This window comes from Uliginosibacterium sangjuense (assembly GCF_059132465.1).
In genome coordinates this window covers 3,115,918-3,346,603 of the sequence record NZ_CP101132.1, presented here as the reverse complement: position 1 = coordinate 3,346,603, position 230,686 = coordinate 3,115,918, and the positions used below count along the sequence as shown (strand labels likewise).

Below are 230,686 nucleotides of genomic sequence, written 5' to 3'. Positions count from 1 at the left end.
TGCAGAAGCAGGTGCGCGTCTGAGCCGCTCACCGGAGCGCAAGTAGAAACGGCCCCACAGGGGCCGTTTTCTTTTGGCGGGTTCTGGGGCGGATCAGTCGGTGCGGAAGCGGCTCAACGCGTCGCGCAGGTCGCCCGCCAGGGTGGCCATGCGTTGCGAGGACTGACGGGCCTCGTCGGCGGCGCGGCTGGTCTCTTCCGACAGTACGCTGACCTTCTCGACCTCCTGGCCGATGTTGTTGGCAGCGGAGGATTGCTCGCGCAGCGCGTGGGCGATCTCGGTCGCGATGTCGGCCGCTTCGTGCGTGCCGGCACTGATCTGCCGCACGGTGTCACCGACCGAGCGGAACTGGCGCGTGCCCTGGCCGACCATGTCGCCGGCTCGGCGCATGCTGTCGATGGCCGAATCGGTGCCGCCACGGATCGCGTTGATGATGGTCTCGATCTCCACCGTCGACAGCGCGGTGCGTTCGGCCAGCTTGCGTACCTCGTCGGCCACGACGGCAAAGCCGCGCCCCTGCTCGCCGGCGCGTGCGGCCTCGATGGCGGCGTTGAGGGCCAGCAGATTGGTCTGGTCGGCCACATCCTTGATCAGGGCGACGACCTGCGCAATGCGCTGAGAATCGGTGCCCAGGCGGTCGATCAGCGCGGCAGCCTCGGCCACCGCGGTCTCGATCTGCTGCATCGCCTCGGTGGCTTCCTGCACCGTGCCTTCGCTCTCGCCGCACAGGCGTTGCGCGGTGCGCGTGATCTCGTTGGATTTGCCGGCGTTGTCATTGACCATGCTGACGCTGACCGCCATCTGCTCCACGCTGGCGGCGATCGCACTGGCGGCGCTGGCCTGCACGTCGGCTGCCTTGGCCAGTTCGCTGGCTGTGCTATGCAGGTCGTGGGCGGTGTCGGAGACTGAGCCGGCCTCGCGCCGGATGTGTGCCATCAGCTCGCGGAAGCGGGCCAGCATCTGTGACACCTGGCGACGCATCTGGTGCAACTCGTTGCGCGAATCCGCCGCTGCCGGCGGCAGGCCGCGGTCGGCCATGAGATCGCCTTCGCCGGCTTGCGCCAGCACCTTGGCCAGGGTGGCCACGGGCTTGAGTTCACGGCTCAGCAGGAAGGACATCAGGGCCGCCAGGCCTAGCGCGCCCACCGCGCCGAGGCCGAGGATCAACAGGCGCAGACGGTCGGCGCCACGCGTGAGCTCGTCGTCGTAGGTGCCGCCCGCCACGGTGATACCACCCCAGGCGGGCGAGGGATGGTAGAGCAGGGTCTTGTCCCGCGTGCGTCCTTCCTGATCCTTCCACGGGTAGTGCAGGCGGCCGGTCTGGCCGTCCAGGAGGGGGGCGAAGGGTTTGGCACCGGTCGCGTCTTCCGTGTCCAGGATGCTCTGGCCGACCCGTTCCGGGTGGACCAGGAACTGGCCGCGCTTCGGGCCCTGGGCTTGCACCGCGAACAGATAGCCGCTGTCGCCGATGCGCAGTTTGCCGATGTCCTTGCCGATCTGTTCGAACCAGCGCGTGGCTTCGACGCCGACGTAGAGCGCGCCGAGGTTCTGCCCGTTCTCGTCGATGATGGGCTGATAGCGCGCGACGTATTGCTTGCCGAACAGGATGGCCGGGCCGGAATAGGCGCGTTTGGCCTGCAGGGCGGCATAAGCGGGGTGGGTACGGTCCAGCACGGAGCCCACGGCGCGCTCGCCGGCTTCGTTCTTCACATTGGTGCTGATGCGGATGTAGTCCTCGCCCTTGAGCACGAAGATGGTGGCCAGCGAGCCAGTGTCGCGGGCGAAACCGTCGACCTCCGTGGTGTCCAGGTTCAGCAGCTTGCCGGCGTGCAGGAGGGCGGGCGTGTCTTGGCCGCCAACGTTCACGCTGCGTCCGGTATCCAGTTCCAGCGGGTAGGGAAAGCGGATCGCAAAGGCGGTGGACAGGCGTTCGGTCTGAGAGACGGCGACGTCGTAGCCGAGTTCGAACAAGGTGCTGGCGACCTGGAGTTGGGCGGCCAGGCTGTCGTGCTGGTTGCGCAGCATTTCGCGTCCGGCCAGGCTGGCGATGAGCCAGGCCAGCGAGCCGATCACGCAAAGGCTCACGACGGCGACCACGCTGGCCACCTGGTGGCTCAGTGAGAGCTTGTTGAATTGCATGGAGGAGAGCCCCGGGAAGTACGTTGTTGTTGGAGGCCGTGCGTGGACGGCAACAACGCATATCGGATGAGGGCGATCCGCCTTAAGCTGGGTTGGTGGGGTGTTTGACGGGGGTCAATTGGCTGCAGCGCAGTCAGGAATGCTGGGCCAGCGCCTGGTCGATCCGGTCCAGGGCCTGTTCCAGCAGGGCACGGCTGCAGCCGAAGTTCAAGCGTACGAAGCCGGGCATGCCGAAGTCTGCACCGTTGGACAGCCCCACGCCATGCTGCTCGAAGAAGGCGGCCGGGTTGTCGAGGCGCAGCGCGCGGCAGTCGATCCAGGCGAGGTAGGTGGCCTCGACCGGCGTGGTGCGCAGGATGCCCGTGGCATTGATGCGGGCGAGCAGCAACCGGGCGTTGGCGTGCAGATAGCCCAGCAGGGCCTGGCGCCAGGCATCGCCATGGCGGTAGGCGGCCTCGGTGGCGACCAGGCCCAGCACGTTGGTTTCGGCCACGAAGCCCCGCATGGCCTGGCGGAAGCGCCGCCGCAGCAGGGGATCGGAGATCACGGCGAAGGCGCTGGAGAGCCCCGGGATGTTCCAGGTCTTGCTGGGCGCCATGAGGGTGATGGTGCGGCGCGCCACCTCGGGCGACAGCGCGGCCAGTGGCAGGTGGCGGTGCGCCGGGTCGATGACCAGGCCGCCGTGGATCTCGTCCGAGCACAGCAGCAAGCCGTGTTGCTCGGCCAGGGCGGCGAAGCGCTCCAGCTCTTCGCGGCCATAGACCCGGCCTACCGGATTGTGCGGATGGCATAGCAGGAGCATGCGGCTGCGTGGCGTGATGCGGGCGCTGAGATCGTCCCAGTCGCATTCCCAACGTTCGCCGCGCAGGACGAGGTCGCTGCGGACGAGCTGGCGGCCGGCATGGGCCGGCGCGCTGAGGAAGGGCGGGTAGACCGGGGTCAGCGTGAGGACTTCGTCGCCCGGCTCACCAGCCAGGCTGCAGGCCACGTTGAAGCCGCCCACCACACCTGGCAGCCAGACGATCCAGTCCGCCTCGATGTGCCAGTCGTGGTCACGCGCGAGCCCGTCGATCACGGCTGCGGGCAGCGAATGCATGGGCATGCTGTAGCCGAACACGCCATGCTCGATGCGCGTCCGCAGGGCTTCCATGACGGCCTCCGGCGCGGCGAAATCCATGTCCGCCACCCACATCGGCAAGACGTCGCGGCCGGCGTAGCGCCCCCACTTGACGCTGTCGGACTGGCTGCGGTCGGGCGGGGTGTCAAACAGGGCGGTGTAATCCATGACAGGGGGCACGAGGCGGGATGAGAGCCCCGACCATAGCGCCGCCTCGTGCGGGCGACAAGCCGTCGGCGCAAACGGATTGCGTTCCGTGGTTTAGCGGCCGATGGGCAGAACCGGGATCACCGCGTGCCGGCGCGCGCGGCGCGGCGGGGTGTGCTCCAGCACACGGGCGCGCAACTGGCCGCAGCCGCCGTCCACGTCCTGGCCGGCGGAGTCGCGCAGCTTGGTCAGCACGCCGTGCTCATGCAGCCAGCGCGCGATGGCACGCGCCTTGTCCCAGTCCGGGCGGCGGTAGGGCAGGCCTTCGTTGGTGTTGTAGGGGATCATGTTCATGATCGCGTACTTGCCCTTGAGCAGACGGACGATGCCCTCCAGCTCGGCCGTGCTGTCGTTGATGCCGTCGAGCAGCGTCCATTGATACTGGATCGGGTAGCCGGTGCTGCGCGCGTAGTGCTCGCCACGTTCCACCAGTTCCTCGGGGGCCATGCGCGGCGCGCGCGGTAGCAGGCGCGCGCGCAGCTCGGCGTCGGTGGTGTGCAGCGACAAGGCCAGGGCCGGCTTGACGCGGCCTTGCGGCAGGCGCTCGAACACGCGTGGGTCGCCCACGGTGGAGAACACCAGGTTCTTATGCCCGATATTGCCGTGGCTGCCGAGCAGGTCGATGGTGTCCAGCACCTGTTCCAGGTTGTGGGCTGGTTCGCCCATGCCCATGAAGACGACCTTTTTCACGGCGCGCTTGCTGCGCGCCAGCGCCACCTGGGCCAGCATCTCGCTGCTGTCGAGCTGGCGGATCAGCCCGTCCTGGCCGGTCATGCAGAACACGCAGCCCACCGCGCAGCCGACCTGGGTGGAGATGCACAGGCCGTCGCGCGGCAGCAGCACGCTTTCCACCGTCTGCCCATCGTGCAGTTCGACCAGCAGGCGCGCCGAGCCATCTTCGCCAGGGTGCTCGGCACGCAGGCGGGCCAGCCCAGCCAGGTCGGCCTGCAGCGCCGGCAGGGCCTGGCGCAGCGCGAGCGGCAGGAAGTCCTCGGCGCGCGAGCGGGCGCGATCCAGCGAGCGGCATTGCAGCCAGCCCTGGAGCATGCGCGCCTCGTGCGTGGGTTTGGCACCCAGTTCGGCGAGGCGCTGGCGGAGCGAGGAGAGGGTCAGGTGTGACATGGGCGGCCGATGCTAGCCCTTTCGCCGCCCGAGGTCGAGCCAGGACTGGGGACTAATCGGTGCCTAATGCGGCGCGTAGGCCTCAAGCGCCTGACCCAGGCGTTCGGCGAACAGCGCCGGCTGACCGTAGGCGCTGGCGTGGTCGAGGCGCACGCGGCGGTTGCCCACTTCCAGCACGAAGGTCGGAAAGCCCTGGCCACCGGCCGCCTGCATGATGGCGCGGGCGCGTGTCGTGCGATGCGACAGGGTCGGCTGGGCCGCACGGCGGGCGGCGGCGAAGTCCTCGGGCGTGATGTCCAGGCGCAGTGCCAATTCGCTCAGAACTTGCTCGTCGCTGAGGTCGCGCCCGTCCACGAAATGGGCATGTTGCAGGCTTTCCAGCATGTCCAGGGTGCGTGCCGGCGCCAGCTCGCTCACCGCCAGCAAAGCCAGGGTGGGCGGCACGGAGTCGAAGCTCAGGTCCGGCGCTTCGTGCAGGCGGTGCAGGTAGGCGTCGCCGAAGGGCACGCCGGTCAGGCTGGCGATGCGTTGGTCCGAACTGGCGATGTGGCTGCGCAAGGGGCCGTCGATCAGGTGGCCGGGCGAGAACAGCAGGCCGGGGTGGAACTCGATCGACATTTGCTGGGCGAAGCGTTCATGGGCCTCCCTGAGCAGTGGGCCGGCGGCATAACACCAGCCACAGAGGGGGTCGAGAACGTACAGCAGACGGGAGCTCATGACGACGGAATGGTTCGCCGTGAAAGTGGCGAATTCGCAAAATATGACAACATTGTTGCAGGATTCGACTCCGCCCGGCGTGCCGTGTTCCACATCGGAATGTGGCGAAATGTAAAAAGGGCGCCCTGGGGCGCCCTTTCTTCCGGCTTGTTGGTCTACGACTTCACACCGCCAGGTGCTCGAACAAGGCGGTGGAGAGGTAGCGTTCGCCGAAGCTGGGGATCACCACCACGGTGGTCTTGCCGGCGTTTTCGGGGCGGCTCGCCACCTGCAGCGCGGACCACACCGCCGCGCCGGAGGAGATGCCCACCAGCAGCCCTTCTTCGGTGGCCATGCGACGCGCGATGTCGAAGGCGTCGGCGTTCTTCACGCGCACGATCTCGTCATAGATGGTGGTGTTCAGGATGCTCGGCACGAAGCCGGCGCCGATGCCCTGGATCGGGTGCGGGCCACGCGCGCCGCCGGACAGCACCGGGCTGGCGTCGGGCTCGACCGCGACGATCTGCACGCCTGGTTTGCGCGCCTTGAGCACTTCGCCGACGCCGGTGATGGTGCCGCCGGTGCCGATGCCGGACACGAAGATGTCGACCTGGCCCTCGGTGTCGTGCCAGATCTCCTCTGCCGTGGTGTTGCGGTGGATCTGCGGGTTGGCCGGGTTGTCGAATTGTTGCGGGATGAAGTAGCGCGTATCGGACTCAGCCAGCTCCTGCGCCTTCTTGATCGCGCCGGGCATGCCCTCGGGGCCCGGCGTGAGGATCAACTCGGCGCCGTAGGCCTTGAGCAGCAGGCGGCGCTCGCGGCTCATCGTCTCCGGCATCACGAAGGCGCACTTGTAGCCCTTGGCCGCACAGACCATGGCCAGGCCGATGCCGGTGTTGCCCGAGGTGGGCTCCAGCACGATGGTGTCGGGCTTGATCTTGCCGGCCGCCTCGGCCGCCTCGATCATCGCAATGGCGATGCGATCCTTGACACTGTGCGCCGGGTTGAAGAACTCCAGCTTGGCCAGCACCGTGCCCTGGATGCCGGCGGTGAGGCGGTTGAGTTTGACCAGCGGGGTGTTGCCGATCAGTTGGGTGACGTCGTCAGCGATGCGCATCGTGCTCTCCTTGAAGATGTGAACTCGGCAGGATGCAGCGGATTGTAGGTGCGTCGCGCGGCATAAGGAACGAAGCAAGTCTTCTTTGGCCGGTCGAAGCCCTGCTACAGATCGTCGAACAACACCTCGCCGTTGGGGCCCCAATTGACGCGCAGCAGGCCGGGCTCCTCCTCTTCGAGGCGGGCGATCTCCTGCGCGCGGGCATCGAGCGTGCCCAGCTCGGCCTTGCGCTGGGTGGCCAGCATGGCCTGCTCGCGCGCCGTACAGTGGGCCGCCACGGCGGCGCGCAGGGCGTCGACGACTTCGAGGTCGTCCCAGGGTTTGGTGATGAAGCGGAAGATCGCCGCCTCATTGACGGCCAGCATCAGCACGTCGAAGTCGTCGATGCCGGAGAGCACCATGCGCGTGGCCAGCGGCTGCAGGTTGCGCGCCTGGGCCAGCAGTTCCACGCCGTTGAGCAAGGGCATGCGGTAGTCCGTCATGATGACGGAGCAAGGGGCCTCGGCGAGACGGGCGAGGGCGGCGCGCGGTTTGTCGAAGGCCTCGACGGGCGGGGCGTCCGTCCATTCGCGGCGGATCAGGCGTATCAGGGCGTGCAGCACGGCCGGTTCGTCGTCGATCAGCAGGATGCGGTCCATGGCTTCTCCTCGTGTCACTCGCTGCGAATGCAGATCACCAGCGGTTTGCCCAGGCTGCGCTCGTACTCGCGGATCTGCTTGACCAGCAGCTCGTCGAGCACGTAGTCGGTGGCCAGCAGCAGGATGCCGTCCGGGCCGTGCAGGTCGCGGCTCAGCACCATGCCCACCTCGGCCTGGGCGCCGGAGACGCGGCGTTCGCCCGCCGCCTTGCGTGGCGGGGCCAGGCCGACCCGGCGCGCGAAGGCGTCCACCACCGCCGGGTCGTAGCGGAAGCGGCTGCCCTCGATCACGTACTGGCGGGCCTCGTCGACGGTCATCGGCTTTTGCGTCAGCAAGCCGAGCTGGGCGGCGTCGTAGTCGTTGGCCAGGGCCAGCACGCGCGCGCCGAGCGGGATGGCGTCGCCGCTCAGTGCGTCGGGGAAGCCCTTGCCATCCCAGCGTTCGTGGTGGTGGCGGATGATGCGCGCGACCTCGCGCAGGTCGGGCATCGACATCAGCGCGGCCTCACCGGCGAGCGGGTGCTTGCGCATGGTCCCCAGTTCGTCCGCTGTCATGCGGCCGACTGGTTTGAGCATCAGTTCGTCGGAGTAGCCGATCTTGCCGATGTCATGGAGCAGGCCGGCCAGCAGGATGTCGCGCGCTTCGGCCTTGGGCAGGTCCATGTTCTCGGCGATCTTGCGCGCCACGTCGGCGACGCGACGGCCATGGCCGGCCAGCTTGGGGGCGCGCAGCTCGATCAGTTGCGACAGCATCTGCACGCTGGCGAAGTAGTTCTTGTCGAGCTTCTCCAGCGCCAGGGTCAGTTCCTGGTGCGCGGTCTGGAGGGCGGCGGTGCGTTCCAGTACCCGCTGCTCCAGCGTCGCGTTGAGTTCTTTGAGCTGGTTGTTCTGTTGCTCGGTCAGGGCTTGCAGACGCTGCCGCTCGCGTGCCAGGCCGCGGACTTCGAGGGCCTGTTGCAGGGTGCCGATGAGCAGGCCGTCTTCCCAGGGTTTGGAGATGTAGCGATAGACGCCGCCTTCGTTGATCGCGGCGACCGCCGAGGCGACCTCGGCGTAGCCGGTCAGCAGGATGCGCATGATGGAGGGGTCGCGTTCGCGCACCGCGGCAAGCAGTTGCGCGCCTTGCATGCCCGGCATGCGCATGTCGGAGACGATGAGGTCCGGGCGTGCTTCGTCGAGCAGGGCCAGCGCTTCCTCGCCGCTGGTGGCGACGGTGATGTCGTAGCCCAGCGGGCGCAGCAGGCGGCGCAGGGCATTGAGGATGTTGGCTTCGTCGTCGACCAGCAGCAGGCGCGGGGCTTCGCTGAAGCCGGCGGGCCAGGAGGGCGGCGTGGGCGCGAGGGAGGGCGCGGCCTGGCCGGCCTGTGCGGTCTGCTCGGCGAAGAGTCCTCCGGGGTGGCTCATGCAGCCTCCTGTGCCTTGTCATCCGGCTGGCTGATCGGCAGCCAGACGCGGAAAGTCGTGCCCTGGCCCGGCTGGGAGTCGACCTCGATGCGGCCATGGTGCTTCTGCACGATGCCGTAGGAGAGCGACAGCCCCAGCCCGGTGCCCTTGCCGACCGCCTTGGTGGTGAAGAAGGGGTCGAAGATACGGCTCATGACCTCCGGCGGCATGCCACAGCCGGTGTCGGCGATCTCGATCCACACGCTGTCCTGGTCGCTGCCGGTGCGCACGGTGATCGTGCCACGCGTGCGTTCCTCCATGGCATGTGCGGCATTGACCAGGATGTTCATGAAGACCTGGTTCAACTGCGAGGGCAGGCACTGGATCTGCGGCAACTGGCCGAATTCGCGCACTACGTCGGCGCGGTACTTGATCTCGTTGTGGGCGATGTTGAGGGTGGATTCCAGGCCGCGATGCAGGTCGACCCATTGCCAGTCGGGCGAGGCGTCGACGTGCGAGAACTCCTTGAGGTCCAGCACGATCTTGCGCACCCGTTCGATGCCCTCGCGCGACTCACCCATCAAGGCCACGATGTCTTCGCGCAGGAAGTCGAGGTCGATCGTCTTGCGCAAATCGCGCAGGGCTTGCTGCAGGGCCGGGTCGTCGAGGCGGGCCTCGGCCTCGATGTAGCGCTGCAGCAGGTTGAGGATGTCGGCGAGGTAGGTCTGCAAGGAACCGAAGTTGGAGAACACGTAGCCGATGGGGTTGTTGATCTCGTGCGCGACGCCGGCCGCGAGCTGGCCGATGGAGGCCATCTTCTCGCTCTGCACCAGTTGCTGCTGGCTCTGCATGAGCTTTTCCTGGGTGTCGTGCAACTGCATGTTGAGATGGGTCAGCTCGGTCAGGTGGCGCAGCAGCTCCGCCTCGACCTCCTTGCGCCGGGCGACGTCGATCTCCAGCGCGTTCTTGGCGTTCTCCAGTTGCAGGGTGCGCTCGGTCACCCGTTGCTCGGCCGACTGGCGGGCGAGTTCTAGCAGGCGCTCGTTCTCCTTCTGCTCGCTGATGTCCTGCACGGTCTCCACCACGGCGATGATGCGGCCGCTGTCATCGCGCACCGGGGCGGCGGTGAGGGTGAGCCAGGCGCCGCTCCGACCCATGGCGGGGAAGAAGCTCTCGACCTGCCAGGCGCCTTCGAGGTCGCCCAGACGCTGCAGCTTGCAGTCCGGGTAGCTGGCTGCGAAGACGCTGCTGTCGGCCCGGTCCAGCACAAGGTCGGCCAGGGTCGGGCGCGGCTGATCGTGGGCGATGCGCCAGGCTTCGGTACTCCCCAGCACCTGCTGCGCGTTGACGCCGGAGAGGTTCTCGCAGGCGCGGTTCCAGTAGCGCACGCGATGCTCCATGTCGAGCACGAACATGCCGATCGGCACGCCGGCGATGGTCTGCGCCAGTACCTGCTCGATCTGCACGCGTTGCGTGACGTCGATGAGGGTTTCGATGGCGCCGATGGTGTTGCCATTGGCATCGCGCAGCGGCGTGGCGGCAAAGTGCAGCCAGCGACCGTTGTCGCCCAGGCGGGGGAAGAACAGCTCGGCCTCGTAGGTGTTGTCGCCAGTCTGGGACTTCCACATGCCAGTCGGGTAGCGCTGCCGCAGGTCCGTCTCGTCGACCGGCGTCATCACCAGGTCGGCCAGCATGGGGCGCGCCTCGTCGAGACGGAAGGCGCGCCAGATCTCGTCGCTGCCGACGATCTCGGCGGCCGGCATGCCGGTGATCGCTTCGCAGGCGCGATTCCATTGGGTGACCGTGTGGTGCTCGTCGATCACGAAAGTACCGACCGGGCTGCCTTCGATAATCTCGGAGATCATCTGCAGCATCGAGGCCTCGGCTCCCTCGGCGCGCATGCGGGCGGTGACGTTGGTACAGGTCATGACCACCACCTCGCGCCCATCGAGCGAGGTCGAGGTGGGCGTGACCTCGAACCACAGCGTGCCGCCGCTACGGGTCGGCCAGGGCAGGGCGTCGACCCAGTTCTGGCCGAGAGAGAGATCCTGCCAGGCAGTGTCGGTCACCGCGCCGAGCTGCTGCCCCACCAGGTCTTCGCGCTGGCTGCCGGTCTGGTGGATGAAGGTGCGGTTGGCGAACAGGATGGTCTGTGCCTCGACCACCAGCACGCCGGTGTCGACCAGGTCGAACAGGTCGAAGTTATCGGTGCGCAGCGCAATCGGCGGGGTCATGTCGGGGGCTCCTGGCCGGCGACGAGGGTGATGACTTCGCCGCGGGCGGCCCCGGGCAGGCGGGTGCGATGCAGGCACCAGTCACGCCCCAGGAACTTGAGCGGCTGCAGTCCGTGCGCGTGGTCGTCGTGCAGCGCGGCGGCCAGTTCCGGGGGGAGCGCCAGGGCGATCGGGTGACCGATGCGTGGACGCCCGCGCATGCCCAGCAGGTCCAGTGCGGCCTCGTTGGCCAGCATCAGGATGCCGTCATGGTTCACCCCAAGCACCGGGATCGGCAGGAAGTGCAGCATGTCCTGGGTGATGTGCAGGGCGTCGGTGACCAGGCTCGTCTGCTCGGACAGGCGGCGATTGGCCTCGGACAGCTCGGTGTTGATCTCCACCAGCATCTTGTGGAGCATGCGGTTCTCGTCCTGCATCCACTTATAGGCGAAGGCTTCGCGGATCGCCAGGCGGAGGATCTCGTCGTCCCAGGGCTTGGTCAGGAACTTGTAGGCGGCGCCGTCGTTGATCGCCTCGGTCACGCTGCCCAGGTCGGTGTAGCCCGACAGCACGATGCGCACGGTATGCGGCCAGCCCTCCTTGGCCTGTTTGAGGAAGTCGGTGCCGTTCATGCCGGGCATGCGCTGGTCGCTGACGATCACGTCCACCGCCTCGCGCGCCAGCAGCTCCAGCCCCTCGGCCCCGCCACCGGCGGTGAGGATGCGATAGCCATCCCGCCGCAACAGGCGGCGCAGGGACGACAGGATGTTCTCTTCATCGTCGACGAGCAGGATGGTGCGCTCGGTCGTTTCGACGTCGAATCCTGGCGTGGGGGTGGGTCCGTCGCTGCTCATGTCGCACTCCACGGTTGGGGGGAGGGCGGGGGAAGCCTTTCTTCCCCTCCAGATTGCATTTACGGCAAAAGCACTGTTTGTTGTAGCGGATGGAGCGTGGCTACAACAACAAGAAACAAATCAGCACCACATTGGCCAGCAGCGACAGCGCGCACACCAGCTTCAGCACGAACTGTGGATCGCGCTGCAGCAGGGGGCGCTGACGCGGCACGCGCAGCGGGCGGTGGGCACCGCGCTCCAGGGCGAGCAGGAATTCGTCGGCGGTTTCAAAGCGCTCCGTGGCTTCGCGGGCGACCGCCTTGAGCAGCACCGATTCCAGCCATTCCGGCAGGTCCGGGCGGTAGCGCGTGGGCGGCACCGGGTCGCCGAAGCGCGGCTTCTGGAAGGGCTCGATCTCGCCGTAGGGGTAGCGCCGGGTGAGCAGTTCGTACAGCGTGACCCCGATGGCATAGAGGTCGCTGGCCTCGGTGCACTTGTCGCCGGCGAACAGCTCGGGCGCCATGTAGCTGGGGGTGCCGGGGTTGTTGATCTCGTTGAACTGTTCGTCGGCACCGGAGTCGCTGGCGGCCACGCCGAGGTCGAGGATGCGCAGGCGGCCGTCCGCGCCCAGGTGCAGGTTGTCTGGCTTGATGTCGCGGTGGACGATGGCCAGGCGGTGCAGGGCGGCCACGCCCTTCAGCACGCGCTGGCCGATGTCGGCGATCTCCGGTGGGGTGAAGCGATGGCCGCGCGCCAGGCGCTGCTTGAGGCTCTCGCCCTCGTGCCAGCTCATCAGGTAGTAGAGGTGGGCGCGCTGCGGCCACGGAATGACCTGGGGGAAGGCGGCGTCGACGACGCGCCGTGCCAGCCATTCCTCGTGCGCGAGCGCCGCCGTGTCCTGCGCGTCGGCCTCCGGCTGCAGGGTCTTGAGCACCAGCAGGCGGCCATCCGGTGCCTTGACGCGGTACAGCAGGGTCACCCGTGACACGTGCAGACCGTCGATGACTTCCAGCCCGTCGAGCACCTGGCCCGGTTTCAGGTGTGGCGGCAGGGGCAGCTCGCGCACCCGCGCCAATGCATCGCGCAGGCTGTCGCGTGGCAGTGTGCCGACCTGCAGCACGAGCGCGCTGCAATTGTCCTGGGCGCCATTGTCGACCGCCGTATCAGCCAGCGCAAAGGCGGCCTCCTGCGCATCGGCATGGCGATCGCATATCTGCTGGATGCGCGCCTCGCGCAGGGTGCCCCATACGCCGTCGGTGAGCAGAATGAAGCGGTCGCCCGCCTGCAGCTCGCCTTCGAGAAAGTCGATGTTGAGATGGCGGTCCAGGCCGACGGCGCGCGACAGCACGGTGGTGAGTTCGGGGTGTTCCCACACATGGTCCTGGGTGAGGCAGCGCAGCGCGCCCTCGCGCAGCAGGTACAGGCGCGAGTCGCCGACGTGCGCGGCGTGCCAGCGGCGGCCGCGCAGTACCAGCGCGGTGAGGGTGGTGGCCATGCCCGCGGCATGACCCTGCTTGGCCGACTGCGACACCAGCCAGCGGTTGGCGGCGCCGATCACCTTGTCCAGCGCCTGCGGCACGGCCCAGGTGTCGGGCGTGGCGTAGTAGTCGCACAGCAGGCTGCGCACGGTGAACTCGGCGGCCTCGCGGCCATTGGCATGGCCCCCCACGCCGTCGGCGATGACCGCCAGCAGGCCCTTGTTCTCCAGTTCGGGGCCTTCCGGCGTGACCGCGCCGACAAAGTCTTCGTTGCGTGGGCGCGGGCCGGTCAGCGAGGCGTGGCCGAGGGTGGCGTAGTCCATGGGCGGGATGATAGCGGGCGCGGGGCGGTAGGGCGGGAGGGCACATATGCCCTCAGGCAGGACCACGGCGGCACGGGGCCGGCTCTCTGGGGGACTGCCGGCGGCGGCATGCGCTCCGCCGCCGGCAGCTTGGGGCTTGTGTGGCCCCGTGCGCAGTGGTCCGGAGGTTCAGATCTTGGCGGTGGTCAGGTGCGCCGCGCCCCAGGTGGTGCGCCAGCGGGTCTTCACGCCGGTAAGGCCGACCAGGGCCAGCACCGCCAGCCCGGCGAAGATCAGCAGGCCGGACTGGTAGCTGCCGGTGAGCTGCTTGGAGTAGCCCAGGCTGGAGGCGAGGTAGAAGCCGCCGATGCCGCCGGCCATGCCGACCAGGCCGGTCATGACGCCGATCTCCTTGCGGAAGCGCTGCGGCACCAACTGGAACACCGCGCCATTGCCCATGCCCAGGGCCAGCATGGCGACCGTCAGCACGCCGGCCGACAGCCATACCGTGGGCATGCCGAAGCTGACGATGGCGAGGAAGATCGCGGCGACGATGTACACGCCGGTCAGCATCTTGATGCCGCCGATGCGGTCGGCGAAGTTGCCGCCCAGCGCGCGCGACACGCTGCCAGCGAACACGCAACCGGCGGCGAAGAAACCGGCGGTCTTCGGGTCCAGGCCGTACTCGCCGTTGAAGTAGATGACCAGCGAGCTGGCCAGGCCCGAGAAGCCACCGAAGGTGACCGAGTAGAAGAACATGAACCACCAGGCGTCGCGATCGGCCAGCACCTTCACGTAGTCGGAGAACTGCTTGGGCGGCGGGCAGTTGGGCGCGTCCTTGGCGACGATCAGGTAGAACACGAACACGATGGCGAGCGGAATCAGGGCGAGGCCGAACACGTTGTTCCAGCCGAAGGCCATGGCCAGGCCGGGGGCGAACAGCGCGGCCAGCACCGTGCCGGAGTTGCCGGCGCCGGCGATGCCCATGGCGGTGCCCTGGTGTTCCGGCGGGTACCAGCGCGAGGCCAGCGGCAGGGCGACGGCGAAGGATGCGCCGGCGACGCCCAGGAAGCCGGCCAGCACCAGCACCTGCGCGTAGCTGTGGATGCCGAAGTGCCAGGCGACGAACAGGGCCACGATCACGATGACCTGCGCGATGCTGCCGGCCAACTTGGGCTTGAGCTGGTCGACCAGCACCCCCATCACGATGCGCAGCAGGGCGCCGGTGAGCAGCGGGGTGGCCACCATCAGGCCCTTCTGGGAGGCGGTGAGGCCCAGGTCGCGGGCGATCTGCACGCCCAGCGGACCCAGCAGCACCCACACCATGAAGGCGAGGTCGAAATAGAGGAAGGCGGCCAGCAGCGTGGGGGTGTGACCGGCTTGCAGGAAGGACTTCTTGTCCATGAAGGAATCTCCGTTGAAATGGGCAGGCAGTGAACCGACGCCGTTGCCGGGTTTCTGCGGAGGTTTCTGGGCGCGGCGGCCGACGCCGTTGCCGGCGCCGCGCGAAGGGCGGGGTCAGTTGAGGGCGGTGTACAGCCCGGTGACCTTGTCCATGACCTGGAGGAGGTTCTCCGAAGTCACGGCCACGTTGTTGTCGTGATACAGCTTGTCGCCGGGGCGTTGCGACTCGGCGCGTACCGCATCGTCGAAGAACATCCACTGTGTCTCGCCGAGGGCGATCCAGGAGTTGATGTCGTTGGTATTTTCCGGCGCGCTCTTGAGCGTGCGCATGCCGGCGAGGAACTCGCTGCGCGCCCCCTCCAGCCCTTTCATGATCTCGGGCGAGGTGATGCCGCAGGCGCGGAAGAAGTAGAACTTGGACATGCGCTGAGACAGCATGCGCTGGCGACCCGCGAGGTTGACCAGTTTGCCGAAGCTGCCGCCGTGCAGGTTCTCCAGTTGCACCGTGCCTTCGTGCGCGGTGGTCAGCACGCGTTCGTTGATCTGTGCCACCTGCTGCAGCCCGGCCGCCGACACCGGGCCGCCGACCACGCTCTTGTAGTCCAGCCACTGCGTGCGCAGGCTGTCGTAGGTGCGCAGCACATTGGCCGCGCCGCTGGCGCTGGCGAACTGGTGCAGGTTGCCCAACTGCTTCTCGAACAAGGCCATCGAATCGGCCAGCAGGCGGCGCGCATCGGTTTCGCGCACTTGGCGGATCTGCTGCGCATAGAGCTTGGCCATGCGCTGCGACAGCATGCGCTGACGGCCGGCCTGGTTGATCGCTTCGAGGATGTCGATGCCGCCGGCAGGCTTGGCCGGCGCGGCGGCTGCGCTCAGCGCCGAGGCGCAGGGCGCTGCTGCCAGGGCCTGCAGCAGGCGACGACGGGTGAGGCAAGGGGTGCGGTGAGGCATGGTTCTCTCTGTTGTGGGCGGGGGCGGCGTTGTTCTTGTCCGGTCGCTCAGTCGAGGGCGAGGACGACCATGCCGTCCTGCACGCTGGCCGAGAAGGAGCGGCTGCAGCCGACGTCGGGGGCGATCGCATTGCCGCTGTCCAGCTCGATCTTCCAGCTGTGCAGCGGGCAGGTGACCTGCTTGCCATGCACGATGCCTTGCGACAGCGGGCCGCCCTTGTGCGGGCACTTGTCATGCAGGGCGAAGACTTCGTCGTCCGAGGTGCGGAAGATGGCGATGTCGCCGTGCTTGGCGCTCTTCACGACGCGCGAGCCCAGCACGGGGATGTCGGTCAGGGCGCAGATGGTTTTCAGTTCGCTCATGATAGGTCGATGCAAAGGGTCAATGAGGTTCAGGAGGGACGGCAGCCGGGCTGCCGTACCGCCTCAGGCGTGCGTGTCTTCGTCGTCGAAACCGAAGTGGTCTTCCCAGTCGTTCATGTTCGGCCTCACACGGTGATGTCTTCGAAGGCGCGCTTGAGCGCGGGCTCGCCGGCGTGCTCGCTGCGTTCGAACCACGGGTCCTTATAGCCCTGCAGCGAGAACAGCAGGCGCTCGGCCAGGGCCTTGCGGTTCTCCGCGTCCTCGACCACCTTGCTCTTCACGTATTCCAGGCCCACACGCTGCACGTAGTGCACCGTGCGCTCCAGGTAGTAGCCCTCTTCGCGGTAGAGCTGCAGGAAGGCGGCGGAGTACTCCATGACCTCCTCGTCCGACTTCACCTTGCAGAAGAATTCCGCCACTTCGGTCTTGATGCCGCCATTGCCGGCCACGTAGAGCTCGTAGCCGGAATCGACGCCAATGACACCGACATCCTTGATCCCTGCCTCGGCACAGTTTCGCGGGCAACCCGAGACGGCCAGCTTCACCTTGTGCGGCGACCACATGCCGAACAGCATCTTCTCCAGCTTGACGCCCATGTCCATCGAACGCTGCGTGCCGAAGCGGCAGTGCTCGGCGCCGACGCAGGTCTTCACCGTGCGGATGCTCTTGCCATAGGCGTGGCCCGACACCATGCCGGCCTTGTTGAGGTCGGCCCACATCTTGGGCAGGTCTTCCTTCTTCACCCCCAGCAGGTCGATGCGCTGACCGCCGGTGACCTTCACGGTCGGCACCTTGTACTTGTCGGCCACGTCGGCGATGGCGCGCAGTTCGTCCGGCGTGGTGATGCCGCCCAGCATGCGCGGTACCACCGAGTAGGTGCCGTCCTTCTGGATGTTGGCGTGCGAGCGTTCGTTGATGAAGCGCGACTGCGGATCGTCCTGCGCCTCGTGCGGCCAGGTCGAGATCAGGTAGTAGTTCAGCGCCGGGCGGCAGCTTGCGCAGCCGTTGGGCGTCTTCCAGGCCAGTGCGTGCATGACTGCCGGGATGCTGGTCAGGTGCTGTTCGCGGATCGCCTTGCGCACCTCGCCATGCGAGTGGTCGGTACAGCCGCACACCGCCTTGCTGTTGGTGTCGGCCGGCGTGTAGGCGCCACCGATGGTGGAGGCGAGGATCTGCTCGACCAGGCCGGTGCAGGAGCCGCAGGAGCTGGAGGCCTTGGTGTGCTTGCGCACCTCGTCCAGCGTGAAGAGGCCGTTCTCCTTGATGCTCTTGACGATGGTGCCCTTGCACACGCCGTTGCAGCCGCACACCTCGGCGGTGTCGGGCAGGCTCGCGGCCTGGCTCTGGCCCTTGTGGCCGACGTCGCCCAGGTGGCTCTTGCCGAACAGCAGGTGGTCGCGGATGTCGGCGATGTTCTGGCCGTCCTTGAGCATCTGGAAGTACCAGGAACCATCGGCCGTGTCGCCGTAGGCCACTGCGCCGACGATCTTGTCTTCCTTGATCACCACGCGCTTGTACACGCCCAGGCCGGGGTCGGAGAACACGATGTCCTCGGTGCCCTCGCCACCCATGAAGTCACCGGCCGAGAACACGTCGATGCCGGTCACCTTCAGCTTGGTGCTGGTCACCGAGCCCTGGTAGCGGCCGATGCCGTACATGGCGAGGTGGTTGGCGCACACCTTGGCCTGCTCGAACAGCGGGGCCACCAGGCCGTAGGCGATGCCACGGTGGTTGGCGCACTCGCCGACAGCGTAGATGCGCGGGTCGTAGGTCTGCAGGGTGTCGTTGACCACGATGCCGCGATTGCAGTGCAGGCCAGCCTTCTCGGCCAGCTCGGTGTTGGGGCGGATGCCAGCGGCCATGACCACCAGGTCGGCGGGAATGTGCTCGCCATCCTTGAACTTGATCGCCGCCACGCGGCCGGATTCGCCCGCGACGAGCTCGGCGGTGTGCTTGGGCAACAGGAACTTCATGCCCTTGGCTTCGAGCGCCTTCTGCAGCATCACGCCGGCGGTCTTGTCGAGCTGGCGCTCCATGATCCACTCGCCGATGTGCACCACGGTCACGTCCATGCCGCGGATCGCCAGGCCGTTGGCGGCTTCCAGCCCCAGCAGACCGGCGCCGATGACGACGGCATGCTTGTGCTGGGCCGCTGCATCGATCATCGCGTCGGTGTCGGCGATGTCGCGGTAGGAGATCACGCCCGGCAGGTCCTTGCCCGGCACCGGCAGGATGAAGGGGTTGGAGCCGGTGGCCAGCAGCAGGCGGTCGTAGCTTGCCTCGGTGCCATCGTCGGCGATCACCTTGCGGGCCTTGCGGTCGATGGTGACGACCTTCTTGCCGGTGTGCAGGGTGATGTTGTTGTCCTTGTACCAGTCCCAGTCGTTGAGGATGATGTCCTGGATGGTCATCTCCCCGGCCAGCACGGGCGACAGCAGGATGCGGTTGTAGTTCGGGTGCGGTTCGGCACCGAACACGGTGATGTCGTACATGTCCGGCGCGATCTTGATGAGTTCTTCAAGAGTGCGAACGCCGGCCATGCCATTGCCGACCATGACGAGCTTGAGCTTGTGCATGAGAATCCTCTGTTGAAAGCCGGGGGGTGAGCCCCTGTTGAAACGAATTTCAGCTCCGACAGAGATCGCCTTTGATCCGTCGGCTCACGCGCCTTTGCGTGGGCCGTACGTGCCCACAGAGGGGCAAGGTGTCGCGATATTTCGAGGAGAAAAGCAAGTGCTATGCCATTGCTGGACGAACGAATGCAAGCCATTGATGCAGCGCAATTTGAAGGCTAGGGCGCGGGGCGCCTGAGGGGGCTGTGCCGAAGTGCAGGCACCGCCGCAGTGCGCCGCGGCACCAGCCTGGGGAGGATCGCCCCCGCAACCCGAGTGGAGCGGGAAAGGGGGCGGATCGAGCGGGGACGAGGGGGTACGGGCAGCGCGTCTTGGACGCGCCCCTATAATCGCGATCACTTCGTCATATGCACCTTGACCTCGCCGTGAGCCATCCTGCTGAAGTCGCCGATTCCGTTGAACGCTTCATCGCCCGCTGGTCTTCTGCCGGCGGCTCAGAGCGCGCCAACTACCAACTGTTCCTGACCGAGCTGACCGAGTTATTGAGCTTGCCCCGGCCAGATCCCGCGGGCGACGACACGGCCGAGAACGCCTACGTCTTCGAGCGTCGCGTCACTTTTGCGCATGGCGATGGCAGTTCCTCCCATGGCTTCATTGATCTCTACCGGCGTGGCGCTTTTGTCTGTGAGGCCAAGCAGACCGGGGAGAGGCTGGACTCAGGGCGTTGGGACAACTCCATGCTGCGCGCGCGCGGCCAAGCCGAAGGCTATGCCCGCGCATTGCCCGCCAGCGAAGGCCGCCCGCCCTTCCTGATCGTGACTGACGTGGGGCGTAGCATCGAGCTCTACGCCGAGTTCTCGCGCAGTGGCGCCACCTACGTTCCCTTCCCCGATGCGCGCAGCCACCGTATCAAGCTGGACGACCTGCGCCGCGAAGAAATCCGCGACCGCCTCGCCAAGGTCTGGCTCGACCCGCTGGCGCTCGACCCTACCCGCCAGAGCGCCCGCGTCACACGTGAGATCGCCGCCCAGCTTGCGGTGCTCGCCAAGAGCCTGGAAGCGGCTCATCACCGTAGCGGAGCCGTCGCCAGTTTTCTGATGCGCGCGCTTTTCACCATGTTTGCTGAAGACGTTGGCCTGCTCCCTGCAGACAGCTTCAAGACCTTGCTTGTCGAGTGCGAGGCCAACCCCGCCGCCTTCGTGCCGCTGGTGGGCGGTCTGTGGCAAGACATGAATATCGGCAACGCCTTCTCGGCCACCATCCGCGCCCGCGTGCTGCGCTTCAATGGCGGTCTTTTTGCCCATGCCGAGGTGCTGCCACTCGACAAAGCTCAGATCAAACTGCTGCGCGAAGCCGCCCGCGCCGACTGGCGCCACGTCGAACCCGCCATCTTCGGCACCCTGCTCGAACGTGCGCTGGACCCCGCCGAACGCCACTCGCTGGGCGCCCACTACACCCCGCGTGCCTACGTCGAACGCCTCGTCCTGCCCACCGTCATCGAACCTTTGCGCTCCGACTGGAAGAACGCCCAGACCGCCGCTGCCCTGCTCGATTCGCAAGGCAAGCACGACGAAGCGGTAAAAACCCTGCGCGAATACCACCGCCAGCTCTGTAGCGTGCGCGTACTCGACCCCGCCTGCGGCAGCGGCAACTTCCTGTATGTCACGCTGGAGCACATGAAGCGCCTCGAAGGTGAAGTGCTCGCCACGCTCGAAGAGTTCGGCGAGACCCAGAGCCTGCTGCAGATGGAAGGCATCTCGGTCGACCCCCACCAGTTCCTCGGCCTCGAACTTAACCCGCGCGCCGCGCGCATCGCCGAAGCCGTGCTGTGGATCGGCTACCTGCAATGGCACTACCGCACCTACGGCAACGTCAGCCCGCCCGAGCCCGTGCTGCGCGACTTCCACAACATCGAAAACCGCGACGCCGTGCTGGCCTTCGACCGCATCGACTACGTGCTCGGCGACGACGGCAAGCCCGTCACGCGCTGGGACGGCCGTACGCTCAAGACACATCCGGTCACTGGCGAACAGGTCCCCGACGACAGCGCCCGCGTGCCGCTGGAGCGCTACAAGAATCCACGTCGTGCGGAATGGCCACAGGCGGATTTTGTGGTGGGGAATCCGCCTTTTATTGGCAAACCCAAGATGCGCGAAGCATTGGGTGACGGTTATGTCGAAACCCTTCGCGAGGTATGGAGCGATGTTCCTGATTCCGCCGATTTCGTTATGTATTGGTGGCACAAGGCCGCGTTGCTCACGCTCTCCGGGCAAACCCGCCGGTTCGGTTTTATTACCACCAACAGCCTGACCCAGACTTTCAACCGCCGCGTTGTCAGCGCCCAACTCGATGCCGGCCTCGCACTTGTTTTTGCTATCCCAAACCATCCTTGGGTGGAGGCGAGTGAGGGGGCAGCGGTGCGCATCGCCATGACCGTCGGCGCACCTGCCAACGGCGAAGGGCTGCTGCTTACCAGCTCCGCCGAAACCGACGAAGGCGGCGAAGGTCTTGCTGTCAGCTTTACCGAGCAACGCGGGCTGATTCATGGGGATTTACGTGTGGGCGCCAACGTCGCCGGCGCTGGTCCATTGCTGGCAAATTCGCGACTCACCAGCAACGGCGTGATGTTGGCGGGAGCAGGCTTCATCGTCTCGCCCGAAGAGGCCGCCGCTCTCGGGCTAGGCCGCATTCCCGGCCTCGAACAGCACATCCGTCCCTATTGCAACGGTAAGGATTTACTTCAGGCTCCACGAGGAGCCTGTGTTATCGACTTATTCGGCCTGCAGCCCGACGAAATCCGCGCCCGCTATCCGGAAATCTACCAAAGAATTGTCGAGCGCGTGAAAGTCGAAAGGGATCACAACAACCGACCCAAACTCCGCGAAAAATGGTGGGAGTTTGGTGAGCCGCGCAAGCTTATGCGGGCATTTCTGAACGGGCTGGATCGATATGTAGCAACTGTAGAGACCTGCAAACATCGATTGTTCGTGCTGCTTGATGGCTGCATTCTGCCGGATCACATGTTGATCCCGTGTGGCTTCGCTGATGGCGCATTGCATGGCGTCTTGTCGAGTCGTGTGCATGTGCTGTGGGCTTTGGCTGCTGGCGGACGCTTGGGTATTGGCAACGATCCTCGTTACAACAAGACGCGCTGTTTCGACACCTTCCCCTTCCCCGGCCTGCGTAGCCCGGATGAAGGCGCAAGCCGGAATCCGGGATCGGTCTCCCGCTCACCCACTACGGCCCCGGATTCCGCTGACGCTGCATCCGGGCTACGTGAGCGCATCGGCCAACTCGCCGAACAGATCGACGCCCACCGCAAACGCCAGCAGGCTGCGCATCCCGGCCTCACGCTGACCGGCATGTACAACGTGCTGGAACGCCTGCGCCAGCTCGATGCGGGCCTCGACAGCACGCCGCTCAGCGCGAAAGAAAAAACCATCCACGAGCAAGGCCTGGTCTCCATCCTGCGCGAGCTGCACGACGCGCTGGATGCCGCTGTGCTGGAGGCCTACGGCTGGAGCGACCTGGCCCCGGCGCTGGTCGGCACCCCCGGCGGCACCACGCCCCTGCCCGACAAGCCCGCCGCGCAAGCGGCTGCCGAAGAGGAACTGCTGACGCGCCTCGTCGCGCTCAACGCCGAGCGCGCCCGCGAAGAGGCGAACGGCCATATCCGCTGGCTGCGCCCCGAGTTCCAGGCGCCGCAGGCGGGCAGCACGCCGATCGGGCAGGGCGAGCTGGACGGTACGCAAGAACAGGAGGTCGTGCCTGCGCTTACCAAGGGCAGTGCCAAACTGGCTTGGCCCAAGGGTTTGCCGGAGCAGGTGCAGGCCTTGCGTGGCGTACTGTCCGTGGCCACTGAACCACAGTCTGTGGAGCAGCTCGCGGCGCGTTTCAAGTCCGCGCCGCGCGCCCGTGTGGCCGAGTTGCTGACCACCCTGGAGGCATTGGGACAGGTGCGCAGTGGCCCATCTGGGTTCGTTGCAGGGGCCTAGTCGTCCTGGAGAGCGGCGGATTCGTGCTGGATTGACCCGTGGCTGACTAGGGCACGCTCGGCGTGAGCGGCGCATCCGGTGCCTGGGAGACGGGGCCGTTGCCCAGGTGCTGCAGGATGAAGGCCTGGCAGGCGGCCGGCGGCAGCGGAGGGCTGAACAGGTAACCCTGGAACTCGTGGCAGCCGAGCTCATGCAGGATCTTCAACTGGGCCGGTCGCTCGACGTACTCGGCCACCAACTGCATGTCGCGGCTGCGGCACAGCAGGGCGACGTAGGCGACGATGTCCTGGCATACCGGGTTGTGGTCGGCCTCGCGCGTGAGGGAGCCGTCAAGCTTGATGGTGTCGATGCGGAAGCGGCGCATGTAGAGCAGCGAGCTGTAGCCCATGCCGAAGTCGTCCATGGCGAGGCGCACGCCCAACTCGTTGAGGGCGTGCATGCTGGCCTCGGATTGCGGGTCGTTGCCTACGTGGCGCGTCTCGGTTATCTCCAGCTCAACGGAGGTGGCGGCCAACTGATGGCGCCGCAATACCTCGCGTACGTGGGGCAACAGGCGCGGGTCGGCCAGTTGCAGTGGCGACAGGTTGATCGACAGGCCCAGGTGGTGCAAGCCGGCGGCGTGCCATTCGGCGAGCTGGCGGCAGGCCTGCTCGATGACCCAGTTGCCTAGCTCGCCGATGCGTCCCGCGTCTTCCGCCAGGCCGATGGTGGCGGTGGGTGGAATGTCGCCATAGACCGGGTGGTGCCAGCGCAACAGGGCTTCCACGCTGCGTACCGTGCCGCGCGCATCGACGCGTGGCTGATAGACCAGATGGATTGCACCGCTGGCGAGATCGCGCGAGAGGTCGCCCAGGATGTTGCGGGCCAGCCGGCCGATGTTGTCCTGGCGCGGGGTGATCGGCTGTGGCGCGTGGCGCAGCAGGTCCTGCAGTTCGCCCAGGCTTCTTTGCGTCGCGGCCTGGTTGGCGGCTTGGCGGCGCTGCTCCGCGAGCCGCAGGAAAGGCAGGTAGACCACGATGGCGAAGCCGAGGTTGGTGACTTGCAGCAGCACGCCACGCCAGGAGTTGGTGGCCAGCCAGGCGTTGATCAGCATGGGCGTGGTCCAGTCAACCGGCTGGCTGGTCGGCGGGACCAGGCCCGTGTGGATGGCGAACCAGGCGTTGAACGTGAGCAGCAGGGGCAGACCCACGAAGGGCACCAGGAACAGCGGGTTGAGCACGAGGGGCAGGCCGAAGACCAGTGGCTCGTTGATGTTGAGCAGGCTGGCCGGAGCCGACAGCCAGCCGACCTTGCGCATGTTGTGGTGACGTCCATGCACCAGCAGGGCGATCAAGAGGCCGGCGGTCGCGCCGCTGCCGCCCAGGAAGACATAGGTGTCGAAGAAGGTCTTGGTGATGATGTGCTGCGGCGTGTCGCCGAAGCTGGCTGCCAGTGCGTTGTCGGCGGCGGCCGGGACGAAGAGCTGGGTGTTGACCGCCTCCAGGATGTTGTTGCCGTGGGCGCCGACGAACCACAGGATCTGCGAGATCAGGTCGAACAGCAGCGCGCGCCCCAGTTCGCTGTCGACGCTATGGAACAGGCCGACCAGCAGTTCGCTGGTCCAGTCGCGCGGCAGGCTGCGGTTCAGCAGCGTGCCCAGCAGGCCGAAGCAGGCGACCGTGAGCAGCGCCGGCAGTACGCTGCCCAGCATGCCTGGCAGCAGCGGGTCGGCTTCGCCGTCCAGGCGGACGTGCAGGCGTTCGATGCGGCACAGGCGCAGGAACATCTCGGCCGCGACCAGACTGCACAGCGCGGCCGACAAGACGCTCTGCGCGCCGAGCGAGGCTTCGTTCAGGCCCGCACCAGGCTTGAAGTTCACGAGCAGGTAGCACACCAGCGCGACACCGGCCGTGGCCAGCGTGGGAGCGGCATGGGGGCGGCGGGCATCGAGTGCGGCCAGGCTGTAGCTGGTGGTCAGTACGAGGAAGAAACTGAGCATGCCCAGGCTGGCGGCGAGCACGGCGTTGAGCAGGACGAGCCAGGTGCCGTCCGATGCCGTTTGCATGCCTGCCTGGAAGGCCGGGATGGGCAGATGGCGCAGGAACAGCGTGACGCCGCCCACCAGCGTGAGCGGCAGCAACAACAGGAATCCTCGCCGCAGGGCAGTGAGCCAGCGGAATTCGCCGAGCAGGGTCATGACGATCAGTCAGGCGCGCAATCTGTCGGCATCCTACATGCTGTTTTCATGTCGCCGGAAATGCGGCCGCCGGATGGTAGGGCGACTGCGGGGGATGCGCGGTCGCCGGCCTAGGCGCGTGGACCGAACACCACCTGCCACAGCGCGTTCACTGCGTCGCGCTGGGCTTGCAGGCCTGCGTCGTCGACCCGGCTCTTGTGCTGGTTCAGGCGCAGCGCGTGCTGGGCGCGGCGCAACTCGCGGTAGGCGTCGGCCGCCGCGTGGGCGAGATCGGCCGGGATCAGGCCGACATTGGCGGCCAGCTTGAGCAGCGCGATGTTGCCGATGTTGCCGCACAGCTCCGGCCACTGGTGGGCGTGCGCCAGCACCAGGTACTGCACGATGAACTCGACGTCGATGAGGCCGCCGGTATCGTGCTTGAGCTCGAAGCCGGCGCCCTTGTTGGCGAAGGAGTCGGCCATCTTGCGCCGCATCGCCAGCACCTCGTCGTGCAGCTTGGGGACGTCGCGCGGTTCGCTGAGCAGCTCGTGGCGCAGGCGCTCGAACTTCCGGCCCACCTCCGGGTTGCCGGCGCAGAAGCGGGCCCGCGTCAGGGCCTGGTGCTCCCACACCCAGGCGCTCTCGCGCTGGTATTTCTCGAAGGCTTCCAGCGAGATCACGATCAGTCCCGAGTCGCCGTTGGGGCGCAGGCGCATGTCGGTCTCGAACAGGTGGCCGGCCGGGGTGTGGCTGTCCAGCCAGGTGCTGATGCGCTGACCCAGGCGGGCGTAGATCGGCTGGCAGTCGGGGTCGGGGTCGTCGTGCACGAACACCAGGTCGAGGTCCGAGGCATAGCCCAGCTCCTTGCCGCCCAGCTTGCCGTAGCCGAGGATGGCGAAGCGGTGCTGCTCGGCGTGGCGCTTGCCGAGCTTCTGCCAGCACTGGCGCAGGGTTTCTTCCAGCACGATGTCGGCCAGGGCGGAGAGGCAGTCCGACAAGGTCTCCACGCTCAGCAGGCCGGCCAGGTCGCGGGTCAGCAGGCGGAACACGCGGGTGTGGTGGAACTCGCGCATCACGTCCATCTGGCGCTCGGTGTCCTCGCCCAGCGCGTCCATCTGGGCGCGCAGCTCGCCCGCCGCCTGCGCGGCCAGTTCGGCCAGCACCAGGCTGTCCGGCTTGCTGCGGCTGTCGAGCAGTTCATCCAGCAGCAGCGGGTGGCGCGTGAGGTAGGCGGCGGCCCAGCTCGACGCCGAGATCAGCTCCACCACGCGCGCCAGGGCCTGCGGGTATTGCTGCAGCAGGGCGAGGTAGGCGGCGCGGCGACAGATCGCCTCCAGCAGGTCGATGCTGCGCGTGAGCGTCTCGTCCGGATTCGGGCGGGCGGCGGCCAGTTCCAGCACGCGCGGCATGAGGGCGTCGAGGCGCGCGCGCGACTCCTCGCCCAGGCTGCGCAAGCGCGCGCCGCTGCGGAAGGCCTGGAGGCGCTGACTGCTGGCCTCGGCCTCCCGGAAGCCGAGTTGGGCGAGGCATTGGTGGGCGCTCTCGATCTCGCCGGCGCTGTTCCACATCGGGGTGAGCTTGTGCTGCTCGGCGGCCGGGTCGGAGAAGACCTCGTCGAAGTGGCGGCTGACCACGCGGCGGTGTGCCTCCAGCGCGGCCTGGAGCGCCTCGAAATGGGTGCAGCCCATGGCCTGGGCGAGCTTGGCGCGCTCCGTTTCGCTGGCCGGGATCATGTGCGTCTGCGCGTCTTCCAGGTACTGGATGCGGTGCTCCAGGCGGCGCAGGAAGTCATAGGCCGCGCCCAGCTCGGCCACCGTGTCGTCGGGCAGGATGCCGGACTGGGACAGCTTGTCGAGCACGCGCAGGGTGGGGCGGATCTGCAGGCTGGCGTCGCGCCCGCCGCGGATGAGCTGGAATACCTGGGCGATGAACTCGATCTCGCGGATACCGCCGGGGCCCAGCTTGATGTTGTCGGCGCGGTCGTGGCGCGCCACTTCCTGGCGGATCTGCGCATGCAGGCCGCGCATCGCGTTGATGGCGCCGAAGTCCAGGTATTTGCGGAAGATGAAGGGGCGCGCGATGTTCTTCAGCTCGGCATGCTGGCTGCCCGTCAGCGGGCGTGCCTTGATCCAGGCGTAGCGCTCCCATTCGCGCCCCTGGCTGATGAAGTAGTTTTCCAGCATCTCGAAATTGGCCACCAGCGGGCCGGAGTCGCCATTGGGGCGCAGCCGCATGTCGACGCGGAACACGAAGCCCTCGGCGGTCTGTTCGGCGAGCAGGCCGATCAACTGGCGGCCCAGGCGGGTGTGGAAGTCGAAGTTGCTGAGCGGGCGCGCGCCGTCGGTCTCCCCGTCCTCCGGGTAGGCGTAGATGAGGTCGATGTCGGACGAGACGTTCAGCTCGCCGCCGCCCAGCTTGCCCATGCCGATCACGATCAGCGGCTGCACCTCGCCCGCCGCGTTGCGCGGCAGGCCGTGGCGCTCGGCCAACTGGGCGGTGAGCGCGTCGACGCCGGTCTCGATGGCCACCTCGGCCAGCACGGTCATCGCGCTCATCACCTCGTGCAAGGGCGCCAGGCCGGCCAGGTCGCGCACCATTGCGTGGGCGTACACATAGGCCCGCAACTGGCGCAGGCGCGCGCCCAGGGTGTCGGCGGTGAGCGGCGTCTCGGCCAGGAAGGCCAGCATGTCCTCGCGCGTGAGCGGCCGTTCGAGCACCTCGCCCAGGCGCGGTGCCAGCCAGGCGCGCGCGGTGAGCTGACGCGTCAGGTAGTGGCTGTGGGTGGCGGCAGCGGCGATCAGCGCGTCATGCGATTTCATGGCGGGGGCGGGGCGGTTGCAGATGCTTGCATTTTGCCGTTGAACGGGCGCCGGCGGCGCATGTCCATCGGGTAAAATCCGCCCCAACTTTTCGCCGCACCCCGCGGCCCGCCGATGTCCAACCCCCTTCCCCCGTCCGCCAAGCCCAAGCATGCCGCCGCCCACGCGCACTGGCCGTGGTGGCGTCGCATGCTCGCGCTTGTCGCATTCGCGCTGTTCGCGGTGCCGCAGGCGGTGTGGCGCGGGCTGATCGTCGCCTATTTCGTGCTGGCCACGGTGTTCCTGCTGCTGGCCAACGTGGTGGCGCCGCGGGTCTCGGCCTACAAGGATGACATCGCGGCCGCGCTGGGCCAGCGCCTCGGCCAGCAGGTCCAGATCGCCAGCCTGGAGGCGGAATGGCGCGGTCTGCGCCCACGCCTGCACATGCAGGGTTTCCGGGTCGTCGATGCGGACGGGCGCCTGGTGCTGGAACTCCCCGAGGTGCATGCCGCCATCGCCTGGTCTTCCCTGCTGCGGGGCGAGGCGCACCTTTACCGTGTCGAGTTGATCCGTCCCGATCTGGCCCTGCGGCGTGACCGCGAGGGGCGTCTGTTCGTGGCCGGTCTGGAGATCAAGAGGGGCGATGGGGGCCCCGGTCCAGCCGACCTGCTGTTGGCACAGCGCGAGATCGTGATCGAGGACGCCCGCCTGAGCTGGCTCGATGAGCAGCGCGGCGCACCCCGCCTGAGCCTGGACCAGCTCTCGCTGCGCCTGCTCAACCGTGGCGAGCGCCACAGCTTCGCCCTGCTGGCGAGCCCGCCGCCGGACATGGCTGACCGCCTGGACCTGCGCGGCGACCTACGCGGCGACAGCCTGGCGAAGCTGGCCGAATGGCGCGGCAGCCTGTTCCTGAACGCCGAACGCTTCGACCTGGCGGCCTGGCAGCAATGGGTGGACTACCCGGTGGACCTGCCCGGTGGGCGCGGCGGGCTGACCGCCTGGCTCAACTTTGAAGGTCCGCGGGTGGCCAGCCTGACCGCTGATTTTGCGCTGCGCGAGCTGCATCTGCGCCTGGGTCAGGATTTGCCGGTGCTGGACATGGCCGAGGCCAGCGGCCGCCTGCGTTTTGCGGCGCGCGAGGGCGAGCTGTCAGTGGCGGCCGAACGCCTGCGCCTGCGCACCGCCGAGGGGCTCAACGTGGCACCCGGCAACTTCAGCCTGCGCCACGTCGCGGCGCGTGAGGGCAAGGAGGCCCGCGGGGAGCTGCAGGCCGAGCGCATCGAACTGGCGCCGCTGGCCCAGCTTGCCGCCGGCCTGCCCCTGCCCGATGCGCTGCGAAACGAGCTGGCCCTGCGCGCACCGCAGGGGCGGATCAGCCTGCTCAAGGCCAAGTGGGAGGGCGAGGTGGGCGCCCCTCAGCGCTACAGCTTCGACTCCGCGTTCGAGCACCTGGGCCTGCATCCGGTCGGTTCGGCCCCTGGTTTCCACGGCCTGTCCGGCACCGCCAGCGGGGATGAGCGCGCGGGGCGCTTCCGTCTCGGCGTGAGCAAGGGGGGCCTGCTGCTGCCCACGATCATGCCGGTGCCCGAGCTGCACCTGGACGAGGCCCGGGTGGAGGGCAACTGGACGCGCGTGGCCGCAACGGGTGACGCGCCGGCGCCGCTGGAGGTCCGGCTGAGCCGTGCCAGCGCGCGCAATGCCGACGTGACGGTGGAAGGCAGTGGTCTGTGGCGCGGTCGGCCGGGCGAGGCCGGCTACCTGGAGGTGGAGGCGCGCGCGCACTCTGGCGTGGGGCGCGAGGCCTGGAAGTACGTTCCGAATCATGTCGTCGGTTTGTCGCCCTGGCTGCGCCAGCACTTGCTCGACGGCGTGGGCGAGCGCGCCACCGTGCGCCTGGCCGGCGACCTGCACAAGTTTCCTTTCATTGAGCCGGGCAGCGGCGAGTTCCGTGTCGATGTCGAGGTGCGCGATGCGCGGCTGGACTTCGCCCAGGGCTGGCCCGGCTTCGCCGGCGTGCGTGCCCACCTGCTGTTCGAGCGTGAGCTGATGCGCATCACCGCGCGCGAGGGACGCTACGGCGCGGTGCGCCTGCGTGGCGCCACGGTCGAGATTCCCAATCTGATGGAGGCCGGCAAGCAGGTCATGACGGTCAAGGGGCAGGCCGCCGGCCCGCTGCCGGATTTCCAGAACTACGTGCAGGCCAGCGAGCTGCGCAGCAGCATCGGCCCCTTCATCCGCCGTCTCGATGCGCAGGGTGCGGGCGAACTGGACCTGCGCCTGGACCTGCCGCTGCACGACATCCACCACAGCAAGGTCAAGGGCAGCTTCCGCTTCGAGCAGGCCCGCCTGCGCCTGGTGCCGGGCCTGCCGTGGATGAACGAGGCGGCGGCCACGGTCGGCTTTACCGAGCGCGATTTCAGCCTCGGCGAGGCCAGCGCGCTGTTCCTGGGCGCCCGTGTGCGGGCCACGGGCAGCACGGAAGCCGACGGCAGCCAGCGTTTCGTCGCCGAGGGGGTGCTGCCGGTGCGCGGCCTCAACGAGCTGGTGGCCAGCCCGGCCTGGCAGGCGCTGGAGGGCAGCGCGCCAGTGCGTGCGACCATCCGCGTGTTGCCGAACGGGGTGGATGTGGCGGTGGACAGCAGTCTGCAGGGCGTGCGTTCGACCCTGCCCGTACCCTTGGCCAAGCCGGCCGCGGGCAGCAACCGGGCGCTCAGTTTCCAGTGGCAGTCGCGCTTTCCCCTGGTCGATAGTGCAGACAGTCTGCAGGACTGGCGGGTGCGCCTGGACGGCGGCCTCGAAGCGCACTGGCAGGAACAGTGCAGTGGCGAGCGCTGCGGCTTCGTGCGCGGGGCGCTGGGGGTGGGTGAGGCGGCCTCTTTGCCGGCACGCGGCTGGCGCTTTGGCGGCCGCTTCGCCCAGCTCGATCTGGATGCCTGGATCGCCGCCTTGCATGACGCGGTGCCGGCCGCCAGTGGTGGCGAGTCCGTGGTGATGGAGCTGGCACTGCAGGCGGACGAGGTGCTGGGCCTGGGCTACCGCTTCCGCCAGGTCGGCTTGCGCGGCACGGGGCAGGCTGCAGGCTGGACCTTGCACCTGGACGGGCCCGACATCGCGGGCGAGCTGCGCTACGCCGGCGCGGGCAAGGGGCAGGTATTCGCCCGCCTGGCGCGCCTGACGCTGAGCAGTGCGCATCCCGAAGAGGCCGCGCCGGCCCAGTCCGAGCCGTCCGCCACTCCGCCCGAGGAGCCGGCCGAGCTGCCTGCGCTGGACGTGATGGCCGAGGACTTCCGCCCGCAGGGGCTCACCATGGGCAAGCTGGAGCTGCAAGCCGTCAACAACGGGCGCGACTGGCTGCTCACCCGCATCGACATCGCCAATCCCGACTTCCATATCGAGGGCAGCGGCGAATGGTTGCGTCCGGCCGGGCGACGCTCGGCGACGCGCTTCAAGCTGGCCCTCGCCGCCACCCATGCCGGCGCCACCCTGGGCCGACTGGGGCACCCGAATGCCTTGCTCAATGGCAGTGGCTCGCTCAAGGGCGAGATCGGCTGGAACGGCTCGCCGACCAGCCTCGACTACCCCAGCCTGGGCGGGCGCCTGCGCCTGGAAGTGGATGCTGCCCAGTTCGCCAAGATCGAGACCGGGCTCGGCCGCCTGCTCGGCGTGCTCAGCCTGCAGGCCCTGCCGCGCCGCCTGACCCTGGACTTCCGCGACATCTTCAGCGAGGGCTTCGCCTTCGACTCCCTGCGCGCCGACCTCGACCTCTCGCAAGGCGTCATGAGCACGCAGAACCTCGAAATCCGCGGCCCGGCGGCCAAGGTGTACATGCGTGGCAGCACCGACGTGGCGCGCGAGACGCACCGCCTCAACATCGCCGTGCAGCCCTCGCTGTCCGAGGCCATCGCGGTCGGTACTGCAGTCACCGTGATCAACCCGATCGCCGGCGTGGCGACCTATCTGGCGCAGAAGGTGTTGCGCGACCCGGTCGAGAAACTGTTCAGCTTCGAGTACAGCGTCACCGGCCCCTGGGCCGACCCGCGCATCGAGAAGCTGGCCAACCCCTTGCTGCCCAGCCCACCCATCGGAGGCAAGAAATGAGTCCTGACACCCCGAAGGTCCGCGTCGCTGCCCTGCAGATGATCAGCGGCCCCGACGTGGCCGCCAACCTGCGCGAAGCCGACGCGCTGCTCGCCGAGGCGGCCGCGCGCGGCGCCCAACTGGCCGTACTGCCCGAGTACTTCTGCCTCATCGCGCCCGATGAGACGGCCAAGGTGCGCCTGCGCGAGCGGGAGGGCGAGGGGCCCTTGCAGGACTTCCTGGCCGACGCGGCGCGGCGCCATGGCCTGTGGCTGGCCGGCGGCACCGTGCCCCTGCTGGCGCAGGACGACGGCAAGGTCCGCAACACGACCTTGCTCTATCGCCCGGATGGCAGCCGTGCGGCGCGCTACGACAAGATTCACCTGTTCGGCTTCCAGACCGAGCGCGAGTCCTACAACGAGGGGCGCACCATCGAGGCCGGGAGCGAGGTCGTCGTGGTCGACACGCCGGCCGGGCGCACCGGTCTCGCGGTGTGCTACGACCTGCGCTTCCCGGAGCTGTTCCGGCGCATGGGCGAGATCGACCTGCTGCTGCTGCCGGCTGCCTTCACCGCCACCACCGGCGCGGCGCACTGGGAGGTGCTGCTGCGCGCGCGCGCCATCGAGAACCAGTGCTATGTGCTGGCCAGCGCACAGGGCGGCACCCACCCGCACGGTCGCCAGACCTTCGGCCACAGCATGCTGATCGACCCCTGGGGCACGGTGCTGGACAGCCTCCCGCTGGGACCCGGCGTGGTGGTGGGCGAGATCGACCCGGCGCGCATCGCGGCGGTCCGTGCTAGCCTGCCAGCTCTCGCCCACCGTCGTTTCACCTGAGGCCCCGAGAACATGGTCCAGGCCCTTGGCCAGGACCGCTTCGCTTCATTTTTCAGGGCCGCTGAGCCTTGTCAGAGTGGGGCGAAATCATTGAAGAGAACACCATGAATGCACCCCTGAGCCCCGCCCAAGCTGCTTTCCACACCGCCAGCGACACCCTGCTGACGCCCTACGACCTGAGCCCCGCCAAGCTGTCGAAAGTGCTGGGCGAGATCATGTCGCACCAGGTCGACTATGCCGACCTCTACTTCCAGTACCAGCGCGCCGAGGGTTGGAGCCTGGAGGAGGGCATCGTCAAGTCCGGCAGCTTCAACATCGAGCAAGGCGTGGGCGTGCGTGCAGTGGCGGGTGAGAAGACCGCTTTCGCCTACTCCGACGACATCAGTCTGGCCGCACTGACGCAGACGGCGCGCGCCACGCGTGCCATCGCCTCCGCTGGCGAGACGCGTCGCGTGAAGGTCGGTGCGCCGACGCATGCCGCGCCGCTGTACGCCGGGCTGGACCCGATCGGCTCGCTGCCCGACACTGAGAAAGTGCGCCTGCTGGAGCGCCTGGAGGCGCATGCGCGGGCGCTGGACCCGCGCATCGTGCAGGTCATGGCCTACCTCGCGGCCACTTGGGAGGTGGTGATGGTGGCGCGCTCCGATGGGCACATGGCCGCCGACGTGCGCCCGCTGGTGCGCCTGTCGATCAGCGTGGTGATGGAAGACAAGGGCCGCCGCGAGCAGGGTTCGGCTGGCGGCGGTGGCCGCACCGGCTACGCCTACTTCAGCGACGAATTGCTCAAGGAGTACGCTCGCCGCGCGGTGCATCAGGCGACCGTGAACCTGCAGGCGCGCCCGGCGCCGGCCGGCAGCATGACGGTGGTATTGGGCAGCGGCTGGCCCGGCATCCTGCTGCACGAAGCAATCGGCCACGGACTGGAGGGCGACTTCAACCGCAAGGGCAGCTCGGCCTTCGCCGGCCTGATCGGCAAGCGTGTAGCCGCGCCCGGCGTGACTGTGGTGGATGACGGCACCCTGCCGGATCGTCGCGGCTCCTTGACGGTGGATGACGAAGGCAACCCGACCCAGCGCACCACGCTGATCGAGGACGGCATTCTGGTCGGCTACATGCAGGACATGACCAACGCCCGCCTCATGGGCGTGGCCCCGACCGGCAACGGCCGGCGCGAATCCTTCGCCCACCTGCCGCTGCCGCGCATGACCAACACCATCATGCTGGGCGGCGACAAGACGCACGAGGAGATCATCGCCTCGGTGAAGAAGGGTATCTACGCCGCCAACTTCGGCGGCGGCCAGGTCGACATCACCAGCGGCAAGTTCGTGTTCTCGGCCGCCGAGGCCTACGTGATCGAGAACGGCAAGCTGGGCCATCCGGTCAAGGGCGCCACCATCATCGGCAACGGCCCGGACGCGCTGACCCGCGTGGCGATGATCGGCAACAACATGGAGCTGGACTCCGGCGTCGGCACCTGCGGCAAGGAAGGCCAGAGCGTGCCGGTGGGCGTCGGCCAGCCGACCCTGCGCATCGACGGCCTGACGGTGGGCGGTACCGGCGGCTGAAGCCGTGCCCCCGCGGGCAGCGAACCATGAAAAAGGGCGCCCACGGGCGCCCTTTTTTCTGTAGGCCTCTGCGAGCCTCAGTTGGTGCTGGATTTCTTCGGCGCGATCTCGCGGATGATCCGCCAGTCCTTGCCTTCGCGCTTGAGCACCAGCTTCTTGGCCACGTCATCGGCATAGTCGCTGGAGCGGTACTGTTGCTCGAACATCACTTCGCAACTATCGGGCGAGAGCTGGCGCACCTGCAGGCGGTCCAGGGTGACGCTGATCTGTGGTTTGTTGAGGCGTTCGGCGCGGAAGCGCTTCCAGTCTTCCTTGTCGGCGCGGGTGATCGGCTCGAAATCGGCCGAGTAGTAGCCCAGGTACTTGCCGAGGTCGCGTGCAGACCAGGCGGCTGCCCAGTCGTGGGCCGCGAACTCGCATTGCGCGGGGACCGTGGCGGGCGCGGCCGGCGGTGTCGGCGCGGGCAGCGGCAGCGGGCGCGGCGGCCGGCTGGCCATGGCGCCGGCAAGGTCCAGGGGCTCGGCCGTGGCCATGGTGGTGTTGCAGCTTGCCGCGTTGTCGTTCTCTTCGCGGCCACCGGCGGGCTCGTCGATGCTCTCGCCGCGATTGGGGGCCAGGCCCAGCGCGGAGAGCAGGCGGTGCGTCGCGGCCAGCACGCGGAACTCGGCGAGGCGCAGGTCGAACTCGGCGCGGACCAGCGAGGAGCGCGCGTCGAACAGCTCGTTCTCGGTATCCAGCACGTCCAGCAGCGAGCGCTGGCCGATGTCGAACTGCTGGCGGTAGGCGTCGCGCGCCTTCTCGGTCGACAGCGCGTGCTGTTCCAGGTGCTCCAGTTGGGCGCGCAGCTTGCGCACGTCGTTCCAGGCGATGGCCGTGGTCTGGCGGATGTCGCGGCAGGTTTTGTCGCGCGTCTCCACCGCCGCATCATACTGCGCCAGGGCCGAACGGATGCGCGCCTGGTCGCTGCCGCCGCGGAACAGGTTGTAGTTCAGCACCAGTTGCGCGGCGGAGTCGGAGTACTGGCCGGGCAGACCGCTGCGGCGCTGCTCCACGTCCTTGTAGGCGCGGAACTCCACGGTCGGGTAGTTGGCCGCGCGACGCACGTCAGTCTGCGCGCGGGCCGAGCGCAGGTTGGCCACGGCGGCCTGGAATTGCGGGTTGGCCTGGATCGCGGCGAGCACCACGTCGCGCTCGACCGGCAGCTTGCTCGACAGGTTGGGCGTCTCCACCACCGCCGGCGGTGCCTCGCCGACCACGCGCTCGTAGCGGGCGCTGACGTCGTACTGGTTGCTGGTCGAGGTGAGCCAGTTGGTCTGGGCCAGGGCGAGACGGCCGGCTGCCTGCTCCAGGTCGACGCGACGGCCGACACCGGCCTTCACGCGCTGCTCGATCTGGTCGTAAATTTCCTTGTGCACCGCCCAATTGTCTTGAGCCAGGGCGGTGAGCTGCCGATAACGCTGTACATCGACGTAGGCGCGCGCGGTTTCCAGCGCGATGTCGTCGGTGCCGGCCAGCAACTCGTAGTAGCGCATGGTCTTGGCGTAGCCCAGGCGACGGATCTCGCTGGTGCTGCCGAAACCGTCGAACAGCAACTGGCGCAGTTGCAGGCTGACGGCGGAGTGATTGAAGTAGAGGGCCTGGGCCGGTTCCTGGCGCAGGCGTTCGCGGCCATAAGAGGCTTCGAGGTCGACGCGCGGCAGCAGGGCGCCCCGCGCGGCGTCCTCGTCGAAGCCCGAGGAAAGGAAGGTATGAAGTCGAGCACGTACGTCGGGGCTGCGCGCCAGCGCGCGTTCCGTCACCTCGCCCAGGCTTGCCCCCTGCACGGTGAACGGCAGCATGGCGAGCATGACCGCGACATGAATGGACTTCAGCATTTAGAGTGGCTCCCTTGCCGCGACCGATCCGTCCGTGTGCTTCGGTGGAACAGGCGGCACATGAGGAATGTGCTTGAAATTGCCGCGGATTGTAGCCGTCACATGAACGCAATGTCCCGCAAGGGTGCTTCATTTTGTGTCCGCACCATGCTGATTGCGACAAACATCACACTGAACCCGCTTCCTGCATGCAGCGCGTGAGCGCGGTCATCCCTTCGCATCTGGTGCGCCACTTCGGGCTGCGGCTGGCCGGCCTGTTGCTGCTCGTGTGCAGCCTGCTGGCCACGGCGCATGACGTGGAACGCCTGACGCGCAGCATCACCCAGCGCTTCGGCCCGGAGGGCGCGCGCAGCCTGCAGGATTGGCGCAGCACCCTGGGAGAGGCGGCGAAGCTGCCGGAGACCGAGCGCCTTCGGCGGGTCAATGATTTCTTTAACCGGCGCATCCGCTTCGGCGAGGACCCGGACATCTGGCAGGCCACCGACTACTGGGCCACGCCGCTGGAGACCCTGGGGCGCGCCGCGGGCGACTGCGAGGATTTCGCGCTCGCCAAGTACTTCAGCCTGGTCGAGATCGGCGTGCCGGCCGAGCGCCTGCGGCTCATCTACGTGCGGGCGCGCATCGGTGGGCCCAGCAGCAGCATCACGCAGGCGCACATGGTGCTGGGCTGGTACGCCAGCCCCGATGCGGAACCGCTGGTGCTGGACAACCTGCTGGGCGAGATCCGCCCGGCCTCGCGGCGGCCGGACCTGGCGCCGGTGTTCAGCTTCAACAGCCAGGGGGTGTGGATGGCCGGGGCGGATCGTCCGGCCTCGCCGGTGGATCGCCTGTCGCGCTGGAACGAGCTGATCTTGCGCATGCGTGCGGAGGGCTTCACACCATGACCATTTGCGGGCGGGAGGGCTTGTGATGCAATGTCAGGCGTGGGGGAGACAGGCTGCGGGGCAGGCCGGATGCCGCGTCAGTGGCCGTGAAAAGAGAAGAGGGAGGCGCACATGTCGCTGATGAGAAGATTGTGGCTGAGCGTGCTGCTCGCCATGCTGGTCGGGCTGTTGGGCTGCTTTGTGGTCAGCATGCTGACCGCCAAGAACTACCTGGAACAGCAACTCTATGTGCAGGCCAGTGACAGCGCGGCCTCGTTGGCACTGTCGATGTCGCAGCAGAGCAAGGACGCGGCGATGAGCGAGCTGCTGATCAGCGCGCTCTTCGATTCCGGTCACTTCGAGTCGATCAGCTATCGCGACGTGGCGGGCAAGGTGGTGGTCGAGCGCGTGACCGCCGCGCCGGCACCGCAGGCGCCGCGCTGGTTCGTCGCCCTGGTGCCGCTGCAGGCGCGTGCCGGCGAGGCCTTGGTGTCGGATGGCTGGCGCCAGGCCGGCAGCCTGCGGATCGTGGCCAGCACGCGCTATGCCTATGCTTCGTTGTGGCGGGGCAGCCTGGTGCTGGCGGGTCTGTTCCTGCTGGTGGGCCTGCTGCTGGCGGCCTTGCTCGGCTGGCTGATCCGCTGGGCCGGGCGCCCCCTCAAGTCGATGGTGCAGCAGGCCGAGGCGATCGGCGAGCGCCATTTCGTGACCGTGCCCGAGCCCGAGGTGCTGGAATTGCGCGTGGTGTCGCGCGCCATGAATGCGATGGTGCAGCGCCTGCAGGCCATGTTCGCCGAGCAGGCGGCGCGCATCGAGAGCTTGCGCGACGAGGCGAACCGCGATGCGCTGAGCGGGCTGGCCACGCGCAGCGTGTTCATGGGCGAGCTGCGTAGCGCGCTGAGCGACGAGCGCGCCGCGCCGGCCGGAGCCGTGATGGTGCTGCGGGTGAGCGACCTGGCCGGCGTCAACAAGCGCCTGGGACGCGATCGCGCCGACGGCATGATCGTCGCCCTCGGCGAAGCCTTGCGTGAGCTGATGCAGGATTCGGCCGAAGCAGCGGCCGGGCGGCTCAATGGTGCCGAGATGGGCCTGCTGCTGCCGGCCGCCGACGCGGGCGCCGCACAGGAGGCGGCGAGCCGGCTGGCGGCGCAGTTCAACCGCTTCTATCGCCAGGAAATGACCGATTGCATGCCGGGCGGCCTGGTCGGCTGGACCTGCTATCAGCACGGCGAGTCGGTACGCGAGGTGATGCTGCGCGTCGATGCCGCCATCATGCAGGCGGAGAATGCCGGCACGCCGGTCGCGGGCGGCGTGGTGCCGGGGGAGGGGGCGCAGCCGGCCACCGGCGAGCACTGGCGCGAACAGATCGGCGAAGCCATCGCGGAGCGGCGCTTCGAGCTGGCCAGCTTCCCCGTGGCCGGGCCCGACGGGCGGGTGCTGCATCACGAGGCGGTGCTGCGCCTGGCCACGCCGGAGGGGCTGGTCAGTGCCGGTCAGTTCATGCCGGCTGCCGCGCGCCTGGGCCTGACCGATCGCCTGGACCTGATCGCGCTGGAACTGGCGCTGGCGCGCCTCGATTCGCAGCGCGAGGACATTGCGGTGAACCTCTCTCCGCTGTCGCTGGAGGCACCGGGCTTCCTCGACGCGCTGGCCGGGATGCTGGGGGCATTCCCGGCCAAGGCATCACGCCTGTGGGTGGAGTTGTCCGAACGCGGCCTGTCGGCCGAGGAAGGCTATGGACGCGTGGCGCGCCTGTCGGAGCTGCTGGGCCGCTTCGGCTGCCGCCTGGGCATCGAGCACTTCGGCAAGCATTTCGCGGCGATTCCGCGCCTGCATGCGCTGCATGTCGATTACCTCAAGATCGACGGCTCCTTCGTGGCCGAGATCGACCTCAGCGATGGCAACCGGCGTTTCGTGCAAGCGGTGGTGGAGGTCGCCACCAGCCTGGATATCCGGGTGATTGCCGAGAAGGTGGAGACCCAGGCCGAGTGGGACACCTTGTCGGCCCTGGGGGTCAGCGCGGCGACCGGCCCGGCCGTGACCCGCAAGCTGGCGCGCTGAGCGGGAGGATTCGCCGGCAACAGAAAGGGCGGCCCGCGGGCCGCCCTTTCTGTTGCGGGTATTGCCTGAAACTCAATCCACGATCAGGCGATTGTTCTTCAGCATGTCCTGGATCACCGCGTTGTCGTTGAGCAGGGTGGCCGAGCCGTCGTGCAGCAGATTCACGTTCTGCAGCACGATGGTCTGGTCTTCCTTGCTCGCGTCGTAGTTGCCACCGGCGAAACCGCCGGTGGTGCTGACATGCACGACGGTGTTGCCGTTCGACAGCTCGAAGTGCAGGTAGTTGCTGAGGTTGCCGGTGTCCAGGCCGAGGTGGCTCTCGCCCGCCAGCAGGTCGCGCAGGTCGAGCACGTCGCCTTCCGCCTTGCTGAAGTCGCTCACCAGGTCGGTGGTTGCGGCCAGTTGCACCCCGGCGGCCACGCCGTAGATGTTGCCGGCCGCAGCGGCGGTCGCACCCTGGCTGGCCGCCTGGTCGCCGAGGGACCACGCGAACACGTCGGGACCGAAGTCGCCGCGCATCACGTCAGACCCGGCGCCGCCCTCGAGACGATCAGCGCCGGCGCCACCGCGCAGGGCGTCGCTGTGGGCGCCACCGAGCAGGTAGTCATCTCCTGCACCACCGTACAGCAGGTGGCTGCCGGTGCCGCTGCCGATCAGCGCGTCGTTGCCGTCGCCGCCGTTGGCCAGGTCGCCGTAGCCCCGGTGCGTGGCGTCGTTGGTGGTGAGCACGCCGCTGCCATCGGTCATGCTGGCCTCGGACTGCGTCATGAAGCCGGACGCAGCCAGTACGTCCTGGCCCGTGCTGGTGGCAGCGTCGCCGGTGCGCAGCACGTCGTGACCGGCGCCGGCCTCGATGTAGTCGTTGCCGGCCAGGGCGCTGATGATGTCGGCCGAGGCGGTGCCGGCCAGCACGTCCGCGCCGGCGGTGCCGGTGATCGTGCTGCTGGCGCTGTAGCCGTCGGTGCTGCCGTTGATGGTGATGCTCAGCGTCGCGGTGCTGCTCATGCCGGTGGCATCGGTCACCGTGTAGCTCACGCGGTCGGTCACGCTTTGCCCGTTGTTCAGGGCGTTGATGCGCGCGTTGTCGTTGAGCAGCGAGTAGGTGTAGCTGCCGTTCGCGTTGATCTGGAAGTAGCCGTAGGCGCCAGCGACGGCGACGCCCAGCAGGCCGGTCTGGTTGTTGACTGCGGAGACGCTGATCGCGTCGCCGTCCGGGTCGCTGTCATTGGCCAGCACGTTGCCGCTGGCGAGGTAGCTGCCCGAGTCCTCCGTCAGGCTGGCCGCGTCGGCGACGGCGGTCGGCACGTCGGCGACTGCGGCGACCGGAATGGTCAGTGTGGTCGTGTTGGTGGCGAGCTGATTGGTCGCGGTCTCACGGGTGGTGGCGGTCAGGTCGAGCGCGTAGTTGCCGAAGAAGTTCTGCGGCGGGCGCAGGGTCAGCGAGCTGAGCGTCCAGCCGGTGATGTCCACCGAGGTGTTGCCGGCCGTCGCGGTGAAGCTGCGCGTGCCATCGGACAGCACGGTGCCGACCAGCAGGTCGGTGGCCACCAGGCTCACCAGGGCTTCCGAGCCGTCGGTGTCCGACAGGCCGACGGTGACCGGCGACAGCTTGATGCTGGTGTCTTCCACGCCGCTGTTGCTGACCGGGTAATAGCCGCCCGAAGTGCTGACCGCGTTGTAGGCGTCATGCACGCCGCCCAGGGACTCGAGGGCGTCGACCGAGCTGTAGAGCTTGAAGTTGCCGGTGGTCAGCTCTTGTGCGGTGCCGCCATCGACGCTCAGGTAGGGCTTCAAGGCACCGACGCTGTCACCGTTGTAAACCGCCCAGTCCAGCGTGTAGTAGCCGCTGGTGGTCGGCGTGTAGGTCGAGGCGGTGATGTTGCCCCAGCTATTGAAGTTTTTGGCCAGTACCACGGTGCCGCCGATGGACAGCAGGGCGGTGTCGTCCATGTAGGAGCTGAAGGTATAGGTGTGGCCGGCTTCCATGTAGATCAGGCCGGTGATGCGGTAGGCCCCGTCGGTTGAAATGCCGGAAGGCGATCCGCTGCCAGTGACGTAGTTCTGCGGCGAGGTGGAGATGCTGGTGGAGCTGGCCGTGTTGGCATCCAGCAGCGTCAGCAGCGACAGCACCTCGCTCGCGGTGTCCACCGTGGTGGTGGAGATGTTCGACACGGCGGTGTATTGCCGCACGGTGAGGCCTTCGCTGGCCGGCGGAGTGACGACCAGGACCGAGCCGTCGATGATAGACACGCCGCCCACGGTGAGATCGGCGTCGTCGGCGACCGGGGTGATGTCCACCGTCATCGTCACGTTGCTGCTGTTGGCCGCACCGTCGGTTGCGCGATAGGTGAAGCTCGCGTAGTCGTTGCGCATGTTGCCGGTGCCACTGGTCGAGTAGGCGTCGCTGCCCGACTCGTTGGCATCCGGCACGAAGCGGAACAGGCCGGCGTCGATGCTGCTCTTGAGGATCGTCGTGTTGGTGGAGGTGACGTTGGTCCAGGTCACGCCGTCGGTGGAGGTCTGCAGCACACCGTCGGTGGGCAGGGAGCGGATGTTGATGCCCAGCGTGGCGCTCACGCCGTCCAGGTCGTTGACGTTGAAGTCGGCCCAGGTGAAGACCAAGGGCGTGTCCTCGGTGCCGGTCACACTGCCGTTGGCGGCCGTGGGGGTGGCGTTGGCACGGTCCACATGGATCGTCAGGGTGGCTTGCGAGGTCAGCCCGGCCGTATCCCGCATGGTGTAGGTGAACACGTCCTGCACGTCGGCGTTGGGGCGCGAGCCGGTGGTCGTATAGGTGTAGTGACCGTCGGAGTAGATTGTCAGGTTGCCGTAGGCGCCGGCGATCGTCGTGGAGCCACCGGACGAGATGGTCTGCGTGGTGGTGCCATTGTTGATTGCCGAGACGCGCTCGGTGTCGCCGCTGTCCACATCCGCGTCGTTGGCCAGCACACCGGTGGCAACCGTGGTGCTGATGCTGACATTAGTGTTGCTGGTCCGTGTGACGACGTTGGTGTCCGCCACCGCGACCGGGGCGTCGTTGGCACCCTGGATGGTGACGGTCAGCGTGGTACTGGACGAACCCGTTCCCGTGCCATCGGTGGTGGTGTAGGTGAAGGTCTCGGTCAGCGTGTTGCTGCTGGTGCGCAGTGCTTGCACCGCGCTGTTGCTGTTGTCGACGACATAGCTGTAGCTGCCGTTCGCGTTGAGGGTCAGCGTGCCGTAGGCGCCGGCCAGCGCGCTGCCGACCGTGCCTGCCGTGCCACCGAAGCTGACCGCCGAGACCAGCTTGCTGTCGCCGCTGTCGATGATCAGGTCGTTGGTGAGTACGTTGCCCGTCGGATTGGTTCCCGCCGTGGCATTGCCCGTGCCGCCGGCTTCGACTGCGGTCGCGGTATCCGCGACGCCGATCGTGCCGTGGTTGGTGCTGACCGCCACGCTGGCGCTGCCGGTCGCCTGGTCGTTGTTGCCGGCCTCCGTGCTGGTGGCGCTGGCCGTCAGGTTGAAGCTGGCGCTGCCGGTCGGCACGCGCAGGGTGAGCCCGGCGAGCTGGGCCTGGGTCACCACCCAGGAGCCGTCCGCCTGCTGGGTGCCGGCACTGAGCGTGGCGCCCGAGGGCAAGCCGGTGACGCGAATGCTGGATAGGGTCTCGCTGCCGTCGGTGTCGGTCAGGGCGGCAGCCAGGCTCACCGAGTAGGTGTCGTAACCGGTTGCACGGCCAGAGACGGTGCCGGTTTGCGTGAAGCTGGGCGCGCCCAGTTGCAGGCTGACGGCAGGGGCGTCGGCGTCCGGTGCGATGTCGATGACCAGGCCGCCGCTGTTGCCGCTGCCATTCGTGGCGGAGCCATCGACCACCTGGTAGCCCAGGTTGGCGTAGCTGGCCTGGCGGTTGCCGGTGCCACTGCCACCCAGGGCGTCGATGCCGGACTCGTTGCTGGCCGGCAGGAAGCGCAGGTAACCCAGGTCGATGTACGACTTGAGCACGGTCTGGCCGGTGCTCACACTGGTCCAGGTCACGCCGTTGGTCGAGTACTGCAAGGTGCCGCTGGCGGGCAGGCTTGTGATGACAATGGCTTGCGCGGGGCCACCGTCTACGTCGCTGACGTTGAACTGCGACCAGTTGAGGACCAAGGGCTGATCCTCTGTACCGGTCACGCTGCCGCCGGTGGTGCTGGGGGCATCGTTCACCGGCGTGACGTTCAGGCTGAGCGTGCTGGTCGCGGTGGTCGTGCCATCAGAGACGGTGTAGGTCGCCACCGGTACCGCACCGTTGTAGTTGGCGACGGGGGTGAAGGTGTAAGAACCGTTGGTGTTGATCGTCAGCGCCCCCACGCCTGCGATGGTGGCGGTGCTGCCGGCCGCGAAGGTCCCCGTAACGCCCGCGACGCTGAACTGGGTGACCGTCAGCGTGTTGCCATCGACATCCGTGTCGTTGGCCAGCAGGCCATTGACTGCCGCGACGGACAGCGGGGTGTCCTCGGCCGTGGTGTTGCTGTCAGCCGTGGCGACCGGTGCGTCATTCACTGGCGTGACCGTAATGCTCAGCATGCTGTTGGCGGAGCTGCTGCCATCGGTGGCGGTGTAGGTCACGGTCGGCACCGCACCGTTGTAGTTGGCGGCCGGGGTGAAGCTGTAGCTGCCATTGCTGTTCATGACCAGGGTGCCGACACCCGCCAGGGTGGCGGTGTTGCTGCCGCCAGCGGGCACCGTATAGGTCGTGCCCGAGACCACGAATTGCGAGACGCGCAGCGCGCCGTCGGCGTCCGAGTCGTTGCTGAGCACGTTGCCGCTGGTGCTGCCCGAGTCCTCGGCCACCGTCAGCGTGTCCGCTGCGGTCACCGTGGGGTCGGCGACCGGGGTGACCGTGATGCTCAGCGTGCTGTTGGCGGAACTGCTGCCATCGGTGGCGGTGTAGGTGATGCCCGGCACGTTGCCGTGGTAGTTGGCGGCCGGGGTGAAGCTGTAGCTGCCATTGCTGTTCATGACTAGGGTGCCGACACCGGCCAAGGTGGCGGTGTTGCTGCCGCCAGCGGGCACCGTATAGGTCGTGCCCGAGACCACGAATTGCGAGACGCGCAGCGCGCCGTCGGCGTCCGAGTCGTTACTGAGCACGTTGCCGCTGGTGCTGCCCGAGTCTTCGGCCACCGTCAGCGCGTCCGCTGCGGTCATCGTGGGGTCGGCGACGGGCGTCACGTTCAGACTGAGCGTGCTGGTCGCGGTGGTCGTGCCATCGGAGATGGTGTAGGTCGCGACTGGCACCGCACCGTTGTAGTTGGCGGCTGGGGTGAAGGTGTAGGCGCCGTTGGCATTGATCGTCAGCGAACCTACGCCAGCAATCGCGGCGGTGGTGCCTGCGGCGAACGTACCTGTGACTCCCGCCACGGTGAATTGCGTGACGGTCAGCGGGTTGCCATCGACATCCGTGTCGTTGGCCAGCACGCCGGTCAACGCGGTAGTGGTGATCGTGGTGTCTTCTGCCGTGGTGTTGGTATCGGCAGCAGCGATGGGGGCGTCATTGACCGGCGTGACATGCACATAGGTCGTCGCGGTATTGCTGGTGCTGCTGCCGTCGCTGACGGTGACGGTGATGATGCGGTCGGACGAACTCGGATTCTCGTTGGTGCTGGCATAGGTCACCGCGCGGATGGCCGTCTGGTAGCTGGCGAGCGAGGCGTTGCCGGACAGCGTGACCACGTTGCCCGCGATGCTGGCTGTGATGCCGGCGGGCAGGCTGCCCACCGCCAGGACGTCACCGGCCTGAGCATTGGTCAGGGTGATGGTCGCGCTCTGGATGTTGCTGCTGTCGACGTCGGCAACGCTGATGTCACTGTCGGCAATCGACACCGGTGCGGCGTTCTCGACGTAGGTAGTCGTGTAGTCGGCGTTGCCGGCGGTCGAGTTGTTGGCGTCCAGGTCCAGTACCGGGGCGTCATTGGCCGGCGTCACGCTCAGGCTGAGCGTGCTGGTCGCGGTGGTCGTGCCATCGGAGACGGTGTAGCTCACCAAGGGCGCCGCGCCGTTGTAGTTGGCGGCTGGGGTGAAGGTGTAGGAGCCGTTGGCATTGATCGTCAGCGAGCCCACGCCAGCAATCGCAGCAGTGCTGCCAGCCACGAAGGTCCCCGTGACGCCCGCGACGCTGAACTGGGTGACGGTCAGCGGGTTGCCATCGATATCCGTGTCGTTGGCCAACACCCCCGTCAGCGCACTGGTGGTCAGCGGCGTGTCTTCGGCCGTGGTATTGCTGTCGATCGCGGCGACGGGTGCGTCGTTGACCGCTGCCACGCTGATCGTCAGCGTGGAACTGTCAGTCGAAGCCCCATCGCTGGTGGTGTAGTTCACCAACGGCACCGGACCGTTGTAGTTGGCCGCCGGCGTGAAGGTATAGGCACCGTTGGCATTGATGACCAGGGTCCCCACGCCCGTGATGTTGGCCGTCTGGCCAGCGTTGAAGCTGCCGGCAATACCAGCAACCGTGAAGCCGGTGACCGTGACCGGGCCATCGACGCTGCTGGTGCCGCTCAGCACCGAGCCGGTGAGGGCCGTGTCTTCATTGGTGCTGACGGTTTCGTTGGCATCCGAGAAGCCATCGACCATTGGGGTCACATTGATTGTCAGCGTGGAACTGTCAGTCGAAGACCCATCGCTGGTGGTGTAGTTCACGACGGGCACCGGACCGTTGTAGTTGGTGGCCGGGGTGAAGGTATAGGAACCGTTGGCATTGATGACCAGGGTCCCCACGCCCGTGATGTTGGCCGTCTGGCCAGCGTTGAAGCTGCCGGCAATACCAGCAACCGTGAAGCCGGTGACCGTGACCGGGCCATCGACGCTGCTGGTGCCGCTCAGCACCGAGCCGGTGAGAGCCGTGTCTTCATTGGTGCTGACGGTTTCGTCGGCATCGATGAAAGCGTCGTCGACCGGCGTGACGTTGATAGTCAGCGTGGATGTATCCGTGCTGGAGCCATCACTGGTGGTGTAGTTCACCAACGGCACCGGACCGTTGTAGTTGGTGGCCGGGGTGAAGGTGTAGGCACCGTTGGCATTGATGACCAGGGTGCCCACGCCCGTGATGTTGGCCGTCTGGCCAGCGTTGAAGCTGCCGGCAGTACCAGCAACCGTGAAGCCGGTGACCGTGACCGGGCCATCGACGCTGCTGGTGCCGCTCAGCACCGAGCCGGTGAGGGCCGTGTCTTCATTGGTGCTGACGGTTTCGTTGGCATCCGAGAAGCCGTCGACCATTGGAGTCACATTGATCGTCAGCGTGGAAGTGTCGGTGCTGGACCCATCGCTGGTCGTGTATTGCACGACAGGTACCGGACCGTTGTAGTTGGCGGCCGGCGTGAAGGTGTAGGCACCGTTGGCATTGATGACCAGGGTGCCCACGCCCGTGATCGTCGCCGTGCTGCCGGCGGAGTAACTCGTGGCATCGCCTGCGATGCTGAAGTTCGTGACCGTGACCGCGCCATCAACACTGCTGGTGCCAGTCAGCACGGAGCCGGTGAGTGCGGTGTCTTCGTTGGTGCTGACCACTTCATTCGCGTCACTGAACGCATCGTCGACCGGCGTGACGCTGATGCTCAGCGTGGACGTATCCGTGCTGGAGCCATCGCTGGTGGTGTAGTTCACCAGCGGTACCGGGCCGTTGTAGTTGGCGGCCGGCGTGAAGGTATAGGCACCGTTGGCGTTGATGACCAGGGTCCCCACGCCCGTGATCGTCGCCGTGCTACCGGCGGAGTAACTCGTGGCATCGCCTGCGATGCTGAAGCCGGTGACCGTGACCGGGCCATCGACGCTGCTGGTGCCGCTCAGCACCGAGCCGGTGAGGGCCGTGTCTTCATTGGTGCTGACGGTTTCGTCGGCATCGATGAAAGCGTCGTCGACCGGCGTGACGTTGATGCTCAGCGTGGACGTATCCGTGCTGGAGCCATCACTGGTGGTGTAGTTCACCAGCGGCACCGGACCGTTGTAGTTGGCGGCCGGCGTGAAGGTATAGGCACCGTTGGCGTTGATGACCAGGGTGCCCACGCCCGCGATCGTCGCCGTGCTACCGGCGGCGTAGTTCGTGGCATCGCCTGCGATGCTGAAGTTCGTGACCGTAACTGTGCCATCGACGCTGCTGGTGCCAGTCAGCACCGAGCCTGTGAGAGTGCTGTCTTCGTTGGTGCTGACGGTTTCGTCGGCATCGATGAAGGCGTCGTCGACCGGCGTGACCGGGCCCAGGCTAAGGGTGGCGCTGTCGGTACCGCCCAAGCCGTCGCTGATGGTGTAGGTGACGACAGGCACTGCGCCGTTATAGTCGGCTGCCGGGGTGAAGGTGTAGCTGCCGTTGGTGTTGATCACCAGTGAGCCGATGCCGGTGATGCTGGCCGTCTGGCCGGCAATGAACGCACCGGCGACGCCGGCGACCGAGAATTGAGTGACGGTCAGCGGGTTGCCGTTCGGGTCGCTGTCGTTGGCTAGCACGTTGCCGGTGGCGGGGGTGTCCTCGATGACGGTGTTGCTGTCATTGTCTGCAACTGGCGGTGTATTGGCCCCCATGGTGAGGGTCAGGGTGGCACTGGCGGACCCACCCTGGCCGTCGCTGATCGAGTAGGTGGCGACAGGCACGACACCGGCGTAGTTGGCCGCCGGGGTGAAGCTGTATGCGCCGTTGGCGTTGATCGTGAGGTCGCCGACGCCAGCGATGCTGGCGGTCTGGCCCGCCGTGAAGCTGCCTGCGACACCGGCCACGGTGAAACCCGTTACCGTCAGCGCGTTGCCATCGATGTCGCCGTCATTGCTCAGGACGTTGCCACTGACGCTGCTATTGATCGGGACCGAGTTGGCATCGTTGACGGCGCTGGGCAAGTCGTTGACCGGCGTGACCATGATGTTCAGCGAGTTGCTGTCGCTGCTGGTCCCATCGGTGGCGGTGTAGGTGATGCTCGGCAGGTTGCCGTTGTAGTTGGCCGCCGGGGTGAAGCTGTAGGCCCCGTTGCTGGCCATGACCAAGGTGCCGATGCCAGCCAGGCTGGCGGTCGCCGAGCCGCCTGCCGGCACGGTGTAGGTCGTGCCCGAGAGGACGAACTGCGAGACCGAGAGCGATCCATCGACATCGCTGTCATTGCTCAGCACATTGCCGCTGGTCGTGCCCGAGTCTTCGGCCACCGTCAGTGCATCCGGCGCAGTGAGCGTGGCATCGTCGACCGGCGTCACGCTGATGCTCAGCGTGGAGTTGTCCGTCGAAGACCCATCGCTGGTGGTGTAGTTCACCAGCGGTACCGGGCCGTTGTAGTTGGCGGCCGGCGTGAAGGTATAGGCACCGTTGGCGTTGATGACCAGGGTGCCCACGCCCGTGATCGTCGCCGTGCTACCGGCGGAGTAACTCGTGGCATCGCCTGCGATGCTGAAGTTCGTGACCGTGATCGGACCATCGACACTGCTGGTGCCGCTCAGCACGGAACCGGTGAGCGCAGTGTCTTCGTTGGTGCTGACGGTTTCGTTGGCGTCGCTGAAGGCGTCGTCCACCGGGTCAACCGTGATGCGTAGCGTGGAGGTGTCGATCGACGAACCGTCGCTCATCAGGTAAGACACTTGCGGCACGCTGCCGTTGTAGTTGGCGACTGGGGTGAAGGTGTAAGCACCGTTGGCATTGATGACGAGCGTGCCGACCCCAGGAATCGTGGCGGTCTGACCTGCGGAGAAGGCTCCGCTGATGCCTGCGACACTGAAGCTGAGGACGCTGACAGGTCCGTCGACACTGACCGTACCTGCCAGGACGGAACCCGTCAGCACGGTGTCTTCGTTGACGCGCACCACTTCGCTGCTGTCCGTGAACTCGTCATCCACGGGCGTGACCGAGATGCTCAATGTGGAGTTGTCGGTACTGGAGCCATCGCTGGTGGTGTAGTTCACCAGCGGTACCGGGCCGTTGTAGTTGGCGGCCGGCGTGAAGGTATAGGCACCGTTGGCGTTGATGACCAGGGTGCCCACGCCCGTGATCGTCGCCGTGCTACCGGCGGAGTAACTCGTGGCATCGCCTGCGATGCTGAAGCCGGTGACCGTGACAGCGCCATCGACGCTGCTGGTGCCGCTCAGCACCGAGCCGGTGAGGGCCGTGTCTTCATTGGTGCTGATGGTTTCGTCGGCATCGATGAACGCGTCGTCGACCGGCGTGACGTTGATAGTCAGCGTGGACGTATCCGTGCTGGAGCCATCACTGGTGGTGTAGTTCACCAACGGCACCGGACCGTTGTAGTTGGCGGCCGGGGTGAAGGTATAGGCACCGTTGGCGTTGATGACCAGGGTCCCCACGCCCGCGATCGTCGCCGTGCTACCCGCCGTGTAGATCGTGGCATCGCCTGCGATGCTGAAGTTCGTGACCGTGACCGGACCATCGACACTGCTGGTGCCGCTCAATACGGAACCGGTGAGCGCAGTGTCTTCGTTGGTGCTGACCACTTCATTCGCGTCACTGAACGCATCGTCGACCGGCGTGACGTTGATAGTCAGCGTGGACGTATCCGTGCTGGAGCCATCGCTGGTGGTGTAGTTCACCAACGGCACCGGACCGTTGTAGTTGGCGGCCGGGGTGAAGGTATAGGCACCGTTGGCATTGATGACCAGGGTGCCCACGCCCGTGATGTTGGCCGTCTGGCCAGCGTTGAAGCTGCTGGCAATACCAGCAACCGTGAAGCCGGTGACCGTGACCGGGCCATCGACGCTGCTGGTGCCGCTCAGCACCGAGCCGGTGAGGGCGGCGTCTTCATTGGTGCTGATGGTTTCGTCGGCATCGATGAAGCTGTCATCGACTGAATCGACCGTGATGCTCAGGGTAGAGGAGTCGGTGCTGGAGCCATCGCTGGTGGTGTAGTTCACCAGCGGCACCGGACCGTTGTAGTTGGCGGCCGGCGTGAAGGTGTAGGCACCGTTGGCATTGATGACCAGGGTGCCCACGCCCGTGATGTTGGCCGTCTGGCCAGCGTTGAAGCTGCCGGCAATACCAGCAACCGTGAAGCCGGTGACCGTGACCGGGCCATCGACGCTGCTGGTGCCGCTCAGCACCGAGCCGGTGAGGGCCGTGTCTTCATTGGTGCTGACGGTTTCGTCGGCATCGATGAAAGCGTCGTCGGCCGGCGTGACGTTGATGCTCAGCGTGGACGTATCCGTGCTGGAGCCATCACTGGTGGTGTAGTTCACCAGCGGTACCGGGCCGTTGTAGTTGGCGGCCGGCGTGAAGGTGTAGGCACCGTTGGCATTGATGACCAGGGTGCCCACGCCTGTGATGTTGGCCGTCTGGCCAGCGTTGAAGCTGCCGGCAATACCAGCAACCGTGAAGCCGGTGACCGTGACCGGGCCATCGACGCTGCTGGTGCCGCTCAGCACCGAGCCGGTGAGGGCCGTGTCTTCATTGGTGCTGACGGTTTCGTTGGCATCCGAGAAGCCGTCGACCATTGGAGTCACATTGATCGTCAGCGTGGAAGTGTCGGTGCTGGACCCATCGCTGGTCGTGTATTGCACGACAGGTACCGGACCGTTGTAGTTGGCGGCCGGCGTGAAGGTATAGGCACCGTTGGCGTTGATGACCAGGGTCCCCACGCCCGCGATCGTCGCCGTGCTGCCCGCCGTGTAGGTCGTCGCATCGCCTGCGATGCTGAAGTTCGTGACCGTGACTGCGCCATCGACACTGCTGGTGCCAGTCAGCACGGAGCCGGTGAGCGCGGTGTCTTCGTTGGTGCTGACGGTTTCGTTGGCATCGATGAAGGCGTCGTCGACCGGCGTGACGGTGATGTTCAGCGTATCGATGGCGGCGCTGCTGCCATCGGTGGCGGTGTAGGTCACCGTCGGCACCGTGCCGTTGTAATTGGCCGCCGGGGTGAAGCTGTAGGCCCCGTTGCTGGCCATGATCAGGGTGCCGATGCCGGCCAGGCTGGCGGTCGCCGAGCCGCCTGCGGGCACGGTGTAGGTGGTGCCCGAGACCACGAATTGCGAGACCGACAGCGGGCCATCGGCGTCGCTGTCATTGCTCAGCACATTGCCGCTGGTCGTGCCCGAGTCTTCGGCCACCGTCAGCGTGTCGGTGTTCGTCAGGGTTGGGTCGGCGGCCGGCGTGACGGTGATGCTGACTGTTGCCAGAGTCGGGTCGACGCCGCCCTCATTGTCTTGCGCCGCGTATTGGAAGCTGGTGTTGCCGTTCCAGTTGGCGTTCGGTACGAAGTAAACCGGGCTGGCGACCACGTCGCCGATGGCGACGGCTTGCGAGCCGGCTGCGTCGCGGTACAGGCTGCCGTTGGCGGGCAGGCTGCCGATCACGTAACCGGACACCGTGCCATCACTGTCGCTGCCTGCCAGGGCCAGCACAAGGGTCGAGTCTTCGGCTCCCGAGACGTTCAGATCATTGCTCTCGGGCAGGTCGTTTACCGGCGTGACATTGATATTGACCGTGGCGGAATCCACGCCGCCATTGCCATCGTGGATCGAGTAAGTGAAGGACGCGGGACCGTTGTAGTTGGCATCCGGCGTGAACACCAGGTTGCCCCCCACAAACGACAGCGTGCCGTGCGTGGTGCTGCCTGCGGCGAAGGCGACGATCGTGTCTCCATCGACGTCGTAGTCGTTGGCGATCAGGCTGGGCAGGCTGATCGTGAGCGGGGTGTCCTCCGCAGTCACCAGGTTGTCGTCGACGGCCACCGGGGCATCATTGACCGGCGTGACCGTGATGCTGACGGTGGCCGGCGTGCTGTCGGTCACCCCTTCGTCATTGAGCGTGGCGTACTGGAAGTCCGTTGCGCCGTTCCAGTTGGCATTGGGTTGGAAGTAGACCGTGCTGCCGGTGACGGTGTCGCCCGCCGCGATCAACTGGGTCATCGCGGCATCGCGGTACAAGGTGCCGTTGCTGGGCAGATTGCCGATCACATAGCCGCTCACCGTGTTGTCTTCGTCGCTGCCGGACAGGGTGATGCTCAGCACCGAATCCTCGGCGCCGGTGACTGAGACATCGGCGGTTTCGGGTGCGTCGTTGACGGGCGTGACCGTGATGTAAACGGTGGCCGTGTCGACGGCGCCATTTCCGTCGTGAATCGAGTAGGTGAAGGAGGCCGGGCCGCTGTAACCCGCATTCGGCGTGAACACGAGGTTGCCGTTCACCAGGGACAGGCTGCCATGGGTGGCGGCGCCAGCCGAGAATGCCACCACGGTGTCGCCGTCCGGGTCCGAGTCGTTGGCAAGCAGGCTGGGCAGAGTGATCGTGACGGGGGTGTCTTCCGCCGTGGTGAAGTTGTCGTCCGCAGCCACGGGCGCGTCATTGACCGGCGTGACATCAAAGCTCAGCGTGTTCGGTGTGAGGTCGAACGCGCCGCCGTTGTCCTGCACGCTGAAGCTGAAGCTCGCGTAGGCATTGCCATTGGCATTGGCCGCCGGTGTGAAGACGAGCAGACCGGCATTGATTTCGGCCAGTGACACCACGGTACCCGCGACGACCGGGTTGCCATTGAGCGTCAATGTGCCAGCACCAGGCAGACTGTCGATGCGCACGGCGGCAAGGCTCTGGCCGACGTCGCTGTCGGTGAAGGCAAAGTCTGCGCTGCCGAGGGTGTGGGCACTGTCTTCCGCGATGGTCAGCGTGGCGTTGGCCGAGTCGGGCGGGGTGTTGTTGCCGACGGTGACTGTGACGCTGCCCGTGCTGGACAGGCCGTCCGGGTCGGTCACGGTGTACGTGATCGTGGCCGTGCCGCTGTAGTTCGTGGCCGGGGTGAACACGACACGACCCTGGGCGTCGAGCGACACGCTGCCTTGCGCGGCATTGACCAGCGGATTGCTGATCGTCAGCGTGTTGGTGGCGTTGTCCACGTCCGTGTCATTCGCGCGCACGTCGATGGTGACCGGCTGGTTGATCGGCGTCGCCACCAGGTCCGTGTTGGCGATCGGTGCATCGTTTACCGGCGTGACACTGAGCGCCAGCGTGCTGGTCGTGGTGGTCGTGCCATCGGAGACGGTGTAGGTCGCAACCGGTACCGCACCGTAGTAGTTGGGGGCCGGGGTGAAGGTATAGGAACCGTTGGCATTGATCGTCAGCGAACCCACGCCTGCGATGCTGGCGGTGCTGCCGGCGGCGAAGGTCCCCGTGATGCCCGCGACGCTGAACTGGGTAACCGTCAGCGTGTCGCCATCGATATCCGTATCGTTGGCCAACACCCCCGTCAGTGCGCTGGTGCTCAGCGTCGCGTCTTCTGCCGTCGTGTTGGTATCGCTCACGGCATCTGGTGCGTCATTGACCGGCGTGACCATGATGTTCAGCGAGTTGCTGTCGCTGCTGGTCCCATCGGTGGCGGTGTAGGTGATGCTCGGCAGGTTGCCGTTGTAGTTGGCCGCCGGGGTGAAGCTGTAGGCCCCGTTGCTGGCCATGACCAAGGTGCCGATGCCAGCCAGGCTGGCGGTCGCCGAGCCGCCTGCCGGCACGGTGTAGGTCGTGCCCGAGAGGACGAACTGCGAGACCGAGAGCGATCCATCGACATCGCTGTCATTGCTCAGCACATTGCCGCTGGTCGTGCCCGAGTCTTCGGCCACCGTCAGTGCATCCGGCGCAGTGAGCGTGGCATCGTCGACAGGCGTCACGCTGATGCTCAGCGTGGAGTTGTCCGTCGAAGACCCATCGCTGGTGGTGTAGTTCACCAGCGGTACCGGGCCGTTGTAGTTGGCGGCCGGCGTGAAGGTATAGGCACCGTTGGCGTTGATGACCAGGGTGCCCACGCCCGTGATCGTCGCCGTGCTACCGGCGGAGTAACTCGTGGCATCGCCTGCGATGCTGAAGCCGGTGACCGTGACAGCGCCATCGACGCTGCTGGTGCCGCTCAGCACCGAGCCGGTGAGTGCGGTGTCTTCGTTGGTGCTGACGGTTTCGTCGGCATCGATGAAAGCGTCGTCGACCGGCGTGACGTTGATAGTCAGCGTGGACGTATCCGTGCTGGAGCCATCACTGGTGGTGTAGTTCACCAACGGCACCGGACCGTTGTAGTTGGCGGCCGGCGTGAAGGTATAGGCACCGTTGGCGTTGATGACCAGGGTCCCCACGCCCGCGATCGTCGCCGTGCTGCCCGCCGTGTAGGTCGTCGCATCGCCTGCGATGCTGAAGTTCGTGACCGTGACCGGGCCATCGACGCTGCTGGTGCCGCTCAATACGGAACCGGTGAGCGCGGTGTCTTCGTTGGTGCTGACGGTTTCGTTGGCATCGATGAAGGCGTCGTCGACCGGCGTGACGGTGATGTTCAGCGTATCGATGGCGGCGCTGCTGCCATCGGTGGCGGTGTAGGTCACCGTCGGCACCGTGCCGTTGTAATTGGCCGCCGGGGTGAAGCTGTAGGCCCCGTTGCTGGCCATGATCAGGGTGCCGATGCCGGCCAGGCTGGCGGTCGCCGAGCCGCCTGCGGGCACGGTGTAGGTGGTGCCCGAGACCACGAATTGCGAGACCGACAGCGGGCCATCGGCGTCGCTGTCATTGCTCAGCACATTGCCGCTGGTCGTGCCCGAGTCTTCGGCCACCGTCAGCGCGTCGGGTGTTGTCACCGTGGAATCAGCCACCGGCGTGACACTGAGCGCCAGCGTGCTGCTTGTGGTGGTCGTGCCATCGGAGACGGTGTAGCTCACCAGCGGCACCGCACCGTTGTAGTTGGCGGCGGGGGTGAAGGTGTAAGAACCGTTGGGGTTGATCGTCAGCGCCCCCACGCCTGCGATGGTGGCGGTACTGCCGGCGGCGAAGGTCCCCGTGACGCCCGCGACGCTGAACTGGGTGACCGTCAGCGCGTCGCCATCGACATCTGAATCGTTGGCCAACACGCCCGTCAGCGCGCTGGTGGTCAGCGGTGTGTCTTCGGCCGTCGTGTTGGTGTCGGCCGTGGCGAGCGGCGCGTCGTTCACAGGCGTGACGCCCAGCGTGAGCGTGCTGGTCGTGGTGGTCGTGCCATCGGAGACGGTATAGGTCACCACCGGCACCGCACCATTGAAATTGGCCACCGGTACAAAACCGTAGGCGCCATCGGCATTGATCGTCAGGGTGCCCACGCCCGCGATGCTGGCCGTGCTGCCCGCCGTGAAGCTGCCGCCGAGGCCGGCGATGCTGAATTGTGTGACCGAGAGCGTGTCGCCATCCAGGTCGCTGTCGTTGGCGAGGAGACCGCTCGCAGCGGGGACGATGAGGCTGCTGTCCTCGGCCAGCGTGTTGCTGTCGGCGACGGCGGTGGGCGCGTCGTTGGCCGGCTGCACGCCGATCGTGACGGTGCTGGTCGTGGTGCCACCCTGGCCGTCGGAAATCAGGACGCTGAAGCTGTCGGGGCCGTTGTAGTTGGCGGCAGGGTTATAGGTCCAACTGCCATCCGCGTTGACGACCACCGTGCCGTGAGCCGGGTCGCTTGCTTTGCTGAAGCTGAGGGTGTCGCCATCGATATCGCTGGCGCTGACCTGGCCCGATACCGGCTGGTCTTCCTGCGTGATGACGGATGAATTGCTGCTCGTCGGGGCGTCGTTCACCGGCGTCACCAGCAGCGACACGGTGGCAGAGCTGCTGCTCTCGCCGTTGCTGGTGGTGTAGGTGAAGCTGACGTTGCCGTTGAAGTTGGTGGTGGGTACGAAACCGAGCGTGCCGTCGGCGTTGAGCGTGATCGTGCCTTGCGGCAGCGCGATGCTGTTGCCGACCGAAATGGCCGAGCCGTTGATCGCAGTGATCGACAGGCCGTTGCCGCTGTCATTGCCCAGCACGTCGAGCACGATGCCGTTGTCTTCGGCGCCACTGGCGCTGTCGTTTACCGCTAGGGCATCCTGCGGGTCCTCGATGCTGGCGTCCGGGGTGTCGATATCCGTCGGCGCGGCGGCGGCATCGGCCGCTGCGACACTGAAGCTGGCGGCTTCAATGTCTTCGGCGATGCGCAGCACCCGCACGAAGGAGTGGCCGCTATTGGCGCCACCGCCGGCCAGGCCTGCCGCGGTCGGGTCCAGGGCATCGAAGGGGTCGGCGCCACTGGCCAGTGCGGCGATCACCCGCATCGCGTCGGCGTCGGGCGGCAGCAGGGCTGCCTCGGCCTTGTCCACCGTGGCCTGGGCCAGCATGTCCTGGTCCGCCAGCACGCTGCGGTCGGCGCCGATCTCCAGCGCGTTGCCGTTGGCCAGGGCCAGATGCAGCCGACCGTCCGGACCGGTCACCAGGGTCTGCCCTTCCTCCACGCGGTCGCCCGGGCGCAGTTGCACGATCTTGCCGTCCGGCTGCTTGAGCCAGGCGTTGCCTTCGATGCGCACGATGCTGCCTTGGAGCTTGGGAGTGTTCTGTTCGGCCATGATTGCGGTGTCCTTGCTGCGGAATACGGGTGACTACGTGCGAATCTACGGCCTGCAGGGCAGGCGGCGCATCGTACGCGGGTACAGTAAGAGGGATTCCTACACGGCAAAGCGGCAAACTTGTGTGTCGGCGCGGCGTGCTGCCTTGCAGGGAAGAACGGGCCGCAGCGGGGCGGACGGCTGGCGCCGTCGCAGGCTCAGGCCTTGATGCCATGCACCCGCAGGGCGAGCTGCAGGCGGTCGGTGACGTTGAGCTTTTCGAAGATGGCGCTGAGGTGGGCCTTGACGGTGCGCTCGGTGATGCCCAGCGCATCGGCGATGGCGAGGTTGCTGTCGCCCTGCGCGGCGCGGCGCGCGACTTCGCGCTCGCGCTCGGTGAGGTTGTGGCTCCAGGCGTCCGGTGCGGGGCGGCTGGTGCGGCCCACGCTGCGCAGAAGGCGGGTCATCAAGGCGCGGCCGACCCACAGCTCGCCGCTGGCCACCACGTCCAGCGCATTACGCAGCGTCAGCGGCGAGGCATAGAGGTGGCAGTAGCCCGAGGCCCCGGCGTCCAGCGCGGCCAGGCCCTCGTCGTCGGTGGGTTCGCTGCTGAGTACCAGCAGGCGCAGGCGGTGGCTCCATTCCTGCCACACTGCGGCGGAGAAGTCCGGTGCTTCGGGGTGGCCGGCGTCGATCAGCACCAGTTCGCCGGCGGGCAGGCTCTGCAGGTCGCTGAAGCGTGCCAGGCGCAGCACGGCCCATTGTTCGCCCAGTTCGCGGCAATGCGCGAACACGCTTTCATCGGCGGTCAGCAGCGAACAGGTGCGACGGTTCATGCGCTCAACGCTCCGTCATCGCCTGCGCGTGCGCACGCAGCACGGGCTTCATGATGTAGCTGAGGATGGACTTCTTGCCGGTCAGGATGTCGACCTCCGCCACCATGCCGGGAATGATGGGCAGCTTGGCGTCCTCACCCAGGCCGCTGCGCGTGGTACGCACCCGCACGATGTAGAAGGCGTTGCCCTTGTCGTCGGTGATGGTGTCGGCGCCGATGTGTTCCAGCGTGGCCTCCAGCCCGCCATAGACCGAGAAGTCGTAGGCGGTGAACTTGACCAAGGCCTTCTGGCCGGGGCGCAGGAAGGCGATGTCGCGCGGCAGGATGCGGGCTTCCAGCAGCAGGGCGTCGTCGCTCGGTACGATTTCCACGATGTCCTTGGCTGGCTGAACCACACCACCCACGGTGTTGACGAGCAACTGCTTGATGGTGCCCTTGACCGGCGAGCGGATGTCCGACTGTTTCACCCGGTCGGCCAGCGCGACGCTGCCCTCGGACAGCTTGGAGAGCTTGGCGTTGGTCTCGGAGAGTTCGGAGCGCGCGAGGTTGCGGAAGTTGAGTTCCACCTCCTGGATCTTGCGCTGCGCCTCATTGATCGAGGCCTCGATGCGGGGGATCTGCGCCGCCGCCTGGTCGCGGTCGCCGCGGAAGCGGGCGATGTCGCGTTCCAGGCGCAGCAGCTCGACCTCGGAGACGGCGCCGGTGCGCATCAGGGGGCGTGTCTTGTCCAGCTCGGTCTGGGTCAGGTCCAGGCTCTGCGAGGCCTGCAGGCGGCGCGCGCGCACTTCGTTGAGTTCCTGCTGGCGTTGCGATAGCTGCTGGCGCGCGCCGCCCACCACCGCGTCCAGTTCGGCGCGCTTGGACTCGTACAGCGCGCGTTCCTCCTGCACCAGCTCGGGTTCCTCGGTGACTACCTCGGCTGGCGGTTCGAAGGGCTTGCCTTCGGCGATGGCGCGCAGACGCGCAGCCTTGGCCAGCAGGGACAGGTACTCCGCGCGGTTTTCCTTCAACGAACTCTGGAAGCGAGTCGGGTCGATGCGCAGCAGCAGGTCGCCGGCGTTCACCTGCTGACCTTCGCGCACCAGGATCTCCTGCACGATGCCGCCATCCAGGCTCTGGATCACCTGCAACTGGCGCGAGGGGATCACCTTGCCTTCGCCGCGTGCCACTTCATCGAGTTGCGCCAGCGCAGCCCATACGATCAGGACCAGCAAGGTGAGGCCGGAGATCCACACGATCAGGCGGGCGCCGCGCGGCGTCTGTTCATCGATGGCCCAGTCCGCGTCGGCCGCGAAGTCGGCGTCGTCGGCGGGGTTGGGGCGATCAATCTGGCGGCGCAGCATGCGCAGCAGTTCGGAGAGGCGTTTGCCGGTTGCCATCGCTGCCTCCTCAGTTGGCGCGGCCGATGCGGCCGTGCTGCAAGGCTTCGACCACCTGCGCCTTGGGGCCGTCGGCGACGATGCTGCCGTTGTCGATCACGATCAGGCGGTCCACCAGGTCGAGCAGCGAGGTGCGGTGGGTTACCAGCAACACGGTCTTGCCCGCGGCATACGTGCGCAGCCGTTGCTTGAATTGCTCCTCGCTCTGGTGGTCCATGCTGGAACTCGGTTCGTCCAGCAGCAGGATGGGGGGATCGCCGATCAGCGCACGGGCGATGCCCACCGCCTGGCGTTGGCCGCCGGAGAGCGACTCGCCGCGCTCGCCGATGGCCATGTCGAAGCCCTGCGGATGCGTGTTGGCGAAGTCGCTGACGCCGGCCACTTCGGCTGCGTTCAGGATGGCGTTGTCATCGGCGAAGGGGGCGCCGAGGGTGAGGTTCTGCTTGAGGCTGCCGTAGAACAGACTCACGTCCTGTGGCACGAAACCGATCGCGCGGCGCAGTTCGGCCGGGTCGATCTGGCGCGCGTCCACGCTGTCGACCAGCACGGCGCCTTCGTCTGGCGTGTATAAGCCGAGGATCAGCTTTTCCAGCGTGCTCTTGCCGGAGCCGATGCGGCCGATCACGCCCACCTTCTCGCCCGCCTTGACACGGAAAGAGACGTGGCGCAGCGCTTTCTGGTCGCGCCCCGGGTAGGCGAAGCTGACGTCCTTGAACTCGATCTCGCCGCGGATGTGCGGGCGGTGTACGAAGGGCGCGTCGTCCGGGCGCTCCACCGGCAGCTTCATCTGGTTGTCGACCGCGTCCAGTCCGGTGCGTGCATTGTGGAACTGCATCATCAGACCGGCCACCTGGCCCAGTGGCGCCAGTGCGCGGCCCGACAGCATGCTGGCCGCGATGATGCCGCCCATGGTGATGCCGCCTTCGCCCAGGAGGTAGACACCGACCATGATGGTCACGATGTTGACGCCCTGCTGCACGCTCTGGGCGAAATTGACGGTGGAGGCGGACAGCAGGCGCGTCTCGGCGCCAACCTGGGCGATGAAGCGGGTGGCCTGTTCCCAGCGACGCTGGAAGTTGCCCTCGGCGGATAGTGTCTTGATCGTCTCCAGCCCCACCATGCTCTCGATCAGCACCGCGTTGCGCTGCGCTGAGGCGCGGTAGGTGGTTTCGGTCAGCGCGTGCATGCGCGCTTGGGTGAAGTAGGCGGCGGTGACGACCAGGATCATGCCGATCACCGCTGGCACGATCATCCAGGGGGAGATCCACAGCATCACCAGCAGGAAGATCAGCACGAAGGGCAGGTCGATCAAGGTGGTGACGGTGGCCGAGGCGATGAAGTCCCGTACCCCCTCGAAGGCGCGCAGGTTGGCGGCGAAGGAGCCGACCGAGGCGGGGCGCGCGGCCATCTGCACGCCCAGTACGCGCTCCATGATGCGCGAGGAAAGCTGGACGTCGACGCGCTTGCTGGCGGCATCAATGATCAGCGCGCGCACCGTGCGCAGCACAAAATCGAAGACGAGCATCAGCAGCGCGCCGATCGACAGCACCCACAGCGTCTCCAGCGCGCGATTGGGCACCACCCGGTCGTACACATTCATCGAATACATCGGGATGGCGAGCGAGATGATGTTGATCAGCAACGCGCCCAGCAGGGTGTCGCGGTATAGCCGCCAGTTGGCGAAGATGGCGCTCCAGAACCAGTGCTCGCTACGGATGCGGCCGGTGCCGGGCGCGCGCGCCTCGAAGCGGAAGCGCGGCCGCACGGTGGCGAGCGTGCCGGTGTATTCGGCCGCCAGCTCTTCGATGCCGATCTCGTGCGCGGCCTCGGGTGATTCCGGGTCCTGGATGCGGACCCGGCCGTCGTCGAGCTTCTCGACCAGCACGCAGGCGCGCTGGTCCTGCAGCAACAGGATCACCGGGAGCTGGCGCGGCGCGATCTGCGTCAGCGCGCGCCGCGCGAGGCGCAGCGACAGGCCGGCGCGGCCCGCCGCACGCGCGAGCTGGGAGGGCGGCAGGTGGTTGTCGACCTTGGGCAGGCCGGCGCCCAGCGCCTCGGCCGTGGTCGGGTTGCCGTGATGCTTACTGACCAGCACCAGGCATTCGAGCAAGGGGTCGATGTGGGCGGCATGCGGGTTGATGCGCCAGTTGCCGGTGGCCGGGCGGGGAGGGGCTGCCGTGTGGAGGGCTTCGCTCATGGTGCGCAGGTCGTCAGATCACGTCACGGTCGCCCAGCAGGTCGAGCGCCCCCTTGAGGCGGCGCCGCAAATCCTTGCGTGCGAGCAGCTTCTTCTGCGCCTCGGGCGGCAGGTCGGTCAGGCGCAAGACGCCTTTCTCGATCAGCACGTCGATCAAGTCTTCCATCACACGGATGAAGGACGAGTCCAGACCGTTGAACCCACTGGACAGGTCGGCGCCCACGAAGGTCGATACCTCGGGGTGCGCGCCGGGCAGGAACTCCTGCGCATCGGCAGTCGGCTCGTTCAGCAGGGCGACGATAAGGCCTTCGGCAGATCGGCGGACGTAGGGCATGGCGGCTCGCTTGGCACGGTTGGCAATGTACCCGGGACGCAGGCAGCCCGCGTCAGGGTGGCATCAACAAGTGTTAAAAGCGGCGCCAGACGCGGACTTTTGTCACGATCGACGGCCTGCGGCCAGGCGCCGTCTACATTTACGGCAGGCCCGGAGCGGGCTTGAATGGCGAGCCGCGCCAGCCTCCGCAAGGGGAGCCGGCGCGCAGGATGGCCTCAGATCAGGCCCGGAATGAAGCGGTGCTTCACGCGAGCCTTGTATTCCTGGTAGCCGTTGTTGGCGCGCATCAGGTGCTGCTCTTCAGTCAGCGCGCGCATGTAGTAGATGAATGACCAGGCCGAGGTGGCCGCCAGGGCATAGAGGCCGCCCTTGAGACCGCCGCCGAAGGCCATGTAGAAGGTCGGCAGGGCGCCGATCCACCAGGCGAGGTTCTTGGCCGCGTAGGCAGGGTGGCGGACGAAGCGGTACGGGCCGTGGGCCACGATGCCGCGATTGGTGAGGTTGCTGGCCTTGAAGCCAAGGGCGACCGAAGCCCACGAGTAGACGCCCATCAATGCCAGGATGCAGACATTGAAGAACAGGTGCACGTTGTCGTTCTGGAAGTGCGGGAAGTCGTTGCTCTGCCACTCGAAGAAACGCCCGGTGCAGTCGTTGAACGGGGGGTAGCAGGCCAGGCACACGAACCAGCCGATGAAGGTGGGCTCGACCGACACGATGCGATTCTTCAGGGCCGGTGTCTCGATGATGTAGCCCAGGGTGAACAGCAGGGTGTCGATGAACAGGATCAACTGGAAGCAGGCCCAGAACAGGCCGTTGTCGAACAGCACGCGGCCCACCATGCCGTCGCGGAAATTGTTCCAGGTCAGTTCGACGTTCTGCCCCATGTCGATCACATGACCCAGGCACCAGTTGATCATCAGTGGAGCGAAGAAGAACTTCAGCAGCATGGCCAGTCCGGCCTGACGCGTCTTGGGTGACAGCTTCTTCTTGACGATGTGACGCAGGCGCGCGGGGCGTGGCTTGCCGCCCTTGCGGCGTTGCTTCTCCGGATCGGCCGGGCGGGCCAGGCCCAGCCACACGCCACGCAGGAACACGTAGGCCTTGGCATGCAGCCACGGGTAGCGGCGGTAGAAGGGGATCAGCGCAAGGCCGTAGATGACGATCAGCAGGAGGAACAGACGCTGCGCGGTCAGCATGAAGCCCTCGTACGCCCACAACACCGGCTGATCCGAGAAGAGGTCGTGCAGCCAACTGGCCGTGCGCACCGGGATGCCGTCGGGGGGGAAGAACAGATGGGCGCCCAGCATGCCCTTGTGGAAGTTGCTCAGTTCGAAGCACACCCAGTAGGCGGCGATCGCGAACAGCATGGTGCTCAGGTAGTTGCTGGCGAAGCGCCAGCTCAACAGCGACTTCATGAAGAATGGCTCCGGATAGGACGCGGCGTGGAGAATGGGCGCGCCGGATGGTAGCAGGGCACCCGCGCGAATTCATTCTTGCGCCACAGCAATTCCGATCAACGTGGGCGAACGGGCGCCAGCGTAAAATGTCCTTCCCCGATGGGGCGGTCCGCAGCCATGGCCACCCACTCGTTTGGTGCTGTCATCCTGCAAGGCCGTGACCGGAGCGAAAGCCCATGAACCAGTCCCGTGACGGGGAGCGCTTTTCCTTTCTCGATGTGCCGCGTGCGATCTGGTTCTTCCTCGACCATGAACGCTGGCGCTACCTCTGTTTCACCGGGGTGCTGGTGGTCGCGCTGTCCTATGTGATGGTGCCACCCTACCTGATCGGCCGCGCCGCCAACTTCCTGATCGACTACACGCAGGCCACGGTCAAACCCTCGGCCATGCCGCTGGTATGGCTGGTGCTGATCCTGGCGGCCAGTCATGCGCTGGTGTCGCTGGTGCGCCTGTCGAGCAAGCGCATCCTGGGGCGGATCAGCCTCAACGCGCGCTACCGCGCCAAGGTGTGGGGCTTCGAGCGCCTGCTCGACTTCTCGCTTGCCTGGCACCAGCAGGAGAGCACCGGCAACAAGGCGCAGCGCATCCTGACCGGCGCCGAGGCAGTGCGCGAATGGAGCGGCGACATCGTCAACAACCTGTTCCCCGCCGCGGTGGCCTTCGTCGGTTCGCTGACAGCCTGCCTGCTGCTGCACCCCGCCTTCGCCCTGTTCTTCGTGTATTACCTTGGCGTGTTGCTGGGCACCGAGTTCTTCTTCGACTACCGCATCTCGAAGCTGTCGGACCGCATCAACAAATCGCTGGAGAACGCCAGCGGGACCTTCGTCGAGAGCGCTTCCAACATCCTCGCCGTGAAGGCCATGGGCGCGGCCGGCGGCATGACCAGCAACATCGAGCAGCGCGAGGCCCTGGCGCGCGAACTGGCCTACCAGCGCCTGCGCCTGTCGAACACCAAGTGGATGTGCTTCCAGTTCCACAACGCCCTGTCCTGGGGCTTCTACGTGTTCGTGATCGGCTACATGGTCATGCAGGGCGAGTTGGCGGCCGGCTTCTTCCTGACCTATGCGGTCTACTTCGACAAGCTGCGCGATGCCTCGGTGGAGTTCACCGATCGCATCCAGCTCATGATCGAGCGCAAGTCCAACCTGGGGCGGATGATGCCGCTGTTCTGGAGCGACAACAGCCTGTCCAAGGGGGAGCGCCCTTTCCCCGCCGACTGGCAGACGCTGGATATCCAGGATGCGGTGTTCCGCTACGGCGACAAGCCGGCCGTGGGTCCGCTGAACCTGAGCGTGTCGCGCGGGCAGATCATCGGCATCGCCGGTCCCTCGGGCTCGGGCAAGTCCACGTTGATCAAGCTGCTGCTGGGGCTCTATCACCTGGAGCGCGGCAGCCTGGCCATCGGCGGCACACCGGTGGCGGAAATCCGCCACGAGGCGCTGACCGCCAACGTGGCCGTGGTGTTGCAGGAGACCGAGCTGTTCAACTTCTCGCTGAAGGAGAACATCACGATGATGCGCGAGGTCGAGCCCGCCCTGCTGGCCCAGGCCTGCGAGATCGCCTGCCTCCAGGACCTCATTGCGCGTCTGCCGGAAGGCTTGGAGACCTCGGTGGGTGAGCGCGGCTATGCCTTGTCGGGTGGCGAGCGCCAGCGTGTGGGCATTGCGCGCGCGATCTGCCGCAATGCGCCCATCCTGCTGCTCGACGAGGCCACCTCGGCGCTCGACTCGGCCACCGAGCATGCGGTGATGACGGGGCTGATGGGCGCGTTCGCGGAGGGGCGCACGATGATCATCGTGGCTCACCGCATCAGCACCCTGAAGGAGGCGGATCGGGTATTGGTCTTTGAACGCGGACAATTGGTGGAGGAGGGCGACTTCCACGCCCTGAGCCGCGACCCCCTGTCCCGTTTCGGGGCGATGTACGCGCTGCAGTCGGCTTGATGGGCTAAACCGCCCGGCGGATGGGCCGCTTTCGGGTGGTCTGGTGGTTTCCCAAGCAAGCCCTTGTTTTGATAGGCACAGAGAAAACTGTGCAGTAATAGCGCACAGTCCGTGCGCTCAATGACACATTGTCTCCCGTCACACGCCACCTAGACTGCAGTCGCCGGCCATAGCCGCCGGCGCTGCGGGGAGGCAGGGCACGGCATCACGTAGCCCGACATGATCGGCAACAAGCCGGCACTTCCTCGACAGACCAGATCATTCGAGGAGACATCGTCCATGCGTTACACCCAGATCGCCGCCCTGGCTGCGCTCGCCCTTGCGGGCAGCGCCCAGGCGGCCACCGACTATCCGTCCGGCTACACGAAGTGCGCCCAGAACACTGGCGCGACCTGCTCAATGTCAGGCACGCACACCGTTGCCCTGGGCAAATCGGGTTCCTTCGTTTATGCCACCAAGACGGGCAATTTCGCCTGTATCGGTTCGGCCTTCCCGAGCAACAGCTACACGACATCGGCCTGGTGCTCGGTCGGCCCGACCGTCAGCTCGTCGTCGAGCAGCTCGTCTTCTTCCTCATCCAGCTCCAGCAGTTCGAGCAGTTCCTCTTCCAGCTCGTCGTCCAGCAGCAGTTCGTCTTCCAGCAGCTCCAGTTCTTCGTCGAGCAGTTCGTCCAGCAGCAGCTCATCGAGCAGCGGTGGCGCCACTTCCACGGCCACCCGCCCGCAGCTTTCCGACGCCGTCGCGGCCAAGCACACGATTGCGAACTACCTGGGTTCCTGGGCGCCGCAGAACAGCAGCATCACTTTGCCGGGAACGCCGGACTATGTGGTCAGCAGTAGCGGGACCTACAAGACCGTGCAGTCCGCCGTGAATGCGGCGATCAAGGCAGGCGGTTCGACGCGCCGCTACATCCAGGTTGCAGCGGGCACCTACACCGGGCTGGTGGTGATTCCCGCCGGCACCCCGATCACGCTGTATGGCGCCAGCAACACCAGCACCGTGCTGCAGCTCGGTGCCAACTACGCGATGACCGGCACCCAGTACAAGGCCATCGTGAACGCCGCCGATTTCGGCTCCGCCGCACCCTCCGCCGTGCAGAGTTACTACAACAACTGCGTGGGCAAGGGCAGCAGCGCGATCGGCACGAGCTGCACCGCGGCGGTGGTGTTGGTGGGAGCGACGGGCTTCGTGGCGAAGAACATTGGTGTCACCAACACCTACGGCGAGAACAACTCGGCCGCCAACGGCCAGCACCAGGCTGTCGCGCTGTACAACAACGGTGGTGACCAGGTGACCCTCGACAGCGTGCGCCTGGTGGGCAACCAGGACACCTTGTGGCTCGCTTCCGCCAGCAGCACCAGCTTCACGCGGACCTATGTGCGCAACAGCTACATCGAGGGCGATACCGACTTCATCTTCGGCAACGGCACCGCGGTGTTCGACGGCTGCGAGGTGCGCTATACGAACGCGCGCAAGAGCGACGGCGCCATCGGCGCGCCCAGCACCGAGAAGGCCAATCCCTACGGCTTCCTGTTCGTGGGCGGCGCCTTCACCACCACTGGCGGCAGCAACTCGGTCTACTTCGCGCGCCAGTGGCCGCAGAGCAGCGGCTCCAGTCCGATCGGCCGCATGATCATCCGCAACGCCAACATCGGCAGCCACATCCGTAGCGCCGCGCCGTGGAAGGACTGGAGCAGCTCCCAGCCGGTCAACTATGGCAGCAGCAGCGACCCCTACCTCGGCGAGTACCGCAATACCGGCACGGGTGCCGCCAAGTAAAAGCTTGTCCTAGGCAAGATCAGCAGCAGGTTGTTTTCCTGTTCGCTGAGAGTCCCCTTCGCCACGCCTGGCTCGCGCCCGGCGTGGTTTTTTTGCGCCTCGGATTTGATGTTCGTGATGCTTTTATCAGTGTGCATCCAAAGTGGACAGTAGTTGGGATAAACGCTATTTGCTTTCCCCCTGTTTTCGCCTAGAGTGTGGCTTCGGACTGTACAGTCTTTGGGGCGTGCCTCAACAGGGCCCGCCCGCTCGAATGACTGTGTGGTCCTCTGGCTTCGCCCATTCCATGGGCGGGCCCTTGCTTCACTGTTCGCTGATAGTCCCAGTTAAGCCACATCCGGCCTTGCCCGATGTGGTTTTTTTTGTCCTCTATTTGTCCTCTATGGGTGGTCGAGCGGGCGTGACAAGAAAAAAGGCCGGCGAATGCCGGCCTTTGGGGTGACCACCGTGACAGGACAGTGATCAGAAGATCACGCGTCCCAGCCACCAGGCGATAGCGGCGATCAAGGCGCTGCAGGGGATGGTCAGCACCCAGGCCCACACGATGTTGCCCGCCAGGCCCCAGCGCACTGCCGAGAAGCGTTGCGAGGAGCCGACACCGACGATGGCGCCGGTGATCGTGTGCGTCGTCGACACCGGCACGCCCAGCGCGGTGGCCGAGAACAGCGCGATGGCGCCACCCGTCTCGGCACAGAAGCCGCCCACGGGCTTGAGCTTGGTGATGCCCTGGCCCATGGTCTTGACGATGCGCCAGCCGCCGAACAGGGTGCCCAGGCCGATCGCCACGTAGCAGACCACCACCACCCAGTAGGGCACGTCCCCCCCGGCAGGCGTGATGCCCGCCGCGATCAACAGCAGCCAGATGATGCCGATGGTTTTCTGCGCGTCGTTGCCACCGTGGCCCAGGCTGTAGAGGCCGGCGGATACCAGTTGCAGGCGGCGGAACCAGGAGTCGACGCGTGCAGGCGAGGCGTGGAAGAACATCCATGACACCGCGAGCATCAGCAATGAGCCAAGCAGCAGGCCCAGCAGCGGCGAGATCAGGATGAAGGCGACCGTCTTCAGTATCCCGGCCCAGATCAGCGGACCCGTACCGGCCTTGGCGATGGTGGCGCCGACGATGCCGCCGATCAGGGCGTGCGAGGAACTGGACGGAATGCCGAAGTACCAGGTGATGATGTTCCAGGCGATCGCTCCGACCAGGGCGCCAAAGATCACGTAGTGGTCGATGGCCAGCGGATCGACGATGCCTTTGCCAACGGTCGCCGCCACCTTGAGGTGGAACACGAAGAGGGCGATGAAGTTGAAGGTGGCCGCCCATGCAACGGCCTGATGGGGCTTGAGCACGCCGGTCGAGACGACGGTGGCGATCGAGTTGGCTGCATCGTGAAAGCCATTCAGGAAGTCGAAGGCCAGCGCGAGCATGACCAGGCACACGATGGCCAGCATGCTGATTTGTACGGTTTCCATGGGGCGGTCAGGAGTGTTCGAGCACCAGGCCTTCGAGGATCTTGCCGACGTCTTCGCAGTGGTCGGTGATCTTCTCCAGGCCCTCGTAGATCGCCTTCATCTTGATGACCTGCAGCGGGTCGCGTTCATCGCGGAACACGCGCGACAAGGCGCTGCGCATCACGCGGTCGCAGTCGGATTCGAGGCGTTCGATTTCACGACAGGTCTGCAGGATGCCCTGGGCATGGTCCATGTCCTTGATCAGCGCCACGGCATGCTTGACGCGCTCGCAGGCGGACAGCGACAGGTCGGCCAGTTGCTTGGCGTCGGGCGTCAGACGGCGCAGATGGTAGAGCGAGATGGCTTCGGCGACGTCCTGGATGGAGTCGACGATGTCATCCATGTTCGACAGCAGGCCGTGGATGGCGTCACGGTCGAAGGGCGTAATGAAAGTCTGGTGCAACAAGGCCACGGCATCGTGATTGATCTTGTCTGCATTGGTCTCGAGCTGGTCGATGCGCTCAATGCGGGCGGCCGCGTTGTCGATGTTGGCCATCAGCTCCACCAGTTCGCGGGCGGCCAGGACGACTTGCTCGGCGTGGGCGTTGAAGTACTCGAAGAATCTGCCCTCGCGGGGCATGAAGCGTCCAAACATGGTGGCGGCTCGATCGTAAAAAAACCGCAATACTAGCAAGTTAGCGCCCTTCCCGACTGCAATGCTCTGTTTCCCCGAGCGGCTTTCGGCTACGCAACTTGCTTTATGTCACGACTCTGCTAGCTTGATCAGGCCGACTTGCAGGGACACTGCAGCAGCGTGCGGCGGTTCCAGCGACCGTCGGCAAAGCAATAAATGGCACGTGGCGCAACAGCCACGCATAAATCTCTGGAGACAGTCATGACCTTGAAGCACCTGTTGCTGGGCGCCTTTGCCCTAGCAATGGCCGGGCACGCCTCGGCCGCCAATCGCCCCGTCGGCTATACGACGATCTGTTCCGAAAACAAGACTTGTTCGGTGGCCACGACTACCAATGTGGCTTTTGGCCGCGCCGACAAGTTCACCTTCAAGTCCCTGAGCGGCAGCTTCGTCTGCTCCGAGGCTACCTTCGGCGCCGGCACGCGCGTGGCGGGCGGGGTCAATGAGTGCTCGGTGCCGTCCGGCACTTCCTCGTCGAGCAGCTCCTCATCGAGTTCATCGAGCAGCTCATCGTCCAGCAGCTCCTCCTCCAGTTCGTCGAGCAGCTCGTCGAGTTCGTCGTCCAGCAGCTCGTCGAGTAGCTCTTCTTCGTCGAGCAGCTCCAGCAGCTCCAGTAGCTCGTCGTCCAGCAGCAGCTCGTCCGGCACGGGTTCGAGCTCCAGCTCCGGTTCGTCGAGCGGTGGTGGCTTCGTGCTGACCAATGTGGCGGCAAGCGGCACGGCGACCGCCTCCAACCAGGCCAGCGCGACCCAGACCGCGGCCCAGGCCGTGGATGCCAACTTTGCGACCAAGTGGGTCGCCGGCTCCAACGTGGCCGGCAACTGGCTGCAGGTGAGCTTCCCCAGCGCGCGCCAGATCGGCCGCGTGGTGTTGAGCGAGGCGGGTGAGGGCGTGTCCAGCCACGAGATCCAGGTGCTGCAGGGCGGCAACTGGACCACGGTGTCCACGGGCACCACCATCCGCGCCAACAAGGGCCACGACTTCGCGCTGGTCAGCACGACCGCCGTGCGCGTGTTCTTCGCGGCGGTGCAGGCGGGTAAGCCGAACATCCTGGAGTTCCAGGTCTACGCGGTGGCCGATAGCGGCCAGGCCTGCGCACCGGGCAACGTGTTCGTGAATACCACGATCGACTGCGGCGGCATCACGGTCGGCACGGCCTGCGCCGGCGGCAGCGAGACCCAGCAGCCGGTCTACACGCTGCGCAACGCCACGATCCGCAATGTGCGCATCAACAAGAATGCGGCCGATGGCATCCATTGCACGGAAGGTCACTGCCGCATCGAGAACACGGTGTGGGAAGACGTGTGCGAGGACGCCGCGACGCTCAAGGACAAGGGCATCTCGCTGACCATCTCCGGCGGCTCGGCAACCAACGCCGACGACAAGGTGTTCCAGCACAACTCGGTCATTCCCGGCGGCAGCACGATCTTCATCGAAAACTTCCAGACCTTCGGCCGCGTCGGCAAGCTGTACCGCTCCTGCGGCGACTGCACCGGCAACGGCGGTCCGCGCTATCTGAAGGTTAACAACGTGCAGATGAATGGCTCCAGCGGCATGGTGGCGGGCGTGAACCGCAACTACGGCGACAAGGCCACGATCCGCAACATGCGCATCTACAAGTGGAGCCCGCCGGACAACGGCACCGAGATCTGCATGGAGTACAACGGTGTTGAGAAGGGCAGCGGCAGCGCCAGCGAGATCGGCCTGTTCTTCAACACCCCCACCTGCGACGTGAGCGAGTCCGACATCACCGGTTTCCAGTGATGCGCTAGAACAATCGTCATTGCGTTGCACACCGAGGGAGGCTGCGGCCTCCCTCTTCTTTTGCCCGCTCCGCTGCTGCGGAGCAGCGCAAGTTCGTTCTTTGCAAGTTTTAACGGCTCTGCTAGTTTTTCTGGGCCGGCAAGGCGATGCCACTCAGTGGATGTTGTTTTGCCGGTGCAGCGAACAACGCGCATGGCGCAAAGCCATGCCGAAAAATATCAAGGAGACAGTGATGACAATGAAGCACCTGGTGCTGGGCGCGGCTGCGCTCGCCCTGGCCGGCAATGTGCTGGCCGCCAATCGCCCTGCCGGTTACGTGACGATCTGTACCGAGGGCAAGACCTGTTCCGTCGCGACGTCCACCAATGTGGCCTATGGCCGCGCCGACAAGTTCACCTACAAAGTGCTGTCGGGCAGCTTCGTCTGCTCCGAAGCCACGTTCGGTGCCGGCACCAAGGTGGCGGGTGGTACCAACGAATGCTCGGTGCCGTCGGGTAGCTCGTCGTCCAGCAGTTCGTCTTCGTCGAGTTCGTCGAGCTCTTCCAGCTCCTCGTCGTCCTCCAGTAGCTCGAGCTCTTCCTCCAGCAGCTCCTCGTCGAGTTCCTCGTCCTCGAGCAGCAGTTCCAGCTCGTCGAGCAGCTCTTCGTCCAGTTCCTCGGGCGGCGGCTCCTGCACCCCGGGCAGCGTGATCTCGAACACCACGGTCGATTGCGGGGGCATCACGGTCGGCACTTCCTGTGCCGGCGGCAGCGAGTCGCAGCAACCGGTCTTCACGCTCAACAACGCCACCATCAAGAACGTGCGTCTGGCGGCAGGCAAGGCGGCCGATGGCATCCACTGCGCCAGCGGCAACTGCCGGATCGAGAACGTGGTGTGGGAAGCGGTATGCGAGGACGCGGCGACCAACAAGTCGGAGGGCGGCACGCTGACCATCTCGGGCGGTTCGGCCACCGAGGCACCGGACAAGACCTTCCAGCACAACTCGAAGAACAGCACCATCGTCATCGAGAACTTCCAGACCTACGGCAAGGTCGGCAAGCTGTGGCGCTCCTGCGGTGATTGCACCAACAATGGTGGCCCGCGCTATGTGTCGATCAACAACGTGACCATCAACGGCACCATCAGCAGCACCGTGGTGGGCGTGAACCGCAACTACGGCGACAAGGCCACGATCCGTAACCTCAAGGTCAAGGGCCTGGTGTGGACCTCGGCCACCACCTCCAAGCCGCGTATCTGCGAGGAGTGGAAGGGCATCAGCAAGGGCGAGGGCTCGACCGAGAAGTACGGCGAGTTCTTCAACACCCAGTACTGCGATGTGAGTCCGTCCGACGTGACGAGCTTCTGATCCGGTTCTACCGGGCATGAAAAAAGGGAGGCCGAGGCCTCCCTTTTTTTCTGCACCAGTCAGTTCATTCGGCCTTGTTCTGCAGCTCCCGGGGTAGCGGGAAGACCACGTTCTCCGTCACCCCTTCCAGCGTGCGCACGGTCTTGGCGCCCAGTGCGCGGATGCGTTCGATGACCTCCTGTACCAGCACTTCCGGCGCCGAGGCGCCCGCCGTCACGCCGACGCGGCGCTTGTCGGCGAGCCAGGCCGGGTCGATGCCTGCGGCATTGTCGACCAGCCAGGCCGGTACGTTGCGTGCGGCCGCCACTTCGCGCAGGCGGTTCGAGTTGGAGCTGTTCTTGGAGCCGACCACGATCACCGCATCGACCTGCGGCGCCATGAACTTCACCGCGTCCTGGCGGTTCTGCGTGGCGTAGCAGATGTCGTCCTTCTTCGGGCCGACGATGCTCGGAAAGCGCTGCTTGAGCGCGTCCACCACGACCTGTGCGTCATCGACCGACAGCGTGGTCTGGGTGACGTAGGCGAGCATATCGGGGTCGCTTACCTGCAGGGTCGCCACGTCGTCCACGGTTTCCACGAGGTACATGCCACCTTCCGACTGGCCCATGGTGCCTTCGGCCTCCGGGTGGCCCTTGTGGCCGATCATGATGATCTCGCGTCCCTGGCTGCGCATCTTGGCGACCTCGACGTGCACCTTGGTCACCAGTGGGCAGGTGGCGTCGAACACGCGCAGGCCGCGCGCCTCGGCGTCGCGACGCACGCTCTGCGGCACGCCGTGGGCGGAGAAGATCAGCGTGCTGCCGGTCGGTACGTCATCCAGCTCCTCGATGAAGATCGCGCCCTTGTCGCGCAGGTCCTGCACCACGAACTTGTTGTGCACGACTTCGTGGCGCACGTAGATCGGCGCGCCATGAATCTCCAGGGCGCGCTCGACGATGGCAATGGCGCGCTCAACGCCGGCGCAGAAGCCGCGCGGGTTGGCGAGCAGGATCTCTGTCTGGTCGGTAGTGCTCATGGTTGTTCTCAGATGACGCCGATGATCTCGACTTCCACGGTGACGGCCTTACCAGCCATGGGGTGGTTGAAGTCGATCAGTGCGTATTCCTCAGTCAGTTCGCGCACCAGGCCGGGGTAGCTGCTGCCGTCCGGTGCCGGGAAAGAATAGACCGTGTCCTGTTCCAGATACAGCTCGGGCGGGATGTGCTTGCGCAGTACGCGCTCGACGAGCTGTTCGTTATACGGGCCGAAGGCTTCGCCAGGAGCAAAGTCGAAGGTCTGCCGCGCGCCGGGGCCGAGGCCGATCAGGCGTGCTTCCAAGGCTGGCATCAGCTCGCCCGCGCCCAGTTGCAGCGTGGCTGGCGTTGCATCGAAGGTGGAGATCAGGGTCATGCCTGTGCCGGGGTGGGTGACACGGAAGTTCAGTGTCACCAGGCTGCTGGCGTGGATGGTGCCGCTCATGCGGAGGTTTCCTTGTTGTCTTTGTGGCGGGCGGCGGTGCGCGACTCGCGCACCTGGGCCAGGATCATCAGGCCGACGCCCAGGCAGATGGCGGAGTCGGCAGCATTGAACGCAGGCCAGCCGTACGGCCCGACGTGGAAGTAGAGGAAGTCCACCACGGCGTGGTGCAGGAAGCGGTCGATCACGTTGCCGATCGCACCACCTATCACCAGCGAGAACGCCAGTGGTTGCAGACGCTCGGCCTTGTGCTGCCACAGCATCTGCAGCAACCAGCCGCAGATGACGAAGGCCAGCACGATGAAAAACCAGCGCTGCCAGCCGTCGTGGTCGGCGAGGAAGCTGAAGGCCGCCCCGGGGTTGTAGACCATCACCAGGTCGAAGAACGAAGTGACCGGGATGGATGTGCCATGCGGAATGCTGGCCAGCACCCACTGCTTGGTGAGCTGGTCGATCACGATGACCGCGACGGCGAGGGCCAGCCAGCCCGCGAAACGCTTCATGCGCGGCTCCGTACTTCGCCCGCGCCGTGCAGATTGTCGTCGCAGCGACCGCACAGCTCCGGGTGCTCGGGATTGCGGCCCACGTCGGCACGGTAATGCCAGCAGCGGCCGCATTTCTGGTGGTTGCTGGGTGTGACCACGATTTTCTCCTCGGCTTCGCCGGACACCTCCACGACCTGGGCGGCCGAGGTGATGAACACGAAGCGCAGGTCGTCGCCCAGCGCGGCGAGGGCCTTGAATTTGTCACCTGCTGCATGGACTACGATCTCGGCCTGCAGCGAGGCGCCGACCTGGCCGGCGCTGCGCACCGCCTCGATTTCCTTCATGACTTCGGCACGCACGGCGCGCACCGTGTGCCAGCGCGCCTCCAGCGCGTCGTCGGTCGCCAGCGCGGGCAGCGCGTGGAAGCCATGGAGCATGATGCTGTCATCTGCGTTGCCGCTGATCACCGACCAGGCTTCCTCGGCGGTGAACGAAAGGATCGGGGCCATCAGCTTCACCAGGGTCTGCGTGATGTGCCACAGCGCGGTCTGCGCCGAACGACGGGCCACCGACTTCGCGCCGCTGGTGTAGAGGCGGTCCTTCAGGATGTCGAGGTAGAAGCTGCCCAGGTCGTCCGAGCAGAAGAGCTGCAGGGCCTGGACTACGCGGTGGAATTCGTACTTGGCGTAGTCGGCCTCTGCGCCGTCGGCGAGCCGGCGCGTCAGGGCCAGCGCGTAGCGGTCGATCTCGAACCACTGCTCGACCGGCAGTGCGTCGGTCGCGATGTCGAAGTCCGCCGTGTTGGCGAGCAGGAAGCGCAGTGTGTTGCGCACGCGGCGATACACCTCGACCACGCGGTCCAGGATTTCCTTGCTGATCGACACCTCGCCGGAATAGTCGGTCGAGGCGGCCCACAGGCGCAGGATTTCGGCGCCGAGCTTGTCCGACACTTCCTGCGGCACGACCGTGTTGCCGAGCGACTTGCTCATCTTGCGGCCCTGGCCGTCGACCACGAAACCGTGCGTCAGCAGCGATTTGTAGGGCGCGCGGCCGTCCATGGTGCAGCCAGTCAGCAGCGAGGAGTGGAACCAGCCGCGGTGCTGGTCCGAGCCTTCGAGGTACAGGTCGGCCGGGAAGGCGTGGTCCGCTACGTGCGAGCCACGCATCACGTGGGCATGGGTGGTGCCGGAGTCGAACCACACGTCCAGGATGTCGCTGATCTTGTCGTACTGCGCGGCTTCGTCGCCGAGCAGTTCCTTGGCGTCGAGCTTGAACCAAGCTTCGATGCCCTCTTGATCGACGCGCTGGGCGACAAGCTCCATCAGCTCAACCGTGCGCGGATGCAGGTCGCCGGTTTCCTTGTGCAGGAAGAAGGGGATAGGCACGCCCCAGTTGCGCTGGCGGGAGATGCACCAGTCGGGCCGGTTGGCCAGCATGGCGTGCAGGCGCGGCTTGCCCCAGGCGGGGAAGAAGGCGGTGTCCTCCACCGCTTGCAGCGCGCGTTCGCGCAGTGAGGTCGTACCGTCCGGCGTGTGGTCCATGCCCACGAACCATTGCGCGGTGGCGCGATAGATCAGCGGCGTCTTGTGGCGCCAGCAGTGCATGTAGCTGTGCGAGATGGTCTCGTGGCGCAGCAAGGCGCCGACTTCGCGCAGCTTCTCCACGATGTGCGGATTGGCCTTCCAGATGAACTGGCCGCCGAAGAATTCCAGGCTGGGCACGTAGACGCCGTTGCCCTGCACCGGGTTGATGATTTCGTCGGACTTGCGTCCGTTGGCGCGCCAGATGTTGAAGTCATCCACACCGTAGGCAGGCGCGCAGTGAACGACGCCGGTACCCGCGTCGACGCCCACGTAGTCGGCCAGGTAGACCGGCGACACCCGATCGTAGAAGGGGTGGCGGAATTCGATGCCGGCCAGGCGCGTGCCCTCGGCGCTGCCGATCACGCTGCCTTGCAGGTCGTAGCGCTTGAGACAGGCTTCCACTAGGTCGGCGGCGAGGATCAGCAGGCGATCGCCGACGTCGACGAGTGCGTAGTGGAGTTCCGGATGGATGTTCAGCGCCTGGTTGGCCGGGATGGTCCAGGGCGTGGTGGTCCAGATCACGATGCTGGCCGGCTTGGGCAGGCTGTCGAGGCGGAAGGCGGCGGCCAACGCTTCGGGCTGGATGCAGGCGAAGGCCACGTCGATGGCGTCGGACTTCTTGTCTTCGTACTCCACCTCGGCCTCGGCCAGCGCGGAGCCGCAATCGAAGCACCAGTTCACCGGCTTGAGGCCCTTGAACACCCAGCCTTGCTTCACCATGGTCGCCAGCGCGCGGATCTCGCCCGCCTCGTTGGCGAAGTTCATGGTCAGGTACGGATTGCCCCAGTCGCCCAGCACGCCCAGGCGGATGAAGTCCTTCTTTTGACCTTCGATCTGCTCGGCGGCGTAGGCGCGGCACAGCTCGCGCACCTTGTCCGCCGGCAGGTTCTTGCCATGCGTGACTTCCACCTTGTGCTCGATCGGCAGGCCGTGGCAGTCCCAGCCCGGCACGTAGGGCGCATCGAAGCCGGCCAGCGTCTTGCTGCGCACGATGATGTCCTTGAGGATCTTGTTCAGTGCATGCCCGATGTGGATGTTGCCGTTGGCATACGGCGGACCGTCGTGCAGGATGAACTTGGGCCGACCTGCCGCAGTCTTGCGAATCTTCTGGTACAGCTTCTTCTGCTGCCATTGCTGCACCCAGCCGGGTTCGCGCTTGGGAAGATCGCCGCGCATCGGGAACGCGGTGTCGGGCATGTTCAGCGTGTGTTTGTAGTCAGCCATGTTTTTTCAAAACTCGTTTCAAGACTCGGTCTCAAGCCGTCAGTTCGGGGTGTGCGGCGAAGAACGCGCGCACCTCATCGCAATCCTGGTTGATCGCTGCCTGCAGGGCGGGCAGCGAGGAATACTTCGCTTCGTTGCGTACCTTGTGCCAGAACTTCACATGCAGTTGCTGGTGGTACAGGTCGCCATCGAAGTCCAGCACGAAGACTTCGAGGCGCAATGCCAGGCGTTCGCCAATGGTCGGGCGCACGCCGATGCTGGCAGCGCCGATGGCACGCCGCAGCGGGCCGCCGTCCACCGTCACCGCGAAAATGCCGGCCAGAGGCATGGTGCGCTGGCGCAACTGGATGTTGGCTGTCGGGAAGCCGATGCTGCGGCCGATCTTGTCGCCGTGCATCACGCGGCCCACCACCTCGAACGGCCCCCCCAACAGACGTGCCGCGTGCGCCATGTCGCCTTCCTGCAGCGCATCGCGCACCGCGGAACTGGAGACGCGTTCGCCATTCACGTCCACCGTATGCATCGCTTCGACGGCGAAACCATGGGCTTGGCCCACCGATTGCAGCAGTGCGAAGTCACCCTTGCGGCCACGCCCGAAGCGGAAATCATCGCCGATGATCAGATGGCGGATACGCAGCCCCTGCACTAGGCGTTGTGCGAACTGCTCGGCCTCCAGTGCCGCCAAACTGGTGTTGAAGCGGCACACGTACACCCGGTCGATGCCTTGTGCGGCGAGAAGCTCCAGCTTGCGGCGTAGGCTTACCAAGCGCGGCGGCGCAAGCTCAGGCGCGAAGAATTCGCGCGGCGAAGGATCGAAGGTCAGCACGGCTGTGGGCAGACCGCGTTGTGCCGCCGCCTCGCGCAGGCGCGCGAGCAAGGCCTGGTGACCCAGATGCACGCCGTCGAAATTGCCTATCGTCAGCGCGCAAGGGCCGTCGCTGGACTGGGGGATGCCCCGGAAAACCTGCATAAACGGCTGACGCAAAAGGGCGAATTATAGCCTGCCGGCACCACCAATGGGCAGGCGCCACGAGCGGCTGGTGCTGGGCTCAGGCGTTGATGGCGTCGTGCAGGGCGACGAATTCCAGCGTCAGCTTGTGGCGCGCGTCGAGGTGGATCATCGGCCGCGCCAGTTGGTGCGACTCGCGGATCTTGACCGAGGCGGACAGGTAGTTCGGCAGGATCGGCAGGCCTTCGTCGACCAGTTCCTGCACCAGTTTCTGCGGCAGGCTGGCGCGCGGCTGGAACTGGTTCACCACGATGCCCTCGACGTGCAGGTTGTCGTTGTGATCGCTGCTGATCTCGGTCACGTTCTCCAGCAGCGAGTACAGCGCGCGGCGCGAGAAGTCGTCGCAGTCGAAGGGGATGATGCAACTGTCGGCCGCGATCAGCGCCGAGCGGGTGTAGAAATTCAGCGCCGGCGGGGTGTCGATGTACACGAAGTCGAAGTCGTCCGAGAGTTCATCGAGTGCCTCGCGCAGCTTGAAAATCTTGTAGCGCGACTCCAGCTTGGACATCAGTTCTTCCAACTGGGGCGAGGCCGGCATGATGGAGAGCTGCGCGAAAGGTGTGGCGTGCACGAAAGCCGCTGTCGGGTGGCTGTTGAAGCGCAGATTCAGCGTCTGGTCGAAGAAGTCGGCCAGGTTGGGCGCAATGTCATCGGCCGCGTCGCCCAGCAGGTAGTGGGTGGAGTTGCACTGCGGGTCGAGGTCGACGACCAGGGTGCGTTGCCCACGGCTGGCGGAGATGGCTGCCAGGTTGCAGGCGATCGTGGATTTTCCGACGCCGCCTTTCTGATTGAACACCACGCGCTTCATGTCAGGTCCCCTCTGGGCAGATTGAGTTTTGCTGCGCTGCAACCATTCTGCCAAAATTCATCAGGGGTGTGGTCTGGCTTAGACTGCGAGGCCGCTTCTCACGGGATTCATCCAATGTTGTCACCTCTGTCCTCCCGCCTCCTGGCTGCTGCGTTCTTCTCTTTGGCCCAGGGCGGATTCGCCCAGGCCGCCGATCTGTTGTCCTTTGGCGGCTTCTCCTATCACTTCGAGCGCGATCTTGGGCACAACGAGTTCAATTACGGCCTGGGCTTCGAGCGCGATGTAGACCCCGAGTGGTCCTGGTCGGCCGGGGTGTACAAGAACAGCCTGAGTCGGGCCTCGTTCTATGCGCTGGCGAATTATTACCCCTGGGCCTTGTCGGAATCCTGGCGGGCCGGGGTGATGGGTGGGTTGATGACGGGTTATCACCAGTCCCCGGTGATTCCCGTCGCGGCACCGATTGTGGAATGGCGCGGGACGCGCTGGGCGATTCAGGGCTATGTCGTGCCGACGATCAAGCCCTATGTCGACGGGGCTTTCGTGATCCAGGTGAAGTACATCCTGGGGGACTGAAGCCGGTCGGAGGTGTACAGCATGATGAGCAAGTCCGAGATGGCGATCCGTCTGTACCAGCATGGCGGACCGGAGGTGCTGAAGCTGGAGCGCGTCGAGCTGCCCGCGCCAGCGGCCGGCGAGGTGCGCTTGCGCCAAGTGGCGATCGGGGTGAACTTCGTCGACATCTACTACCGCAGCGGTCTCTATCCCATGACCCTGCCGGGCGGGCTGGGCCAGGAGGGAGCCGGGGTGGTGGAAGCGCTCGGCGAGGGAGTGACCACACTACAGGTCGGTGACCGCGTGGCCTATGCCGGCGGCGAACAAGGCGCTTACGCTTCGGCGCGGAACTATCCCGCGAACCGGTTGGTGCGCCTGCCCGATGCAATTGGCTTCGATGTCGCCGCAGCGGCCATGCTCAAAGGGCTGACTGCCCAGTACTTGCTGCGCCAGACTTGGTCGGTGCAGGCTGGGGAGACGATACTCGTACACGCGGCGGCGGGTGGGGTGGGGCTGATCCTGTGCCAGTGGGCCAAGCTGCTCGGGGCCACGGTGATCGGCACGGTGGGCTCGGACGCCAAGGCCGAGCTGGCGCACGCAAATGGCTGTGACCATCCCATCGTCTACAGTCGCGAGTCGTTTGCGGCGCGTGTGAAGGCGCTGACGCAAGGGCGTGGCGTGGACGTCGTCTACGACTCGGTCGGCAAGGATACTTTCATGGAGTCCCTGAGCTGCCTGCGCCCGCGCGGCCTGATGGTCAGCTTCGGCAATGCCACCGGCGCGGTGCCGCCTTTCGAGCCGGCGCTGCTGGCGCGCCTGGGCTCGCTGTACCTGACCCGCCCGACGCTGGCACACTACACCCCGACCGCCGATGCCTTGCAGGCCATGGCTGCCGATTTGTTCGGCCTGGTGGCGAGCGGGCAGATGAAAATCCATGTGCACGGGCGTTACCCGCTCAAGCAGGCCGCCGATGCGCAGACGCAGCTGGCTGCTCGCACGACCCTTGGTTCCACGATACTCGTACCCTGATGATGCGTGACTCTTACCCGACGCTGTTCCGATTCGTGCTGGCCAGCGTGGCCTGCGCACTGTCGCTGTCCGTCATGGCCCAGTCGCAGCCAGCGGCGCCGCTGACGCCGGCCCAGGCCGCCTACCTGCGGGCCGAGTCGCAGCGGGCGCAGGATCGTTTCGTCAACCGGGTGGCCGAGATCAGCGGTGCGAAGCGCAGCACGGTGCGACGCGCGTTGCCGCCGCCAGGCCGCATCACCGATCCGGTCAGTCGTCTGGTGGCAGCCTTGGAGCTGAGTCTTGAGCAACCGCTCAGTGAAGATCAGAAACTGCAGATCGCCGAGGCTGAGAGCGCTTATCAGCGTGAACGCCTGCTGGCCGAGGCGAATGCGCGCATGCGCTGATGTGCAAGACCCCACAACAAAGGGCGCCGCGGCGCCCTTTGTTGTGGGTGGCTGAGCTACCCGCTCAGCGCACGCAGTCGACGCAGTAGCGCACTTGGCCGTTCACCGTGTCCTTGACCAGACCGTGGATGTCGGTCTCGAAGCCGGGGAACTGTTCATTGAAGGTGCGGGCGAACTTCAGATAGTCGACGATGGTCTTGTTGAAGCGCTCACCGGGGATCAGCAGCGGGATGCCGGGCGGGTAGGGCGTCACCAGCATGGCGGTGACGCGGCCTTCCAGCTCGTCGATGGAGACGCGCTCAATCTTGCGGTGAGCCATCATCGACCAGGCGTCGGTGGGGCGCATCGCGGGCTCCATGTCCGACAGATACATCTCGGTGGTCAGGCGCGCCACGTCATGCGTCTTGTAGACGTCGTGGATTTGCTGGCACAGGTCGCGCAGACCGACACGTTCATAACGTGGGTGCTTGGCAACGAACTCGGGCATCACGCGCCACAACGGCTGATTCTTGTCGTAGTCGTCCTTGAACTGCTGCAGTTCGGTCAGCATCGTGTTCCAGCGGCCCTTGGTGATGCCGATGGTGAACATGATGAAGAACGAGTACAGGCCGCACTTCTCGACCACGATGCCGTGCTCGGCCAGGTACTTGGTGAGGATCAGCGCCGGGATGCCCCAGTCGGCGAAGTCGCCGTCCACGTCCAGCCCGGGGTTGATGACCGTGGCCTTGATCGGGTCGAGCATGTTGAAACCCTCGGCGAGCTCGCCGAAGCCGTGCCAGCGCTCGTTGGCCTTGAGCATCCAGTCCTCGCGCTCACCCATGCCTTCCTCGGCGAGGTAGTCCGGGCCCCACACCTTGAACCACCAGTCAGCACCCCATTCCTCGTCCACCTTGCGCATGGCGCGGCGGAACTCCATGGCTTCGGCGATGGATTCCTCGACCAGCGCGGTGCCGCCGGGGGGCTCCATCATCGCCGCCGCCACGTCGCAGCTCGCGATGATCGCGTACTGCGGCGAGGTGGAGGTGTGCATCAGGTAGGCCTCGTTGAAGGTGTGCTTGTCCAGCGCGCGCGTCTCCGAGTCCTGCACCAGGATCTGCGAGGCCTGTGACAGGCCGGCCAGCAGCTTGTGGGTCGACTGGGTGGAGAACACCATCGACTCCTTGCAGCGCGGGCGCCCCTCGCCGATGGCGTGGTAATCGCCGTAGAAATCGTGGAAGGCGGCGTGCGGCAGCCAGGCCTCGTCGAAGTGCAGCGAGTCGATCTTGCCGTCCAGCTCGTCCTTGATCTCCTCCACGTTGTAGAGCACGCCGTCATAGGTGCTCTGGGTGATCGTGAGCACACGCGGCTTGGCGCTCTTGTCCGTGGCGAACGGGTTTTTCTCGATCTTCTTCCGGATGTTCTCCCACTTGAACTCGCTCTTCGGGATCGGGCCGATGATGCCGAAGTGGTTGCGGGTGGGCATCAGGAAGACCGGGATGGCACCGGTCATGATGATGGAGTGCAGGATGGACTTGTGGCAGTTGCGGTCCACGACCACGATGTCGCCCGGCGCCACGGTCGAGTTCCACACAATCTTGTTCGAAGTCGAGGTGCCGTTGGTGACGAAGAACAGGTGATCCGAGTGGAAAATGCGCGCGGCATTGCGCTCGGAGGCGGCGACCGGCCCGGTGTGGTCGAGCAACTGGCCCAGTTCATCGACCGCGTTGCAGACGTCGGCGCGCAGCATGTTCTCACCGAAGAACTGGTGGAACATGTGGCCCACCGGGCTCTTCAGGAAGGCCACGCCGCCCGAGTGGCCAGGGCAGTGCCAGGAATACGAGCCGTCGGATGCGTAATGCACCAGTGCGCGGAAGAAGGGCGGGGCCAGCGAGTCGAGATAAGACTTCGCCTCGCGCACCACGTAGCGCGCGATGAATTCCGGCGTGTCCTCGAACATGTGGATGAAGCCATGCAGCTCGCGCAGCACGTCGTTCGGGATGTGGCGTGAAGTGCGCGTTTCGCCGTAGAGAAAGATCGGAATCTCGGCGTTGCGCAGGCGCAGCTCCTCGACGAAGGCGCGCAGCTCCTCGATCGTCGCATCGGCCTCGTCCGACGAGAACTCCTCGTCGTCGATCGACAGGATGAAGCAGGACGCCCGGCTCTGCTGCTGGGCGAAGGAACTCAGATCGCCATAGCTGGTGACCCCCAACACCTCCATGCCTTCTTCCTCGATGGCTTTGGCGAGCGCCCGGATGCCGAAGCCGGAGGCGTTCTCGGAGCGGAAATCCTCGTCAATGATGATGATCGGGAAGTGGAAACGCATGGTGGTACCTGCAGACTGGGCCGACCCCGGGACGGGGCGGGAAGCGGCGAATCATAGCGCAGCCAGGCGTCGCTTCGTCGCGCTTTTCCCAGGCCGGCTGAGGGAGGCGAGGCGGCGCCCGGGACAGGTGACCTGTTGTATGTCCGCAACAGATTTTCGTAAATATTTCTCAAATCATTAATGGGAGTTAACGTTTCGCATCCAGGCTAGATACATTTGCATGGCCATGTTTGTGGACATGGCGTGACCGGTGGCCAGGACACACCTGCGCTGGTCCATTCCAATGATTGAGGAGAATTCCATGCAAGTGAAACTGATCGCGCTGGCTGTCGCCGGCCTGATGGCAGCCCCCGCTTTCGCACAGTCGAACGTGACCGTCTACGGCCGCGTTGACATGGCGTACACCAACCTGACCAACGACGACAAGGGTTCCGTGCTGGAGCAAGAGTCGAGCAACCGTTGGGGCCTGATGGGTGAAGAAGACCTGGGCGGCGGCCTGAAGGCCTTCTTCCAGTTGGAAAACCGTTTCTGGCTGGACAACGGCAACACCGACCCGAACCCGACGGTGAGCACCTCGACCCGTTCGATCTCCAACGGCACCTCGACGCAAACCGTCGCTGTGGTGACCGGCGCTTCGGCCACCAACACCCAGTGGAAGGACAAGGCCTGGGTCGGTCTGAGCCACTCCAAGTTCGGTAAGGTGTACTTCGGCCGCATCGCTTCGACCGGCTACGCCCTGTACGGTGGTGGCGGTGCAACTTCCGGCGGTTACGAGTCCTTCGGTGGCGACACCATCGGTTCGTTCGGCTCGCGTCGCGGTAAGGTCGTGAACCTGTGGAGCAACGGCGTGCGTTACGACTCGCCGGTGTTCGGTGGCTTCCAGTTCGTGGGTACCTACAGCTTCAACGAAGAAGCTTCGGGCGGCGCACCGGCCTACGCTGGCGGTATCAAGCTGGCCGTGGGCGGTTTCCGTGGCGAGTTGGTCTACCAACACGACGTGGGTGACGCAGGTGGCGGCAAGCTGGTGCAAAGCCGCATGTTCGACACCAGCTACCTGACCGCTGGCTATGCCTTTGGCTCCTTCGACCTGTTCGGCGGCTATGCCATCTCGAAGGGTTACGACAAGCAAGGCATCAACAACGAAAACGCCGAAATGGTTCGTTACCAGATCGGTGTGAAGGTGCCGGTTGGCAAGGGTGTGGTTCTGGCCAACATCGGTCGTGGTACCGAGAAGAACGCCGCGGGTGTCGATCAGGCTGATTACAGCCACGTCGGCCTGGGCTACTGGCACCTGCTGAGCAAGCGCACCACGCTGATGGCCAACATGAAGTACGACCGTCAGCAAGACAAGTTCGCTAACGGCGAAGACAACCAGGCTGGTCTGGAACTGGCCATCCGCCACAGCTTCTGATCGTCAGGTTTGCGGGGCCGCGTCTGCGGCCCCTGAAGCCGATACCCACCCCGTTTCCCTCATAGGCGGGGTGGTCAGTTGCCTCGTGTGCCCAGGCGCACGAGGCTTTTTTACGTCTACCGCTGCGGGAAAAACGCGGGGCGCGTCAGATCTTGGGCAGGGTCACGCCGACCTGGCCCTGGTACTTGCCGCCGCGATCCTTGTAGGAGGTCTCGCAAATCTCGTCGCTCTCGAAGAACAGCACCTGCGCACAACCTTCACCCGCGTAGATCTTGGCGGGCAGCGGCGTGGTGTTGGAGAACTCCAGGGTGACGTAGCCTTCCCACTCCGGCTCGAACGGCGTGACGTTCACGATGATGCCGCAGCGCGCGTATGTGCTCTTGCCCAGGCAGACCGTCAGTACCGAGCGCGGGATGCGGAAGTACTCGACCGTGCGGGCCAGCGCGAAGGAGTTCGGCGGGATCACGCAATAGCCCTTGCCCGAGACTTCGACGAAAGACTGGGGGTCGAAGTTCTTCGGATCAACGATGGTCGAGTTGATGTTCGTGAACACCCGGAATTCGTCGGCGCAGCGGATGTCGTAGCCGTAGCTCGACGTGCCGTAGGACACGATCTTCTGGCCATTGGCCTCACGGACCAGCGCCGGCTCGAAGGGTTCGATCATGCCGTGCTGTTCGGCCATGCGGCGGATCCACTTGTCTGACTTGATGCTCACGATGAAAGCCCGGGCGGGAAATTGAGAAGCGCGAATATTACCGTCTTGCAGACCTGGCGCATCGCACAGGCGCAAGCCAAGGCGGCTTGGATCAACTGTCCTTGACGACGATGGTCGGGAACTTCAGGCGCATGTCGCGTTGTTTGTCGGCCAAGGCGACCCCTACGCGCAGTGCAATCTGGCGATACGCCTGCGCGATGGGGCCTTGCGGATCGCTGACCACGGTCGGCGATCCGCCATCGGCCTGCTCACGGATCTGGATGTCCAGCGGCAGACTGCCCAGGAAGGGCACGCCGTAGTCGGCGCACATCTTCTCGCCGCCGCCCGTACCGAAGATGTGTTCGGCATGGCCGCAGTTGGAGCACACATGGATGCTCATGTTCTCCACGACGCCCAGGATGGGGATACCGACCTTCTCGAACATCTTGAGGCCCTTGCGCGCATCCAGCAGCGCGATGTCCTGCGGCGTGGTCACGATCACCGCGCCCGTCACCGGCACCGACTGCGCCAGCGTGAGCTGGATGTCGCCGGTGCCCGGCGGCATGTCGATGACCAGGTAGTCGAGGTCGTCCCAGCGGGTCTCGTTGAGCAACTGGCGCAGCGCCTGGGTCGCCATCGGGCCGCGCCAGACCATGGGCTGGTCCGGGTCGATCAAGAAACCGATGGAATTGACCTGCACCCCGTGCGCCACCAGTGGGCGCATGGTCTTGCCGTCATCCGATTCCGGCTGCTGGCCGACCAGGCCCATCATCAGTGGCTGACTCGGGCCATAGATGTCGGCATCCAGCAGACCCACGCGCGCGCCCTCCTGGGCCAGCGCCAAGGCCAGATTGGCTGCGGTCGTGCTTTTGCCGACGCCCCCCTTGCCCGAAGCCACCAGCACAATGTTGCGCACGCCAGACAGCAGTTGCACATTGCCCTGTACCTTGTGGGCCACGACCCGGGTACTGATCTGCAGCGCCAGCCGCAACTCGGGCGCGCATTCCCGCAGCGCCGCCTCCAATAGAGTCTGCAGCTCACCGTGCTGGCTGCGCGCCGGGTAGGGCAGTTCGATGACGACCTGAGCCAGCCCGTCTTCCACCGTCAGGCTCTTGATGAGTTTGCGGGTCGACAGGGGGGCTTGGGTGACGGGGTCGATTACATTGCCAAGGCCTTCGGCGACACGTGTTTGCAGGGTATCCATGGGGGCAGCGGATAAAGTTGACTAAATGAGTCAACTATATCATGCATAGCGGTGCGCTGGTCGCCGCCGCAAGGCATGCGCCTGACATTAAGGGATGGTTAAAGCTGGACGAGCGCGGCGTCGTCGGGGCTGCGCTTTGGATAACCTTGCCCGCAGCGGGGCTGTCTTGATCGCCGCCGCGCCCTTTTTGTCGGGCCCTGTGCCCCGACCCGGATTCTTGCCGGACATCCCGCCGAATCGATGGATCATTCTGCCCTGACCGCCAACCTGAGTTCCACCGCTCCTGCCGCTCGCGACGAGGAATCCGCTGCGCGCCAACTGCATGTCATGAGCGCGCTCAAGCGCTTCCGCATGGTGTTCCGCGCAGCCAAGCGCCACTTCATGGAGGTGGAGCGCCAATGTGGTGTGGGGGGCGCGCAGTTGTGGGCCCTGTCGACCATCCTGGCCCAGCCGGGGATCCGCGTGACCGAACTGGCGCGCCAGCTGGCGGTTCATCAGTCCACTGCCAGCAACCTGGTCGAGGAACTGGTGCGCCAGGGGCTGGCCGAGCGCCGCCGCGACAATCCGGACCGCCGCGTCGTTTCGCTGGCCGTGACCGAGGCGGGCTCCGCGCTGCTGGGCCGCATCTCGGGTCCCCACGAAGGTCTCTTGCCGGAGGCGCTGGGGCGCCTGGACATGCCTGCTCTGGCGATGCTGGACGCCGCTCTCGGCGACCTGGTGCGCGTCATGGACGCCCAGGACGAGGGCGCCGGCTTCCAGCCCGTGCTGGTCGGCTCGAGCGGCTGAGTCTCAGGCCACCCGCGGCCGTTCCGACGAGGTTTCTCCTCAGGCGCGCAGCGGTGCGCGAGGGACCTCCATCTCCATGAGCTGGCATACCAGGCGATGCAAGGCCACGCCGGGCGTGGGTTTCTGCAGCAGTGGCAGGCCGTAGGCGCGTGCCTCGGCCAGACGGCCCGGGTCGGTGTCGCCGGTGATCAAGGCGGCAGGAATATCCTCGGCGAAATGTGCGCGCACCTGGCTGATCGCATCGATCCCGGTGTGTCCCTCGCGCAGGCGGAAGTCGGCCAGGATCGCGTCGGGTGGTGCGCCCAGCCGCGCCAGCGCATCTTCCGCCGATTCCACTGCGATTGAATGGAAGCCCCAGGCCTGAAGCAGCGAACCCATCGCGTGCAGGATGGCTGGCTCGTTGTCGATGATCAGGATGGTGCCCTGGCCGGTGGCCAGCGGGGGGCTCGCCGGATGCTCCAGGCTGCTGTCCGGCCGTGTTGCATCGAGTGGCAGATCGAAGGAAAAGCAGGAGCCGCGCCCCACCTTGGAGCGGGCCCCCAGCGGGGTGTCTAGCACGCCGCTGAGGCTGCTGACGATGGCCAGCCCCAGGCCCAGCCCCTTGCGGCTGTCGCGCTCGGGGTTGTCGAGTTGGTAGAACTCGCTGAACACGTCCGGTAGGCGCTCGGCCGGAATGCCCACCCCGGTGTCCCACACCTCCACGCGCATGTGCTGGCCGCGGCGACGCAGGCCGATCAGTACGCCACCCTGCGCGGTGTATTTGATCGCGTTGGAGAGCAGGTTGCGCAGGATGCGTTCCACCATGCCGGCGTCGCTGTTCACGACGGCGCGTCGCTCGTGAAGGCGCAGTTGCAGGCCGCGTTCGGCGGCGAGGGGCTGGAACTCGGCCGTCACCCGACGCAGCAGGGCCGTCAGGTCGAAGCTGTTGCGCGTGGCCTGCAAACCGCCGGCATGGATGTGGGCGTAGTCCAGCAATTCGTTCATCAGTTCGGACATGCTGCCGGTGGCTTCCAGGATGCCCTCCAGCAGGCGTCGGCTGGCTTGCGGGTCGCGCTCCAGTTGTAGCGCCTCGGCCAGCAGCGTCACGGACTGCAGGGGCTGGCGCAGGTCGTGACTGGCGGCGGCGAGGAAACGAGTCTTGGCGGCATCGGCGCTTTCGGCCTGCTGGCGCGCGATTTCCGCTGCGGCGGTCTGGTCGCGCAGGCGGCGCATCAGTTCCAGGTTGTCGAAGCGCAACTGGATGCTGCGCAGGATGGTGCGGTTGTTGAGCCAGCCGAAGATCAGCGAACTGATGAGAAAGGCGGCAGCCACCACCGCCATGCCCAGGGCCGTGCTGTGGGTGGTGAAGGCGCAGCGCAGGGCGAAGGGCAGGATGGCCGGCACGGCGAAGGCGAGGTAGGCGGGGAAGAAGGCGCCCAGTGCCGGCGCCGAAGCCGCCACCATGCCGGCCAGCACCAGGCCGATGCCAGCCAGGTTGGCCGGGCCGGCGTCGAAGGTGAGCAGGCTCAGCAGCCCCCACACCAGGCCCGACGCGGCAGCACCCGCTACAAACAGCCAGCCCCAGATCAGCATCGGCAGGCGGTTGCGCCAGTAGCCGCGGAACAGCAGCACCAGACCACCGCGTCCGGTGGTGACCACGGACAGCAGCAGCAGCCACAGCAGCATCTGCTGCCGCGGCGTGGAGTCCCACAGCATCATGGCGATGCCCAGACCGCCGGCGAGGTTGCCGAAAAAGATCGACGGCGCGTGCCGATACAGCAGGATCACCTGCTCGTGCAGCAGGCGCTCGGCAGGGCAATCGGCATCGGAGGCGGGCTCGTCGTGGTGGAGATGGGACATGGCCGAATGATGCATGGGCGTCCGGACGGTCGCGCCTGCCTCTTCGGGCAGGGGCAGGCTGCTAAAATACGCGATTACCTCTGCCATCCCTATGCGCACCATGTCCCGCAAGCTCTTCGTCACGACCGCATTGCCCTACGCCAACGGCTCTTTTCACATCGGCCACATCATGGAATACATCCAGGCCGACATCTGGGTGCGGCTGCAGCGCATGCAGGGGCACGAGGTGCACTTCGTCTGCGCCGACGACGCGCATGGCGCGCCTATCATGCTCAAGGCCGAGGGCGAGGGCATCACGCCGCAGCAACTTGTCGCCCGCATCGCGGCCGAACGGCCGCAGTACCTGAACGGTTTCCACATCAGCTTCGACCACTGGCACTCGACCGATTCGGAGGAGAACACGCGCCTGTCGCAGGACATCTACCGCAAGCTGCGCGAGGCCGGCTTCATCGACCGCAAGGTGATCGAGCAGTTCTTCGACCCGGTCAAGTCGATGTTCCTGCCCGATCGCTACATCAAGGGCGAATGCCCGAAATGTGGCGCGAAGGACCAGAACGGCGACAACTGCGAGGTCTGTGGCGCGGTGTATGCGCCGACCGAGCTGAAGAACCCGGTTTCCGCGCTGACCGGCGCGACGCCGGTGATCCGCGAGTCGGAGCATTTCTTCTTCCGCTTGTCCGACCCGCGCTGCGTGGACTTTCTCAAGGGCTGGACCCAGGACGGTCGCCTGCAGCCGCAGATCGCCAACAAGGCCCAGGAGTGGCTGTCGGGCGAGGGCGGCCTGGCTGACTGGGACATCTCGCGCGACGAGCCGTACTTCGGTATCCCGATCCCCGACGCCCCGGGCAAGTACTTCTACGTGTGGCTGGACGCGCCGGTCGGCTACCTCGCCAGCCTGGCGAGCTACTTCGGCAAGAAGGGCATCGACTTCGACGCCTTCCTGGCCGATCCGGCCACGCGCCAGGTGCACTTCATCGGCAAGGACATCGTGTACTTCCACTGTCTGTTTTGGCCCGCCATGCTGCATTTCGCAGGTCAGCCCTACAAGGTGCCGGACAACGTCTACGTGCATGGCTTCATCACCGTGTCGGGCGAAAAGATGAGCAAGTCGCGCGGTACCGGCATCAGCCCGCTGCGCTACCTGGACATCGGCATGAACCCGGAATGGCTGCGCTACTACATCGCCGCCAAGCTCAACGCCAACGTGGAAGACCTGGACTTCAATCCCGAGGACTTCGTCGCCCGCATCAACTCCGACTTGGTCGGCAAGTACGTGAACATCGCCAGTCGCTGCGCCGGCTTCATCACCAAGCGCTTCGAGGGCAAGCTGACAGCCGCGCTGCCGGCCGAAGGCGAGGCGCTGCTGGCCGAGCTGCGCGCCGCCAAGGCCACGGTGCGCCAGTACCTGGACGAGCGTGAGTTCTCCAAGGCGATCCGCGAGATCATGGCGCTGGCCGACCGCAGCAACGAGTACATCAATGCCCACGCGCCCTGGGAGCTGGCCAAGAAGGAAGGCGCCGAGGCCGAGCTGCACCAGGTGTGCAGCGTGGCGCTGAATGCCTTCCGCATCCTGACCGCGATGCTTGCGCCGATCATGCCGGCCACCGCGGCCAAGGTCGGGGTCTTCCTGAACTGCAGCTTTGCGGCCTGGGACGACGAGTCGCCGCTGACTGCCATCAACCCTTACGAGCACCTGATGACCCGCGTGGATGCCAAGATCATGGACAAGCTGTTCGACCTGCCCGAAACCCCGGCCGCCGAGCCTGCGAAGGAAGTTGCCAAGGACCCGGCCAAGCATGCGCAACAACAGGCGCATGTCGACAAGGTGGCAAGCGAGGCGGCCGATGGCTTCGAGCCCTTCATCAGCATCGACGAGTTCGGCAAGGTTGACCTGCGCATCGCCAAGATCGTGTCGGCCGAGCACGTGGAAGGCGCGGCCAAGTTGCTCAAGCTGCAGCTCGATATCGGCGAGGAGCGTCCGCGCCAGGTCTTTGCCGGCATCAAGTCGGCCTACGACCCGGCCACGCTGGTCGGTCGCCTGACTGTGATGGTGGCCAACCTGGCGCCGCGCAAGATGAAGTTCGGCATGAGCGAAGGCATGGTGCTGGCGGCTTCCGACGACAAGGGCGAGGTGCCAGGCCTGTTCATCCTGTCGCCGGACAGCGGTGCGCAGCCGGGCATGCGGGTGAAGTGATCTTTATGCTGCGGCGCGAAAAGAATTTGACCGGGCGGACTACAATGCAGGCACCGCTTTCGATCCTCGCCGCATGCCACTGACTGCACGTCGCCGCTGGTTGATCCAGCATCTGCACGCTCCCGATCGGGACTGAAACAAGCCTGTTCCCTGTTTTCAGTCTCAGTCGGGAGTAATCAGAAGTGGCCCTGTCTTTCCGTTTCAAGTTCAAACCCAAGCTGCGCGAAACCCTGGTCGGCTATGACAAGCCGGCCTTCGTGGCCGACCTGTCGGCGGGCGTGACGGTCGGCGTGCTGGCCCTGCCGTTGGCCATGGCCTTTGCCATCGCCAGCGGCGTCAGTCCTTCCGCCGGTTTGTGGACTGCCATCGTGGCCGGCCTGCTGATCTCCTTGCTGGGCGGCTCGCGGGTGCAGATCGGTGGCCCCACCGGGGCCTTCATTCCCATCCTGTACGCCATCGTGGCGACGCACGGCATCAGCAACATGCTGGCGGCGACCTTCCTGGCCGGCCTCTTGCTGGTCGGCATGGCATTGGGGGGGCTCGGGGCGATGATCCGCTTCATTCCGATCTCGGTCGTGATCGGCTTCACCAATGGCATTGCGGTGGTGATCGGCCTGTCGCAGGTGAAGGATTTCCTCGGCCTGTCGGTCGGCAACCTGCCGGCCGAATTCTTCGCCCGCATGCGCGTGCTGTTCGAGTTCCTGCCGAGCGCCAGCCTGTCCGCGTCCTTGCTGGCCACGGGCACAGTCGCGGTGATCGTGTTGTGGGGGCGCGTGGTGCGTAGCCGCCCCGCCTGGGCGGTGCTGCCATCGCAATTGGTGGGGCTGGTTGCTGGGACCCTGGTGAGCGTGCTCCTGGCGCTGCCGGTGGAAACCATCGGGTCGCGCTTCTCGGGCATCCCGCAGGAAATCCCGGTGCCCAGCTTCCCCTTGCCTTCCCTGTCGGCGCTCGGGCAACTGCTGGCACCGGCCATCACCATCGCGTTGCTGGGGGCCATCGAATCCTTGCTGTCGGCGCGCGTCGCGGACACGCAGGTCGACGACCGCCACGACCCCAACCAGGAGTTGTTCGCCCAGGGGGTGGCCAATATCGCCGCCCCATTCTTCGGCGGGATCGCCGCCACCGGCGCCATTGCACGCACCGCGACCAACATCCGCGCCGGTGGGCGCACGCCGGTGGCCGGCATCGTGCATGCGATCACGCTGCTGGTCGTGGTGCTGGTGGCTGCCCCTCTGGCCGACTGGGTGCCGATCCCGGTGCTCGCCGCCATCGTGGTGGTGACGGCCGCGCGCATGGGTGAATGGCACGAGTTCGCGCGACTGCGTCACTTCAGCTGGAACTACCGGGTCATCTTGCTCAGCGTGTTTCTGCTGACCGTGCTGTTCGACCTCACCATCGCGGTCGAAATCGGCATGGTGCTGGCCAGCCTGTTCTTCATCTATCGCATGCAGGACCTGACCACGGCCCAGCCCGTGCTGCGCCCCGACCAGCCGGCCGGGGTGCTGGAGTACGCCCTCCACGGTTCGATCTTCTTCGGCGCCATTTCGCGCCTGGACCACCAACTGGACCCCGCCGTCATCCGCGCTGACGTACTGGTGCTGGACCTGTCGCGCGTGCTCAACATCGACACCTCGGGTGTGGACTGGCTGCGCGGCCTCACCCGAGCCCTGGCCCGGCAGAACTGCGTGGTGGTGGTGTGTGGGCTGGGCGTGCAGCCGGCCTCCATCGTGCAACGCTCCGGTTTTGCCGCCCTGCTGGGGGTGCAGAATCTGTGCGACACGCTGGAACAGGCGCAGGCGCGGGCGCGCGAACTGATCAAGGAGGAGGAGTGAGCGCGGAGCCGGAACACATCGGGCGGCGCCTGCTGGTACGCGGCATCGTGCAGGGTGTGGGCTTCCGCTGGCACATGGTGGAGACGGCGCGGCGCCTGGGCGTGGCGGGCTGGGTGCGTAACCTGCACGACGGGCGGGTGGAGGCGCTGGTGGTCGGCTCCCCGGACGCGGTGGCGGCGATCATGCATTGGGCAAGCCATGGCCCGGCGCACGCGCGGGTAGACGCGCTGGAGGTCGAGGAGAGCGCCGAGCGGGTGGAAGGATTCACCCAGCGTTCGAGCGTGTAGGTGCGGACCTTGGGTCGGTCCAGCGCGGGCTGCGCCAATGCCCGGGCGGGCGGGGGCGGCGGTGAAGCGCAGCCATTGTGCGGCGCCTTGAACACTTGCCATCTCGCTCGCGTTCCCTTTTGTCGCGGCTTCTTATAGTCTTGCCCGCTTGGGATGTGCCGGGGCCGCGTGATGGCCGCTGGCGCAGGGCTTAGACGAACTTCTGCCGGGCTGTCTTCGATGCACCGATCCGTCTCGCGGTTTGCCAGTTCAGGGCGGTGCCTTGCCGGCTGCGCAGCCGTGCTGCAGCCCGCCCGGGCCTGGGCGGCGGAAAGCAGCCCCTGGTTCGGCGCTTCGGCCGAGGTGTTGATCATCGGTGGGGCGGTCAGCCTGCTGTTCGCGGCGGCGATGCTGTATCGCCGCAAGCTGGCGGAATCGTTGGCCCATGCGCGTGCCCTGCAGATCAGCGAGGAGCGCTTCCGTGTGCTGCTGGAAGGCACCAACGTCGTGGCCTGGGAATACGACATCGGCGCCGATTGCTTCACCTACGTGTCCGCACCTGGCGAAAACTTGCTGGGCTTCCAGATAGAGGACTGGAAGCGCTCTGGATTCTGGCGCTCGCGCCTGCATCCCGAGGATGTGGGCATCGCCATGACCTTCCTGCGCGAACAGATCTCCAATCCTGGCCCGCGCGACTGCGAGTACCGACTGCGCCATGTCGATGGCCACGAGGTCTTCGTGCGCGACCTGCGCTCGCCGATCCTTGCGGTCCGCGGCCATGTCGTCGGCATGCGCGGCATCTTCGTCGACATCAGTTCCCACAAAGCCTCCGAGGCGGCGCTGGAGGACAGCGAGGCACGCTTCCGCAGCACCTTCGAGCAGGCCTCGGTGGGTATGGCACTGTGCGCGGTCAGCGGCGGCTTTATTCGCGTCAATCACCGTTACTGCGAGATCAGCGGCTATTCCGAGGCCGAGCTGCGCGGCTTCGACTTCCGCGACATCACGCATCCAGACGACATCGAGCGCAACGAGCGCCTGCTCGACGAACTGGTGCTGGGGAGCAGTGAGACCTACTCGATCGAGAAGCGCCTGCGTCGCGCACGTGGCGAGTTCGTGTGGGTGCACCTGACCATGTCGCTGGTGCAATCGCGCCGTGGCGCGACCGGCCAGTTCATGGAGGTGATCGAGGATGTCACCGCGCGCAAGCAGGCCGAGCAGGAACTGCGCGACAGCGAGCAGCGCCTGCGCACGATCATGGGCGCGATGCGCGAGGGCGTGATCATGCGCGACGCTTCGGGCCAGGTGATCATCGCCAACGACGCGGCGCGCCGCATGTACGACGTGACGACCGACGCCGCCTTCCCGCCCTTGCACGAACCGCTGGCGATCCGCTTCACGCGCGAGGATGGCTCCCATTGCCCGGTGGAGGAGCTGCCTGGCGCGCTGGCCATGCGCGATGGTCATTCGGCCAGCGCGGTGCTCGGCGTGGATCGCCGCGACGGTGCGCGCCACTGGCTGCATGCGCGCGCCGAGCCCTTGCCGCTGGACGCCGGCACCGGCCTGCATCCAGTGGTACTGACGCTGACCGACATCACGGCGCAGCGGCGCGCCGAGGAAGAGCTGCGCCTGGCGGCCACGGTGTTCGACAACAGCATCGAGGCGATCATGATCACCGATGCGCGGCGGCGCATCCTGTCGGTCAATCGCGCCTTCACCGACCTGACCGGCTTTGCCGGTGGCGACGTGATCGGCCAGACCCCCAGCATCCTGTCCTCCAACCGCCACGACATCTCGCATTACGAGAGCATCTGGCAGATCGCCAGCAGCCAGGGCTACTGGCAGGGCGAAATCTGGCAGCGCCGCCGCAATGGCAGCGAATTCCCCGAATGGCTGTCGATCAGTGCGGTCAAGGACCAGGCCGGCAAGATCACCCACTACGTGGCGGTCTTCTCGGATATCACCGAGCGCAAGGCCAACGAGGCGCGCATCGCCTTCCTCGCCCACCACGACCCGCTGACCACGCTGCCCAACCGCACCTTGTTCCAGGATCGCCTCGAGCAGGCCCTGGCGCGCGCCGAGCGCAACGGCGAGATGGTTGCGCTGATGTTCCTCGACCTCGACCGCTTCAAGACCATCAACGATTCGCTCGGCCACCTGGCTGGCGACCGCCTGCTGCAATCGGTGGCCGAGCGGCTCACCCATTGCGTGCGCGATACCGACACCGTGTGCCGCCAGGGCGGGGACGAATTCCTGATTGCCCTGACCGACGTGCATGACGCCGACGTGCCGGCGCGCGTGGCCCAAAAGATCCTGCGTCGCCTGTCCGAACCCTTCGACATCGACGGCCACAAGCTGGGCACCTCCTTCTCCATCGGCATCGCCATCTATCCCAATGACGGGCTCGATGCCGACAGCATCATGAAGAACGCCGACACGGCGATGTACCACGCCAAGGAAAGCGGACGGAACACCTATCGCTTTTTCACCGAGGAGATGAATGCCAACGCGCTGGAGCGCCTGCAGATGGAGAACCATCTGCGTCACGCCCTGGAACGTGGCGAACTGCTGCTCAACTACCAGCCCCAGGTTGATCTGGTCACGGGCGAGGTGGTGGGCGTGGAGGCGCTGATCCGCTGGCAGTCTGAGGCGCTGGGCTTCGTGCCGCCGGGACGCTTCATCCCGATCGCCGAGGAGTCCGGCCTGATCGTGCCGATCGGTCGCTGGGTGCTGCGGCAGGCCTGCCTGGACGCCAAGTCCTGGCTGGATGCCGGTCTGCCGGCGGTGGCGGTGGCGGTCAACATCTCCGCGCTGCAGTTCCGTCGCGACGACATTGTGCAAAGCGTGCGCGAGATCCTCGCCGAAACCGGGCTGGCGCCCGAGCGCCTGGAATTGGAGCTGACCGAGAGCCTGCTGGTGCACCACCAGGACGTGCAGGGCACGCTGGCCCAACTGAAGGCGCTGGGCGTGCGCCTGTCGATCGACGATTTCGGTACCGGCTACTCCTCGCTGACCTATCTCAAGCGCTTTGCCGTCGACCGTCTGAAGATCGACCAGAGCTTCGTGCGCGACGTGGCCGACGACCCGGATGACGCCGCCATCGTGCGCGCGATCATCCAGATGGGGCGCAGCCTCAAGCTTGACGTGGTGGCCGAAGGGGCCGAGGGCCGCGCCCAGGTCGACTTCCTCATCCGCGAGGGCTGTCGCGAGGCGCAGGGCTACTACTTCTGCCCGCCGGTGACCCACGAAGTCCTGATGAACGTGCTGCGCCAGGGCATCGGCCTGCGCCAGCCCGGTCTGCGTGTCGTCACGACCGCCACCTGATCGGGCACACATGCACCTGTCCGCGCTGTACCGCTACCCCCTCAAGTCCGCCGCCGCGCAGACGCTGGCCGAGGCCCGGATCACGCCCAGCGGGGTAGACGGCGATCGCGCCTGGATGGTGGTGGAGCCCGGCGGCCGCATGGTGACGGGGCGGGGTGACCCGCGCCTGGTGCTGGTCCGTGCCACGCCCCTCTCGCAAGGCTTGCGGCTGGAGGCTGCGGGGCGGCCTACGCTGGAGATCGCCCAGGCGGACATGCGCGAAGCGCTGGCCACCGAGGTCTGGCGCGATGGCTTCAGCGCCTGGGCCGGCCATGCGCAGGCCGATGCGTGGCTGACGGACTTCCTCGGCCGGCCGGTGCGCCTGCTGTACGCCGGCGAGACACCCGCGCGACGGCGTGCCTATGCACCCGAGCTCCCCTTGCGTTTCGTCGACGCCTATCCCTTGTTGCTGATCGGCGAAGGATCGCTGGCCGACCTCAATGGCCGCCTGGCGCAGCCGGTGCGCATGGACCGCTTTCGGCCCAATCTGGTGATTGCCGGGGCAGAGCCCTTTGCCGAGGACGGCTGGCGACGCATCCGCATCGGCGAACTGGAGTTCGAGATCAGCAAGCCCTGCGAGCGTTGTGCCTTCACCACGGTCGATCCCGCGAGTGGCGAGCGCTCGCCCTTGCAGGAACCACTGCGCACGCTGGCGCGCTACCGCAAGACCGAGGCCGGCGTGCTGTTCGGCCAGAACGTCCGCCCCGCCGGGCAGGGCCTGCTGCGTCCGGGCATGCCGGTGGTGGTGCTGGACTGAGCCTCAGCCCAGCGCCAGGCGGCGCAGGTGCTCGAGATAAGCCGCGGCGTCCGGGCTGCCTTCGCGCGGCGCCCAGGGCGCGAAGTCGGCTGCCCCCAGCGGCAGGTAGGGCCCACCCTTGGTCTCCAGGAACACCGTGCCCGTCTCCAGGGCCACCACGCTATGCCAGGTGTTCAGCGGGACGTGCACGCCGAAGCAGGGACCGTCCGGCCTCAGCAGATGGCGCTCGCTGAGCGCGCCGGCATCGTCGAAGCACAGCAGCGCCATGTGGCCGCGCAGCACGATCATGGTTTCTTCCTTGCCCGCGTCCTGGTGACGGTGCGGCACCACGTAGGAGTCCGGCTCCATCGCGTTGAAGAAACGATGGCAGTTCGCCTCCGCGTGCGCGTGCAGGTTCAGGTTCTGGCGGCGGCGGGGGGCCGCCCGTGCTCTTTCGCTCAGGGCGCTCAGCAGCGTGGTGTCGAGAGGCAGGATGGACATGGGATTCGTCGGCATGAAAAAGGGCGCCCGCAGGCGCCCTCTCATTCTGGCATGTCCGGTTCAGAAACCGACCGTCAGGCCGATGCTCAGCACCGGGTACCACTTGAAGTTCTTCACGTCGTCGGTCAGCTTGGCCTGCTCGGCCGCCACGTTGTTCTGCAGGCCTGAACAGGCCGAGGCGCTGAGTGTGGCGCCGCAGGTGGCCGACAGGCCGACCTTGGGCGAACCCTGGTATTGCACCCCCAGGTCGGCGTAGAAGTTCACCCCGCGGCCCGCCACGATGCCGTAGCCGATGCCCAGGTAGGGCGCCACCGAGTTGCCGGACTCGATCTTGCCCGACAGGTCCGTGATGTCGCTGGCGTTGTAGGTCACGCCATTGAGGGTGTACGAGCCGCCGGTGGGCTTGCCGGTGATCTCGATCTTGTTCTTCTGCGGCACCAGGCCGGCGGTAATGCGGAAGCCAGCGGCCACGTTCCAGTCCAGCAGCAAGTTCAGGTTGGACAGCTTCAGCGTCGAGTCGTACTCCACGTCGGTGTCGTTGTAGCTGAAGCCGAAGTTGGCATAGGAATAGCCGATCCGCGCGCTCAGCGAGTTGTTGAAGGCATAGGCGAGGTCGACGCCCAGACCGTTGGTGCCAATGCGCACGCCTGCACCCGCCTCGGCCAGGGCGGTGGAGGACAGGGCCAGGGCGGCGAGTGCCAGTACGATTTTCTTCATGTGTGATGACTCCCTTGTGCGTTGCGATCAGGATGATGCTGGACTACGCCCGCACTATATCGGCAGCGTGCGGCCGCAATTGAGGCGCGGCGGCGTGTGGCCCCGCAGGGAGTTCAGTACAGGTAGGACGCGCCTACGCTCAGGTAGGGCGTGATGCGCATGCCGCCGGACGAGGACGAAGAGGCGCGCAGGCCGCTGCCGCTGCTCTGGCAACCGGAGCTGGCGAGGCCGCACTCGGAGCCGCCGACGTAAGCACCCATCTCGGCCGACAGGCGCCAGTTGCTCTGGGTCGCGGGCGTGCCGCTCCAGCCGAAGCCGAGGAAGGGGGTGGCGATGGCTTCGCTGGCGGTACTGGAGATCGGGTCGGCAGCAAGGTTCTGCTGCCACACCAGGCCGGCCGAGGTGCGCCAGCCATTGTTGAAGGGCTGCCAGTCGGCCCAGGTACCGGTGCTGCGGCTGATGCCGTAGGCGGAAGAGGGCGCCAGGCGCGGCGTATTGGGCGACAGGCTGAGGGGGCCGACGCCCAGGTCGTCGTTGCCGATGGCCAGGCTGAGCCCTTGCGTGGAATCCTTGCCCTTGATCGTCCAGGTCTGGCCCGGCACGCGCAGGCCGTAACTGTCCGCATACGCGATCTGCGGGGCCAGCAGGCTGGCGCCGATCAGGCACAGAAGACGGAGCGGACGGTTCGCGTTCATGGGGTCAAGGGTACTGAATCTCTACGCAATCTGATGATAGCCAATCTCGCAGGGAGTCAATGAGCTTGTCATCCAGCCGCACGGTCCATTTGTCGCCGAAGGGCAGTTCGGCCATGGCCTGCGCGTTCTTGTACTGTAAACGAACCGGGCTGGCGCCGTCTTGAGGGTTTGCCCGATAAGCGGACAGCAAGTCGAAAAGCCGCTCGGCCGTCGCCCGGGGGCCGCCGCTGGTGCGGACCTGGCCATTGATCCGGACCGTCAGTCCGCGCGCGTAGCGGCTGCGCGCCTCTCCCAGACTCATCAGCTTGTCGGCCACGATGCGGAAGCCGCCGGTGAAGTCGTCGTTGCTGACCTTGCCTTCGACGATCAGCACCTCGTCGGGCTGGATCTTGCCCTTGTTGGCGTCCAGCACTTCGGAATAGACCGTCACATCGACCTGGGCGCTGCCGTCGTCCAGCGACACGAAGGCCATCTTGCCGCGCTGGCCGATCTTGGTGCGCACCGCCGACACCACGCCGGCCAGCATCTGCGGCTCGCGCTTGGGTTCCAGGCGCGACAGCGAGTTGCGCACGAAGCGGCGCACCTCGGTGCGGAAGCTGTTGAACGGGTGGCCGGAGAGGAAGAAGCCGATGGCGGTCTTCTCCTCGGTCAGTTGCTGGCGCTCGGTCCAGGGGCGGGCCTCGTTGTATTCCGGCGCGATGGCGGAGGGACCGTCGCCCATGTCGAACAGGCCGCCCTGGCCGGCGCTGGCGGCGGCCTGATCGGCCGCTTCCATGGCCACCGGCACGGTGGCGATCAGCTTGGCGCGATGCGGCTTGCCGTCCGGCGTCCTGGGGGCGATCTCGTCCAGCGCGCCGGCGCGGATCAGCGCCTCGACGGCACGGCGGTTAACCGCGCGGCGGTCGACGCGGGCGCAGAAGTCGAAGATGTCCTTGAACGGGCCGCCCGCCTCGCGCGCCGCGATGATGGACAGCACCGCCGGTTCGCCCACGCCCTTCACGCCGCCCAGCCCGTAGCGCACGGTCTGGGCGTCGGTGGGCTCGAAGCGGTAGTTGGAGTGGTTCACGTCCGGCGGCAGCACTTTGACGCCGTTGGCCACGGTGTCTTCATAGAAGATCTTGACCGTGTCGGTGTTGTCCATGTCGGACGACAGGGTGGCGGCCATGAAGGCCGCGCAGTGGTGCGCCTTGAGCCAGGCCGTGTGGTAGGTGACCACGGCGTAGGCGGCGGTGTGCGACTTGTTGAAGCCGTACTCCGCGAACTTGGTCATCAGGTCGAACAGTTGCTCGGCCAGCTTGGGGTCGTAGCCTTGCTTGGCCGCGCCTTCGGCGATGGTCGCGCGGTGCTTGGCCATCTCGTCGGCCTTCTTCTTGCCCATGGCCCGGCGCAGCATGTCGGCGCCGCCCAGGGTGTAGCCGCCGATGATCTGCGAGATCTGCATCACCTGTTCCTGGTACACGATGACCCCGTAGGTCGGTTCCAGGCAGGCTTTCAGGTCCGGGTGGAAGTAGTCGATCTCCTGCTTGCCCTGCTTGCGCAGGATGAAGTCGTCCACCATGCCGGAGCCCAGCGGGCCCGGTCGGTAGAGCGCCAGCACGGCGATGATGTCTTCGAAGCGGTCGGGGCCGAGCTTCTTGAGTAGCTTCTTCATCCCGTCCGATTCCACCTGGAAGATCGCGGTGGTGTTCGCGTCCTTCAGGATCTGGTAGGCGGCCGGATCTTCGAAGCCCAGCGCCATCAGGTCGGGGCGCTCGCCGGTGAGCTTTTCGACGTACTTGAGCGCGAGCTCGATAATCGTCAGGTTGCGCAGGCCCAGGAAGTCGAACTTCACCAGGCCGATGGCCTCCACGTCGTCCTTGTCGAACTGCGACACGGTGGTGGCATCGGCGCCGTCGGCCAGGTAGATCGGGCAGAAGTCGCTGATCTTGCCGGGTGCGATCAGCACGCCGCCGGCATGCATGCCGACGCCGCGCGTCATGCCTTCCAGCGGCAGGGCCAGTTCCCACAATTCGGTGACGGACTCACCGTCGCCCGCGTCTTCCATCATTTCCTTGATGGCCGGTTCCTGCTCCAGGGCTTCCTGCAGCGAGACCGGCTTGTTCTGCACCACCGGGATCAGCTTGGAGAGCTTGTCACACAGGCCGTAGGGCAGGTCCAGTACGCGGCCGACGTCGCGCACCACGGCCTTGGAGGCCATGGTGCCGAAGGTGGCGATCTGGCTCACCGCGTCCTCGCCGTAGCGCTGGCGCACGTAGTCGATGACCAGGTAGCGCTTCTCCTGGCAGAAGTCGATGTCGAAGTCGGGCATCGATACCCGCTCGGGGTTCAGGAAACGCTCAAACAGCAGGGCGTAGGCGGTGGGGTCGAGGTCGGTGATCTTGAGTGAGTAGGCCACCAGCGAGCCGGCGCCGGAACCCCGCCCGGGGCCGATCGGCACGCCGTTGTTCTTGCCCCACTGGATGAAGTCGGCCACGATCAGGAAGTAGCCGGGGAAGCCCATCTGGATGATGGTGTCGGTCTCGAACTTCAGTCGCTCTTCGTAGCGCGGGCGTTCGCGCTCGCGATCCACCGGGTTGGGGTAGAGCTGTTCCAGGCGTTCCTCCAGCCCGCGCTTGGCCTCGAAGACCAGGAAGTCGTCCAGCGTCATGCCGTCCGGCGTGGGGAACTGTGGCAGGAAGTTCTTGCCCAGGGTGACGCTCAGCGAGCAGCGCTTGGCGATCTCGACCGCGTTCTCCAGCGCCTCCGGCAGATCGGCGAACAGCTCCACCATCTCCGCTTGCGTCTTGAAGTACTGCTCTTCGGTGAACAGCTTGGGCCGGCGGTTGTCGGCCAGCACATAGCCTTGGGCAATGCAGACGCGCGCCTCGTGGGCCTTGAAGTCCTCGCGCTTGGCGAACTGGATCGGGTGCGTGGCAACCACCGGCAATTCCAGCTTGCCGGCGATCTGCAGGGCATCGTGGATGTAGTTCTCGGTGCCTGCATGGCCGGCACGCTGCAGCTCGATGTAGAAACTGTGCGGGAAGCGCGCGGCCCAGTCGCGTGCCAGCGCTTCGGCAGCCGTCAGATTGCCGGCTGTGATGGCGGCACCGATGTCGCCGCACAGGGCGCCGGACAGACAGATCAGGCCGGAGGCCGAGTCCGCCGTGAGCCACTCCTTCTTCAGCTCGGCGTGACCACGATGCTTGTTCTCCAGGTAGGCGCGCGTCAACAGCTCGCACAACTGGCGGTAGCCCTCGCGATGCTTGACCAGCAGCAGTACACGGCTGGGCTTGCTGCTGTCGGCCTCGTTGCTGATCCAGGCGTCGACGCCGATGACCGGCTTGATGCCCGCGCCACGGCAGCCCTTGTAGTGCTTGACCATGCCGAACAGGTTGGCGAGGTCGGAAATGCCCAGGGCGGGCATGCCGTCCTGGGCGGCGAGGGCGATGGCGTCGTCGATGCGCGTGATGCCGTCCTCGATCGAGAACTCGGTATGCAGGCGCAGGTGGACGAAAGCGGGGGAGGAGGGACTGATTTCAGGCATCCCGCAATTTTACCCCGAGCACCTGTCGCGCTCGGGTCACAAATCGAGTCTGCGTGCCGTTCCGATACCCCTCATGCGCGAGCCCTTGCCGTGCCTGTGCGATGATCCGGCCCTTGTCGCAGTCTGGGTGTCTTTCTTGGCCTCTCCCACCGCTTCCGCCGCCAGCCCGCGCCGGCTGGCCTTGATCCTGCTGGTGCTGGGCGCCATGTGCATCGCCGCCGCGCCGATCTGCGTGCGCCTGGCGGACGTCGGGCCGGTGTCCGTCGTGGCCTGGCGTCTGGGCCTGTCCATTCCCTTCGCGCTGGCCTGGTGGTGGCGTGTGCGCGGCGTGACGGTGGCGCCGCCGCCGGCCTCCGGGCCATGGTGGCTGGTGCTGGCCGGCGTGCTGCTCGCGGCCGACCTGGCACTGTGGCATGTGGCGATCCACTTCACCACGGTGGCCAACTCCACCTTCATCCTGAATCTGGCGCCCATCTTCGTTGCCCTGGGTGGCGTACTGTGGCTGGGCGAGCGCATCGGCGGGCGCTTCGTGCTGGCCATGCTGGTCGCGCTGGGCGGGGCGGCGCTGCTGGTCAAGGCCAGCCTGGACCTGTCGCCGCGCGAGCTGGCGGGGGACGCCATCGCGCTGCTGGCGGCGGTCTTCTACGCCGGTTACCAGCTCGCGGTGAAGCACTGCCGGCGCTACTACCACACGGCCCACATCCTGGCCGTCTCGGCCATCGTCACGCCTGTGGTGCTGGCGCCGGTGATCTGGGCGCTGGGTGAGCGGGTCATGCCGGCCTCGGCCCAAGGCTGGGCGGCGGTGATCGCCATCGCACTGGTCGCCCAGGTGCTGGGCCAGGGCCTGATCACCTGGGCCGTGGGGCATGTGCGCGCCAGCCTGGCCTCGCTGACCCTGTTGATCCAGCCCGTGACAGCGGCCTGGATCGCAGCCATGCTGTTCAATGAGTGGCTGCTTCCGCTGCAGTTGCTGGGGTGTGCATTGGTGCTGTGCGGCATCGCGATGGCGCGCCGCGCCAGTTGACCCAGCGCAGGCGCCGGCCATGCGGCGCGGGCGCAGAATCGAAGCGCAAGACTTTCTTAACCCAACCATGAGCTGGAGCGGCGCCGAGTCGTCTCCAGGCCAGCTTGATCCGTGCGGCGTCCAGTGCTCGCGTGGCGGTATGGCGTGCCGTGGATGCAAGGGCGGGGCAGGCTTCCCTGGTCGCAGACCGAGGCGGACCGTACTGGTTCGACCACTAGGAGGAGACCATGACTCCCGACTCGGTCCGTGATATCCGGAACGTCGCGCTCGTCGGCGCGGCGAGTGCCGGCAAGACTACCCTGCTCGATGCTTTGCTGGCGGCCAGCGGCGCCATCGGCGCGGCTGGCAGCATCGAGCGTGGTGATACCGTCAGCGATTTCGATCCACAGGAAAAGGCGCTGGGGCGCTCGGTGTTCACGAGCGTGGCGCACCTGGAGTGGGCGCAGCACTGGATCAACCTGCTCGACACCCCGGGAACCCCCGATTTCATGGGCCGTGCGCTCGCCGCGATGGAGGCGGTGGAGACGGCGGCCGTGTGCATCAGCGCGACGGCGGGCATCGAGATGATGACGCGGCGCATGATGGAGGCGGCGCAGGGCCTGTGCCGCATGATCGTCGTGACTCGCATGGATGCGCCCGGCGCCGATCTGCCGGCGCTGATGACGCGCATCAGCGAGGTGTTCGGCCGCGAGTGCCTGCCGATCAACCTGCCCAGCGCGGACGGTTCGCGCGTCATCGACTGCTTCTTCCAGCCCGAGTACGACGTGCCGGCGGCCTTCTCCTCGGTCCGCGCGGCGCATGACAATGTCGTCGATCAGGTGGTCGAGCTGGACGAAGAGCTGATGGCGGTCTACCTGGAACAAGGGGAATCGCTGAGCCCTGAACAACTGCATGCGCCCTTCGAGCAGGCCCTGCGCGAGGGGCATCTGATTCCCGTCTGCTTCACCTCCAGCCGCAGCGGGGCGGGCGTCAAGGAGTTGCTGGAGGTGCTGGGCCGCCTGATGCCGGACCCGACCGAGGGCAATCCGCCGCACTTCCTCAAGGGGGAGGGCGCCGAGGCGCAGCCGGTGCAGGTGTTGCCGGACGGCGAGGGGCACGTCATCGCCCATGTGTTCCAGGTTGCCAATGATCCGTATCGCGGCAAGCTGGGCATCTTCCGCATCCACCAGGGCACGGTGCGACCGAATACCCAGCTCTACGTCGGCGAGGCGCGCAAGCCCTTCAAGGCCTCCCACCTGCTGCGCCTGCAGGGCAAGAACCAGGTCGAAGTGCCCGTGGGCGTGACCGGCGACATCCTGGCCGTGGCGCGCATCGACGAGATCCATCGCGACGCGGTGCTGCACGATTCTCATGACGAAGACCGTTTTCATCTGCAGGCGCCGGTGTTCCCGCAGCCGGTGGCCGGCCTGGCGTTGATGCCGCAGAAGCTGGGCGACGAGCAGAAGCTGTCCGAAGCGCTGCACATGCTGCGCGATGAAGACCCGTGCCTGGCCATCGAGTACGACGAGCAGGCCAAGAAGACGGTGATCCGTGGCCTGGGCGAGGCCCATCTGAAAGTGATCCTGGAGCAGTTGCAGACACGCTGGGGACTCAAGCTCGACACCGCGTCACCCACCGTGCCCTACCGTGAAACCATCGGCAGCCTGGGCGAGGCGCGCTACCGGCACAAGAAGCAGAGCGGTGGCGCCGGCCAGTTCGGCGAGGTGGCACTGAAGGTGGAACCGCTGGCGCGCGGGGCCGGTTTCGAGTTCGTCGATCATGTGAAGGGCGGCACCATCCCGGGCCAGTTCATGCCGGCGGTGGAGAAGGGGGTGCGCCAAGCCTTGGCGGAGGGTGCGCTGGCCGGCTTCCCGGTGCAGGACCTGCGGGTGATCATCATCGACGGCAAGCACCATGCGGTGGACTCGAACGAAATCTCCTTCGTGACGGCGGCGCGGCACGCGGTGCTGGAGGCCATCGCGTCAGCCCGCCCCATGTTGCTGGAGCCCATCGTGACCGTGGTGATCCGGGTGCAGGACGAGCACTTCGGCAACCTCTCCGGCGAGTTTTCCAGTCGTCGTGGCCGCCTGATGGGCACCGATGCGCCACAGCCGGGCTGGACCGACATCACGGCGCAGGTGCCGTTGGCCGAGATGGAGGGTTTCGAGGCGCGCGCCAAGTCCCTGCTGGCCGGTGACAGCAGTTTCTCGGTGAGCTTCAGTCACTACGAGCCGGCACCCGCAGAGGTTCAGCAGCGTATGGCGAAAGCCTGGTCGGGACGCGGCGGCACCCAGTAGCGGTGGCGCGCCATGCAGGATCTGGGCTGCCCACGGGCGGCCCATGGTCCTGCTGAAACCCGTTTGTCATCCAGCCGTAACGGCCGTTGCGTAGGCTTCGCGGGTTTTTCCGACCCCGGCTGGAGCCACACAACATGAGCAAATACAACCACGTCCTCGACGCCAATGGCGTCGACCCCGATGACATCGGGCATAACGACAGCAACAACCCGTCGATCCAGGAGATCCTGGACGCCCGCCTGAGCCGCCGCAGCTTGTTGCGCGGCGGTGTCGGCGGTGCCGGCCTGGCCTTCTTCTCTTCTTTCGGCCTGAGTGCCTGTGGGGGCTCTGGTTCCGATGACAGCAGCACCCCGGCAGCACCGGGCAACACCGAGACCCTGCTGGGTTTCACGGCCGTGGCCAAGAGCCTGGCCGATGTGTTCACCGTTCCCGTCGGCTACACCGCCACGGTGATCTACGCCTGTGGCGATCCGCTCGCCGCTGCTACGCCTGCCTACAAGAACGACGGCACCGACAGCGATTTCGACAACCGCGCCGGCGACTGCCATGACGGCATGGAGTATTTCGGCCTGTCCGCTGCCGGCACGCCGGATGCCAGCGCCAATGACCGCGCGCTGCTGGCCATCAACCACGAATACATCACGCCGCAGTTCCTGCACGTCAATGGTCCGACCTCGGGCACGCGCCCGGCCGCCGAGGTGGACAAGGAAGTTGCCGCGCATGGCGTGTCGGTCGTCGAGATCAAGAAGACCGGTGGCAAGTTCGCCACCGTGCAAGGCTCGGCCTTCAACCGCCGCGTCACCGCGCTGAGCGAGATCCAGATCGCTGGCCCGGCTGCTGGTCACGCCCTGCTCAAGACCAAGTACTCCACCGATGGCAGCAAGACCCGTGGCACGATCAACAACTGCGGCACGGGCAAGACGCCCTGGGGCACCCTGCTGACCGGCGAGGAAAACTGGGCTGGCTACTTCAAGCGCGCGGCAGGCGACGATGCGCTGCGCGACGCCAAGAGCGTGACCGCCCTCAAGCGCTACGGCCGTAACCAGAACACCTCCAGCCGTTATGGCTGGGAGACGGCTGGCGCTGCCGACCAGTATGCGCGCTGGGACATCAGCGTGAAGGGCGTGGCCGCCGATGGCACCGATGACTATCGCAACGAGCTGAACGGCCAGGGCTACCTCACCGAGATCGACCCCTACGACAAGACGGCCGCGGTCAAGAAGCGCACCGCGATGGGCCGCTTCAACCACGAAGGCGCGGCCTTCTCGCGCCCGGTGGCCGGCAAGGCACTGGCGGTGTACATGGGTGACGATGCGCAGAACGAATACGTCTACAAGTTCGTCTCGGCCACGCCCTGGAGCGCGGCGGATGCCAACCCGGCCAACCGCATCGCCACCGGCGACAAGTACCTGAACAATGGCAAGCTGTACGTGGCCAAGTTCAACGCCGATGGCACGGGTACCTGGATCGAGCTGAACATCAGCAACACGGCGGTCAGCGGCTACGCGACCTACGCCTTCGCCGACCAGGGCGACGTGGTGATCAATGCACGCCTGGCTGCCGACGCAGTGGGCGCGACCAAGATGGACCGTCCCGAGTGGTGCGGCACCAACCCGGCCACCGGTGAAATCTACTTCACCATGACCAACAGCAGCAGCCGCGCCGCCGCCACGGTGGATGCTGCCAACCCGCGTGCCTACAGCGATACCAAGGGCGCGGCGACGCAGAACGGCAATGTGCACGGCCACATCATCCGCATCGCCGAAACGGGCGACGACGCTGCGGCCACCAGCTTCAAGTGGGATGTCTACGTGTTCGGTGCCGAGGAAACCTCGCCGGCCGCCAACGTCAACCTGTCGGGCCTGGGCAAGGACAACGATTTCTCCAGCCCCGACGGCCTGGCCTTCACCAGCAGCACCGGCATCTGCTGGATCCAGACCGACGATGGTGCCTATACCGATGTGACCAACTGCATGATGCTGGCTGCATTGCCGGGCAAGGTGGGCGATGGCGGCGACGTCAGCGTGACCAGTGGCAGCACCACGGTGACCACCAAGATGGGCAAGAAGCCCACTACCGACACGCTCAAGCGCTTCCTGGTTGGCCCTTCCGATCAGGAAATCACCGGCGTGTGCGAGTCGCCCGACGGCAAGGTGCTGTTCGTCAACGTGCAACACCCGGGTGATGGCACCACTGTCGCCAACCTGGCCGACCCGACGAAGTACACCAGCCAGTGGCCCAGCAACGCCGGCTACGGCGCGGGCAAGCGCCCGCGTTCGGCAACGGTGATGATCACCAAGAACGACGGTGGTCGCATCGGCAGCTAAGCGCACGCAGCAAGAGAAAAGGGAGCCGAGAGGCTCCCTTTTTTTGTGGTGAGTTGTGTGGCGAGTCAGCGGCGCCTGTATTCGACGAAGGCGAAGGGATGTTCGTTGAATTCGTCGGCGGGATGCGCGCTGCGCTGATACTCCTGCCATAGCGCCGCGTCGATCGCGGGAAAGCGGGCGTCCCCCTCCGGTGTGCAATCGACCTCGGTGAGGTACAGCAGGTGGGCGAGCGGAAGGGCCTCGGCGTAGATCTGTCCGCCGCCGATGATGAAGGCGATGTTGTCGCCGGCACAGCGCGACAGGGCATCCTCCAGCGAATGCACGACCTCGGCGCCGGGGGCGCCAAGATTACGCTGGCGCGTGATCACGATATTGCGTCGGTTGGGCAGCGGGCGGCCCAGGGAGTCCCAGGTCTTGCGCCCCATGATGACGGCGTGGCCGGTGGTCAGGTTCTTGAAGTGGCGCATGTCGTCGCGCAGGCGCCAGATCAGCGCATTGTCGCGGCCGATCACGCCGTTGCGCGCCACGGCGGCGATGAGGGCGATGCGGGTCATGGTCGGCTCCTCACACCGCGATCGGTGCGGCGATGGAGGGGTGCGGGTCGTAGCCGTCCAGGCGGAAGTCCTCGAAGCGGAAGGCAAAGATGTCCGTGACCTCGGGATTGATGTGCATGGTCGGCAGCGGCCTGAAGTCACGCGTCAGTTGCAGGCGCGCTTGATCCAGGTGGTTCAGGTAGAGATGCGCGTCGCCCAGGGTGTGTACGAATTCACCCGGGCGGTAGCCGCAGACCTGTGCCAGCATCAAGGTCAGCAGGGCGTAGCTGGCGATGTTGAAGGGCACACCCAAAAAGATGTCCGCGCTGCGCTGGTAGAGCTGGCAGGACAGCTTGCCGTCGGCCACGTAGAACTGGAACAGCGCATGGCAGGGCGGCAGGGCCATCTTGCCGACTTCGGCGGGGTTCCACGCGCTGACCAGGTGGCGGCGCGAGTCCGGGTTGTGCTTGAGTCCCTCCACCAACTGGCTGATCTGGTCGATCACCCGACCGTCCGGCGCTTCCCAGCGGCGCCACTGTTTGCCGTAGACGGGGCCAAGCTCACCATCTTCGTCGGCCCACTCGTCCCAGATCGAGACGCCGTTTTCCTTCAGGTAGCGGATGTTGGTGTCGCCCTGCAGGAACCACAGCAGTTCATGGATGATGGAGCGCAGATGCAGTTTCTTGGTCGTCAGTACCGGAAAGCCCTCCGCCAGATCGAAACGCATCTGCCAGCCGAACACCGAGAGGGTGCCGGTGCCGGTGCGGTCGGTCTTGCGGTGCCCGTGCTCAAGCACGTGGCGCATCAGGTCGTGATACTGGCGCATGGGGACTTCCTTGGACTTTGGCCCGCCATTCTACCCGCGCCCCGCTCACTGCCCGAGAGGATGGGCTTGGCGAAAGCTGGTGGTTTAGTAGAATTTGCAAAAGTCGGTAAATCGGGGGCGGCATGCAGACGTCGATGTCCAGTCAGGTTCCAGATTCCAGCGCGGCTGGCGTCGTCCAACTGATCCGCGGGTTGTCCGATGCGACACCGGAGGCGGCGCTCGTCGACGCCGTCGGCTGGATCGAGTCCCTGATGCAGAACCAGGATGTTCCCGAGGGCGAGCGCCTGGAGCTCCTGTTCATGATCGACGAGGCCCTGCAGGCCCATGCCCGGGGCCACGTGGACCGCTACCTCGCGGTTGTGCGTCAAGGCGGGGCCGAGCGCCGCAGCTTGTGGAGCGCGGTGCGCAGCCACTGGGCCTGCCTGCTCGATGCCTATGCCGATTGCCTCAATCTGTTGGTCGACGACCGCTTTGCCGAACTGGCCCAGCAACGCTTGGCCGAGCTGGCGGTGCGGACCATCCGCGTCGGTGCGCAGCGCGCCAAGTGGGACGCCTTCGAGCATGGCCCGGCCGACCACAGCGTGTGGCTGAGCCTCAATCAGGCCTACCGCCAGGCGGTGCGCTGCGGCGTCTCGCACCAGAACATCCGCCTGCGCAGCGATCGCGCCACCGAGAGTTCGGTCGAACGCGAGTACATGCGGGCGGTCGCCCTGCACAGCGTGGGCATGGACCAGCTCGACCCGGAGCGCCTGGAACTCGCCTCACGCATCATCCACTACGCCCTGCCTTACCTGGAGCTGTCCGGCATGCCCAGCCAGGCCAGTCTGTACTGGGTTGATGCGCAGTACGCACTGCCGCCGGCCCGCCTGGTCAAGACGCCGGCCAATGCCATCCTGCCGCGCTTCTTCAGCGGCATGGTGGCGGTGCCCTCGCTGGAAGAGCTGCTGGACATGGTGATCGCGGGCGACATGCCGGCGGTGCTCAAACCTGGCAGCGACAGCGCACCGGGCGTCGTATCCAGCGTGCTGGCGCACATCATCAAGGGCTGGTCCACCCAGCCGCCGGTGCGGCGCCACCGCCGCTACCCCATGCCGGGGGAGGTGCTGGTGGTCGAGGGCCTGCAACGCTTCGCCGCCTGCCTGGCCGGCGACATGCCCGACTACCAGCCGCCGGCGTGGGTCGTGCGCGATGCCAGCCTGCACGGCGTGGGCCTGGCGGTGCCGGGCGAGCGCGCCGGCCAGTTGAGCGTCGGCACCCTGGTGGGGCTGCATTCCACTGATGGCGACCGCTGGCGCGTCGGTGCGGTGCGCCGCATCTGGCGTTCTTCCGAGCAGGAAGGGCAGGTCGGGGTCGAGATGCTGGGCGGCACGCCGGTGGTGGCCAGCGCCGACGACGGCTCCACCGAGGCGCGGGTGCTGTTGCTCGAACCCCTGCAGCGCGGCCAGCCGGTACGTGTCGCCGTGCCCCTGCCGGGCCTGCGCGCCCATGTGCCGGTCTATCTCAAGGCCAATGGCAAGACGGTCAAGCTGACGCCGCTCACCATCCTGGAGTATGGCGCCGACTTCGAGATCCGCGCCTACCTGTACGCTGGCTGAGGGTTGAGCGGTACCGGCGGGCGCCTGGATGCATTTGCGTCCATGCTGTACCGCGGCGGGCGGGGCTTCGGAGCCTGGGAGCGCTTCGGGTACAATCCGCGCCTTGAGTAATGCCGCGGGCACCAGCATGTCTGTCAAAACCACTTTCCTCGACTTTGAACAAGCCATTGCCGACCTCGAGACCAAGATCGAGGAACTGCGCTTCGTGCAGGATGATTCGGCGGTCGACATCTCCGAGGAAATCGCGCGACTCGAAGTCAAACGCCAGGCGCTGACCAAGGAGATCTACGCCAAGCTCACCCCCTGGCAGATCGCCCAGGTGGCTCGCCATCCGCAGCGCCCCTACACCTTCGACTACGTGCAGCACATGTTCACCGACTTCGAGGAGCTGCATGGCGATCGCGCGTTTGCCGACGACAAGGCCATCGTGGGCGGCCTGGCCCGCTTCAACGGCCAGAGCTGCATGGTGATCGGCCACCAGAAGGGGCGCGACACCAAGGAAAAGATCCTGCGCAACTTCGGCATGCCGCGCCCCGAGGGCTACCGCAAGGCGCTGCGCCTGATGCGCCTGGCCGAGAAGTTCGGCATCCCGGTATTCACCTTCGTCGATACGCCCGGTGCCTACCCCGGCATCGACGCCGAAGAGCGCGGCCAGTCCGAGGCCATCGGCCACAATCTGTATGTCATGGCCGAGCTGCGTGTGCCGATCATCTCCACCATCATCGGCGAAGGTGGCTCAGGCGGCGCGCTGGCGATCGCCGTGGCCGACCAGCAGTTGATGATGCAGTTCTCGACCTACTCGGTGATCTCGCCCGAAGGCTGCGCCTCCATCCTGTGGAAGAGCGCCGACAAGGCCAGCGAGGCGGCCGAGACCATGGGCATCACGGCTTCGCGCCTGAAGTCCCTGGGCCTGGTCGACAAGATCGTCAACGAGCCGGTGGGCGGCGCCCACCGCGATCACCGCGCGGCCGCGCAAGCCCTCAAGCGGGCCTTGCAGGAAACGCTGCGCAGCCTGTCCGAGTACGGTACCGAGGAACTGCTGGAGCGCCGCTTCGAACGCCTGATGGAATACGGCCGCTTCAAGGAAGTCGCCGCCTGACCGGCCGGCGGCCGTGTGCCGCCCGCCCCCTGTCCCGTTTCGCTCCTTCGCCGAGGCGCGGTGTAAATGGAAGCCCTGCCAGCCCGAGTGTTGCAGCAGCTTTGCGCCGCCTGTGGCCCGTCGCTGGCCGGGCGCCATCTGTGCGTGGCGCTGTCCGGCGGACTCGATTCGGTCGTCCTGCTGCACCTCCTGGACCAACTGCGCACCACGGCCGGTTTTCATCTCAGCGCATTGCATGTCCACCACGGTCTGAACCCGCGTGCCGACGACTGGGCGCGGCACTGTGAATCGCTCTGCGCGGCGCGGGCGGTCCCGCTCGACGTGCAGCGTGTCGCGGTGGTGACCGATGGCCGTGGCCTGGAAGCGGCGGCGCGGGCGGCGCGTCATGCTGCCTTCGCCGCCTGCCAGGCAGACTGGATCGTGCTGGCCCACCACCGGGACGACCAGGCCGAAACCGTGCTGCACAACCTGCTGCGTGGCGCCGGCCTGCGTGGTGCGGCCGGCATGCGGGTCGCCGACCCGGCGCGCCGACTGCTGCGTCCGCTCCTCGACGAGCCGCGCCAGGCCTTGCTGGATTACGCATGTGAGCAAGCGCTCGCCTGGGTCGAGGACGACAGCAACCAGGACACCCGCTTCACCCGCAACTTCCTGCGTCACCAGATCCTGCCGCGCCTGAGCGAACGCTTTCCCGCTGCCGGCGCTACCCTGGCGCGGGCTGCCGGCCATCTGCGCGAAGCCGATGGGCTGCTCGACGAACTGGCGCGGCTCGACTGGCAGGCCCTGCGGGCCGAGCCGGCGACGGCGCGCCAGCGGCTGCGTGGCCTGAGCCCGGCGCGCGCGCGCAATCTGCTGCGCGGGCTGCTTGAGCAGCAGGGCGAGCTGGCGCCCAGTTCGGCGCGCCTGGACGACTGGCTGCGCCAGCTCGGTGGCACGGCGGGGGTACGCATTCCATGCGGCCGTCATGCCCTGTGCGGGTGGCGCGATAGTTTGTGGATCGAACCGCTGGCGCAGGCTGACTGCGTTGCGCAGGTGTGGACGGGGCAGGCCAGCCTGCCCTGGGGTGACGGCTGGGTGCGCTTCCTTCCGGGGCAGGGAGAGCAGGCCTTGCGCCTGCCGCAGGACGGCAGCCTGCGCCTGGCGCCCGCGCAGGCGGGCCTCAAGCTGCACCTGCAGCCCGGCGGGCCGGGCAAGGGCTTGCGCAAACTCTGTCAGGAGCGGGATATTCCGCCCTGGCGCCGGGGCGCCCTGCCAGTACTGTGGTGGCAAGAGCGCCCTGTGTGGGTGGGTGGCGTGGGGAGCGCCGCCGCTGCGCGGTGTGCGTCCGACGAGGCGGGTTGGCTCGTCGGCTGGGATGGTGGCTGCGCGAAGGCATGATATCGGCATGCCGTCACGCGTGACGGGGCGAGCATCCCCAAGGCGGACAGGCGGGAGAGGCGGCGATCGAAGCGGAACACGGCGTTTCTGATGGCAGGCGACAACCGACGCGGCGACGCTTGTGGATCGTTGCCGCGATCGCCATGCTGGTGCTTCTCCTGGGGGGCGTCCTGGGCGTGCTGGAATGGCGTCGCCAGGTCCACGCCGCGCATGAGAACCAGCAGTCGAGCGCGCGTCAGCAGGTCGACCGGGTCGCCACCCGCCTGCAGGACGACGTGCTGGGCGTGCAACTCCTGCTGCGCGCCTTGCAATTGGGGATTCGCGTGGGCGACACCCCTCCCCAGTTCGCCGTCGCGGCCGAGCGCCTGCGCCCGGACCTGCTGGCGGCGCGTGTGCGCGTGCTGGCCCAGCTCTCATCACAGGGGGGCACGCTGGCAGTCGCCTGGCTTGACGATGGTGCCCGCCTTTCCACGGATCAGATCGACGGTTTGCTGGAGCAGCTCCGGCGACGCGTGGGCAGTTGGCACAGCCTGCCCGTGGGCTACCTGCTCAGCCCATTTGTCGACGAACCCACGCGCGGCCTGCTGGCGCTGCCGGTCGTGGCGGCGGACGGCGGCATTAGCGTGGCGGTCGTGGCCTTGTCCGACTGGCTGCCGGAGCGCCTGGCGGAATTGGGACCGGCCGGCTTCCGAGTGCGCGTGAGCAGCGCGGACGGCTTTGAACCTTACCGTACGCGGGACTGGCCGCAGGCCGAGCAGGGCGTGATGCCGGCGGTCGCCCACCTGGTGTCGCCGCCCTGGCGGGTCGAGGTGCTGCCGCGGACGGCCGACGCGACGGCTCCCGAGGGGCTGGTCGCGGCCCTCAGCTACCTGCTGGGAGGTGCGCTCCTGGCTTCGCTGGTGCTGGGCCTGGGTGGACAGCGCGAATGGATGGCACGGCGGGTGGATGACGTCACGCGCGAACTTGACGCCGGCAATGCGCGTCTGCAGCGGGCCCTGGTCGTGTCGCGCGAAGGCGCGCTGGAGTATGTGCCGGAGAACCGGCGCCTGTTCTGCTCCGAGCGCTTGCGGGCGATGCTGGCCTTGAACATGGCCGAGCCCAGGCTGACCCACTTGTTGCGCCAGGTCCGCACGCGCGACCGGCGCCTGCTGGTGCGCGCCTTGCGTGGCTTGGGGCATGGGCTGCGGGCGCTGGACGAGACGGTGCGCCTGCGTGAGCAGGCCGGCGCGGATCGTTGGTTGCGCGTGCGTGCGTTGGCCCAGGTCGATGAGGGGGGGCTGCAGCGGGTCACCGCCTCGGTGTCGGACGTGTCTGGTGAGATGGCGCAGCGCCGGCAACTGGAGCGCTACCGCGACTTCCTCGATGCATTGCTCGATGCCTTGCCGGTGCCCTTGAGTGTGAAGAACGCCGAACTGCACTGGACCTTCGTGAATCAGGCCTACTGCCGCTCCGAGCAGCGCGCGCGCGAAGACTTCCTGGGCCACCGCACGCACCGCATCGTCGACGAGGCGATGGCCGTCCAGCTCGAAGCGATGGACCGCGCCACCCTGGCCAGCGGCCAGCCGCAAGTGGCCAACCTGTGGCTCAGGCGGCCCGACGGCCACAGCGACTACGTGCGCATCACCAAGGTGCGCTGTGAGGGCCCTGACGGCCGCCCGGTGATCCTCACCAGCACAGAGGACCTGACCCAGTTGCGCGAGGAGCAGGAGCGCCAGGCCGCCTTGCACGGCTTCTACCAGGCCGTGTTCGATGCCTTGCCGCACCCCGTGTTCATCAAGGACCGCGCACATCGCTACGTGCTGACCAACCGGGCTCATGCCGAGTCGCGCGGCTGTGCCAAGGAAGACATCGTGGGCGCCACCTCCTACGACCATGCCGATCCCGAGGTGGCGCGCCAGATCGAACTGGCCGAGGACAGCTTGTTCGCCGGCACCGCGCCGCCGCTGCTGGAGCACGAATATCCGCTGATCGACCCGGCCGGCCGGGTGCGCAGCACGCTGGTGCGCAAGGTCGCGCTGCAAGGGCTGGACGGCGAGCCGCTGCTGGTCGGCATCAATACCGACATTTCCCCCCTGCGCGAGATGGAGGCCAGCCTGCGTGCCGCCCTGCACCGCTTTGCCATTCTCTTCGAGCAGGCGCCCCTGGGCATGGCGTTGATCGGCGACGATGGCCGCCTGCTCGATGCCAACCCCAGCCTGCTGCGCACCCTGGGCTACACGCGCGACGAGCTGCTGGCCTTGCGCCATGCCGACATTTCGCCGCCCGAGGAACACGCGCTGGACCAGGCCCAGGCCCGCCTGATGCTGGCCCAGGGGCATTGTGCGCCCTTTGCCAAACACTACCTGCGCAAGGATGGCTGGCCGGTGCCCGTGTTGGTGAGTGGCATCGTCGTGCGCGAGGGCGAGCGGGTGTCGCAGATCTGGGGGCTGGTGCAGGACACCAGTGAGCGCGATGCGGCCCTGGCCGCCTTGAGAGAGAGCGAGGCGCGCTGGCAGTTCGCACTGGAAGGCGCGGGCGATGGGGTGTGGGATTGGGATGCCGCGCGCGACAGCGTGTTCTACTCGCCGCGCTGGAAACGCATGCTGGGCTACGCCGAAGACGAGATCGGCCAAGGCATGGACGAATGGCAGGGGCGCCTGCACCCGGACGACGCGGCGAACTGCCTGGCCACGCTGGAGGCGCACATCCAGGGCGGCAGCCCGCTCTACATCCACGAACACCGCCTGCGCTGCCGCGACGGCCGCTACCTGTGGTTGCTCGCCCGCGGCAAGGTCGTGGCGCGCGATGAGCATGGTCGTGTGCTGCGCCTGATCGTGACCCAGACCGACATCAGTGGCCGGCGCGCGGCCGAGGACGAGTTGCGCCGCCACCGCGACCGCCTGGCCGAACTGGTGCGCGAGCAGACCGACGACCTGGTGCGCGCGAAGGAGGCCGCCGAGCGCGCCCTGGAGGCCAAGTCAGTGTTCCTCGCCAACATGTCGCACGAATTGCGTACGCCGATGCATGCGGTGCTGAGCTTCGCCCAGTTGGGCGAGGCGCGCGCGCAGCAGGTGCCGGTGGAGAAGCTGCGCGACTATTTCCAGCGCATCGACTTCGCCGGCAAACGCCTGATGCACCTGCTCGATGACTTGCTAGACCTGTCCAAGCTTGAAGCCGGGCGCATGCACATGGACCTGCATGCCGTATCGGTCGGTCGCCTGGCGGAGGAGGTGGCGCACGAGTACGAGGCCTGGCTGCAGGCCAAGCAGGTCCGTCTGACACTCAACATTCCGCCGGATCTGCCGTTGGCTTGGGCAGACCCGGCACGGCTGGGCCAGGTCTTGCGCAATCTGTTGTCGAACGCCATCAAGTTCACTGCCGAGGGCTCGCCCATCCTGATCTCGGCGGCGCCCCACCTGCTGGCGCGCGGCCGCCGGGCGAGCGACGAGCGCGATGTGGCGGGCCTCGAGATCGTGGTGGGCGACAATGGGCCGGGCATCCCGCCGCAGGAACTGGAGGCCGTGTTCGAGAAGTTCGTGCAAAGTACCGCCACCCGCACCGGCGCCGGCGGCACCGGCCTGGGGCTGGCGATCTGCCGCGAGATCGTGATGGCGCACCGCGGCTGCATCTTCGCCCGCAACCGACCCGGCGGAGGGGCCGAATTCGTGGTGCAATTGCCTGCCGCCCCCGTGCATGACGGGCCTGTCGAACCGCTGGAGTCAGAAACGTGAGTGCATCGCTGCTGGTCGTCGACGACGAACCCCTGAACCTGGAGATCATCTCTGAGTACCTGGACAGCTCGGATTACCGCCTCACCCTGGCGGGGTCCGGCGAGGAGGCCTGGCGCTTGCTCGATGCCAATCCGGCGGGCTTCGAGCTGATCCTGCTCGACCGCATGATGCCCGGCATGGACGGCATGAGCCTGCTCCGCCGCATCAAGACCGACGAGCGCACCAGCCACCTGCCGGTGGTCATGCAGACTGCCGCCGCCGCGCCTGACCAGGTCAGCGAGGGACTGGCCGCCGGCGCCTACTACTACCTCACCAAGCCCTTCGAGGCGCGCACCCTGCTGTCCATCGTGCGTGCCGCCCTGGGTGACCGCCAGCGCTGGGCCGACCTGAGCCGGCGCATCGCCAACCACGGTGCGGCGCTGACCCTGACCGAGGAGGCGCATTTCGCACTCAGCACGCTGGACGAGGCCGAGTCGCTGGCCGCCTTGCTGGCCTTGGTTGCCAAGCGTCCGGAAGTGGTCGCCATGGGTCTGGCCGAGATGTTCGTGAATGCCATCGAGCACGGCAACCTGGGCATCGACTTCGCCGCCAAGTCGCGCCTCAAGACCGAGGACTGCTGGATGGACGAGGTGCTGCGCCGCCTCGTGCTGCCGGAGAACCGCAACAAGCGGGTGCGCGTCACCGTGCGGCGCGACGTGGCCGACTGGGTGGTGCGGGTGCGCGACGAGGGGCCCGGCTTCGATTGGGAGCGCTTCGTCGAGATTTCGCCCGAGCGCGCCTTCGCCCCCAACGGGCGGGGCATCGTGCTGGCGCGCGAGATCGCCTTTTCCGACCTGCGCTATCACGGCAAGGGCAACGAGGTCGAAGTGCGTTTCAGCGCGGCCGAGGCCGGTGCGATGGCGCAGCCGGTCTGACCCCCACCCCTCGTGAACCCGATTTCGAGCCCGCTCGTGCACTCCCCCAAGTTTCGCGTCCTCGTCGCCGACGACACGCTGGCCAACCGCACCCTGCTGCGGGCCTATCTGGCACGCCTGGGTTTCGAGACCCTGATGGCCGAGGACGGCTTGCAGGCCATCGAGCAGTTCGCCGCGATCCGCCCCGATATCGTGCTGATGGACCTCATGATGCCGGGCATCGACGGCTTCGAGGCCATCCGCCGCATCCGCGCCATGCCGTCCACGGCCTGGGTGCCTATCGTCATCGTCTCGGCCATGGATGCCGAGTACGACATCGTGCGTGGCCTGGAAGCCGGGGCCGACGATTACATGACCAAGCCCCTGTCCTACCAGGTGTTCGCGGCCAAGATGCGTAACATGGCGCGCACCCTGGAGTTCCAGCGTGCGCGCGAGACCGCGATCCGACGCGAGAGCGCGGTGTCCGACGCGGTGGTGGACGGCATCATCACCTTCGACACCCATGGCACCATCGTCAACTGCAACCGCGCCGGACGCCAGATCTTCCACGTTCATGGCGCAGAGCTGGAGGGGCGCAGCTTCCTCGATCTGCTCGGCGATGGTCTGGGCGAGCGTCTGCGCCGGACCCTGCAGCGCCCGCCCGCCGCGGGCGGCGACCCCTTGCTGGGGCGGGTCGTCGAGGTCACGGCCTGCGACGCGCAGCGCCGCAGCTTCCCCATCGAGCTGTGCATCAGTCCCTTGCCGGGCGAGGACAGCCAACTGTTCATCGGTGTCGTGCGTGACATCAGCGAACGTCGCCGCGTCGCCCGCCAGCTCCTGGATGATGCGGCGCGCCTGCAGAGCTACCACGACGAGGCGGAGGCCGAAGCCGAACTGGCCAAGGAAGTCATCGAGCGCCTGATTCGCCGCGAGGCCCTGCAGGCGCAGGGCGTGCATCACCTGGTCGTCCCCACCCAGCGCTTTTCGGGCGACATGGTGCTGGCCGCCCGCTCGCCCTCCGGCCGCCTCTACGGCGTGGTGGCGGATGCCACCGGCCATGGCCTGGCGGCGGCCATGAGCGGCCTGGCCATCGTCGGCGACTTCTACGACTCGGTGGCCGACGACGAACACCTGGCCGACATGCTGGCCACCATGAACAAGGCCTTGTGCCGCATGCTGCCCAGCGGGCGTTTCGTATCGCTTGCGGCGGTTTGCCTCGACCCGGCGCGGCGCAGCGGCGAGCTGTTCGTCGGCGGCATGCCCGACGTGCTGCGCCTGGACGCGACGGGCCAGGTGGTCGAACGCTATGCCTCGTCGCACCTGCCCTTGGGCATCCAGCAGGCGGAGGTGTCGGAGTTCGTGACCCATCGTCTGCAGTGGCAGGCGCGCGGGCAACTCCTGCTGTGCTCCGACGGCATTGTCGAGGCCAGTTCGCCCGAGGGCGAGGAGTTCGGCTACGCGGGCCTGATCCGCGCCGTCCAGCAGGGGGGTGGTGAGGCGGTGCGTTGCCTGGCGCAGTTACGCGCCGAACTGGACCAGCATCTGGCCGGGCAGGGCGCGCACGACGACATGTCGGTGCTGCTGCTCGATTTCGAACCCTGAGATCGTCCGCAAGCCCTACGGGCAGGAGGTCCCCTCCGGCGGGCCGGATCGGCTAACATGCGCGCCTCCCTCGCCGAACAGACCGGCGCCGCCGCCCTGCGGCCGGCGCTGCTACCGCCCCGTCATGCCCCAAGCCATTGGCCTGTTGTTCTACTGCCGCCCCGGTTTCGAGGGCGAGTGTGCCGCCGAGGCCGGTGCGCTGCTGCAGCGCCAAGGTCTCAGCGGTTTCGCCCGCGCCAAGCCGGATACCGGCTATACCGTGTTCCAGTTGCATGAGCCTGCCGATGCCGCCGGCTTGCTCGACACCTTGCCCATGCGGCACTGGATCTTCCCGCGCCAGCGCCTGGCCTGGCTGGCGAGCCTCGCCGACCTGCCAGCCGACGACCGCCTGAGCCCCCTGCGTCAGGCCATCGCCGGCCTGGGCCAGCGCTTCAGCGGGGTGCTCGGCGAGACGGCCGACACCAACGAGGCGAAGGAGCTGTCGGGCTTTCTCAAGCGTTTCATGCCGCATCTTGAACGTGCCCTGCAGGAAGACGGCCTGCTGCGCGACGATGCCCGCCTGCCGCGCCTGCACCTGTTCTTCCACGATTCCAGCCGGGCCGAGCTCGCCTTGGCCTATCCCAAGGACGCCTCGCCCTGGCCCATGGGCATCCCGCGCCTGCGTCAGCCGCGCGGCGCGCCCAGCCGGTCCGCCTTGAAGCTGGTGGAGGCCCTGCACAGCCTGCTCGACGAGCAGGAGCGCAGCCAGTTCCTGCGCGCCGGCCAGCGGGCGGTGGACCTTGGTGCCGCCCCCGGCGGCTGGACCTGGGTGTTCGTCGAGCGCGGCCTGCGCGTGACCGCCGTCGACAACGGCGCCCTGGCGCCGGCCGTACTGGCGACCGAGATGGTCGAGCACGCACGTGCCGATGGCTTCACCTGGCGGCCGCGCGCCCCGGTCGACTGGATGGTCTGCGACATGGTCGAGCAGCCGGCGCGCATCGCCGCCCTGGTGGCGGACTGGGTGGGGGGCGGGCGCTGCAAGCGCGCCATCTTCAACCTCAAGCTGCCGATGAAGAAACGCCTGGACGAGGTGGACCGCTGCTGCACCATCATCGACAAGCGCATGCGTCAGACTGCCGGCGACTACACCCTGCGCCTGCGTCATCTCTACCATGACCGCGAGGAAATCACGGGTTATCTGGCGCGCCTTGAGTAATGCAATCGGCTTAATCGGATCAAGCAGTTATACTTGACCGGTTTTCACTTGAGCCGCGAACGTCTCGCGCTATCCAATATCCCATGAGTTTTGCTGATCTGGGCCTGATCCCCGAACTGCTGCGTGCAGTCGAGGAGGCCGGCTATACCGAACCGACCCCCATCCAGGCCCAGGCCATTCCCGTGGTCATGGCTGGACAGGACGTCATGGGCGGCGCCCAGACCGGCACTGGCAAGACGGCCGGCTTCACGCTGCCGTTGCTGCAGCGTCTGGCCCGCTTCGCCAACACCAGCACCTCGCCCGCCAAGCACCCGGTGCGCGCGCTGATCCTCACGCCCACGCGCGAACTGGCGATCCAGGTGCACGAATCAGTGCAAACCTATGGCAAGTACCTGCCGCTGCGTTCCACCGTCATCTATGGCGGGGTGGACATGAAAGCGCAGATGGCCGAGCTACGTAGTGGCATCGAGATCGTGGTGGCCACGCCGGGCCGCCTGCTCGATCACGTGGAGCAGAAGAGCATCCTGCTGAGCCAGGTCGGCGTGCTGGTGCTGGACGAGGCCGACCGCATGCTGGACATGGGCTTCATTCCGGACATCCGCCGCATCCTCGGCCTGCTGCCGGCGCAGCGTCAGAGCCTGTTGTTCTCCGCTACCTTCTCGGAAGAGATCAAGAAGCTCGCCGATACCATGCTGCGCAGCCCGCAGCTCATCGAGGTCGCGCGTCGCAACACGGTGGGCGAGACCATCACCCACGTCGTCCACCCGGTGGCCGAGAGCGTCAAGCGCGATCTGTTGGCCCACCTGCTGGCCGAGAAGGGGCTGACCCAGGTGCTGGTCTTCGTCAGCACCAAGTTCGGCTGCGCACGCCTCGCGCGTCACCTGCAGAAGGAAGGCGTGTCGGCCGATGCGATCCACGGCGACAAGAACCAGCAGCAGCGCCAGGAGGCGCTTGAAGGCTTCAAGAACGGCACGATACGCGTGCTGGTCGCAACCGACGTGGCCGCGCGTGGCATCGACATCGACGACCTGCCGCATGTGGTGAACTTCGAACTGCCGCCCAATGCCGAAGACTACGTGCACCGCATCGGGCGCACCGGGCGCGCGGGCAAGCAGGGCACGGCCATCTCCCTGGTGGCGCCGGAAGAGAGCCTGCGCCTGCAGGCCATTGAAAAGCTCATCAAGATCAAGATCCCGCAGGAAGTCGTGGCTGGCTTTGGCCCCGACGTCTCGCCCGACCAGGTGCGGCGTAGCCGCCGCCCCGCACGTGCGGCGGCGCCGGCTGCCGCGCCCCAGGTGGCGCCGGACGGCTTCGACTTCTCCCGCCCGTACGAAACTTCCGACAGCGCGGCAACGCCGTCCGCCAGCACTGTTGCGCCGCGCCGTAAAGGTGCGCGCGCCGTGGCCGTCCTCCTCGGCGGCTCCGGCCGCTGACTGACTACTGCTTCAGCCCCGGGATGCCCTGGATGCGGGCCCCGGGCTTGATGCCTTTTGCCTTGAACCAGCCCTGATTCATCTCCAGCGCGTAGCGCGCCGGCTCGACCGCACAATGCGAGGTTTCGGTCTGCGGCTGCATGTCCTCGATATTGAGGATCTTGCCGCTCTCGTCAGCAAACGCCACCGACAGCGGCAGGAAGGTGTTCTTCATCCACATGCAGTGGCGTTGCGTGCCGTCGAAGATGAACAGCATCCCTTGCTGGGCGCCCATCTCCTTGCGGTGCATCAGGCCGCGCATGCGCGTCTCGTTGGAGGCCGCCACTTCAGCCTCGATGCGGTACATGCCGATACTCAGTCCGGTACGGGGGAAAGCCTGGGCCAGGGCGCTGGCGGCCAACAAGGCCAGGATGGGGATCAGGAACGGTCTCATAGTCGATTGGCGTCAGGACGGTGGCCGGATCATAGCGCTTGGTGACGCAGTGCGTGGTGGGGTGGAGGGAGGGCGGCGATATCAGCGCATCCGTCGCCGTGCCGCCGGCGGTGCGCGTTGCACCCGGTATTCGCCAGGCTGCAGTCCCTCCAGCGTCCAGGCGCCAATCGCTACACGAACCAGACGCAGCGTCGGGAACCCGACACGGGCGGTCATGCGCCGGACCTGGCGGTTCTTGCCTTCGGTCAGCACCAGTTCCAGCCAGGTGGTGGGAATGCTCGCGCGATACCGGATGGGTGGCTGACGCGGCCATAGCCAATCGGGTTCGGCGACGATGCGCGCCTGGCACGGCCGGGTGACGAAATCGCCCAGGTCCACGCCCGCCCGCAGGTGTTCAAGCGCTGCCTCGTCCGGCACGCCTTCCACCTGTGCAAGATAGGTCTTGGCCTCCTTGTGGCGCGGGTCTGCCAGGCGGTGCTGCAGGGCGCCGTCGTCGGTCAGCAACAGCAGGCCTTCGCTGTCGGCATCCAGGCGGCCGGCAGCGTAAACGTCCGGGATGTCGATGAAGTCGGCGAGGGTCTGCCGTCCGTGCTCGTCGGTGAACTGGCACAGCACGTTGAAAGGTTTGTTGAACAGGACGACGGTACTCATGGACGGAGTCGGGGCCGCAAATGAAAAAAGCCCGCACGAGGCGGGCTTCAATGGTCAGACAGACCTGTTGCCTGGATCAGGCGCGCTGAATGTTCGAGGCCTGCTTGCCCTTGGGGCCTTGCAGGACTTCGAACGCGACCTTCTCGCCTTCCTTGAGCGTCTTGAAGCCACTCATGGTGATTGCGGAGAAATGCGCGAACAGATCTTCGCTGCCATCGTCGGGCGTAATGAAGCCATAGCCCTTGGAGTCATTGAACCACTTCACGGTACCAGTTGCCATCACTCTTTCCTTCAGATCCTCGTGTTTATCTCCGTGCAGTGCGGACATGCTTCTTGGGGTAGAGGTGGGACCGCAACCGCGCCGTGCGCTCAATTGGGTCGGGACGGAGCACCACTTTTGAGCACAGGCGGCTTTTACGCCAAGCCTTGCCGCTCGTCAATGCCTCGTTTCCCGAAAGGGCATGGTGCACCCCCGCACGAATTGATCGTGGGTGTGTCGTGGATCGGGCACATGAGTTGCTAGAACTAGATCAAACGGGGCGTGCATTGTCATGACTGTCGTCTGTTGCACTGCAGGTGCGTCGTGCTCGCTTCAAGCGCCGATGAGCTTGAGAAAGACGCAGGAGTCCCAACCTTGAAACCACAGTCGAAGCGTTTAGAATGGGTCGCATGGCAACCCGCAAGCAAACGGAACATGTCCTCGAGGCCGAGCGGACCAAGCTGCAACCCCCGCGGATGTACAAGGTCCTCCTGCTCAACGATGACTACACCCCGATGGACTTCGTGGTGAATGTGTTGCAACGGTTTTTTGCGATGGACCGCGAACGCGCGACTCGCGTGATGCTCGAAGTTCATCGTGAGGGTCAGGGCGTGTGTGGCCTTTTTCCGCGTGACATTGCCGCGACGAAGGTTGAACAGGTCAGCAACTTTGCAAAGCAGCACCAGCACCCGCTGGCTTGTGTGATGGAGGAAGAGTAATGATCGCGCAGGAACTGGAAGTGAGCTTGCACATGGCATTCGTCGAGGCGCGCCAGAAGCGGCACGAATTCATTACCGTCGAGCACTTGCTGCTCGCCTTACTCGACAACCCCTCGGCGGCCGAAGTATTACGGGCCTGTGCCGTCAATATTGAGGAGTTGCGTCGCGAGCTGACGCGCTTCATCGCCGAGCACACACCCACGGTGTCGGGCTCGGAGGAGATCGACACGCAGCCCACGCTGGGTTTCCAGCGGGTGATCCAGCGCGCGATCCTGCATGTGCAGTCTTCCGGCAAGAAGGAAGTGACCGGCGCCAACGTGCTGGTGGCGATCTTCGGCGAGAAGGATTCGCACGCGGTGTTCTTCCTGCAGCGCCAGGGCATTTCGCGCCTGGACGTGGTGAACTTCATCTCGCACGGCGTGACGCGTGCGCCGCAGCCGCCCAGCCAGCAGCCCAAGTCCAGCGAAGAGCAGGGCGAGAGCGAGCAGGGCGAAGCCGCCTCTCCCGGCGGGGCGCTGGAGAACTACACGCAGAACCTCAACCAGCAGGCGCTGGTGGGCAAGATCGACCCCTTGATCGGGCGCGACAAGGAGTTGGAGCGCGTGATCCAGACCTTGTGCCGCCGTCGCAAGAACAACCCCTTGCTGGTGGGTGAGGCCGGTGTCGGCAAGACCGCCATCGCCGAGGGCTTGGCCCGCCGTATCATCGAGGGGCGAGTGCCGGAAGTGCTGGAGAACGCGCAGGTTTACGCCCTTGATATGGGCGCATTGCTGGCTGGCACGAAGTATCGCGGCGACTTCGAGCAACGCCTCAAGGCGGTGCTGAAGCAACTGGTCGACAACCAGAACGCGATCCTGTTCATCGACGAGATTCATACGTTGATCGGAGCGGGCGCCGCCTCGGGTGGCACGCTGGACGCGTCCAATTTGTTGAAGCCGGCGTTGTCTTCGGGGCAACTGAAGTGCATCGGCGCGACCACCTACACCGAGTTCCGCACGATCTTCGAGAAAGATCATGCACTGTCACGGCGCTTCCAGAAGGTGGACGTGCACGAACCCAGCGTGCCGGAGACCATCGAGATTCTGAAGGGTCTCAAGTCGCGCTTCGAAGAGCACCACGGCATCAAGTACTCCGCCGCGGCGATCACCAGCGCGGCCGAGTTGTCGGCGCGCTTCATCAATGACCGTCACCTTCCCGACAAGGCCATCGACGTGATCGACGAGGCGGGTGCCGCGCAGCGCATCCTGCCCAAGAGCAAACAGAAGAAGACCATCGGCAAGGGCGAGATCGAAGAAATCGTGGCCAAGATCGCACGCATCCCGCCGCGTTCGGTGTCCAACGACGACCGCGCCGCGTTGGCGAATCTGGATCGTGACCTGAAGAACATGGTGTACGGCCAGGACAATGCCATCGAGGCTTTGGCCCGCGCCATCAAGATGTCGCGCTCGGGCCTGGGCAACCCGCTCAAGCCGATCGGCTCCTTCCTGTTCAGCGGACCGACCGGCGTGGGCAAGACCGAAGTCGCACGCCAGCTGGCCTACACGCTGGGCATCGAGCTGGTGCGTTTCGACATGTCGGAATACATGGAGCGCCACGCGGTGAGCCGTCTGATCGGGGCGCCGCCAGGATATGTTGGTTTTGACCAGGGCGGCCTGCTGACCGAAGCCGTGAACAAGAAGCCGCATTGTGTGTTGCTGCTCGACGAAATCGAGAAGGCGCATCCGGACATCTACAACATCCTGTTGCAGGTCATGGACCACGGCAAACTGACCGACAACAACGGACGTCAGTCGGATTTCCGCAACGTCATCATCATCATGACGACAAACGCGGGTCAGGAAACCCTCCAGAAATCCACCATGGGCTTCACCCAGACGCGTGAGACTGGCGATGAGATGGTCGAGATCAAGCGTTTGTTCACGCCTGAGTTCCGCAACCGCCTGGATGCGGTGATCAGCTTCAAGGCGCTGGACGAAGAGGTCATCATGCGCGTGGTCGACAAGTTCCTGATGCAACTGGAAGGTCAGTTGCACGAGAAGAAGGTCGAGGCCATCTTTACCGATGCGTTGCGCAAGTGGCTGGCGGGGAAGGGTTTCGATCCGCTGATGGGCGCCCGCCCGATGGCGCGCCTGATTCAGGACACCATCCGTTCGGCGCTGGCCGACGAGTTGTTGTTCGGCCGGCTCGCCAGTGGCGGCAAGGTCACCATCGACGTCGGCAAGGACGACAAGGTGGTGCTCTCCTTCGACGAGATGGAAGAGGTGCACGCCTGACGCTGGCGTCGTTGTTGCAGAAGAATGAGGCCGCCTCCGGGCGGCCTTTTTGTTGTGGCCGCAGAAGCCTGGGCAGGGGAGGCGCAAGCGGGACGACCGGCGGTCTGGGTTCGTCGCCCTTGGGTGTCTTGTGCTGCTTCTGCACATAAACGGATTTCATTTGTATTTCATTTGGCGGTTTGTGATTTCAAATCGTGAGACGGCTATTTTATGTGATTGAAAAATAATACAAAAATAATTCTAGTGTCTTATATAAGATACATTGCTGCCGTGCATCAAGGTTTCTATACTTCTTGTCGACAGGCCGCCGTCGAGCCCTGTTCGCACCTTTACCTGCCCCACCCACTGGAGAGAAGTCATGAACCGCGAGATGCAGATCGAGATGTTGAAGAAGGACTGGGCCGAGAATCCGCGCTGGCGTCACGTCAAGCGCGCATACACGGCGGCCGATGTGGTGCAGTTGCGCGGGTCTGTCCAGGTGGAGCACAGTCTGGCGCGTCGTGGTGCGGAGCGCTTGTGGAAGTCCTTGCATGAGCAACCCTTCATCAATGCCTTGGGGGCGCTGACCGGCAACCAGGCAATGCAACAGGTCAAGGCGGGCTTGCAGGCGATCTACCTGTCGGGCTGGCAGGTGGCCGGCGACGCCAACGTGGCGGGCGAGATGTATCCGGACCAGTCGCTGTACCCGGTCAATTCCGTGCCAGCGGTGGTGCGGCGGATCAACAACACCTTTGCACGGGCCGACCAGATCCAGTGGTCGGAGGGTAAAAACCCGGGTGACGATGGTTATCTCGACTACTTCGCGCCCATCGTGGCCGATGCTGAGGCGGGCTTCGGCGGCGTGCTCAATGCCTTCGAGCTGATGAAGGCGATGATCGACGCCGGTGCGGCCGGAGTGCACTTCGAGGACCAATTGGCGTCGGTGAAGAAGTGTGGCCACATGGGGGGCAAGGTGCTGGTGCCGACGCGTGAGGCGGTGGCCAAGCTGTCCGCGGCACGCCTGGCGGCTGACGTGATGGGCGTGCCGACCCTGCTGGTTGCGCGTACCGATGCTGAGGCGGCCGATCTGCTGACCTCCGACGTGGACGACAACGACAAGCCTTTCTGTACAGGCGAACGCACCGTCGAGGGGTTCTATCGCACCAAACCGGGGCTGGAGCAGGCGATTTCGCGTGGGCTGGCTTACGCGCCGTACGCCGATCTCGTGTGGTGTGAGACCGGCAAGCCCGATCTTGCCTATGCCAAGGCTTTCGCCGAGGCCGTCCACAAGCAGTACCCGGGGCAGATGCTGGCTTACAACTGCTCGCCGTCTTTCAACTGGAAGAAGAATCTGGACGATGCGACCATCGCCAAGTTCCAGCGCGAACTGGGGGCGATGGGTTACAAGTTCCAGTTCATCACGCTGGCCGGTTTCCATAGCTTGAACTACTCGATGTTCAACCTGGCCTATGGCTATGCGCGCGAGAACATGACGGCGTTTGTGGAATTGCAGCAGGCTGAGTTTGCCGCTGCAGAACGCGGTTTCACGGCCGTGAAGCACCAGCGCGAGGTGGGCACGGGCTACTTCGACGCGGTGACGCAGGTGATCGAAGGCGGCCAGTCTTCCACCACTGCGCTGCATGGTTCGACCGAGAACGAGCAGTTCTTCGACAAGCACTGACGAGCTGGCGGTGCTGGCGCGGGCGGCCTGTTCTGTCGATCCGGCAGGGCGGGCCGTTTTTCTTTCCGGGGCCTTGATGCGTGCCTATAGTCAAGGTAGGCGGTGTTCGCTGAGTTCCAAGGGAGGTGCCATGATCACGACCGATGTATTCGACGACCGCATCGAGATGCGCGCGTTTGGTGACTACTCGCTTTCCGATTGCTACCAGTTGGAGGATGTGTCGACCTACCGCATCCGTTTTGGCGGGCCGATCAAGTTGCTGCTGGACTTTCGCGATATGTCCCGCTGCTCGCTCGATGCCATGATCGAGCAGATGCGCTTTGCGCGTCAGCACAGCGCGGATTTTCGCCAGGTCGCGGTGCTGACTGACGACCAGTGGGTGACGTGGGGCGCGTGGCTGTCACAGTTCCTGCTCGCGGGCGAAGTTCAGGTCTTCGACGATGAGGAGGCTGCACGCGACTGGTTGCTGGATACGGCTGTCGAAGCTTCTACGGCCTTGCATTGATTTTTCGTGCGGGGCCCCTGCGGCGCATCGCCTCCGCTCAGGCGGAGTGATGCGCCGCCTCTCTTTCTTCAGAGAGCCGCGAGGTCGATCTCACCCACGTTATTGAAGATGTAATCCGGCTTATACGGAAACTCCGCCAAGGTCTCTTGCGTGGATACGCCTGACAGCACCAAGGCTGTGCTCATGCCGGCCTCCATGCCGCCGACGATGTCGGTGTCCATGCGGTCACCCACCATGACCGCGTTCTCCGGATGTACGCCCAGCTTGCGCGTCGCCAGCAGCATCATCAGTGAGTTGGGCTTGCCCACGATATAAGGCTTCTTGCCGGTGGCGGCCGAGATGGCGGCCAGAATGGTGCCGGCAGCAGGCTCCAGTCCGCCTTCCACCGGGTCGATCATGTCCGGGTTGGTGCCGATGAACTTGGCGCCCTGGTCGATGAAGCGCACCGCCTTCTTCAACTGCTCGTAGCCAAAGGTAGAGGACTTGGCGACCACCACGTAGTCGGGGTTGGACTCCGAAATCGAGAAGCCCACGTTGTACAACTCGTTGATCAGACCACCTCCGCCCACGACGTAAGCCGTGGCGTGGCGTTTCTGATTCTGGTTCTTGAGGAACATTGCGGTCGCCATGGCCGCGGTGATGAAGTTGTCGGGCGTCAGACCTTCGATGCCCAGCCCTTCCAGCTTGAGCTTGAGGTCCAGCGGCGTCTGTTCTGCGTTGTTGGTGAGGAACAGGAAAGGGGTGTTCGTCGTCAGCAGACGGTTGACGAAATCCTTGGCGCCCGGGATCAACTGCTTGCCGCGGTAGATGACGCCATCCATGTCGGAAATGATGCTCTTGGCCATTTTGGGTCGGATGTTCAGGGTGAGGAGGGTACGCCCCGTCAGTGTATAACCAAGCATCAGAAGCCTCCCAATAGACTGTGCTGACGCTTCCAACAAACGATCTGATCGCGCAAAAGCCAATACCAGCGCGCCTTTCCGCGTATTGACGCAAGGCAAGGCTTCTTTTTGACCTGCCGGATTCGCTATAATCCGGCGGTTTTCCGATTCCAACACTTCCGGGGTTGTACATGAGTGACCAACAAGACAAAGGTCCGGCAAGCTGCGATTGCAGCCGCCGCGGCCTGATCGCGGCCACGGCCGTGGTCGGCGGCGCGGCCGGCATGGGGGCGGCAGTGCCGTTCCTGGCGAGCTTTACCCCCTCCGAGCGGGCGAAGGCGGCTGGTGCTCCGGTCGAGGCGGACATCAGCAAGCTTCAGCCGGGCGAGATGATGACCGTCGAGTGGCGCGGCAAGCCGGTGTGGATCCTGCGCCGCACGCCGGAAATGCTGGAGTCGCTGAAGAAGGTGGAGGGCGAGCTGGCCGATCCGCAGTCTCAGCGCGCCGAGCAGCCCGCCTATTGCAAGGGTGCCGCGCGTGCGATCAAGGACGAATATCTGGTCACCATTGGCATCTGCACGCATCTGGGCTGCTCGCCTTCGGCCAAGCTCAAGACGGGCGCCGAAGGGGGCATGGAGGCCAACTGGCAAGGCGGCTTTCTGTGCCCCTGCCACGGCTCGACCTTCGACGTGTCCGGTCGCGTGTTCAAGAACAAGCCGGCTCCCGACAACCTGCCGATTCCGCCGCACAAGTACCTGTCGGACTCGCGCATCCTGATCGGCGAAGACTCGGAGGCTTGATGCGATGAACCAACTGGCTCAACAACTGATGGATTGGGTGGACGCGCGTTTCCCGGCCACCAAGATGTACAAGGAGCATCTCTCCGAGTACTACGCACCCAAGAACTTCAACTTCTGGTACTTCTTCGGCTCACTGGCGCTGCTGGTGCTGGTGATCCAGATCGTGACCGGCATCTTCCTGGTCATGCACTACAAGCCGGATGCTTCGCTCAATGCGGCTGGCATTCCGGTGGCCTTCGCCAGCGTCGAATACATCATGCGCGACGTGCCGGGCGGCTGGATCATCCGCTACATGCACTCGACCGGGGCTTCGGCCTTCTTCATCGTGGTGTATCTGCACATGTTCCGTGGCCTGCTCTACGGTTCGTACCGCAAGCCGCGCGAGCTGGTGTGGCTGTTCGGCGTGGCGATCTTCCTGTGCCTGATGGCTGAAGCCTTCTTCGGCTATCTTCTGCCTTGGGGGCAAATGTCCTTCTGGGGCGCCCAGGTGATCGTGAACCTGTTTGCGGCGATTCCCTTGATTGGGCCGGACCTGTCCATCTTCATCCGCGGTGACTTCGTGGTGTCGGATGCGACGCTGAACCGCTTCTTCAGCTTCCACGTCATCGCCATCCCGTTGGTGTTGATTGGCTTGGTTGCCGCGCACATCATCGCGCTGCATGAGGTTGGTTCGAACAATCCGGACGGCGTTGAGATCAAGAAGCACAAGGATGCGAATGGCATTCCGCTGGATGGCATCCCGTTCCACCCGTACTACACGGTCAAGGACATCTTCGGCGCAGTGGTCTTCCTATTCTTCTTTGCCGCCGTCGTGTTCTTCATGCCGGAAGGCGGGGGCTACTTCCTGGAGTTCAACAACTTCCTGCCGGCTGATCCGCTGAAGACCCCGCCGCACATTGCGCCGGTGTGGTACTTCACGCCCTTCTATTCGATCCTGCGCGCGACCACTTCCGACTTCATGTGGTGGCTGGCCGCGCTGGTGGCGGTAACGGGCGGGCTGACCTTCATGACCGCACGCCTGGCCATCATCCGCCAGGCCGCGGTCGCCGTGTCCGCTGTCGTGATCGCGCTGTTCTTCCTGATCGACGCCAAGGTCTGGGGCGTGGTGCTGATGGGCGGGTCGGTGATGCTGTTCGCACTGCTGCCCTGGCTGGACCAGAGCCCGGTCAAGTCGATCCGCTACAAGGGGCCGATCTATAAGACCGTGCTGGCGGTCTTCGTGGTCAGCTTCCTAATCCTGGGTTACCTCGGGGTGCTGCCGCCCACGCCGGTTGGCACCATCGTGTCGCAGATCTGTTCGATTCTCTATCTCGCGTTCTTTGCGCTGATGCCTTGGTATTCGCGCATGGACAAGACCCAAGCTGAGCCGGAAAGGGTGACCTGGAAATGAGCCTGATGAACAAGCTGCTGCGTACTGCCGTTCTGGCCGTGGCGACCATGACGGCTCCGATTGCGGTTCAGGCTGCCGGTGCGGCGCTGCAACTCGACAAGGCCCCCTTGCGTTTCGACAACGCGTCGCTGCAGAACGGTGCCAAGTTGTTCGTGAACTACTGCCTGAACTGTCACGGCGCGAGTTCGCTGCGCTACAACCGTTTGACGCAGATCGGCCTCACCGAGCAACAGATCAAGGATAATCTGCTGTTTACCGCCGACAAGGTGGGCGAGCAGATGAAGACGGCCCTGCGCCGCGAGGATGCCAACAAGTGGTTTGGCGTCACGCCGCCGGACTTGTCGGTGATCACCCGTGCGCGTTCCTCCGGCGATGGCAGTGGGGCCGACTGGCTCTATACCTATCTGCGCCAGTTCTACCGTGACGACTCGCGTCCGACCGGCTGGAACAACGTGGTCTTCCCCAGCGTGGGCATGCCGCACGTGCTGTGGGAGTTGCAGGGCGAACAGGTCGCGCACTTCGTGGAGAAGGACGATGGCCATGGTGGCAAGGTCCAGCACCTTGAACGCCTGGAAATCGTGAAGCCCGGCATCTACCAGAAGGATGAGTTCGACGACCAGGTCGCCGATCTCGTGTCCTTCATGACCTGGATGGCGGAGCCCTCGCGCGAACTGCGGCAACAGATCGGCTGGGCAGTATTGGCCGTGTTGCTGGTTCTGGGCGTGTTGAGCTACCTGCTCAAACGTGCCTTTTGGAAGGACGTGCATTGACTGGAAGTGCAGCCGAAATGATGTTGTTATCCCGCCGCGAGCCCGAGGCGCTGCCCGCGCGTCGCATCGTGCGCGACACTGAGTATTCCTGGAGTAATTCCGCGATGATGAATCTGTATTCCGGTACGACGGACCCGTTTTCCCACCGTTGCCGGATTGTGCTCTTCGAAAAGGGCATGGACTTTCAGGTGATCGATGTCGATCTGTTCAACAAACCGGAGGACATCGCCGTCATCAATCCGTACAACCGGGTGCCGGTGCTGGTCGATCGCGACCTGGTGCTGTACGAGGCCAACATCATCAATGAGTACATTGATGAACGCTTCCCGCATCCGCAACTGATGCCGCCCGACCCGATCATGCGTGCGCGTGCGCGTCAGCTCCTGCATACGCTGGAGAACGAGCTGTTCTCGCATATCGAGGCCCTGGAGAAGAACCAGAAAGGTGTCGAGAAGACCCGCGCCCACGTGCGTGACCAGTTGATGCAACTGGCGCCCATGTTCACCAAGCAGAAGTACATGCTGGGCGAAGAGTTCTCGATGCTGGACGTGGCCATCGCGCCGTTGCTGTGGCGTCTCGAGCACTATGCGATCGAGTTGCCCAAGACGGCCGCTCCGTTGATGAAGTACGCCGAGCGTATCTTCTCCCGCCAGGGCTTCATTGATGCCCTGACGCCTTCCGAACGCGCCATGCGTCGTTGATCCGCTCCCGGCTGGCACGGTGCCAGCCGGCATGCGTGCAGGCGGATGGCGCATGGAGGGTTTTTTGCTTTTGCCTTCCCTGTCATCCCGCCTCGTCCTCTTCGCGTTCCTCGTCTCATGAGCCAGCCTGCGTCCACCAAGCCCTACCTCATCCGTGCACTGTTCGACTGGTGCGTGGATGGGGGGTTCACGCCCTATATCGTGGTCGCGGTCGATGAGAATACGCGGGTGCCCACGGCCTTCGTGCGCGATGGCCAGATCGTGCTCAACATCGCGCCTTACGCTACGCACCAACTGGCGATCTCGAACGATGCGATCTCCTGCCAGGCGCGTTTTGGCGGGGTGGCCCATTCGCTGTACGTGCCGGTCTCGCGCGTGGCGGCAATCTATGCGCGCGAGAACGGGCAAGGCATGGCCTTCGAACTGGGCAGCGAGGGGGCGGGGATGGCGCTGCCGATGGGGGCCGGGCAGGCGGCGGATGACGAGGATGTCATGGAGCCCGGATCCGAGTTGGCCGACCCCGTCGATGAGCCGCCGCCCGAACCCTCGCCCGCGGGCGGGCGCGGTGCCCACCTGCGCGTGATCAAGTAAGGCCCGAGTCCGGGCTGGATGTGGCCGCGGCCGGCAAGGCCTGCGGATCGCGTTGTCCGGCATGGCGGGCACACACTTCCCGATACAGCCCATCCAGGCGCTGCGCCATGCTGCGCGCGCTCCAGGCCCGTGCGTCCTCGCGCGCGGCGCTTGCCATGCGGGCGAGGCGTGCGCGGTCCTTGAGCAGGGAGACGGCCTGGGCGGCGAAACGGGCCTCGTCATCGGGGGCAATCTCGGCGCCTTGGGCGCCGATCAGAATGTCACGTGTTCCCATTTCGGCCAGCGCCAGTACCGGTGTGCCCAGGGCCATGGCTTCCAGCAGCACCAGACCTTGCGTCTCGGTGCGTGAGGCAAACACGAACAGATCTGCCGCGCGATAGCAGTCGGCAAGTTCGCGGTTGCGGTCGAGGTAGCCGAGGTAGCGCACATGCTCGTCCAGTCCGCGTTGCGCGGTCTGCTTGCGCAGATCATCCAGGGCCGGACCTTCGCCGGTTACCAGCAACAGGACGTCGGGCACTTCTACACGTACCCGTTCGACGACCCGCAGCAGGAAGTCGATGTTCTTTTCAAAGGCGACCCGGCCGACGAACAACAGCAGGGGCCGATCTGCCGGGATCTGGTGGTGGGCGCGGAAGCAGTCGCCGTCGCCGCCATTGAAGCGTTCCTCGGGCAGGCCGGTGGGCAGGATGTGCAGGGGGCTCTGCACGCCGTAGTCGAGCAAGGTGTCCCGCATTGCGCTGGAGGGCACCACGACCGCGTCCAGCGCGTTGCATTGCCCGCGCGAGAAGCGCCGAGCCAGCGCACGCATCCATGCCCGCGGGGCGAAGGGTACGTAGTGGTGCAGGTACTCCTCGAAGTAGGTGTGATAGGTCGCGACGACCGGGATGTTCAGGCTGCGGGCGATGCGCAGCCCCATGTAGTGGGCGAGGAAGGGGGTCTGGATGTGGACCAGGTCGTAGCGCCCAGGCGGCACGGTGCGCAGCCAGCGCAGGATGGCGCCTCGCTGCATCAGGCGGTCCTCGGGGTCGAGTGGGACACGCCGCGAGGGGATGCGCAGGATATCGGCGCTGGAGGTGGTGTCGGCGGGATAGTCCGGTGCGATCAGGGTGCTGCGGGTGCCAAGCGCGTGCAGGTCGCGGCGGAAGGTTTCGATCGAGGTGGAGACGCCATTGATGCGCGGGAAATACACATCCGAGATCATCAGCACATTCATGCGGGAGCGCTCCGGCTGGTTAAATCCCGGCAATGTAGAGAGTGGGCGTGACAGTTTCGTGGCGGTTTGCTTGCAGGCGAGAGACTGTGCCCGGTACCAGGCGGGAGTGGGGGGAGCGTGCAGGGGCTGAATGACACGCCCCTTCGCGGCGGAAGGGGCGGCAGGGGAGGGGACTGGCGGGGCGCGAGGCCCCGTGGGGGGCTTAGGACGGGGCTTCCATCATCGACTGCAGGTAGTTCTGCAGGCCGACCTTGTCGATCAGTTCGATCTGCGTCTCCAGCCAGTCGATGTGTTCCTCGGTGTCGTCCAGGATGTCCTGCAGCAGGTCGCGCGACACGTAGTCGCGCACGGCCTCGCAGTGTGCGATGCCGTCCTTGATGGTTTGCTGTGCGCCTTGTTCAAGCTTGAGGTCGCAGGCCAGCATCTCGGGAGTGGTCTCGCCGATCAGCAGTTTGCCCAGATCCTGAAGGTTGGGCAGGCCGTCCAGGGTGAGGATGCGCTCGATCAGGTGATCGGCGTGTTTCATCTCACCGATGGATTCCTCGTACTCCTTCTTGCCCAGTTTGGAGAGGCCCCAGTGGCGATAGATGCGGGCGTGGAGGAAATACTGGTTGATCGCTGTGAGCTCGTTCTTGAGCTGGGCGTTGAGGTGGGCAATGACTTGGGGGTCGCCTTTCATGGGGGCTCCTTGTGCTTGGTTATCACACAAGCATAGCAAAGCCCGCGCCAGGTAGTGCGTGCGAAGTGCGCCGGTACAACGCCGCGCTCAGGCGGCTATCGGCAGACTACCGAGGGCGATGTGTTGGTCGATCAGTTCCTGGCAACTCTCCCGGCAACATCCACAGCCAGTGCAGGCGCCCAGCTCCACGCTGAGGGCGTCGACGGAGTCGGCGCCGTTCTGGATGGCTTGCTGGATATGGCGGTCGCTGACGCGGTGACAGACGCAAACGATCATGATCTTGCCAAAACACAAATAAGAATGATTGTTATTGTGTGCCCGGTTTTGGCTAAATGCAAGTCGTTCTTGTTACGGATTGGAGTGCCCTGAATAGGGCCGACCACGCCCCGCTATGGGGCGTGCCGGCCTCACACACGGAAGGTGGCGGCTTGAGCGGCCAGTTCTTGCGAGGCCGCGTCCAGTTGTTGGGTGCCCTTGCTGACTTGGTTGAGGGCCTGGTGCGATTCGTCGCTCATTTGGGCGATGCGTTCGATCTGCTGCGAGATGAGTTGGCTGGCGCTGGATTGTTCGCCCAGCGCATCGCTGATGCGGGTGGAGACCTGACTCACTTGGCCGACGGCCTCTTCAATGTCGACGATCGCACCATCCACTTGTTCGGCGCTGTGCACCTGCTCGGCGAAGCCACCGGAGAGTTCGCGCACGTCGCGGATGGCGTCGCTGGCGCTGTCCTGGATCAGGCGGATCAGGTTGGCGATCTCTTCGGTGGAGCCGGTGGTTTTCTCGGCCAGCTTGCGTACTTCATCGGCGACCACTGCGAAGCCGCGCCCCTGTTCGCCGGCGCGGGCGGCTTCGATGGCTGCGTTGAGGGCCAGCAGGTTGGTCTGGTCGGCGATGTCCTTGACGGTCTGCACGATGCCGGAAATTGCGCTGGAGCGCTGCCCCAGCTCCTCCAGCGAGGCGGCGGTGCTGCTGACGCGCTGAGCGACGTCCTGCAGGCGGCGGGTGCTGTCTTGCACTGTGGCGCGGCTGCTGCGTGCTGAGCCAAGGGTGCGTTCGACCAAGGCACGGGCTTCGCGTGCGGCCTCGTCCACCTGGTTGATGCTGACACTCAACTCCTCGATGGCGGAAGACACGGTGGTGGTGGCGTCGGCCTGGCTGTCAGCTGCGCTGCCCAGTTGGTTGAGGGCGGAGGCGATGGCGTCGGACTGACGGGCGACGGTGCCCGAGCGGGAGTGAATGTCGCCGACGAGGGTCTGGAAACGGGCCAGCATGGCATCGAAGGCGCGTCCTGCCTGGCTGATCTCGTCGCTACCAGTGAGCCCTACGCGGCGGGCCAGATCGCGTTGCGCTTCGATTTCCGTCGCGGTGTGCTCCAGGCGGCGGATGGGGATGATGATCGAGCGGGCGATCCACCAACCACAAGCGGCGAGCAGGGCGAGCAGGAACAGGCTGCCGCCTATCATCCAGGCGCTGGCACTGGCCGCCACGGCGACGCCTTGTGCGACGTGCTCTGTCGAGCGGGTCTGGGTAAGTTTGCTGACCTCGGCACTGAGTTCGTCCATGGCCTGGCTCAGCGGGCGATCCTTGCCGCGTACCGCGACATCGACCTTCTTGCCGGTCTCGGGATCGGTGGCGTCGAAATCCTTGAGGGCCGCACGATAGTCTTCGCCCAATTGGCGGTGGGCGGCCAGGGTCTTGGTGACGATGGCGGTGTCGACGGCGTGTGCCTGCAGGTTCTTGGTCAGGGCTTCGAGGGCCTCGCGCGTACGCTGTTCCTCCAGGGTGAAACCTTTGAGGTGGCGTTCGTGGGCCGCCGCATCGTTACCGCGGATCAGGATGTTCTTCCACTCCTGCACCTGGGTTTTGAAGGCCGTGGCGGCGGTACCAAGTTCCACGCTCATCTGTTGAGCGGCCAGCAACTCGGCGTTGCTGTCGGCCATCTGGCTGGACAGGCGATGCAGTTGCCACAGGGCGTAGGCCGAGAGAATGGCGAGGGCCAGGCAAGCGATGCCGAGCAGCGCGATTAGGCGCGTCTTGACGGTCAGGTTCATGGGGTGCTCCCGGTGTCGATGACCTGTGGGGAAATGGGCGACGGTGTGCCGCAGCGGCGCTGCGTCCGTGCCTCGTCTGCAGGTTGACGGCTTGGCGGGGGCTAGGCTTGAGGGGCGCCGATCCTGTGTGGGCTCAGCGCCCGGCGGCGCGCGCCACGGCGGGGGGGGCTTCGACATGCGGGCGCACGGTGACCTCCACGTCGATCTGGTGGCTGCCGCCGCCCAGGATGACGCCGCGCAGGGGCGATACGTCGCCGAAATCGCGTCCCCAGGCGACGGTGATGTGGTGGTTGCCGGGGCGCAGCGCATTGGTGGGGTCGAACTCGGTCCACCCCAGTTCCGGCACGTAGACGGCGACCCAGGCATGGGAGGCGTCGGCGCCCTCCAGCCGCGGCTGACCGGGCGGCGGGTCGGTCAGCAAGTAGCCGGAGAGGTATCGCGCCGGCAGCCCCATGGCGCGCAGGCAGCCGATCATGAGGTGGGCGAAGTCCTGGCAGACGCCGCGGCGGATCAGCAGCACCTCGGCCAGCGGGGTGGCGACGTGGGTGGCTTCGGGGTCGTACTCGAAGGTGTCGTGGATGCGCCTCATCAGCGAATCGCAGGCCTCCAGCAACGGTCGACCCGAGGGGAAGTCGGGCTCGGCGAAATCACGCAGGGTCTGCGCCAGCGGGATGTAGGGCGAGGCGTACAGGAATTCGTCGGCTTCGCTGTCGCTGCTCATGCCCCATTGCGGTGCGGCGAAATGCCGCTGCACGTTCTCCCACGGCGGGGAGTCCGGCAGGGCGCCGGTCTCGCGGATCAGGTCCACCTCGCTGTGGGCCTTGACCACCAGGGTGTCATGCGGGCTGCACAGTTCAAACCGGGTGATGGGGTTGCCGAAGTAGTCCCGGTCGTCGAGCAGGCGGTCGGTGGCCGGCGAGATCTGCAGGCTGTGCGACAGGCAGCGCTGGGTTGGCAGATCGCGCGGGCGCAGGTGGGCGATCTGGCTGCTGTGGCCGACGGTCTGCGAATAGTGGTAGCGGGTCAGGTGGGTAATCGACAGACGCATGTCAGCTCATGGTGGCACGCTGGGTAACGTGGCTGAAGAAACGGTTCTGCAGCGCGTTGCCGAGGGTGTTGCCGGCTTGCCAGGCCTGCTCCAGCAGGCTGCGCAGGGCACGCATCTGGCTGGCCCCGGCCACCCAGTCCTCGGCGCGTGGCCCGCTGAGCGCCTTGGCGACGGCCAGCAAAGCGTCCCAACTGCTTGGCGGCAGGTCGCCCGGCAGTTGCTGCAGGTGGTCCAGCAGGGACTGGACCTGGTAGACGAAGGCGCGCGGGTTGTCGTGGTCGGCCAGCAGCAGCTCCGCCACCGGGCCGTGCTCGGGGGCGCGCTGGTAGCGGCGGCGATAAGTCAGCACCGTGTCGGAAATGTCGATCAGGCTGTTCAGCGCCGGAGCCTGGGGGGGCTGGGGGACCAGCATTTCCTGCAGCGCAAGGGCGAGGAACTGCATGCGCTCGATACGCCGCCCCAGCGACTGGAAGCGCCAGCCGGCATCGCGCGTCATGTGTTCCATGCTGTAGCCGGACAGGGTGATCAGCAGCATCAGCGTCTGGTCGAGGAATTCGAGCGCGTCGGACAGGGTGTGCGGGCCACGCTGCCAGGCATTCACAAGGCGTTCCATGCGGTTGTAGATGCGCCAACTGTCCGGTGCCAGGCGGTCGCGCAAACCGCGCGCGAGGCGCAACACCTGGCGCAGGTTGGCGATCGCGCCGGTACCGTGTTCGCTCTCGCGCAGGGCAGCCAGCAGCGTAGCCTGCGGGCTCATGACCAGGGCCACGCGCGGGATGCTGTGGGTACGCTGGCCTGCAGCCAGCAGTTGCGCCCATTCGCCGTCGTCGGCAGATAGTTGCTGGCGCAGGCCGCAGCGCAGCAGTCGCAGGATGCAGTCGCTGCGCTCGGCGTAGCGGGCGAGCCAGAACATGTTCTCGCCGGTGCGGCTGGCCAGCGAGCCGTGGTCGTGCTCGGTGACGATGGCCGGGTAGGGAGCGGCGGGCAGGCTGAGGGGCAGTTCTTCCTGCGCGCTGCCGAGTACCCAGGTGTCCTTGCTGCCGCCGCCGCGCTGGATGGTGACCACGCGCTGGTCGTTGGGATTGGCCACGCGTGTCAGCCCCCCCGGCATCACCACATATCCATTGGGGGTGGCCGCGGCGTAGACGCGCAGGATGGTCAGGCGTGGCTCCAGCGTGGTGCTGCGGTGCGACCACACCGGCAGGCGCGACAGGCGCACGATCTCCTGCCCCACGTAGTCGCGTGCGTGTCGTTTCAACGCGTCGAGCAGGGCCTCGCGCTGGGTCTTGTCGAGGTCGCCGCCGAAATGCGGGCCCTCCGAGCTGGGGCCGTAGGCCGATTTGACGACCAGATTCGGCAGGCGGTCTGTCACTTCCTCGCAAGCCTGCTCCTCGCCGCACCACCAGGTGGCCACCGAGGGCATCAGCAGCGTCTCGCCCAGCAGGTGTTCGCAGATCGCCGGCAGGAAGCCGAGCAGGGCGCCGGATTCGATGAGGCCGCTGCCCAGCGCGTTGGCGACCAGCACGCCGCCGCGCCGCGCCACGTCGAGCAGGCCGGGGATGCCCAGGGCAGAGTCGGCGCGCAGTTCCAGCGGGTCGCACCAGACGTCGTCGACGCGGCGCAAGATGGCGTGCACGCGACGCAGGCCCGACAGGGTCTTGAGGAACACGCCACCCTCGCGCACCGTGAGATCCTGCCCCTCGACCAGGGGGATGCCCATGTGGCGGGCCAGGTAGGCGTGCTCGAAGTAGGTTTCGTTGAGCGAGCCCGGGGTCAGCAGCACGATCAGCGGAGCCTCGTCGTCGCGCGGCGCCCAGTAGGCCAGGGCATCACGCAGGACCTGGAAGAAGTTCGCGATGGGCTGCACCCGCAGGCTGCGCAGGAGATCCGGGAACTGGCTGCCGATGATGCTGCGGTTCTCCAGCGCGTAGCCGGCGCCGGAGGGGGCCTGGGTGCGGTCCGACACCACCCACCAGTTGCCGTCTGGCGAGCGCGCCAGGTCGGCCGCGTAGAGATGCAGGTGGATGCCGCCGGGCACCTGCACGCCATGGCAGGGACGCAGGAAACCCGGATGGGCGTGGATCAGGCTGGCCGGCAGTTGGCTGTCGGCGATCAGGCGCTGCGGGCCGTAGAGATCGGCCAGTACCGCGTTGAGCAGGCCGGCGCGCTGGCGCACGGCGGTGGCGATGGTCTGCCACTCCTCCTCGGGCAGGATGTTGGGCAGCAGGTCCAGGTCCCACGGGCGGTCGGCGCCGCGCGGGTCGGCGTAGACGTTGTAGGTGACCCCGTTCTCGGCAATCTGGCGCTGCACGGCGTCGCGTGCTTCATGCATGGCGCGCGGCCCGAGCCAGTTCACGTGATCCAGCAGAGGCTTCCAGTGCGCGCGCACCTTGCCGTCCTGGGCAATCAGTTCATCGTAACGATCGGAGCTCGGGGGGTAGGTGCGCAGCAGGCTCATGCGGCATCTCGGCCGTTCTGGGGTCGGGCATCGGGGGGCGTATCACCCCCAAGCTTAGCGGAAAGGGAAATGTACGGTTCGTGCGCCCGGCGCACGATACGCAATATTGCGCAGAGCCGGCTGCGAAGCGGCCTGCCGGAGTGCGCGAAGGGCGGTGCGGGAGGGGGCTCATGGCCGGGAAGCGTGAAGGATGACTGCCGGGTAATCGTTTACCTTTATGGGTTTGCGCCTTGTCGTCACCAACAATAGGCGAGAGGCCCGGGCGTCGCCGGCATGGCGGCGACGTGCCTCGCCCGGCCGTCCCAATCCGGCCGGATCCATCAAAAAACCACACCAAGGATGAGACAAATGAACGGCAAGCTATTGGCTGTACACGCCGCCCTGGCGGCTTCTGCACTTCTGCTGGCGGGGCCGGCCCAGGCCTCCACTGATGCCCAGAACACCGACATCCGCAATGGCGGCAGCATCAGCACCGGCAGCGACCCCACCGCGGATTCGCCGATCTTCGCGGTGGTCAACAAGTCTTCCAGCCGCGCCGAGTTCCGCTTCAAGACCTATACCAGCGGAACCCACACGCTGGAAGGGACGGTCAAGCTGATCAAGCTGTCGGGCGGCAAGACCAGCATCGCGCAGACCTTCTCGGAGACCGGGGGCAACCCGATCAGCCAGTTGGCGATCGACGAGCAGGGCTATTTCTACGAGGTGCAGCGCAGTACCGGCGATACCAGCAGCGACCGCTATTGCAATCTGCCCAAGCTGGCGGTGGGGGGCACGGCCAAGATCAAGCTGGTCTACAGCGTCGACAGCCAGACCAGCACGTCCTACATCAATGGCAGCAAGTGCAAGAGCATCAAGAAACCTGGCTGGACCAAGCTCTACACCAAGCTCGGCGCCTACCACACGGCCAGCGGCTCGGGCAGCGTGACGGTGCAGTGGACCAACTTCAGCGTGAAGTGAGCGTGGGTTGAAAGGCGGACAGCCCGCCGGGGCGGGCTGTCCGCAGGGCGTTCCGGAAGGCCGGGGCGCGACGATCAGAAGCGTGCTTCGACGCCCACCGACAGCGTGCTGTAGCCGTAAGTCCCTTCTTCCGGTCGGTTCGGGCCGGAGTAGCCGACCGCCTTGACGCCGCCCAGCGCGTCCAGCGAGGCGGTGAGCATCACGTTGGGGCTGACATTCCAGCCCACGCCGAAGGAGAACAGCACGCCGGTGGAGCTCTTTTCGGTGCCGGAGATGCCAGCGCAGCCGCGCAGGCATTCGTACTTGGTCTTGGCGGGGGCGATGCCCAGCTTGCCGGTGAGGGTGACGACGCGGCTGACCGGCCACGAGCCCACTGCCGAGATGGCGTAGGCGGTGGTGCCGAACTTGTCGCTGACGCTGTTGTTGGCACCGCCTTCCACCGTGTAGCTGCCGAAGTCGTAGTAGCCGATCTCGACCCCCCAGTTGCCCCACAGCACGCCGCCATAGAGCTTGTAGCCAGTGGCCGATTCGTCGCTGCTACCGACACGTGAATAGAACTCGTCGCCGAAGTCGCGGGCGACCTCCGAGAAGGCCGCGCCGACGCCGCCTCCGATGTAGGGCTTGGCCGCGTAGGACTGTTGCGCGAGTGCCGCACCGGAGCCCAGGCTCGTGATCAGCATGACAGCGAGTGTCATTTTCTTCATGTCGTACTTCTCCTGTGTGTGAGAGAGGGGAAGCGCGCGTGGCGCTCCCGTCGCACACAACGCGGCGGTTGGCGATGACGATGACACCGTGCGTCGTCTGCGCACCGGCGGCGGGTGAAAAAAAGCCCGCTGGCCGCCGGCGCGGTCGCGGGCAAGGGAGGCAGCCCCTTTACTCCTTGAAGGCCTGCACGGTGAAGGACAGGCTGACTTCGTCAGCCACGATCGGGATTTGCTTGCTCAGGCCGAATTCGGAGCGCTTGACCCTGGCCGTGGCATTGGCCCCAAGGGCCTCGCGCTTTTTCTGCACCGGGTGCGGGCCAGCCACGAAACTGTTCAAGGTGAGGGTCACGGGTCGGGTGACGCCCTTGATCGTCAGTTCGCCGTCCACGGCGACCGGCCGCTCGCCCTCGAAGCGTACCTGGGTGGAGCGGTACAGGATGTGGGGGTAGCGTGCCGTGTCGAAGAAATCCTCGGCCTGCAACTGGCTGTTGAACAGCGGGTAGCCGGTGTTGATGCTGCGTGCGTCGATGCTCACCTCCACGCTGCCGCTACGGGCGGCCTGGTCCAGCGTGATGCGGCCGTTGGTCTGGTCGAAGCGGTGCTCCTGCCAGGTCCAGCCCAGGTGGTCGTAGCCGAAGCGGCTGGCACTGTGCGTGGGGTCGATGACGTAGGTGTTGGGGGCAGCCGTCGCGCCGATGGCGAGGCTGGACAGCAGTGCAGCGAACAGGAAGCGGGGCATGCGTCTCTCCGTGATGGTCGGGTGCCGCCCTCGCGGGGCAGTCGGGAGACGCTAAGCCAGCCGGGCGGGCGGCGTTTGATCGTGATTGCTGTTTGCGGGGCGTGCCCTTCAGGGGGCCAGGGGAAGGAACAGCAGCGAGCAGCGCTCGCTCGGTGGGGTGTAGTCGGGCACGCTGGGGAAGTGGCGCAGCATCGGACCTTCGATGACGCGCCAGGGCGTCTCGTCGCGCACGCGGGCCACCAGCGCGGGCACTTCGATTGGCGTCGCGCCGACGCAACGGACGCGGGCATAGCGGCCCGCAGGCAACGCGCCCAGTTCGGTGCCGGGCACCTGCGGTGGCTGTCCGGCGCGTGGCACGCAATGCCACATGCGGACCCAGGTCGTGGGCCAGCGCACCGGGTCGACCCAGCCGTCGGGATGGACCACCCAGTGGCGCCAGGCCCGCGCGCCGCTGCGCGCCACCAGCCACGACATTTCGTCGCCGGCCGGGAAGACTTCGGCAGCCGGGCCGCTGAACGGCAGGCGCCATACCGGCAGCGCCGGCAAGTGCACGACATCCAGTGCGGCAGGCGGGCTGGCCAGCGGCTGCACTTCGCTCGGGGCGCAGGCGAAGGTGCGGGAGAAGGCGCGCGAGAAGGCGGCGACAGAGCCGTAGCCGGCCTGTACCGCGAGATCGGTGACCGAGTAGGCGGTGCCGGCCAGCAGCGCCTGGTGCGCCCGTGCCAGGCGCAGGCGGCGCAACGTGCTCATCGGTGTCTCGCCGACCTTTTGCAGATAGATGCGCTGGAAGTGGTAGCGCGACAGGTTGGCGACTTCTGCCAGGTCTCTCAGGGCGATGCGGTCGTCATCCAGATGCTGTTCGAGATAGTCGAGCACGCGCCGGATGCGGCGGCGGCCCAGGATGTATTGCGTGCGGGTCAGCATGCCGCTCAGGCTCGGGCGTCGGTCTGTTCCTGCGCTTCCATGAAGGCACGGCGGAAGGCCAGTGGCTGCGCGATGCCGGGAATGGGTGCCTGCGGCGCACCGGCGCCGGAGATGATGAGGGTGCCGAAATCGCAGATGCGCCCCAGCACGCTCTGGTCGACCTGGATGCTCTCGACCTTGTTGATGTTCAGTTCGATGGTGCTGCGGCGGATGAAGCCGAACTTGGCGATCACTCGTTTGTTGGTGAAAGCCAGTTCGGTGGTCTTGTACTGCACATAGACCCACAGCCAGCACAGCAGGCCGAGGCCGAAGAGGGGCAGCAGCAGGATGCCCAGTGCGATCAGGTGGGCTTGCGACCACAGGCTCACGCGCCCGATATGGATGATCCGTTCCCCGGTGATCAATGCGCCCTCGATGTATCCGGCCATCTGCGGTCTCCTGACTGGGTGGGGGATGCGTTGCCGGACGCATCCGAGTGCTGGAGTGTAGTCCAGGTCCGCTGTGCTCACGGCTGCGGCGCTGCGTAGCGTTCGCGCAGCGCTTCGTAGTGGCCGTTCTTCTGCAGGGTACGCAGGGCCTTGCGCCAGCGCTTGACCTCCGTCGCAGCGACATCGGGTGAAAAAGCGATGTAGCCGTCGGTGCGGCTGAGGACAACGGGGGTCTGGCGGATCGAGGCGGGCTTGAGTTCGGCCTCGCGCAGTTTCTGGCCGATCGTGTCGCTGGCGGAGGCGGTCAGCTCGACGTGCCCGGCGACCAGCATGCGGAAGCAGTTGGCGTAGGCGCTGGTGGTGTGCACCTGCTGGAAGCCGGCGCTGCGCGCCGCCTGCTCATGCACGCTGCCGGCCAGCACGCAGATGGGGCGATCACGTACATCCGCCAGTGTGCGTATGTCGGCCTCATGTCCGGCGCGCACGTACAGATAATCGGTCTGGCGTGAAATCGGGCCTACCCATTGCACGGTCTGTTCGCGGTCCGGCGTGCGGATCAGGTTGAAGAAGACGGCGCCGGGCTCACTCTGCACCATGCGCAGGCCACGGGCGAAGGGGACCTCCGTGATCGGGCCCGGGCGCTTCAGTTCGGCTTGCAGGGCGCGCACCAACTCGATGTAGAAGGCGCGTGAGCCGCCCGCTGGGATGCCGTGGAGGCCATCTTCCCGTTGCGCGGCCTGGCCGCCCACGCTGTGCGTGATCACGGTGAGCGTGGGGGAGGCGGCATGGAGCGGTGCTGATGGCAGCGCCATGCTGAGGAGGAGGGCGCGGCAGAGATGAAAGTGCAGTCGCATGGTCGTGGATGCGGGTCGGGCAGCCCGGCGGTGAGGCCAGGACGGGTGCGACGCACTGCTTGGCGCAGTCCGCTACAGCGCCCGTCCGCCGGGGTCAGCCGCGCCGCAGGTCCAGGGTGAAGGGGAAGTTGGGGTTGAGCGCTTCCCGCTCCACGCTGATCTTGCCCGGCGTGTGCCCCATCTGGGCGAAGCGCGCCAGGCGGCGCCCCTCGGCCTCGTAGGCGTTGATCGGGTAGACCTCGAAATTGCGCCCGCCCGGGTGGGCCACGTAGTAGGTGCAGCCGCCCATGGAGCGGTCCATCCAGGTATCCACGAGGTCGAACACCAGCGGGTTGTGGGTGGGGATGGTCGGGTGCAGCGCAGACGGTGGCGCCCAGGCCTTGTAGCGCACGCCCGCCACGAACTCGCCGACCTTGCCGGTCGGCGCCAAGGGCACGGCGCGGCCGTTGCAGGCGAGCACGTAGCGGTCGGAGGCCAGCCCCTGCACATGTACCTGCAGGCGCTCGACCGAGGAGTCGACGTAGCGTACCGTGCCGCCGACCGCGCCCTCTTCGCCCATCACATGCCAGGGCTCCAGCGCGGCGCGCAGTTCGATGTGGGCGCCGCGCGAGGCGAACTCGCCGTACTTGGGGAAGCGGAATTCCAGGTGCGGGGCGAACCAGTCGGTTTGCAGCGGGTAGCCGAAGTCGCGCATCTCGGTCATCACGTCGCTCAGGTCCTGCTGCACGAAGTAGGGCAGCATGAATCGGTCATGCAGCTCGGTGCCCCAGCGGGTGAGTTTTTCTGGCGCGTACGGGTGCTGCCAGAAGCGGGCGATCAGCGCACGCAGCAGCAATTGCTGGGTGAGGCTCATCTGCGCATGTGGCGGCATCTCGAAAGCGCGCAGCTCCAGCAGACCGAGGCGGCCAGTGGGGCCGTCGGGGGAGTAGAGCTTGTCGATGCAGAACTCGCTGCGGTGGGTGTTGCCGCTGGCGTCGATCAGCAGGTTGCGCAGGATGCGGTCGATCAGCCACGGGGGCGTCTGACCGCCCGGCTCGGGAATCTGCCGCATCGCGATCTCCATCTCGTAGACGGAGTCGTTGCGTGCTTCGTCGATGCGCGGCGCCTGCGAGGTGGGGCCGATGAACATGCCCGAGAACAGGTAGGACAGCGAGGGGTGGTTGTGCCAATAGGCGATCAGGCTCCTCAGCAGGTCCGGCCGGCGCAGGAAGGGCGAGTCCTGTGGCGTCTCGCCGCCGATCACGAAGTGGTTGCCGCCCCCGGTGCCGGTGTGGCGCCCGTCGAGCATGAACTTCTCGGTGGTCAGACGCGACAGATGGGCCTGCTCGTAGAGGTGGGTGGTGCGCTCGACCAGTTCGTCCCAACTACGCGAGGGGTGGATGTTCACCTCCACCACGCCAGGGTCGGGGGTGATGCGGAAGCTCTGCAGGCGCGGGTCCTTGGGCGGCTCGTAGCCTTCCAGGATTACCGGCACGGCGAGCTTCGCGGCCACCGCTTCGACGGCGGTGACGATCTCCAGGTAGTCTTCCAGCGCCGAAGTGGGTGGCATGAAGACGTAGAGGCGCCCGTCTCGCGGTTCCACGCACATCGCGGTGCGGGTGACCCAACTGGCGGACTGGCCCAGGGCCGGGCGGTGTTCGCGGTCCAGCAGCTCGCGGATGTGCGGGGGGACCTCGCGCTTGCCCTTGCCCTCGAACAGCGCCATGCGCTCGGCCTCGGTGGTGCCGGGCGTCTGGAACAGGCGACGGATCGCCGAGTAGGCCGGCAGAGGCGGGAAGACCTCGCTCTGCTCGGGCGGATGGATCCACGGATAGTCGCTCTTGCCGACCCAGGGCTGGGAGTCCAGCGGCAGGCGATAGCCCAGGGGTGAGTCGCCGGGGATCAGGTAGCAACGCTCGGCGCGCAGGAACCAGGGGCCGCTCTGCCAGCGCGAGTCGCCGACGTAGTTGCGTGCGATCGGCAGCACGCAGCCGATCACCTTGTCCAGACCCTGGTGGAATACCTTGCGCAGGCGTTCGCGCTCCAGCGGATCGTCGAGCTTTGCGTTGAAGGGGTCGACGTTGATCGGCAGCTTGCGCTCGCGCCACAGGTAGTACCAGACATCCTCGTAGGCCGGGAAGACGTACTTGGGGTCCAGCCCCAGGCTCTGCGCCAGTTCGACGAGGAAGCTGGCGGCGGTCTCCTCGGTGACGCCGTAGTCCTTGTGCTCGTCGGCGTAGAGCTCCACGTCGCTCCACATGGGCTGGCCGTCCTTGCGCCAGAAGCAGGTCAGCGACCAGCGCGGCAGTTGCTCGCCGGGGTACCACTTGCCCTGGCCGAAATGCAGCAGGCCCTGCGGCGCGTACTTCTCCTTCAGTCGGTAGAGCAGGTCGGCGCCGAGCAGGCGCTTCTTTGGCCCCATGGCTTCGGTGTTCCATTCCGCACCGTCGCGGTCGTCGACCGACACGAAGGTGGGCTCGCCGCCCATGGTCAGGCGAACGTCATGACGTTGCAGATCGCCGTCGATCAGGTGGCCCAGCGCTTCGATGCTGGTCCACTGCGCCTCGGAATAGGGCTTGGTCACGCGCGGCGCTTCCCACACGCGCTCCACCTTCATGTGGTGCTCGAACTCGCTCTCGCATTCGTCCGCGTAGCCGAACACCGGCGCGGCGGAGGAGGGCTCGGGGGTGCATGCGAGCGGGATGTGGCCTTCGCCGGCGAACAGGCCGGAGGTCGGGTCGAGGCCGATCCAGCCGGCACCGGGCAGGAAGACCTCGCACCAGGCGTGCAGGTCGGTGAAGTCCGCCGCCGGGCCGCTGGGGCCGTCGAGCGACTTCACGTCGGGCGTGAGCTGGATCAGGTAGCCCGAGACGAAGCGCGCGGCCAGGCCCAGGTGGCGCAGCAACTGCACCAGCAGCCAGCCGGAGTCACGGCAGGAGCCGGTGGCCTTCTTCAGCGTGTCTTCCGGCGTCTGCACGCCAGGTTCCATGCGGATGGTATAGCCGACGGCATGCTGAACCTTCTGATTCAGGGCCACCAGGAAGTCCACGCTGCCCACCGGATCGAGATTCACGCCGTTGAGGAATTCGGTGAACAGCGGCGTGCCGGGTAGCTTGACGAGGTAGGGCGCAAGCTCGCGCAACTGTTCCTCGGTGTAGTTGAAGGGGAATTTCTCGGCGTAGGGCTCGAGGAAGAAGTCGAAGGGATTGATGACGGAGAGTTCCGCCACGAGGTCGATCTCGACCTTGAATTCGCGTGTCTTCTCGGGAAACACCAGGCGCGCCAGGTAGTTGCCCTGGGGGTCCTGCTGCCAGTTGATGAAATGCTCGCCCGGCGTGACGCGTTGGGAATAGGCCAGGATGGGCGTGCGGCAGTGGGGCGCGGGGCGCAGGCGCACCACCTGCGGGGACAGGCCGACCAGGCGGTCGTAGCGGTAGTGGGTGACGTGGTTCAGCTTGACGTGGATGGACACGAGGGACTCCGCTCAGGGTTTGGGGTCGGGTCAGGTCTAGCAAGATGCGTGCACTACCCCGGATGCACCATAAATCAGCCGCGTGGCCGAATCATGCCCTGCATTAATGCCTGGGACGAGTTGCAGGCTTGTTGCGGCGCACCAGCTTGGGGTGGAGACGGGGTCAGGCCTTGCTGGCGACCTGCAGGACGTGCTGCGAGAAGGCCGGGCCGTCGACCGGGCGGCTGAACAGGTAGCCCTGCAGGTGGTCGCACCCCAGCTCGACCAGCACCGCGTGCTGGGCCTCGTGTTCCACCCCCTCGGCGATGACTTCCAGGCCCAGGCTGTGGGCCAGGGCCATGATGCCCTGCACGATGGCGCGGTCGGCCTGGCTGTGCGCGATGTCGCGCACGAAGGCACGGTCGATCTTGAGGATGTCGACCGGCAGGCGCTTGAGGTAGCTGAGCGAGGAATAGCCCGTGCCGAAGTCGTCGATGGCCAGGCGGATGCCCAGGTTCTTGAGGCGGTGCAGGGTGGACAGGCCCTCCGTTGCCTGCTCCATCCACACGCTCTCGGTGATCTCGAACACCAGGCGCTGCGGGGCCAGCCCGGTCTCGAGCAGGATGGTCTCGACGCGTGCGGCAAAGTCCTGCCCCAGCAACTGCTTGCCCGACAGGTTGATCGACAGCCGCGCCTCCGGGCGGGTGTGGGCCTGCCATTGTTTCCACTGCTGGCAGGCCTCGCGCAGCACCCAGTCGCCGATCGGGTTGATCAGGCCGGTCTCTTCGGCAAGGGGAATGAATTCGGCCGGCGACACCGAGCCGCGCGTCGGGTGTTGCCAACGCAGCAGGGCTTCGGCCCCGCACAGCTCGCCATCGTCGGCCCGGATCTCCGGCTGGTAGTGCAGCGACAGCTCGCCGCGCTCCAGCGCGCGGCGCAGTGCGCCTTCCAGCAACAGGTGCTCGCTCACCGACACTTCCATGCCGGGTTCGTAGAACTGGTAGCCGCGATTGGCCCGCTTGGCCTCGTACATCGCGGTGTCGGCGTGACGCAGCAGGGTGGACACGTCCTCGCCGTCGCGCGGGAACAGCGAGATGCCGATGCTGGCCGAGATGAAGACGTCATGGCCCTCGATATGGAAGGGCTCGGCCAGGGCCTTGGCGATCTTCTCGGCGGCGGCGGCCGCGGCCGGCGTACTGGCCAATTCCTCCAGTACCACGGTGAACTCGTCACCGCCCAGGCGCGCCACATGGTCGCTGACGCGCACGCACTGGCGCAGGCGCCCGGCCACGGCCTTGAGCAGCTTGTCACCGGACTCGTGGCCGAGCGAATCGTTGACGAACTTGAAGCGGTCCAGGTCGAGGAACAGCACCGCTACCGCCGTATGGGTCTGGCGTGCGCGGTCGATCTGCTGGCGCAGCAGGTCGCCGAACAGGGCGCGGTTAGGCAGGCCGGTCAGGATGTCGTTGTAGGCCAGGTGGCGCACATGGCGCTCGGTGTGCAAGGCCTCGATGGCGCGGCCCACGCGCTGGACCACCGCGTTCAGGTGCAGCGGCTTGGTGATGTAGTCGGTGGCGCCAGCGGCATAGGCCTGCTCAATGGAGTGGCGGTCGTCCAGCGCGGTGATCATCAGGACCGGGATGTCGCGCGCCTGCGGCAACTCCTTCATGCGGGCGCAGGTGGCGAAGCCATCCATGCCGGGCATCATAGCGTCCATCAGCACCACGTCGGGTTGCTTGCGCTCCAGCAGGGCCAGTGCAGCAGCACCGTCGACCGCCTCCACCACCTGGTAGCCCTTGAGCTGCAGGGCATAGCGGAGCGCCGAGCGGGTGCTGCGATCGTCGTCGGCGATCAGCACCGTACTGCTGGCGGAGGCGACGGCGGTGGTGGGGGTGGCGAGGTCGGACAGGGTCAGGCGCAAGGCGCTCTCGACCCGCTCGAACTCGGCCAGCGTCTGCTGCAACAGTTCGCCCTGGCGCTCGCTGTCCGGCGCCACGCTCTGCAACTGCTCGGCCAGGTTCTGCAGGCGCAGCGCGCCGAGGTTGCCGGCCGCGCCGGCCAGGGTGTGCGCGTGATGGCGCAGGTCGGCGGGGTGGGGCACGAGGATGGCGCGGCGGATCGCGGCCAGGTGCTCGGGCATGTCTTCGAGGAAGGGCGTGATGGCTTCGCCCAGCGCACCGCCGAGGGCGTCGCGCAGGCGGTTGAGCGCGTTGCTGTCCAGCGGGTGCCCGCCGTGATCTTCCAGCGCACCCTCATCGCCGACCACTGCATGGCCGTTGCCGGCCAGGAACTGGGGCGGCAGCCAGCGGCGCAGCACGGTGCGCAGCTCTTCCTGCGTGAAGGGCTTGGGCAGGTGGTCGTCCATCCCCGCAGCCAGGCACTTTTCGATATCGGCCAGGCTGGTGTTGGCGGTCATCGCGATGATCGGCACCCGTCCGCCCTGCGGGGCCTCCGCCGTGCGGATGTGGGCGGTGGCCTCGAAGCCATCCATGCCGGGCATCGAGCAGTCCATGAGGATGGCATCCCAGCGCTCGCGGCCAAAGGCCTCGATGGCCTCCTCGCCGTTGGCGGCGACGGTGGCGTGGCCGCCCAGGCCGCTCAGCATGCTGCGCACCACGATCTGGTTGGTGCGGTTGTCTTCCACCACCAGCACGTTGAACAGGCCGCTGTTGGCGATCGGGGTGGTGGCCGGCAGGTCGAGTGTGCTCTGCTGCGGATCGAACAGGGTGTCGAGCGCGGCGCGCAGGCGATGCAGGCGCAGCGGCTTGCCGAGCACGCTGGTCATGAAGTCGGGTACCGCGTCCGAGCGCTGGATGAAGGGCGTCATCAGCAACCAGCGGGTGGTCGCCGGCAGCAGCTTGCGCAGTTGCTCCAGCGGTGCCGGCTCGGTCGCCGCGAGCTGGCCGTCGACCAGCACCGCGTCGAAGGGCGCCCCCGCCATGCCGGCGTGCTGCAGCAACTGCAGGGCCTGGGCGAAGCCGGCCACGCACTCGGTATGCCAGCCGTGGGCCTGCAGGGCATTGTCGAAGAATTCGCGCACGATGGTCGCGGCGTCGATGACCAGCAGGCGGCGACTCAGCGGTGTGGCGTACACGGTCGGGATCGCTTCGGCGGTGATCTCCACTGGCAGCTCGAACCAGAAGCGGCTGCCGCCGGCCTCCGGCGTCTCGACGCCGATGTGCCCGTCCATCAGGCCGATCAACTGACGGCTGATGGCCAGCCCGAGGCCGCTGCCCTGGTTCTGGCGATTGGGCTGGGGATCGACCTGGACGAAGGACTCGAAGATGCGCTCGGCATAACCGGCGGGGATGCCGGGGCCGCTGTCGGTGACCTCGAAGCGCAGCATGCTGCGCTCGGGCAGGCGGAGGGTGCGCACCCGTACCGAGATTTCGCCGAACTCGGTGAACTTGACCGCGTTGGCCACCAGGTTGGTCAGCACCTGGCGCAGCTTGCGGCCGTCGGCCAGGACTTCGATCGCGCAGTCGGGGCTGATCGCGTAGCCGATCTCCAGGCCCTTGCGGTGGGCCTGCGGGGTGAGGGTGTCGACCACGCCCTCGACCATCTCGCGCAACCGCAGCGGCTTGCGTTCGAGGCCGGTGGCTCCGGCCTCAAGGCGGCTCAGGTCGAGGATGTTGTTGATCAGGTCCAGCAGGTACTGCGCCGAGTCCCAGGCCAGCTCCAGGAAGTGGCGCTGGCGGGCGGAGAGGCGCGAGCCGACGAGCAGGTCCAGGGTGCCGATCACGCCATTGAGCGGGGTGCGGATCTCGTGGCTGACGGTGGCGGCGAATTGCGATTTGAGCCGGGCCAGCGACATGGCTTCGTCGCGCGAGCGGATCAGCTCGGCTTCGCGTTCGCCCAGTTGCGCCATCATGCTGTTGAAGGCGCGCGCCATGTCGGCGATGTCGGTGGGGCCTTCCACGCTGGCCTGGATGTCGCGCTCGCCGCGCTCGGCCCGCAGCATGTTGTGCGACAGCTTGGCCAGGGGGGCGGTGAGGCGGCGCGCCAGCAGGCTCAGCAAACCCAGGAAGACGGCCGCGAACAACATCGAGTAGGCGAAGTTGGCGAGGAACAGGCTGGCCCGCAGGTGACGCAGGGTGGCGGTGTCCTGCAGCACGCGCACCTGGCCCAGGTAGGTGTCGGCCCGCTCTGCCGCGTCGAAGGGGCTCAGCTCGCCGCCAGCGGTGCGTACCGGCGCGACGAAGCACCAGTGCGCATCCGTCTCGTACTGCAGGGCCGCCGTGTCGTGGCGTGCGGCTAGCGGCACATCACCGCTGGACCACTGGGTGTCGGCCTGCTTGAAGCGGCGTACCAGGCGCTTGCCATTGGCATCGATCAGTTCCACCGCCACCACGTCGGGGAAGCTGAGTGTGGCGTCGATCGCCGCCGTGGCGTTGTCCGACGAGCCGGACAGCAACGCCAGCCGGCTCTGTTCGGCCAGGCGCTGGGTGATCTGGATGCCCTGCGACTGCAGGGTGCCTTTCATCTGCAGGCTGCTCTGCCAGGACAGGGCGAACGAGGCCAGCAGGGACAGCATGAACACGCCCACCGCGGTCAGCAGCGTCAGCAGGTGCCGGAAACTGTGCTTGAGGATGAGATTGCGCAGTGGGTCCATGATTCCGGCTAGGGGCTGGGGAAGCTGAGGTCGACGCGCAGGCCGCGCAGTTGCGGGCCGAGCCCGAGGTGGTTGGCGGTGCGCACGTTGACCGCCAGCAGCACCTGGCGCAGGGGCTGGATGCCGCCTTGGGTGCGGGCACCATTGTTGCCCAGGGCGGCGGCGGCCAGGCTGCGCCCCATCTCCGCGTTGTCCGGTGCGAGGGCGAACAGGGCGCCGCGGCGGGCGTGGGCGAGGCTGCTGGAGAACAGCAGCAGGGAGCGGTTCCATGACTCCTGCAGCAGGAAGGGCAGGACCGTGCTGTCGTCGACGGTGGTGGCGTCTTGTGCCAGCCACAGTGCATCGCTGCGCGGATTCATCTGGGCCAGGATGTCCTGGTAGCTGCGTACCGCCATCTTGAGGTCGGCCGCTTCGCTGACCTGCAGTTCCAGCCCCTGCTGGCGGGCCGCCTCGCGCGCCAGGCGTATGAGCCAGGCATTGTGGCGCGGGTCGATCACGACGAAGACGCGGCGGGTGTCGGGCGCGAGCTGACGCAGGCGGGCGAACAGCAGGGCCGGGTCGGGCGTGAGACTGTGCACACTGAGGTTGCGATTCTCGGCGTCCGGCGCGCCCAGTACCGCGCCGGTCAGCACGGAGAAGTCCTTGTCCAGGCCGGTGGCGGCCTTGAGGCCCTGGCGACCGAGGGCGAGGACGGTGCGGATCTCGCGCCGCTGCAACTCGCGCACCAGTTCCGGCGTGTTGAGCGTATCGCTGACGGGCAGCACCAGCGCCCGGCCGCGCGCCCGGTCTTCGATGCCTTCCACGATCTGGCGGAACACACTGCGGTAGGGCTCACCGATATCCGGCACCAGCACGGCGAACTGGGGGGCCGTGGGTGGGGTGGGGGTGTCCTGGTCCAGGGCGGCCAGCAACTGGGCGGGTGGGGTGCGCGGGGCGTCGCTCGCCAAGGCCACGGGGCGCCGCGGGCTACTGCCCTCGCCATGCCCCAGGCCGCGTTCGCCTGCCGACTCACGCCCGTTGCCGAGGGCTGGTGGCGCGGGCAACAAGGCTCCCAGCGCGGCCAGCCAGGGCAGGCAGCAGCGCGCGGTGTGCGACAGTGAAGGGGTAACCCGGACTCGCATGCGTGCTGAAGCCTAGAAGCTGATGCTCCCCTGGACGAGGAAGTTGCGGCCCAGCAGCGGGAAGTCGTTGCGGATCAGGCCCGGTGCCGGACTGGGTTCGCGCGCGTCGGCATCGAACAGATTGCGTACCGCGAACAGGATGGACCAGTTGCGTTGCGGTCCGTCGTAGCGCAGGGCGAGGTCGACCAGGGTGTAGTCCTCCAGTGGCGGGCGCGTGTCGCCGGGTTCGCGCGCACGGTCGGCCACGTAGTTGAGTTGGGGCACCAGCGTCCAGCCCGAGGCGAAGCGCCAGTCCGCCCGCAGGTAGGCGAGCTGGCCGGGCGCATTGCCGGGGTCTTGCCCGGTGGCGGGGTCGCGGGTGTGCTGGAAGGCCATGTTGCCGACCAGGCGCAGGCGGCGCGAGGCGTCCCAACTGGCCTCCATCTCCAGTCCCCGACCCTTGAGGCTGCCGCTGTTCTGCGCGGTGTTGCCGGTGGTGGGGTCGGCGTTCGGCACGAAGCGCAGGATGTCGCGCAGACGGTAGCTATAGACGTTGGCCCCCAATTGCCAGCCCGCGCTGGGCTGCCAGCTCACAGCGGCCTCCAGGGTGTCCGACTGCTCAGGCTTGACGTCCGGGTTGCCGTTGCTCACCGGGTTGTTGATGTTGTACAGCTCGACGAAGGAGGGCGGACGGAAGGCGCGACCGTACATCAGCTTGGTTGTCACGTTGTAGGCCGCGTCCCACACCAGGGCCACGCGCGGGTTGGTGGTGGAGCCGAAATCCGAGTAATGGTCGTAGCGCAGGCCGGCGGTCAGGGTCCAGTCACGCGCGAGATTCCATTCGTCCTGCAGGTAGGCGTACTTCACTTCGCGTTTGCGCGGCCACAGGAAGGGGTTGGTGGAGGACACGTCGACCATGCTGCCCAGCGGCACTGGCACGTTGCCCACGCCGGGCAGGTACTGGAAGCTGAAGTTCTTGCGTTCCTCCACCCGGTAGAGGTCGAGATTCTGGTAGCCGGCGCCGATTCTCAGGCGGTGATTGGCGAAACCCGTGTAGTAGGCGGAACCATTGAAGTTGTAGTGGCGTTCCCATTTGTAGGGGGCGCCCTGCATGCCGTCGGGGAAGCTCCCGCCAAAGGCGCCGGGCGGGTAGAGCACCAGGTCGGACTTCTCATTCAGGTGGAAGTAACTGGTCTGCAGCGTGAAGTCCCAGTCGCGCACGAGTTTGGCGTTGTGCCAGGTGAGATCGGCCGTGATGCGTTCAGTGCTGCTGTAGCCGCTGGGGTCCAGCGCATTGGCGACACCGCTGCCCGAGCCCATGTCACTGCGCTTCTTGTAGGCGCCGCGCAGGGTGAGGTCGCCGCTCTGGGCGTCGAGCTGTGCGTCGACGGCGTCGTACTGGAGATTGAGCGGGCCCGGCGCGTAGGAGGCCTGGGTGCCGAAGCTCTGGTCGAGTCCGCTCTGCGCATCGTCCTCGATGGTCTTGTCGTTGCCGTCGGTGCTGCCGACGCGCAGGAACAGCCCGAGCTTCACGCCGCCCAGCTCGCCACCTTGCAGCAGGCTCAGGTTGCGGGTGTTGTGGCTGCCGTAGTCGGCAATCACCTTGCTGCCTTCCATCTCCTCCGGCGTCTTGGTGTAGATGCTGATCACGCCCATCAGCGCGTCGGCGCCGTAGAGGGCGGAGCCGGGGCCGCGGATGATTTCGATGCGCGCGATGTTGTAGGCCGGCATGCCGCCCCAGATGTTTCCGCGGTCGCCCAGGAACACGCTGGTGATCGGGATGCCGTTGATGAGCATCAGCACCTGCGGGTTGTACTGCGTGTGCACGCCGCGGAAGGTGTAGATGGGGTTGTACGCGGTGAAGGAGCGCGACACATGCAGGCCGGGGACCTGGGCCAGTACGTCGTCCAGGTCGCGCGCGCCGATGGCGGCGATGTCGGCGGCGGTGATGACGGTGGCGACCGATGGCGCACGCGCCAACGGCTGCGGGGTGCCCGTGGATACGGACACCGTGTTCTTGTCGCCATAGATGCTGGCGAGATCGTCTTCGTCGCTGGGCTGGGCCAGTGCATTGCAGGGGCCGAGGCCAAGCATCAGCAAAATGCCGATGGCAAGCCCACGTCTCTCTACCTGGAATGTCTCTGCATTCTTCACGGCCGCTCCTGATGGGTGGATACAACCAAAGTAGCACGGCAGTTTCCTTGTTCCGTGCGGCTTTGTCCAGCCGGAAAGCGAGCAACGGCGCCATCTTGCGCCATGGCCACAAGGGCAGTCGGCGCGTGCCGGTCGTGCCTACCAGTCGCGTGGGGCGGGGCCGGTGTAGTCGATCATCGTGCAGGTCATGGGCATGATGGCGGCCGGGGGTTTGCCCTGAGCCTCGATGTAGCAGGGTTGCATGCCGGCCAGGAAGGTGGGGAAGGCGAAGGCGTAGTACTCCCGGGGACTCAGGCCCAGGTCGGCACAGATGGCGGCGGCCAGGCCGGCGTAATTCATCTTGAAGCGCCAGCGTCCGTTGAGCAGGATGGTTTCGATGCGCTCGGCCAGGCGCAGGTGTTCGCCCTGGTCCAGCCCGCACTCGCGCAGCAGGCGACGCATGGGTGCAAGGCGCTCGTCGCCGTTGATCAGCGGACGGCCATAGCCGGCGACGCTGCGCTGGCTGCGCAGTTCTTCCTGGATGCACTCGCGCAGCGCGGTTTCGTCCTCGGCGCGGCGTGCGCGGAGCAGGAAGTCGAGCGCACGCAGATCGATCTGGCGACCGTAGATGGCTGCTTCCGAGACGGCCAGCGCGGCGGACATGGCGAGGTTGCCGGTGCTGCGCGTGCTCCCCGCCAAGGCCGCCACACGATTGTTCCAAAGGCGCGTGTCGGGGTAGCTGGTGTAGGCCCACAGGGCGTTCATGACACGCAGGGCCGGTTTGCTGAAGCGTCGGCCGGTGATGCCATACACATAGACATCCAGCCACTCTGCCTGGCCCAGATCGGCATGCAGGTCGCGGCCGCGAAACACTGCACGTTCGCCGGCGAAGAAGGCGCCCACCTGGGTGCGCAGCGGTCCCAGGTGTGCTTGCAGGGGGTGTTCGTACGGGCTCATGGAGTGGTCTCGTGAGGGCACGGATCGTCTTCGAGCATGACCTCGCCGAAGGGGAATTTCTTGTAGCCATGGGCGCGCTGCTCGAGCGCGTGTGCGGCTGCACCGGGCAGACGCAGCAGCAGGTGTAGCGCTTCACCCTGCTCGGGGCTGAGACCAAGGTCGGTGTAGGCCGCGGCAGCGACGCCGGAGAAGGCCAGGCCGTTGCTACAGGCCTGCTCCAGTTGCGCGCGCTGGTCGCGCAGGCTGGTGAGGGCGGTACCGCCGATTTGCGCCAGGTGCGCCAGCGTGCGCTGCACGGGCAGCGGGGCGCTCCGCGTGTTGGGGTCGAAGCCGGGCAGGTGCTGCGCTTCGGGCCACACCTCCAGGCCGCTCCGGGCGCTGTTCTGCAGTTCGGCGAAGAGTCTTGTCGGCGCGGATGTCGCCACCTGCCAGGCCTGCATGGCGAGGAGGACATCACGCGCGCCGTCCACGCGACCGGCCGCCACCGCCAGCGCCGCCATCAGGCTGGCGGCGGTGGGCGAGCCGCCCACGCCACCACACATGGCTGCGTGCACCGAGGGTTCGCGCGGGCCCGGGTTGGCCAGCGCCACGGCGAGGTCGTTGAGCAGGTGCGACTGCCAGGGAGCCGGGCGCTCGCCGGTGAACAGCAGCAAAAGCATGTCGCTCCAGCTTGCGCGTCCCAGCATCGCGCCATACACGTCATAGCCGTGGCAGCGCGCGCTGCGCGCGGCAAAGGGGTTGTCGGGCTCGGCGTCCTCCTGCCAGATGCGTGTCGCCATCACGGTGGCCGTGGGGGCTCCGTGCATGTCATCGTTCATTGTCCGTTCCTCAACACCTTCATGCGCACGCCCATGGGGGGAACCTGCTCGCGGTCGATGCGCACGTCGATCAGGGTCGGGCCACGACGCGCGAACAGGGCGGCGAAGTCGAGCCCTGCCAGTTCATCCTCCGAGCCGACGCTCAGCGCATGGACGCCCAGGGCGCGCGCCATCATGGCGAAATCGGTACGCGGCAACTGGTGGGCGATCGATTCGGCACCGGCCAGCCTTTGCCCGTGCATCACCATGCCAAGTTCGCCATCGTTGAGCACGATGAAGATCACCGGCAGGCCGGCTTCTTGCGCGACCGATATCTCCTGTCCGTTCATGAGATAACTGCCATCCCCGGTGAGGCAGACCACCGGGTCGCTGGAATCGGCGAAGGCCGCGCCGATCGAGGCGCCGATGGCCCACCCCATTGCCGCGAAGTCCATTGTCACCTGCAGCCATGGACGCATCGGGCGTCGCGCGGCAGCGGAACGCTCGTCGGCCGTCTGAAGCGAGCGGCTGCGCCGGTCGTTGAGGTTCAGGCTGTGTACCGCCCAGGCCGTGCTGTTACCCGTATCGGCAAAGAAGCGGGTGGTGGGCGGGCAGCGCCGCGACAGGGTATGCATCAGGGTCTGCGGGGCGATGGCCTGGGCGGTGGCGGGGCGTGCCTCGAGGTCCTCGCGCGGGCACTCCGGGATCGGCACCACCTTGGCCGGTTCGGGTTCAGGCAGGGCGGCCAGGACGCGCTCGAAGATGCTGCGCAGATCGCCACGTACATGCAGGTCGGCCATCGGCGTGCGCAGCAGGTTGTCTTCGCAGGCATCGACGTGGATCAGTCGTTCGTTGAGCAGGGCTTCGCTCCAACCGCCGCTGGCCCATTCACCGAGTGCGGTGCCGATTGCGATCACGCGACGCGGTTTGTCATTCAGCAGTTCGGCTGCAGTGGCATGACCGCCGAAGCCGAAGACGCCGCGATACAGCGGGTGGTAGGGGTTGATCAGTCCCTTGCCGTCCGGCGTGCTGATCACCGGTGCCTGCAAGGCTGCGGCGGTGGCGAACACGAGGGGGGCGGCCGCACCGCAGCCGCCTCCGATCAGGAAGACCAGGTCACGCTCCGTGCGCAGCAGGGTGATGAGTTCCTGCAAGGCGCGCTCGTCGATCAGGGCGGAGGGGGCGAACAACTTGTCCAGCGTATAGCCATGTGGCGGTGCGGCGAGTGGCGAGCGCTGCACGTCGACCGGGATCGAGAGGTGGGCTGGCCCGCGCATCTGCATGGCCCGCCCGATGGCGCTGACCAGCTTGGTCTCGGTCTGCGACACGTGGGACAGCAGCGAGTTGTAGCGCGTGCAGTGGCGGAACATGCCGATGATGTTCACGCCGGTGCAGCCAGACTCCTGCAGCGCGTGGCGGCCGAAGTTGGGCAGCGCAGGCTGGCCGGTGAGGGCCAGTATGGGTACGCCGTTGTCGTAGGCGCAGGCGATGCCGGTGATGAGGTTGGTGGCGCCGGGGCCGGAGGTGGCGATGCACACGCCCAGCTTGCCGGTCTCGCGCGCATAGCCATCCGCCATGAAGGCGGCGCCCGCTTCGTGGCGGGTCGTGATGTGGCGCAGGCCTCCGCGTCGTTCGCTGCGTGCGAGCGCGTTGTACAGGGGTTCGACCGCGCCGCCAGGGATGCCAAAGACGTAGTCGACACCGAGTTGCTCCAGGTAGGAGACGATCAACTCGGCGACGTCATGCGGCGCATGGGGTGACGACAGGGTCTGCTGCGATTCAACGGCGGGGTTCATGACTGACTCTCTTGCTGCTGATGCGTGAAGCGCACAGTCTGGAAGCCACAGACATTCGGGCGATTGCGCTGGAGCAGTTTTTGTGCAATGCCGTGGAATGTAAGGTGCACCTGTGAAGCGACGGCGTGACCTGCTTGGCAAATTTGCTACTTTTGACATAAAGCGCGGGTCTGTTCGTGATTTGTTTGCGGTTTTGCGCAATCGGGGAAATCCCGTGGGTGCCGATGCGGCCTGTTACCATCAAGTTTTTCCCCGCTCCGCCGTTGCTCTGCGAATGGGCGATTCGCCCGCAGCGCGCAAGAAACACCATGAAGCAGATGCTCGATTACCTGGCCGGCTACGCCGACACCATCCTTTCCCGCTACCGCGACCCCTACCACGGCACGCCCCTGTTCTTCGATGGCGCAGACAGCTTTACCGGGCGCCCGGTGACCTGGCGCAACGTGGATGGCACAGACTGGGAACCCTCCAACCTGGCGTCACAGCAGAACCTGTTCCGCTTCTTCAGCGGCCTGTCCGCGCTGACTGGCGATGCCAAGTACAAGCAGGCCGCGCTGGACGCAACCGCATGGCATCTGTCGCATACGGATTCCTCCGGCCTGCTGCGCTGGGGCGGCCACAGTTTCCTGGACCTGAAGACGCTCAACGCGGCCGGGCCCGAGAACAAGAACATGGTGCACGAGCTCAAGCACCACTACCCGTTCTACGAGCTGATGTACGAGGCCAATCCCAAGGCGGCTTCGAAGCTCATCAAGGCGGTGTGGAATGCCCACATCGACAATTGGGAGACGCTTGAGCTGTCGCGCCACGGCACCTATGGCCGCGACTTCCAGGAAGAGGGCTTCTGGGACAAGCCGATGAATCGCGACCTGGAGATCCTGCGCGAAGCCAAGGGTCTGTCCTTCGTGAACGTCGGCAACGATCTGATCTATGCGGCGGGCATGGCCTACCAGGCGGAAAAGGACCCCAAGGCGCTGGAATGGGCCGAGTTCATGGCCTGGCAGTATGTCCGCACGCGTTATCCGGCGACCGGTCTGGGCTGCTATCAGTTCAATCGCCCGGTCAAGCGCGAGGAGGCGCCGACCGACGAGAACGATCCGCGCTTCACCTTCTCCTTCTTCGGCGATCGGGCGCAGCGTCAGTTCGGCCCCGAGTACGGCGAGGTGGCGCAGGAGGCCTGGGTGCTGTTCAAGATGGACCCGGACGCGCTGAACGGTCCCGAAGGCATCTATTCCGATTCCGGCCTGGCGCAGGTGACGATGGCGCGCCAGTTGGGCGAGCGCGGCAAGACCCTGCTCGACTGGACGGTGTCGGGCATGGCGGCCTACGCCCACTACGCTTACGTGCCGGAGACCAACGAGATCAAGCCAATGTTTGCCGATGGCAAGGATCTGACGGGCCATGTGTTCCAGCGTCGTGGCTACTACGGGCAGAAGGGCTGGGTGTTCGAGCGCAAGCCGATCAACACCATCTCCTTCCTGGCCTACGCTACCGCCTGGGCCGTCAGTGGCATGAAGGAGTTGTGGCCGACAGTGGCAGCCATGGCGCGCAATTTCGGTCTCGGCGAGTGGAATCCAGCCGATCCCAACACGCCCAAGGTCAATTTGCAGACGCGTGCCAACGATGCGCAACTGCTGTTTGGCGTGCTGGAGGTCTATCGCGCCACGCAGGTGCCGGCCTACCTGGCGCTGGCGAAGGCGCTGGGTGAGAGCATCTTCAGCCAGCGCGCGCATCGTGGCCTGCTGCTGCCGTCGGCCAGACATATCTACTGCCGTTTCGACGATCCGGAGGCGCTGGCCTTGCTGTCACTGCATGCCACGCTGGAGGGCAAGATCGAACAGGTGCCGGTCTTCCGCAGCAAGGGGGGCTACATCCACGGCGATGCCATCCTGCCCGATGGAACCAAGAAGAACATCCAGGACATCCTGCACTTCTACCCGATGCAACAGGCGGCCTGAGAACGGTCGAGCCGAAAACAAAACGCCCCGGCAAGCCGGGGCGTTTTGTTTTCGGGTGATATTGCTCAGAAGCGCCAGCCGAACCCGACACCGAACAGGATGGGGTCGACCTTCAGCGTGCCCAGCTTGTTGCCAGCGGCCATCACGTCGGTGCGGATCTGCACTTTCTTGATATCGAGGTTGATCGACATGGTCTTGTTGATCGGAATGTCGATGCCGGCCTGCAGTGACCAGCCGAAGCTGCTGTCCTCGATGGTCACGCCGGGAGGCAGTTCCTCGTCCGAGAACAGGGTGTAGTTGAGGCCCAGGCCCACGTAAGGGCGCACGCTCGCCTGCGGCAGGAAGTGATACTGCAGGCTCAGCGTGGGGGGCAGGTGCTTGAGGCTGCCGATCTTGGTGCCGTTCGACTCCAGATCGTGCTTCTGCGGATAGGTCAGGACCAACTCGGCCGCAATATTCGGAGTGAAGAAATAGCTGATATCGAACTCCGGGATCACCTTGCTGCTCAGTTCCAGGTTCAGCCCGGTCGAGTCGTCGTTTTCCGGCGCGATGTTGACGATGCGGCCGCGGATCAGCCAAGGATTCTCCAGGGCCAGCGCCTGTGTCGATGCGAACAGACCAGCGGTGCAGGTCAGAAGGGCGGCCAGGGTCTTTAGTCTCATGTTTACTCTCCGTGTAGATGGGGACATCCCGTCCGGCATTTCAGCCGGCGGGGTCGTACACGGTTTGATCGGCATCAAATCTGGCGAAAGACCATTCTAGCTTCGCGGGAATACCCTGAGAACGATTTGCGACAGCGGCTCACCCGAAACGGTAGTGCTTGCGTAGCGCGACCGTGATGTCCCAGGTGCAGGCCAGACCCGTCGGGAAGTGCGCGAGGTCGCCCGCGCGCAAGGTGACCGGCTGGCCGCCCTCGGGTGTGACCGTCACCTCGCCCGCCAGCAGCAGACAGGTTTCCGGCGCGTCGTAGTACCACGGGAAGCGCGACACCTCCTTCTCCCAGACTGGCCAACTGGCTACGTTCAATTGCTGATGGCGGGTGCTGTCGATCTGGCGTTCGACCTGGATTTCGAGTGCCATCCTTTTTGCCTCCATGAGTGTGGCGTCATGTTCCCGCTTCCTGCGATGGAAGAAAAGCGCCGTGCCGCTGCTGCTGATATCTGCCGTCGCCGCAGGCGAGGAGTGGGAGCCGGCTGTGCTCGATTCCGCCGGCCTGGCGCGCCGGAAGCTGGCTACGCCGGTCCCGGGTCCTAAAGGGAAGGCGCGCGAAGTGCTCGGCCTGACGGTGCTCGCGCTGCCTCCTGGGTTCTGGCCAGGGGAGGGTGGCGGATGCCGGTCGCATCTAGGCCCGTTTCAATAGTGACAGTCAGACCCGCTTGCTTATCGGCTCGGCGATGAAATGCATGTCGAATTCGTTGTGGCGCAGGGCTGCATGACCGTGCTGTGCCGTAACCAGCAAACGGATGTGCGTCAGACAGTCCGGCAGGACTTTGATCCGGCTGCAGTGTCGGGGCGATGCTATTTCAAGGCCGCTCTCGACATACAGGCCTGTCGCCTGACTGATAGCGAGGGGCGCGAGAACAAGGTCTGTGCTGGCTGCCCTCGCGCTACGTACGCCGGATCAGAAAGGGGCTGCTTCCTCCAGGCACAAAGATCGGTCCTGTCGCGGGTGCTGGAAAGCAAGCCGGCAGGCATGCAGTAGCAAGCGCGGCGCCTGTGCGGTGGCGTCGCCGCCATAGAGCTCATCACCCAGAATGGGGTGGCCAAGCGCGCGCATGTGCACCCGCAACTGGTGAGAGCGGCCGGTTATGGGCTCCAGCAGCAGGCGCGAACAGGGTGTCGCAGGGTCGCGAGAAAGCACTTGAAAGCGGGTCAGCGACGGCTTGCCTCGTGCGAAGTCAACCATTTGCAGTGGCCGGTTCGGCCAGTCGGTGATCAGTGGCAGATCCACTGCGCCTTCGTCCTGCGCTACAAGTCCTGCCACCACCGCCTCGTAACGCTTGTTGACGGCACGCGTTTCGAACAGGCGGCTTAGCGCGCGGTGCGCGTCCGCCCCGCGCGCCAGCACCATCAGGCCGGAGGTGGACATGTCCAGACGATGCACGATCAGCGTGTCCGGATAGTCCTGCCGTACCCGGCTGGCGAGACAGTCTGCGAGGTGTGCGCCGCGCCCCGGCACCGAGAGCAGGCCGGCCGGCTTGCTCACGATCAGCAAGTCCTCGTCGACGTGCAGATAGCGCAGGGGCGCGGAGGGCGGATGGTAGGCAATCACAGTAGCCGGTGACGGTGGGTGGGCGCCGCATGATATCGCCAGCCACGTTCCGGTGCTTGCCCGCAAACCCTCTCCGCACGGCTGCTTGCGGCTGGTGGCGCATGGTATCTTCGGCACGACAAGGTGCTTGAGCACCGCAGCAATGTTTGAGGAGACGATCAATGCCGGTTTTCTGGCGGGCCAGAGTCGCGGCCCTGATGCTCATGCTGCTGGCAGCAAGCTGCTCACTGCAAAAGCCTGCGGACGATAAGAATGTGTTCAGCGATCGTCTGGTGTTGAACTCCGCGTTTTTCACTGGTTGGGCAAGTGCGGACGGCAAGGTGCTGCTGATCGGAGGAGGCGATGGCACGATTCTGCGCAGTACCGATGAAGGGCTGCATTGGCGGGCGGTCGATACCGGCAAACTGAGCGATCCTGTGGTGTCCTTTGTGGAGCACGCACCCACGGGGGTCTTGCTCGCCGCTGGCCCGAGCGGAGGTGTACTGCGCTCCACCGACGCAGGCCTCCACTGGACGCAGCATGCCGTGGGCAAAGATTCGCGTACACGGGCACTGGCGGTGCAGGCCGATGGCAAGACCTGGGTCGTGGCGGGCGACGGCGGCAATCTCGCAGTGTCGAAGGATGCCGGCCTGAGCTGGAACCAGGTAGCACTGCCGGCCGCGCCGGGTTTGGGTGCCGTGCTTGCCCTGAGCGGCGGGCAGTTCGTGGTCGGGGGTGAGGCAGGCCTGATCCTGCGCAGCACCAATGGTGGAATCGACTGGCAACGCGTGGATAGCGGCACGTCCGAGACCATCACCGGCCTGTACGGATTCGCCGAGGCGGGCGCGACGCTCGCGCTGTGTGGTGACGGCAAGGTTCTCGTCGGGGGGAAGGATGGCGCCGAATGGACCGCGATCCCTACCGGCAGCCCGCATTTCCTGACCCGCGCCGTGTACGACCCGCGCCACAAGGTGATCGTGGTGGCGGATATCAAGGGCAACATCCTGCGCTCATCGGATGGTGGGCGTAACTGGGTCGTGGTGCCGACTGGGCGTGACTTCTACATCTCCAGCCTGCGTTACAGCGATGCCACGGGGCGACTGATCGCGACCGGTAACGGAGGGGCCTTGGCGATTTCGGCCGATGGCGGCATGAGCTGGCAGTTCTCAGCACTCAAGCTGGGTGTGTTCGTGGAGTCCGCGCTGGTGTCCGGGCAAACCCTGCTGGCTTTCGGCGAGGGCAGCGCCCTGATGCGCTCGACGGATGGCGGCGACTCCTGGCAACTGTTACAGGCGCCAATCGGTGACTACGTCCATGGGCTGAGCGTCAGTCCCGACGGCAAGTCCCTGGTCGGCGTCGGCAAGGGCTGGGTGGTTTCTGCTTCGGCCGATGGGCGGACATGGACGCCGCAGCCAGTCTCTTTGCCTGCCAATGCCTACCTGTTCACCATCCTGCCCGCACCCGGTGGCGCGGGGCTGATCGCCGGTGGGCCTCCCGGCATCGTGATCCGCAGCAATGCCCAGGGCAGCGACTGGCAGACCTTGCTGAACGGGACCGATTTTACGCGCGGCTACTTCCACGACATCGTGGTGGCGCGCAAGACCGGGGCCATTGTCGCGGTGGCGAGCCCTGGCGTCGTGATGCGCTCAGTGGATGGAGGTATGAGCTGGGACGAGGCAGACGCGCGCACAGAGCCGCACCTGTTCGCTGCAGCCGCAAGCACTGAAACTGGCACTTTCGTGGCGGTAGGGCGCGAAGGCGGCATCCAGCGTAGTACGGACGGTGGCAAGCAGTGGAGCCAGGTAGATTCAGGCACGCGTGCTCATCTCCATAACATCGCGTATCTGTCACCCCTGAAAGCCTTCATGGCGGTCGGTGCGGAGGGCTCCATCCTGCGCTCCGACGACGATGGTCTGACTTGGCGCCGCATCCACGGGGGCGCCGTATCGACGGCGCGGTACCTGATGTTCGACGAGGCGAAGAATGTGCTGATCGTAACGGGCGATGGCGGGCTGATCCTGCGCTCGACCGATCGCGGAGCAAGCTGGCAGACGGTCGCAAGTGGCACCGATCAGCCTCTGCGCCAGCCCTTGCTGGTCAAGAACGGCAAGCGCATCTTCGTGCCGGGGCGTAAGGGCGTGTTGCTTCGATCCGACGATGCTGGCGTGAGCTGGCAGAGCGAGACAACCAAGACTTCAGGCCATCTCAAGGCCTTGCTTGAAGTGCCGGGTGGCGATGCCGTGATCGCATACGGAGATCGCTTGGTGCGTCTGCCGCAGTAAAGCTGGTCAACACAGCTCTCTTGATCGACGGGCGGCAGGGTCTGGCCCTTCGGGCAGGACTGTCACGCTTGCGATTCGCTGGCAAGTCGGAGCCACAAGCAGCGCACCTGCGGAATTCCGCGAGTGCCCCGGCGGGGCTTGGCAGACTGATGTCCTGCGAACACAAGCGTGAGCCTTGGTGCGCACCGGAGTAGGCGAAGCCCGGCTGCCTGCAACGCCATTCGAGCTTCGCGTTCGATCCCCTTCAGGCATGAAAAAGCCCCCGCCGCAGCGGGGGCCTTCTCGAACTCACCCTGGCGGGCGTGGCCGCCAGGTTCAGACCGTAACGATCAGTATGCCGTCACGTCGGTCTTGCTCACGTCACAGGCGCTGGTGTTCCACTCTTCGCCGATCGACGAGGAGGAACCGTTGCCCTTGACCACGCCCTTGTAGGTCACGCACACCTTCGGGCTGCCGGCCTTGTAGCCCTTGATCTGCAGGCTGCGGATCGTGGCCTTGTCGCCGTAGTTACTGTTGATACCGACCACTGCACCGCCGGTCACCTTTTCCAGCTTGGTGTTGCTGACGGTCACGTAGCGCGGGCCACCGTTGCCGGTGCAATCACCACAGGAACGCACCAGCTTGCCGATGGAACCGGTCGTGGTGAAGTTCTTGATGTTGATCGTGCCCTTGATGGAGTTGTGCTGGAAGGTCTTGTCTTCGGCGCTGGTGGCGCTGCCGCCCACGATGTTCAGCGTGCCGCCGGCATTGCTGGCGGGCAGGGTGGCTGCGTCTTCGCAGACGTCTTCCCACACCACGTTTTCCAGCGTGCAGGTGCCCGAGACGCAGTGGATGCCGTCAGCAGCCGCACCGGCCTTGATGCGCACGTTCTTCAGCGTGCCGTTGCTGACCGAGATCACCGGAGCCTGGCTTTCGCTGCCACCCGAGCACGAGGTGCCGATGGTTGCGCCGCCACAATCGACGGTACCAGTGATGGTGGCGCCGGCCTTACAGGCGCTGCTGCCGCCCGAGCTGCTCGAGGACGAGGAACTGCTCGAGGACGACGAGCTGCTGGACGAAGACGAACTGCTCGAGGACGAGGAGCTGGAGCTGCTCGAGGATGACGAGCTGGACGAGCTGGTCGTCGGGCCGTAGGAACACCAAGCCGAGGAAGAGTAGCTGTTGCTCGGAAAGGCGGAGCTGGTACAGGCGAAGCTGCCGGTCTTGGTGGCGTACACGAAGGAACCGGACTTGCCCAGGGCAACCGAGCGGGTGCCGCTCATGGAGCAGGTGGCGCCGGTGTTCTGGGCGCACTTGGTGTAGCCGGAGGGATAGTCGGTGGCGGCTTGCGCACCGAAGGACAGCATGGCCAGAGCGGCCGCGGCGGTCAGACTGCGAATCATGGATGTCTCCTCAATTATTGGATTCTTGTGGCCTGTCCCTGCACTGAAACTGCGACCCCGTGCCTGGCAGTGCCTTGCTGCAAATGTCAGGTTTTTTCTGACATGAACCGAGTTTTGACCGACCTTAATTTGTTGTCAAGAAAAATTTATTGTTGCATAAGCGAATAAAATGGGAAGCGTGAAGAAATTGTCAAAACCGAGGCTTGGGGCGGGTTTTGCTGGCCTGCAGCAGGCCTCCGCCTACCTCAAAAGTCATAGGGCCGTCAGCCGATCGCGAGCCGATGTGGGGCGGCCGGGCGACGCGCGGTAAACTAGTCGCCTTTCCTCCCGACCCCCCGGATTTCCCCCATGCAAGAGATCAGCCTCACCCGCCCCGACGACTGGCACATCCACCTGCGCGATGACGCCAGCCTGCCTCGTACCGTGGCTGATGCGGCGGCCCGCTTTGGCCGCGTGCTGGTGATGCCCAACCTGCGCCCGCCCGTGACCACGGTGGAGCGGGCGGCGGCCTACCGGCAGCGCATTCTGGCGGCCGTGCCGAAGGGCCTCAAGTTCGATCCGCTGATGACGTTGTACCTGACAGACAACACGCCGGTCGAAGAGATCGAACGGGCCAAGGCCAGTGGCTTCGTGCATGCCCTCAAGCTGTACCCGGCCGGGGCTACGACCAATTCGGATGCGGGCGTGACGTCGATCGAAAAGGTCTACCCGGTGCTGGAGCGCATGGAAGCACTGGGGTTGGTGCTCTGCGTACACGGGGAGGTGACCCATGCTGACGTCGATGTGTTTGATCGTGAGCGTGTCTTTATTGATCGCGTTCTCGCGCCGCTCGCGCAAAGGTTCCCGCGTCTACGTACGGTCTTCGAGCACATCACGACGCGCGAAGCGGCCCAATACGTAGCGGGTGCGGGCGAGAACGTGGCCGCCACGATCACCGCCCATCACCTGCTGCTCAATCGCAACGCCATTTTCGTGGGCGGCATCCGGCCGCATCACTACTGCCTGCCTGTGCTCAAGCGCGAGACGCATCGCGTCGCGCTGGTCGAGGCGGTCATTTCGGACAATCCGCGCTTCTTCCTGGGTACCGACTCCGCGCCGCATGCGCGCAGCACCAAGGAGGCGGCCTGTGGCTGTGCCGGTTGTTACACCGCGCACGCCGGCATCGAGTTGTATGCCGAAGTCTTCGAGCAGGCTGGCGCGCTGCATCGGCTGGAGGCGTTTGCCAGCCACAATGGACCGGACTGGTATGGCCTGCCACGCAATGCCGAGCGCATCACGCTGGGCAAGGAGGCCTGGGCCGTGCCTGCCCATTACGACTATTTGCCGGGTGACCCGCTGGTGCCGCTGCGTGCCGGCGAGCAAGTGGGCTGGAAGCTGATCTGAGGGAGCGAGACCGATGCGCTACGGACTGTTGGCACTGCTCATGCTGCTGGGGCTGACGGGCTGCGAGAACGATGCAGCCTCCTTGCAGTTCGACGACAAGGACGACTCCATCTCCTTGATTCGCGAGCAGCGCTATGTGTGGCGTGGCGAGGTGGAGCAGACTCTGGTGCCGGCGCGGACGCAGGAGTGTCAGCGTCGCTACCCGATCAAGGCGGGTCCCAAGGAGTTCGTGAAGATGGAGGTGTGGGAGGCGGGGCCCATGCTCTATCTCGCCAAGCAGGGTAACGACTGGTATGCGATCGGGACCGAGAAATGCCTGGTGCAGCCGTACACGCAAACACCGCCCAATCCACCCGGCAGGCCGCTAGGGGCGTTCGTGCGCAAGGACGGCAAACTGATTTTCGAGAAAGCCGGCGCTGCGCAATAGGCCCGTTTTCTGCTGGATTTAGCCGGGCTTGTTCGCCATCTCGGCAATGTACTGGATGTAGCGCGCGGTCTCCACGCCCCATTTCATCGGATCTTCGTGACCGACGATGCGATCAGCGCCGCCAGCCCCTTCGGGGCGCGAGAGATCGAGATCGTAGGGCGGCATGCTCGCCTTGCTGCGGGTATGGAATACAACGCGCAGCTTGGGCGTGAGCAGATTGCTCTCGTTCTGCTCCAGCACGACGCCCAGGCGGCCGGACTCCAGCTTTACCAGCGAGCCCACCGGATAGATGCCCACGCAGCGGATGAAGGCCTGCACCAGCTTTGGGTCGAAGTGGTGCGCGCTCCATTCATGCAACCGGCGCAGTGCCTCGGTGGCTGGAATGCCTCGGTGGTAGCAGCGGTCTGCGGTGATTGCGTCATACACATCCACGATCGAGGACATGCGGACGTACTGGCTGATCTTGTCGGCCGGCAGTCTGTCTGGGTAGCCGTTGCCATCCATGCGTTCGTGATGATGCAGGGTGATGTCCAGCACCATGGGGTGCATGTCCGGCGTCTTGAGGAGGATCTCGTAACCATCGCGCGGGTGGCGCTTGATGATCTCGAATTCCTCGTCGGTCAGTTTGCCGGGCTTGTTGAGTACCTCGTCCGGCACCAGTGCCTTGCCGGTGTCATGCAGTAGCCCGCCCATGCCGGCGATCCGGGTGGTCTCCTCATCCATGCCCAGGGTGCGGCAGAACGCAACCATCAGAGCGCACACGCTCACGCAATGCAGGAAGGTGTAGTCGTCCTTGTTCTTGATCGACAGCAGGCCGATCAGGGCTCCAGAATTACGCAAAATCGATTCGGTGATGTGCTCCACCACCGGCTCCATGCGCTCCAACTCGACCGCGCGGCCCAGGCGGGCGTCGGCCATCACGTCGCGCACCATGGCCTGGGCCTTGTCGCGAATCTGTGTGGCCCGTGCAATCTCTTCGGCGGCGGTCACCCGAATCGGGTGCTCGGGTTTCGCCGTTGCGATGTCTTCGAGCTCTTTTTGCAAGGCTTGTGCGACTTCTTCCTGGGTCGGTGCATCGGGGACGTCGAGGCCTCGCTCGGTATCAATATAGGCATAGTGAATGCCGGCCTTGAGCACCTTCTCGATCTGCTCGTCGTCGGTCAGCTTGAAGCTGTTGCGCATGAAGGGGTGCGACAACCAGTCGCAATCCAGTTCGGCAATGAACATGCCAATGCGCAGGTCTTGGGCGGATATCTTCTTCTTCACTTGCGTCAGCCAGCCGGATGCATGGAAGGCCTATCGGCCTGAAATGGGCCGAATTGAGCCCGATGTCACACGTATAATCCCCAGTGGAAGTCCGCCAGGCAGTCGCGTTGCGCCGGGTCAAACCGGCGCACCGAGGAAAGTCCGGGCCCCGCAGGGCAGGATGCCGGCTAACGGCCGGGCGCTATAAGTCTAAGGACCCAAGGCGACGGAAAGTGCAACAGAAAGCAAACCGCCGATGGCGGACCGGACTTGGCGGCCGCAAGGCCGCAAAGTCATCTTTGTGGGCAGCGATGTCTGCAGGGACTGCGAAGTGAGGATGCGTGGCGTAAGCCGGGCATCGGACGCGACGCAGACGTGTCTGATCAGGCAAGGGTGAAACGGTGGGGTAAGAGCCCACCGCGGACGTGGTGACACGGACGGCATGGCAAACCCCATCCGGGGCAAGGCCAAATAGGGGGGCGTTGATGCGGCCCGCAGAGCCCCCGGGTAGGCTGCTTGAGCGTTGCGGTAACGCAACGCCTAGAGGAATGATTGCCCCGCCAGCGCAAGCTGGCGCGACAGAACCCGGCTTATCGGCGGACTTCCACTTTCGCTTTCGGCTCTCCGTGCGGGCCTGAGCTCGTCTCTTCATTTCTTCCGTGCCATGTGGCTGCGCCTGCATTGGTGCTGCCGCCGCGTTGCGCCGGCAATCCATTCCCAAGTCTTTGATTCCAATGCGCTTGCTCATTGGCTGCCCGAGCGTATCGAGCAGCAGGGCGCGTGTTGTCTGCGCCGCTGGTCGCTAAGTCCCTGTCCTGCCTGCACTTTTCCCCTGGGTGCAGCTTGACCGGGATTTTCTTTCAATCTAAAGTGGAGCGAAGTGGGAGAAAATGGGTGAAAGTGGATAAAACTGCACTTCGCGGTGGGCGAAGTGGGCCACTGGACCCATCCCAAGGGAGCAGGGGAGTTCATGTCATTTCAGGGTGCAGCCGCACTGAGTCTCGATGCAAAGGGGCGCCTTGCCGTCCCGGCACGGCATCGCGACGCGCTGGCGGCACTCTGTGGCGGGCGCCTGGTCGTCACAGCCCATCCCCATCGTTGCCTGGTCGTCTATCCGGAACCGGCCTGGGTGCCCATCCGCACCCAGGTGCTCGCCGCGCCGGGGCTGGACCCGGTGGCTGCGGCCCTCAAGCGCCTGCTGGTCGGGAACGCGCGGGATGAGGAAATGGATTCGGCGGGGCGTGTGCTGATCGCGCCGGAACTGCGTGCCTGGGCGGGTCTGGACAAACAGGTGTGGCTGGTCGGGCTGGGGGATCACTTCGAGCTGTGGTCCGACGAAGCCTGGCAGAAGCAGCAGGACGCCTTGGTGGCTCAGTTCGCGAGCGGAGGCCTGCCGCCTGGATTTGAAAACCTGTCGCTGTGAGCGCGGGGCTGCAACACATCACGGTGCTGCTCGACGAGGCGGTCGAGGCGCTGGCGATCCGGCCGGATGGTGTCTACGTCGATGCCACCTTCGGACGCGGGGGGCACAGCCGGCGGATCCTCGCCGCGCTGGGGCCGGCGGGGCGCTTGATCGCCTTTGACCGCGATCCGCGGGCGATCGAGGCGGGTCAGGCGATCGGCGATGCGCGCCTGACGCTGGTGCACGAAGCCTTCTCGGCCCTAGCCGGGGCACTGGATGGTCTGGGCGTGGCGCGGGTGGATGGGGTGCTGATGGATATCGGGGTGTCGTCGCCGCAACTGGACGACCCCGAGCGCGGGATGAGTTTTCGTTTCGATGCGCCGCTGGACATGCGCATGGATACGACGCGGGGCGAGAGCGCTGCGGAATGGCTGGCACGGGCGACCGTCGCCGAAATCACAACTGTACTGAGGGATTACGGTGAAGAACGGTTTGCTCATGCGATTGCAAAGGCGGTTGATGCTGCTCGGCAAGGGAGTGGTATTGCAACCACAGGACAACTTGCCGCGCTCGTGGAAAAGGTCGTGCGCACGCGCGAGCCGGGCCAGCACCCGGCGACACGCACCTTCCAGGCTCTACGGATTCGCGTTAACCGCGAGCTTGAGGAGCTCTCGCTGACGCTGCCGCAGGCGGTGGCGCGGCTCAATGAAGGAGGGCGGTTGGTGGTGATTTCCTTCCACTCGCTGGAAGACCGCATCGTGAAGCGCTTCATGCGCGATCACGCGCGCCCGCCTGCGCTGCCCAAGGGCTTGCCGGTGCGCGAGGCGGATCGGCCGCAGCCGGCGCTGCGCCTGGTGGGTGATGCGGTGCGTCCGGGCGAGGCGGAAGTGGCAGCGAATCCGCGCTCGCGTAGCGCCATCATGCGCGTCGCCAGCCGTACCGCCGCGCCCTTCATCGCATCTGCGGGGGCGGGCTGATGCTGCGCGTGACAGCCGTCCTCATGCTGCTGCTGGTGGCCAGCGCGCTTGGCGTGGTGGCCTTGCAGTACCAGTCGCGCCGCCTGGTGGACGCGATCGAGCGCGAGCAGGCGCATACCCGCGCGCTGGATATCGAATGGGACCGCTTGCGCCTGGAGGTCAGCGCGCTGGCTGCGCCGGCGCGGGTCGAGAAAGTCGCGCGTGAGCGCCTGGGCATGACGACGCCGGGCAAGGATGCCTTGCTGGTGGCCGAGACGGGGACGGGCAACCGGCCATGAGCAAAAACCTCGCATACACCTTCAACCATAATCCGCTGCTGTCCGAGCGCCTGCCGGTATGGCGCGCGCGTTTCGTGCTGGTGTGCCTGCTGCTCGGTTCGGCCGCGCTGCTGGGGCGTGCCGTGTGGCTGCAGGGCATCAATACAGAATTCCTGCAGGCCAAGGGGGAGTCGCGTTACGCCCGTACGCTGAGCATGCCGGCCACACGCGGTCGCATCGTCGATCGTCATGGCGAACTGCTGGCGATGAGCACGCCCGTGAAGTCGATCACCGCGATTCCCTCCCTGCCGGGCGTGGCCGAGATCACCACGGCTCAGTTGCAGGCCTTGTCGCGCGTGCTGGGCGTCGAGATGCGCGAGCTCAACCGCAAGCTGGCCAGCGGTAGCGACTTCGTCTATCTCAAGCGCGAGGTGCCGCCTGAGCTGGCGCAACGCGTGATGGCCCTCAAGCTGCCCGGTATCCAGGCGCAGGACGAGTACCGCCGCTACTACCCGGTGGGCGAGGTGAGCACGCATGTGGTGGGCTTCACCGACGTCGATGACCGTGGGCAGGAAGGCATGGAGCTGGCCATGCAGCGCGAGTTGGAGGGCAAGCCGGGCTCACGGCGGGTGATCAAGGACCGGCGCGGTGCCATCGTGGAGGACGTGCAGTCGATCCGCCGCCCGCAGGACGGGCGCGACGTGACCCTGGCGCTCGACGCCAAGATCCAGTACCTCGCCTACAGCGCGCTCAAGGCAGCGGTCAATGAGAACAAGGCCAAGGCGGGCGCCGCCGTGGTGCTGGACGCCAAGACCGGCGAAGTGCTGGCCCTGGTGAACAACCCCACCTACAACCCGAACAATCGCGGCAAGCTGTCCGGTGAGCAACTGCGCAACCGCGTGCTGACCGACACCTATGAGCCCGGTTCGACGATGAAGCCCTTCGTTGCGGCAATGGGTCTGGAGGCCAGCAAGTACCGCTTCAACACGGTGATCGACACCCAGGGCGGACGCATGACGCTGGATGGCGCGACCATTGGCGATTCCCACCACCACGGCAACCTGACCGTGGCCGAGGTGATCCAGAAGTCCTCCAACGTCGGCGTGGCCAAGATCGCACTCAGCTTCCCGCCCGAGCACATGTGGAAGCTGTACGACCAGCTCGGCTTCGGCCAGCCGCTGCAGCTCGGTTTCCCGGGCGAAGTTGGCGGGCGCCTGCGGCCGTGGAAGAACTGGCGTCCGATCGAGCAGGCCACCATGGCCTATGGCCATGGCGTGTCGGTGACCCTGATGCAGATGGCACATGCCTATACCTCGCTGGCGCGCGATGGTGAACTGATCCCGCTGTCCCTGGTCAAACTCGATGCGCCCTTGGTGCGGGGCACCCAGGTCTTCAGCCCCGAGGTGGCGCGCCAGGTGCGCACCATGCTGGAGATGGCGGCTGGCGAGGGCGGTACCGCGCCGCAGGCACGCATCCCCGGCTATCGCGTGGGCGGCAAGACCGGTACGGCCTACAAGCTGGAGTCGGGCCAATACACCAAGAAGTACGTGGCCTCCTTCATTGGCTTCGCGCCGGCCTCCGATCCGCGCCTGATCGTGGCGGTGATGGTGGATGAGCCGACCGCTGGCAAACACTACGGCGGTGACGTGGCCGCCCCGGTGTTTGCCCAGGTCATGAGCGGCAGCCTGCGCGCGCTGGGCGTGCCGCCCGACGCACCCATCGTGCCGGTGCAGGTGGCGCGCGCTTCTGCGGCGGAGGGCATGTGACCACGCAACTCGCTTCGGCCTTGCTGGCCATCCTGCGGGCGCAAGGGGTAGACCCGAGACGTGTCGTGGCGGACTCGCGCATGATCCGTCCGGGCGATGTGTTCCTGGCCTACCCGGGGCATGTCAGCGACGGCCGCCTGTTCATTCGCGATGCGGTCGAGCATGGCGCGGCCGCCGTGCTGTGGGAGCGCGAGGGGCATGTGTGGGACGCCAGCCTGAACGTACCCAACCTGCCGGTGGACCAGTTGCGCTGGATGGCGGGCGACATCGCCGATGAGGTGTTCGGCCACCCCTCGCAGCAGATGTGGATGGTCGGCGTCACCGGCACCAACGGCAAGACCTCGATCTCGCAATGGGTGGCGCGTGCCTTCAATCGCCTGGGCCGCAAGTGTGCCGTGGTCGGCACGCTGGGCATGGGCTTTCCGGGCAGTCTCGACCCTTCACAGAACACCACGCCGGATGCTCTGGTCATGCAGGAGCGGCTGGCTCGTTTTCTCAAGGACGGCGCACAGGCGGTCGCGATGGAGGTGTCCTCGATCGGGCTCGACCAGGGGCGCATCAATGGCTGCCGCATCAACGTGGCGGTGCTGACCAACCTGACGCGCGACCACCTCGACTACCACCACACCATGGAGGCCTATGCCGCCGCCAAGGCCAAGCTGTTCGAGCAGCCCGGCCTGCAGTCCGTGGTGCTGAACTTCGACGACATCATGGGCGTGGCCCAGGCGCGCCGCCTGCAGGGGCGTGAGCTCGAGGTGGTGGGCTATACCGTGATTCCCGACAATGCCCTCGCGGCGCCCGCCGCCCGCATGCTGGTGGCAGAACAACTGCGCTCCACCCAGCACGGGCAGAGCTTCACCGTGGCCTGCGAAGGCAAGCGCATCGACATGACGGTGGGGGTGGTGGGGCAGTTCAACGTGTCCAACCTGCTGGCTGTGATCGCCGTGCTGATGCAGTCCGGCTATTCGATGGAAGACGCGGTGGAGGCGGCGCGCGAGCTGACCCCGCCAGAGGGCCGCATGCAGACCGTGGGCGGCGTTGGCGAGCCCTTGATCGTGATCGACTACGCGCACACGCCGGACGCGCTGGAGCAGGCCTTGCTGGCCTTGCGTCCGACTGCCCTGTCGCGTGGCGGGCGCTTGTGCTGCCTGTTTGGCTGTGGCGGCGATCGTGACCCCGGCAAGCGCCCCCTGATGGCTACGGTGGCGCGTCGTCTGGCCCAGTGCGTGATGCTTACCAGCGACAACCCGCGCAGCGAAGACCCGGAGAAGATTCTCGACGACATCGCTGTCGGTGCGCCGGACGCAGAACGGATTGCCGACCGCGCCGTCGCGATCCGCGAGATGGTGCTCCGTGCCGGCTCCGACGATGTGGTGCTGATTGCGGGCAAGGGGCACGAGAACTACCAGGAGGTGCGCGGCGAACGCACCGAGTTCAGCGACGTGGCACACGCACGCGCCGCGCTGGGCGCCTGGAACCGCGCGCAAGGAGAGAGCGCATGATGCAACTGCAGGCGGTGGCGCAGGCGGTGGCAGGCGTACTGAGTGGGACCGATCGCACGGTGAGCGGGGTGTCGACCGACACACGCCAGCCGATGCCGGATGCCTTGTTCGTCGCCTTGCGTGGCGAGCGTTTCGACGGTCATGACTTCCTTGCACAGGCCTCGCTGCAAGGGGCGGCGGCCGCGTTGGTCGATCATCAGGTCCAGGACGTGCCCGCTGGCCTGTGCCTGGTGCGTGTGGCCGACACCCGCCTCGCGCTGGGGCGCCTCGGGGCCTGGTGGCGCAGCCAGTTTCGCATTCCGCTGATCGGGGTGACCGGCAGCAATGGCAAGACCACGGTCAAGGAGATGTGTGCAGCGATCTTGCGCGCACGTCACGGCACCGATGCGGTCGTGGCCACCGAGGGCAATCTCAACAATGACATCGGCCTGCCGCAGATGCTGCTGCGCATGCAGGCCACGCACGCGGCAGCGGTCTTCGAGATGGGCATGAACCATCCGGGTGAGATCGCCTACCTGGCCGGCCTTGCGCAACCCACGGTGGCCGTCGTGAACAATGCCCAGCGCGCCCATCTGGAAGGCATGGGCGAGCTGGATGCGGTGGCGCGCGAGAAGGGCTGCATCTATGGCGCGCTCGGCGTGGATGGCGTGGCCGTGGTCAATGCAGACGATCCGCATGCCGCCTACTGGCGCGGCCTCAACAGCGGCCGTCGTGTCGTCAGTTTCGGCCTCGATCAGGCGGCCGAAGTGAGCGCACGCGTCACGCCCCGGGCCTATGGCAGCGAGCTTGAACTGCAGGTCGATGGTCAGCGCCGCAGCTTCGTGCTGCACCTGCCGGGCCTGCACAACGCACGCAACGCCCTGGCCGCGACCGCCGCCACCCTGGCCGCCGGCGCCAGCCTGGACGACGTGGTGGCCGGCCTCGGCAGCTTCAGCGGACCGAAGCGGCGCTTGCAGATGCGTGTGGCCCTGAAGGGCGCGGTGATGCTGGACGACACCTACAACGCCAACCCCGATTCCGTGCGCGCCGGCATCGACGTGCTCAGCGCGACGCCGGGCCGGACCATCCTGGTGCTGGGCGATATGGGCGAGATCGGCGACATGGCGGCACAGTGTCACGACGAGATTGGTGGCTACGCCAAGAGCCAGGGGGTCGATTACCTGCTGGGCCTGGGTGAGCACGCAGCCGTCGCAGTGGCCAACTTCGGTACCGGCGGCGAACACTTCGCGCGTGCCGAGGAGCTGGTCCGCGCGCTGGAGAAACTGCTGGCACCGGACGTGGTGGTGCTGGTCAAGGGCTCGCGCTTCATGAAGATGGAGCGTATCGCCGACGCGATTGCCGAAGAGCGCACCTGATGGTCCGCATCGGCATACCCGCTCGCCCCACCCATCTCCCACCTGTGGGTGAGGGTCGCTTTGTGTTGGCGCAGCACGATGTGCTGCGCCAGAAAACTGGATTGCTGCATGCTGCTTGAACTCTTCCAATGGCTGGGCCAGGACATCCGGACCTTCAATGTGTTCGGCTACATCACCCTGCGCACCATGCTGGCCGCGCTGACCGCGCTGCTGATCTCCTTCATCTTCGGGCCCGGCCTGATCCGCTGGCTGGCAGCCAAGAAGATCGGCCAGGCGGTGCGCGATGACGGCCCCAAGTCGCACCTCACCAAGGCCGGCACGCCGACCATGGGTGGCGCGCTGATCCTGATCGCGATCGGCGTCACCACCCTGCTATGGGGTGACCTGCAGAACCACTATGTGTGGGTCACGCTACTGGTCACATTGGGTTTCGGTGCGGTGGGCTGGGTCGATGACTGGCGCAAGGTCGTCTACCGCGACCCCAAGGGCCTGCCCAGCAAGTGGAAATACTTGTGGACCTCGCTGTTCGCCTTCGGTGCGGCGGCCTTCCTCGCTTTCAAGGCCAGCTCCCCGGCGCAGACCGAGCTGATCGTGCCCTTCTTCAAGACCATCGCCTACCCGCTGGGCACCTTCGGTTTCATTGCGCTGACTTACTTCGTGATCAACGGCACCAGCCATGCGGTGAACCTCACCGACGGCCTGGACGGCCTGGCCATCATGCCGACGGTCATGGTCGCCAGCGCGCTTGCGATCTTCGCCTATGTGGCTGGCCACAAGGGTTTCTCGGCCTACCTCGGCGTGCCTTATGTGCCGGGCGCTGGCGAACTGGCGGTGTTCTGCGGTGCGATGGCCGGCGCGGGGCTGGGCTTCCTGTGGTTCAACGCCTATCCGGCCGAAGTATTCATGGGCGACGTCGGCGCGCTGGCACTGGGCGCGGCGCTGGGCACGGTGGCGGTGATCGTGCGGCAGGAGATCGTGCTGTTCATCATGGGCGGCCTGTTCGTGGCCGAGACCCTGTCGGTGATGCTGCAGGTGGCCTACTTCAAGTGGACCGGCGGCAAGCGCATCTTCCGCATGGCGCCCTTGCATCACCACTACGAACTGGGCGGTTGGAAGGAGACCCAGGTCGTGGTGCGCTTCTGGATCATCACCCTGATGCTGGTTCTGTTCGGCCTGTCCACCCTCAAGCTGCGCTGATGCTCTACGCCAATCGCCACTTTCTCGTGCTGGGCCTCGGTGAATCGGGCCTGGCCTGCGCGCGCTGGCTGCAGCGTCAGGGCGCGCGCGTGCGTGTGGCTGATTCGCGCGAGCAGGCTCCGGGTGCTTCCGAGCTGGCGCGCCTGGTACCGGGCAGCCAGCTTGTCTGTGGTCCCTTCAGCGACGCCTTGCTGGACGGAATGGACGGGCTGGCGATCAGCCCCGGGCTGGCGGTGGAAACACCTCTTGTGGCGGCGGCGCAGGCGCGCGGCATTCCGGTGTGGGGTGAAATCGAACTGTTCGCACAGGCGCTGGATGGCCTGGGTTTGCGCCCGCGCTGCCAGGTGATCGCCATCACTGGCACCAACGGCAAGACCACCACGACCACGCTCACCGGAGCGCTGTGTCGCACGGCCGGGAAGGATGCAGCAATCGCCGGCAACATCTCTCCTTCCGCGCTGACCGAGCTGATGGATCGCCTGGACGCGGATGAATTGCCGGATGTGTGGGTGCTGGAGTTGTCCAGTTTCCAGCTCGAAACGACGCTGAGCCTACGGCCGGATGCGGCCACCGTGCTCAACGTGACCGACGATCACCTGGATCGTCACGGCAGCATGACGCGTTACGCCGAGGCCAAGGCGCGCATCTTTGCTGGCGAGGGCATGCAGGTGCTCAACCGCGAGGACCCGCTTGTCATGGCGATGGCGCTGCCAGGGCGCCAGGTCCGTAGCTTCGGTCTGGATCAGGGTGGCGATTACGCGGTCCGGCATGAGGCCGGCAAGGTCTGGTTGTGTGCGCAGGGCGAGCGTCTGCTGGCGCAGGACGAGATGAAGCTCGCCGGTCTGCACAACGTGGCCAATGCGCTGGCTGCCCTGGCTTTGGGCGACGCCATCGGCCTGCCGCGCGCGCCCATGCTGCAGGCCTTGCGCGAATTCAAGGGTCTGTCGCACCGTGTCGAGCTGGTGGCGACGCGGCCGGATGGCGTGGGCTTCTACGATGACTCCAAGGGCACGAATGTGGGCGCCACCGTTGCCGCCCTGCAAGGCATGGGACGCAAGGTGGTGCTGATCGCTGGCGGCGATGGCAAAGGGCAGGATTTCTCTCCTCTAGCGCAACCGGTGAGCGAGCACGCGCGCGCGGTGGTACTGATCGGACGCGACGCTCCGCTCATTGGTACGGCGCTCGCCGCGTGTGGCGTGCCCCTGCTGCAGGCCAGCGACATGGCCGATGCGGTGCGCCAGGCCGCAGCCTGCGCGCAGGCGGGCGATGCCGTCCTGTTGTCGCCGGCCTGCGCCAGTTTCGACATGTTCAAGAATTACGCCCATCGCGCGCAGGTCTTCATTGACGCGGTGCTGGCCCAGGCCGAGGTCTCTCCCGCATGAAAGCCGCTACGCTTCTCAATGCCTTCGCCTCGCGCGCACCGCGTGATACGGCGGGCGCGCGCGCCATCCACCATGCCGTGGGGCGCCTCGGGGGGACCGCGGCGCAGCAGCGCGAGCTGGACCCGCTGCTGTTCTGGTGCTCGGCTGTGCTTTTCCTGTTCGGCCTGGTGATGGTGTATTCCTCCTCGATTGCGTTCGCCGAAGGCAGTCGTGCGTTCGGTAACCAGAGCACCTACTTCCTGATGCGTCACGGCCTGTTCCTTGGGATCGGCATCTTCGCCGGCCTGGTGGCCTTCCAGCTCGACATGCGTACCTGGCAGCGCTGGGCGCCGTGGCTATTCCTGGCCTGTGTGATCGCCCTGATCGTCGTGCTGATCCCCCATGTGGGGCGCGAGGTCAAGGGGGCCCGGCGCTGGATTCCGTTGGGGCCGGTGAACCTCCAGCCTTCCGAGTTCATGAAGCTGCTGGCCGCGCTCTACGCCGCCGATTACACGGTGCGCAAGCTGCCGGAGATGGGCAGCTTCCGGCGCGCCTTCCTGCCCATGGCCGGGGTGATCCTGTTCGTCGGCTTCCTGCTGCTGCGCGAGCCGGACTTCGGCGCCTTCGTCGTGATCTCGGTGATCGCCTTCGGCATCCTGTTCCTCGGCGGCCTGAATGCACGCATCTTCGCCTTGCTGACCGTCGTGGCCCTGGTCGGCTTCGTGTTGCTGATCTGGCTCTCGCCCTACAGGCGCGAGCGCATCTTCAACTTCGCCGATCCATGGAACGACGCCTTCGGCAGCGGCTACCAGCTCTCGCATGCGCTGATCGCCTTCGGCCGTGGCGAATGGTTCGGCGTCGGGCTGGGGGCCAGCGTGGAGAAGCTCCACTACCTGCCCGAGGCGCATACCGACTTTCTGCTCGCAGTGATCGGCGAAGAGCTGGGCTTCGTCGGCGTGCTGGTGGTCGTGGCCCTGTTCGCCATCGTCGTTCAGCGCGCGTTCGCGATCGGTCGCCGCGCGCTGATGCTGGACAACTACTTTGCCGGCCTCGTGGCGCAGGGCATCGGCCTGTGGATCGGCGTGCAGTCCTTCATCAACATGGGCGTGAACCTGGGTCTGCTGCCGACCAAGGGCCTGACCTTGCCGCTGATGAGCTACGGCGGCTCCGGCATCGTCGCCAACTGCATCGCCATCGCCATCCTCCTGCGCATCGACTGGGAGAATCGGCAGGTCATGCGGGGTGCCGCGTGATGCGTGCCGTCCCGCATTTCATGTCACGTTCAACACGTCTCGTTCTCCATGCCTAAGTTGCTCGTCATGGCTGGCGGAACCGGGGGACACATCTATCCCGGTATCGCCGTCGCCGAGGCCTTGCGTGCCCAAGGCTGGCAGATCGCCTGGATGGGTAACGCCGACGCGATGGAAGGGCGGATCGTCCCCCAGCACGGCTACGAACTCGCGTGGATCCGCTTCGGCGCCCTGCGTGGCAAAGGCCTGCTGCGCATGGCCTTGCTGCCGCTGAATCTGCTGCGTGGTTTCTGGCTTGCCTTCCAGGCCTTGCGTCGGGTGAAGCCCGACGTGGTGCTGGGCATGGGGGGCTACGTCAGTTTTCCGGGCGGCATGATGGCGGTGTTGCAAGGGCGGCCATTGGTGTTGCACGAGCAGAACTCGGTGGCGGGGCTGGCCAACCGCGTGCTGGCCGGCGTGGCCGACCGTGTGCTGTCGGGTTTTCCGGAGGTCCTGAAAGGTGCCCAGTGGTTGGGCAATCCGGTGCGGGCGGACATCGCCGCGGTGGCGCCGCCAGCACAACGCTTCGTCGGCCGCGCCGGACCGCTGCGCATCCTCGTGGTGGGCGGCTCGCTCGGCGCCCAGGCACTCAACGACGCGGTACCGCAGGCGTTGGCCCTGATTCCGCCGGCGCAGCGCCCGCAGGTCGTGCACCAGGCAGGCGCCAAGCAGATCGACGCGCTACGCGCCGCCTACGCGAAGGCGGGCGTCGAGGGGGAGTTGTTGCCCTTCATCGACGACATGGCGGCGCGCTACGCCGAGGCCGATCTGGTGATCTGCCGCGCAGGTGCGCTGACCGTCGCCGAGCTGGCGGCGGCCGGGGTGGCGAGCATCCTGGTGCCCTTTCCCCATGCGGTGGACGACCACCAGACCGGCAACGCGCGCTTCCTGTCTACGCGCGCTGCAGCGGTGTTGATGCCGCAATCCGAACTGACCCCGGCAGCGCTCGCCCAGCAGATGCAGGCGCTGGATCGTGCAGGCCTGCTGCAGATGGCGGAGCGGGCGCGCGAAGTGGCCCGTCCGGATGCAGCGACGGCGGTGGCGGCCGAGTGCGCAGCCCTGGTCCGGAGCAGGCGGTGAATACGCGTTTTTCGCGCCTGGCCATGCGGGGGGCCGTGGAGAGCCAAGTGGTCTTGACGTCAAGACGTGAATCCGAAAGCGTTTTCTGCAACACTTCGCGCGCGATTCCGCACCGTCTCCCCGTGTCCTCTGTCTTGATGAAGCTGCCTCTCTCTGCGCTGCCGGCGATTGCGTCCCGTCCGGCCTTGTTTGTCCTGCCTATCCTGAATTCCCTGTCGATCTGCGAGGTGCGCGCATGAAGCACAAGGTCAAGCAGATCCATTTCGTCGGCGTCGGTGGCGCTGGCATGAGCGGCATCGCCGAAGTGCTGGCCAATCTGGGCTTCAGCGTGTCCGGCTCCGATCTCGCCGAAAGCGCGACGACGCGCCGCCTGCAGAGCAAGGGGGTGCGCGTGTGTATCGGCCATGCAGCCGAGAACGTGGCCACGGCCGATGCGATCGTGACCTCCACCGCCGTGCGCGGCGACAACCCCGAGGTGCAGGCCGCGCGTGCGCGCCAGATTCCAGTGGTGCCGCGCGCGCAGATGCTGGCCGAGCTGATGCGCCTGAAGCAGGGCATCGCGATTGCCGGCACACACGGCAAGACCACCACCACCAGTCTGGTCGCCAGCATCCTGGCCGAGGGCAAGCTCGACCCGACCTTCGTGATCGGCGGCCGCCTCAATTCGGCCGGTGCCAATGCCAAGCTGGGCAGCGGCGACTTTCTGGTGGCGGAGGCAGACGAGTCGGACGCCTCCTTCCTGTTCCTGAACCCCGTCATCTCGGTCGTCACCAATATCGACGCCGATCACATGGAGACATACGGCCACGACTTCGCGCGCCTGCGCCAGGCCTTCGTGGACTTCCTGCATCGTCTGCCGTTCTATGGTGTCGCCGTGCTGTGCGCCGACGATGCGCATGTGCGCGAGATCATGCCCTTCGTGTCCAAGCAGATCGTGCGCTATGGCTTGGGCGAAGACGCGCAGATCCGTGCCGAGAATGTCGAGGCGGTCGGCAGCCAGATGCACTTCGACTGTGTGCGTCGCAATGGAGAGGTGAGCCGCATGCGCGTGGTGTTGAACCTGCCCGGCATGCACAACGTGCTCAACGCACTGGCCGCCATCGCGGTGGCGACCGAACTGGGCGTGCCCGATGCGGCGATCCAGAAGGCGTTGGCCGAATTCAATGGCGTGGGCCGCCGCTTCCAGCGCTATGGCGAAGTGGCCCTGCCTGCCGGCGGGGCATTCACCCTGGTCGATGACTATGGTCATCACCCGGTCGAAATGGCAGCCACGTTGGCGGCCGCGCGTGGCGCTTTCCCGGGCCGTCGCCTGGTGCTGGCCTTCCAGCCGCACCGCTACACGCGCACCCGCGACTGCTTCGAGGATTTCGTGCGCGTGCTGGGCACCGTCGACGCACTGCTCTTGGGCGAGGTGTATGCAGCCGGCGAGGCGCCGCTGGTGGCGGCCGACGGTCGTTCGCTGGCACGTGCGTTGCGTGTGGCGGGCAAGGTCGAACCGGTCTTCGTCGAAGAGGTTGCCGACATGCCCGCCCGCATACTGGAAGTGGCGCGTGACGGAGACGTGGTGCTGACCATGGGCGCGGGCTCCATCGGTGGTGTGCCGGGCAAGCTGGCAAGGGGTGAGGAGTGAGTGGCGTGACGCAGTTCGGCAAGGTGGCGGTGCTCATGGGCGGCAAGTCCGCCGAGCGCGAGATTTCGCTGATTTCCGGCAAGGCCGTGCTGGCCGCCCTGCAATCGGCCGGGGTGGACGCACATGCCTTCGATCCGGCCGAGCGCGATCTGTGGTCCCTGAAGGACGAAGGTTTTGCGCGCGCCTTCATCGCGCTGCATGGCCGCTTTGGTGAGGACGGTACGGTACAGGGCGCGCTCGAAGTGATGGGCATCCCCTACACGGGTAGCGGCGTGATGGCCTCCGGCCTGGCCATGGACAAATGGCGCACCAAGCTGGTGTGGTTGGCGGCGGGCGTGCCGACGCCGCGCTACCGCTTGCTGACGCCTGGGACCGATCTGGCGGGGGTGCTCGACGAGCTCGGCCTGCCCTTGATCGTGAAGCCGGCGCGCGAAGGCTCGTCGATTGGTGTGGCCAAGGTGAATTCGGCGGCCGAGTTCGGCCCCGCGCTGGAAGCGGCGCTCAAGCTGGACCCGCTGGTCATTGCCGAAGAGTTCGTCGCCGGGCGCGAGATGACCGCCGCCGTGTTGGGCGACACCGCCTTGCCTCTGGTGCGCATCGAACCGCTGGCCGTCGACTACGACTACCAGAACAAATACTTCACCGACAAGGTGCGCTATCACTGTCCGGCCGACATCGCGCCGGAGGTTGCGGCTGCGGTCCAGGCAGATGCGCTGAAGGCCTTTCGCGTACTGGGTTGCCGTGGCTGGGGGCGGGCCGACGTGATCCTGCGCGACGACGGCAGCTACAGCTTCCTCGAAATGAACACCGCGCCGGGCATGACCAGCCATTCGCTGGTGCCGATGGCGGCGCGTGCATCCGGCATCGAGTTCGAGGCCTTGTGTCTCGACATCCTGGAGCGGGCCTGTCTTGGCTGAGCAACCCGCTTTCTCGCGTGCGGCCAACCGTTCCTCCAAGACGGCGGACGGCGCTGCGCGCGAGTCCGAGGGGGGCTTCTGGCATCGCCCGGAGTGGATGAACCTGGTGTCGGACATCCTGCTGCTGCTGGCTTCGGTGGCCATCGGTTATGCCGCATTCAAGGCGGTGGTGCGCTCCAATGTCTTCGCCTTGCGCGAGGTGGTGATCGTGTCGCCGCTGGGGCAGGTCACCTCGGCCCAGTTGGAGTACGCCGTCATGTCCTCCATGCGCGGCAACTTCTTCACCGTTGACCTCGACCATGCGCGCAAGTCCTTCGAGAAACTGCCCTGGGTGCGCAATGCGCAGTTGCGCCGACGCTGGCCGGCCACCGTGGAGGTGAAGCTGGAAGAGCAGGTGGCGGTCGCCTACTGGAAAGATCTGGAGGCGGGACAGATGCGCCTGGTCAATCGCTTCGGTGAGATCTTCGATGCTGCCAGCAATGCCGACATGCCGGTGCTCAGCGGGCCCGGCGACAACGCTGCCGACATGCTGCGCTGGCGGGGGCGACTGGACGAACTGTTGCAGCCCATCGGGCGCAAGGTGGTCGGGCTCAATTTGTCCGGGCGGCAGGCCTGGCAGATCAAGCTGGATGATGGCCTGGTCCTGGAGCTGGGGCGCGACGAAGCACGCGCGCCGCTCGAAGAAAGATTGAAACGTTTCGTGGCCGTATGGCCTTCCACGCGTGAGCGGCTGGGGACGCAGGTGGCGGTGGCCGACCTGCGTTATCCGGCCGGATTCGCCGTCAAACCTGTCGATTCGGCAAGCAGGAAAAAGCAATGAGCAAGGAAAACAAGGATCTGATCGTCGGCCTCGACATCGGTACGTCCAAGATCACCGCGATGGTGGCGGAACTCAAGCCGGATGGCCGCATCGAGGTCATCGGCCTGGCCACCCAGCCCTCCAACGGGCTCAAGAAGGGCGTGGTGGTCAACATCGAGGCCACGGTGGACGCGATCTCGCGCGTGATCCAGGAAGTCGAGCTGATGGCCGACTGCAAGATCCGCGACGTCTACACCGGCATTGCGGGTAGCCACATCCGCAGCTTCAACTCGAACGGCATGGTGGCGATCAAGGACAAGGAAGTGTCGCCGCTCGACGTTGAGCGCGTGATCGAAGTGGCCCGCGCCATGCCGATCCCGGCTGACCAGCAGATCCTGCACATCCTGACCCAGGAATTCATCATCGACGGGCAGGACGGCGTGCGCGAGCCCATCGGCATGAGCGGCGTGAAGCTGGAGGTCAAGGTCCACATCATCACCGGCGCGGTGTCTGCCGCGCAGAATCTCATCAAGTGTGTGCGGCGCTGTGGCCTCGAAGTGGTCGATCTCGTGCTGCAACCGCTGGCCTCCAGTTTCGCCACCTTGTCGGAAGACGAGAAGGAGCTGGGCGTGTGCCTGGTCGACATCGGCGGCGGCACCACGGACCTCGCCGTGTTCACGCAGGGTGCGATCCGCCACACCGCGGTGATTCCCATTGCCGGCGACCAGATCACCAACGACATCGCGATGGCGCTACGCACCCCGACCGCCGAGGCGGAAGAGATCAAGCTGCGCCATGGCGTAGCCCTGCAGGCTTTGTTCGATCCGAGCGAGATGATCGAGGTGCCCAGCGTGGGCGACCGTGCGCCGCGTCGCCTGTCGCGCAGCTCGCTGGCCGATGTGATCGAACCGCGTGTCTCCGAGTTGTTCGAGCTGGTGCAGGCCGAACTGCGTCGCAGTGGTTACGAAGAACTGCTTTCCTCCGGCCTCGTGTTGACCGGTGGATCGGCTTCGCTCGCCGGCGTGTGCGAGTTGGGCGAAGAGGTGTTCCATCTGCCGGTGCGTACTGGCGCGCCGGTGTATGTCGGCGGTCTGGCTGACGTCGTCTGTCAGCCGCAGTACGCCAACGTGATGGGCCTCGTACTGGAGGGCGCAGCACAACGCCGACGCGGCCTGCAGGCGCGTGACACGCGTAACGTGAAGCAAGTGTTCGCACGCATGAAGGCGTGGCTGGAGAAAAACTTCTGATGGCGCGTCATGGATTTAGTGGGTTTGTGCGCGCGAATATGTTGCGATTGTGTCCAATTGGGCTATTTAGTAGTAGACTCCCGCACGGATACAATATCTAGGGTGTAGTGCCGGGAGGCACAACATCTTTGTGGCACACGGAAAAGGGGCGAGCGAATGTCGATTGAAATTGTCGAGAAGGAACCGAATGGAACCGTGATCAAGGTCATTGGTGTCGGTGGTGCCGGCGGCAATGCAGTCGATCACATGATTCGCGAAGGTGTGCAAGGCGTGGAGTTCATCTGTGCCAACACCGACGCCCAGGCCCTCAAACGTTCCCTCGCGCAGACCAAGATCCAGCTCGGCATTTCCGGGCTTGGCGCCGGCTACAAACCGGAAGCCGGCCGTGCTGCTGCGCTGGAGAATCGTGAGCGCATCGCCGACGCCCTGGCCGGTGCTCACATGGTCTTCATCACTGCCGGCATGGGCGGTGGTACCGGTACTGGCGCCGCTCCCGTGGTGGCCGAGGTTGCCCGTGAGCTGGGCATCCTGACCGTGGCGGTGGTGACCAAGCCCTTCGATTTCGAAAATCGCGTCCGCGTCGCAGAGAGCGGCGTGGAAGAACTCTCCAAGCACGTCGACTCGCTGATCGTCGTACTCAACGACAAGCTGATGGAAGTGTTCGGCGACGACGCCTCGATGGAGGAGTGTTTCCGCAACGCCGACGACGTGCTGCGCAAGGCCGTCGGGGGGATTGCCGAAATCATCAATGTGCCGGGCTTGGTTAATGTTGACTTCCAGGACGTGCGCACGCTGATGGCCGAGATGGGGCGCGCCATGATGGGCTCCGCCGAAGCTGGTGGTCTGGATCGCGCCCGCATCGCCGCCGAGCAGGCCGCTGCCAGTCCGCTGCTGGAAGGCGTGGAACTGTCCGGTGCGCGTGGCGTGCTGATCAACATCACCGCCAGCAAGTCGCTCAAGATGAGCGAGGTTCGCGAAGCCGTGCAGACCGTGCGCGCGTTTGCTACCGAAGATGCCACCGTGTTCTACGGCACCGTGTTCGACGAGGCGATGGAAGACCGTATCCGCGTCACTGTGCTGGCTACTGGCCTCGGCACGGCGCGCACCGTGGCACGCCAACCGGTCATGCAGGTCATCAAGACCGGTACCGACAACGTGGGCATGGAGGTGAACTACGGTGACCTCGAACTGCCCGCCGTGATCCGTCGTCCGCAACGCGGCACGGTCGAGGCCATGAGTGCCAACGGCTTTGGCACCTACGACATCCCGGCCTTCCTGCGCAAGCAAGCGGACTGAGGTAGTCAGGCTCCCGAAAAGCCGCGCTCCGCAAGGGCGCGGCTTTTTTGTTGCTCCATGTTGCAGAGCGGCGTAGCGTGTTGGGCGGGTGATATACTCGTTTCAGATCAATGAATTGGGGCAGGAGATTGGGGATGATTCGACAGCGCACGCTGAAGTCGGTGGTGAAGGCGACAGGGGTCGGCCTGCACGGCGGCGTACGTGTCGAGATGTCCTTGCGCCCGGCCGCGCCGGATACCGGTATCGTGTTTCGCCGGGTGGACCTGAATCCGCCGGTAGATCTGCCGACCGATCCATACGCGGTCGTCGATACGCGTCTGTGTTCGGGACTGCAGAAAGGCGAAGCCAAGGTTGGTACGGTGGAGCACCTGATGTCGGCTCTGTCTGGCCTGGGTATCGACAATTGCTATGTCGACGTGGATGCGCCTGAGTTGCCCATCCTTGACGGCAGCGCGATGCCCTTCGTCTACCTGTTGCAGTCTGCAGGTGTCGAGGTGCAGAACGTCCCCAAGCGCTTCATCCGCGTGAAGAAGGCGGTGGAAGTGATTGAGGGCGACAAGTGGGTCAAGCTGGAACCCTACGACGGTTTCCGCCTGTCGTTCAAGATCCAGTTCAACCATCCAGCGATTGACCGTACCTCGACTGAGGTGGATGTCGACCTGGGCAGGCACGATTACATTCGCGACGTGGCGCGTGCGCGTACCTTCGGCTTCATGCAGGAAGTGGAGGCGATGCGCAACATGGGGCTGGCCAAGGGCGGCAGCCTGGACAACGCCATTGTCATGGACGAGTACCGCGTGCTGAACGCCGATGGCCTGCGCTACGGTGACGAGTTTGTGAAGCACAAGGTGCTGGATGCCATCGGCGATCTTTACATCGCTGGCAAGCCCTTGCTGGCGCACTACTCGGCCTACAAGTCCGGCCATGCGCTGAACAACCAGGTGTTGCGGGCCTTGCTGGAAGACCAGACGGCCTGGGATGTGGTCAGTTTTGAAGACGAGGCGCGTGCGCCGGAGCAACTCCTCAGCCGATACGCCTTGCAGGGCGCCTGATGCTGATCCTGCGTGTGCTGGGTTTGCTGTTGTTGGTGGCGATCGCGCTCAGCGTGGGGGCGTGGGTGCTGACTGGCGACAAGCGCTACTCGGTCCTGTCGGTCCGCCTGCTCAAGTTCGGTGTGGCGGTCGGCCTGGTCTTCATGGCGCTCCTGCTGTTCGAGCGCGTACTGGCACCCGTTCTTTAGCTTCAGCGGCTGCGCGCAATCATGCGGCCCAGGGCGGTGGCCAGCGGGTCGTCGCTCGGCAGGCTGTCACGTAATCCGGCCAGCGCGGCCTTTCCCTCAGAACCGATCGCCCTGCGCGGGGCTGGCGTGGCCTTGGGTTTCACATTGGGCGCGCGCACCTTGGTCTGAATACGCTCAACCACTTCGCCCATCGCCAGCAGATCGCCGCGGATCGTGTCCGCGCTCATCTTGATGCGGGTGGCCAGCGCAGGGGAGGGTACGTGCAGGGTCAGTTCCGCCTCGGCGAAATTCGCCACGCTCGCCAGCCCGCGCAGGTTGGGCGGCAAGCAGCGATCCACCACGCCTTGCAGGCGCTGCAAGCGGCGTGCATGGTCCTGCAGGTGGGCGAGAACCTCGTTACGGGAAAAAAGTCGGTCGAGTGGGGTTGCGGCCATCGGATGCATCCCGATATGGGGGGAAGCCGGCGGAACGTGCGCTGGCGCAAATCCGCCGCGCTCCGCTCCTCGGCTGTCAAAGTACGGCAGGAGCAGCATGCTAGAATGCCCGTTTTGCCGCGTTTCTCCAAATTATTCAATATGATCGCAGGCCTTCTCAAGAAAGTGTTCGGCAGCCGCAATGACCGGCTGATCCGCAAGTACATGCTGACCGTGCGCGACATCAACGCGCTGGAGCCGCAGACCAAGGCGCTGTCCGACGAGGCGCTGCGTGCCAAGACGGACGAGTTCCGCCAGCGCGTGGCCAATGGCGAAAGTCTGGACGCGCTGCTGCCGGAGGCTTTCGCGGTGGTGCGCGAAGCGGCGGTGCGGGTGCATGGCATGCGCCACTTCGATGTGCAGATGATTGGCGGCATGGTGTTGCATGACGGCAAGATCGCCGAAATGCGCACCGGTGAAGGCAAGACGCTGACAGGTACGCTGCCGGTCTACCTCAATGCGCTGACCGGCAAGGGTGTGCATGTGGTGACGGTCAACGACTACCTCGCTAGCCGCGACGCGGATTGGATGGGCCGGATCTACAGCTTCCTCGGCATGAGCGTGGGTGTGATCCTGTCGCAGCAGCCGAATGATCAGAAGCAGGCCGCCTACGCGGCCGACATTACCTACGGGACGAACAACGAGTTCGGCTTCGACTACCTGCGCGACAACATGGAGTACAGCGTGGGCGACCGTCGCCAGCGCGGGCTCAACTACGCCATTGTCGACGAGGTGGACTCGATCCTGATCGACGAGGCGCGCACGCCGCTGATCATCTCCGGCCAGGCGGAGGATCACACCGAGCTGTACGTGAAGATCAATGCAGTCGCGCCGCTGCTCAAGAAGCAGGAGGGTGATGAGGACAACGTCATCGAGCCGGGCGACTACACGGTTGACCTCAAGGCGCACCAGGTGTTGCTGACTGAGCAGGGCCATGAGCACGCCGAAGAGATTTTGACGCGCATGGGCATCCTCGCCGAGGGCGCCAGCCTGTACGACCCGTCCAACATCCTGTTGATCCATCACCTGTACGCCGCGCTGCGCGCACACGCCCTGTTCCACCGCGATCAGCAGTACGTGGTGCAGAACGGAGAGGTGGTGATCGTCGACGAGTTCACTGGTCGTCTGATGGCTGGTCGCCGCTGGTCCGATGGCCTGCACCAGGCGGTCGAGGCGAAGGAAGGCGTGAAGATCAACTCCGAGAACCAGACCCTGGCCTCGATCACCTTCCAGAACTTCTTCCGCATGTACGGCAAGCTGGCCGGCATGACGGGCACTGCCGACACCGAAGCCTACGAATTCCAGCAGATCTACGGCTTGGAAACGGTGGTCATTCCGACCAACCGGCCGATGATCCGCGACGATATGAACGATCAGGTGTATCGCACGGCGAAGGAGAAGTACGCCGCGATCATCGCCGACATCAAGGATTGCCACGAGCGTGGCCAGCCGGTGCTGGTCGGGACCACTTCGGTCGAAAGCTCCGAGCTGCTGTCGAACATGCTGACGGCCGAGAAGCTGCCGCACCAGGTGCTCAACGCCAAGCAGCATGCGCGTGAAGCCGACATCGTGGCGCAGGCCGGTCGTCCTGGGGTGATCACCATTGCCACCAACATGGCCGGCCGCGGGACCGACATCGTGCTGGGCGGCAATGTCGAGAAGCAGATCGCCCTGCTGAAGGACGACGCGTCGGTACCTGAGGCCGACAAGGACGCGCGCATCAAGGCCCTGCGCGAGGAGTGGGATGGCCTGCACCAGCGTGTGCTCGACGCGGGTGGTCTCAAGATCATCGGCACCGAGCGCCATGAGTCGCGCCGCATCGACAACCAGTTGCGTGGTCGCTCCGGGCGTCAGGGCGATCCGGGCGCTTCACGCTTCTACCTGTCGCTGGAAGACCCGCTGCTCAAGATCTTTGGTGGCGATCGCCTCAACGCGATCATGGTGCGCCTGAAGATGCCCGAGGGTGAGCCGATCGAGGCAGGCATGGTCAACCGTTCGCTGGAGTCTGCCCAGCGCAAGGTCGAACAGCGCAACTTCGACATTCGCAAGCAGTTGCTGGAGTACGACGACGTCGCCAACGACCAGCGCAAGGTGATCTACCAGCAGCGCAACGAGTTGCTGGAATCCACCGAGATCAGCGAGACCATCACCGGCATGCGTCATAGCGTGCTGGCCGAACTGTTCCGCACCTACGTGCCGGCCGAGTCGGTCGAGGAGCAGTGGGACCTGGAGGGCTGTGAAAAGGCGCTGCAGGCCGAATACCTGCTGAGCCTGCCGATCTCTGAGTGGGCGAAGACCGAGACCAGCCTGTCCGACGAGGATATTCTCCATCGCATCATCGAGGCAGCCGACAAGGCCTATGCCGACAAGGTCGCGCAGGTAAACCTGGAAGCTTGGCAGGGTTTCGAGCGCAACGTCATGCTCAATGCGCTGGACCAAAAGTGGCGCGAGCACCTGGCGGCACTGGACCACCTACGCCAGGGCATCCACTTGCGCGGCTACGCGCAGAAGAATCCGAAGCAGGAGTACAAGCGCGAGGCCTTCGAGCTGTTCGAGGCTTTGCTCAACTCGGTGCGCGGCGAAGTCACCCGCATGCTGATCACCGTGCAGATCCGTTCCGAGGAGCAGATCGAGCAGGTCGCCGAGGAGCATCCGGCGGTGGAGAACGTGCAGTACCACCATGCCGACTACGACGAGGCCCTGGCCAGTGCGGCGACGGCCAAGCCGCAACCGCTGGAGAATGCGTTGCCGAAGGTGGGGCGCAACGATCCCTGTCCCTGTGGGTCCGGCAAGAAGTACAAACACTGCCATGGGGTGTTGGCGTAAAGCTACTGTGCTGCTCAATCTCGAACCTGTGATGCTTACCGTACTACTCGTACGGTTGCGCTTCTCGATTCGACCTTGAGCCGCTCGCGACGCTTTCCGCCAACACCCCCGCCGTCGTGGTGGAAGAGTGAGAAGAGAGAAGCCGACCTGGGGTCGGCTTTTTCTTTGGTTCAGCGGCAGAGTTTGATGAATATGGTTTTCTCGGCTGTTCTTTGAGCTGCGATGCTCGATGTATTACTCGTACGTCTCCGCTCCTCCTCTTGACCTCGACCCGCTCGCGACGCTTGCCGGGAAAGATGAACAGAAGAAGCCAACCTGATGAGTCGGCTTTTTCTTTGAGCGTTCGCCGAAGTCCACACGCTTACTGACTCCCGACTCATTCCCCGTTTTTCTTCATCTTTTTTATACCCGTCTGGCTATGCTCCGCTCATCAATGATGGACTGGATCCCATGGCGTTCTCGCGGTCTGATCTGTTGCGCTTTCTGAAAACGCCGCTGGCTGGCTATCTGCTCGCTACCTTGGGGGTGGCTGCGCTGACGCTGGCGCTATGGCCGTACCGTGCGAAGCTGGATGCCACCAATGTGGTCATGCTGTTTCTGTTGCTCGTGGTGGGCATCAGCGTGCGCTATGCACGTGGGCCGGTCGTGTGGTGCGCGGTATTGGGCGTGCTGTGCTTCGATGTGTTTTTTGTACCGCCGGAGTTTTCGCTCGCGGTCAGTGATGCGCAGTATCTGCTGAGCTTTGTGGTGATGTTGGGGGTTGGGCTGTTGGTCGCGCAGCTCACCGATCGCTTGCGACGACATGCTGCCGATGCGCAGACTCGCGAGCAGCATAGTCGGCAGTTGTACCACCTGGCACGTGAGCTGGCGGGTTGCGTGAGTGTGGAACACGTGGCGGAGCGTGTCGCCAGGTGGTTGGCGCGCGAGCATGGTGTGCTGTTCGAGTTGTGGTGCTTGCAGGCGGACTGTCTGCAGCGCGTGGATGACGCGGCGGCGGCGTCGCGGATCACGCCGGTGGGGGAGATGCCGCCGGCGTTCGTCGATATGTGCGCCAGGAGTGGCGAACTCCAAGTCCTGCCCGACCCCTACCGTAGCGGCCGTGCGCTGCATGTGCTTGCCCTGGAAGGGCCGATGCGTCGGCGGGGCGTGTGCGTGCTGTCGCTCAGAAAGGGCGAGGGGGATGCCTTCCTGCGGACCGAACTGCCGATGCTGGCATCCTTGCTGGCCATCACGCTGGAGCGCTTGCATTACGCCGAGGTGGCACAGCGCGCCAGTGTGGAGATGGAGACGGAGAAGCTGCGCAACGTGATCCTGTCTGCTCTGTCGCACGATGTGCGCACGCCGCTCACGGTGCTGGTCGGGCTCGCCGATACGCTGGCGCAACTGCCCACGCAGAGCGGTGAGCAGGCGCGTGAGCTGGCGCTGGCCATTCGCCAGCATGCCTTGCGCCTGAGTGGGTTGGCACACAATCTGCTGGACATGGCGCGTCTGCAGGCCGGAGGCGTCCAGCTGCGCTGCGAATGGCAGTCGGTGGAGGAGATCGTCGGCTCAGCCACCGCCAGCCTGGAGGCCAGCCTGGCCGCACATCGACTGGAAATCAGCTTGCCGGCCGACCTGCCGCTGGTTGAGTTCGATGCGGTGCTGATCGAGCGGGTCATCTGCAACCTGCTGGATAATGCTTGCAAGTACGCGCCAGCGGGGACGACGATCGACTTGCAGGCATGGGCCGAGGACCATGCGCTTGGCATCAGTATCGAAGATCAGGGGCCGGGCCTGCCTGCCGGCGCGACGAGCTGGCTGTTCCAGCCGTTCGAGCGTGGTGAGGCGAAGGGGCAGGGAGCGGGGCAAGGGGTGGGGCTGGGCCTGGCCATCTGTCGTGCCATCGTCGCGGCACACGGTGGCAGTCTGACGGCGGAGAACCGTCCGCAGGGCGGCGCGCGTTTCGTCCTCATGCTGCCGCGACGCGCGGCACCCTTGATGGAAGGCGAAGACGCGATGGAGGCGGCTCATGGCTGAGTCTCCCTGCATCCTGGTGGTCGATGATGAGCCTGATATCCGCCGCTTCCTGTCTGTCGCCTTGCGCGGCGAGGGCTGGCAGGTGCGGGAGGCGGCAGGTGTGGCCGAGGCCTTGCGCGGCGCGGGCGAAACGAATCTGCACCTGGTGGTGCTGGACCTGGGATTGCCCGATGGTGATGGCGGCGAATTCGTGCGCGAACTGCGCGCCTGGAGTGCGGTGCCGGTGCTGGTGCTCTCTGCGCGCAGCGAGGAGAGCGACAAGGTGCGGGCGCTGGATGCCGGGGCAGACGATTTCCTGACCAAGCCTTTTGGCGTAGCGGAGCTGCTGGCGCGCGCACGTGCGCTACTGCGACGTGCCATGCGCACGGAGGATTCCCCCTTGCTGACTTTTGGCGATGTGCGGGTGGACTTCAGCCGGCGCGAAGTGACACGCGCTGGCCAGCCGGTGCGCCTGACGCCGCTTGAATATCGCCTGCTGGGCCAGCTTGCCGCCGGCCAGGGGCGGGTGCTGACGCATCGCCAGTTGCTGCGCGAGGTATGGGGGCCGAGCTATGTGGACAGCCCGCACTACCTGCGCATCTATGTTGGACACCTGCGCCAGAAGCTGGAGCAGGACCCGGCGCGTCCGCGCCATTTTTTGACCGAGACCGGCGTGGGCTATCGCTTCATGCCATAGGCATCGCGCACAGGGTGTGCCGATCCGATCAACCGGAGTATCCGCATGAGTTCCTCTTCCCCCGAGCAACAGCGACTGTCCGCGCTGACCCTGGCCGCCCTGGGCGTGGTGTTTGGCGACATCGGCACCAGCCCCTTGTATGCCCTGAAGGAGGCCTTCGCGCAGACGCATTTCCCGCTCGCGGTCGTCGAAGCCAATGTGCTGGGCATCCTCTCACTGATCGTGTGGACCCTGCTGGTGGTGGTGACCTTCAAGTACGTGGTCATCGTGCTGCGCGCCGACAACCACGGCGAGGGCGGCGTGGTGGCCCTGATGGCGCGTGTGCTGGCGCGCAGCGAGGGACGCCCGCGCAAGAAACGGCTGGTGTTGATGATTGGTCTGGTGGGGGCGGCGCTGTTCTATGGTGACGGCGTGATCACGCCGGCGATCTCGGTGCTGTCGGCGGTCGAGGGGCTGGAGGTGGCGACCCCGGCCTTCAAGCCCTACATCCTGCCGATCACCCTGGGCATCCTGACTGCCCTGTTCCTCGTGCAGCACCACGGCACGGCCAAGGTGGGCCGCTTCTTCGGCCCGGTGGTGATGTTGTGGTTCCTGGCCCTGGCCTGCGTGGGCCTCTACAACATCGCCGCGCAGCCGCAGGTGCTGGCGGCGCTGTCGCCGCATCACGCGCTGCGCTTCTTCATCGAACAGCCGACCATCGGTTTCCTCTCGCTGGGCGCGGTGTTCCTTACGGTCACCGGTGGGGAGGCCTTGTATGCCGACATGGGGCACTTCGGTGCCAAGCCGATCCGCATTGCCTGGTTGGGCCTGGTGCTGCCCTGTCTGTTGCTCAACTACTTCGGTCAGGGCGCGCTGATGATTGGTAACCCGGAGGCGGCCAGCAACCCGTTCTACCTTGGTACGCCGCGCTGGGCCCTGTTGCCCATGGTGGCCCTGGCCACGGCGGCCACCGTGATCGCCTCGCAGGCCCTGATCACCGGCGCCTATTCGGTCACGCGTGAGCTGGTGCAACTGGGCTTCTGCCCGCGCATCGCCGTGCTGCACACCTCGGGCGCGCAGATGGGGCAGATCTACGTGCCCTTCATCAATTGGGTGCTGCTGGCGCTGGTGCTGCTGGTGGTGGTGGGCTTCAAGACCTCGTCCAATCTCGCTGCGGCCTATGGCATCGCGGTCACCGTGACGATGCTGGTGACGACCTGTCTCGCCTTCTCGCTGGCGCGGCGTGACTGGGGCTGGCGCCTGCCGCTGGCCCTGCTGGTGTTTGGCCCGCTGCTGGCGATCGAGCTGTGCTTCTTCTCCGCCAACATCCTCAAGATCGCGGACGGCGGCTGGTTCCCGCTGGTGTTTGGTGCCCTCGTCCTGGTCCTGCTGACGACCTGGAAGAAGGGGCGCGAGAGTCTGTCGGAACAGCTCAAGGGCGACGAGATTCCGCTGCGCAGCTTCGTCAAGATTCTGGAAGGCGAGAGCCTGCCGCGCGTGCCGCACACCGCGGTGTTCCTGAGTCCGCGCGCCGACAGCGTGCCCAACGCCTTGTTGCACAACCTCAAGCACAACATGGTGCTGCACGAGAACACGGTGTTCCTGACGGTGAGCATCCTGCCGGTGCCGCGCGTGCCGGAGGGGCAGCGCGTGCTGGTCGAGCACCTGGGGCACAACTTCCATCGGGTGCAAATGTACTTTGGCTTCATGGAGTCGCCTGATGTAGCGGCGAACCTCGAGTGGTGCGAAGAACAGGGGCTGGCCGTCGAGGCGCAGCAGGCCTCCTATTTCCTCAGTCGCGAGACGCTGATTCCCTCGCCTGGACGGGGCATGTCACTGTGGCGAGAGCGCCTGTTCGAGTTCATGTATCGCAACGCCACCAGTGCGGCCAACTTCTTCAATCTGCCGGACAACCGCATCGTCGAGCTGGGGAGCCGCGTCACCATCTGAGCGCGGCATCGGGTTTGTTCGCATGGGGGCAGCGCCTGGCGCGGCGCATAGTGGTCTTTGCCTGTCCCCGGTGACGGGCTGACGAGCCTCAAGGCAGTCAGTTCGTGGCCGTTGACTGTAGGAGGATGATGGCGAGGACTGACGATGGCGGTTGAGCGTAAAGGCCTGCAGGGCTGGGTGGAGCAGATTCGCGACCGTGACATGCCGGTGCTGGCGCACACGGTGGAGGCCGTACGCAACATCACCGAGGACGAGAACGCGTCCACCGGCACGCTGACGCGGGTGGTGCTGCAGGACGCGGCGCTGACCACCAAGGTGCTCAAGCTCTCCAATACCGCCATGTTCAACCCCGCGCGGCAGCCCATCAGCACGGTCAGCCGCGCCATCGTGGTGCTGGGTTTCGACGTGCTGGGCAAGCTCGTGTTGTCGATCTACCTGATCGACGCCTTCCTGTCCGGCGGCCTGCGCGGGCGCGTGCTGGCCGAGATGGCGCGCAGCTTCCATGCGGCAGTCCAGGCGCGGGCCCTGGTCATCGCCAAGGGCGGCGGCGAGGGCGAGGAGGTGTTCATCGCGGCGCTGCTGGCGCGGGTGGGCGAGATGGCCTTCTGGTGCTTCGGCGGCGCGGCCGCGCAGCGCCTCGACGAAGCCATGGTGGAGCAGCCGGACGAGCGGCCGGAAGACTTGCAGATGGACATCCTGGGCTTTCGCCTGCGCAGCCTCAGCGCGGCGCTGTCGCGCGAGTGGCGCCTGGGGTCGCTGGTGGCCTGCGTGGCGGAGCCGCCCTCGCACCCGAACCTGGCCGAGCAGGCGATCGCGCTGGGGCATCGTCTCGCGGCGGCGACCGAGAAAGGCTGGGATTCGCCGCAGGCCCAGAAGACGCTGGCCGACTACGCGGCGCTGCTGGGACGCGAGCTGGCCGAAGTGCGCGAGGACGTGCTCGCCAATGCCACCGAGGCGGCCCGGGTGGCGGCCCAGTTCGGCGCGCCGGATGCGGCTCGCCTGATCCCCTTGCCCTCCAGCGCGCAGATGGAGCGTATCGTCGGCGAGGCGGATGGCGACAGCACGCCGGACCCGCTGCTGCAACTACGCATCCTGCGCGAACTGGCGATGCTGGTGGCCGGCCAGCCCAGCCTCAACGAGGTGTTGCACCTGGTGCTGGAGGGCATCTACCGTGGCCTGGGCATGAGCCGCGCGGTGTTCGCGCTGCAGAGTGCCGATCACCTGCAGGTGGTGGGCAAGGCCGGCCTCGGCCAGGAGGCAGAGAGCCTGGTGCGGCGTTTTGTCTTCACGCTGGATGGCACGGCCGGCGATGTCATCAACGAAATCTTCATGCGCAACCAGCCGTTCTGGTTGCGCCCTCCCTTGCCCAAGGGCCTGCGCACCCAGCGCCTGGAACTGGTGACGGGTCCGACGGCCGGCTTCGTCGCGCCCATCGCGGCGCACGGCAAGGTCATCGGATTGTTTTATGCTGATCGCCTGTCCGGCATGCCGGACGAGGAGACCTGGCAAGGCTTCCTGCATTTCGTACAGCAGGCGAGCCTGTGTTTCGAGCATGTGGCTGCCCGCGGCCAGAGGCGCTGAGGGCGGGGTTGATTTGACTGGAGAGGAACGTATGCGTCGTCGTGTGCTGGCTGCGGTGTCGGCTGTTTTCCTGATGATGGGTGGCCTGGCGGGCGCCCAGACAAGTGCTGCGGACGAGGCGGCGGCGCGCGAGCGGCGACGGGCCGACAAGCGCATCGTGGTGGCCAACAACCTGCAGCTTAGCGAGGGGGAGGCCAAGGTGTTCTGGCCGATCTACGACAGCCACCAGGCACGCCTGGCGGCGCTCAACGACCGCACCGTGCGGATGATCGAGCGTTATGCGGCGGCCCTGCGTGGCGCCGGCGTGGACGATGCGCTGGCCGCCAGCCTGATCCGCGAGCTGGGCGAAATCACCGACGACGAGTACAAGGCCAGCAAGGCCCTGCAGGGCGAGGTGGTCAAGGTGCTGGCGCCGGTCAAGGCGGCGCGCTACCTGCAACTGGAGAACAAGATCCGGGCCGGCGAGAAGAGCTACATCGCCGAAAGTGTCCCGCTGGTGGGTTTTTCGCCTGCCCGCTGAAGCACCCCTTGGCATACGCCACCGTACGCCCTGAAGGGATATCGGCTCAAGTATTGCGCTGCCGCAACCGTAAACCTCATTGATCCCGCGGACCAGCGGGACCTGGATCATGCCCCGGCGGTGTGTGCCGGGCAAGACAGAGGGGTTGCACAAGATGGGCGGATTGCGCGGTTCACGAACGGGCCTGGTGGTGCTGGGCGTAGCCAACCTGGTGGCGATGGGCCTGCTGGCCTCGACCTGGTGGCTGGGCCTGCTGTGCGGAGTCGTGGTGCTGGGCCTGCTGGCCTGGCTGGGCGGTGCCACGGTCGGCGAGGCGGCAACGAGCCCCGCGCCGACCATGACGGAGAGCTTCCGCGAGCCGCAGGACGTGCGCAGCACGCCGGCCGACGATGGCGTGCGCGACCTCGTTGCGCAAGTGGTGCCGCTGTGGGGGCGCCACATCGGCTCGGCCCAGACGCATGTGCGCGAAGCCACCGACAACCTGGTCACCCGCTTCTCGGGCTTCGTCCAGCGCATGGGCGAGGATGAGGCGGGGGACGCGCGCAGTTCGCTGGCCCTGATCGCCATCGAGGCGGCCGAGCAAGGCCTCCACGAGATCATCGACATCCTCAACCGCACCCAGGGTTTCCGCACCGCCGTGATCAAGGAGATCAGCGGGGTGGCCGCGTACACCGACAGCCTGCGCAAGATGGCCGAGGATGTCGCCAGCATCGCCAAGCAGACCAACCTGCTGGCCCTCAACGCCGCCATCGAGGCGGCGCGTGCCGGCGAGGCCGGGCGCGGTTTCGCGGTGGTGGCCGACGAGGTGCGCAAGCTCTCCAACCAGTCTGGCGACATGGGGCAGCGCATCCGCGACACGGTGGCTTCGGTCAGCGAGGCGATCGAGCAGGCGCAGGCCATGTCCAACGATTTCGCCTCGCAGGAAGACGCGCTGGTGGCCACCGCTGGCGATACCGCCGAGCGCATCATCGCCGACTTCAACAACACCGCCCATTCGCTGCAGGCCTCGATCACCCGCCTGCGCGAACAGCATCAGACGGTGCAGAACGACATCCGCGACGTGCTGATCAACCTGCAGTTCCAGGACCGCGTGCAGCAGATGCTGGACCATGTGATCACCGACATGGGCCGCATGGAGCACATCGCGCGCGGCGACGAGCCGGTACCCCAGGCCCAGCAGTGGCTGGCCGAGCTGTCGCGCAGCTACACCATGCTGGAGCAACACGCCACGCATGCCGGCAAGTCGCGCGAGGCCGCACCGGCCGCCAAATCCGACATCACATTCTTCTGAAGCAAGGACCTACTTTTCATGAGCAAGACGATCCTGATTGTCGATGACTCCTTCAGCCTGCGGCAGACCCTGGCCATCGCGCTGCGCAGTGCCGGCTACGAGGTGGTCGAGGCGGTGGACGGCAAGGACGCGCTGTCCAAGCTGGACGGACGCAAGTTCAACCTGATCATCTCCGACGTGAACATGCCCAACATGGACGGGCTCAGTTTCGTGAAGGCCGCCAAGCAACTACCGGCCTACAAGTTCACCCCGATCATCATGCTCACCACCGAAGGCGACGAGACCAAGAAGGCCGAGGGCAAGGCCGCCGGCGTGCGCGCCTGGGTGGTCAAGCCCTTCCAGCCGCCCGCACTGCTCGACGCGGTGGCGAAACTGGTTGCGATGTAAGCCCTCCGGGAGGCCCGCATGGATGCCCGCTTCACCTTTCAGGAGCCGCGCCTCGGTTGTCTCTCGCTGAGTGGCGAGATGACCATCTATGCCGCCGGCGAAATCAAGGACCTGCTGGTCGATCGCCTGGCCGCGAATGAAACGCTGGAGATCGACCTGGCGGGCGTGTCCGAACTGGATTGCGCCGGCGTGCAGTTGCTGCTGATGCTGAGCCAGGAAGCGCAGCGCGCGCAGAAACCGCTGCGCTGGCGTGGCCACAGCCATGTGGTGAGACAGGTGCTGGCGCGCCTGAACCTGGGCGGCGTGCTCGACGCGCCGGCCGAACTGGTGGGCTGAGCTCGGCGGCTCATCGGCACCCGCGGGGGCTGCGGGGCCACCATCGTGGAACCCTCGAACGGGCCGCCCCGGGCCCGAAGGAGAATGGGAATGGATCTCTCCGCTGCGCGCGATGCCCTGGTACAGGAGGCACGCGAACTGTTGGACAGCATGGAGGCGGCCTTGCTGGAGGTGGAAGCCGGCGGCGCCACGCCGGAGCGGCTCAACGCCATCTTCCGCACCGCGCACACGATCAAGGGCTCGGCCGGCCTGTTCGCGCTGGACCTGATCGTGAGCTTCACCCACGTGATGGAGAACGTGCTGGAGCGCGCGCGCAACAACACCCTGCCGCTCGATTCGGCCCTGGTGTCCACCCTGCTGCGCTGTGGCGACTACCTGGGCCGGCTGGTCGATGCCATCCAGGCCGGCACCGAAGCGGAAGACCCCGATCCGCTGGCGCGCGGGCAGTTGCTGGACGCCCTGCGCGGCGTGCTGGGCGAGGCGGTGCCGGCGGCGGTGGGCCCGCGTGTGCCCGAACTCACCGAGGCCAGGATCGAGCGCGACGAAAGCGGCCCGCTGGTACAGAACGAGTACTGGCACATCTCGCTGCGTTTCGGGCCCGAGGTGCTGCGTCTCGGGCTGGACCCGCTGTCCTTCCTGCAGTACCTGGAGTCGCTGGGCGAGATCGTGCATCTCTACACCCTCTACGACGATCTGCCGGCGGCCGCCGAAATGGACGCCGAGGCCTGTTACCTCGGCTTCGAGATCGACCTCGACAGCGAGGCCGACAAGCAGGCCATCGAGCGCGTGTTCGAGTTCGTGCAGGACGAGTGTCGTATCCGTATCCTGCCGCCGCGCGCGCGCATCTCCGAATACATCGAGCTGATCTCCTCTCTGCCCGAGTCGCGCCAGCGCCTGGGCGAGATCCTGCTCGCCGGGGGCAGCCTCACTCGGCACGAGCTGGACGAGGCGCTGAACCTGCAGCGCGAGGTGCAGGACCAGACCGGCAGCCTGCCGCGCCTGGGCGAGCTGCTGATCGAGGAGCAGATGGTGCAGGCCCCGGTGGTGGCCGCCGCGCTGGCCAAGCAGAAGCAGACCGATGAGCGGCGCAGCGGCGAGCACCGGGTGATCAAGGTCGAAGCGGCCAAGCTCGACCAGTTGATCAACCTTGTCGGCGAGCTGGTCATCGCCAACGCCGGCGCGCGCCTGGTCGCCGATCGCAACTTCAACACCACCTTGCAGGCGGGGGGCAGTGGCGATGGAGGGCGCAAGCAACAGCGCGCCGAGCGCGCCCGCCATGGCGTGCTGATGGCCGCCCTGGGCGAGGTGAATCAGCTCGTCGAGCAGATCCGCGATCGTGCGCTGAACATGCGCATGATTCCCATCGGCGAAGTCTTCCAGCGCTTTCCGCGCGTGGTGCGCGACGTCTCGCAGGAGCTGGGCAAGCGCATCGAACTGGTGATCACCGGGGCCGAGACCGAGCTCGACAAGTCCATGGTCGACAAGCTGTCCGACCCGCTGATGCACATCGTGCGCAATGCCATCGACCATGGCATCGAGTCGACCGAGCAGCGCCTTGCCGCCGGCAAGCCGGAACAGGGGCGCCTGACCCTCAACGCCTACCACGAGTCCGGCTGCATCGTGATCGAGGTGGGCGACGACGGACGCGGGCTGGATACCCGGCGCATCCGCGCCAAGGCGCTGGAGCGCGGCCTCATCGAAGCCGATGCCCAGATGACGGAGGCCGAGATCCACCAGCTCATCTTCGCCCCGGGTTTCTCCACCGCCGAGAAGGTGACCAACCTGTCGGGGCGCGGCGTCGGCATGGACGTGGTCAAGCGCGGCATCGAGGCCCTGCGTGGCGAGATCGAGCTGCTCAGCCAGCCCGGCGCAGGCACCACCATGTGCATCCGCCTGCCGCTGACCCTGGCCATCATCGACGGCTTCCAGGTCAGCGTGGGCGACGCCGTGTTCGTGCTGCCGCTGGACATGGTGGTCGAATGCGCCGACATGGCGCCGCCCACCGGCGGCCAGCGCATCGTCAACCTGCGCGGCGAGCCCTTGCCCTACGTGCGCCTGCGCGAGGCCTTCGAGCTGGCGCCCGCGCCTGCGGGTGGCCACCTGCGCGAGAGCCTGGTTGTCGTCGAGTACGGCCATCAGCGCGCGGGCATCGTCGTCGATCGCCTGCTCGGCGAAGTACAGGCGGTGATCAAACCGATGGGGCAGATATTCCGCGGTGTGCGTGGTGTGGGTGGCTCCACCATTCTTGGTGATGGCCGTGTGGCATTGATTCTCGATATCCCGGCGCTGATCGCGCTGAGCAATGAAACCCAGGAACCGGCCGCGTTGCGCGGCCTGCTGAACTGACAGGGAGGTGCACGATGAACTGGTTCATGCAACTGAAGTTGGCCCACAAGCTGCTGCTGACATTCCTTGTCTGCGCCACGCTGACGGCGGTCGTGGGCGTGTATGGCATCACCCGCATCGACCTGATGCGCGACATGCTCGACGAAACCTATTCCAATCGCCTGGTCTCGGTCTCGCTGCTGGGCGAGGTCAGCATCCGGGCGGGGGCGCACAACCGTGCCTATGCCCGTCTGCCCTCGATGCGCGACCGCACGGTGCAGGACGAGACCGCCAAGCGTGGTGATGGTCATTGGGATACCGGAATGAAGGCGCTCGCCAAGTATCGCGAAACCAGCCAGACGGAAGAGGAAGCCGAGCTGAACAAGCAGCTCGATGCCGCAATCCCCGCCTACCTGGCAACCAATGAGAAGGTTCATCAGCTCGCTGCGGCCGGCAAGTATGAAGAAGCCGCCGTGCTCAGCAATGGGGATGCCTTGAAGGCCTTCAACGTCGTCAATAGCCTGGTTGGCAAGATATCCGACATCAACGAGGAAGCCGCCAAGGAGTACAACGATCAGGCGATGGCCACCTCCAACCAGGCGCGCGTGATCCTGCTCTCCATCATCGGCGCCTCCATGGTGCTGGCCATCGCGATGGGGCTTTTCGTCACCCGCATCATCACCCGTCAGCTCGGCGGCGAGCCCGACTATGCGGCCAACGTGGTACGTGCGGTCGCCGATGGCGACCTCACCGTGCAGGTGCAGATCAAGGCCAATGACAGCACCAGTCTGCTCGCCTCGATGGGGCAGATGGTCAGCAAGCTGCAGCGCGTGATAGGCGACGTGCGCTCCTCGGCCGACGCCCTGGCCTCGGCCTCCGAGCAACTGTCTTCCTCCTCCCAGGTACTGAGCCAGAACGCCTCCGAGCAGGCCGCCAGCGTGGAGGAGACCAGTGCCTCGATGGAAGAGATTTCCGCCACCGTGGCGCAGAACACCGAGAACGCCAAGATCACCGACAGCATCGCCTCCAAGTCGGCGAAGGATGCGCGCGAAGGTGGCGAGGCCGTGCGCGAAACCGTGGCCGCCATGAAGCAGATCGCCGAGCAGATCAGCATCATCGACGACATCGCCTACCAGACCAACCTGCTGGCGCTCAATGCCGCCATCGAGGCGGCGCGTGCCGGCGAGCATGGCAAGGGCTTCGCGGTGGTTGCGGCGGAAGTGCGCAAACTGGCCGAGCGCAGCCAGGTGGCGGCGCAGGAGATCAGCTCGGTCGCCGCCAGCAGCGTGAGCCTGGCCGAACGTGCCGGCACCTTGTTTACTGACCTGGTGCCCTCCATCTCGCGTACCGCCGACCTGGTGCAGGAGATCTCCGCCGCCTCGCGCGAACAGAGTTCCGGGCTCGAACAGATCAACACCGCCATCAGCCAGGTCTCGCAGACCACGCAGGCCAACGCCTCCTCGTCGGAAGAGCTGTCCTCCACGGCCGAGGAAATGAGTTCGCAGGCCGTGCAGTTGCAGGAACTGGTGCAGTTCTTCCGCCTCGAAAGCGAGAGCCTGGCTGCGCCGCGTGCGGCACGCGCCCCGGCCGCGCGCAACCCCCGCGGCGGCGCGCGGCGCGCGGCGGTGCATGACGACGCGGTGGACGAATCCGCCTTCGAGCGCTTCTGAGGAGCGAGCAGCATGGCGACCTCATCCACCTTGCCAGCGGCCCGCCAGGCGGGCGCGCTGGCGCGCGCCGAAGCAAACCAGACCAGCCAGTACCTCACCTTCACCCTGGGCCATGAGCTGTTCGCGGTGCCGATCGCGCCGATCCGCGAGATCATCGAGTTTCCCGGGCTCACCGAAATTCCGATGACGCCCGCCTTCCTGCGTGGCGTCATCAACCTGCGTGGCGCCGTGGTGCCGGTCATCGACCTCTCGCTGCGCTTCGGCCGCGCGGCCACCCAGGTTGGGCGGCGCACCTGCGTGGTCATCGTCGAAGTGCCGCACGAGGAGGGCCTGCAGCCCGTGGGCGTGATCGTCGATACCGTGTCGGCCGTGCTCGATGTGGAGGATTCCAGCATCGACCAGCGCCCCGGTTTCGGCACCGGCCTGCGCACCGATTTCGTGGCCGGCATGCTGAACCTGGGGGGCAAGTTCGTGGTGGTGCTGGACATGAACAACGTGCTGTCCTCCGACGAGCTGGAGCAGCTCGTCAGCAGCAGCAACGACATCGGGTCCGGCGTGGCGGCCTGAGGGTTCAGATGACAGCCTACGGTGTCGAGCTCAGCCCGCAAACCTGCCGCCGCCTCGTGGACTGGTTCCGCGAGGCAAGCGGCATCCATTTGCCGGAGGGCAAGCGCACCCTGGTCGCCTCGCGCCTGCGCAAGCGTCTCGCCGCCCTGCGCCTGAACAGCTTCGACGCCTACTGCGACTACCTGGAGCAGCAGGACGACGGCGGCGAGCGCCAGCAACTGATCGACCTGCTGACCACCAATGAGACCTACTTCTTCCGCGAGGCGGCGCATTTCGACCTGGTGGCCTCTCTGCTCCAGCAGCGCCGCCTGCCCACCCCGCTGCGGGTGTGGTCGGCCGCCTGTTCCTCGGGCGAGGAGGTCTATAGCCTCGCGATGACCCTCAGCGAACACTGCCGGGGCGGCTGGGACATCCTCGCCACCGACCTCTCCACCCGCATGTTGCAGCGCGCGCGCCAGGGCCTGTACCCGGCCCAGCGCCTGGAGGCGCTGCCGGCGGGCTACCTGCAGCGCTACTTCCTCAAGGGCTCGGGGCGTTACGAAGGAATGATCCTGGTGGACCGGGCGCTGCGTGCCCGCGTGCGCGTGGCCCAGCACAACCTGCTGCACGACGCCGGGCGCCTGGGGCGCTTCGACCTCATCTTCCTGCGCAATGTGCTGATCTACTTCGACGCCAGCGCCAAGCAGCACATCCTGGAACGCGTGGCGACGCAACTGGAGGTGGGCGGCTACCTGTTCCTCGGTCACGCCGAGGCACTGACGCATCTGGGCCTGCCGCTGGAGCGCGTTGCCAAGTCGGTTTATCGACGGAGCCGATGACATGAGCGTCATCCACCTGGGGCCGGGCGACGTGGCGGTGGGCAAGCAGGGCGATCACCTGCACACCGTGCTGGGCTCTTGTGTCGCGCTGATCCTGTGGGCGCCGCAGCGCCACGTCGCGGCGATGGCGCATATCGCACTGCCATCGGCGGAAGACGCCGCGGATGTTGCGCTCGACACCCGCCGTGCGGACCATGCCTGGCGCTACATGTGCGATGCGCTCAAGCGGCGCGGCGTGGACCCGGCTGCCTGCGTCTGCAAGGTGTTTGGCGGTGCGCGTGTGTTCGACCATCGCCACTCGAGCGTCGGCGAGAAGAACATTGAGGCGGTGCGCCACCTGCTGGCGCACCACGGCGTCCAGGTGAGCGCGGAGCACGTGGGTGGCACCGGCTACCGCGAGCTGCGGCTGAATGTCGATACCGGCGAAGCCTGGGTCCGCCATCGCGCGGGTTACGTCCAGCTCAGCCAGTCAGAGGAGGAGGGCTCATGATCCGTGTCATGGTGGTGGATGATTCGGCGGTGGTGCGCCAGGTCATGCAGGACGTACTCGCCAAGCACCCGGACATCAACGTCATCGCGACCGCGTCCGACCCGATCTTCGCGCTCTCGCGCATGAAGCAGGACTGGCCCGATGTGCTGGTGCTGGATGTCGAGATGCCGCGCATGGATGGCATCACCTTCCTGCGCCAGATCATGCAGGAGCGACCCACCCCCACGGTGATCTGCTCCTCGCTGACCGAGAAGGGCGCCAAGACCACGATGGAGGCGCTGGAGGCCGGCGCCGTCTCGATCATCACCAAGCCCTCGCTGGGGGTGGGGGACTTCCTGCGCGGCAATGATGATGAACTGGCCTCGGCCATCCGTGCCGCCGCCGCCGCCAACCCGCGTCGCCTGCGCCTGCCCACCGTGGCGCCCAAGCTCAATGCCGACGCCATCCTCACCGCGCCCAGCACGAGCAGCGCGCTGGACCGCACCACCGAGCGCTTCGTCGCCATCGGCGTATCCACTGGTGGCACCCAGGCGCTGGAGTATGTGTTGCCCAGCCTGCCCCGTACCTCGCCGGGTGTGGTGGTGGTGCAGCACATGCCGGAGAAATTCACCCGCAGCTTCGCCGACCGTCTCAACACCCTGGCCGAGATTGAGGTCAAGGAGGCCGCCAATGGCGACCGCATCCTGCCGGGGCGTGCCCTCATTGCGCCCGGCGGCAAGCACACCCTGGTCAAGCGCAGCGGCGCGCAGTACTTCGTCGAGGTGATCGACGGCCCCCTGGTCTCGCGTCACCGCCCCTCGGTGGACGTACTCTTCCGCTCCGTCGCCAAGGCCGCCGGCAAGAATGCACTTGGCATCATCATGACCGGCATGGGCGACGACGGCGCGCGCGGCATGAAGGAGATGTTCGACGTCGGCGCCAAGACCCTGGCGCAGGATGAAGAAAGCTGTGTCGTCTTCGGCATGCCCAAGGAGGCGCTGCGCCATGGCGGCGTCAATGAAACCATCAGTCTCGACCGTATCCCGGAGGCCATCGTCCGTTATGGCAAGTGAAGCAGAACTGCCTGCCAGCGTCATCCAGCAGGGTGTGCTGGTGGTGGACGACAGCGAAGTCCAGCGCATCTTCACCACCAAGCTGTTGCGCGAGATGGGGGTCGAGCGCGTCGCCGAGGCCAGCAACGGCTACGCGGCCCTTTCTCGGCTCTACGCGCTCGACCCATCACCCGCCGTGCTGATCGTCGATCTCGAAATGCCCATGATGGATGGCGTCGAGCTGATCCAGCAGATGGCGCGTACCACCTACCGCCCCAACCTCATCATCGCCAGCGGGCGCGAGACCGCTCTGATCGACTCCGTCGCCAGCATGAGCGAGGCCATGAACCTGCCCCTGCTTGGCGTGGTGTACAAACCCTTCACGGCAGAGAAGCTGCACGAGTTGCTGTGCAAAGTGTGCGAGGCGCCGTCGGCGTCGGTCGAGCCGGCGCGTGACGAGGTGACCACTACCGCACAAGACATTGAACTCGCCCTGGCTGCCGGCTTCATCCGCCCCTATTTTCAGCCCAAGGTCGACCTCGCCACCGGCGAGATGCAGGGCGTCGAGGCACTGGCGCGCTGGATCGAACCCGGCAAGCGCATCGTGCCCCCCAACGAATTCGTGCCCGTCGCCGAAGCCTCTGGCCAGATGCGCGCGCTCACCCTCGTCATGCTTCAGCAATGCATCAGCGTGCTCAAGGAATGGGCGCTGCACCAACGCCCCTGGACCATGGCGATCAACCTCTCGCCCGCCACGCTGAGTGACATGCTGCTGGCCGACACCATCATCCGCATGGTCGAAGCGGCGCAACTCGAGACCCAGAAAATCGTGTTCGAGGTGACCGAGAGCACCATGACCGACATCGTGGCCACCGGCGCGCTGCTGCGCCTGCGCCTGCGCGGCTTCGGCCTCTCCATCGACGACTACGGTACCGGCTTCTCGTCCATGCAGCAGCTCTCACGCCTGCCGTTCTCGGAGCTCAAGCTCGACCGCTCCCTCGTCAACGGTGCGCACTCGCGCTCCAACCTGCGCACCATCCTCGAGTCCGCCGTCGAAATGGCCCAACGCCTCGGACTCAAGACCGTGGCCGAAGGCGTCGAAACTTGGGATGACTGGCGCCTGCTGCAATCCCTAGGCTGCAATCTCGCGCAAGGCTACCTGATCGCCAAACCGGCGCCGGTCGAAACGCTACCCGACACCTTGGCCGACTTCGGCCGCCGACGCGCGAACAGCGGTGCGGGGTGAGTGCGCGGGGGATGAATACCTTGTCCACTTGAATGTGGTCCGACAAGGGTAGGGGAGCGAGGCTTGGCGCCAGGGATTCCTAATGTCGTACAGACTCGGCTTCCTGCAGCGCCTTCAAGGTCACACCCTTCGCATCCTTCCATTCCGTGCGTCCATTCGCATTCCGGCCCAGTACGATCGCCGCAGCCGTTGAAGGTGAGCTGAACACGTAGTCTTGCGTGAACTGCAGATGCTCGCCTTGTTTAGTCAGCACACCATTTCCGACCAGGGCGTTACGTACTTCGAAGATGCCCGGTGCGTGCAGGGGCAACGACGGCGCCGTCACCGCCAAAGCCTGCGAGCCCGCTTTCACCACAAACCCCTGAGTCGCTTCGTATCCTGTCGCAGTGATGCCCTTGCCCTTGCAAGTCAGCGTCGTATGTCCTGCAACAGGCGCCGCCACAGCCTGCTCGAAAGCGTGCACACCCAACACCGGCAGCATCCCCAGCATGTTCTCCAGAAAGACCTGCATGTCCGCCCTGTCCGCTTCCGACAAGCTGGGCTCAGCCGGGTGGTTCCCGTTGTCCAGCGGCACGCGCTTCGCGGCCTTGGCCAGACTCACGAGGTTGGATTCCAGAAACTGCACATGTGCCTTGTTCAACTGCCCCGGCGCCACGAAGCACACCGCGCGATTCCAGAAATCTTTCTTCGCGTAGTGGTCCTCGATACGAGGCCTGACCGGATCGCCCTCGCCGACGTAGAGCATCTCCCCTTCGCCGTCCTCACGCGGCCCAAGCAGCAGATACACACCCGTCTGCCCCAGCTCCTCGCGTTGCTTTACGCGCGGCAAAAGCGAACGCGGAAAGATCAGTGCCTTGCCAATCCAGTTGCTGCGCTCCACCACGCGCAGCCCGTCCGGGTCGCCATCAGCCACGAAGATGCGTAGGGAGAAAGGTTGGGCTGTACTCATGAAAAGCGTCCTTGAAACCGGGCCAAAATATCAGGGCAGCAAGGGTAAGCCCAGCTGCCTGAGAAAATCGTTATGCGTGTCCTTGGCCCGTTTGATGTCTTTCTCGATGTCGACCAATTGGTCATGCACTGCTTTCAAGTCGACTTCTTCTTCGGCGACTGAAGTACTGACATAGCGCGAGATGTTCAGGTTGAAATCGTTCTTCTCGATCTCAGCCATGCCCACCCGCCGCGCATAGCGCGCTGCTTCCTTGCGGTACTGGTAGGTCTCGACGATCTTGTCGATATGGTCCTGCGTCAGTTGGTTCTGGCGCTTGCCCTTCTCGAAGTGCTCGGCCGCATTGATGAACAGTACATCGTCCGGCTTCTTGCACTTCTTCAGCACCAGGATGCAGACCGGGATACCCGTCGAGTAGAAAAGATTCGCCGGCAAGCCGATCACTGTGTCGATGTGACCGTCCTTGAGCAGCTTGGTACGGATGCGCTCCTCCGCGCCGCCACGGAACAGCACGCCGTGCGGCAGGATGATGGCCATCACGCCATCGTCTTTCAGGTAGTGCAGCCCGTGTAGCAGGAAGGCGAAGTCCGCCGCGCTTTTCGGGGCGATGCCGTGGTTCTTGAAGCGCATGTCTTCGCTGATCGCATCAGACGGCTCCCAGCGATAACTGAAGGGCGGATTCGCCACCACTGCATCGAATTGCGGCTTCTTCGCCGGGTTGGTCTCGCGCAGAAAGTCCCAGGCATTGGCCAGCGTGTCGCCGTGGTAGATCTCGAACTCGGTGTCCTTCACCCCGTGCAGCAGCATGTTCATGCGCGCCAGGTTGTAGGTGGTGATGTTGTATTCCTGGCCGTAGATCTTGCCGATGCTGCCACCCGCGTTCTTCACGCGGTGGCGGATGTTCAGCAGCAGAGAGCCTGATCCGCAAGCGAAGTCGAAGACGCTCTCCAGCTTCTTGCGCGACCCTTCCTTCGGCTCCTGGCTGTCCAGCGTCACGATGGCGGAAAGGATGTCTGAGATTCTCTGCGGCGTGTAGAACTCGCCTGCCTTCTTGCCCGAGCCCGCCGCGAATTGCCCGATCAAGTACTCGTAGGCATCACCCAGCGTGTCGCTGTCGGTGGAGAACTTCGACATCCCTTTCGCCAGCTCGGAGATGATCGAGCACAGTTTGACGTTGCGATCTTCGTACGTGCGGCCCAGCTTGTCGGAAGCAAGATTGATCTCTGAAAACAGCCCCGCGAAGTTGCTTTGGAAAGACTTTTCCTCGATGTACTTGAAACCCTTCTGCAAGGTGTCGAGCAATAAGCCCTCTCGCTTCTTGGCGAGGCGAACGATGCTGCTCCACAGAAAAGGCGGTTCGATCACATAGTGCACCTTGCGACGCATCTGCTTCTCGAACTCTTCCACGTCGGCAGCGTTTTGCTCATACCACCGCGCCAATGGAGGCGGAGCCGGGATCTTATCTTCGCCACGTACTTCATCCGGCTCGCGTTCTGGATAATCCGCCCCCAGCTCCTTCTTCGCCGCCTGCTCGTAGTTGTCCGAGAGATAACGCAAGAAAAGGAAAGACAGCATGTAATCGCGGAAGTCGTCTGCGTTCATTGCGCCGCGCAGTTGGTCCGCAATGGCCCACAGCGTTTTGCCGAGTTGCTTTTGTTCGTTTTCAGTCATGTCTTGGATCGTTTCTTGAGCGTGTTTTCCAGCGCCTTCAATTCGGCATCGTCCTGCGCATCGGCCTCGCGGGCCTCTTCCTGTTTGCGGCGCTGGTCATAGTCCAGATACAACGCGCTGGCCGCGCGCTCCATTTGTGCATGGCTCACCTTGCCGGCATGGGTGAGCACCGGAAAACCGTTGCTGCTGATGATCTGGTCCACGTTCTGGCGCCAGAAGCTCATGCAGATTTCTTCGCGGCGTTTGGTGCGCAGCTCGGCGGTTTCCAGAAATATCACCACCAGGCGATTCAGCGTGTCGATCTCATCGGCGTTGAGGTAATTCTTCGCGATCAAAATATCCTGCTTGCGCACCTTGTCACCCTGCCAGTGCAGCAGGCCGAAATGGCGGTCATCCGGGTTGGCACGAGCGGTGATGAGTTCGGCGGCGGTCTGCTGCGTCACCGCGTAGAGCAGCAGGTTCTGCACCGTGGCGAAAAAGGTTTGGGTGGCCTGATCACTCTTGTCGTAATCAACGCTCAGGGCAAACAGGTCGCGCACCTTCTGGTAGAAGCGCTTTTCCGAGGCACGGATGTCCCGGATGCGCGCCAGCATCTCGTCGAAGTAATCCGGGCGACCATCCGGGTTCTTCAGGCGCTCATCGTCCAGCACAAAGCCCTTGAGCAGAAACTCCTTGAGCACGGTGCTGGCCCAGCGGCGGAACTGCACGCCGCGCGGCGAGCGCACGCGGTAGCCCACGGCGAGGATGGCGTCGAGATTGTAGAGCTGTGTCCGGTAGCGCTTGCCGTCGGCGGCAGTTGTCAAGGATTCCTTGACAACTGAATCCGCGCTCAGCTCCCCGTCCTTGAAGACATTCTTCAGGTGCAGTGAGATGTTCTGCTTGGTCGCGTCGAACAGCTCGGCCATCTCCAATTGTGTGAGCCAGACCGTCTGCTGCTCGGCCCGCAGCTTGATCTGGCTGCGCCCGTCTTCGGTGGTGTAGAGGATCAGCTCGCTCATGCCTTACTCCGCATGCAGTACGAAGTTGTACTTTGCGAGGAGCCCACTCATTACGTCATTGAAGATATCCAGATTGTCTTGAACCACGATGTCCGACTCGTAGTAGTAGACCTTCTTGTGCGACAAGGCATTTACTATATCTGCCACGCGATTTGGCTCGCTGATCCCGATTTGATTCAACACATAGCTGAACTGCGGAACACCCAGGAACGACGCCACGTTCTCCATGACCTGCCGGAGCATCGCGAAGTGATATGCCCGGACATCATTGGCTTTGTGTGCGTTGGACAGATCTTGTAGCAGCCGCAGGTGGTACAAGAACACATCGTTTTCGCATTTCTCCAGCTTGAGCTCGCCGGACTTCGAACTAAGGACGTAGTGCTTCGTGTGCTTCTTGAACTTGCTACTTTTCTCACCCTTGCTGAGCCAGTCGCTCAGAATGGAGAAAAGACCAATGTGGTGAGTGGTGACGATGATCTTCCGCTTCTCGAACTGACTCTCGATGAGATCAAACAGCGTCGCGGCAGTGACGAAGATGTTGTGATCATCAAGGCTGGACACCGGGTCATCAATGAAGAAGTGACTTGATTGCTTGTCTGCCCAGCCTTCGACTTCAAACAAAGCCAAAAAGAAGCACCAAACGAAGATTCGCTCCTCTCCCCGCGAAATCTTGATGGACTTCTGCACCACGTCTGGATTTTGATTTGGAATGAAGAAAGAAATTGATTCAATGCCTTTTTCGGGGTCGTCCTTGTAGGGGTTAAAACTAAAACCAAACTTGGGCTTGTAGGCATTCAGCTTGTCACGGACATTGTCTTCCGTTAGGAGCGTGTGGAAGCGGCTGAGACTGCTTGGCAAAATGCTCAGTCTGACGTTTTCACCATCGTTGTCTTCATCGTTGTCCCACACAAAGAGGTCTTCGCTGTAGGCGTTGTAGTAGACCCCTGTGTGGCTCCCATCGTCCAGCTTGGTCGCATTCTTGTAGGCCACACAAAGCTGAGTTTTTCCCGTCGAGTTGAAGGCATAGGCGAGCGTGATTCGCGCAGGGTCTTTCTTGAGTGTGTCGGCAATTTCGTCGAGCGTCATTTCGTTTCCTCAACAGAAGGGAAAAGCTGCTGCATCAGGCCTTCTTTATGAAGCTTCAATGCTTGAAATTTTCCAACCTCTCCAACGATCAACTCATCAATCTCTGAGAAGCATTCAACGATTCTTGTCTGCTCTTCGGCATCCTTTGGGTAGCGAAACGGTAGAGCGCGAATCAGCGCTTGGCTCAGATTCTCTTGCCCTCCGCTGTTACTCAGCTTGCGCATTTCTTCGTAGCGTCCGCACAGACTCACAAACGTAAAGCCACTGTCGACTTCAGCGTTCGGCAGAATTGCTGCGCATGCCTGATTCGTCGCCGCCGGGATACCGAGCATTGCAACCTTCCCGCGCGTCTTGCCTTGCCCGTACATGGCAATCAAAACAGTGCCCTTGGGGAAAACCTTTGCCGAGGAGTTCCCCAAGCCTGCTTCGCTGATGAACTCGTCTGCCTTGGTTATGAGGTTGAAGTCGACCAATGAAGTCGTGACCCAAGGAATGTCGTCCGTCCAATACTCCCGTTTGGCGCGGTCAGGTGTGCCACCGCTCGACGTGTCGAAAAGATCACCGAGCGGCGCTTCCTTCCACTCCGGCGCATCGCGGAATTCGGGGAAGCGGAGGCGGGGGAGGGTTTCGCCTTCGCGGGGGAAGAGCTGCTGCATCAGGCCGCGCTTGTAAGTCTTCAAGGCCTCGACTTTTCGCCCCTGCGCGGCAATCAGCTCGTCCAGCGAGCTCAGGCAGTCGGCGATCTTTTGTTGCTCTGCCCCATTTGGAAGCGGGATTTTTAGATTCTGGTATTCAGAGATGTAGTAACGCTTATGCTCTTTGGGGTCGAACTTGATGGTGCCCATCAGTTCAAAGATCAGCTTGAGTGAGTCGTCACCCTTCACTCTGAGAATCTTGATTGCCGATGACTTAACCTTGAACGGAAAATCAACATACTTCTTGTCTGTCGTGAAGTCGTCGAAGATTACGACCGGGGTGTCGGTAAATATCCCCGTCGTTTCGTTTGTGTAACCGAGGATGAAACTCTTGTTCGCGGTAAGAACCGGAACGCCGCTGGCTTGGTATGCCGTATCTGAAACGATGTATTTATCAGGACGCTCGTAATCCAGTACCGCGCTTAGCGGCCCCCTCTTCCATCCCTCAGAGTTCCGAAACGCCGGAAACCGCAACTTCGGCACTACCGCTGTTTTTCCCTCATTCGCCATCGCTCAATCCTCGTAAGCCTGAAGGCCCGAAATCTCGCGGCCTCGGGCGCGGCGCTTCAGCAGCGGCGCCAGCTCGCTCATCAAGGCTAGCTCCTTCTGCGTGCGGGCTTTCCAACCCAGCTCCAGGGGACTCAGCAGTTCGGTAAGTTGTTCGCCGTCGAAGATGCGGCGTTCCAGCACTGCATCCACGAAGCCTTGCAGGGCGGCAGTAGCCAGGCCGTGTTTGGTAGCCAACTCGGTCAGCTCGCGCGCGGCCTTCACGGCCTTGAATTGCTGGTAGCCGGTGCGGATGGCGCGCTCGTCCAGGCCTTCGCCGGCCTTGAGGCCCATGACGTATTCGGTGATGTCTTCACGTTCGTCGATGAACTTGGCGTCGCCCGCGATCAGGCTGACGAGTTGCTCGCGGCTCATGGTGGCCTTGCCGGGCTTCTTGGTGGAGAAGTCGGCGATGAGCTTCATGATGTAGTCGTAATCAATCGTTGCGGAGGCGAAGAGCACGAACTCGAAATCGAGCTGCGCGAGGTCTTCGTTCCTGTCCTCGCCCGCTTTGTTGCCCGCGCTCGCGCGCTCGTCGCGCAGGCGCTTGGCAGTTTCGAGGTACTGACCGCGGAAGGCATTGAGCTCATCGCGGGGCAGGATGGCCTCGATGGTTTCTGCCTGCTCGGGGGTGAGGTCGGTGTATTGGTCGAGCTGCGTTTGCAGTTTCTGCACGTCCTTGAATGCCTTGACGAAGCCGACACGGGCTTCGTCGCCCATGAGTTTGGCAACGTCTTCGGGCTGGCCTGAAAGCCCGTGCGCCTGCATAAAGCTCTGCAGGGCGAGCTTGGCTTCTTGCAGCTTTTCGATGACGACGGGGGCCTTGTCCACCAGCCAGATCTCGCGCGCCGCGTCGGCCTTGGCGCCGGAGAAGAGGGCGATGGCGGCATCGACCGCATCCTGCTGACCCCGGAAGTCGAGGATGTGGCCGTAGGGCTTGGTGTCGTTGAGCACGCGGTTGGTGCGGCTGAAGGCCTGGATAAGGCCGTGGTGCTTGAGGTTCTTGTCGACGTAGAGCGTGTTGAGGTACTTGCTGTCGAAGCCGGTGAGCAGCATGTCGACCACGATGGTGATGTCGATCTTGTGTTGCGCAGCGCCGGGATAGGCTTTGCGCAGGTCGGCATCGGGCCATTGCTGGTCTTTGATGCGTTGCTGCACGTCTTGATAGTAGAGGTCGAATTCTTCGATGCGGTGGTTGGTGCCAAAACGCGCGTTGTAGCTCGCAATGATTTCAGTGAGCGCGGCCTTCTTCGTGTCCGGCTCCTCCTGGTTGTCCGCGAGTTCGTTGGGCAGGTCTTCCTGCAACTGGCGCACGTCGGCACTGACGTCGCTGGGCGGGGAAAACACGGCGGCGATATTGAGCGGCACGAAGCTGGGATCGGCCTTCTGTTTTTCGTCCTGAATTTCCTTGAACAGGCCGTGATATTCGATGGCGTCGTTGATGGATGCCGTGGCGAAGATGGCGTTGAACTTGCGCCCACCCGTTGCAGCGTCGTGCTTGGCAAGGATGGCTTCGACGATGGCGCGCTTGGCGATCTTCTCGCCCTGCTTGGGTGGATTCTTTCCGTCGGGCTTGAAGTAGTCGACGTGAAACTTCAGGACGTTGCGGTCTTCAATCGCGTGGGTGATGGTGTATTCGTGCAGGGACTGCTGGAAGAGGTCTTGCGTGGTTTTCAGCGTCTGCTCTTCACCCGTGATCTGCTTGATGGCGGCGTTCGCCTCGAAGATGGGCGTGCCAGTGAAGCCGAAGAGTTGGGCCTTGGGGAAGAACTCTTTGATGGTCTGGTGGTTCTCGCCGAATTGCGAGCGGTGGCATTCGTCGAAGATGAAGACGATGCGCTTGTCGCGCATGGCGTCGAGCTGATCGGCATAGGTGGCGAGGCCGCGCTTCTCGCGGCTCTTGTTGCGGCGGCTGTTCTCGTTCAGCGCGAGGCCCAGCTTCTGGATGGTGCAGACGATGACCTTGTCTGCCGCGTCGTCCGATAACAGGCGGCGGACCAGCTCGCCGGTGTTGGTGTTGCTCTCGACGCAGCCTTCCTGGAAGCGGTTGAATTCTTCACGCGTCTGGCGGTCGAGGTCTTTGCGGTCGACTACGAACAGGCACTTCTCGATGTTCGGGTTGGCCTTGAGCAGCGTGGAGGCCTTGAAGCTGGTGAGCGTCTTGCCACTGCCGGTGGTGTGCCAGATGTAGCCGTTGCCGCTGTTCTCTTCGATGCACTTGACGATGTTTTTGACGGCATAGATCTGGTAGGGCCGCATCATCAACAGCTTCTGCTCGCTGGCAACCAGCACCATGTAGCGGCTGATCATCTGGCCGAGCGTGCACTTGGCGAGGAAGGCATCAGCGAACTCATCCAGACCGTTGATCTTGGTGTTGTCAGGCGCAGCGAACTGGTAGATGGGCAGGAAGCGCTCGTCGGCGTTGAAGCTGAAATGCCGGGCGTTGTTGTTGGCGAAGTAGTACGTCGAAGTGCGATTGCTGACGATGAACACCTGCATGAAGCACAGCAGCGTGCGCGTGAAGCCGTTTCCGGGGTCGTTCTTGTACTCGACGATCTGCTCGATGGCGCGACGTGGGTTGATGCCCAGGGTCTTCAGCTCGATCTGCACCACCGGCACGCCGTTGATGAGCAGGACGACATCGAAGCGGTGGTGGCTGTAGTCGGTGCTGATGCGCAGTTGGTTGATGACTTCGAAGCTGTTCTTGCACCAGTCGTCGATATTGACGAGGGTGTAGTTCAGCGGCGTGCCATCTTCACGGATGAAGGCGTTGCGCGTGCGCAGGGTCTGCGCGGCGGTGAAGACGTCGGGCGTGGTGATCTCTTCGAGCAGGCGCACGAATTCTTCGTCAGTGAGCTTGACGCGGTTGAGCTGCTGGAATTTTTCGCGGAAGTTGGCTTCTAGCGCGGCGCGGTCGCGGATGTCGGGGCGCGGGGTGTACTTCAGCTCGCCGAGCTTGGTGATGAGGTCTTGCTCGATCTGGGCTTCGTGCGTGCTCATGGGCGTATCCGGTTCAGATCCTGATCGACATATGCGGTTGGCGTGTCGAGTGCATCGACATGTCCGAAGGATGTGTCGAAAAATACTCGATATTTCGTCTTGTTCGGGAGATGGGGCGAGCGCCCTGCATCGCGAGATATTCCGCGTGCGCCGAGCGCGATACCCGGAATTGTAATTGTGGTGCCCGGGACGGGGGTCGAACCCGTACAACCTTGCGGTCGAGGGATTTTAAGTCCCTTGTGTCTACCAATTTCACCACCCGGGCTTTTTCGGATGCCGCGCTGAGTGGGCTGCGCGACACGATAACTGCGTTGGCTTGCTCGACGTGCATTGCGCACGTCTGTGCGAGCCGCCTTGCTCTCGTGCCGCTCGCTCCACTCATCACGGCATCCTCCCCTGAAAGGAGTGAGTGGGCTGCGCGACACGATTACTGCGTTGGCTTGCTCGACGTGCAATGCGCACGTCTGTGCGAGCCGCCTTGTTCTCGTGCCGCTCGCTCCACTCATCACGGCATCCTCCCCGAAAGGAGTGAGTGGGCTGCACGACACGATTACTGCGTTGGCTTGCTCGACGTGCATTGCGCACGTCTGTGCAGGCCGCCTTGCACTCCTGCCGCTCGCTCCGCCCATCGCGGCCTTCTCTCCTTAAGGGAAGGAGTAAAAAGAACTTTGTCATTCCCGCGAAAGCGGGAATCCAGCGGCTGTGAGCATTTCAATCAAAGTCACGGGGTTCCCGCTTTCGCGGGAACGACGGTTTCTGTGTTCACCGCGCGCCCGGCTCCGGCATCACGATGTTCACTTCCAGCACTTCGTAGTTGTCCTTCTTCTCCAGTTGCACCTTGATGTCATCGGCATTGACCTTGACGTACTTGGAGATGACGGCGACCAGTTCCTTCTGCAACGCGGGCAGGAAGTCGGGCGTGCTGCCTTCGTCGGCGCGCTGGTGGGCGATGACGAGGGTCAGGCGTTCCTTGGCGAGCTGGGCGGACTTGGGTTGGCTGCTGCCGAAAATCTTGTCTAACCAGGACATGTCAGCCTCCGAACAGGCGCTTGAGCAGGCCGGGCTTTTCGTAGCTGACGAAGCGCATTTCGCGTTCTTCGCCGAGGAAGCGGGCGACGACGTCGACGTAGGCTTCGGCGGCTTCGGATTCCTTGCTGTGGATCACCGGGGAGCCGGCGTTGGAGGCCTGCAGCACGGTTTCGGATTCGGGGATCACGCCTAGCAGCGGCACGCGCAGCAGCTCCTGCACGTCTTTGTACGACAGCATCTCGCCTTCTTCCACGCGCTTGGCGGAGTAGCGGGTGATGATGAGGTGTTCCTTCACCGCCTCGCGGCCTTCCTTGGCGCGGCGGCTCTTGCTCTGCAGGATGCCGAGGATGCGGTCGGAGTCGCGGATGGAGGAGACTTCCGGGTTGGTGACGACCAGCGCTTCGTCGGCGAAGGTCAGCGCCATGACGGCGCCGGTCTCGATGCCGGCGGGCGAGTCGCAGATCACGTACTCGAAGCCCATGTGTTCGAGGTCCTTGATCACCTTCTCGACGCCTTCTTCCGACAGCGCGTCTTTGTCGCGCGTCTGCGAGGCGGGCAGGATGAACAGGTTCTCGCAGTGCTTGTCCTTGATGAGGGCCTGGTGCAGGTTGGCTTCGCCCTGGATCACGTTGATCAGGTCGTACACCACGCGGCGTTCGCAGCCCATGATGAGGTCGAGATTGCGCAGGCCGACGTCGAAGTCGATGACGGCGGTCTTGAAACCGCGCAGGGCGAGGCCGGATGCGAAGCTGGCGCTGGTGGTCGTCTTGCCGACGCCGCCCTTGCCGGAGGTCACCACGATGACGCGTGTAGTCACGAAAATCCCCTTGAGTGTGCGTTTCAGTCGAGCTGAGTACTGGTGGCTTCAGTCAAGCTGAAGTGGTTCGATGCTGAGTGAGTGTTTGTCGCCCGTCGTGCGCAGCACGGCGTGCGCCGGCTTGCCGGCCAGTTCGGCCGGAATGCCGCGTTCGAAGGTGCGATAGACCCCGGCGATGGAGACCAGCTCGGGGCCGAAATTGGTGCACAGCAGGCGCGCGGCCGTGTTGCCTTGTGCGCCGGCCAGTGCGCGGCCGCGCAACGGGCCATAGCAATGGATGCTGCCGTCAGCAATGACTTCGGCGCCATTGCTGACACCGTTGAGCAGCACGAGGTCGGCACCGCGGGCGTAGATCTGCTGGCCGGAGCGCACCGGGCGCTCGATGATCATGGTCTGGGCGCTGCTGGCGGTCGGTGCTGCCGGTGCGGGCGTGGCCGCCACCGCCGGTTCGGCCGCTGCCTTGGCGGCGGGTGTGGCGCGCGCGGCGGCGGCTTCCAGTACGGCGAAGCCGGCCTTGCGGGCGCTCTCCTGCAGGTTCTCGGGCGCATGGCTCACGGCCACCGGTTGCAGACCGTAGCGGCGCAGCAGGCTGGCCAGGCCGGTCCAGTCCACGCGCTCGGGTACCTTGGCGAGCTGCGACAGGTCGATCACCGTGGCCTCGCCGGCGAAGAATTCGCCCATGCCGCCCAGCTTGGCGTGCAGGAAGTCGGCCAGGCGCACGTTGTCGAGTTCCCGCACGAAGGCGGTCATGGCAGTCAGCGTGCCGGCCTTGAATTCGATGGCTTTGGACATACGGTGGGTCGCGGGTGGAAAAAAGGCCCGGAAACGGGCGCTTGGGGCCGGATTTTACCCGGTTATTACAGCCGGGGGCGGGGCGATGCGCCCCCGGCCTGCGGCTTCAGGCCGCGCTCAGCACCCGCAGTAGTTGCCAGATCGCGCTGTAGCCGTGTTCGAACAGGTTCTGGATCACCGGCGCCATGGCTTCGAGGGAGACGATGATCAGCAGCATGCCGATGGTGGAGGTGATCGGGAAGCCGACCGCGAACAGGTTGAGCTGGGGCGCGGCGCGGGTCAGCGTGGCCAGCGCGAGGTTGGTGATCAGCAGCGCTGCGACGATGGGGATGGCCATCAGCAGGCCGGCGGCGAACATGACGGAAGCCGCCTGCACCAGCACCAGCCAGCCCTTGCCGGCGAGGCCGGGCTGGGCGATGGGGAGCAGCTCGAAGCTCTGCGCCATCACGTCGATCATCAGCAGGTGGCCGTTGAGGGCGAGGAAGATCAGCGAGGTGACGAGGCCGATGAACTCGGCGATCACCGAAGTCTGGCCCGCGCTCTGTGGGTCGAAGAAGGTGGCGAAGGACAGACCCATCTGCAGGCCGATGATTTCCCCGGCCACATCAACGGCGGCGAACATGACGCGCATGGCGAAACCGATGCCCACGCCGATCACCATTTGCAGCGCGAACACCCCGATGCCGTTCCAGGTGCCGGGCAGCACGCCTTGGGCAGGGGGGATCACCGGCACGATGGCGGCGGTCAGGGCCAGGCCCAGCGCGATGCGGGTGAGCCGCGGCAAGGCCAGGTTGTTGAAGAGGGGCGCGGCGGCGATCATCCCGAAGATGCGCGCGCCGGGGTAGAGCCAGGCAAGCAGCAGGGCGTCGAGCTGGGCGGCGCTGATGTTGAGCATGCGCGGGGCTTGGGCTATCCGATCAGGCTTGGAATGGCCTCGAACAGGCGCCGGATGTAATCGGTCAGCGTGGTCAGCATCCACGGCCCGGCCAGGATGATGGTGGCGAACATCACCACCAGCTTCGGCACGAAGGACAACGTCATTTCATTCATCTGGGTGGCGGCCTGCAGCACGCTGATGACGAGGCCGGTCACCAGCGCGGCGGCGAACATCGGCGCGGCGACCAGCAGGGCGATTTCGAGGCCTTCGCGGCCGAGGGCGATGACGGTGGTGGGGGTCATGTTGCGATTCCTTTATCCGAAGCTCTGCACGAGCGAGGCGACCAGCAGGTTCCAGCCGTCCACCAGCACGAACAGCATGATCTTGAAGGGCAGGGAGACGATCACCGGCGACATCATCATCATGCCCATGGACATCAGCACCGAGGCGACGACCATGTCGATCACCAGGAAGGGGATGAAGATGATGAAGCCGATCTGGAAGGCGGTCTTCAGCTCACTGGTGACGAAGGCCGGCACGATCACGGTCAGCGGCAGGTCTTCCGCGCGGTCTACCTTGGGCGTCTTGGCGAGCTTGGCGAACAGCGACAGATCGGGTTCGCGTATCTGCTTGAGCATGAAAGCCTTGACCGGCACGCTGGCGCGTTGCACGGCCTCGGTGAACTGGATGCGGTTCTCCGACAGCGGGATCCAGGCGTCCTGGTAGGCGCGGTCGAGCACCGGCGACATGATGAAAAAGGTCAGGAACAGCGACAGCCCGACCAGCACCTGGTTGGGCGGCGAGGTCTGCGTGCCCAGCGCATGCCGCAGCAGCGACATGACGATGATGATGCGGGTGAACGAGGTCATCATCAGCACCACGGCCGGGATGAAGCTCAATGCCGTGAGCATCAGCAAGGTCTGGATCGACAGGCTGTAGTTGGTCCCACCGCCACCCGTGGGGGTCGCGGTGATGGCCGGGAAGGCCTGTGCCTGGACCAGCGCAGGGAGCAGCAGGGGCAGGCAGGCGGCGAGGCGCAGCAGGCGACGACTACTTGTCACGGCGCGTCTCCATGAATTGGCGCAGGCGGCCGGCGAAGTCGGCGCTGGGGGCGCCGGGCGTCGCGGCGGTGGTCGGCAGGCTGGCGGCCGGCAGGCTGTGCAGGGCGGTGATCTGGCTGTTCGTCACCCCCAGCACCAGCACCGTGTCGGCCACTTCGACCAGCACCACGCGCTCGCGCGGCCCCACCGAGGTGGCGCCGAGTACCTTCAGGGCACCGGCGGCCGCGCGCGGGCCGTTGAGTTTCTTCAGCACATGCAGGGCCGCGTACAACAAGGCGAGCACCACGCCGAGACCGAACAACATCTGGAACACGCTGCCGGCGGCTGAAGGCAGGCCGGCGGGCTCGCTGGCGGCCAGCGCGGAGGCGGGCAGAACAAGGAAGAGGCTGAGAAGCTTCACGGCAGGCTGGCAAGCGGAATCGGAATGCTTGCAGCTTAGTGGGAGGCGCCGGGAAAGCGTGGCGGGAGAAGCGCGGGAAAAGGCCGGCAAATCTTGCCGGTGATGGGGAGTGGGGAGTGGGGAGTGGGGAGCAGGGAGTCGGCTTCAACTCCCCACTCCCGAGATCAGGTCCTGAGCTTCCGCACGCGCTCCGAGGGCGTGATGATGTCGGTCAGGCGGATGCCGAACTTGTCGTTGACCACCACCACTTCGCCTTGTGCGATCAGCGTGCCGTTGACCAGCACGTCCATCGGTTCGCCGGCCAGCGCGTCGAGTTCCACCACCGAGCCGTGCGCGAGTTGCAGCAGGTTGCGGATCGAGATCTTGGTGCGCCCGAGTTCCACCGTGATCTGGACCGGGATGTCCAGGATCAGGTCGAAGTCGTTCATGGTCGAGGGGCCGGTCGGCGTGCCTTCAAAACTGGGGAACAGGCCGGTTGCGGGTTGTGCGGCGGGAGCGGCAGCCATCGCCTCGTCGACGGCGGCCTGTTCCTGCATCGCTGCGGCCCAGTCGTCCTCGCTGATGCCGTCTTCGGTTTCTTGTTCAGCCATGATTATCCACTCCGAGTTTCGTGGCGATGAGGTTGATCTCGGTGTCTTCCGGCGGAATGATCCGTTCAACCTTCAGGGCATATCGCCCGCCCTGAATTCCGTATTTCGCTTCCAGCACGTTCACCCCGTCGACATGCGCGGTGATCGTCTCCGGGATCTCCAGCGGGATGATGTCTCCCACCTTGAAGTTGGCCACGTCGCGCAAGCTCACGGTGGCGCTGGCCAGCTTGGCCACCAGCTTGATGTCGACCGAGTGCACCTGGCGCGACATGAGGCTGATCCAGCGCTTGTCCTGCGTGATGTGGTCCGACTGCATCGAGCTGTACAGCACGTCGCGCAGCGGCTCGACCATCGAGTAGGGGAAGCAGATGTGCATGTCCGCCTGGGCGCCGCCGAACTCCAGCGTGAAGGTCGTGGCGATCACGATTTCGCTGGGAGTGGCGATGTTGGCGAACTGCGAGTTCATTTCCGAGCGGATGTACTCGAACTGCAGCGTGAACACTGGCGCCCAGGCGCGTTCGTACTCGGCGAACACCACCTTCAGCAGGCCCTGGATGATGCGCTGCTCGGTGGCCGTGAAGTCGCGGCCTTCCACGCGCGTGTGGAAGCGGCCATCGCCACCGAACATGTTGTCGACGACCAGGAACACGAGGTTCGGGTCGAACACCATCAGGCCGGTGCCGCGCAGCGGCTTGGCCAGCACCAGGTTCAGGTTGGTCGGCACCACCAGGTTACGCACGAACTCGCTGTACTTCTGCACGCGGATCGGCCCGACCGAAACCTCCGAGTTGCGGTGCATGTAGTTGAACAGGCCGATGCGCAGGTAGCGCGCGAAACGTTCGTGGATCAGCTCCAGCGTGGGCATGCGCCCACGCACGATGCGCTCTTGCGTGGCCAGGTCGTACGAGCGTATGCCCGAGCCGTCGTCGCCCCCAGCATCGGGTTCGTCGACCTCTCCGGTGACACCCTTCAGTAGGGCATCAACCTCTTCCTGGGAGAGAAAGTCCTGGGCCATGGCGTGCTTGTCGCTTCCTGTGCCTCGTTACTGCACGATGAACTGCGTGAAGTAGACGCCGATGATTGGCCCGCTCATGTCGGGCTCGGCGTTCTTCCTGCGTTTCTTGGCCGGCGGCTCGTATCCGAGGATCTCGTTGCCGACCTCCTGCATCTCCTCCGCCAGGTCCAGGCGGCCATCTTGCGTCATCACATCGGCCGGCTTCTTGGACGACATGATGGACAGATACTCGTGCCGTAGTTGCGGCATGTACTGCTTGATCGTCTCGGCCACTTTTTCGTCGGCCACCTGTAGCGAGGCCACCACCTGCAGGAACTGGCCGCCATCGAGGTTGACCGTGAAGGCATCCAGGGCCACGTAGACCGGTGGCTTCTTCGGGTCGTACTTGTACTGCACGGCAGCGGCCTTCTCTTCGTGCTGCTCCTCGGCGGCCGCGGCGTCGCCCTCGGCCGCCTTCTTGCCGCCGAACATCAGCTTGCCCACGAGCAGGCCGCCACCCAGCGCCAACACCACCGCCAGCACGATGATGATCAGCAGCTTCTTGCCCTTCTTGGGCGGGGGTGCTGCTTCCGCTTCTTCTGCTTTCTTGGGTGCTTCCTTGCTGGTTGCCATGAATACGTTCCTAGTGTGTCAGTGTCCGATTGTCGCGCGCCTGCACGGCGCCGAAGACTGGATTAACGGACGCAGACACCCTTTTATGAAGGGATCGGCCCTCAGGCGAAGATATCGACCATGCCGCGCCCGCTCTGGATGCGGCCCAGCGAGCCCGTCTGGACGCCGGCTTCAGCCTCCGTCGTACCGTTCAGACCATTTGCCGCAGCATGACCGTGGCGCGCCGCGTGTCCCTGCTGCCCAGATTGCGCCTGGCCCTGCTGGCCCGCGCCCACATCGGCCTGGGTCAGTTGGATGCCGGCCTGTGAGAGCATTTCACGCAGGCGGGGCAGGGCGTCCTGCAGGGCTTCGCGGGCGATCGGGTTGGCTGCCACGAAGCTGGCGCTGGCCTGGTCGCCGTTCATGTTGATCGAGACTTCGACGCGGCCCATGCTGGGCGGGGTCAGGACCAGTTCGGCGCGGCCCGAGTCGCGGCTGGCCACCCAACCGATACGCTGGCCCACTTCGTCGGCCCAGCCGGCACTGCCCACCGGGGTGCGCACCACCTGCTGCGGCACGGCGGCGGCATCGTGGGTCTCGTGCGCCTGGGCGGCAGCCTGCTGCGCGGCAAACTGGCCGGCACTGCGGGCGGCCGCCAGGGCATCGCCGAAGCTGGCTTCCTTGAGTGCGCTGGCATCCTGCAGGCTGGCTTCCTGCGCGCCCGCCGCGGCCAGCGCGGCGGCGTTCGGAGCGGCTTGGCCTGTCTCGGGCTTCGCGCCGAGGGTGGCGGCGTCGGCCGCCGGTTCACCGGCCTGGCCTTGTTCGCCGGCCAGCAGGCTCGGCTTGCCGGCGGCAAGCGCTTCACCCTGGCCGGCAAGGCTTGCCGTGTGGGCGGCAGGCATCGCCGCGCCGGAGCTCACGATGGGCAGGCTGGCGAGCGAATTGGTGGCGGCAGGATCGAGCAACGGGGTGGCGCCGGCTTCGTCTTCGGCGGCGAGCTCGGTGCTGGCCTGGGCGTCCTGCGGGTCCTTCCCGTCGGCTTGTTTGCTGCCCAGCAAGGACGCGAGCAAGGCTTCCAGCGAGGGGGCGTTCGTGGCGGCTGCGGCGGCTTCTTCGGCGCCCGCGGTGTTGGCTGAAGAGTCTTGCGCAGCCTGGGTTTCCGGCTTGTCCGACTGCTTGGCGGCAGCCTTGTCGCGCGTGCCCTCGGTGCGCATGCCGGTGTTCTTGCCGTACTGCTGGGCGGCGCTGCGGTCCTTGAGGACGCTGGCGAAGCTGGGCTGGTCCGGCGTCGATTCGGTGCGCGGATTTTCCTGGCCGGACTTCTGCGGCGAGGGGGAAACCGGGGAGACGGCGGTAAGGGTGATGTCGGCCATGATGCGTCCTGCGGAAACGGGTGTCGGGTGGGTTTCAGCAAGGCGCGTGCCAGGGGCAGGAGCCGGTCTATTCCTCGGCTTCGGCGTCCTGTTGCCGGCGATGGCTCTTGGCCGCGTGCTCGTCGCTCTGGCGTTGTTCCTGGCGTGCGTCCTTGGCCGCCTGCTGCGCCTGCTGGCGCGCCGACAAGGTGTCGAAGGCTTTCATGCGGTTGCGCTCATGGACCCATTGCTGCTGGCCGTGCTGGGTCATGCGGCGGGACTGGGCGACCACTTGTTCCTGCTGCGAGATGGCCTGGTCCAGCTTGCCGATGAAGCTGGTGTAGTTGCGCAGCGCGTCCAGCCCAATGCCTTCGCTGACGGCCTGCTTGTAGCGCGTGCAGTACTCCGTGCGGTAGTCCACCAGCATCTGCAGCTTGACCTCGCAGGCATGCTCGCTGGACATCAGCGCGGCCAGCTTGCGCGTGGCCTCGTCGACCCGGGTGTGGGCCATTTCCTGCAGCATCTGGAGGGGGGTCTGCTTGCTCATCTTGGGGCGGGCTTCTCAGGGCTGATCCAGCTTATCCGATCATGTGTGCGGACTCATCTGGGGTCTACGCGAAGTCGGCGCCTGCAAGCAAAGTTTGCAAATCGCCGGTCGCTTCATCAGGGCGATGGGAACAGGCCGTTCAGCGCCAACAGGCTGCTGTCGTAGTCGGACTGCTCGGTGATCTTCTGCTGCAGAAAACTCTCCAAGGCCGGATACATGCGCACCGCCTCGTCCAGCAGCGGGTCCGAGCCCGGCTGGTAGGCGCCGACCGAGATCAGGTCGCGCGAGCGCTGGTAGCGCGAGAACAACTGCTTGAAGCGGCGCAGCGCGTCGAGGTGCGCGGGGCGGACCAGGTTGTGCATGGCGCGCGAGATCGACTGCTCGATGTCGATGGCCGGGTAGTGACCCTGGTCGGCCAACGCGCGCGTCAGCACGATGTGGCCATCGAGGATGGCGCGCGCCGAGTCGGCGATCGGGTCCTGCTGGTCGTCGCCTTCGGCCAGCACGGTGTAGAAGGCGGTGATCGAGCCGCCGCCTTCCGGCCCGTTGCCGGCGCGTTCCACCAGCGCCGGCAGGCGGGCGAATACCGAGGGCGGGTAGCCGCGGGTGACCGGCGGTTCGCCGATGGCCAGCGCGATCTCGCGCTGCGCCATGGCGTAGCGTGTCAGCGAATCCATGATCAGCAGCACCTGTTTGCCCTGGTCACGGAAATGCTCGGCGATGGTGGTGGCATAGGCCGCGCCCTGCAGGCGCATCAGCGGGCTGGTGTCGGCCGGCGCCGCGACCACGACCGAGCGCGCCAGGCCTTCCTTGCCCAGGTTGTGCTCGATGAATTCCTTCACTTCGCGGCCGCGTTCGCCGATCAGCCCGACCACGATGACTTCGGCCGCGGTGTAGCGCGCCATCATGCCGATCAGCACCGACTTGCCCACGCCGGAGCCGGCGAACAGGCCCATGCGCTGGCCACGGCCGATGGTCAGCAGGCCGTTGATGGCGCGGATGCCCACATCCAGGCTCTGGCTGATCGGGGCGCGCTGCAGCGGGTTGACCGGGCGGCTCTGCAGCGAGCGCGTCTGCGTGCTGTCCAGCGGGCCGAGTCCGTCTAGCGGGCGGCCGGCGCCATCGACGATGCGGCCCAGCAGACCTTCGCCCACCGGCAGGTGCTTGGCGCGGTCGGACGCGCGGCGGCGCGGTTCCACCCGCTCGCCGGTGTTGGGCGTGGGCTGCGCGGGTTCGTTGGGAATGACCTGGGCGCCGGGGGCAAGGCCGAACACGTCGTCGGTCGGCATCATGAACAGCTTCTCGCCGGAGAAGCCCACCACTTCGGCCTCCACCGTGCCGCCGCCGGGCACCATCACGCGGCAGCCCGAGCCGAGCGGCAGCTTGAGGCCGGCCGCTTCCATGACCAGGCCATTGATGCGGGTGAGCCGGCCGGAGAGCTGGTAGGGCGGGGTGGCGCGGGCGATCTTGCGGCAGTCCTTGAGGTAGCCACGCCAGATGCCGCCGAAGTGTTCATTGGCCATCGCGGCTCACCTCAATCCGCTTCATAGCGCGAGGCGCTGGCCGACAGGCTCTCCACCACGCGGCGCCAGCGCGTGGTGATCTGCGCGTCCACCTGGCTGCCGGCCGCATCCACAATGCAGCCGCCGCGCGCGATGTCCTCGTCCTCGACCAGGCGGTGGCCCACGCCGTGGTACTGCTCGCCCAGGTAGGTGCGTACCAGCGCGCCATCCTGCGGGTTGATGCGGATCGTCGCGGCCTGTTGCGGCAACTGGTTGAGCGCCTCGCGGATCACGTTGAGCACGGCCTCAGGCTTGATTTCCAGCGTGTCGCGCACGACCTGGCGCGCCACTTCCAGTGCCAGGGCCTGCAGTTCCTCGGCCACTTCCTGATCAAGCTGCTTGAGCGATTCGTCCAGCGCCTGCAGCACCTGGAACAGCTCGGCCGCCTCCATGCGGCCGCGCGCGCTGCCTTCCTCGTAGCCAGCGGCATAGCCTTCCTTCCAGGCCTCCTGCTGGATGCGCTCCACGTCTTCAGCGGTCGGCAGGGGCA

At 65.7% G+C, this 230,686-nt stretch carries 168 protein-coding genes, 1 tRNA gene and 1 other RNA gene (2 of these 170 running past the window's edge); 80 read left to right on the top strand and 90 right to left on the bottom strand.

Going from position 1 to position 230,686, the window contains the following annotated elements:
- On the top strand, positions 1-23 hold the 3' end of the coding sequence (locus tag NMB43_RS15175; RefSeq protein WP_494349003.1) for a helix-turn-helix domain-containing protein. 598 nt of this gene lie to the left of the window's left edge; the window shows 23 of its 621 coding nt (coding positions 599-621); its start codon lies off the left edge, out of view; it ends in the stop codon at positions 21-23.
- A gap of 70 nt (positions 24-93) precedes the next feature.
- Here NMB43_RS15175 and NMB43_RS15170 read toward each other — a convergent pair whose 3' ends face one another.
- From NMB43_RS15170 to nirB, 14 genes are all read right to left on the bottom strand, one after another.
- Positions 94-2,139: a methyl-accepting chemotaxis protein gene (locus NMB43_RS15170; RefSeq protein ID WP_494349002.1), complete on the bottom strand. Its 2,046-nt coding sequence runs from the start codon at positions 2,137-2,139 to the stop codon at positions 94-96.
- Between the two features lie 133 nt (positions 2,140-2,272).
- The gene (locus NMB43_RS15165; protein WP_494349001.1) at positions 2,273-3,424 is read right to left on the bottom strand and encodes a MalY/PatB family protein; all 1,152 of its coding nucleotides are present in this window, start codon (positions 3,422-3,424) and stop codon (positions 2,273-2,275) included.
- Between the two features lie 93 nt (positions 3,425-3,517).
- Complete coding sequence (locus tag NMB43_RS15160) at positions 3,518-4,576, bottom strand: RNA methyltransferase (RefSeq protein WP_494352157.1); 1,059 nt, start codon at positions 4,574-4,576, stop codon at positions 3,518-3,520.
- 72 nt (positions 4,577-4,648) lie between these two features.
- Complete coding sequence (locus NMB43_RS15155) at positions 4,649-5,302, bottom strand: DsbA family protein (RefSeq protein ID WP_494349000.1); 654 nt, start codon at positions 5,300-5,302, stop codon at positions 4,649-4,651.
- 163 nt (positions 5,303-5,465) lie between these two features.
- Complete coding sequence (cysK, locus tag NMB43_RS15150; protein WP_494348999.1) at positions 5,466-6,398, bottom strand: cysteine synthase A; 933 nt, start codon at positions 6,396-6,398, stop codon at positions 5,466-5,468.
- Positions 6,399-6,502: 104 nt separating this feature from the next.
- Positions 6,503-7,036, bottom strand: coding sequence for a response regulator (locus NMB43_RS15145; RefSeq protein ID WP_494348998.1), 534 nt, complete (start codon positions 7,034-7,036; stop codon positions 6,503-6,505).
- Positions 7,037-7,050: 14 nt separating this feature from the next.
- A complete protein-coding gene (gene nosR, locus NMB43_RS15140) occupies positions 7,051-8,439 on the bottom strand; it encodes a response regulator c-di-GMP phosphodiesterase, NosR family (RefSeq protein WP_494348997.1) in 1,389 nt (462 codons plus the stop codon).
- Positions 8,436-10,652, bottom strand: a complete 2,217-nt coding sequence (locus tag NMB43_RS15135; RefSeq protein WP_494348996.1) for a PAS domain S-box protein — start codon at positions 10,650-10,652, stop codon at positions 8,436-8,438. Before NMB43_RS15135 ends, nosR begins: the two co-directional genes overlap by 4 nt.
- Positions 10,649-11,485, bottom strand: coding sequence for a response regulator (locus NMB43_RS15130; RefSeq protein ID WP_494348995.1), 837 nt, complete (start codon positions 11,483-11,485; stop codon positions 10,649-10,651). The genes NMB43_RS15135 and NMB43_RS15130 overlap by 4 nt, the downstream gene beginning before the upstream one ends.
- A 100-nt stretch (positions 11,486-11,585) precedes the next feature.
- Positions 11,586-13,265 carry a bifunctional protein-serine/threonine kinase/phosphatase gene (locus NMB43_RS15125; protein ID WP_494348994.1) on the bottom strand — a complete coding sequence of 560 codons (1,680 nt, stop codon included), beginning with the start codon at positions 13,263-13,265 and terminating at the stop codon, positions 11,586-11,588.
- A gap of 168 nt (positions 13,266-13,433) precedes the next feature.
- A complete protein-coding gene (locus tag NMB43_RS15120) occupies positions 13,434-14,648 on the bottom strand; it encodes a nitrate/nitrite transporter (RefSeq protein ID WP_494348993.1) in 1,215 nt (404 codons plus the stop codon).
- Between the two features lie 114 nt (positions 14,649-14,762).
- Positions 14,763-15,599, bottom strand: coding sequence for a type IV pili methyl-accepting chemotaxis transducer N-terminal domain-containing protein (locus NMB43_RS15115; RefSeq protein ID WP_494348992.1), 837 nt, complete (start codon positions 15,597-15,599; stop codon positions 14,763-14,765).
- A gap of 47 nt (positions 15,600-15,646) precedes the next feature.
- The gene (nirD, locus tag NMB43_RS15110; RefSeq protein ID WP_494348991.1) at positions 15,647-15,961 is read right to left on the bottom strand and encodes a nitrite reductase small subunit NirD; all 315 of its coding nucleotides are present in this window, start codon (positions 15,959-15,961) and stop codon (positions 15,647-15,649) included.
- A gap of 125 nt (positions 15,962-16,086) precedes the next feature.
- Positions 16,087-18,537: a nitrite reductase large subunit NirB gene (gene nirB, locus NMB43_RS15105; RefSeq protein WP_494348990.1), complete on the bottom strand. Its 2,451-nt coding sequence runs from the start codon at positions 18,535-18,537 to the stop codon at positions 16,087-16,089.
- 422 nt (positions 18,538-18,959) lie between these two features.
- On the opposite strand from nirB, the gene NMB43_RS15100 reads away from it, so the two are divergent.
- A complete protein-coding gene (locus NMB43_RS15100) occupies positions 18,960-22,529 on the top strand; it encodes a class I SAM-dependent DNA methyltransferase (RefSeq protein WP_494348989.1) in 3,570 nt (1,189 codons plus the stop codon).
- 46 nt (positions 22,530-22,575) lie between these two features.
- On the opposite strand, the gene NMB43_RS15095 is transcribed toward NMB43_RS15100, so the two are convergent.
- Together NMB43_RS15095 and glnE are read right to left on the bottom strand one after the other, a co-directional pair.
- Positions 22,576-24,705: an EAL domain-containing protein gene (locus tag NMB43_RS15095; RefSeq protein WP_494348988.1), complete on the bottom strand. Its 2,130-nt coding sequence runs from the start codon at positions 24,703-24,705 to the stop codon at positions 22,576-22,578.
- Positions 24,706-24,815: 110 nt separating this feature from the next.
- On the bottom strand, positions 24,816-27,503 hold the full coding sequence (gene glnE, locus NMB43_RS15090; protein WP_494348987.1) for a bifunctional [glutamate--ammonia ligase]-adenylyl-L-tyrosine phosphorylase/[glutamate--ammonia-ligase] adenylyltransferase: 2,688 nt from the start codon (positions 27,501-27,503) through the stop codon (positions 24,816-24,818).
- Between the two features lie 114 nt (positions 27,504-27,617).
- On the opposite strand from glnE, the gene NMB43_RS15085 reads away from it, so the two are divergent.
- From NMB43_RS15085 to tldD, 3 genes are all read left to right on the top strand, one after another.
- Positions 27,618-31,580: a YhdP family protein gene (locus tag NMB43_RS15085; RefSeq protein ID WP_494348986.1), complete on the top strand. Its 3,963-nt coding sequence runs from the start codon at positions 27,618-27,620 to the stop codon at positions 31,578-31,580.
- Positions 31,577-32,395, top strand: a complete 819-nt coding sequence (locus NMB43_RS15080) for a carbon-nitrogen hydrolase family protein (RefSeq protein ID WP_494348985.1) — start codon at positions 31,577-31,579, stop codon at positions 32,393-32,395. The genes NMB43_RS15085 and NMB43_RS15080 overlap by 4 nt, the downstream gene beginning before the upstream one ends.
- Positions 32,396-32,499: 104 nt before the next feature.
- Entirely contained in the window at positions 32,500-33,960 is a 1,461-nt protein-coding gene (gene tldD, locus NMB43_RS15075; RefSeq protein ID WP_494348984.1) for a metalloprotease TldD, read from the top strand.
- A gap of 77 nt (positions 33,961-34,037) precedes the next feature.
- Here tldD and NMB43_RS15070 read toward each other — a convergent pair whose 3' ends face one another.
- Positions 34,038-35,834, bottom strand: a complete 1,797-nt coding sequence (locus NMB43_RS15070) for a TolC family outer membrane protein (protein WP_494348983.1) — start codon at positions 35,832-35,834, stop codon at positions 34,038-34,040.
- A 197-nt stretch (positions 35,835-36,031) separates the two neighbouring features.
- On the opposite strand from NMB43_RS15070, the gene NMB43_RS15065 reads away from it, so the two are divergent.
- Both NMB43_RS15065 and NMB43_RS15060 read left to right on the top strand, forming a co-directional pair.
- Positions 36,032-36,718 (top strand): transglutaminase-like cysteine peptidase, encoded by a 687-nt coding sequence (locus NMB43_RS15065; RefSeq protein WP_494348982.1) that lies wholly within the window; start codon positions 36,032-36,034, stop codon positions 36,716-36,718.
- 111 nt (positions 36,719-36,829) lie between these two features.
- A complete protein-coding gene (locus tag NMB43_RS15060) occupies positions 36,830-38,758 on the top strand; it encodes a bifunctional diguanylate cyclase/phosphodiesterase (protein ID WP_494348981.1) in 1,929 nt (642 codons plus the stop codon).
- A 72-nt stretch (positions 38,759-38,830) separates the two neighbouring features.
- Here the strand turns inward: NMB43_RS15060 and NMB43_RS15055 are convergent, their stop codons facing one another.
- The 6 genes from NMB43_RS15055 to NMB43_RS15030 all read right to left on the bottom strand — a co-directional run bounded on the left by NMB43_RS15055 (position 38,831) and on the right by NMB43_RS15030 (position 62,192).
- Positions 38,831-56,053, bottom strand: a complete 17,223-nt coding sequence (locus tag NMB43_RS15055) for a retention module-containing protein (protein WP_494348980.1) — start codon at positions 56,051-56,053, stop codon at positions 38,831-38,833.
- Positions 56,054-56,250: 197 nt separating this feature from the next.
- A complete protein-coding gene (locus tag NMB43_RS15050; RefSeq protein ID WP_494348979.1) occupies positions 56,251-56,868 on the bottom strand; it encodes a LuxR C-terminal-related transcriptional regulator in 618 nt (205 codons plus the stop codon).
- A 4-nt stretch (positions 56,869-56,872) separates the two neighbouring features.
- The gene (locus tag NMB43_RS15045) at positions 56,873-58,246 is read right to left on the bottom strand and encodes an HlyD family type I secretion periplasmic adaptor subunit (RefSeq protein WP_494348978.1); all 1,374 of its coding nucleotides are present in this window, start codon (positions 58,244-58,246) and stop codon (positions 56,873-56,875) included.
- 10 nt (positions 58,247-58,256) lie between these two features.
- Positions 58,257-60,443, bottom strand: a complete 2,187-nt coding sequence (locus tag NMB43_RS15040; RefSeq protein ID WP_494348977.1) for a type I secretion system permease/ATPase — start codon at positions 60,441-60,443, stop codon at positions 58,257-58,259.
- Between the two features lie 13 nt (positions 60,444-60,456).
- Positions 60,457-60,777: a hypothetical protein gene (locus NMB43_RS15035; protein WP_494348976.1), complete on the bottom strand. Its 321-nt coding sequence runs from the start codon at positions 60,775-60,777 to the stop codon at positions 60,457-60,459.
- Positions 60,778-60,992: 215 nt separating this feature from the next.
- Positions 60,993-62,192: a methyltransferase family protein gene (locus NMB43_RS15030; protein WP_494348975.1), complete on the bottom strand. Its 1,200-nt coding sequence runs from the start codon at positions 62,190-62,192 to the stop codon at positions 60,993-60,995.
- Between the two features lie 218 nt (positions 62,193-62,410).
- On the opposite strand from NMB43_RS15030, the gene NMB43_RS15025 reads away from it, so the two are divergent.
- Together NMB43_RS15025 and NMB43_RS15020 are read left to right on the top strand one after the other, a co-directional pair.
- Positions 62,411-64,177: an ABC transporter ATP-binding protein gene (locus NMB43_RS15025; RefSeq protein ID WP_494348974.1), complete on the top strand. Its 1,767-nt coding sequence runs from the start codon at positions 62,411-62,413 to the stop codon at positions 64,175-64,177.
- A gap of 279 nt (positions 64,178-64,456) precedes the next feature.
- Positions 64,457-65,956, top strand: a complete 1,500-nt coding sequence (locus NMB43_RS15020) for a pectinesterase family protein (protein WP_494348973.1) — start codon at positions 64,457-64,459, stop codon at positions 65,954-65,956.
- 462 nt (positions 65,957-66,418) lie between these two features.
- Here NMB43_RS15020 and NMB43_RS15015 read toward each other — a convergent pair whose 3' ends face one another.
- Both NMB43_RS15015 and NMB43_RS15010 read right to left on the bottom strand, forming a co-directional pair.
- Complete coding sequence (locus tag NMB43_RS15015; RefSeq protein WP_494348972.1) at positions 66,419-67,426, bottom strand: inorganic phosphate transporter; 1,008 nt, start codon at positions 67,424-67,426, stop codon at positions 66,419-66,421.
- Positions 67,427-67,433: 7 nt separating this feature from the next.
- On the bottom strand, positions 67,434-68,060 hold the full coding sequence (locus NMB43_RS15010; protein WP_494348971.1) for a DUF47 domain-containing protein: 627 nt from the start codon (positions 68,058-68,060) through the stop codon (positions 67,434-67,436).
- Between the two features lie 240 nt (positions 68,061-68,300).
- Here NMB43_RS15010 and NMB43_RS15005 point away from each other — a divergent pair, with 240 nt between their 5' ends.
- Together NMB43_RS15005 and NMB43_RS15000 are read left to right on the top strand one after the other, a co-directional pair.
- On the top strand, positions 68,301-69,863 hold the full coding sequence (locus NMB43_RS15005; RefSeq protein WP_494348970.1) for a pectate lyase: 1,563 nt from the start codon (positions 68,301-68,303) through the stop codon (positions 69,861-69,863).
- Positions 69,864-70,095: 232 nt separating this feature from the next.
- Positions 70,096-71,208 (top strand): pectate lyase, encoded by a 1,113-nt coding sequence (locus tag NMB43_RS15000; RefSeq protein WP_494348969.1) that lies wholly within the window; start codon positions 70,096-70,098, stop codon positions 71,206-71,208.
- A 64-nt stretch (positions 71,209-71,272) separates the two neighbouring features.
- Here NMB43_RS15000 and ispH read toward each other — a convergent pair whose 3' ends face one another.
- The 6 genes from ispH to NMB43_RS14970 form a co-directional block, all read right to left on the bottom strand.
- Positions 71,273-72,223 (bottom strand): 4-hydroxy-3-methylbut-2-enyl diphosphate reductase, encoded by a 951-nt coding sequence (gene ispH, locus NMB43_RS14995; protein WP_494348968.1) that lies wholly within the window; start codon positions 72,221-72,223, stop codon positions 71,273-71,275.
- Between the two features lie 8 nt (positions 72,224-72,231).
- Positions 72,232-72,666: an FKBP-type peptidyl-prolyl cis-trans isomerase gene (locus tag NMB43_RS14990; RefSeq protein ID WP_494348967.1), complete on the bottom strand. Its 435-nt coding sequence runs from the start codon at positions 72,664-72,666 to the stop codon at positions 72,232-72,234.
- The gene (lspA, locus tag NMB43_RS14985; protein WP_494348966.1) at positions 72,663-73,166 is read right to left on the bottom strand and encodes a signal peptidase II; all 504 of its coding nucleotides are present in this window, start codon (positions 73,164-73,166) and stop codon (positions 72,663-72,665) included. The genes NMB43_RS14990 and lspA overlap by 4 nt, the downstream gene beginning before the upstream one ends.
- The gene (gene ileS, locus NMB43_RS14980) at positions 73,163-75,955 is read right to left on the bottom strand and encodes an isoleucine--tRNA ligase (protein ID WP_494348965.1); all 2,793 of its coding nucleotides are present in this window, start codon (positions 75,953-75,955) and stop codon (positions 73,163-73,165) included. Before ileS ends, lspA begins: the two co-directional genes overlap by 4 nt.
- Positions 75,956-75,986: 31 nt before the next feature.
- Positions 75,987-76,925, bottom strand: a complete 939-nt coding sequence (locus NMB43_RS14975) for a bifunctional riboflavin kinase/FAD synthetase (protein ID WP_494348964.1) — start codon at positions 76,923-76,925, stop codon at positions 75,987-75,989.
- Between the two features lie 79 nt (positions 76,926-77,004).
- The gene (locus tag NMB43_RS14970; protein ID WP_494348963.1) at positions 77,005-77,772 is read right to left on the bottom strand and encodes a ParA family protein; all 768 of its coding nucleotides are present in this window, start codon (positions 77,770-77,772) and stop codon (positions 77,005-77,007) included.
- A 114-nt stretch (positions 77,773-77,886) separates the two neighbouring features.
- Between NMB43_RS14970 and NMB43_RS14965 the strand changes: the two genes are divergently transcribed.
- The 3 genes from NMB43_RS14965 to NMB43_RS14955 are packed head-to-tail and all read left to right on the top strand — an operon-like array spanning position 77,887 to position 79,736.
- Positions 77,887-78,345 carry a hypothetical protein gene (locus tag NMB43_RS14965; RefSeq protein WP_494348962.1) on the top strand — a complete coding sequence of 153 codons (459 nt, stop codon included), beginning with the start codon at positions 77,887-77,889 and terminating at the stop codon, positions 78,343-78,345.
- 21 nt (positions 78,346-78,366) lie between these two features.
- Positions 78,367-79,353, top strand: a complete 987-nt coding sequence (locus NMB43_RS14960; RefSeq protein ID WP_494348961.1) for a quinone oxidoreductase family protein — start codon at positions 78,367-78,369, stop codon at positions 79,351-79,353.
- Positions 79,353-79,736 (top strand): hypothetical protein, encoded by a 384-nt coding sequence (locus NMB43_RS14955; protein ID WP_494348960.1) that lies wholly within the window; start codon positions 79,353-79,355, stop codon positions 79,734-79,736. Before NMB43_RS14960 ends, NMB43_RS14955 begins: the two co-directional genes overlap by 1 nt.
- A 64-nt stretch (positions 79,737-79,800) precedes the next feature.
- Here the strand turns inward: NMB43_RS14955 and NMB43_RS14950 are convergent, their stop codons facing one another.
- Entirely contained in the window at positions 79,801-82,038 is a 2,238-nt protein-coding gene (locus NMB43_RS14950; RefSeq protein ID WP_494348959.1) for an Orn/Lys/Arg family decarboxylase, read from the bottom strand.
- Positions 82,039-82,339: 301 nt separating this feature from the next.
- On the opposite strand from NMB43_RS14950, the gene NMB43_RS14945 reads away from it, so the two are divergent.
- Positions 82,340-83,449, top strand: coding sequence for a porin (locus tag NMB43_RS14945; protein WP_494348958.1), 1,110 nt, complete (start codon positions 82,340-82,342; stop codon positions 83,447-83,449).
- Positions 83,450-83,594: 145 nt separating this feature from the next.
- Here the strand turns inward: NMB43_RS14945 and dcd are convergent, their stop codons facing one another.
- Together dcd and apbC are read right to left on the bottom strand one after the other, a co-directional pair.
- Complete coding sequence (gene dcd / locus NMB43_RS14940; protein ID WP_494348957.1) at positions 83,595-84,164, bottom strand: dCTP deaminase; 570 nt, start codon at positions 84,162-84,164, stop codon at positions 83,595-83,597.
- Between the two features lie 91 nt (positions 84,165-84,255).
- A complete protein-coding gene (apbC, locus tag NMB43_RS14935; RefSeq protein WP_494348956.1) occupies positions 84,256-85,347 on the bottom strand; it encodes an iron-sulfur cluster carrier protein ApbC in 1,092 nt (363 codons plus the stop codon).
- Between the two features lie 240 nt (positions 85,348-85,587).
- On the opposite strand from apbC, the gene NMB43_RS14930 reads away from it, so the two are divergent.
- Positions 85,588-86,133, top strand: a complete 546-nt coding sequence (locus NMB43_RS14930) for a MarR family winged helix-turn-helix transcriptional regulator (RefSeq protein ID WP_494348955.1) — start codon at positions 85,588-85,590, stop codon at positions 86,131-86,133.
- A gap of 39 nt (positions 86,134-86,172) precedes the next feature.
- Here the strand turns inward: NMB43_RS14930 and NMB43_RS14925 are convergent, their stop codons facing one another.
- Positions 86,173-87,972, bottom strand: a complete 1,800-nt coding sequence (locus NMB43_RS14925) for an ATP-binding protein (RefSeq protein WP_494348954.1) — start codon at positions 87,970-87,972, stop codon at positions 86,173-86,175.
- A gap of 100 nt (positions 87,973-88,072) precedes the next feature.
- Here NMB43_RS14925 and metG point away from each other — a divergent pair, with 100 nt between their 5' ends.
- The 5 genes from metG to NMB43_RS14900 all read left to right on the top strand — a co-directional run bounded on the left by metG (position 88,073) and on the right by NMB43_RS14900 (position 96,381).
- Positions 88,073-90,166 carry a methionine--tRNA ligase gene (metG, locus tag NMB43_RS14920; RefSeq protein ID WP_494348953.1) on the top strand — a complete coding sequence of 698 codons (2,094 nt, stop codon included), beginning with the start codon at positions 88,073-88,075 and terminating at the stop codon, positions 90,164-90,166.
- Between the two features lie 182 nt (positions 90,167-90,348).
- Positions 90,349-91,998 carry a SulP family inorganic anion transporter gene (locus NMB43_RS14915; protein WP_494348952.1) on the top strand — a complete coding sequence of 550 codons (1,650 nt, stop codon included), beginning with the start codon at positions 90,349-90,351 and terminating at the stop codon, positions 91,996-91,998.
- Entirely contained in the window at positions 91,995-92,285 is a 291-nt protein-coding gene (locus NMB43_RS14910; RefSeq protein WP_494348951.1) for an acylphosphatase, read from the top strand. The genes NMB43_RS14915 and NMB43_RS14910 overlap by 4 nt, the downstream gene beginning before the upstream one ends.
- Positions 92,286-92,564: 279 nt before the next feature.
- Positions 92,565-95,585, top strand: coding sequence for a sensor domain-containing protein (locus NMB43_RS14905; protein WP_494348950.1), 3,021 nt, complete (start codon positions 92,565-92,567; stop codon positions 95,583-95,585).
- Positions 95,586-95,595: 10 nt separating this feature from the next.
- Positions 95,596-96,381: an MOSC domain-containing protein gene (locus NMB43_RS14900; RefSeq protein ID WP_494348949.1), complete on the top strand. Its 786-nt coding sequence runs from the start codon at positions 95,596-95,598 to the stop codon at positions 96,379-96,381.
- Positions 96,382-96,384: 3 nt separating this feature from the next.
- Here the strand turns inward: NMB43_RS14900 and NMB43_RS14895 are convergent, their stop codons facing one another.
- The 4 genes from NMB43_RS14895 to dnaE all read right to left on the bottom strand — a co-directional run bounded on the left by NMB43_RS14895 (position 96,385) and on the right by dnaE (position 101,796).
- Entirely contained in the window at positions 96,385-96,861 is a 477-nt protein-coding gene (locus NMB43_RS14895) for a WbuC family cupin fold metalloprotein (RefSeq protein WP_494348948.1), read from the bottom strand.
- Between the two features lie 60 nt (positions 96,862-96,921).
- On the bottom strand, positions 96,922-97,578 hold the full coding sequence (locus NMB43_RS14890; RefSeq protein ID WP_494348947.1) for a hypothetical protein: 657 nt from the start codon (positions 97,576-97,578) through the stop codon (positions 96,922-96,924).
- 113 nt (positions 97,579-97,691) lie between these two features.
- On the bottom strand, positions 97,692-98,273 hold the full coding sequence (locus NMB43_RS14885) for a hypothetical protein (RefSeq protein WP_494348946.1): 582 nt from the start codon (positions 98,271-98,273) through the stop codon (positions 97,692-97,694).
- A 4-nt stretch (positions 98,274-98,277) separates the two neighbouring features.
- Positions 98,278-101,796, bottom strand: a complete 3,519-nt coding sequence (gene dnaE, locus NMB43_RS14880) for a DNA polymerase III subunit alpha (RefSeq protein ID WP_494348945.1) — start codon at positions 101,794-101,796, stop codon at positions 98,278-98,280.
- Between the two features lie 136 nt (positions 101,797-101,932).
- On the opposite strand from dnaE, the gene NMB43_RS14875 reads away from it, so the two are divergent.
- The 3 genes from NMB43_RS14875 (at position 101,933) to NMB43_RS14865 (ending at position 107,423) form a co-directional block, all read left to right on the top strand.
- Positions 101,933-102,820, top strand: a complete 888-nt coding sequence (locus NMB43_RS14875; RefSeq protein WP_494348944.1) for a DMT family transporter — start codon at positions 101,933-101,935, stop codon at positions 102,818-102,820.
- A gap of 227 nt (positions 102,821-103,047) precedes the next feature.
- The gene (gene fusA, locus NMB43_RS14870; RefSeq protein ID WP_494348943.1) at positions 103,048-105,096 is read left to right on the top strand and encodes an elongation factor G; all 2,049 of its coding nucleotides are present in this window, start codon (positions 103,048-103,050) and stop codon (positions 105,094-105,096) included.
- A 134-nt stretch (positions 105,097-105,230) separates the two neighbouring features.
- Positions 105,231-107,423, top strand: a complete 2,193-nt coding sequence (locus NMB43_RS14865) for a PhoX family protein (protein WP_494348942.1) — start codon at positions 105,231-105,233, stop codon at positions 107,421-107,423.
- Between the two features lie 65 nt (positions 107,424-107,488).
- Here NMB43_RS14865 and NMB43_RS14860 read toward each other — a convergent pair whose 3' ends face one another.
- Positions 107,489-107,977 carry a dihydrofolate reductase gene (locus NMB43_RS14860; protein ID WP_494348941.1) on the bottom strand — a complete coding sequence of 163 codons (489 nt, stop codon included), beginning with the start codon at positions 107,975-107,977 and terminating at the stop codon, positions 107,489-107,491.
- Between the two features lie 10 nt (positions 107,978-107,987).
- A complete protein-coding gene (locus NMB43_RS14855; RefSeq protein WP_494348940.1) occupies positions 107,988-108,782 on the bottom strand; it encodes a thymidylate synthase in 795 nt (264 codons plus the stop codon).
- 134 nt (positions 108,783-108,916) lie between these two features.
- On the opposite strand from NMB43_RS14855, the gene NMB43_RS14850 reads away from it, so the two are divergent.
- From NMB43_RS14850 to NMB43_RS14815, 8 genes are all read left to right on the top strand, one after another.
- Complete coding sequence (locus NMB43_RS14850; protein ID WP_494348939.1) at positions 108,917-110,377, top strand: cyclic-di-GMP receptor FimW-related protein; 1,461 nt, start codon at positions 108,917-108,919, stop codon at positions 110,375-110,377.
- A 127-nt stretch (positions 110,378-110,504) separates the two neighbouring features.
- Positions 110,505-111,476 carry an acetyl-CoA carboxylase carboxyltransferase subunit alpha gene (locus tag NMB43_RS14845; protein WP_494348938.1) on the top strand — a complete coding sequence of 324 codons (972 nt, stop codon included), beginning with the start codon at positions 110,505-110,507 and terminating at the stop codon, positions 111,474-111,476.
- 66 nt (positions 111,477-111,542) lie between these two features.
- Positions 111,543-112,850 (top strand): tRNA lysidine(34) synthetase TilS, encoded by a 1,308-nt coding sequence (gene tilS, locus NMB43_RS14840; protein ID WP_494348937.1) that lies wholly within the window; start codon positions 111,543-111,545, stop codon positions 112,848-112,850.
- A gap of 143 nt (positions 112,851-112,993) precedes the next feature.
- Positions 112,994-116,560 carry a PAS domain-containing sensor histidine kinase gene (locus tag NMB43_RS14835; protein ID WP_494348936.1) on the top strand — a complete coding sequence of 1,189 codons (3,567 nt, stop codon included), beginning with the start codon at positions 112,994-112,996 and terminating at the stop codon, positions 116,558-116,560.
- Positions 116,557-117,474 (top strand): response regulator, encoded by a 918-nt coding sequence (locus NMB43_RS14830; protein WP_494348935.1) that lies wholly within the window; start codon positions 116,557-116,559, stop codon positions 117,472-117,474. Before NMB43_RS14835 ends, NMB43_RS14830 begins: the two co-directional genes overlap by 4 nt.
- Before the next feature lie 36 nt (positions 117,475-117,510).
- Positions 117,511-119,055 (top strand): SpoIIE family protein phosphatase, encoded by a 1,545-nt coding sequence (locus NMB43_RS14825; RefSeq protein ID WP_494348934.1) that lies wholly within the window; start codon positions 117,511-117,513, stop codon positions 119,053-119,055.
- Positions 119,056-119,179: 124 nt separating this feature from the next.
- Complete coding sequence (gene rlmM, locus NMB43_RS14820) at positions 119,180-120,250, top strand: 23S rRNA (cytidine(2498)-2'-O)-methyltransferase RlmM (protein ID WP_494348933.1); 1,071 nt, start codon at positions 119,180-119,182, stop codon at positions 120,248-120,250.
- A gap of 83 nt (positions 120,251-120,333) precedes the next feature.
- On the top strand, positions 120,334-121,683 hold the full coding sequence (locus NMB43_RS14815; RefSeq protein ID WP_494348932.1) for a DEAD/DEAH box helicase: 1,350 nt from the start codon (positions 120,334-120,336) through the stop codon (positions 121,681-121,683).
- 4 nt (positions 121,684-121,687) lie between these two features.
- Here NMB43_RS14815 and NMB43_RS14810 read toward each other — a convergent pair whose 3' ends face one another.
- The 3 genes from NMB43_RS14810 to NMB43_RS14800 form a co-directional block, all read right to left on the bottom strand.
- Positions 121,688-122,116 carry a DUF192 domain-containing protein gene (locus NMB43_RS14810; RefSeq protein ID WP_494348931.1) on the bottom strand — a complete coding sequence of 143 codons (429 nt, stop codon included), beginning with the start codon at positions 122,114-122,116 and terminating at the stop codon, positions 121,688-121,690.
- A gap of 81 nt (positions 122,117-122,197) precedes the next feature.
- Positions 122,198-122,767, bottom strand: coding sequence for an rRNA large subunit pseudouridine synthase E (locus NMB43_RS14805; RefSeq protein WP_494348930.1), 570 nt, complete (start codon positions 122,765-122,767; stop codon positions 122,198-122,200).
- A gap of 76 nt (positions 122,768-122,843) precedes the next feature.
- A complete protein-coding gene (locus tag NMB43_RS14800; protein ID WP_494348929.1) occupies positions 122,844-123,047 on the bottom strand; it encodes a cold-shock protein in 204 nt (67 codons plus the stop codon).
- A gap of 389 nt (positions 123,048-123,436) precedes the next feature.
- Here NMB43_RS14800 and clpS point away from each other — a divergent pair, with 389 nt between their 5' ends.
- The 4 genes from clpS to NMB43_RS14780 all read left to right on the top strand — a co-directional run bounded on the left by clpS (position 123,437) and on the right by NMB43_RS14780 (position 128,183).
- Positions 123,437-123,745, top strand: coding sequence for an ATP-dependent Clp protease adapter ClpS (clpS, locus tag NMB43_RS14795; protein ID WP_494348928.1), 309 nt, complete (start codon positions 123,437-123,439; stop codon positions 123,743-123,745).
- A complete protein-coding gene (gene clpA / locus NMB43_RS14790) occupies positions 123,745-126,018 on the top strand; it encodes an ATP-dependent Clp protease ATP-binding subunit ClpA (RefSeq protein ID WP_494348927.1) in 2,274 nt (757 codons plus the stop codon). Before clpS ends, clpA begins: the two co-directional genes overlap by 1 nt.
- Before the next feature lie 358 nt (positions 126,019-126,376).
- On the top strand, positions 126,377-127,678 hold the full coding sequence (gene aceA, locus NMB43_RS14785) for an isocitrate lyase (RefSeq protein WP_494348926.1): 1,302 nt from the start codon (positions 126,377-126,379) through the stop codon (positions 127,676-127,678).
- Between the two features lie 130 nt (positions 127,679-127,808).
- Positions 127,809-128,183, top strand: coding sequence for a SpoIIAA family protein (locus NMB43_RS14780; protein WP_494348925.1), 375 nt, complete (start codon positions 127,809-127,811; stop codon positions 128,181-128,183).
- A 68-nt stretch (positions 128,184-128,251) separates the two neighbouring features.
- Here the strand turns inward: NMB43_RS14780 and NMB43_RS14775 are convergent, their stop codons facing one another.
- The gene (locus NMB43_RS14775) at positions 128,252-129,085 is read right to left on the bottom strand and encodes an HAD-IIA family hydrolase (RefSeq protein ID WP_494348924.1); all 834 of its coding nucleotides are present in this window, start codon (positions 129,083-129,085) and stop codon (positions 128,252-128,254) included.
- 170 nt (positions 129,086-129,255) lie between these two features.
- On the opposite strand from NMB43_RS14775, the gene petA reads away from it, so the two are divergent.
- The 5 genes from petA (at position 129,256) to NMB43_RS14750 (ending at position 133,316) form a co-directional block, all read left to right on the top strand.
- Complete coding sequence (gene petA, locus NMB43_RS14770; protein ID WP_494348923.1) at positions 129,256-129,864, top strand: ubiquinol-cytochrome c reductase iron-sulfur subunit; 609 nt, start codon at positions 129,256-129,258, stop codon at positions 129,862-129,864.
- A gap of 4 nt (positions 129,865-129,868) precedes the next feature.
- A complete protein-coding gene (locus NMB43_RS14765) occupies positions 129,869-131,254 on the top strand; it encodes a cytochrome b (protein ID WP_494348922.1) in 1,386 nt (461 codons plus the stop codon).
- Positions 131,251-132,024 carry a cytochrome c1 gene (locus tag NMB43_RS14760; protein WP_494348921.1) on the top strand — a complete coding sequence of 258 codons (774 nt, stop codon included), beginning with the start codon at positions 131,251-131,253 and terminating at the stop codon, positions 132,022-132,024. Before NMB43_RS14765 ends, NMB43_RS14760 begins: the two co-directional genes overlap by 4 nt.
- Positions 132,025-132,128: 104 nt before the next feature.
- A complete protein-coding gene (locus NMB43_RS14755) occupies positions 132,129-132,725 on the top strand; it encodes a glutathione S-transferase N-terminal domain-containing protein (protein WP_494352156.1) in 597 nt (198 codons plus the stop codon).
- Positions 132,726-132,842: 117 nt separating this feature from the next.
- Positions 132,843-133,316, top strand: coding sequence for a ClpXP protease specificity-enhancing factor (locus tag NMB43_RS14750; protein ID WP_494348920.1), 474 nt, complete (start codon positions 132,843-132,845; stop codon positions 133,314-133,316).
- Here NMB43_RS14750 and NMB43_RS14745 read toward each other — a convergent pair.
- The 6 genes from NMB43_RS14745 to NMB43_RS14720 all read right to left on the bottom strand — a co-directional run bounded on the left by NMB43_RS14745 (position 133,309) and on the right by NMB43_RS14720 (position 140,765).
- Positions 133,309-134,529, bottom strand: a complete 1,221-nt coding sequence (locus tag NMB43_RS14745; protein ID WP_494348919.1) for a glycosyltransferase — start codon at positions 134,527-134,529, stop codon at positions 133,309-133,311. The two genes, NMB43_RS14750 and NMB43_RS14745, sit on opposite strands and share 8 nt — an antisense overlap.
- A 202-nt stretch (positions 134,530-134,731) precedes the next feature.
- Positions 134,732-135,208, bottom strand: coding sequence for a bacterioferritin (gene bfr, locus NMB43_RS14740; RefSeq protein WP_494348918.1), 477 nt, complete (start codon positions 135,206-135,208; stop codon positions 134,732-134,734).
- Between the two features lie 87 nt (positions 135,209-135,295).
- Positions 135,296-135,484, bottom strand: a complete 189-nt coding sequence (locus NMB43_RS14735; RefSeq protein ID WP_494348917.1) for a (2Fe-2S)-binding protein — start codon at positions 135,482-135,484, stop codon at positions 135,296-135,298.
- A 131-nt stretch (positions 135,485-135,615) separates the two neighbouring features.
- Positions 135,616-137,259 carry a methyl-accepting chemotaxis protein gene (locus NMB43_RS14730; RefSeq protein WP_494348916.1) on the bottom strand — a complete coding sequence of 548 codons (1,644 nt, stop codon included), beginning with the start codon at positions 137,257-137,259 and terminating at the stop codon, positions 135,616-135,618.
- Between the two features lie 133 nt (positions 137,260-137,392).
- A complete protein-coding gene (locus NMB43_RS14725; protein WP_494348915.1) occupies positions 137,393-138,307 on the bottom strand; it encodes a transglutaminase family protein in 915 nt (304 codons plus the stop codon).
- Between the two features lies 1 nt (position 138,308).
- Positions 138,309-140,765, bottom strand: coding sequence for a circularly permuted type 2 ATP-grasp protein (locus NMB43_RS14720; RefSeq protein ID WP_494348914.1), 2,457 nt, complete (start codon positions 140,763-140,765; stop codon positions 138,309-138,311).
- Between the two features lie 348 nt (positions 140,766-141,113).
- On the opposite strand from NMB43_RS14720, the gene NMB43_RS14715 reads away from it, so the two are divergent.
- Positions 141,114-141,722, top strand: a complete 609-nt coding sequence (locus tag NMB43_RS14715; RefSeq protein ID WP_494348913.1) for a hypothetical protein — start codon at positions 141,114-141,116, stop codon at positions 141,720-141,722.
- Positions 141,723-141,796: 74 nt separating this feature from the next.
- On the opposite strand, the gene NMB43_RS14710 is transcribed toward NMB43_RS14715, so the two are convergent.
- The 12 genes from NMB43_RS14710 to NMB43_RS14655 all read right to left on the bottom strand — a co-directional run bounded on the left by NMB43_RS14710 (position 141,797) and on the right by NMB43_RS14655 (position 160,196).
- Positions 141,797-142,426: a porin family protein gene (locus tag NMB43_RS14710; protein WP_494348912.1), complete on the bottom strand. Its 630-nt coding sequence runs from the start codon at positions 142,424-142,426 to the stop codon at positions 141,797-141,799.
- 169 nt (positions 142,427-142,595) lie between these two features.
- Positions 142,596-143,165 carry a YceI family protein gene (locus NMB43_RS14705; protein ID WP_494348911.1) on the bottom strand — a complete coding sequence of 190 codons (570 nt, stop codon included), beginning with the start codon at positions 143,163-143,165 and terminating at the stop codon, positions 142,596-142,598.
- A 108-nt stretch (positions 143,166-143,273) separates the two neighbouring features.
- On the bottom strand, positions 143,274-144,089 hold the full coding sequence (locus NMB43_RS14700; protein WP_494348910.1) for a helix-turn-helix domain-containing protein: 816 nt from the start codon (positions 144,087-144,089) through the stop codon (positions 143,274-143,276).
- A gap of 5 nt (positions 144,090-144,094) precedes the next feature.
- Complete coding sequence (locus NMB43_RS14695; RefSeq protein ID WP_494348909.1) at positions 144,095-144,517, bottom strand: PH domain-containing protein; 423 nt, start codon at positions 144,515-144,517, stop codon at positions 144,095-144,097.
- Positions 144,518-144,594: 77 nt separating this feature from the next.
- Complete coding sequence (locus NMB43_RS14690) at positions 144,595-145,329, bottom strand: substrate-binding periplasmic protein (protein WP_494348908.1); 735 nt, start codon at positions 145,327-145,329, stop codon at positions 144,595-144,597.
- 136 nt (positions 145,330-145,465) lie between these two features.
- Positions 145,466-148,822, bottom strand: a complete 3,357-nt coding sequence (locus NMB43_RS14685) for a transglutaminase family protein (RefSeq protein WP_494348907.1) — start codon at positions 148,820-148,822, stop codon at positions 145,466-145,468.
- Positions 148,823-148,985: 163 nt separating this feature from the next.
- A complete protein-coding gene (locus NMB43_RS14680; protein ID WP_494348906.1) occupies positions 148,986-153,413 on the bottom strand; it encodes an EAL domain-containing protein in 4,428 nt (1,475 codons plus the stop codon).
- A gap of 8 nt (positions 153,414-153,421) precedes the next feature.
- Positions 153,422-154,534: a hypothetical protein gene (locus NMB43_RS14675; RefSeq protein WP_494348905.1), complete on the bottom strand. Its 1,113-nt coding sequence runs from the start codon at positions 154,532-154,534 to the stop codon at positions 153,422-153,424.
- 12 nt (positions 154,535-154,546) lie between these two features.
- Positions 154,547-156,607, bottom strand: coding sequence for a TonB-dependent receptor plug domain-containing protein (locus NMB43_RS14670; protein ID WP_494348904.1), 2,061 nt, complete (start codon positions 156,605-156,607; stop codon positions 154,547-154,549).
- Between the two features lie 198 nt (positions 156,608-156,805).
- Positions 156,806-157,603 carry a citrate synthase family protein gene (locus NMB43_RS14665; RefSeq protein ID WP_494348903.1) on the bottom strand — a complete coding sequence of 266 codons (798 nt, stop codon included), beginning with the start codon at positions 157,601-157,603 and terminating at the stop codon, positions 156,806-156,808.
- A complete protein-coding gene (locus NMB43_RS14660; RefSeq protein WP_494348902.1) occupies positions 157,600-158,421 on the bottom strand; it encodes a citrate synthase family protein in 822 nt (273 codons plus the stop codon). The genes NMB43_RS14665 and NMB43_RS14660 overlap by 4 nt, the downstream gene beginning before the upstream one ends.
- Positions 158,418-160,196 (bottom strand): thiamine pyrophosphate-binding protein, encoded by a 1,779-nt coding sequence (locus NMB43_RS14655; RefSeq protein ID WP_494348901.1) that lies wholly within the window; start codon positions 160,194-160,196, stop codon positions 158,418-158,420. The genes NMB43_RS14660 and NMB43_RS14655 overlap by 4 nt, the downstream gene beginning before the upstream one ends.
- A gap of 308 nt (positions 160,197-160,504) precedes the next feature.
- Between NMB43_RS14655 and NMB43_RS14650 the strand changes: the two genes are divergently transcribed.
- Positions 160,505-162,154, top strand: coding sequence for a hypothetical protein (locus NMB43_RS14650; RefSeq protein WP_494348900.1), 1,650 nt, complete (start codon positions 160,505-160,507; stop codon positions 162,152-162,154).
- Between the two features lie 65 nt (positions 162,155-162,219).
- Here the strand turns inward: NMB43_RS14650 and NMB43_RS14645 are convergent, their stop codons facing one another.
- From NMB43_RS14645 to NMB43_RS14635, 3 genes are all read right to left on the bottom strand, one after another.
- A complete protein-coding gene (locus NMB43_RS14645; RefSeq protein WP_494348899.1) occupies positions 162,220-162,816 on the bottom strand; it encodes an OmpW/AlkL family protein in 597 nt (198 codons plus the stop codon).
- A 139-nt stretch (positions 162,817-162,955) separates the two neighbouring features.
- Positions 162,956-163,234, bottom strand: a complete 279-nt coding sequence (locus NMB43_RS14640; protein WP_494348898.1) for a cupin domain-containing protein — start codon at positions 163,232-163,234, stop codon at positions 162,956-162,958.
- A 541-nt stretch (positions 163,235-163,775) separates the two neighbouring features.
- On the bottom strand, positions 163,776-164,588 hold the full coding sequence (locus NMB43_RS14635; RefSeq protein WP_494348897.1) for an RluA family pseudouridine synthase: 813 nt from the start codon (positions 164,586-164,588) through the stop codon (positions 163,776-163,778).
- 92 nt (positions 164,589-164,680) lie between these two features.
- Between NMB43_RS14635 and NMB43_RS14630 the strand changes: the two genes are divergently transcribed.
- Complete coding sequence (locus NMB43_RS14630) at positions 164,681-166,687, top strand: WD40/YVTN/BNR-like repeat-containing protein (RefSeq protein ID WP_494348896.1); 2,007 nt, start codon at positions 164,681-164,683, stop codon at positions 166,685-166,687.
- 329 nt (positions 166,688-167,016) lie between these two features.
- Here the strand turns inward: NMB43_RS14630 and NMB43_RS14625 are convergent, their stop codons facing one another.
- Positions 167,017-168,069, bottom strand: coding sequence for a pectate lyase (locus NMB43_RS14625; RefSeq protein WP_494348895.1), 1,053 nt, complete (start codon positions 168,067-168,069; stop codon positions 167,017-167,019).
- Between the two features lie 348 nt (positions 168,070-168,417).
- Between NMB43_RS14625 and pyrC the strand changes: the two genes are divergently transcribed.
- Together pyrC and NMB43_RS14615 are read left to right on the top strand one after the other, a co-directional pair.
- A complete protein-coding gene (gene pyrC / locus NMB43_RS14620; RefSeq protein ID WP_494348894.1) occupies positions 168,418-169,452 on the top strand; it encodes a dihydroorotase in 1,035 nt (344 codons plus the stop codon).
- Between the two features lie 13 nt (positions 169,453-169,465).
- Positions 169,466-169,879 (top strand): hypothetical protein, encoded by a 414-nt coding sequence (locus tag NMB43_RS14615; protein WP_494348893.1) that lies wholly within the window; start codon positions 169,466-169,468, stop codon positions 169,877-169,879.
- An 18-nt stretch (positions 169,880-169,897) separates the two neighbouring features.
- Here the strand turns inward: NMB43_RS14615 and NMB43_RS14610 are convergent, their stop codons facing one another.
- Positions 169,898-171,145: an HD-GYP domain-containing protein gene (locus tag NMB43_RS14610; protein ID WP_494348892.1), complete on the bottom strand. Its 1,248-nt coding sequence runs from the start codon at positions 171,143-171,145 to the stop codon at positions 169,898-169,900.
- A gap of 86 nt (positions 171,146-171,231) precedes the next feature.
- Between NMB43_RS14610 and rnpB the strand changes: the two genes are divergently transcribed.
- The 18 genes from rnpB to NMB43_RS14520 all read left to right on the top strand — a co-directional run bounded on the left by rnpB (position 171,232) and on the right by NMB43_RS14520 (position 190,439).
- Positions 171,232-171,733: RNase P RNA component class A (rnpB, locus tag NMB43_RS14605), an RNA gene on the top strand.
- Between the two features lie 361 nt (positions 171,734-172,094).
- On the top strand, positions 172,095-172,547 hold the full coding sequence (mraZ, locus tag NMB43_RS14600) for a division/cell wall cluster transcriptional repressor MraZ (RefSeq protein WP_494348891.1): 453 nt from the start codon (positions 172,095-172,097) through the stop codon (positions 172,545-172,547).
- Complete coding sequence (rsmH, locus tag NMB43_RS14595) at positions 172,544-173,503, top strand: 16S rRNA (cytosine(1402)-N(4))-methyltransferase RsmH (RefSeq protein WP_494348890.1); 960 nt, start codon at positions 172,544-172,546, stop codon at positions 173,501-173,503. The genes mraZ and rsmH overlap by 4 nt, the downstream gene beginning before the upstream one ends.
- Positions 173,503-173,781: a cell division protein FtsL gene (gene ftsL, locus NMB43_RS14590; RefSeq protein WP_494348889.1), complete on the top strand. Its 279-nt coding sequence runs from the start codon at positions 173,503-173,505 to the stop codon at positions 173,779-173,781. Before rsmH ends, ftsL begins: the two co-directional genes overlap by 1 nt.
- Positions 173,778-175,526, top strand: coding sequence for a peptidoglycan D,D-transpeptidase FtsI family protein (locus NMB43_RS14585; RefSeq protein WP_494348888.1), 1,749 nt, complete (start codon positions 173,778-173,780; stop codon positions 175,524-175,526). Before ftsL ends, NMB43_RS14585 begins: the two co-directional genes overlap by 4 nt.
- Positions 175,523-177,028: a UDP-N-acetylmuramoyl-L-alanyl-D-glutamate--2,6-diaminopimelate ligase gene (locus NMB43_RS14580; RefSeq protein WP_494348887.1), complete on the top strand. Its 1,506-nt coding sequence runs from the start codon at positions 175,523-175,525 to the stop codon at positions 177,026-177,028. Before NMB43_RS14585 ends, NMB43_RS14580 begins: the two co-directional genes overlap by 4 nt.
- On the top strand, positions 177,025-178,383 hold the full coding sequence (locus tag NMB43_RS14575) for a UDP-N-acetylmuramoyl-tripeptide--D-alanyl-D-alanine ligase (RefSeq protein WP_494348886.1): 1,359 nt from the start codon (positions 177,025-177,027) through the stop codon (positions 178,381-178,383). Before NMB43_RS14580 ends, NMB43_RS14575 begins: the two co-directional genes overlap by 4 nt.
- Positions 178,384-178,491: 108 nt before the next feature.
- Positions 178,492-179,580, top strand: coding sequence for a phospho-N-acetylmuramoyl-pentapeptide-transferase (gene mraY, locus NMB43_RS14570; protein WP_494348885.1), 1,089 nt, complete (start codon positions 178,492-178,494; stop codon positions 179,578-179,580).
- A complete protein-coding gene (gene murD, locus NMB43_RS14565) occupies positions 179,577-180,962 on the top strand; it encodes a UDP-N-acetylmuramoyl-L-alanine--D-glutamate ligase (RefSeq protein ID WP_494352155.1) in 1,386 nt (461 codons plus the stop codon). The genes mraY and murD overlap by 4 nt, the downstream gene beginning before the upstream one ends.
- The gene (gene ftsW, locus NMB43_RS14560; protein WP_494348884.1) at positions 180,959-182,194 is read left to right on the top strand and encodes a putative lipid II flippase FtsW; all 1,236 of its coding nucleotides are present in this window, start codon (positions 180,959-180,961) and stop codon (positions 182,192-182,194) included. The genes murD and ftsW overlap by 4 nt, the downstream gene beginning before the upstream one ends.
- Positions 182,195-182,242: 48 nt before the next feature.
- Positions 182,243-183,310: an undecaprenyldiphospho-muramoylpentapeptide beta-N-acetylglucosaminyltransferase gene (gene murG / locus NMB43_RS14555; protein WP_494348883.1), complete on the top strand. Its 1,068-nt coding sequence runs from the start codon at positions 182,243-182,245 to the stop codon at positions 183,308-183,310.
- Positions 183,311-183,545: 235 nt separating this feature from the next.
- On the top strand, positions 183,546-184,940 hold the full coding sequence (gene murC, locus NMB43_RS14550) for a UDP-N-acetylmuramate--L-alanine ligase (RefSeq protein ID WP_494348882.1): 1,395 nt from the start codon (positions 183,546-183,548) through the stop codon (positions 184,938-184,940).
- Positions 184,941-184,975: 35 nt separating this feature from the next.
- Entirely contained in the window at positions 184,976-185,857 is an 882-nt protein-coding gene (locus NMB43_RS14545) for a D-alanine--D-alanine ligase (RefSeq protein ID WP_494352154.1), read from the top strand.
- Complete coding sequence (locus NMB43_RS14540; protein ID WP_494348881.1) at positions 185,850-186,677, top strand: cell division protein FtsQ/DivIB; 828 nt, start codon at positions 185,850-185,852, stop codon at positions 186,675-186,677. Before NMB43_RS14545 ends, NMB43_RS14540 begins: the two co-directional genes overlap by 8 nt.
- Positions 186,674-187,903: a cell division protein FtsA gene (ftsA, locus tag NMB43_RS14535; protein ID WP_494348880.1), complete on the top strand. Its 1,230-nt coding sequence runs from the start codon at positions 186,674-186,676 to the stop codon at positions 187,901-187,903. The genes NMB43_RS14540 and ftsA overlap by 4 nt, the downstream gene beginning before the upstream one ends.
- Before the next feature lie 156 nt (positions 187,904-188,059).
- Positions 188,060-189,199, top strand: coding sequence for a cell division protein FtsZ (gene ftsZ / locus NMB43_RS14530; RefSeq protein WP_494348879.1), 1,140 nt, complete (start codon positions 188,060-188,062; stop codon positions 189,197-189,199).
- A gap of 134 nt (positions 189,200-189,333) precedes the next feature.
- Positions 189,334-190,251, top strand: a complete 918-nt coding sequence (gene lpxC / locus NMB43_RS14525) for a UDP-3-O-acyl-N-acetylglucosamine deacetylase (protein ID WP_494348878.1) — start codon at positions 189,334-189,336, stop codon at positions 190,249-190,251.
- Positions 190,251-190,439 carry a hypothetical protein gene (locus NMB43_RS14520; RefSeq protein ID WP_494348877.1) on the top strand — a complete coding sequence of 63 codons (189 nt, stop codon included), beginning with the start codon at positions 190,251-190,253 and terminating at the stop codon, positions 190,437-190,439. The genes lpxC and NMB43_RS14520 overlap by 1 nt, the downstream gene beginning before the upstream one ends.
- A 2-nt stretch (positions 190,440-190,441) precedes the next feature.
- Here NMB43_RS14520 and NMB43_RS14515 read toward each other — a convergent pair whose 3' ends face one another.
- On the bottom strand, positions 190,442-190,873 hold the full coding sequence (locus NMB43_RS14515) for a DciA family protein (protein WP_494348876.1): 432 nt from the start codon (positions 190,871-190,873) through the stop codon (positions 190,442-190,444).
- Between the two features lie 141 nt (positions 190,874-191,014).
- On the opposite strand from NMB43_RS14515, the gene secA reads away from it, so the two are divergent.
- The 16 genes from secA to NMB43_RS14435 all read left to right on the top strand — a co-directional run bounded on the left by secA (position 191,015) and on the right by NMB43_RS14435 (position 210,621).
- A complete protein-coding gene (gene secA, locus NMB43_RS14510; RefSeq protein WP_494348875.1) occupies positions 191,015-193,738 on the top strand; it encodes a preprotein translocase subunit SecA in 2,724 nt (907 codons plus the stop codon).
- Between the two features lie 450 nt (positions 193,739-194,188).
- On the top strand, positions 194,189-195,754 hold the full coding sequence (locus tag NMB43_RS14505; RefSeq protein ID WP_494348874.1) for a DUF4118 domain-containing protein: 1,566 nt from the start codon (positions 194,189-194,191) through the stop codon (positions 195,752-195,754).
- On the top strand, positions 195,747-196,430 hold the full coding sequence (locus NMB43_RS14500) for a response regulator (protein WP_494348873.1): 684 nt from the start codon (positions 195,747-195,749) through the stop codon (positions 196,428-196,430). The genes NMB43_RS14505 and NMB43_RS14500 overlap by 8 nt, the downstream gene beginning before the upstream one ends.
- A 45-nt stretch (positions 196,431-196,475) precedes the next feature.
- Positions 196,476-198,359, top strand: coding sequence for a potassium transporter Kup (locus tag NMB43_RS14495; RefSeq protein ID WP_494348872.1), 1,884 nt, complete (start codon positions 196,476-196,478; stop codon positions 198,357-198,359).
- A gap of 144 nt (positions 198,360-198,503) precedes the next feature.
- Positions 198,504-199,940, top strand: a complete 1,437-nt coding sequence (locus tag NMB43_RS14490) for an HDOD domain-containing protein (protein WP_494348871.1) — start codon at positions 198,504-198,506, stop codon at positions 199,938-199,940.
- 31 nt (positions 199,941-199,971) lie between these two features.
- On the top strand, positions 199,972-200,460 hold the full coding sequence (locus NMB43_RS14485; protein WP_494348870.1) for a hypothetical protein: 489 nt from the start codon (positions 199,972-199,974) through the stop codon (positions 200,458-200,460).
- 163 nt (positions 200,461-200,623) lie between these two features.
- Positions 200,624-201,751, top strand: coding sequence for a methyl-accepting chemotaxis protein (locus NMB43_RS14480; RefSeq protein WP_494348869.1), 1,128 nt, complete (start codon positions 200,624-200,626; stop codon positions 201,749-201,751).
- 18 nt (positions 201,752-201,769) lie between these two features.
- The gene (locus NMB43_RS14475) at positions 201,770-202,138 is read left to right on the top strand and encodes a response regulator (RefSeq protein ID WP_494348868.1); all 369 of its coding nucleotides are present in this window, start codon (positions 201,770-201,772) and stop codon (positions 202,136-202,138) included.
- An 18-nt stretch (positions 202,139-202,156) separates the two neighbouring features.
- Complete coding sequence (locus tag NMB43_RS14470; RefSeq protein ID WP_494348867.1) at positions 202,157-202,474, top strand: STAS domain-containing protein; 318 nt, start codon at positions 202,157-202,159, stop codon at positions 202,472-202,474.
- 90 nt (positions 202,475-202,564) lie between these two features.
- Positions 202,565-204,820, top strand: a complete 2,256-nt coding sequence (locus tag NMB43_RS14465) for a chemotaxis protein CheA (RefSeq protein WP_494348866.1) — start codon at positions 202,565-202,567, stop codon at positions 204,818-204,820.
- 26 nt (positions 204,821-204,846) lie between these two features.
- A complete protein-coding gene (locus tag NMB43_RS14460; protein ID WP_494348865.1) occupies positions 204,847-206,469 on the top strand; it encodes a methyl-accepting chemotaxis protein in 1,623 nt (540 codons plus the stop codon).
- 12 nt (positions 206,470-206,481) lie between these two features.
- Positions 206,482-207,036 carry a chemotaxis protein CheW gene (locus tag NMB43_RS14455; RefSeq protein WP_494348864.1) on the top strand — a complete coding sequence of 185 codons (555 nt, stop codon included), beginning with the start codon at positions 206,482-206,484 and terminating at the stop codon, positions 207,034-207,036.
- Between the two features lie 8 nt (positions 207,037-207,044).
- A complete protein-coding gene (locus NMB43_RS14450) occupies positions 207,045-207,854 on the top strand; it encodes a CheR family methyltransferase (protein ID WP_494348863.1) in 810 nt (269 codons plus the stop codon).
- 1 nt (position 207,855) lies between these two features.
- Positions 207,856-208,344 (top strand): chemotaxis protein CheD, encoded by a 489-nt coding sequence (locus NMB43_RS14445; RefSeq protein ID WP_494348862.1) that lies wholly within the window; start codon positions 207,856-207,858, stop codon positions 208,342-208,344.
- Positions 208,341-209,396 carry a protein-glutamate methylesterase/protein-glutamine glutaminase gene (locus tag NMB43_RS14440; protein WP_494348861.1) on the top strand — a complete coding sequence of 352 codons (1,056 nt, stop codon included), beginning with the start codon at positions 208,341-208,343 and terminating at the stop codon, positions 209,394-209,396. The genes NMB43_RS14445 and NMB43_RS14440 overlap by 4 nt, the downstream gene beginning before the upstream one ends.
- On the top strand, positions 209,386-210,621 hold the full coding sequence (locus tag NMB43_RS14435) for an EAL domain-containing response regulator (protein WP_494348860.1): 1,236 nt from the start codon (positions 209,386-209,388) through the stop codon (positions 210,619-210,621). The genes NMB43_RS14440 and NMB43_RS14435 overlap by 11 nt, the downstream gene beginning before the upstream one ends.
- Positions 210,622-210,700: 79 nt before the next feature.
- Here NMB43_RS14435 and NMB43_RS14430 read toward each other — a convergent pair whose 3' ends face one another.
- The 21 genes from NMB43_RS14430 to NMB43_RS14330 form a co-directional block, all read right to left on the bottom strand.
- Positions 210,701-211,570: a GIY-YIG nuclease family protein gene (locus NMB43_RS14430; RefSeq protein ID WP_494348859.1), complete on the bottom strand. Its 870-nt coding sequence runs from the start codon at positions 211,568-211,570 to the stop codon at positions 210,701-210,703.
- A gap of 30 nt (positions 211,571-211,600) precedes the next feature.
- Positions 211,601-213,238 (bottom strand): type I restriction-modification system subunit M, encoded by a 1,638-nt coding sequence (locus NMB43_RS14425; RefSeq protein ID WP_494348858.1) that lies wholly within the window; start codon positions 213,236-213,238, stop codon positions 211,601-211,603.
- Positions 213,235-214,236 (bottom strand): virulence RhuM family protein, encoded by a 1,002-nt coding sequence (locus NMB43_RS14420; protein ID WP_494348857.1) that lies wholly within the window; start codon positions 214,234-214,236, stop codon positions 213,235-213,237. Before NMB43_RS14420 ends, NMB43_RS14425 begins: the two co-directional genes overlap by 4 nt.
- Positions 214,237-214,239: 3 nt before the next feature.
- The gene (locus NMB43_RS14415; RefSeq protein ID WP_494348856.1) at positions 214,240-215,322 is read right to left on the bottom strand and encodes an AAA family ATPase; all 1,083 of its coding nucleotides are present in this window, start codon (positions 215,320-215,322) and stop codon (positions 214,240-214,242) included.
- Positions 215,319-216,527, bottom strand: a complete 1,209-nt coding sequence (locus NMB43_RS14410; protein ID WP_494348855.1) for a restriction endonuclease subunit S — start codon at positions 216,525-216,527, stop codon at positions 215,319-215,321. Before NMB43_RS14410 ends, NMB43_RS14415 begins: the two co-directional genes overlap by 4 nt.
- A gap of 3 nt (positions 216,528-216,530) precedes the next feature.
- The gene (locus tag NMB43_RS14405) at positions 216,531-219,563 is read right to left on the bottom strand and encodes a type I restriction endonuclease subunit R (protein ID WP_494348854.1); all 3,033 of its coding nucleotides are present in this window, start codon (positions 219,561-219,563) and stop codon (positions 216,531-216,533) included.
- Between the two features lie 178 nt (positions 219,564-219,741).
- Positions 219,742-219,828, bottom strand: a tRNA-Leu gene (locus NMB43_RS14400).
- A gap of 497 nt (positions 219,829-220,325) precedes the next feature.
- A complete protein-coding gene (gene minE, locus NMB43_RS14395) occupies positions 220,326-220,592 on the bottom strand; it encodes a cell division topological specificity factor MinE (protein WP_494348853.1) in 267 nt (88 codons plus the stop codon).
- Position 220,593: 1 nt separating this feature from the next.
- Positions 220,594-221,409: a septum site-determining protein MinD gene (minD, locus tag NMB43_RS14390; RefSeq protein ID WP_494348852.1), complete on the bottom strand. Its 816-nt coding sequence runs from the start codon at positions 221,407-221,409 to the stop codon at positions 220,594-220,596.
- A 48-nt stretch (positions 221,410-221,457) separates the two neighbouring features.
- Positions 221,458-222,201: a septum site-determining protein MinC gene (gene minC, locus NMB43_RS14385; protein WP_494348851.1), complete on the bottom strand. Its 744-nt coding sequence runs from the start codon at positions 222,199-222,201 to the stop codon at positions 221,458-221,460.
- A gap of 106 nt (positions 222,202-222,307) precedes the next feature.
- A complete protein-coding gene (gene fliR / locus NMB43_RS14380) occupies positions 222,308-223,096 on the bottom strand; it encodes a flagellar biosynthetic protein FliR (RefSeq protein WP_494348850.1) in 789 nt (262 codons plus the stop codon).
- Between the two features lie 14 nt (positions 223,097-223,110).
- On the bottom strand, positions 223,111-223,380 hold the full coding sequence (fliQ, locus tag NMB43_RS14375) for a flagellar biosynthesis protein FliQ (protein WP_494348849.1): 270 nt from the start codon (positions 223,378-223,380) through the stop codon (positions 223,111-223,113).
- A gap of 12 nt (positions 223,381-223,392) precedes the next feature.
- Positions 223,393-224,139: a flagellar type III secretion system pore protein FliP gene (fliP, locus tag NMB43_RS14370; RefSeq protein WP_494348848.1), complete on the bottom strand. Its 747-nt coding sequence runs from the start codon at positions 224,137-224,139 to the stop codon at positions 223,393-223,395.
- The gene (fliO, locus tag NMB43_RS14365) at positions 224,129-224,539 is read right to left on the bottom strand and encodes a flagellar biosynthetic protein FliO (RefSeq protein WP_494348847.1); all 411 of its coding nucleotides are present in this window, start codon (positions 224,537-224,539) and stop codon (positions 224,129-224,131) included. The genes fliP and fliO overlap by 11 nt, the downstream gene beginning before the upstream one ends.
- 164 nt (positions 224,540-224,703) lie before the next feature.
- Positions 224,704-225,129, bottom strand: a complete 426-nt coding sequence (gene fliN, locus NMB43_RS14360) for a flagellar motor switch protein FliN (RefSeq protein WP_494348846.1) — start codon at positions 225,127-225,129, stop codon at positions 224,704-224,706.
- Complete coding sequence (gene fliM, locus NMB43_RS14355) at positions 225,122-226,144, bottom strand: flagellar motor switch protein FliM (RefSeq protein WP_494348845.1); 1,023 nt, start codon at positions 226,142-226,144, stop codon at positions 225,122-225,124. The genes fliN and fliM overlap by 8 nt, the downstream gene beginning before the upstream one ends.
- A 27-nt stretch (positions 226,145-226,171) precedes the next feature.
- Entirely contained in the window at positions 226,172-226,756 is a 585-nt protein-coding gene (locus NMB43_RS14350; protein ID WP_494348844.1) for a flagellar basal body-associated FliL family protein, read from the bottom strand.
- A 101-nt stretch (positions 226,757-226,857) separates the two neighbouring features.
- Positions 226,858-228,108 carry a flagellar hook-length control protein FliK gene (locus NMB43_RS14345; RefSeq protein WP_494348843.1) on the bottom strand — a complete coding sequence of 417 codons (1,251 nt, stop codon included), beginning with the start codon at positions 228,106-228,108 and terminating at the stop codon, positions 226,858-226,860.
- A 67-nt stretch (positions 228,109-228,175) separates the two neighbouring features.
- Positions 228,176-228,634, bottom strand: a complete 459-nt coding sequence (gene fliJ, locus NMB43_RS14340; RefSeq protein WP_494348842.1) for a flagellar export protein FliJ — start codon at positions 228,632-228,634, stop codon at positions 228,176-228,178.
- Positions 228,635-228,750: 116 nt separating this feature from the next.
- On the bottom strand, positions 228,751-230,157 hold the full coding sequence (gene fliI, locus NMB43_RS14335; RefSeq protein ID WP_494348841.1) for a flagellar protein export ATPase FliI: 1,407 nt from the start codon (positions 230,155-230,157) through the stop codon (positions 228,751-228,753).
- 11 nt (positions 230,158-230,168) lie between these two features.
- Positions 230,169-230,686 carry the 3' portion of a flagellar assembly protein FliH gene (locus NMB43_RS14330; RefSeq protein WP_494348840.1) on the bottom strand. The gene runs 160 nt beyond the window's last position, so only the last 518 of its 678 coding nucleotides appear in the window; its start codon lies off the right edge, out of view; the stop codon is at positions 230,169-230,171.

What these genes read in the sequence shown, in the direction of transcription:
- NMB43_RS15170 (WP_494349002.1), bottom strand. Translation starts at nt 2,139, where the DNA reads ATGCAATTCAACAAGCTCTCACTGAGCCACCAGGTGGCCAGCGTGGTC.
- NMB43_RS15165 (WP_494349001.1), bottom strand. Translation starts at nt 3,424, where the DNA reads ATGGATTACACCGCCCTGTTTGACACCCCGCCCGACCGCAGCCAGTCC.
- NMB43_RS15155 (WP_494349000.1), bottom strand. Translation starts at nt 5,302, where the DNA reads ATGAGCTCCCGTCTGCTGTACGTTCTCGACCCCCTCTGTGGCTGGTGT.
- cysK (WP_494348999.1), bottom strand. Translation starts at nt 6,398, where the DNA reads ATGCGCATCGCTGACGACGTCACCCAACTGATCGGCAACACCCCGCTG.
- NMB43_RS15145 (WP_494348998.1), bottom strand. Translation starts at nt 7,036, where the DNA reads ATGGACCGCATCCTGCTGATCGACGACGAACCGGCCGTGCTGCACGCC.
- nosR (WP_494348997.1), bottom strand. Translation starts at nt 8,439, where the DNA reads ATGAGCCACCCCGGAGGACTCTTCGCCGAGCAGACCGCACAGGCCGGC.
- NMB43_RS15135 (WP_494348996.1), bottom strand. Translation starts at nt 10,652, where the DNA reads ATGACCCCGCCGATTGCGCTGCGCACCGATAACTTCGACCTGTTCGAC.
- NMB43_RS15130 (WP_494348995.1), bottom strand. Translation starts at nt 11,485, where the DNA reads ATGAGCAGCGACGGACCCACCCCCACGCCAGGATTCGACGTCGAAACG.
- NMB43_RS15125 (WP_494348994.1), bottom strand. Translation starts at nt 13,265, where the DNA reads ATGGACTACGCCACCCTCGGCCACGCCTCGCTGACCGGCCCGCGCCCA.
- NMB43_RS15120 (WP_494348993.1), bottom strand. Translation starts at nt 14,648, where the DNA reads ATGGACAAGAAGTCCTTCCTGCAAGCCGGTCACACCCCCACGCTGCTG.
- NMB43_RS15115 (WP_494348992.1), bottom strand. Translation starts at nt 15,599, where the DNA reads ATGCCTCACCGCACCCCTTGCCTCACCCGTCGTCGCCTGCTGCAGGCC.
- nirD (WP_494348991.1), bottom strand. Translation starts at nt 15,961, where the DNA reads ATGAGCGAACTGAAAACCATCTGCGCCCTGACCGACATCCCCGTGCTG.
- nirB (WP_494348990.1), bottom strand. Translation starts at nt 18,537, where the DNA reads ATGCACAAGCTCAAGCTCGTCATGGTCGGCAATGGCATGGCCGGCGTT.
- NMB43_RS15095 (WP_494348988.1), bottom strand. Translation starts at nt 24,705, where the DNA reads ATGACCCTGCTCGGCGAATTCCGCTGGCTCACTGCCCTGCGGCGAGGA.
- glnE (WP_494348987.1), bottom strand. Translation starts at nt 27,503, where the DNA reads ATGAAATCGCATGACGCGCTGATCGCCGCTGCCGCCACCCACAGCCAC.
- NMB43_RS15085 (WP_494348986.1), top strand. Translation starts at nt 27,618, where the DNA reads ATGTCCAACCCCCTTCCCCCGTCCGCCAAGCCCAAGCATGCCGCCGCC.
- NMB43_RS15080 (WP_494348985.1), top strand. Translation starts at nt 31,577, where the DNA reads ATGAGTCCTGACACCCCGAAGGTCCGCGTCGCTGCCCTGCAGATGATC.
- tldD (WP_494348984.1), top strand. Translation starts at nt 32,500, where the DNA reads ATGAATGCACCCCTGAGCCCCGCCCAAGCTGCTTTCCACACCGCCAGC.
- NMB43_RS15070 (WP_494348983.1), bottom strand. Translation starts at nt 35,834, where the DNA reads ATGCTGAAGTCCATTCATGTCGCGGTCATGCTCGCCATGCTGCCGTTC.
- NMB43_RS15060 (WP_494348981.1), top strand. Translation starts at nt 36,830, where the DNA reads ATGTCGCTGATGAGAAGATTGTGGCTGAGCGTGCTGCTCGCCATGCTG.
- NMB43_RS15055 (WP_494348980.1), bottom strand. Translation starts at nt 56,053, where the DNA reads ATGGCCGAACAGAACACTCCCAAGCTCCAAGGCAGCATCGTGCGCATC.
- NMB43_RS15050 (WP_494348979.1), bottom strand. Translation starts at nt 56,868, where the DNA reads ATGAACCGTCGCACCTGTTCGCTGCTGACCGCCGATGAAAGCGTGTTC.
- NMB43_RS15045 (WP_494348978.1), bottom strand. Translation starts at nt 58,246, where the DNA reads ATGGCAACCGGCAAACGCCTCTCCGAACTGCTGCGCATGCTGCGCCGC.
- NMB43_RS15040 (WP_494348977.1), bottom strand. Translation starts at nt 60,443, where the DNA reads ATGAGCGAAGCCCTCCACACGGCAGCCCCTCCCCGCCCGGCCACCGGC.
- NMB43_RS15035 (WP_494348976.1), bottom strand. Translation starts at nt 60,777, where the DNA reads ATGCCCTACGTCCGCCGATCTGCCGAAGGCCTTATCGTCGCCCTGCTG.
- NMB43_RS15030 (WP_494348975.1), bottom strand. Translation starts at nt 62,192, where the DNA reads ATGAAGTCGCTGTTGAGCTGGCGCTTCGCCAGCAACTACCTGAGCACC.
- NMB43_RS15025 (WP_494348974.1), top strand. Translation starts at nt 62,411, where the DNA reads ATGAACCAGTCCCGTGACGGGGAGCGCTTTTCCTTTCTCGATGTGCCG.
- NMB43_RS15020 (WP_494348973.1), top strand. Translation starts at nt 64,457, where the DNA reads ATGCGTTACACCCAGATCGCCGCCCTGGCTGCGCTCGCCCTTGCGGGC.
- NMB43_RS15015 (WP_494348972.1), bottom strand. Translation starts at nt 67,426, where the DNA reads ATGGAAACCGTACAAATCAGCATGCTGGCCATCGTGTGCCTGGTCATG.
- NMB43_RS15010 (WP_494348971.1), bottom strand. Translation starts at nt 68,060, where the DNA reads ATGTTTGGACGCTTCATGCCCCGCGAGGGCAGATTCTTCGAGTACTTC.
- NMB43_RS15005 (WP_494348970.1), top strand. Translation starts at nt 68,301, where the DNA reads ATGACCTTGAAGCACCTGTTGCTGGGCGCCTTTGCCCTAGCAATGGCC.
- NMB43_RS15000 (WP_494348969.1), top strand. Translation starts at nt 70,096, where the DNA reads ATGACAATGAAGCACCTGGTGCTGGGCGCGGCTGCGCTCGCCCTGGCC.
- ispH (WP_494348968.1), bottom strand. Translation starts at nt 72,223, where the DNA reads ATGAGCACTACCGACCAGACAGAGATCCTGCTCGCCAACCCGCGCGGC.
- NMB43_RS14990 (WP_494348967.1), bottom strand. Translation starts at nt 72,666, where the DNA reads ATGAGCGGCACCATCCACGCCAGCAGCCTGGTGACACTGAACTTCCGT.
- lspA (WP_494348966.1), bottom strand. Translation starts at nt 73,166, where the DNA reads ATGAAGCGTTTCGCGGGCTGGCTGGCCCTCGCCGTCGCGGTCATCGTG.
- ileS (WP_494348965.1), bottom strand. Translation starts at nt 75,955, where the DNA reads ATGGCTGACTACAAACACACGCTGAACATGCCCGACACCGCGTTCCCG.
- NMB43_RS14975 (WP_494348964.1), bottom strand. Translation starts at nt 76,925, where the DNA reads ATGCAGGTTTTCCGGGGCATCCCCCAGTCCAGCGACGGCCCTTGCGCG.
- NMB43_RS14970 (WP_494348963.1), bottom strand. Translation starts at nt 77,772, where the DNA reads ATGAAGCGCGTGGTGTTCAATCAGAAAGGCGGCGTCGGAAAATCCACG.
- NMB43_RS14965 (WP_494348962.1), top strand. Translation starts at nt 77,887, where the DNA reads ATGTTGTCACCTCTGTCCTCCCGCCTCCTGGCTGCTGCGTTCTTCTCT.
- NMB43_RS14960 (WP_494348961.1), top strand. Translation starts at nt 78,367, where the DNA reads ATGATGAGCAAGTCCGAGATGGCGATCCGTCTGTACCAGCATGGCGGA.
- NMB43_RS14955 (WP_494348960.1), top strand. Translation starts at nt 79,353, where the DNA reads ATGATGCGTGACTCTTACCCGACGCTGTTCCGATTCGTGCTGGCCAGC.
- NMB43_RS14950 (WP_494348959.1), bottom strand. Translation starts at nt 82,038, where the DNA reads ATGCGTTTCCACTTCCCGATCATCATCATTGACGAGGATTTCCGCTCC.
- NMB43_RS14945 (WP_494348958.1), top strand. Translation starts at nt 82,340, where the DNA reads ATGCAAGTGAAACTGATCGCGCTGGCTGTCGCCGGCCTGATGGCAGCC.
- apbC (WP_494348956.1), bottom strand. Translation starts at nt 85,347, where the DNA reads ATGGATACCCTGCAAACACGTGTCGCCGAAGGCCTTGGCAATGTAATC.
- NMB43_RS14930 (WP_494348955.1), top strand. Translation starts at nt 85,588, where the DNA reads ATGGATCATTCTGCCCTGACCGCCAACCTGAGTTCCACCGCTCCTGCC.
- NMB43_RS14925 (WP_494348954.1), bottom strand. Translation starts at nt 87,972, where the DNA reads ATGTCCCATCTCCACCACGACGAGCCCGCCTCCGATGCCGATTGCCCT.
- metG (WP_494348953.1), top strand. Translation starts at nt 88,073, where the DNA reads ATGTCCCGCAAGCTCTTCGTCACGACCGCATTGCCCTACGCCAACGGC.
- NMB43_RS14900 (WP_494348949.1), top strand. Translation starts at nt 95,596, where the DNA reads ATGCACCTGTCCGCGCTGTACCGCTACCCCCTCAAGTCCGCCGCCGCG.
- NMB43_RS14895 (WP_494348948.1), bottom strand. Translation starts at nt 96,861, where the DNA reads ATGTCCATCCTGCCTCTCGACACCACGCTGCTGAGCGCCCTGAGCGAA.
- NMB43_RS14890 (WP_494348947.1), bottom strand. Translation starts at nt 97,578, where the DNA reads ATGAAGAAAATCGTACTGGCACTCGCCGCCCTGGCCCTGTCCTCCACC.
- NMB43_RS14885 (WP_494348946.1), bottom strand. Translation starts at nt 98,273, where the DNA reads ATGAACGCGAACCGTCCGCTCCGTCTTCTGTGCCTGATCGGCGCCAGC.
- dnaE (WP_494348945.1), bottom strand. Translation starts at nt 101,796, where the DNA reads ATGCCTGAAATCAGTCCCTCCTCCCCCGCTTTCGTCCACCTGCGCCTG.
- fusA (WP_494348943.1), top strand. Translation starts at nt 103,048, where the DNA reads ATGACTCCCGACTCGGTCCGTGATATCCGGAACGTCGCGCTCGTCGGC.
- NMB43_RS14865 (WP_494348942.1), top strand. Translation starts at nt 105,231, where the DNA reads ATGAGCAAATACAACCACGTCCTCGACGCCAATGGCGTCGACCCCGAT.
- NMB43_RS14860 (WP_494348941.1), bottom strand. Translation starts at nt 107,977, where the DNA reads ATGACCCGCATCGCCCTCATCGCCGCCGTGGCGCGCAACGGCGTGATC.
- NMB43_RS14855 (WP_494348940.1), bottom strand. Translation starts at nt 108,782, where the DNA reads ATGCGCCAGTATCACGACCTGATGCGCCACGTGCTTGAGCACGGGCAC.
- NMB43_RS14850 (WP_494348939.1), top strand. Translation starts at nt 108,917, where the DNA reads ATGTCCAGTCAGGTTCCAGATTCCAGCGCGGCTGGCGTCGTCCAACTG.
- NMB43_RS14845 (WP_494348938.1), top strand. Translation starts at nt 110,505, where the DNA reads ATGTCTGTCAAAACCACTTTCCTCGACTTTGAACAAGCCATTGCCGAC.
- tilS (WP_494348937.1), top strand. Translation starts at nt 111,543, where the DNA reads ATGGAAGCCCTGCCAGCCCGAGTGTTGCAGCAGCTTTGCGCCGCCTGT.
- NMB43_RS14835 (WP_494348936.1), top strand. Translation starts at nt 112,994, where the DNA reads ATGCTGGTGCTTCTCCTGGGGGGCGTCCTGGGCGTGCTGGAATGGCGT.
- rlmM (WP_494348933.1), top strand. Translation starts at nt 119,180, where the DNA reads ATGCCCCAAGCCATTGGCCTGTTGTTCTACTGCCGCCCCGGTTTCGAG.
- NMB43_RS14815 (WP_494348932.1), top strand. Translation starts at nt 120,334, where the DNA reads ATGAGTTTTGCTGATCTGGGCCTGATCCCCGAACTGCTGCGTGCAGTC.
- NMB43_RS14810 (WP_494348931.1), bottom strand. Translation starts at nt 122,116, where the DNA reads ATGAGACCGTTCCTGATCCCCATCCTGGCCTTGTTGGCCGCCAGCGCC.
- NMB43_RS14805 (WP_494348930.1), bottom strand. Translation starts at nt 122,767, where the DNA reads ATGAGTACCGTCGTCCTGTTCAACAAACCTTTCAACGTGCTGTGCCAG.
- NMB43_RS14800 (WP_494348929.1), bottom strand. Translation starts at nt 123,047, where the DNA reads ATGGCAACTGGTACCGTGAAGTGGTTCAATGACTCCAAGGGCTATGGC.
- clpS (WP_494348928.1), top strand. Translation starts at nt 123,437, where the DNA reads ATGGCAACCCGCAAGCAAACGGAACATGTCCTCGAGGCCGAGCGGACC.
- clpA (WP_494348927.1), top strand. Translation starts at nt 123,745, where the DNA reads ATGATCGCGCAGGAACTGGAAGTGAGCTTGCACATGGCATTCGTCGAG.
- aceA (WP_494348926.1), top strand. Translation starts at nt 126,377, where the DNA reads ATGAACCGCGAGATGCAGATCGAGATGTTGAAGAAGGACTGGGCCGAG.
- NMB43_RS14780 (WP_494348925.1), top strand. Translation starts at nt 127,809, where the DNA reads ATGATCACGACCGATGTATTCGACGACCGCATCGAGATGCGCGCGTTT.
- NMB43_RS14775 (WP_494348924.1), bottom strand. Translation starts at nt 129,085, where the DNA reads ATGCTTGGTTATACACTGACGGGGCGTACCCTCCTCACCCTGAACATC.
- petA (WP_494348923.1), top strand. Translation starts at nt 129,256, where the DNA reads ATGAGTGACCAACAAGACAAAGGTCCGGCAAGCTGCGATTGCAGCCGC.
- NMB43_RS14765 (WP_494348922.1), top strand. Translation starts at nt 129,869, where the DNA reads ATGAACCAACTGGCTCAACAACTGATGGATTGGGTGGACGCGCGTTTC.
- NMB43_RS14760 (WP_494348921.1), top strand. Translation starts at nt 131,251, where the DNA reads ATGAGCCTGATGAACAAGCTGCTGCGTACTGCCGTTCTGGCCGTGGCG.
- NMB43_RS14755 (WP_494352156.1), top strand. Translation starts at nt 132,129, where the DNA reads ATGATGAATCTGTATTCCGGTACGACGGACCCGTTTTCCCACCGTTGC.
- NMB43_RS14750 (WP_494348920.1), top strand. Translation starts at nt 132,843, where the DNA reads ATGAGCCAGCCTGCGTCCACCAAGCCCTACCTCATCCGTGCACTGTTC.
- NMB43_RS14745 (WP_494348919.1), bottom strand. Translation starts at nt 134,529, where the DNA reads ATGAATGTGCTGATGATCTCGGATGTGTATTTCCCGCGCATCAATGGC.
- bfr (WP_494348918.1), bottom strand. Translation starts at nt 135,208, where the DNA reads ATGAAAGGCGACCCCCAAGTCATTGCCCACCTCAACGCCCAGCTCAAG.
- NMB43_RS14735 (WP_494348917.1), bottom strand. Translation starts at nt 135,484, where the DNA reads ATGATCGTTTGCGTCTGTCACCGCGTCAGCGACCGCCATATCCAGCAA.
- NMB43_RS14730 (WP_494348916.1), bottom strand. Translation starts at nt 137,259, where the DNA reads ATGAACCTGACCGTCAAGACGCGCCTAATCGCGCTGCTCGGCATCGCT.
- NMB43_RS14725 (WP_494348915.1), bottom strand. Translation starts at nt 138,307, where the DNA reads ATGCGTCTGTCGATTACCCACCTGACCCGCTACCACTATTCGCAGACC.
- NMB43_RS14720 (WP_494348914.1), bottom strand. Translation starts at nt 140,765, where the DNA reads ATGAGCCTGCTGCGCACCTACCCCCCGAGCTCCGATCGTTACGATGAA.
- NMB43_RS14715 (WP_494348913.1), top strand. Translation starts at nt 141,114, where the DNA reads ATGAACGGCAAGCTATTGGCTGTACACGCCGCCCTGGCGGCTTCTGCA.
- NMB43_RS14710 (WP_494348912.1), bottom strand. Translation starts at nt 142,426, where the DNA reads ATGAAGAAAATGACACTCGCTGTCATGCTGATCACGAGCCTGGGCTCC.
- NMB43_RS14705 (WP_494348911.1), bottom strand. Translation starts at nt 143,165, where the DNA reads ATGCCCCGCTTCCTGTTCGCTGCACTGCTGTCCAGCCTCGCCATCGGC.
- NMB43_RS14700 (WP_494348910.1), bottom strand. Translation starts at nt 144,089, where the DNA reads ATGCTGACCCGCACGCAATACATCCTGGGCCGCCGCCGCATCCGGCGC.
- NMB43_RS14695 (WP_494348909.1), bottom strand. Translation starts at nt 144,517, where the DNA reads ATGGCCGGATACATCGAGGGCGCATTGATCACCGGGGAACGGATCATC.
- NMB43_RS14690 (WP_494348908.1), bottom strand. Translation starts at nt 145,329, where the DNA reads ATGGCGCTGCCATCAGCACCGCTCCATGCCGCCTCCCCCACGCTCACC.
- NMB43_RS14680 (WP_494348906.1), bottom strand. Translation starts at nt 153,413, where the DNA reads ATGGACCCACTGCGCAATCTCATCCTCAAGCACAGTTTCCGGCACCTG.
- NMB43_RS14675 (WP_494348905.1), bottom strand. Translation starts at nt 154,534, where the DNA reads ATGCGAGTCCGGGTTACCCCTTCACTGTCGCACACCGCGCGCTGCTGC.
- NMB43_RS14670 (WP_494348904.1), bottom strand. Translation starts at nt 156,607, where the DNA reads ATGCTTGGCCTCGGCCCCTGCAATGCACTGGCCCAGCCCAGCGACGAA.
- NMB43_RS14665 (WP_494348903.1), bottom strand. Translation starts at nt 157,603, where the DNA reads ATGAGCCCGTACGAACACCCCCTGCAAGCACACCTGGGACCGCTGCGC.
- NMB43_RS14660 (WP_494348902.1), bottom strand. Translation starts at nt 158,421, where the DNA reads ATGAACGATGACATGCACGGAGCCCCCACGGCCACCGTGATGGCGACA.
- NMB43_RS14655 (WP_494348901.1), bottom strand. Translation starts at nt 160,196, where the DNA reads ATGAACCCCGCCGTTGAATCGCAGCAGACCCTGTCGTCACCCCATGCG.
- NMB43_RS14650 (WP_494348900.1), top strand. Translation starts at nt 160,505, where the DNA reads ATGAAGCAGATGCTCGATTACCTGGCCGGCTACGCCGACACCATCCTT.
- NMB43_RS14645 (WP_494348899.1), bottom strand. Translation starts at nt 162,816, where the DNA reads ATGAGACTAAAGACCCTGGCCGCCCTTCTGACCTGCACCGCTGGTCTG.
- NMB43_RS14640 (WP_494348898.1), bottom strand. Translation starts at nt 163,234, where the DNA reads ATGGCACTCGAAATCCAGGTCGAACGCCAGATCGACAGCACCCGCCAT.
- NMB43_RS14625 (WP_494348895.1), bottom strand. Translation starts at nt 168,069, where the DNA reads ATGATTCGCAGTCTGACCGCCGCGGCCGCTCTGGCCATGCTGTCCTTC.
- pyrC (WP_494348894.1), top strand. Translation starts at nt 168,418, where the DNA reads ATGCAAGAGATCAGCCTCACCCGCCCCGACGACTGGCACATCCACCTG.
- NMB43_RS14615 (WP_494348893.1), top strand. Translation starts at nt 169,466, where the DNA reads ATGCGCTACGGACTGTTGGCACTGCTCATGCTGCTGGGGCTGACGGGC.
- mraZ (WP_494348891.1), top strand. Translation starts at nt 172,095, where the DNA reads ATGTCATTTCAGGGTGCAGCCGCACTGAGTCTCGATGCAAAGGGGCGC.
- ftsL (WP_494348889.1), top strand. Translation starts at nt 173,503, where the DNA reads ATGCTGCGCGTGACAGCCGTCCTCATGCTGCTGCTGGTGGCCAGCGCG.
- NMB43_RS14585 (WP_494348888.1), top strand. Translation starts at nt 173,778, where the DNA reads ATGAGCAAAAACCTCGCATACACCTTCAACCATAATCCGCTGCTGTCC.
- NMB43_RS14575 (WP_494348886.1), top strand. Translation starts at nt 177,025, where the DNA reads ATGATGCAACTGCAGGCGGTGGCGCAGGCGGTGGCAGGCGTACTGAGT.
- mraY (WP_494348885.1), top strand. Translation starts at nt 178,492, where the DNA reads ATGCTGCTTGAACTCTTCCAATGGCTGGGCCAGGACATCCGGACCTTC.
- ftsW (WP_494348884.1), top strand. Translation starts at nt 180,959, where the DNA reads ATGAAAGCCGCTACGCTTCTCAATGCCTTCGCCTCGCGCGCACCGCGT.
- murG (WP_494348883.1), top strand. Translation starts at nt 182,243, where the DNA reads ATGCCTAAGTTGCTCGTCATGGCTGGCGGAACCGGGGGACACATCTAT.
- murC (WP_494348882.1), top strand. Translation starts at nt 183,546, where the DNA reads ATGAAGCACAAGGTCAAGCAGATCCATTTCGTCGGCGTCGGTGGCGCT.
- NMB43_RS14545 (WP_494352154.1), top strand. Translation starts at nt 184,976, where the DNA reads ATGGGCGGCAAGTCCGCCGAGCGCGAGATTTCGCTGATTTCCGGCAAG.
- ftsA (WP_494348880.1), top strand. Translation starts at nt 186,674, where the DNA reads ATGAGCAAGGAAAACAAGGATCTGATCGTCGGCCTCGACATCGGTACG.
- ftsZ (WP_494348879.1), top strand. Translation starts at nt 188,060, where the DNA reads ATGTCGATTGAAATTGTCGAGAAGGAACCGAATGGAACCGTGATCAAG.
- lpxC (WP_494348878.1), top strand. Translation starts at nt 189,334, where the DNA reads ATGATTCGACAGCGCACGCTGAAGTCGGTGGTGAAGGCGACAGGGGTC.
- NMB43_RS14520 (WP_494348877.1), top strand. Translation starts at nt 190,251, where the DNA reads ATGCTGATCCTGCGTGTGCTGGGTTTGCTGTTGTTGGTGGCGATCGCG.
- NMB43_RS14515 (WP_494348876.1), bottom strand. Translation starts at nt 190,873, where the DNA reads ATGGCCGCAACCCCACTCGACCGACTTTTTTCCCGTAACGAGGTTCTC.
- secA (WP_494348875.1), top strand. Translation starts at nt 191,015, where the DNA reads ATGATCGCAGGCCTTCTCAAGAAAGTGTTCGGCAGCCGCAATGACCGG.
- NMB43_RS14505 (WP_494348874.1), top strand. Translation starts at nt 194,189, where the DNA reads ATGGCGTTCTCGCGGTCTGATCTGTTGCGCTTTCTGAAAACGCCGCTG.
- NMB43_RS14500 (WP_494348873.1), top strand. Translation starts at nt 195,747, where the DNA reads ATGGCTGAGTCTCCCTGCATCCTGGTGGTCGATGATGAGCCTGATATC.
- NMB43_RS14495 (WP_494348872.1), top strand. Translation starts at nt 196,476, where the DNA reads ATGAGTTCCTCTTCCCCCGAGCAACAGCGACTGTCCGCGCTGACCCTG.
- NMB43_RS14490 (WP_494348871.1), top strand. Translation starts at nt 198,504, where the DNA reads ATGGCGGTTGAGCGTAAAGGCCTGCAGGGCTGGGTGGAGCAGATTCGC.
- NMB43_RS14485 (WP_494348870.1), top strand. Translation starts at nt 199,972, where the DNA reads ATGCGTCGTCGTGTGCTGGCTGCGGTGTCGGCTGTTTTCCTGATGATG.
- NMB43_RS14475 (WP_494348868.1), top strand. Translation starts at nt 201,770, where the DNA reads ATGAGCAAGACGATCCTGATTGTCGATGACTCCTTCAGCCTGCGGCAG.
- NMB43_RS14470 (WP_494348867.1), top strand. Translation starts at nt 202,157, where the DNA reads ATGGATGCCCGCTTCACCTTTCAGGAGCCGCGCCTCGGTTGTCTCTCG.
- NMB43_RS14465 (WP_494348866.1), top strand. Translation starts at nt 202,565, where the DNA reads ATGGATCTCTCCGCTGCGCGCGATGCCCTGGTACAGGAGGCACGCGAA.
- NMB43_RS14460 (WP_494348865.1), top strand. Translation starts at nt 204,847, where the DNA reads ATGCAACTGAAGTTGGCCCACAAGCTGCTGCTGACATTCCTTGTCTGC.
- NMB43_RS14455 (WP_494348864.1), top strand. Translation starts at nt 206,482, where the DNA reads ATGGCGACCTCATCCACCTTGCCAGCGGCCCGCCAGGCGGGCGCGCTG.
- NMB43_RS14450 (WP_494348863.1), top strand. Translation starts at nt 207,045, where the DNA reads ATGACAGCCTACGGTGTCGAGCTCAGCCCGCAAACCTGCCGCCGCCTC.
- NMB43_RS14445 (WP_494348862.1), top strand. Translation starts at nt 207,856, where the DNA reads ATGAGCGTCATCCACCTGGGGCCGGGCGACGTGGCGGTGGGCAAGCAG.
- NMB43_RS14440 (WP_494348861.1), top strand. Translation starts at nt 208,341, where the DNA reads ATGATCCGTGTCATGGTGGTGGATGATTCGGCGGTGGTGCGCCAGGTC.
- NMB43_RS14435 (WP_494348860.1), top strand. Translation starts at nt 209,386, where the DNA reads ATGGCAAGTGAAGCAGAACTGCCTGCCAGCGTCATCCAGCAGGGTGTG.
- NMB43_RS14430 (WP_494348859.1), bottom strand. Translation starts at nt 211,570, where the DNA reads ATGAGTACAGCCCAACCTTTCTCCCTACGCATCTTCGTGGCTGATGGC.
- NMB43_RS14425 (WP_494348858.1), bottom strand. Translation starts at nt 213,238, where the DNA reads ATGACTGAAAACGAACAAAAGCAACTCGGCAAAACGCTGTGGGCCATT.
- NMB43_RS14420 (WP_494348857.1), bottom strand. Translation starts at nt 214,236, where the DNA reads ATGAGCGAGCTGATCCTCTACACCACCGAAGACGGGCGCAGCCAGATC.
- NMB43_RS14415 (WP_494348856.1), bottom strand. Translation starts at nt 215,322, where the DNA reads ATGACGCTCGACGAAATTGCCGACACACTCAAGAAAGACCCTGCGCGA.
- NMB43_RS14410 (WP_494348855.1), bottom strand. Translation starts at nt 216,527, where the DNA reads ATGGCGAATGAGGGAAAAACAGCGGTAGTGCCGAAGTTGCGGTTTCCG.
- NMB43_RS14405 (WP_494348854.1), bottom strand. Translation starts at nt 219,563, where the DNA reads ATGAGCACGCACGAAGCCCAGATCGAGCAAGACCTCATCACCAAGCTC.
- minE (WP_494348853.1), bottom strand. Translation starts at nt 220,592, where the DNA reads ATGTCCTGGTTAGACAAGATTTTCGGCAGCAGCCAACCCAAGTCCGCC.
- minC (WP_494348851.1), bottom strand. Translation starts at nt 222,201, where the DNA reads ATGTCCAAAGCCATCGAATTCAAGGCCGGCACGCTGACTGCCATGACC.
- fliR (WP_494348850.1), bottom strand. Translation starts at nt 223,096, where the DNA reads ATGCTCAACATCAGCGCCGCCCAGCTCGACGCCCTGCTGCTTGCCTGG.
- fliQ (WP_494348849.1), bottom strand. Translation starts at nt 223,380, where the DNA reads ATGACCCCCACCACCGTCATCGCCCTCGGCCGCGAAGGCCTCGAAATC.
- fliN (WP_494348846.1), bottom strand. Translation starts at nt 225,129, where the DNA reads ATGGCTGAACAAGAAACCGAAGACGGCATCAGCGAGGACGACTGGGCC.
- fliM (WP_494348845.1), bottom strand. Translation starts at nt 226,144, where the DNA reads ATGGCCCAGGACTTTCTCTCCCAGGAAGAGGTTGATGCCCTACTGAAG.
- NMB43_RS14350 (WP_494348844.1), bottom strand. Translation starts at nt 226,756, where the DNA reads ATGGCAACCAGCAAGGAAGCACCCAAGAAAGCAGAAGAAGCGGAAGCA.
- NMB43_RS14345 (WP_494348843.1), bottom strand. Translation starts at nt 228,108, where the DNA reads ATGGCCGACATCACCCTTACCGCCGTCTCCCCGGTTTCCCCCTCGCCG.
- fliJ (WP_494348842.1), bottom strand. Translation starts at nt 228,634, where the DNA reads ATGAGCAAGCAGACCCCCCTCCAGATGCTGCAGGAAATGGCCCACACC.
- fliI (WP_494348841.1), bottom strand. Translation starts at nt 230,157, where the DNA reads ATGGCCAATGAACACTTCGGCGGCATCTGGCGTGGCTACCTCAAGGAC.